The organism is Enterobacter cloacae complex sp. HYC033_NIDB, assembly GCF_056673335.1.
This window is the reverse complement of the sequence record NZ_CP115123.1, coordinates 2,471,886-2,697,613: the sequence shown is the minus strand read 5'-3', so window position 1 is coordinate 2,697,613 and position 225,728 is coordinate 2,471,886. Positions and strand designations below refer to the sequence as shown.

The 225,728-nt window shown below is 55.1% G+C and carries 227 protein-coding genes, 4 tRNA genes, 1 other RNA gene, 2 pseudogenes and 1 riboswitch (2 of these 235 cut by a window edge); of the genes and pseudogenes, 109 read left to right on the top strand and 125 right to left on the bottom strand.

Annotation, left to right across the window (positions count from 1 at the left end; genetic code table 11):
* The 9 genes from O1721_RS12905 to O1721_RS12865 all read left to right on the top strand — a co-directional run.
* Positions 1 to 348, top strand: partial view of a hypothetical protein gene (locus O1721_RS12905; protein WP_050594993.1) — the 3' portion only. It extends 72 nt beyond the left edge of the window; 348 of the gene's 420 nt are visible here — the last part of the coding sequence; its start codon lies beyond the left edge, outside the window; the stop codon is at positions 346 to 348.
* A complete protein-coding gene (locus tag O1721_RS12900) occupies positions 345 to 989 on the top strand; it encodes a hypothetical protein (RefSeq protein ID WP_050594992.1) in 645 nt (214 codons plus the stop codon). Before O1721_RS12905 ends, O1721_RS12900 begins: the two co-directional genes overlap by 4 nt.
* On the top strand, positions 986 to 1,189 hold the full coding sequence (locus O1721_RS12895; RefSeq protein WP_032668755.1) for a Lar family restriction alleviation protein: 204 nt from the start codon (positions 986 to 988) through the stop codon (positions 1,187 to 1,189). The genes O1721_RS12900 and O1721_RS12895 overlap by 4 nt, the downstream gene beginning before the upstream one ends.
* The gene (locus tag O1721_RS12890; protein ID WP_050594991.1) at positions 1,186 to 1,458 is read left to right on the top strand and encodes an ead/Ea22-like family protein; all 273 of its coding nucleotides are present in this window, start codon (positions 1,186 to 1,188) and stop codon (positions 1,456 to 1,458) included. Before O1721_RS12895 ends, O1721_RS12890 begins: the two co-directional genes overlap by 4 nt.
* Before the next feature lies 1 nt (position 1,459).
* Entirely contained in the window at positions 1,460 to 1,768 is a 309-nt protein-coding gene (locus O1721_RS12885) for a hypothetical protein (protein WP_032668754.1), read from the top strand.
* Entirely contained in the window at positions 1,765 to 2,031 is a 267-nt protein-coding gene (locus tag O1721_RS12880; RefSeq protein WP_032668753.1) for a hypothetical protein, read from the top strand. The genes O1721_RS12885 and O1721_RS12880 overlap by 4 nt, the downstream gene beginning before the upstream one ends.
* Positions 2,032 to 2,066: 35 nt before the next feature.
* A complete protein-coding gene (locus O1721_RS12875) occupies positions 2,067 to 2,330 on the top strand; it encodes an excisionase (protein WP_022650818.1) in 264 nt (87 codons plus the stop codon).
* Complete coding sequence (locus tag O1721_RS12870; RefSeq protein ID WP_032668752.1) at positions 2,305 to 3,447, top strand: phage integrase Arm DNA-binding domain-containing protein; 1,143 nt, start codon at positions 2,305 to 2,307, stop codon at positions 3,445 to 3,447. The genes O1721_RS12875 and O1721_RS12870 overlap by 26 nt, the downstream gene beginning before the upstream one ends.
* A gap of 219 nt (positions 3,448 to 3,666) precedes the next feature.
* Positions 3,667 to 4,167, top strand: a complete 501-nt coding sequence (locus O1721_RS12865) for a YbaK/prolyl-tRNA synthetase associated domain-containing protein (protein ID WP_015570783.1) — start codon at positions 3,667 to 3,669, stop codon at positions 4,165 to 4,167.
* 20 nt (positions 4,168 to 4,187) lie between these two features.
* Here the strand turns inward: O1721_RS12865 and yoaI are convergent, their stop codons facing one another.
* Positions 4,188 to 4,289, bottom strand: a complete 102-nt coding sequence (gene yoaI, locus O1721_RS12860) for a small membrane protein YoaI (protein WP_017384693.1) — start codon at positions 4,287 to 4,289, stop codon at positions 4,188 to 4,190.
* A 286-nt stretch (positions 4,290 to 4,575) separates the two neighbouring features.
* Between yoaI and O1721_RS12855 the strand changes: the two genes are divergently transcribed.
* The 3 genes from O1721_RS12855 to O1721_RS12845 all read left to right on the top strand — a co-directional run bounded on the left by O1721_RS12855 (position 4,576) and on the right by O1721_RS12845 (position 8,512).
* Positions 4,576 to 5,907, top strand: coding sequence for a glycoside-pentoside-hexuronide (GPH):cation symporter (locus O1721_RS12855; RefSeq protein ID WP_015570785.1), 1,332 nt, complete (start codon positions 4,576 to 4,578; stop codon positions 5,905 to 5,907).
* A gap of 15 nt (positions 5,908 to 5,922) precedes the next feature.
* A complete protein-coding gene (locus tag O1721_RS12850; protein WP_023296324.1) occupies positions 5,923 to 7,959 on the top strand; it encodes a glycoside hydrolase family 31 protein in 2,037 nt (678 codons plus the stop codon).
* A 106-nt stretch (positions 7,960 to 8,065) separates the two neighbouring features.
* Positions 8,066 to 8,512 carry a DUF441 domain-containing protein gene (locus tag O1721_RS12845; protein WP_003857881.1) on the top strand — a complete coding sequence of 149 codons (447 nt, stop codon included), beginning with the start codon at positions 8,066 to 8,068 and terminating at the stop codon, positions 8,510 to 8,512.
* Here O1721_RS12845 and O1721_RS12840 read toward each other — a convergent pair.
* Positions 8,496 to 9,287 (bottom strand): AraC family transcriptional regulator, encoded by a 792-nt coding sequence (locus tag O1721_RS12840; protein ID WP_017384695.1) that lies wholly within the window; start codon positions 9,285 to 9,287, stop codon positions 8,496 to 8,498. The genes O1721_RS12845 and O1721_RS12840 overlap by 17 nt on opposite strands.
* 99 nt (positions 9,288 to 9,386) lie before the next feature.
* On the opposite strand from O1721_RS12840, the gene O1721_RS12835 reads away from it, so the two are divergent.
* Positions 9,387 to 10,574, top strand: a complete 1,188-nt coding sequence (locus tag O1721_RS12835; RefSeq protein WP_017384696.1) for a CynX/NimT family MFS transporter — start codon at positions 9,387 to 9,389, stop codon at positions 10,572 to 10,574.
* A gap of 31 nt (positions 10,575 to 10,605) precedes the next feature.
* Here the strand turns inward: O1721_RS12835 and O1721_RS12830 are convergent, their stop codons facing one another.
* Positions 10,606 to 11,313: a CTP synthase C-terminal region-related (seleno)protein gene (locus O1721_RS12830; protein ID WP_032648030.1), complete on the bottom strand. Its 708-nt coding sequence runs from the start codon at positions 11,311 to 11,313 to the stop codon at positions 10,606 to 10,608.
* A gap of 151 nt (positions 11,314 to 11,464) precedes the next feature.
* Here O1721_RS12830 and O1721_RS12825 point away from each other — a divergent pair, with 151 nt between their 5' ends.
* A complete protein-coding gene (locus O1721_RS12825) occupies positions 11,465 to 11,809 on the top strand; it encodes a DUF488 domain-containing protein (protein ID WP_015570789.1) in 345 nt (114 codons plus the stop codon).
* Here O1721_RS12825 and O1721_RS12820 read toward each other — a convergent pair whose 3' ends face one another.
* Complete coding sequence (locus O1721_RS12820; RefSeq protein WP_015570790.1) at positions 11,810 to 12,115, bottom strand: hypothetical protein; 306 nt, start codon at positions 12,113 to 12,115, stop codon at positions 11,810 to 11,812.
* A gap of 80 nt (positions 12,116 to 12,195) precedes the next feature.
* A complete protein-coding gene (locus tag O1721_RS12815) occupies positions 12,196 to 12,450 on the bottom strand; it encodes a putative hemolysin (protein ID WP_015570791.1) in 255 nt (84 codons plus the stop codon).
* A gap of 311 nt (positions 12,451 to 12,761) precedes the next feature.
* Between O1721_RS12815 and O1721_RS12810 the strand changes: the two genes are divergently transcribed.
* Genes O1721_RS12810 through yoaJ form a run of 3 tightly spaced genes read left to right on the top strand, consistent with a single transcriptional unit; the run spans position 12,762 to position 14,009 of the window.
* On the top strand, positions 12,762 to 13,790 hold the full coding sequence (locus O1721_RS12810; RefSeq protein WP_032648028.1) for a sensor domain-containing diguanylate cyclase: 1,029 nt from the start codon (positions 12,762 to 12,764) through the stop codon (positions 13,788 to 13,790).
* Between the two features lie 45 nt (positions 13,791 to 13,835).
* Positions 13,836 to 13,934 carry a YoaK family small membrane protein gene (locus O1721_RS12805; RefSeq protein ID WP_015570793.1) on the top strand — a complete coding sequence of 33 codons (99 nt, stop codon included), beginning with the start codon at positions 13,836 to 13,838 and terminating at the stop codon, positions 13,932 to 13,934.
* Positions 13,935 to 14,009 (top strand): protein YoaJ, encoded by a 75-nt coding sequence (gene yoaJ, locus O1721_RS12800; protein ID WP_015570794.1) that lies wholly within the window; start codon positions 13,935 to 13,937, stop codon positions 14,007 to 14,009.
* Positions 14,010 to 14,062: 53 nt separating this feature from the next.
* On the opposite strand, the gene O1721_RS12795 is transcribed toward yoaJ, so the two are convergent.
* Positions 14,063 to 14,311 (bottom strand): GlsB/YeaQ/YmgE family stress response membrane protein, encoded by a 249-nt coding sequence (locus O1721_RS12795; protein WP_003857896.1) that lies wholly within the window; start codon positions 14,309 to 14,311, stop codon positions 14,063 to 14,065.
* A gap of 211 nt (positions 14,312 to 14,522) precedes the next feature.
* Complete coding sequence (locus O1721_RS12790; RefSeq protein ID WP_162183714.1) at positions 14,523 to 14,708, bottom strand: hypothetical protein; 186 nt, start codon at positions 14,706 to 14,708, stop codon at positions 14,523 to 14,525.
* On the opposite strand from O1721_RS12790, the gene yncL reads away from it, so the two are divergent.
* Together yncL and O1721_RS12780 are read left to right on the top strand one after the other, a co-directional pair.
* Positions 14,683 to 14,775, top strand: a complete 93-nt coding sequence (gene yncL, locus O1721_RS12785) for a stress response membrane protein YncL (RefSeq protein ID WP_071524166.1) — start codon at positions 14,683 to 14,685, stop codon at positions 14,773 to 14,775. The genes O1721_RS12790 and yncL overlap by 26 nt on opposite strands.
* Before the next feature lie 124 nt (positions 14,776 to 14,899).
* The gene (locus O1721_RS12780) at positions 14,900 to 16,399 is read left to right on the top strand and encodes an EAL domain-containing protein (protein ID WP_023296321.1); all 1,500 of its coding nucleotides are present in this window, start codon (positions 14,900 to 14,902) and stop codon (positions 16,397 to 16,399) included.
* Positions 16,400 to 16,403: 4 nt separating this feature from the next.
* Here the strand turns inward: O1721_RS12780 and O1721_RS12775 are convergent, their stop codons facing one another.
* Both O1721_RS12775 and icd read right to left on the bottom strand, forming a co-directional pair.
* Positions 16,404 to 16,649 carry a YmjA family protein gene (locus O1721_RS12775; protein WP_022650806.1) on the bottom strand — a complete coding sequence of 82 codons (246 nt, stop codon included), beginning with the start codon at positions 16,647 to 16,649 and terminating at the stop codon, positions 16,404 to 16,406.
* Positions 16,650 to 16,724: 75 nt separating this feature from the next.
* Positions 16,725 to 17,975, bottom strand: coding sequence for an NADP-dependent isocitrate dehydrogenase (icd, locus tag O1721_RS12770; RefSeq protein WP_003857898.1), 1,251 nt, complete (start codon positions 17,973 to 17,975; stop codon positions 16,725 to 16,727).
* A gap of 117 nt (positions 17,976 to 18,092) precedes the next feature.
* On the opposite strand from icd, the gene rluE reads away from it, so the two are divergent.
* Genes rluE through purB form a run of 5 tightly spaced genes read left to right on the top strand, consistent with a single transcriptional unit; the run spans position 18,093 to position 22,428 of the window.
* Positions 18,093 to 18,755 (top strand): 23S rRNA pseudouridine(2457) synthase RluE, encoded by a 663-nt coding sequence (gene rluE / locus O1721_RS12765; protein WP_032648025.1) that lies wholly within the window; start codon positions 18,093 to 18,095, stop codon positions 18,753 to 18,755.
* Complete coding sequence (locus O1721_RS12760; protein WP_032648023.1) at positions 18,755 to 19,228, top strand: NUDIX domain-containing protein; 474 nt, start codon at positions 18,755 to 18,757, stop codon at positions 19,226 to 19,228. Before rluE ends, O1721_RS12760 begins: the two co-directional genes overlap by 1 nt.
* Positions 19,229 to 19,268: 40 nt before the next feature.
* Positions 19,269 to 20,381 carry a tRNA 2-thiouridine(34) synthase MnmA gene (gene mnmA, locus O1721_RS12755; RefSeq protein WP_032103856.1) on the top strand — a complete coding sequence of 371 codons (1,113 nt, stop codon included), beginning with the start codon at positions 19,269 to 19,271 and terminating at the stop codon, positions 20,379 to 20,381.
* 27 nt (positions 20,382 to 20,408) lie between these two features.
* Positions 20,409 to 21,038, top strand: a complete 630-nt coding sequence (hflD, locus tag O1721_RS12750; protein WP_006809213.1) for a high frequency lysogenization protein HflD — start codon at positions 20,409 to 20,411, stop codon at positions 21,036 to 21,038.
* Between the two features lie 19 nt (positions 21,039 to 21,057).
* On the top strand, positions 21,058 to 22,428 hold the full coding sequence (purB, locus tag O1721_RS12745; protein ID WP_032648020.1) for an adenylosuccinate lyase: 1,371 nt from the start codon (positions 21,058 to 21,060) through the stop codon (positions 22,426 to 22,428).
* An 86-nt stretch (positions 22,429 to 22,514) separates the two neighbouring features.
* On the opposite strand, the gene O1721_RS12740 is transcribed toward purB, so the two are convergent.
* The gene (locus O1721_RS12740; RefSeq protein ID WP_168728655.1) at positions 22,515 to 22,907 is read right to left on the bottom strand and encodes a hypothetical protein; all 393 of its coding nucleotides are present in this window, start codon (positions 22,905 to 22,907) and stop codon (positions 22,515 to 22,517) included.
* A 476-nt stretch (positions 22,908 to 23,383) separates the two neighbouring features.
* Here O1721_RS12740 and phoP point away from each other — a divergent pair, with 476 nt between their 5' ends.
* The 3 genes from phoP (at position 23,384) to O1721_RS12725 (ending at position 26,732) form a co-directional block, all read left to right on the top strand.
* Positions 23,384 to 24,055 (top strand): two-component system response regulator PhoP, encoded by a 672-nt coding sequence (gene phoP / locus O1721_RS12735; protein WP_026094318.1) that lies wholly within the window; start codon positions 23,384 to 23,386, stop codon positions 24,053 to 24,055.
* Complete coding sequence (phoQ, locus tag O1721_RS12730; RefSeq protein ID WP_015570801.1) at positions 24,056 to 25,519, top strand: two-component system sensor histidine kinase PhoQ; 1,464 nt, start codon at positions 24,056 to 24,058, stop codon at positions 25,517 to 25,519.
* Between the two features lie 91 nt (positions 25,520 to 25,610).
* Complete coding sequence (locus tag O1721_RS12725; RefSeq protein ID WP_017384706.1) at positions 25,611 to 26,732, top strand: ribosomal protein uL16 3-hydroxylase; 1,122 nt, start codon at positions 25,611 to 25,613, stop codon at positions 26,730 to 26,732.
* A gap of 90 nt (positions 26,733 to 26,822) precedes the next feature.
* On the opposite strand, the gene pepT is transcribed toward O1721_RS12725, so the two are convergent.
* Positions 26,823 to 28,046, bottom strand: a complete 1,224-nt coding sequence (pepT, locus tag O1721_RS12720; protein ID WP_032648018.1) for a peptidase T — start codon at positions 28,044 to 28,046, stop codon at positions 26,823 to 26,825.
* 237 nt (positions 28,047 to 28,283) lie between these two features.
* Between pepT and potA the strand changes: the two genes are divergently transcribed.
* Genes potA through potD form a run of 4 tightly spaced genes read left to right on the top strand, consistent with a single transcriptional unit; the run spans position 28,284 to position 32,092 of the window.
* Positions 28,284 to 29,432 carry a spermidine/putrescine ABC transporter ATP-binding protein PotA gene (potA, locus tag O1721_RS12715; protein WP_162875189.1) on the top strand — a complete coding sequence of 383 codons (1,149 nt, stop codon included), beginning with the start codon at positions 28,284 to 28,286 and terminating at the stop codon, positions 29,430 to 29,432.
* Positions 29,416 to 30,273, top strand: a complete 858-nt coding sequence (gene potB / locus O1721_RS12710) for a spermidine/putrescine ABC transporter permease PotB (RefSeq protein ID WP_032648013.1) — start codon at positions 29,416 to 29,418, stop codon at positions 30,271 to 30,273. The genes potA and potB overlap by 17 nt, the downstream gene beginning before the upstream one ends.
* A complete protein-coding gene (gene potC / locus O1721_RS12705; protein WP_015570805.1) occupies positions 30,270 to 31,061 on the top strand; it encodes a spermidine/putrescine ABC transporter permease PotC in 792 nt (263 codons plus the stop codon). The genes potB and potC overlap by 4 nt, the downstream gene beginning before the upstream one ends.
* The gene (gene potD / locus O1721_RS12700; protein ID WP_015570806.1) at positions 31,058 to 32,092 is read left to right on the top strand and encodes a spermidine/putrescine ABC transporter substrate-binding protein PotD; all 1,035 of its coding nucleotides are present in this window, start codon (positions 31,058 to 31,060) and stop codon (positions 32,090 to 32,092) included. Before potC ends, potD begins: the two co-directional genes overlap by 4 nt.
* Positions 32,093 to 32,126: 34 nt before the next feature.
* Here potD and cobB read toward each other — a convergent pair whose 3' ends face one another.
* Genes cobB through lolC form a run of 5 tightly spaced genes read right to left on the bottom strand, consistent with a single transcriptional unit; the run spans position 32,127 to position 37,066 of the window.
* Entirely contained in the window at positions 32,127 to 32,948 is an 822-nt protein-coding gene (cobB, locus tag O1721_RS12695) for a Sir2 family NAD+-dependent deacetylase (RefSeq protein ID WP_006809226.1), read from the bottom strand.
* Positions 32,949 to 32,962: 14 nt separating this feature from the next.
* The gene (gene nagK / locus O1721_RS12690; protein WP_032648008.1) at positions 32,963 to 33,874 is read right to left on the bottom strand and encodes an N-acetylglucosamine kinase; all 912 of its coding nucleotides are present in this window, start codon (positions 33,872 to 33,874) and stop codon (positions 32,963 to 32,965) included.
* Between the two features lie 54 nt (positions 33,875 to 33,928).
* Entirely contained in the window at positions 33,929 to 35,173 is a 1,245-nt protein-coding gene (lolE, locus tag O1721_RS12685) for a lipoprotein-releasing ABC transporter permease subunit LolE (protein ID WP_017384711.1), read from the bottom strand.
* Entirely contained in the window at positions 35,173 to 35,874 is a 702-nt protein-coding gene (gene lolD, locus O1721_RS12680; protein WP_017693629.1) for a lipoprotein-releasing ABC transporter ATP-binding protein LolD, read from the bottom strand. The genes lolE and lolD overlap by 1 nt, the downstream gene beginning before the upstream one ends.
* A complete protein-coding gene (gene lolC / locus O1721_RS12675; RefSeq protein WP_017384712.1) occupies positions 35,867 to 37,066 on the bottom strand; it encodes a lipoprotein-releasing ABC transporter permease subunit LolC in 1,200 nt (399 codons plus the stop codon). The genes lolD and lolC overlap by 8 nt, the downstream gene beginning before the upstream one ends.
* A gap of 256 nt (positions 37,067 to 37,322) precedes the next feature.
* Between lolC and O1721_RS12670 the strand changes: the two genes are divergently transcribed.
* The 3 genes from O1721_RS12670 (at position 37,323) to ldtC (ending at position 43,521) form a co-directional block, all read left to right on the top strand.
* Complete coding sequence (locus O1721_RS12670) at positions 37,323 to 38,396, top strand: acyltransferase family protein (RefSeq protein WP_017693630.1); 1,074 nt, start codon at positions 37,323 to 37,325, stop codon at positions 38,394 to 38,396.
* A 567-nt stretch (positions 38,397 to 38,963) separates the two neighbouring features.
* Positions 38,964 to 42,410 (top strand): transcription-repair coupling factor, encoded by a 3,447-nt coding sequence (mfd, locus tag O1721_RS12665; RefSeq protein WP_032648005.1) that lies wholly within the window; start codon positions 38,964 to 38,966, stop codon positions 42,408 to 42,410.
* A gap of 145 nt (positions 42,411 to 42,555) precedes the next feature.
* Positions 42,556 to 43,521 (top strand): L,D-transpeptidase LdtC, encoded by a 966-nt coding sequence (gene ldtC, locus O1721_RS12660; protein ID WP_032648003.1) that lies wholly within the window; start codon positions 42,556 to 42,558, stop codon positions 43,519 to 43,521.
* A gap of 77 nt (positions 43,522 to 43,598) precedes the next feature.
* Here the strand turns inward: ldtC and bhsA are convergent, their stop codons facing one another.
* A complete protein-coding gene (bhsA, locus tag O1721_RS12655; RefSeq protein ID WP_006809234.1) occupies positions 43,599 to 43,856 on the bottom strand; it encodes a multiple stress resistance protein BhsA in 258 nt (85 codons plus the stop codon).
* A 245-nt stretch (positions 43,857 to 44,101) separates the two neighbouring features.
* On the opposite strand from bhsA, the gene O1721_RS12650 reads away from it, so the two are divergent.
* The gene (locus O1721_RS12650; RefSeq protein ID WP_015570813.1) at positions 44,102 to 44,737 is read left to right on the top strand and encodes a TetR/AcrR family transcriptional regulator; all 636 of its coding nucleotides are present in this window, start codon (positions 44,102 to 44,104) and stop codon (positions 44,735 to 44,737) included.
* Positions 44,738 to 44,796: 59 nt separating this feature from the next.
* Here the strand turns inward: O1721_RS12650 and O1721_RS12645 are convergent, their stop codons facing one another.
* From O1721_RS12645 to hinT, 8 genes are all read right to left on the bottom strand, one after another.
* On the bottom strand, positions 44,797 to 45,336 hold the full coding sequence (locus tag O1721_RS12645; protein ID WP_017384715.1) for a glycine zipper 2TM domain-containing protein: 540 nt from the start codon (positions 45,334 to 45,336) through the stop codon (positions 44,797 to 44,799).
* 193 nt (positions 45,337 to 45,529) lie between these two features.
* Positions 45,530 to 46,834: an NAD(P)/FAD-dependent oxidoreductase gene (locus O1721_RS12640; RefSeq protein WP_017693633.1), complete on the bottom strand. Its 1,305-nt coding sequence runs from the start codon at positions 46,832 to 46,834 to the stop codon at positions 45,530 to 45,532.
* 236 nt (positions 46,835 to 47,070) lie between these two features.
* Positions 47,071 to 47,613, bottom strand: a complete 543-nt coding sequence (ycfP, locus tag O1721_RS12635) for an alpha/beta hydrolase YcfP (RefSeq protein WP_006809239.1) — start codon at positions 47,611 to 47,613, stop codon at positions 47,071 to 47,073.
* 31 nt (positions 47,614 to 47,644) lie between these two features.
* Positions 47,645 to 48,670: a beta-N-acetylhexosaminidase gene (gene nagZ, locus O1721_RS12630; protein ID WP_003857934.1), complete on the bottom strand. Its 1,026-nt coding sequence runs from the start codon at positions 48,668 to 48,670 to the stop codon at positions 47,645 to 47,647.
* 11 nt (positions 48,671 to 48,681) lie between these two features.
* The gene (gene thiK, locus O1721_RS12625) at positions 48,682 to 49,506 is read right to left on the bottom strand and encodes a thiamine kinase (RefSeq protein WP_017384718.1); all 825 of its coding nucleotides are present in this window, start codon (positions 49,504 to 49,506) and stop codon (positions 48,682 to 48,684) included.
* Positions 49,487 to 50,131, bottom strand: coding sequence for a penicillin-binding protein activator LpoB (lpoB, locus tag O1721_RS12620; RefSeq protein ID WP_085939398.1), 645 nt, complete (start codon positions 50,129 to 50,131; stop codon positions 49,487 to 49,489). Before lpoB ends, thiK begins: the two co-directional genes overlap by 20 nt.
* Positions 50,132 to 50,144: 13 nt before the next feature.
* On the bottom strand, positions 50,145 to 50,519 hold the full coding sequence (locus tag O1721_RS12615) for a YcfL family putative periplasmic lipoprotein (RefSeq protein ID WP_003857939.1): 375 nt from the start codon (positions 50,517 to 50,519) through the stop codon (positions 50,145 to 50,147).
* A gap of 1 nt (position 50,520) precedes the next feature.
* Positions 50,521 to 50,880 (bottom strand): purine nucleoside phosphoramidase, encoded by a 360-nt coding sequence (hinT, locus tag O1721_RS12610; RefSeq protein ID WP_006809243.1) that lies wholly within the window; start codon positions 50,878 to 50,880, stop codon positions 50,521 to 50,523.
* A 353-nt stretch (positions 50,881 to 51,233) separates the two neighbouring features.
* Between hinT and fhuE the strand changes: the two genes are divergently transcribed.
* Positions 51,234 to 53,423 (top strand): ferric-rhodotorulic acid/ferric-coprogen receptor FhuE, encoded by a 2,190-nt coding sequence (fhuE, locus tag O1721_RS12605; RefSeq protein ID WP_017693635.1) that lies wholly within the window; start codon positions 51,234 to 51,236, stop codon positions 53,421 to 53,423.
* Between the two features lie 141 nt (positions 53,424 to 53,564).
* Here the strand turns inward: fhuE and ptsG are convergent, their stop codons facing one another.
* From ptsG to yceD, 14 genes are all read right to left on the bottom strand, one after another.
* A complete protein-coding gene (gene ptsG / locus O1721_RS12600; protein WP_006809245.1) occupies positions 53,565 to 54,998 on the bottom strand; it encodes a PTS glucose transporter subunit IIBC in 1,434 nt (477 codons plus the stop codon).
* Positions 54,999 to 55,295: 297 nt separating this feature from the next.
* Positions 55,296 to 56,090, bottom strand: a complete 795-nt coding sequence (locus O1721_RS12595; protein WP_032648000.1) for a metal-dependent hydrolase — start codon at positions 56,088 to 56,090, stop codon at positions 55,296 to 55,298.
* Positions 56,091 to 56,100: 10 nt separating this feature from the next.
* Positions 56,101 to 57,105: a DNA polymerase III subunit delta' gene (gene holB / locus O1721_RS12590; protein ID WP_032647998.1), complete on the bottom strand. Its 1,005-nt coding sequence runs from the start codon at positions 57,103 to 57,105 to the stop codon at positions 56,101 to 56,103.
* Positions 57,102 to 57,743, bottom strand: a complete 642-nt coding sequence (gene tmk / locus O1721_RS12585) for a dTMP kinase (protein ID WP_032647996.1) — start codon at positions 57,741 to 57,743, stop codon at positions 57,102 to 57,104. The genes holB and tmk overlap by 4 nt, the downstream gene beginning before the upstream one ends.
* On the bottom strand, positions 57,733 to 58,755 hold the full coding sequence (yceG, locus tag O1721_RS12580) for a cell division protein YceG (RefSeq protein WP_017384722.1): 1,023 nt from the start codon (positions 58,753 to 58,755) through the stop codon (positions 57,733 to 57,735). The genes tmk and yceG overlap by 11 nt, the downstream gene beginning before the upstream one ends.
* A gap of 2 nt (positions 58,756 to 58,757) precedes the next feature.
* Complete coding sequence (gene pabC, locus O1721_RS12575) at positions 58,758 to 59,567, bottom strand: aminodeoxychorismate lyase (RefSeq protein WP_032647994.1); 810 nt, start codon at positions 59,565 to 59,567, stop codon at positions 58,758 to 58,760.
* A 120-nt stretch (positions 59,568 to 59,687) separates the two neighbouring features.
* The gene (gene fabF, locus O1721_RS12570; protein WP_032104090.1) at positions 59,688 to 60,929 is read right to left on the bottom strand and encodes a beta-ketoacyl-ACP synthase II; all 1,242 of its coding nucleotides are present in this window, start codon (positions 60,927 to 60,929) and stop codon (positions 59,688 to 59,690) included.
* A gap of 91 nt (positions 60,930 to 61,020) precedes the next feature.
* A complete protein-coding gene (gene acpP / locus O1721_RS12565; protein WP_003857954.1) occupies positions 61,021 to 61,257 on the bottom strand; it encodes an acyl carrier protein in 237 nt (78 codons plus the stop codon).
* A 154-nt stretch (positions 61,258 to 61,411) separates the two neighbouring features.
* A complete protein-coding gene (gene fabG, locus O1721_RS12560; RefSeq protein WP_008500795.1) occupies positions 61,412 to 62,146 on the bottom strand; it encodes a 3-oxoacyl-ACP reductase FabG in 735 nt (244 codons plus the stop codon).
* A 12-nt stretch (positions 62,147 to 62,158) separates the two neighbouring features.
* On the bottom strand, positions 62,159 to 63,088 hold the full coding sequence (gene fabD, locus O1721_RS12555) for an ACP S-malonyltransferase (RefSeq protein ID WP_032647992.1): 930 nt from the start codon (positions 63,086 to 63,088) through the stop codon (positions 62,159 to 62,161).
* A gap of 15 nt (positions 63,089 to 63,103) precedes the next feature.
* The gene (locus O1721_RS12550; protein WP_032647990.1) at positions 63,104 to 64,057 is read right to left on the bottom strand and encodes a beta-ketoacyl-ACP synthase III; all 954 of its coding nucleotides are present in this window, start codon (positions 64,055 to 64,057) and stop codon (positions 63,104 to 63,106) included.
* Positions 64,058 to 64,063: 6 nt separating this feature from the next.
* Positions 64,064 to 65,098, bottom strand: a complete 1,035-nt coding sequence (plsX, locus tag O1721_RS12545; RefSeq protein ID WP_017693638.1) for a phosphate acyltransferase PlsX — start codon at positions 65,096 to 65,098, stop codon at positions 64,064 to 64,066.
* 81 nt (positions 65,099 to 65,179) lie between these two features.
* Positions 65,180 to 65,353 (bottom strand): 50S ribosomal protein L32, encoded by a 174-nt coding sequence (rpmF, locus tag O1721_RS12540; RefSeq protein WP_003857964.1) that lies wholly within the window; start codon positions 65,351 to 65,353, stop codon positions 65,180 to 65,182.
* A 16-nt stretch (positions 65,354 to 65,369) separates the two neighbouring features.
* Positions 65,370 to 65,891, bottom strand: coding sequence for a 23S rRNA accumulation protein YceD (yceD, locus tag O1721_RS12535; RefSeq protein ID WP_003857966.1), 522 nt, complete (start codon positions 65,889 to 65,891; stop codon positions 65,370 to 65,372).
* Positions 65,892 to 66,031: 140 nt separating this feature from the next.
* On the opposite strand from yceD, the gene O1721_RS12530 reads away from it, so the two are divergent.
* Complete coding sequence (locus O1721_RS12530) at positions 66,032 to 66,616, top strand: Maf family protein (RefSeq protein ID WP_017693639.1); 585 nt, start codon at positions 66,032 to 66,034, stop codon at positions 66,614 to 66,616.
* A gap of 95 nt (positions 66,617 to 66,711) precedes the next feature.
* Here the strand turns inward: O1721_RS12530 and rluC are convergent, their stop codons facing one another.
* Positions 66,712 to 67,659 carry a 23S rRNA pseudouridine(955/2504/2580) synthase RluC gene (rluC, locus tag O1721_RS12525; RefSeq protein ID WP_479953024.1) on the bottom strand — a complete coding sequence of 316 codons (948 nt, stop codon included), beginning with the start codon at positions 67,657 to 67,659 and terminating at the stop codon, positions 66,712 to 66,714.
* A 570-nt stretch (positions 67,660 to 68,229) separates the two neighbouring features.
* On the opposite strand from rluC, the gene rne reads away from it, so the two are divergent.
* Positions 68,230 to 71,346: a ribonuclease E gene (rne, locus tag O1721_RS12520; RefSeq protein ID WP_032647988.1), complete on the top strand. Its 3,117-nt coding sequence runs from the start codon at positions 68,230 to 68,232 to the stop codon at positions 71,344 to 71,346.
* A 40-nt stretch (positions 71,347 to 71,386) separates the two neighbouring features.
* Here the strand turns inward: rne and O1721_RS12515 are convergent, their stop codons facing one another.
* Positions 71,387 to 72,340: a LysR family transcriptional regulator gene (locus O1721_RS12515; protein ID WP_032650005.1), complete on the bottom strand. Its 954-nt coding sequence runs from the start codon at positions 72,338 to 72,340 to the stop codon at positions 71,387 to 71,389.
* A 94-nt stretch (positions 72,341 to 72,434) separates the two neighbouring features.
* On the opposite strand from O1721_RS12515, the gene O1721_RS12510 reads away from it, so the two are divergent.
* Positions 72,435 to 73,646, top strand: coding sequence for an MFS transporter (locus tag O1721_RS12510; protein ID WP_032647986.1), 1,212 nt, complete (start codon positions 72,435 to 72,437; stop codon positions 73,644 to 73,646).
* A gap of 75 nt (positions 73,647 to 73,721) precedes the next feature.
* On the opposite strand, the gene flgL is transcribed toward O1721_RS12510, so the two are convergent.
* The 11 genes from flgL to flgB all read right to left on the bottom strand — a co-directional run bounded on the left by flgL (position 73,722) and on the right by flgB (position 83,579).
* Positions 73,722 to 74,675 (bottom strand): flagellar hook-associated protein FlgL, encoded by a 954-nt coding sequence (gene flgL, locus O1721_RS12505; protein ID WP_032647984.1) that lies wholly within the window; start codon positions 74,673 to 74,675, stop codon positions 73,722 to 73,724.
* A gap of 16 nt (positions 74,676 to 74,691) precedes the next feature.
* Entirely contained in the window at positions 74,692 to 76,332 is a 1,641-nt protein-coding gene (gene flgK / locus O1721_RS12500) for a flagellar hook-associated protein FlgK (RefSeq protein ID WP_032647982.1), read from the bottom strand.
* 75 nt (positions 76,333 to 76,407) lie between these two features.
* Positions 76,408 to 77,361, bottom strand: coding sequence for a flagellar assembly peptidoglycan hydrolase FlgJ (gene flgJ / locus O1721_RS12495; protein ID WP_017384732.1), 954 nt, complete (start codon positions 77,359 to 77,361; stop codon positions 76,408 to 76,410).
* The gene (locus O1721_RS12490) at positions 77,362 to 78,459 is read right to left on the bottom strand and encodes a flagellar basal body P-ring protein FlgI (protein WP_017384733.1); all 1,098 of its coding nucleotides are present in this window, start codon (positions 78,457 to 78,459) and stop codon (positions 77,362 to 77,364) included. It lies immediately after the preceding gene.
* Between the two features lie 12 nt (positions 78,460 to 78,471).
* Complete coding sequence (gene flgH, locus O1721_RS12485) at positions 78,472 to 79,170, bottom strand: flagellar basal body L-ring protein FlgH (RefSeq protein ID WP_003857987.1); 699 nt, start codon at positions 79,168 to 79,170, stop codon at positions 78,472 to 78,474.
* A gap of 57 nt (positions 79,171 to 79,227) precedes the next feature.
* Positions 79,228 to 80,010 (bottom strand): flagellar basal-body rod protein FlgG, encoded by a 783-nt coding sequence (gene flgG, locus O1721_RS12480; protein WP_000625853.1) that lies wholly within the window; start codon positions 80,008 to 80,010, stop codon positions 79,228 to 79,230.
* Between the two features lie 11 nt (positions 80,011 to 80,021).
* Positions 80,022 to 80,777: a flagellar basal body rod protein FlgF gene (locus O1721_RS12475; RefSeq protein WP_003857990.1), complete on the bottom strand. Its 756-nt coding sequence runs from the start codon at positions 80,775 to 80,777 to the stop codon at positions 80,022 to 80,024.
* Between the two features lie 20 nt (positions 80,778 to 80,797).
* The gene (gene flgE / locus O1721_RS12470) at positions 80,798 to 82,006 is read right to left on the bottom strand and encodes a flagellar hook protein FlgE (RefSeq protein ID WP_015570832.1); all 1,209 of its coding nucleotides are present in this window, start codon (positions 82,004 to 82,006) and stop codon (positions 80,798 to 80,800) included.
* A gap of 26 nt (positions 82,007 to 82,032) precedes the next feature.
* Positions 82,033 to 82,743 (bottom strand): flagellar hook assembly protein FlgD, encoded by a 711-nt coding sequence (gene flgD, locus O1721_RS12465; protein ID WP_003857994.1) that lies wholly within the window; start codon positions 82,741 to 82,743, stop codon positions 82,033 to 82,035.
* 11 nt (positions 82,744 to 82,754) lie between these two features.
* On the bottom strand, positions 82,755 to 83,159 hold the full coding sequence (flgC, locus tag O1721_RS12460) for a flagellar basal body rod protein FlgC (protein ID WP_003857997.1): 405 nt from the start codon (positions 83,157 to 83,159) through the stop codon (positions 82,755 to 82,757).
* 3 nt (positions 83,160 to 83,162) lie between these two features.
* Entirely contained in the window at positions 83,163 to 83,579 is a 417-nt protein-coding gene (flgB, locus tag O1721_RS12455) for a flagellar basal body rod protein FlgB (protein ID WP_003857999.1), read from the bottom strand.
* A gap of 157 nt (positions 83,580 to 83,736) precedes the next feature.
* On the opposite strand from flgB, the gene flgA reads away from it, so the two are divergent.
* The 3 genes from flgA to flgN all read left to right on the top strand — a co-directional run bounded on the left by flgA (position 83,737) and on the right by flgN (position 85,213).
* Positions 83,737 to 84,396, top strand: a complete 660-nt coding sequence (gene flgA / locus O1721_RS12450) for a flagellar basal body P-ring formation chaperone FlgA (RefSeq protein ID WP_023296301.1) — start codon at positions 83,737 to 83,739, stop codon at positions 84,394 to 84,396.
* Between the two features lie 93 nt (positions 84,397 to 84,489).
* Positions 84,490 to 84,783, top strand: a complete 294-nt coding sequence (gene flgM, locus O1721_RS12445; RefSeq protein ID WP_003858002.1) for a flagellar biosynthesis anti-sigma factor FlgM — start codon at positions 84,490 to 84,492, stop codon at positions 84,781 to 84,783.
* Between the two features lie 4 nt (positions 84,784 to 84,787).
* Positions 84,788 to 85,213 carry a flagella biosynthesis chaperone FlgN gene (gene flgN / locus O1721_RS12440; RefSeq protein ID WP_003858003.1) on the top strand — a complete coding sequence of 142 codons (426 nt, stop codon included), beginning with the start codon at positions 84,788 to 84,790 and terminating at the stop codon, positions 85,211 to 85,213.
* Between the two features lie 59 nt (positions 85,214 to 85,272).
* Here the strand turns inward: flgN and murJ are convergent, their stop codons facing one another.
* The 4 genes from murJ to rimJ all read right to left on the bottom strand — a co-directional run bounded on the left by murJ (position 85,273) and on the right by rimJ (position 89,108).
* Entirely contained in the window at positions 85,273 to 86,808 is a 1,536-nt protein-coding gene (gene murJ / locus O1721_RS12435) for a murein biosynthesis integral membrane protein MurJ (protein ID WP_032647979.1), read from the bottom strand.
* Positions 86,809 to 86,937: 129 nt separating this feature from the next.
* Entirely contained in the window at positions 86,938 to 87,861 is a 924-nt protein-coding gene (locus O1721_RS12430) for a Gfo/Idh/MocA family protein (protein WP_032647977.1), read from the bottom strand.
* A 2-nt stretch (positions 87,862 to 87,863) separates the two neighbouring features.
* Positions 87,864 to 88,514 carry a YceH family protein gene (locus tag O1721_RS12425; protein ID WP_032647975.1) on the bottom strand — a complete coding sequence of 217 codons (651 nt, stop codon included), beginning with the start codon at positions 88,512 to 88,514 and terminating at the stop codon, positions 87,864 to 87,866.
* A 9-nt stretch (positions 88,515 to 88,523) separates the two neighbouring features.
* Positions 88,524 to 89,108 (bottom strand): ribosomal protein S5-alanine N-acetyltransferase, encoded by a 585-nt coding sequence (rimJ, locus tag O1721_RS12420; RefSeq protein WP_003858007.1) that lies wholly within the window; start codon positions 89,106 to 89,108, stop codon positions 88,524 to 88,526.
* A 236-nt stretch (positions 89,109 to 89,344) separates the two neighbouring features.
* Between rimJ and mdtH the strand changes: the two genes are divergently transcribed.
* The 9 genes from mdtH (at position 89,345) to O1721_RS12375 (ending at position 96,007) form a co-directional block, all read left to right on the top strand.
* Positions 89,345 to 90,553 carry a multidrug efflux MFS transporter MdtH gene (mdtH, locus tag O1721_RS12415; RefSeq protein ID WP_003858008.1) on the top strand — a complete coding sequence of 403 codons (1,209 nt, stop codon included), beginning with the start codon at positions 89,345 to 89,347 and terminating at the stop codon, positions 90,551 to 90,553.
* 98 nt (positions 90,554 to 90,651) lie between these two features.
* Positions 90,652 to 91,212 carry a lipoprotein gene (locus O1721_RS12410; RefSeq protein ID WP_023305855.1) on the top strand — a complete coding sequence of 187 codons (561 nt, stop codon included), beginning with the start codon at positions 90,652 to 90,654 and terminating at the stop codon, positions 91,210 to 91,212.
* A 128-nt stretch (positions 91,213 to 91,340) separates the two neighbouring features.
* A complete protein-coding gene (gene pyrC, locus O1721_RS12405) occupies positions 91,341 to 92,387 on the top strand; it encodes a dihydroorotase (RefSeq protein WP_017384740.1) in 1,047 nt (348 codons plus the stop codon).
* Between the two features lie 75 nt (positions 92,388 to 92,462).
* Positions 92,463 to 92,708, top strand: coding sequence for a DNA damage-inducible protein I (gene dinI / locus O1721_RS12400; RefSeq protein WP_003858011.1), 246 nt, complete (start codon positions 92,463 to 92,465; stop codon positions 92,706 to 92,708).
* A gap of 274 nt (positions 92,709 to 92,982) precedes the next feature.
* Positions 92,983 to 93,237 (top strand): biofilm formation regulator BssS, encoded by a 255-nt coding sequence (gene bssS, locus O1721_RS12395; protein WP_015570838.1) that lies wholly within the window; start codon positions 92,983 to 92,985, stop codon positions 93,235 to 93,237.
* Between the two features lie 114 nt (positions 93,238 to 93,351).
* Positions 93,352 to 94,470, top strand: coding sequence for an N-methyl-L-tryptophan oxidase (gene solA / locus O1721_RS12390; RefSeq protein WP_032647974.1), 1,119 nt, complete (start codon positions 93,352 to 93,354; stop codon positions 94,468 to 94,470).
* Between the two features lie 50 nt (positions 94,471 to 94,520).
* Complete coding sequence (locus O1721_RS12385; protein ID WP_032668750.1) at positions 94,521 to 94,634, top strand: YceO family protein; 114 nt, start codon at positions 94,521 to 94,523, stop codon at positions 94,632 to 94,634.
* A 226-nt stretch (positions 94,635 to 94,860) separates the two neighbouring features.
* Positions 94,861 to 95,427 (top strand): cytochrome b, encoded by a 567-nt coding sequence (locus O1721_RS12380; RefSeq protein WP_017384743.1) that lies wholly within the window; start codon positions 94,861 to 94,863, stop codon positions 95,425 to 95,427.
* Position 95,428: 1 nt separating this feature from the next.
* On the top strand, positions 95,429 to 96,007 hold the full coding sequence (locus tag O1721_RS12375; protein ID WP_022650779.1) for a YceI family protein: 579 nt from the start codon (positions 95,429 to 95,431) through the stop codon (positions 96,005 to 96,007).
* A gap of 38 nt (positions 96,008 to 96,045) precedes the next feature.
* Here the strand turns inward: O1721_RS12375 and trhO are convergent, their stop codons facing one another.
* Entirely contained in the window at positions 96,046 to 97,095 is a 1,050-nt protein-coding gene (gene trhO, locus O1721_RS12370) for an oxygen-dependent tRNA uridine(34) hydroxylase TrhO (protein WP_032647970.1), read from the bottom strand.
* Positions 97,096 to 97,313: 218 nt separating this feature from the next.
* Between trhO and O1721_RS12365 the strand changes: the two genes are divergently transcribed.
* The 3 genes from O1721_RS12365 to O1721_RS12355 all read left to right on the top strand — a co-directional run bounded on the left by O1721_RS12365 (position 97,314) and on the right by O1721_RS12355 (position 100,071).
* Positions 97,314 to 98,240, top strand: coding sequence for a Kdo(2)-lipid IV(A) acyltransferase (locus O1721_RS12365; RefSeq protein WP_032647968.1), 927 nt, complete (start codon positions 97,314 to 97,316; stop codon positions 98,238 to 98,240).
* 141 nt (positions 98,241 to 98,381) lie between these two features.
* A complete protein-coding gene (gene mdtG, locus O1721_RS12360) occupies positions 98,382 to 99,617 on the top strand; it encodes a multidrug efflux MFS transporter MdtG (RefSeq protein ID WP_017693650.1) in 1,236 nt (411 codons plus the stop codon).
* A gap of 79 nt (positions 99,618 to 99,696) precedes the next feature.
* Entirely contained in the window at positions 99,697 to 100,071 is a 375-nt protein-coding gene (locus tag O1721_RS12355) for a MysB family protein (protein WP_015570844.1), read from the top strand.
* A gap of 7 nt (positions 100,072 to 100,078) precedes the next feature.
* On the opposite strand, the gene O1721_RS12350 is transcribed toward O1721_RS12355, so the two are convergent.
* From O1721_RS12350 to mdoG, 3 genes are all read right to left on the bottom strand, one after another.
* Positions 100,079 to 100,306 carry a YceK/YidQ family lipoprotein gene (locus tag O1721_RS12350; protein ID WP_003858030.1) on the bottom strand — a complete coding sequence of 76 codons (228 nt, stop codon included), beginning with the start codon at positions 100,304 to 100,306 and terminating at the stop codon, positions 100,079 to 100,081.
* Positions 100,307 to 100,390: 84 nt separating this feature from the next.
* A complete protein-coding gene (mdoH, locus tag O1721_RS12345; protein ID WP_003858032.1) occupies positions 100,391 to 102,919 on the bottom strand; it encodes a glucans biosynthesis glucosyltransferase MdoH in 2,529 nt (842 codons plus the stop codon).
* Positions 102,912 to 104,465, bottom strand: a complete 1,554-nt coding sequence (gene mdoG / locus O1721_RS12340) for a glucans biosynthesis protein MdoG (RefSeq protein ID WP_015570847.1) — start codon at positions 104,463 to 104,465, stop codon at positions 102,912 to 102,914. The genes mdoH and mdoG overlap by 8 nt, the downstream gene beginning before the upstream one ends.
* Positions 104,466 to 104,720: 255 nt before the next feature.
* Here mdoG and mdoC point away from each other — a divergent pair, with 255 nt between their 5' ends.
* Positions 104,721 to 105,860, top strand: coding sequence for a glucans biosynthesis protein MdoC (gene mdoC / locus O1721_RS12335; RefSeq protein WP_032647966.1), 1,140 nt, complete (start codon positions 104,721 to 104,723; stop codon positions 105,858 to 105,860).
* A 41-nt stretch (positions 105,861 to 105,901) separates the two neighbouring features.
* Here mdoC and ymdB read toward each other — a convergent pair whose 3' ends face one another.
* From ymdB to csgB, 5 genes are all read right to left on the bottom strand, one after another.
* Entirely contained in the window at positions 105,902 to 106,438 is a 537-nt protein-coding gene (ymdB, locus tag O1721_RS12330) for an O-acetyl-ADP-ribose deacetylase (protein WP_015570849.1), read from the bottom strand.
* An 80-nt stretch (positions 106,439 to 106,518) separates the two neighbouring features.
* Positions 106,519 to 106,839: a type 1 fimbrial protein gene (locus O1721_RS12325; protein WP_017384751.1), complete on the bottom strand. Its 321-nt coding sequence runs from the start codon at positions 106,837 to 106,839 to the stop codon at positions 106,519 to 106,521.
* Between the two features lie 153 nt (positions 106,840 to 106,992).
* On the bottom strand, positions 106,993 to 107,325 hold the full coding sequence (gene csgC / locus O1721_RS12320) for a curli assembly chaperone CsgC (RefSeq protein WP_023296298.1): 333 nt from the start codon (positions 107,323 to 107,325) through the stop codon (positions 106,993 to 106,995).
* A 56-nt stretch (positions 107,326 to 107,381) separates the two neighbouring features.
* Entirely contained in the window at positions 107,382 to 107,837 is a 456-nt protein-coding gene (gene csgA / locus O1721_RS12315) for a curli major subunit CsgA (protein WP_003858043.1), read from the bottom strand.
* Positions 107,838 to 107,876: 39 nt separating this feature from the next.
* Positions 107,877 to 108,332: a curli minor subunit CsgB gene (csgB, locus tag O1721_RS12310; RefSeq protein ID WP_032647963.1), complete on the bottom strand. Its 456-nt coding sequence runs from the start codon at positions 108,330 to 108,332 to the stop codon at positions 107,877 to 107,879.
* Positions 108,333 to 109,075: 743 nt separating this feature from the next.
* Between csgB and csgD the strand changes: the two genes are divergently transcribed.
* From csgD to csgG, 4 genes are read left to right on the top strand one after another with little or no spacing between them, the layout of a single operon-like run.
* Positions 109,076 to 109,726, top strand: coding sequence for a biofilm master transcriptional regulator CsgD (csgD, locus tag O1721_RS12305; RefSeq protein WP_032647961.1), 651 nt, complete (start codon positions 109,076 to 109,078; stop codon positions 109,724 to 109,726).
* Positions 109,727 to 109,730: 4 nt separating this feature from the next.
* Positions 109,731 to 110,120 carry a curli production assembly/transport protein CsgE gene (gene csgE, locus O1721_RS12300; protein WP_003858052.1) on the top strand — a complete coding sequence of 130 codons (390 nt, stop codon included), beginning with the start codon at positions 109,731 to 109,733 and terminating at the stop codon, positions 110,118 to 110,120.
* 26 nt (positions 110,121 to 110,146) lie between these two features.
* Positions 110,147 to 110,563 (top strand): curli production assembly/transport protein CsgF, encoded by a 417-nt coding sequence (gene csgF, locus O1721_RS12295; RefSeq protein ID WP_003858054.1) that lies wholly within the window; start codon positions 110,147 to 110,149, stop codon positions 110,561 to 110,563.
* A 26-nt stretch (positions 110,564 to 110,589) separates the two neighbouring features.
* Positions 110,590 to 111,423 (top strand): curli production assembly/transport protein CsgG, encoded by an 834-nt coding sequence (gene csgG, locus O1721_RS12290; protein ID WP_003858055.1) that lies wholly within the window; start codon positions 110,590 to 110,592, stop codon positions 111,421 to 111,423.
* Between the two features lie 43 nt (positions 111,424 to 111,466).
* Here csgG and O1721_RS12285 read toward each other — a convergent pair whose 3' ends face one another.
* The 4 genes from O1721_RS12285 to ghrA form a co-directional block, all read right to left on the bottom strand.
* The gene (locus O1721_RS12285; RefSeq protein WP_072159654.1) at positions 111,467 to 111,949 is read right to left on the bottom strand and encodes a DUF1097 domain-containing protein; all 483 of its coding nucleotides are present in this window, start codon (positions 111,947 to 111,949) and stop codon (positions 111,467 to 111,469) included.
* Between the two features lie 96 nt (positions 111,950 to 112,045).
* Positions 112,046 to 112,600, bottom strand: a complete 555-nt coding sequence (locus O1721_RS12280) for a TorD/DmsD family molecular chaperone (RefSeq protein ID WP_003858059.1) — start codon at positions 112,598 to 112,600, stop codon at positions 112,046 to 112,048.
* Between the two features lie 19 nt (positions 112,601 to 112,619).
* Positions 112,620 to 113,357, bottom strand: coding sequence for a phosphatase (locus O1721_RS12275; RefSeq protein WP_032647957.1), 738 nt, complete (start codon positions 113,355 to 113,357; stop codon positions 112,620 to 112,622).
* Positions 113,358 to 113,441: 84 nt separating this feature from the next.
* Complete coding sequence (gene ghrA / locus O1721_RS12270) at positions 113,442 to 114,380, bottom strand: glyoxylate/hydroxypyruvate reductase GhrA (protein WP_017384758.1); 939 nt, start codon at positions 114,378 to 114,380, stop codon at positions 113,442 to 113,444.
* Positions 114,381 to 114,609: 229 nt separating this feature from the next.
* Between ghrA and O1721_RS12265 the strand changes: the two genes are divergently transcribed.
* Positions 114,610 to 114,697, top strand: a tRNA-Ser gene (locus O1721_RS12265).
* Positions 114,698 to 114,741: 44 nt separating this feature from the next.
* Positions 114,742 to 114,878, top strand: a non-coding RNA gene (locus O1721_RS12260) — RtT sRNA.
* Positions 114,879 to 114,998: 120 nt separating this feature from the next.
* Here O1721_RS12260 and O1721_RS12255 read toward each other — a convergent pair.
* Positions 114,999 to 115,904: a LysR family transcriptional regulator gene (locus O1721_RS12255; protein ID WP_032647954.1), complete on the bottom strand. Its 906-nt coding sequence runs from the start codon at positions 115,902 to 115,904 to the stop codon at positions 114,999 to 115,001.
* A 109-nt stretch (positions 115,905 to 116,013) separates the two neighbouring features.
* Here O1721_RS12255 and O1721_RS12250 point away from each other — a divergent pair, with 109 nt between their 5' ends.
* From O1721_RS12250 to O1721_RS12240, 3 genes are all read left to right on the top strand, one after another.
* Complete coding sequence (locus tag O1721_RS12250; RefSeq protein WP_015570855.1) at positions 116,014 to 116,874, top strand: pirin family protein; 861 nt, start codon at positions 116,014 to 116,016, stop codon at positions 116,872 to 116,874.
* A 19-nt stretch (positions 116,875 to 116,893) separates the two neighbouring features.
* A complete protein-coding gene (locus O1721_RS12245) occupies positions 116,894 to 117,571 on the top strand; it encodes an isochorismatase family protein (RefSeq protein WP_003858068.1) in 678 nt (225 codons plus the stop codon).
* A 137-nt stretch (positions 117,572 to 117,708) separates the two neighbouring features.
* Positions 117,709 to 117,796, top strand: a tRNA-Ser gene (locus tag O1721_RS12240).
* Positions 117,797 to 118,040: 244 nt separating this feature from the next.
* Here O1721_RS12240 and O1721_RS12235 read toward each other — a convergent pair.
* From O1721_RS12235 to efeU, 5 genes are all read right to left on the bottom strand, one after another.
* On the bottom strand, positions 118,041 to 119,546 hold the full coding sequence (locus tag O1721_RS12235) for an alanine/glycine:cation symporter family protein (RefSeq protein WP_032647950.1): 1,506 nt from the start codon (positions 119,544 to 119,546) through the stop codon (positions 118,041 to 118,043).
* Between the two features lie 418 nt (positions 119,547 to 119,964).
* Entirely contained in the window at positions 119,965 to 120,756 is a 792-nt protein-coding gene (gene phoH / locus O1721_RS12230) for a phosphate starvation-inducible protein PhoH (protein WP_017384762.1), read from the bottom strand.
* Between the two features lie 499 nt (positions 120,757 to 121,255).
* Positions 121,256 to 122,539, bottom strand: a complete 1,284-nt coding sequence (gene efeB / locus O1721_RS12225) for an iron uptake transporter deferrochelatase/peroxidase subunit (protein WP_023296295.1) — start codon at positions 122,537 to 122,539, stop codon at positions 121,256 to 121,258.
* A gap of 3 nt (positions 122,540 to 122,542) precedes the next feature.
* Positions 122,543 to 123,670 (bottom strand): iron uptake system protein EfeO, encoded by a 1,128-nt coding sequence (gene efeO / locus O1721_RS12220; protein WP_023303411.1) that lies wholly within the window; start codon positions 123,668 to 123,670, stop codon positions 122,543 to 122,545.
* A gap of 40 nt (positions 123,671 to 123,710) precedes the next feature.
* Complete coding sequence (gene efeU / locus O1721_RS12215) at positions 123,711 to 124,544, bottom strand: iron uptake transporter permease EfeU (protein ID WP_023296293.1); 834 nt, start codon at positions 124,542 to 124,544, stop codon at positions 123,711 to 123,713.
* Positions 124,545 to 124,795: 251 nt separating this feature from the next.
* Here efeU and O1721_RS12210 point away from each other — a divergent pair, with 251 nt between their 5' ends.
* Positions 124,796 to 125,980, top strand: a complete 1,185-nt coding sequence (locus tag O1721_RS12210) for a NupC/NupG family nucleoside CNT transporter (protein ID WP_015570861.1) — start codon at positions 124,796 to 124,798, stop codon at positions 125,978 to 125,980.
* A 72-nt stretch (positions 125,981 to 126,052) separates the two neighbouring features.
* Here the strand turns inward: O1721_RS12210 and O1721_RS12205 are convergent, their stop codons facing one another.
* The gene (locus O1721_RS12205; protein WP_017384767.1) at positions 126,053 to 126,472 is read right to left on the bottom strand and encodes a DUF3574 domain-containing protein; all 420 of its coding nucleotides are present in this window, start codon (positions 126,470 to 126,472) and stop codon (positions 126,053 to 126,055) included.
* A 72-nt stretch (positions 126,473 to 126,544) separates the two neighbouring features.
* Positions 126,545 to 128,053: a sodium/proline symporter PutP gene (gene putP, locus O1721_RS12200; protein WP_017384768.1), complete on the bottom strand. Its 1,509-nt coding sequence runs from the start codon at positions 128,051 to 128,053 to the stop codon at positions 126,545 to 126,547.
* A gap of 422 nt (positions 128,054 to 128,475) precedes the next feature.
* On the opposite strand from putP, the gene putA reads away from it, so the two are divergent.
* Together putA and O1721_RS12190 are read left to right on the top strand one after the other, a co-directional pair.
* Positions 128,476 to 132,438: a trifunctional transcriptional regulator/proline dehydrogenase/L-glutamate gamma-semialdehyde dehydrogenase gene (gene putA, locus O1721_RS12195; protein ID WP_032647945.1), complete on the top strand. Its 3,963-nt coding sequence runs from the start codon at positions 128,476 to 128,478 to the stop codon at positions 132,436 to 132,438.
* Between the two features lie 101 nt (positions 132,439 to 132,539).
* The gene (locus O1721_RS12190) at positions 132,540 to 132,935 is read left to right on the top strand and encodes a lysozyme inhibitor LprI family protein (RefSeq protein ID WP_479953881.1); all 396 of its coding nucleotides are present in this window, start codon (positions 132,540 to 132,542) and stop codon (positions 132,933 to 132,935) included.
* Here O1721_RS12190 and rutR read toward each other — a convergent pair.
* Complete coding sequence (rutR, locus tag O1721_RS12185; RefSeq protein ID WP_032647941.1) at positions 132,932 to 133,570, bottom strand: HTH-type transcriptional regulator RutR; 639 nt, start codon at positions 133,568 to 133,570, stop codon at positions 132,932 to 132,934. The two genes, O1721_RS12190 and rutR, sit on opposite strands and share 4 nt — an antisense overlap.
* A 245-nt stretch (positions 133,571 to 133,815) precedes the next feature.
* On the opposite strand from rutR, the gene rutA reads away from it, so the two are divergent.
* From rutA to rutG, 7 genes are read left to right on the top strand one after another with little or no spacing between them, the layout of a single operon-like run.
* Positions 133,816 to 134,907, top strand: a complete 1,092-nt coding sequence (gene rutA, locus O1721_RS12180; protein ID WP_032647939.1) for a pyrimidine utilization protein A — start codon at positions 133,816 to 133,818, stop codon at positions 134,905 to 134,907.
* Positions 134,907 to 135,596, top strand: coding sequence for a pyrimidine utilization protein B (gene rutB, locus O1721_RS12175; RefSeq protein WP_017384771.1), 690 nt, complete (start codon positions 134,907 to 134,909; stop codon positions 135,594 to 135,596). The genes rutA and rutB overlap by 1 nt, the downstream gene beginning before the upstream one ends.
* Positions 135,597 to 135,607: 11 nt before the next feature.
* Positions 135,608 to 135,994, top strand: a complete 387-nt coding sequence (gene rutC / locus O1721_RS12170; protein ID WP_015570870.1) for a pyrimidine utilization protein C — start codon at positions 135,608 to 135,610, stop codon at positions 135,992 to 135,994.
* Between the two features lie 7 nt (positions 135,995 to 136,001).
* Positions 136,002 to 136,802 (top strand): pyrimidine utilization protein D, encoded by an 801-nt coding sequence (rutD, locus tag O1721_RS12165; RefSeq protein ID WP_032647935.1) that lies wholly within the window; start codon positions 136,002 to 136,004, stop codon positions 136,800 to 136,802.
* A 9-nt stretch (positions 136,803 to 136,811) separates the two neighbouring features.
* Positions 136,812 to 137,402, top strand: a complete 591-nt coding sequence (locus O1721_RS12160) for a malonic semialdehyde reductase (protein ID WP_032647932.1) — start codon at positions 136,812 to 136,814, stop codon at positions 137,400 to 137,402.
* Positions 137,403 to 137,414: 12 nt separating this feature from the next.
* On the top strand, positions 137,415 to 137,906 hold the full coding sequence (rutF, locus tag O1721_RS12155) for an NADH-dependent FMN reductase RutF (RefSeq protein ID WP_032647931.1): 492 nt from the start codon (positions 137,415 to 137,417) through the stop codon (positions 137,904 to 137,906).
* 21 nt (positions 137,907 to 137,927) lie between these two features.
* Positions 137,928 to 139,250: a pyrimidine utilization transport protein G gene (gene rutG / locus O1721_RS12150; protein ID WP_032647928.1), complete on the top strand. Its 1,323-nt coding sequence runs from the start codon at positions 137,928 to 137,930 to the stop codon at positions 139,248 to 139,250.
* A gap of 58 nt (positions 139,251 to 139,308) precedes the next feature.
* Here the strand turns inward: rutG and O1721_RS12145 are convergent, their stop codons facing one another.
* The 4 genes from O1721_RS12145 to O1721_RS12130 all read right to left on the bottom strand — a co-directional run bounded on the left by O1721_RS12145 (position 139,309) and on the right by O1721_RS12130 (position 141,372).
* Entirely contained in the window at positions 139,309 to 139,830 is a 522-nt protein-coding gene (locus tag O1721_RS12145; protein WP_032647926.1) for a GNAT family N-acetyltransferase, read from the bottom strand.
* A 6-nt stretch (positions 139,831 to 139,836) separates the two neighbouring features.
* Positions 139,837 to 140,106: a type II toxin-antitoxin system TacA family antitoxin gene (locus O1721_RS12140; RefSeq protein ID WP_015570876.1), complete on the bottom strand. Its 270-nt coding sequence runs from the start codon at positions 140,104 to 140,106 to the stop codon at positions 139,837 to 139,839.
* Between the two features lie 73 nt (positions 140,107 to 140,179).
* Positions 140,180 to 141,085 carry a DMT family transporter gene (locus O1721_RS12135; protein WP_017693666.1) on the bottom strand — a complete coding sequence of 302 codons (906 nt, stop codon included), beginning with the start codon at positions 141,083 to 141,085 and terminating at the stop codon, positions 140,180 to 140,182.
* Between the two features lie 116 nt (positions 141,086 to 141,201).
* On the bottom strand, positions 141,202 to 141,372 hold the full coding sequence (locus O1721_RS12130; RefSeq protein WP_001273664.1) for a con-10 family general stress protein: 171 nt from the start codon (positions 141,370 to 141,372) through the stop codon (positions 141,202 to 141,204).
* Positions 141,373 to 141,763: 391 nt separating this feature from the next.
* Here O1721_RS12130 and wrbA point away from each other — a divergent pair, with 391 nt between their 5' ends.
* Both wrbA and O1721_RS12120 read left to right on the top strand, forming a co-directional pair.
* Positions 141,764 to 142,360 carry an NAD(P)H:quinone oxidoreductase gene (wrbA, locus tag O1721_RS12125; protein ID WP_006809323.1) on the top strand — a complete coding sequence of 199 codons (597 nt, stop codon included), beginning with the start codon at positions 141,764 to 141,766 and terminating at the stop codon, positions 142,358 to 142,360.
* Between the two features lie 18 nt (positions 142,361 to 142,378).
* A complete protein-coding gene (locus O1721_RS12120; RefSeq protein ID WP_006809324.1) occupies positions 142,379 to 142,606 on the top strand; it encodes a YccJ family protein in 228 nt (75 codons plus the stop codon).
* Positions 142,607 to 142,638: 32 nt separating this feature from the next.
* Here the strand turns inward: O1721_RS12120 and agp are convergent, their stop codons facing one another.
* Positions 142,639 to 143,880 (bottom strand): bifunctional glucose-1-phosphatase/inositol phosphatase, encoded by a 1,242-nt coding sequence (gene agp, locus O1721_RS12115; RefSeq protein WP_045324885.1) that lies wholly within the window; start codon positions 143,878 to 143,880, stop codon positions 142,639 to 142,641.
* Between the two features lie 152 nt (positions 143,881 to 144,032).
* Here agp and O1721_RS12110 point away from each other — a divergent pair.
* A pseudogene (locus O1721_RS12110) lies at positions 144,033 to 144,140 on the top strand (winged helix-turn-helix transcriptional regulator); the annotation flags it as partial.
* Positions 144,141 to 144,206: 66 nt separating this feature from the next.
* Here the strand turns inward: O1721_RS12110 and O1721_RS12105 are convergent.
* Positions 144,207 to 144,566 carry a winged helix-turn-helix transcriptional regulator gene (locus O1721_RS12105; protein ID WP_032647921.1) on the bottom strand — a complete coding sequence of 120 codons (360 nt, stop codon included), beginning with the start codon at positions 144,564 to 144,566 and terminating at the stop codon, positions 144,207 to 144,209.
* Positions 144,567 to 144,666: 100 nt separating this feature from the next.
* On the opposite strand from O1721_RS12105, the gene O1721_RS12100 reads away from it, so the two are divergent.
* Positions 144,667 to 145,416, top strand: a complete 750-nt coding sequence (locus O1721_RS12100) for an SDR family oxidoreductase (RefSeq protein WP_015570880.1) — start codon at positions 144,667 to 144,669, stop codon at positions 145,414 to 145,416.
* Position 145,417: 1 nt separating this feature from the next.
* Here O1721_RS12100 and O1721_RS12095 read toward each other — a convergent pair whose 3' ends face one another.
* Positions 145,418 to 145,921 carry a DedA family protein gene (locus O1721_RS12095; protein WP_015570881.1) on the bottom strand — a complete coding sequence of 168 codons (504 nt, stop codon included), beginning with the start codon at positions 145,919 to 145,921 and terminating at the stop codon, positions 145,418 to 145,420.
* 159 nt (positions 145,922 to 146,080) lie between these two features.
* Positions 146,081 to 146,250: riboswitch (M-box (ykoK) riboswitch) on the top strand.
* A gap of 60 nt (positions 146,251 to 146,310) precedes the next feature.
* Here O1721_RS12095 and O1721_RS12090 point away from each other — a divergent pair.
* Positions 146,311 to 147,312, top strand: coding sequence for a magnesium transporter (locus tag O1721_RS12090; RefSeq protein WP_015570882.1), 1,002 nt, complete (start codon positions 146,311 to 146,313; stop codon positions 147,310 to 147,312).
* 42 nt (positions 147,313 to 147,354) lie between these two features.
* On the opposite strand, the gene O1721_RS12085 is transcribed toward O1721_RS12090, so the two are convergent.
* A tRNA-Ser gene (locus O1721_RS12085) sits at positions 147,355 to 147,442 on the bottom strand.
* A gap of 254 nt (positions 147,443 to 147,696) precedes the next feature.
* Here O1721_RS12085 and O1721_RS12080 point away from each other — a divergent pair.
* Positions 147,697 to 148,215 carry a LuxR C-terminal-related transcriptional regulator gene (locus O1721_RS12080; RefSeq protein ID WP_003858117.1) on the top strand — a complete coding sequence of 173 codons (519 nt, stop codon included), beginning with the start codon at positions 147,697 to 147,699 and terminating at the stop codon, positions 148,213 to 148,215.
* Between the two features lie 40 nt (positions 148,216 to 148,255).
* Here O1721_RS12080 and O1721_RS12075 read toward each other — a convergent pair whose 3' ends face one another.
* Positions 148,256 to 149,869, bottom strand: a complete 1,614-nt coding sequence (locus O1721_RS12075) for a mechanosensitive ion channel family protein (protein WP_032647919.1) — start codon at positions 149,867 to 149,869, stop codon at positions 148,256 to 148,258.
* Positions 149,870 to 150,042: 173 nt separating this feature from the next.
* Here O1721_RS12075 and O1721_RS12070 point away from each other — a divergent pair, with 173 nt between their 5' ends.
* From O1721_RS12070 to O1721_RS12060, 3 genes are read left to right on the top strand one after another with little or no spacing between them, the layout of a single operon-like run.
* The gene (locus tag O1721_RS12070) at positions 150,043 to 151,050 is read left to right on the top strand and encodes an ABC transporter substrate-binding protein (RefSeq protein WP_032647917.1); all 1,008 of its coding nucleotides are present in this window, start codon (positions 150,043 to 150,045) and stop codon (positions 151,048 to 151,050) included.
* Positions 151,047 to 152,078, top strand: coding sequence for a FecCD family ABC transporter permease (locus tag O1721_RS12065; RefSeq protein ID WP_032647915.1), 1,032 nt, complete (start codon positions 151,047 to 151,049; stop codon positions 152,076 to 152,078). Before O1721_RS12070 ends, O1721_RS12065 begins: the two co-directional genes overlap by 4 nt.
* Entirely contained in the window at positions 152,075 to 152,836 is a 762-nt protein-coding gene (locus tag O1721_RS12060) for an ABC transporter ATP-binding protein (protein ID WP_015570887.1), read from the top strand. Before O1721_RS12065 ends, O1721_RS12060 begins: the two co-directional genes overlap by 4 nt.
* 60 nt (positions 152,837 to 152,896) lie before the next feature.
* Here O1721_RS12060 and O1721_RS12055 read toward each other — a convergent pair.
* Together O1721_RS12055 and O1721_RS12050 are read right to left on the bottom strand one after the other, a co-directional pair.
* Positions 152,897 to 152,984 (bottom strand) — tRNA-Ser (locus tag O1721_RS12055).
* 144 nt (positions 152,985 to 153,128) lie between these two features.
* On the bottom strand, positions 153,129 to 154,757 hold the full coding sequence (locus O1721_RS12050) for an ABC transporter substrate-binding protein (RefSeq protein WP_023296279.1): 1,629 nt from the start codon (positions 154,755 to 154,757) through the stop codon (positions 153,129 to 153,131).
* A 270-nt stretch (positions 154,758 to 155,027) separates the two neighbouring features.
* On the opposite strand from O1721_RS12050, the gene yccA reads away from it, so the two are divergent.
* A complete protein-coding gene (yccA, locus tag O1721_RS12045) occupies positions 155,028 to 155,687 on the top strand; it encodes an FtsH protease modulator YccA (RefSeq protein ID WP_003858127.1) in 660 nt (219 codons plus the stop codon).
* An 88-nt stretch (positions 155,688 to 155,775) separates the two neighbouring features.
* On the top strand, positions 155,776 to 156,105 hold the full coding sequence (tusE, locus tag O1721_RS12040; protein ID WP_032647913.1) for a sulfurtransferase TusE: 330 nt from the start codon (positions 155,776 to 155,778) through the stop codon (positions 156,103 to 156,105).
* Here tusE and yccX read toward each other — a convergent pair.
* Positions 156,102 to 156,383, bottom strand: a complete 282-nt coding sequence (gene yccX, locus O1721_RS12035) for an acylphosphatase (RefSeq protein WP_017693676.1) — start codon at positions 156,381 to 156,383, stop codon at positions 156,102 to 156,104. The two genes, tusE and yccX, sit on opposite strands and share 4 nt — an antisense overlap.
* Positions 156,384 to 156,476: 93 nt before the next feature.
* On the opposite strand from yccX, the gene rlmI reads away from it, so the two are divergent.
* Positions 156,477 to 157,667, top strand: coding sequence for a 23S rRNA (cytosine(1962)-C(5))-methyltransferase RlmI (rlmI, locus tag O1721_RS12030; RefSeq protein WP_015570890.1), 1,191 nt, complete (start codon positions 156,477 to 156,479; stop codon positions 157,665 to 157,667).
* Between the two features lie 60 nt (positions 157,668 to 157,727).
* Positions 157,728 to 158,045, top strand: a complete 318-nt coding sequence (gene hspQ / locus O1721_RS12025) for a heat shock protein HspQ (RefSeq protein ID WP_003858136.1) — start codon at positions 157,728 to 157,730, stop codon at positions 158,043 to 158,045.
* Positions 158,046 to 158,077: 32 nt separating this feature from the next.
* On the opposite strand, the gene O1721_RS12020 is transcribed toward hspQ, so the two are convergent.
* Positions 158,078 to 158,491 (bottom strand): CoA-binding protein, encoded by a 414-nt coding sequence (locus tag O1721_RS12020; RefSeq protein WP_006809337.1) that lies wholly within the window; start codon positions 158,489 to 158,491, stop codon positions 158,078 to 158,080.
* A gap of 171 nt (positions 158,492 to 158,662) precedes the next feature.
* Here O1721_RS12020 and csgI point away from each other — a divergent pair, with 171 nt between their 5' ends.
* Both csgI and mgsA read left to right on the top strand, forming a co-directional pair.
* Positions 158,663 to 159,325, top strand: a complete 663-nt coding sequence (gene csgI, locus O1721_RS12015; protein ID WP_023296276.1) for a curli synthesis inhibitor — start codon at positions 158,663 to 158,665, stop codon at positions 159,323 to 159,325.
* A gap of 80 nt (positions 159,326 to 159,405) precedes the next feature.
* Entirely contained in the window at positions 159,406 to 159,864 is a 459-nt protein-coding gene (gene mgsA / locus O1721_RS12010; RefSeq protein WP_003858146.1) for a methylglyoxal synthase, read from the top strand.
* Between the two features lie 53 nt (positions 159,865 to 159,917).
* Here mgsA and helD read toward each other — a convergent pair whose 3' ends face one another.
* Positions 159,918 to 161,972, bottom strand: a complete 2,055-nt coding sequence (helD, locus tag O1721_RS12005) for a DNA helicase IV (protein WP_023296275.1) — start codon at positions 161,970 to 161,972, stop codon at positions 159,918 to 159,920.
* 122 nt (positions 161,973 to 162,094) lie between these two features.
* Here helD and O1721_RS12000 point away from each other — a divergent pair, with 122 nt between their 5' ends.
* Together O1721_RS12000 and yccS are read left to right on the top strand one after the other, a co-directional pair.
* Positions 162,095 to 162,541 (top strand): YccF domain-containing protein, encoded by a 447-nt coding sequence (locus O1721_RS12000; RefSeq protein ID WP_003858149.1) that lies wholly within the window; start codon positions 162,095 to 162,097, stop codon positions 162,539 to 162,541.
* Between the two features lie 18 nt (positions 162,542 to 162,559).
* A complete protein-coding gene (gene yccS, locus O1721_RS11995) occupies positions 162,560 to 164,722 on the top strand; it encodes a YccS family putative transporter (protein ID WP_015570895.1) in 2,163 nt (720 codons plus the stop codon).
* Here yccS and O1721_RS11990 read toward each other — a convergent pair.
* Entirely contained in the window at positions 164,679 to 165,305 is a 627-nt protein-coding gene (locus O1721_RS11990) for a TfoX/Sxy family DNA transformation protein (RefSeq protein ID WP_017384804.1), read from the bottom strand. The two genes, yccS and O1721_RS11990, sit on opposite strands and share 44 nt — an antisense overlap.
* Positions 165,306 to 165,522: 217 nt before the next feature.
* Between O1721_RS11990 and sulA the strand changes: the two genes are divergently transcribed.
* Positions 165,523 to 166,032, top strand: a complete 510-nt coding sequence (gene sulA, locus O1721_RS11985; protein WP_032104231.1) for an SOS-induced cell division inhibitor SulA — start codon at positions 165,523 to 165,525, stop codon at positions 166,030 to 166,032.
* A gap of 356 nt (positions 166,033 to 166,388) precedes the next feature.
* A complete protein-coding gene (ompA, locus tag O1721_RS11980; protein WP_017694761.1) occupies positions 166,389 to 167,441 on the top strand; it encodes a porin OmpA in 1,053 nt (350 codons plus the stop codon).
* 65 nt (positions 167,442 to 167,506) lie between these two features.
* Here the strand turns inward: ompA and matP are convergent, their stop codons facing one another.
* The gene (matP, locus tag O1721_RS11975; protein WP_006809347.1) at positions 167,507 to 167,959 is read right to left on the bottom strand and encodes a macrodomain Ter protein MatP; all 453 of its coding nucleotides are present in this window, start codon (positions 167,957 to 167,959) and stop codon (positions 167,507 to 167,509) included.
* 186 nt (positions 167,960 to 168,145) lie between these two features.
* Between matP and O1721_RS11970 the strand changes: the two genes are divergently transcribed.
* Both O1721_RS11970 and fabA read left to right on the top strand, forming a co-directional pair.
* Positions 168,146 to 169,906: an AAA family ATPase gene (locus tag O1721_RS11970; protein ID WP_032647912.1), complete on the top strand. Its 1,761-nt coding sequence runs from the start codon at positions 168,146 to 168,148 to the stop codon at positions 169,904 to 169,906.
* 68 nt (positions 169,907 to 169,974) lie between these two features.
* Entirely contained in the window at positions 169,975 to 170,493 is a 519-nt protein-coding gene (gene fabA, locus O1721_RS11965; RefSeq protein WP_000227926.1) for a bifunctional 3-hydroxydecanoyl-ACP dehydratase/trans-2-decenoyl-ACP isomerase, read from the top strand.
* Positions 170,494 to 170,564: 71 nt separating this feature from the next.
* On the opposite strand, the gene rmf is transcribed toward fabA, so the two are convergent.
* The 6 genes from rmf to rlmKL all read right to left on the bottom strand — a co-directional run bounded on the left by rmf (position 170,565) and on the right by rlmKL (position 178,490).
* The gene (gene rmf, locus O1721_RS11960) at positions 170,565 to 170,732 is read right to left on the bottom strand and encodes a ribosome modulation factor (RefSeq protein ID WP_003858162.1); all 168 of its coding nucleotides are present in this window, start codon (positions 170,730 to 170,732) and stop codon (positions 170,565 to 170,567) included.
* Between the two features lie 254 nt (positions 170,733 to 170,986).
* Entirely contained in the window at positions 170,987 to 171,553 is a 567-nt protein-coding gene (gene pqiC / locus O1721_RS11955) for a membrane integrity-associated transporter subunit PqiC (RefSeq protein ID WP_023296271.1), read from the bottom strand.
* The gene (gene pqiB / locus O1721_RS11950; RefSeq protein WP_032647911.1) at positions 171,550 to 173,190 is read right to left on the bottom strand and encodes an intermembrane transport protein PqiB; all 1,641 of its coding nucleotides are present in this window, start codon (positions 173,188 to 173,190) and stop codon (positions 171,550 to 171,552) included. Before pqiB ends, pqiC begins: the two co-directional genes overlap by 4 nt.
* Positions 173,191 to 173,194: 4 nt before the next feature.
* Complete coding sequence (gene pqiA / locus O1721_RS11945) at positions 173,195 to 174,448, bottom strand: membrane integrity-associated transporter subunit PqiA (RefSeq protein ID WP_032647910.1); 1,254 nt, start codon at positions 174,446 to 174,448, stop codon at positions 173,195 to 173,197.
* Between the two features lie 13 nt (positions 174,449 to 174,461).
* Positions 174,462 to 176,369: an ABC transporter ATP-binding protein gene (locus O1721_RS11940; RefSeq protein ID WP_032647908.1), complete on the bottom strand. Its 1,908-nt coding sequence runs from the start codon at positions 176,367 to 176,369 to the stop codon at positions 174,462 to 174,464.
* A gap of 12 nt (positions 176,370 to 176,381) precedes the next feature.
* A complete protein-coding gene (rlmKL, locus tag O1721_RS11935; protein ID WP_032650003.1) occupies positions 176,382 to 178,490 on the bottom strand; it encodes a bifunctional 23S rRNA (guanine(2069)-N(7))-methyltransferase RlmK/23S rRNA (guanine(2445)-N(2))-methyltransferase RlmL in 2,109 nt (702 codons plus the stop codon).
* Positions 178,491 to 178,588: 98 nt separating this feature from the next.
* Between rlmKL and O1721_RS11930 the strand changes: the two genes are divergently transcribed.
* A complete protein-coding gene (locus O1721_RS11930) occupies positions 178,589 to 179,698 on the top strand; it encodes a YcbX family protein (protein WP_032668748.1) in 1,110 nt (369 codons plus the stop codon).
* On the opposite strand, the gene zapC is transcribed toward O1721_RS11930, so the two are convergent.
* Positions 179,695 to 180,237 (bottom strand): cell division protein ZapC, encoded by a 543-nt coding sequence (zapC, locus tag O1721_RS11925; RefSeq protein ID WP_015570906.1) that lies wholly within the window; start codon positions 180,235 to 180,237, stop codon positions 179,695 to 179,697. The genes O1721_RS11930 and zapC overlap by 4 nt on opposite strands.
* Positions 180,238 to 180,403: 166 nt before the next feature.
* The gene (pyrD, locus tag O1721_RS11920; RefSeq protein ID WP_015570907.1) at positions 180,404 to 181,414 is read right to left on the bottom strand and encodes a quinone-dependent dihydroorotate dehydrogenase; all 1,011 of its coding nucleotides are present in this window, start codon (positions 181,412 to 181,414) and stop codon (positions 180,404 to 180,406) included.
* A gap of 249 nt (positions 181,415 to 181,663) precedes the next feature.
* Between pyrD and ssuE the strand changes: the two genes are divergently transcribed.
* Genes ssuE through ssuB form a run of 5 tightly spaced genes read left to right on the top strand, consistent with a single transcriptional unit; the run spans position 181,664 to position 185,904 of the window.
* The gene (ssuE, locus tag O1721_RS11915) at positions 181,664 to 182,239 is read left to right on the top strand and encodes an NADPH-dependent FMN reductase (RefSeq protein WP_003858180.1); all 576 of its coding nucleotides are present in this window, start codon (positions 181,664 to 181,666) and stop codon (positions 182,237 to 182,239) included.
* Positions 182,232 to 183,194, top strand: coding sequence for a sulfonate ABC transporter substrate-binding protein (locus tag O1721_RS11910; protein ID WP_032647904.1), 963 nt, complete (start codon positions 182,232 to 182,234; stop codon positions 183,192 to 183,194). The genes ssuE and O1721_RS11910 overlap by 8 nt, the downstream gene beginning before the upstream one ends.
* A complete protein-coding gene (ssuD, locus tag O1721_RS11905) occupies positions 183,191 to 184,336 on the top strand; it encodes an FMNH2-dependent alkanesulfonate monooxygenase (protein ID WP_017384817.1) in 1,146 nt (381 codons plus the stop codon). The genes O1721_RS11910 and ssuD overlap by 4 nt, the downstream gene beginning before the upstream one ends.
* Positions 184,337 to 184,345: 9 nt before the next feature.
* Entirely contained in the window at positions 184,346 to 185,137 is a 792-nt protein-coding gene (ssuC, locus tag O1721_RS11900) for an aliphatic sulfonate ABC transporter permease SsuC (RefSeq protein ID WP_003858185.1), read from the top strand.
* Entirely contained in the window at positions 185,134 to 185,904 is a 771-nt protein-coding gene (ssuB, locus tag O1721_RS11895) for an aliphatic sulfonates ABC transporter ATP-binding protein (RefSeq protein WP_015570909.1), read from the top strand. Before ssuC ends, ssuB begins: the two co-directional genes overlap by 4 nt.
* 100 nt (positions 185,905 to 186,004) lie before the next feature.
* Here the strand turns inward: ssuB and pepN are convergent, their stop codons facing one another.
* Positions 186,005 to 188,617, bottom strand: a complete 2,613-nt coding sequence (gene pepN / locus O1721_RS11890) for an aminopeptidase N (RefSeq protein WP_032608964.1) — start codon at positions 188,615 to 188,617, stop codon at positions 186,005 to 186,007.
* 254 nt (positions 188,618 to 188,871) lie between these two features.
* On the opposite strand from pepN, the gene pncB reads away from it, so the two are divergent.
* Positions 188,872 to 190,074: a nicotinate phosphoribosyltransferase gene (gene pncB, locus O1721_RS11885; protein ID WP_015570954.1), complete on the top strand. Its 1,203-nt coding sequence runs from the start codon at positions 188,872 to 188,874 to the stop codon at positions 190,072 to 190,074.
* A 168-nt stretch (positions 190,075 to 190,242) separates the two neighbouring features.
* Positions 190,243 to 191,643 carry an asparagine--tRNA ligase gene (gene asnS / locus O1721_RS11880; protein ID WP_015570955.1) on the top strand — a complete coding sequence of 467 codons (1,401 nt, stop codon included), beginning with the start codon at positions 190,243 to 190,245 and terminating at the stop codon, positions 191,641 to 191,643.
* Positions 191,644 to 192,098: 455 nt separating this feature from the next.
* Here the strand turns inward: asnS and O1721_RS11875 are convergent, their stop codons facing one another.
* The gene (locus tag O1721_RS11875) at positions 192,099 to 192,326 is read right to left on the bottom strand and encodes a hypothetical protein (RefSeq protein WP_315941693.1); all 228 of its coding nucleotides are present in this window, start codon (positions 192,324 to 192,326) and stop codon (positions 192,099 to 192,101) included.
* The gene (locus O1721_RS11870) at positions 192,308 to 193,288 is read right to left on the bottom strand and encodes an IS5-like element ISKpn26 family transposase (RefSeq protein WP_016947617.1); all 981 of its coding nucleotides are present in this window, start codon (positions 193,286 to 193,288) and stop codon (positions 192,308 to 192,310) included. Before O1721_RS11870 ends, O1721_RS11875 begins: the two co-directional genes overlap by 19 nt.
* A 162-nt stretch (positions 193,289 to 193,450) precedes the next feature.
* On the opposite strand from O1721_RS11870, the gene ompF reads away from it, so the two are divergent.
* Together ompF and O1721_RS11860 are read left to right on the top strand one after the other, a co-directional pair.
* Entirely contained in the window at positions 193,451 to 194,509 is a 1,059-nt protein-coding gene (gene ompF / locus O1721_RS11865) for a porin OmpF (protein WP_017384819.1), read from the top strand.
* Positions 194,510 to 194,693: 184 nt separating this feature from the next.
* Positions 194,694 to 195,884 (top strand): amino acid aminotransferase, encoded by a 1,191-nt coding sequence (locus O1721_RS11860; protein WP_017384820.1) that lies wholly within the window; start codon positions 194,694 to 194,696, stop codon positions 195,882 to 195,884.
* 53 nt (positions 195,885 to 195,937) lie between these two features.
* On the opposite strand, the gene O1721_RS11855 is transcribed toward O1721_RS11860, so the two are convergent.
* From O1721_RS11855 to cmoM, 7 genes are all read right to left on the bottom strand, one after another.
* Positions 195,938 to 196,585, bottom strand: a complete 648-nt coding sequence (locus O1721_RS11855) for an MBL fold metallo-hydrolase (protein WP_032619969.1) — start codon at positions 196,583 to 196,585, stop codon at positions 195,938 to 195,940.
* 20 nt (positions 196,586 to 196,605) lie between these two features.
* Complete coding sequence (mepK, locus tag O1721_RS11850) at positions 196,606 to 197,157, bottom strand: peptidoglycan L,D-endopeptidase MepK (protein WP_003858202.1); 552 nt, start codon at positions 197,155 to 197,157, stop codon at positions 196,606 to 196,608.
* Between the two features lie 175 nt (positions 197,158 to 197,332).
* Positions 197,333 to 199,156, bottom strand: a complete 1,824-nt coding sequence (gene ldtD / locus O1721_RS11845) for a L,D-transpeptidase (protein WP_032647901.1) — start codon at positions 199,154 to 199,156, stop codon at positions 197,333 to 197,335.
* A 179-nt stretch (positions 199,157 to 199,335) separates the two neighbouring features.
* Positions 199,336 to 203,784: a chromosome partition protein MukB gene (gene mukB / locus O1721_RS11840; protein WP_032647899.1), complete on the bottom strand. Its 4,449-nt coding sequence runs from the start codon at positions 203,782 to 203,784 to the stop codon at positions 199,336 to 199,338.
* Complete coding sequence (gene mukE / locus O1721_RS11835) at positions 203,784 to 204,488, bottom strand: chromosome partition protein MukE (RefSeq protein WP_032647897.1); 705 nt, start codon at positions 204,486 to 204,488, stop codon at positions 203,784 to 203,786. The genes mukB and mukE overlap by 1 nt, the downstream gene beginning before the upstream one ends.
* On the bottom strand, positions 204,469 to 205,791 hold the full coding sequence (mukF, locus tag O1721_RS11830) for a chromosome partition protein MukF (protein WP_015570962.1): 1,323 nt from the start codon (positions 205,789 to 205,791) through the stop codon (positions 204,469 to 204,471). The genes mukE and mukF overlap by 20 nt, the downstream gene beginning before the upstream one ends.
* A gap of 3 nt (positions 205,792 to 205,794) precedes the next feature.
* Positions 205,795 to 206,574 (bottom strand): tRNA uridine 5-oxyacetic acid(34) methyltransferase CmoM, encoded by a 780-nt coding sequence (cmoM, locus tag O1721_RS11825; RefSeq protein WP_003858212.1) that lies wholly within the window; start codon positions 206,572 to 206,574, stop codon positions 205,795 to 205,797.
* 120 nt (positions 206,575 to 206,694) lie between these two features.
* Here cmoM and elyC point away from each other — a divergent pair, with 120 nt between their 5' ends.
* Complete coding sequence (gene elyC / locus O1721_RS11820) at positions 206,695 to 207,474, top strand: envelope biogenesis factor ElyC (RefSeq protein ID WP_032647895.1); 780 nt, start codon at positions 206,695 to 206,697, stop codon at positions 207,472 to 207,474.
* On the opposite strand, the gene O1721_RS11815 is transcribed toward elyC, so the two are convergent.
* The 13 genes and pseudogenes from O1721_RS11815 to O1721_RS11755 form a co-directional block, all read right to left on the bottom strand.
* Positions 207,451 to 208,344 carry a YcbJ family phosphotransferase gene (locus tag O1721_RS11815; RefSeq protein WP_003858216.1) on the bottom strand — a complete coding sequence of 298 codons (894 nt, stop codon included), beginning with the start codon at positions 208,342 to 208,344 and terminating at the stop codon, positions 207,451 to 207,453. The genes elyC and O1721_RS11815 overlap by 24 nt on opposite strands.
* Positions 208,345 to 208,486: 142 nt before the next feature.
* The gene (kdsB, locus tag O1721_RS11810; protein WP_015570964.1) at positions 208,487 to 209,233 is read right to left on the bottom strand and encodes a 3-deoxy-manno-octulosonate cytidylyltransferase; all 747 of its coding nucleotides are present in this window, start codon (positions 209,231 to 209,233) and stop codon (positions 208,487 to 208,489) included.
* Positions 209,230 to 209,412 (bottom strand): protein YcaR, encoded by a 183-nt coding sequence (ycaR, locus tag O1721_RS11805; RefSeq protein WP_003858220.1) that lies wholly within the window; start codon positions 209,410 to 209,412, stop codon positions 209,230 to 209,232. The genes kdsB and ycaR overlap by 4 nt, the downstream gene beginning before the upstream one ends.
* A gap of 45 nt (positions 209,413 to 209,457) precedes the next feature.
* On the bottom strand, positions 209,458 to 210,687 hold the full coding sequence (locus tag O1721_RS11800) for a winged helix-turn-helix domain-containing protein (RefSeq protein WP_032647894.1): 1,230 nt from the start codon (positions 210,685 to 210,687) through the stop codon (positions 209,458 to 209,460).
* 43 nt (positions 210,688 to 210,730) lie between these two features.
* Entirely contained in the window at positions 210,731 to 211,708 is a 978-nt protein-coding gene (gene lpxK / locus O1721_RS11795; RefSeq protein ID WP_032647893.1) for a tetraacyldisaccharide 4'-kinase, read from the bottom strand.
* A complete protein-coding gene (gene msbA / locus O1721_RS11790) occupies positions 211,705 to 213,453 on the bottom strand; it encodes a lipid A ABC transporter ATP-binding protein/permease MsbA (RefSeq protein ID WP_017693697.1) in 1,749 nt (582 codons plus the stop codon). The genes lpxK and msbA overlap by 4 nt, the downstream gene beginning before the upstream one ends.
* 36 nt (positions 213,454 to 213,489) lie before the next feature.
* Positions 213,490 to 215,754, bottom strand: coding sequence for a ComEC family protein (locus O1721_RS11785; RefSeq protein ID WP_032647892.1), 2,265 nt, complete (start codon positions 215,752 to 215,754; stop codon positions 213,490 to 213,492).
* Positions 215,755 to 215,966: 212 nt separating this feature from the next.
* Positions 215,967 to 216,254, bottom strand: a complete 288-nt coding sequence (ihfB, locus tag O1721_RS11780; protein ID WP_003858233.1) for an integration host factor subunit beta — start codon at positions 216,252 to 216,254, stop codon at positions 215,967 to 215,969.
* A gap of 170 nt (positions 216,255 to 216,424) precedes the next feature.
* Positions 216,425 to 218,098, bottom strand: a complete 1,674-nt coding sequence (rpsA, locus tag O1721_RS11775; RefSeq protein ID WP_003858235.1) for a 30S ribosomal protein S1 — start codon at positions 218,096 to 218,098, stop codon at positions 216,425 to 216,427.
* Between the two features lie 111 nt (positions 218,099 to 218,209).
* Entirely contained in the window at positions 218,210 to 218,893 is a 684-nt protein-coding gene (gene cmk, locus O1721_RS11770; RefSeq protein WP_015570968.1) for a (d)CMP kinase, read from the bottom strand.
* 185 nt (positions 218,894 to 219,078) lie between these two features.
* A complete protein-coding gene (gene aroA, locus O1721_RS11765) occupies positions 219,079 to 220,362 on the bottom strand; it encodes a 3-phosphoshikimate 1-carboxyvinyltransferase (RefSeq protein WP_032647891.1) in 1,284 nt (427 codons plus the stop codon).
* Between the two features lie 68 nt (positions 220,363 to 220,430).
* The gene (serC, locus tag O1721_RS11760) at positions 220,431 to 221,519 is read right to left on the bottom strand and encodes a 3-phosphoserine/phosphohydroxythreonine transaminase (RefSeq protein WP_017384829.1); all 1,089 of its coding nucleotides are present in this window, start codon (positions 221,517 to 221,519) and stop codon (positions 220,431 to 220,433) included.
* A 162-nt stretch (positions 221,520 to 221,681) separates the two neighbouring features.
* Positions 221,682 to 222,373: pseudogene (locus O1721_RS11755) on the bottom strand (DUF421 domain-containing protein).
* A gap of 127 nt (positions 222,374 to 222,500) precedes the next feature.
* Between O1721_RS11755 and ycaO the strand changes: the two are divergent.
* From ycaO to pflB, 3 genes are all read left to right on the top strand, one after another.
* Positions 222,501 to 224,261, top strand: a complete 1,761-nt coding sequence (gene ycaO, locus O1721_RS11750; protein WP_032650001.1) for a 30S ribosomal protein S12 methylthiotransferase accessory factor YcaO — start codon at positions 222,501 to 222,503, stop codon at positions 224,259 to 224,261.
* A 406-nt stretch (positions 224,262 to 224,667) separates the two neighbouring features.
* The gene (gene focA / locus O1721_RS11745) at positions 224,668 to 225,525 is read left to right on the top strand and encodes a formate transporter FocA (protein ID WP_017384832.1); all 858 of its coding nucleotides are present in this window, start codon (positions 224,668 to 224,670) and stop codon (positions 225,523 to 225,525) included.
* Positions 225,526 to 225,576: 51 nt separating this feature from the next.
* On the top strand, positions 225,577 to 225,728 hold the 5' end (the start) of the coding sequence (pflB, locus tag O1721_RS11740) for a formate C-acetyltransferase (protein ID WP_015570975.1). It continues 2,131 nt past the right edge of the window; the window shows 152 of its 2,283 coding nt (coding positions 1-152); it begins with the start codon at positions 225,577 to 225,579; the stop codon falls past the right edge of the window.

Below are 225,728 nucleotides of genomic sequence, written 5' to 3'. Positions count from 1 at the left end.
GACAGTGAAAAAGTGAGTGATCGACCTGCTGCTTTGTTCGCTTATGCAGTGCAGGTAGCTGTTCTGGAACTGCGTAAGGTTCGTAATGAAGCTGCGGCGCTGGCTGCGGAGAATGCGGGGATTAAAGCTGCGATTGACGCAACTATCAGATGGCAGCAATCAACCGATCCGGAGAATGTCGAAAGCGTTCGAATGCTGGTCGACGTTAAAACCCCAGCAACCGAAGTTATCCTGGCTGATGTAATGGCGCAGGGGGTGGAGATGTTCGCCAAAGAGATGCATGCAGATATCAGCGGTGATGATGCCCGCGAGTTCGCCGCCCAAATTCGCAAAGGAGCGCAGTCATGAGCAACCGTACAGACAAAAACGAAATCATCGTTTCACCAATCAATGACGATCGCCTGAAAACAGGCATGAACAGAACTCGTTCTGGTAGCACGCAGCTTTTTGGTGGCACTACCCACGAACCGGAAATCACGCTAACGCCCCCAGAAAAGCACCTTTACGCTCTGGAAGTGAGAGGCGTTTGGATGTGGGTTAATGGCTGCGGACACTGCAATCAGAACGGCGAAAAGATGTCGTATGTAGTTTGTGAAGAACACGACCGCTGCCAATGCTGCGGAGTTAACCGTAAAGACGCCATCACCATTCCACCCAGAAGTGAGCATGATATCGGTGGTGGTGTATGGGGTTCTCGTGATGCTAATGGTTTTTGGGGTTGGACATGCCATTTATGCCATGAAGCAGAAGAGGAAAAAATTCGCACTGAGGCTCTTGCGAGGGTTGAGAATAATTCGGATTACAACGAGTGGGATTACTTCAGCGAAGATGAGGCCAAATGCCCATGGTGCAATGCCAAAGTTGATACCGAGGAAAGTTATGACGCTGATGGCGACAAGCTAACCTGCGATGAATGCGGTCATTCCTTCACGCTTACCGCAGAACACACTGTAACGTGGACCACAAAACGTCAGGGAGATGCTCAATGAGCGGTCAAATTAAACCTTGCCCATTCTGCGGCAGCAAAGATGTAGAGGCATTCGCGCAGTACGAAGAGGATTGCCCTTACCAGTCGGCAATTGTTCGCTGCCATTCTTGCGACGCGCAGTCTGCTCAGATGGTTGGAGCGAACAAAATCAACATGGCGATTGCTGCATGGAATAAACGTGTAGGGGAGGCCGCCCAATGAGCAACATCGACAAACGCGCATTACGTAAAGCCGCCGAAAAACATGGAGATGACGACATTCTGGCGCTGCTGGATGAGCTGGAAGCCAAAGACAAGCGGGTTGCTGAGCTGGAGGCGCGGGAGGTGAAGTTGCCTAAGCCCATTAGTGTTTTACATCGTCGAGATTTCATGGATGCGCACCGGTCTATCTATGCATATCCAGAGGCGGAAGTTAATGCTGCTTTAGCCGATGCTGGCATCAACGTCGCCGCAGCCGCTAAAGGAGAGTGATATGGCTAACTTGCTCGACTTACTCGGCATAGATTCACGGCGCAGCTGCATGACACTTGTTGAGTACAAATATGACACTGACACGCGGGACAGGTTTTCAAAGTATCTCGTAAGGCACACATCCAGCGTTAGCAAAACAACCCTAGAGCAATACGTTACTATCGATCGCGATCGCTATGGTGCATTCAAACCCGTTGTCGCATTGGACGATTTCCCCAGCGGACTAAGCGACAGGGAATCAATGCTTAAACTGGCTGACTGGCTGCATCGCCTTGGCGTAGCGATTGAAGATGAATGGAGCAACCCATGACATTAACCAAAGAATGGCTCCTGAAGACCATCGCGGAGCTTGAAGAAGAGCGCGATGCAACTCCCGGCGCAGTAAACGAAGACGCGGCCATGGCGCTTGAGGCGATGAAGATTGCTCTGGCATCGCTACTTTATGGTAAAGCAGAACAAACAAACTACCGCGCTATCGTTGAGCGGATAGCTGAAATAATTCATGGCAAAGTTATGGATATCGATCTGCTTACGGTAACAGTTAAGAGCATGAAGGATAAATTGCAGAAATAAACACCGGGTGCAGCCGGTTAAGTGGAGAGAAACGCATGGGGCAGTTAGTAACACTTCATGAGTGGGCATCTGGTCCTAATGGATTCAAATATCCATTAAGCAACTCAGCATTAAACAAAATAGCAAAGACCAAGCAGACTTATCCGCCAGCCTTAAAGCAAGGTCGACGCTGGGTTATAGATGAAGATGCTCGTTTTGTTGGCATGGTTGGCAGTGTTGATATTTCTTCATCATTATCAGACAAGGCCCGCCAGTTAGTGGAGAAAGCAATAAATGGCAGCTCGCCCCAGAAAACATAATGTCAAAATACCCAACCTTTACTGTAAATTAGATAAGCGTACTTCAAAAATATATTGGCAATATCGCCACCCTGTAACAGGTTCATTTATTGGATTCGGAACAGATGATGAAGCGGCAAAAGCTGCTGCAATCGAGATGAACCGTATAACCGCAGAACAAGAAACTCAGCAATCATATGCCCTGATTGATATGGCAATGAAGAACTCAGGCAAAAAGGATCAAGGCATACGTGTTTCTGAGTGGATTAAAAAATACATAGAAATTCAGATGGATAGGCTGCGCGACGGGGAGATAAAAAAACCTACTGTAAAATCCAGACGATTATGTTCTCAGATCCTCGCAGACAGAGTTCCAAACCTTCGCCTGAAAGATGTAGATACAAGACTCATTGCAAAAATAATTGATGAGTATAAGGCAGAGGGAAAGCACAGAATGGGCCAACTGATAAGAAGCGTACTAAACGACGTGTTCAAAGAGGCCCAGCATGCTGGCGAGGTTGATCCTGGCTACAACCCAGCCTTGGCTGTAAAAAATCCCATTGCCAAAGTGAAACGAAGCAGACTTAGCATTGAACAATGGAAGTTGATTTTTGAAAGCGCAGGCTCTTTGCCGCCTTGCGCTCAAAATTCTATGCTTCTGGCTTTAGTAACAGGGCAAAGAATAGGTGACATAGTTGAAATGAAATTTAGTGACATTTGGGATAACCACCTTCATGTTACCCAAAATAAAACCGGAATGAAGTTAGCTATCCCCTTAAATTTAAGGTGCGATGCAATCGGATTGACTCTGGCTGATGTTATCCGTAAGTGTCGCGATAGAGTAGTGAGTCCTTATCTGATACATCACGTTAAGCATCACGCTTACGGTAAAGCAGGATCTCACGTTCCCGAAAAAACAATATCAAGATATTTCAAGGAGGCAAGAGATAAAGCAAATATTACCTGGCCAAAGGATTGCACTGCCCTCCCGCCGTTTCATGAACAGCGCTCGCTTTCATCAAGAACATACAAAGCTCAGGGTATAGATGTCAAAACTCTTTTAGGGCATAAAACCGAAGCAATGAGCGTAATGTATGGAGATGACCGTGGTCTAGAATGGAAAAAAGTTGTGATTTAGACAGGGGGTTTTGGAGAATTATTTTGGGGATGTTTTGGGGAGGGATTTTTATTAATTAGATTCAGTCACTTACATTTTAGCGAATTGCTCCAGAAACAGTCGTCCACCAGCAACGCATGACCCAACAGCCAGCGCACCCGCTGGCTGTTTTCTTTCAGCCCTCTCCGTCCCGTGCTAATGTAGCAAGCTACGTATTGGCAAATCACAGGTGAAATCGTTATGTCTGATGACGTGATCGGGACGACGACCCATCAGCGGCTAATCAGCTTATTAACCGAGCAGGAGGCGCGCTTTCGCGTGGTGGCGCATGAGGCCGTTGGGAAATGCGAAGCGGTCAGTGAAATTCGCGGGACCGATCTCCGGCAGGGTGCAAAAGCACTGGTCTGCAAGGTAAAAGGCAACGGTGTTAAGAAACATATTCTGGCAATCCTCGCCGCCGATCGGCAGGCCGATCTGAGCCTTCTGGCCAGTCATTTCGGTGGGCTAAAGGCCTCTCTCGCCAGTCCGGCTGAAGTGGATGCGCTTACCGGCTGCGTCTTCGGCGCCATTCCCCCCTTCAGCTTTCATCCGGATCTGACGCTGGTCGCCGATCCGCTGCTGTTTGAGCGCTTCGATGAGATCGCCTTTAACGCCGGCCTGCTGGAAAAGTCGGTGATTATGGACACCCAGGACTATCTGCGTATCGCCCGTCCTGAACTGGTGACGTTCCGTAAACAATAAATACTGCGGCTGGCTAACGGTCAGCCGTTTTCCAGCAGCAGCACGGAAGCAATCAAAATAATGGCGATAATAAAAAACGATGAGGAGATAATCAGCGTTTCGACAAACATAGGATCGTTCATGATGCCCTCTGCTTTGCCCATTTGCCTCTTTTTTACCCCCGCACAATGACAGTTAAATGACAATGACGCGTCCGTGAAATGACTATTTTTTCGCTGAAACGATTCGCTGTTACCTATCCTCCACCGTATAAAGTCACTGTTTAAATACTTTATTTGTTACCGGTATCACGAAAAGAAATTTACGTAACCCCGATGCCAGATCTCGCAATTGTTAACCTTTTCATCATGGTTAACCCTGTTTACGGAGCACCTCAAAAATAAACCTTACACTGGCAAGGTGAATACAATGACCGAAATAATTACCCGTAAAGAAAAGATCAGTTATGGGTTAGGCGATATGGCGAGCCATATTGGGCTGGATAACGTCATTATTTTTCTGACGTTTTACTATACGGACGTGGTGGGGCTACCTGCCGCATTCGTGGGCACCATGTTTCTTCTGGCGAGAACCGCCGATGCCATAATAGACCCGGCGATGGGCTATATCGCAGACAGGACGCGCACGCGCTGGGGCAAATTCCGCCCCTGGATGCTGTGGCTGGCGCTGCCCTTTGGCGCAAGTTGTCTGCTGACCTACGCCGTGCCGGCGTCGCTCGATCTGCACGGTAAAATGATTTTCGCCACCGTCAGCTATACCCTGATGATGCTGATGTACACCGCAATCAATATTCCCTATTGCTCCATGGGCGCGGTGATCACGCCCGACAACGATGCGCGAATTTCCCTCCAGTCCTATCGTTTTTTCCTGGCCACGCTGGGTGGCGCGCTGTCGACATTCTTTATGATGCCGCTCGCAGAGTTTTTAGGCGGCGATGATAAATTACTGGGCTACCGCTGGGCGATGGCCATTATGGCGACCATCGCGGTCATCATGTTCTGGATCTGCTTCGCCAATACGCGTGAACGTATTAAGGCTCCCGCTACCCACAATAATTATCTTGCGGAACTGCGGGATTTATTACGAAACGACCAATGGCGGGTTGTCGCCGTCCTGGTATTAACCAACATTGGTTTTGGCGTTATTCGCCTTGGCGCAATGATGTATTTCGTCACTTATTATCTCGGTAGCGCAAGCTATTTTATGTGGATGCTCGGGGCGCATATTCTCGGGAAAGCCGCAGGCAGTGCGCTGGCCAAACGTCTGACGCAGAACGTCAGCAAAGTGCAGATGTTTGGATACTGTTCCGTACTGGCGGGGGTACTCAGCATCGCCCTGTTCTTTGCGCCTAAGTCAGTGCTTATTCTGGTGCCCATGACGTTTATCGTCTCCACCCTTTACCAGGCCACCACCACGCTGATGTGGGTAATGATGGCGGACGTCGCCGATTACGGCGAATGGAAACAGGGGAAACGGATGGACGGCGTGATCTTCTCCACCTTCCTCGCCGTACTCAAGCTGGGAATGGCGATCAGCGGCGCGATTGTTGGCTGGACGCTGGGCTTAAGCGGCTATGTCGCCAACGCCCCGGAACAGACCACCACGGCCATGTACTGCATCATCGCCCTCTTCACCGTCGTGCCTGGCGTCTTGTCACTCTGCGCGTTTGCCACGCTGCGCTGGTACAAGCTCGACGACAGCACAATGCAATCCATCCATCTTGCCAAACACCCTGTTTAGAAGGACGCGTTTTCCATGAGTGAGCTGATCCAACATTCCAACAGTATCGAATGGCGTTTTGAACGCCAGACCCTGCGTATTGAACCGTGGGGTGAAAACAGCCTGCGCGTCAGGGCCACCTGCTCCCCGGCTTTTGATGACGCCTTACAGGCACTGTTGCCCGCCGCCCCTTGCCAGGCTGAGATTGTCGCCGAAGCGGAAAGCCTGACGCTGCGCAACGGCAATATTACCGCGACGCTGAATCTTAAAGGACAGCTGGCCTTCTACAATCAGCGCGGCGAACTGCTGCTGGAAGAGATGTGGCGCCAGCGTTCAACGGTGGGTATCGGTGCCAGCGAGAAGAGCCAGGATAAATATGTCAGCGCCCTGAAGCTGGATGGCCGCGAATTTAAGCCGCTAATGGGGGGGAAATATCAGCTCACCGTCCGGTTTGAATCGCGTCCGGATGAACGCATCTATGGCATGGGTCAGTATCAACAGCCGTGGCTGGATCTGAAAGGCTGTACGCTGGAACTGGCGCAGCGCAACTCCCAGGCCAGCGTGCCCTTTATGCAGTCCAGCCTTGGCTATGGCCTGCTGTGGAACAACCCGGCGATTGGTGAAGCCAGCTTTGCAAAAAATCAGACGGAATGGCGCGCCCGCGTCACAGGAGAAATGGACTACTGGATCACCGCCGCCGACACGGTGGCGGATATCACCCGCCAGTATGTGAAAGCCACCGGTACTCCGCCCTCCGCCCCGGCGTTTATCAGCGGGCTGTGGCAGTGCAAATTACGCTACCGCACCCAGCAGGAGGTGCTGGAGGTTGCGCGGGAGTATCGCCGCCGTAATCTGCCGCTGTCGGTGATGGTCATCGACTTTTTCCACTGGCCGAATCAGGGCACCTGGTGCTTCGACCCCGTAGACTGGCCCGATCCTGAAGGGATGGTCGACGAGCTGCGCGAAATGGGTATTGCGTTGATGGTGTCGGTGTGGCCAACGGTAGAGGCGCGCAGCCCTCTCTACCCGCTGATGAAAGCCAAAGGCTGGCTGGTCAGCAGTGAACGTGGCGTGCAGGTCAACCTCGATTTTATGGGCAATACCACCTTCTTTGATGCGACCCATCCTGAGGCGCGGAAATTCGTCTGGGGTACGGTGAAGAAAAATTACTACGACATGGGCATTAAGCTGTTCTGGCTGGACGAAGCCGAACCGGAATACCGCGCCTATGATTTTGACAACTATCGCTACCACGCCGGTCCGGTGCTGGAAGTGGGCAATCGCTACCCGCGTGACTTTGCGCAGGGCTTTTACGATGGGCTCCAGGCAAACGGCGAAACGGACATTGTTAACCTGGTACGCTGCGCCTGGGCAGGCAGCCAGCGCTTCGGCGTGCTGGCGTGGTCGGGTGATGTTCACTCCTCGTTCCATGCTTTTCGCAATCAACTCGCCGCGGGACTGAATATGGGGCTGGCGGGGATCCCATGGTGGACAACCGATATCGGTGGCTTCCAGGGAGGGAACGTTAACGACCCGGCGTTCCACGAATTGCTGATCCGTTGGTTCCAGTGGGCGGTGTTTACACCGGTTCTGCGCATGCACGGCTATCGCGAACCGCAGATCCAGCCCCCGGAGCGCTACCGTGACGGCATTCCTCAGTGTAACAGCGGTTCGCCTAATGAGCTGTGGAGTTACGGAGAAGAGAATTACGCCATCATGCAGCACTGGCTTACCGTGCGCGAAACCCTGCGCCCGTATATTGACGCGTTGTACCAGCAGGCTCATCTGCACGGAGACCCGCTCATGCGTCCGCTGTTCTGGCACTATCCGCAGGATAAGCAGAGCTGGGCGTGTGAAGATCAGTATCTGTTTGGCGAAGATCTTCTGGTGGCGCCGGTTATGCAGGCCGGTCAGCGTGAGCGCAATGTCTGGCTGCCGACGGGCAATAGCTGGGTCGCTCTCAACGGTGAGCGCTACGCCGGTGGGGAGCATATCCGGGTGCCTGCGGCGCTGGAAACCATCCCGGTGTTTATCCGCGAAGGAAGTCCACTTATCCAGCAGCTGGTGGACTGACGTCAGGCAAGTGCCCAAAAATAGACAATTTTTTCAGTAAAGCCTGCCTGCCGTCGCGTTTGCGCGTAAAGTAAGCAGGCTTACTATTTTTGGCAAGGATCCCGTCATGTTCGACCCTACTCTGCTCATACTTCTGGCCCTGGCTGCTCTGGGTTTTGTCAGCCACAACACCACCGTCGCGATTTCCATTCTGGTCCTGATCATCGTTCGCGTCACACCATTGAATACCTTCTTCCCGTGGATAGAAAAACAGGGGCTTACCATCGGGATCATTATTTTGACCATCGGCGTGATGGCCCCGATTGCCAGCGGAACGCTACCGGCCTCAACGCTGCTGCACTCCTTTGTAAACTGGAAATCGCTGGTGGCGATTGCGGTGGGCGTTTTTGTCTCATGGCTTGGCGGGCGCGGCGTGACGCTGATGAGCAGCCAGCCTTCACTGGTGGCCGGGCTGCTGGTGGGCACCGTGTTAGGCGTGGCGCTGTTTCGTGGCGTGCCGGTTGGCCCGCTGATTGCTGCCGGACTGGTTTCGCTGTTTATCGGGAAGTCGTAGTCAGGCTGGCGATATAGCGAGCGGGCGTCTGTCCCAGTCCTTTCTTAAACATGGTGATGAAGGCGGTGGTGGAGTCATACCCCAGCGCCTGCGCCGCCTGCTGAACCGACTTTCCGCCGATCAAAAACTGCAATGCGACAATCAGCTGGAGCTGGTGCCGCCAGCGGCGAAAGCTCAAGCCAGTCTCTTTCACCACCAGCCGCGCCAGATTGCGTTCGCTCATGGCAAAGTGGCTGGCCCACTGCGCCAGCGTCTGCCAGGCGGCAGGTTCGTTTGCCATGGTCTCACTCATCAGGCGAATTTTTGGATGCGGAGATACCGGCAGCTGTAGATGCTCCTGCGGTTGCAGGGGCAGTTCATCAAACAGGACGTCAACCAGCCTTCCGGTAGCGGGAAGAGGCAGTTCCTCCCGTGACCTGTCCGCAAGCGCCAGCACCAGCTCCCGAACCAGGGGCGATATTTTCAGCGTACAGGTACGCGTCGGCAATTCGAGCGCACCGGGTTCAATAAACAGCAGACAGAGCTGCGCGCCGGGCGTCGCCTTGTTGCTGTGCGGCGTTTGTCCCGGGATCCACACCGCATACTGGGGCGGCACCATCAGCATCGCGTTCTCCACTTCACAGGTGATCGCTCCCCCCAGCGCCATAATCAGCTGCCCTTTGCGGTGCTGATGCAGCGGAATATATTGTTCCTGTGCCACCACGCGGATGCGAAAGGCCACCGCCGCGTCGTGCTGGCTATCGGGATCGTAGCCATCGAGCCCCAGTCCGTACATAAAGTTGTCCGATATTAGCGATAAACTGTCATTTTAGCCTGATTTCAACCACGACTTAAATCGGTATGGTATGCGCTCGCCTGAACGTAAGAGACAATAATGACTACTGCTATTCAACCTTCCGGGAAACAGGGTGCGCTGCTGATTGCAGGCATCCTGATGATTGCCACGACGCTGCGCGTCACCTTTACCGGTGTCGCCCCCCTGCTCGATACCATCCGACAGGACTATGGTTTAAGCACGGCGCAAACCGGCCTGCTCACGACGCTGCCTCTGCTGGCCTTCGCCTTTATCTCTCCCCTTGCCGCAGGCGTCGCCCGGCGCCTGGGCATGGAGCGCAGCCTTTTTATCGCTCTGCTGCTGATTTGCATCGGGATTGGCGTACGTTCGCTGCCGTCGGCCTCGCTGCTGTTTATCGGTACGGCGATCGTGGGCTGTGGGATTGCGCTGGGCAATGTCCTGTTACCTGGCTTAATCAAACGTGATTTTCCGGGCCAGGTCGCAAAACTGACGGGGGCTTATTCGCTGACGATGGGAGCCGCTGCTGCCGCAGGGTCGGCGCTGATCGTCCCGCTGTCGCTGGGGAGTGGTGGCTGGCACGGGGCGCTGTTGATGCTGATGTTCTTCCCGCTGGTGGCGCTACTGCTGTGGTTACCGCAATGGCGCCAGAAGCCGGCCGCCACCCTGACCGGAGCGGGCGCGTTGCACAATCGGGCTATCTGGCGCTCGGCGCTCGCCTGGCAGGTGACGCTTTTTCTGGGCATTAACTCGCTGATTTACTACGTCATTATCGGCTGGTTACCCGCGATTTTGCTTAGCCATGGCTACAGCGAAACGCAGGCTGGCTCCATGCACGGGCTTCTCCAGCTGGCAACCGCGGTTCCCGGTCTCGCCATTCCGCTGATCCTGCACCGTCTTAACGATCAGCGTGGCATTGCCGGGCTAGTCGCCCTGATGTGCGCCGTCAGCGCGGCCGGGTTCTGGTTCGCGCCGGGGCTGGCCGTCGTCTGGACGCTGGTGTTTGGCTTTGGATCCGGCGCCACCATGATCCTCGGCCTGACGTTTATCGGGCTGCGCGCCAGCTCGGCCCATCAGGCCGCGGCGCTCTCCGGCATGGCACAGTCGATTGGCTATCTTCTGGCGGCCTGTGGCCCACCGCTGATGGGGAAAATTCATGATACCGCCGGAGACTGGCGCATTCCGCTGCTCGCCTGCGCGCTGGCCGCAGTGGTGATGGCGTTATGCGGTATGCTTGCCGGGCGTGACCGGGAGATCACACCCCGCTGACATTCAAGGCAGACCCGGAGGTCTGCTTTTTTTATCCCTGCGCCGCCCGCAGCATGGCCTGTACCAGCACGACCGGGCGCCCTTGCAGCGCGGCCCGCTCATGCTGGAACAGCGTGAGGACAAAGAAAGGATGGGTTACCAGCTCTGCCGCGCGGATCTCGCCCTGCTCGTCCCAGCCCGTTACGCGCATGTCGCCCCGCTCAAGCTGGTCGGCAAACTCAGGTGAGACGCCGTAATTGCAGTGATACCCCTCCTGAATTTCCGGCTTGCCATACGCTTTAGCAATCAGCGTGTTATTCCGCAGCTCGATCGCGTCGGTTTTTTCCACCAGCGAGCAGGTCAGCGGCGCAATTACCATCCTTCCCTCGGTGTCGGTTTCGGCATGGCCTGCATCGTGCCAGCCCAGTACATTACGCGCATACTCAATCAGCGCATGCTGGAACCCGCCGCAGGTGCCGAGAAAGGGGATGCTGTTCTCACGCGCGTAACGGGCCGCAATAAACGCCGCCTCGGTGTTTTTATACGGGCTTGCCGGTACCAGCCAGATGGCATCGTACCCGACCAGGTCTTCGGGGCTGGTCAGCTCAGGCGTGGCGAGCCAGTCATAATCAGCGGTGAGATCCAGAACCGCAGCGGCGTCGTCAATCGCCAGCGGGATCGCCTGGTGCGCAATAACATCGGGATTGTAATCACCAACCAGCGCAATGCGCAGCGTCGTTTTAACCGGGGAGAGTTCCATCAGAGATTCCTTATGCCGGAGGATTTTCAGATAACATAAGGAACCTCAGACTACCGATCTTTTGCAATTATCACAATACCTTAAATTGGGAGGATAAAAGCCGGGTGCTATAGTGTTGTTGCAGAACGTCGTAAGGAAATGAGGAGGACCCATGATTCAATGTAAACGCGTGTATGAGCAGGCGACCTCAAAAGACGGTTACCGGATCCTGGTCGACAGACTCTGGCCGCGAGGGATAAAAAAGACCGACCTCGCCTGTGATGAGTGGTGTAAAGCGCTAACGCCGTCCAGCGAACTGCGAAAAGCTTTTCACAGTGAAACGATAGATTTCACCGCGTTCAGTGAAGCCTATCGTAAAGAGCTGGCGCAGCATCCGGATGAAGGCAAACGCCTGGCGGCTCTCGCCAAACAGCAGACCGTGACGCTACTCTATGGGGCGAAAAATACGGAGCAGAATCACGCGCAGGTACTGGCGGACTGGCTGCGTAAACTGTGATTAACCGATCGCCAGCTCATCCACGTTGTGTGGCATCTCGTCGGGAGTAAGCGGCATCAGATGTTCCGGGCGAACAAACGCAAAACCGTGCTGATTATCAAAGGCGTAAACATCACCGGTGACCAGCCACAGCGCACGCGCTGACGTGGCGGGTAATTGCGTCATGACGCCGTTAACCGGGTTCACAAAACGCTGGCCCGGCTGACAGAGGCCAAACAGCTCCACGGATTTACCGATATTTCGACGGCCTGCCGCCGTACGCGCACCCACGATCATCGCCATGCTGCCCGGTTTTAACTGAAACATACTTCTTCTCGCATACGTACTGCCAGAAACTGGCTAAGAATAATCCTAAAGAGAAGTGTATCGCAGTTTTATTGCCGTTGTCATCTGGTCGGTTGCGGGTGATCGCGGCGGTAAAGATCCCATTCATCGATCACTTCCCCGCCGGGCAGTTTGCACTCGGTACGTACGCCCTGCGGGCTTTGAACAGGGATTTGCTCTCCCCCTTTCTCCAGACAGTACACTGACGCCGGGTTTGCCATACCAATAGCGTGCGGCGGTTGAGGCGCATCAGGAGGGGTTGTCTTTGTTGAGCAGGCGGCCAGCGGTAAAACCAGCGCCAGGAGAAGATATTTCATTATCATGATCCTTCAGGGTGTAAAAACGTCAGAGTAACGGGTCATCGCCGTTTTCTCCATGATTTCTCCATTAAACCTGCACGATTCCCCCTTATAGTGATGCCTGTTCTCACACTGACCAGAGAACATCATTCCGTAATCAAGATGTTTTGCCCCGATCTCAACATCGGGGCTTTTTTTAGTCTTCCCCTCATCTGCCTTCAGAAGAATCTATAAAATCAATCCTGTTCATGTTTTACTATGGCTGGAGTCTATATTTTCAGCACAACATGCAGATACAGAGGTCTTCTGCATGGGAGTCATCCTGCCTCATGTCAGATATCATTCTTGCCCGTGTTTCAGAAACCCTCTCCACTGATCAATCTCTCGACAGTCTGGTGCGTCAGCTACTGGAAATGCTGGAAATTGTGACGGATATGGAATCAACCTACCTGACGAAAGTCGATATCAATGCGCGTTTGCAGCACATTTTATATGCCCGTAACAGCAAGCAAATGCAGATCCCTGAAGGGTTCAGCGTGCCCTGGGACGAAACGCTGTGTAAGCGCGCCATCGACAGCGACACGTTGTTCAGTAACGAGGTGCCCGACCGCTGGCCGGAGTGTGAAGCGGCCAAAGCACTGGGCATTACAACCTATATGAGCGTGCCGGTTCACCTGGCTGACGGTTCTCTGTATGGCACGCTTTGCGCGGCCAGCACCGCACAGAAACAGTTCAGCGAGCGTGGCGAGCAGGTGATCAGGCTCTTTGCCGGGTTAATTGGTCAGTACATTCAGAAAGAGTCGCTTGTGCTTCAGCTTCGCGAAGCAAATGCGGCGCTCATTGCCCACTCTTACACCGACCCCCTCACCGGCCTGCCGAATCGTCGCGCCATTTTTGAAAACCTTACCACCCTGTTCTCACTGGCGCGCCATCTTAACCGCAACGTCATGATGGCCTTTATTGACCTCGATGATTTCAAGCGAATCAATGACCAGTACGGGCATGAGGCGGGCGATCGCTTCCTTGTACAGGTCGGCAAGCGGCTGACTCACGAGCAAACGCAGGATGAGATTATTGGCCGGCTCGGCGGCGATGAATTTCTGGTTGCCAGCCTGAGTCACAGCGATGATGGCGACGCCAGTACAGAGGTCAACGCAATCAAAACCCGCCTCAATGGTCTTATTGCGGGCGAATACGGGTTGGGCAATGCCACTATTCTTTATCCCGGCGCAAGCCTTGGCGTCGTTATTGTTGATCCTCACAGCACGGATGAAGATAGCGCCCTGCGCACCGCAGACCTCGCGATGTATCAGGATAAAAAAGGAAAAAGCAAAACAGGCTTTGTCGCGTTAGATTAAAACCGTACACTCTACGGCCTTATACAAACTCAAACAGGTGATGGCATGAGAATAGGGATCCTCTTTCCGGTGGTTATTTTTATCACGGCGGTGGTGTTTTTAGGCTGGTTTTTCCTTGGTGGTTACGCCGCGCCGGGGGCTTAAATGAGAAAAACGACCATCATCATGCTGATTGTCGCCATCGTGGCCGTCGCCGGTACGCAGTTGGGCTGGTGGTAACGCCCAAAGTAAAAAGGCCGCCGTCAGGCAGCCTTTTTTAACTCAGGTCAGATTTAGCTTTTGATTTTTCTGTAGATAAACAGAACAACCAGGGCGCCAATCACCGCGACGACAAAGCTGCCGAAGTTGAAGCCATCAACTCTGCCAAAGCCGAACAGGGTACTGATCCAGCCACCGACGACTGCACCCACAATCCCCAGAATGATCGTGACGATGAAACCGCCGCCATCTTTGCCCGGCATAATCCACTTCGCCAGGATCCCCGCAATCAGCCCAAAGATAATCCAGGATAAAATTCCCATAGCTTTCCTCTCTGTATGGTTTTTGTCATTAAATCAACGACACAGAAAAGGATAGCACAGGATCTGAGAAAGGAAATTTGTGATAAGAATCACACGGTTCGTTTGATTAAAATATGAGCAGTAAAAAATTGCCGTTCCACACTCATCGTGGGGTTGCATCTTTTACTGAGAAAGATTATCTTTCTCATTACTGAATAGTTGAGCAAATCACTCAGGTATTCAGTACGACATTGCTCACATTGCTTCCAGTATTTCTTGCCCACTCTTGAGTGGGCTTTTTTTTGCCCGCCCCCACCAAAATCTGGCGTTTTTTCTGTGGAGGTGAAACGCTATTCTCTGTGGCTTCTGAATAACCAAAAAGCGTTGATAACATGAACGTATCGAGCAAGTTTGTCATCTGCCTTAATCTTGTTTCTGCCAGTACGTTACTGCTACTGCTCTCAACACGGTTTGAATGGTTCTGAGATGAAAGGAGCCTGGCATGGTGGCTTTCCTTTCGATTCCGTGCAGCCTCAACTCTCATACTTGTAGCTTTTATGACCTGTGTTAAGATCCCTGCACCTCAGGACGTGGTGGGACAACAGGAAAATGAAGAAGGCCATTGCCGTTGCTATCATCTCAACCTTTATGGTCGTCCTGTCGCTGTATGCGGTTAACGCCATTATCGCTGAGCAGCAAAAGAACCGGCAGAGGGAGATCTCCCACACGCTCTTAAGCTATTCTGAAGAGTTAACGCAAAATATCGCCAGTACGCTTAAAAATACCTCCGCGCAGGGATGCGATAGCGCCAGTCTGAACGTCTACCGAAAATTAAAGATGCGAAGTCTCTATTTCGCCGATGTGGGGTTTATTGAAAAGGGGAAAATCACCTGCACCGCGTTTTGGGGCAAGCTGGCAAATCCCATCGCCCTTCCCTCTGAGCTGCACAATACCCAGAACGGATTCAGCCTGGCGCAGTTTTCGCAGAAAGATTTCTTTGTCGGCAATGCGACAATCTATAACCACCTTATTATCTTCACCTCCCGTTCAGCCTACGATAAATTTGCCCCCGTTACCGCCAACTATTCGCTTCGTTCTTCCACTAAAGATTTCGGCCGCACCTTTTTCACCGTTACGCCGCCATCAGAAAACTTCAGCCGCTTACAGTCTCTGTTATTTACGCTGGCTGTGACAGAGTGCAGTACACGCTGGGATTTGTGCGTTACCGTCACACACCATGATGCCGGACTGGCTTCGCTCTCCCACGTAGTGATGGTGCTTCTGTGCTTGTTTTTATACTTTATCTGGGTATCCCTGACGCTGTTTTCTCTTCGACTTTATGAAGACCGACGTTCTCTGGAACGAACGCTGGTCAAAGCGGTAAAAGCGAATACCATCAGCGTTCATTTTCAGCCTGTTATTCGGGTTGCTGATAAGAAAATCGTCGGGGTTGAAGTGTTATCAAGATGGCAGGATAACAATCACAAAGAGGTTTCTCCTGAGCTGTTTATCCCGTTAATTAAAAAAATTGGCCTGTATAACGTTTATTATCAGAACATGATAAAGAAATCCCTGGCGGAAATTGCCGCGCTGGCCGCTGAACATCAGTTAATGATTTCACTGAACGTTGGCCGGACGGAAATTGAAGACGGCAAATTCCTGGCGGTATTACGTCATGAATGCTCAGAGAACGCGATTCCCTTATCGTTAATCAAAGTTGAGTTATCCGAAAATGGCGTTTCCACCGCGGCCATCCTTGAAGAGTTTTGTGAGGAGCTTAAATCGGCAGGCGTCAAAATTTCAATAGACGATTTTGGTGTGCAAAACTCTAATCTGGCCAGGCTATCAAATCTCAAATATGACGAAATCAAGGTGGATAAGTCGTTAGTGGACGGCATCAGCGAGCACTATAAACAGGATATCCTGGTGATCTTCAGCGACGCGCTCGCTAAACTGCACAAAACCCTGGTTTTTGAAGGGGTTGAAAGCGAAACGCAATATCAGTTCATCGCGCAGAGATACCCCGATGCCCTCGTACAAGGCTGGTACTTTTCAAAGTCGCTAACCCGGCACGACCTCGCCAGGCTGCTGGCAGACTCAGCGCGATGACGCGTTATTCATTGCCCCACTGATTCAGGAAGTTTGCAATATCGTCAATGCGCGCTTCGTCTATCTCGGCCTGGACAGCCATCTCCCGCTGCGCCTCTTCACTGATTTCCTCATTGTTGTATAAGCGAGTGAGCAGCAGCTGGAAATAGTGTGCCAGCGGCGTACGCTCTGCCTCTTCTACCGGTTTCGCCGTTTCAGTCGCATACTCGTCGACGATGTCATAATACTTGAGCGGGATATCATGGGTCATAGCGTTGTTTCCGTCTTGTGTGCATAAAAAACGGGAACCCTCAGGCTCCCGTTGTCATTTAACCCAGCGAGTGGATTACATGTTCGCGATAATCGCGTCGCCAAACTCTGAGCATTTCAGCAGTTTAGCGCCTTCCATCAGACGTTCAAAGTCATAGGTGACGGTTTTCGCGTTAATCGCGCCTTCCATACCCTTAACGATCAGGTCTGCGGCTTCGAACCATTCCATATGACGCAGCATCATCTCTGCGGACAGAATGATAGAGCCTGGGTTGACTTTGTCCTGGCCTGCGTATTTAGGTGCAGTACCGTGAGTTGCTTCGAACAGGGCGCACTCGTCACCGATGTTCGCGCCCGGGGCGATACCGATACCACCCACTTGCGCGGCCAGCGCATCGGAGATGTAGTCACCATTCAGGTTCATACAGGCGATCACGTCATACTCAGCAGGTCGCAGCAGGATCTGTTGCAGGAACGCATCGGCAATCACATCTTTAATGATGATCTCTTTACCGGTGTTCGGGTTCTTAATTTTCTGCCATGGGCCGCCGTCGATCAGTTCACCGCCGAACTCTTCGGTCGCCAGCTGGTAGCCCCAGTCTTTGAACGCGCCTTCGGTGAACTTCATGATGTTGCCTTTGTGAACCAGGGTCACAGAGTCACGATCGTTGGTGATAGCGTATTCGATGGCGGCACGCACCAGACGCTTGGTCCCTTCTTCGGAGCATGGCTTGATGCCGATGCCGCAATGCTCAGGGAAGCGAATTTTCTTCACACCCATCTCTTCGCGCAGGAATTTAATCACTTTTTCTGCATCAGCAGAGTCCGCTTTCCATTCGATACCGGCGTAGATGTCTTCTGAGTTTTCACGGAAGATAACCATGTCGGTCAGTTCCGGGTGCTTAACCGGGCTTGGGGTGCCCTGGTAGTAACGCACCGGACGCAGACACACATACAGATCCAGTTCCTGACGCAGCGCCACGTTCAGGGAGCGAATGCCGCCGCCAACTGGCGTGGTCAGAGGGCCTTTGATAGCAACGCGATAGTCGCGGATCAGGTCCAGCGTTTCGGCTGGCAGCCAGACGTCCTGGCCATAAACTTGAGTCGATTTTTCACCGGTGTAAATTTCCATCCAGGAAATTTTACGCTCGCCTTTGTAGGCTTTCTCAACAGCGGCATCAACCACTTTCAGCATTGCCGGGGTAACGTCTACGCCGATACCGTCGCCTTCAATGAACGGGATAATCGGGTTGTGAGGAACGTTAATCTTGCCGTTTTGCAGGGTGATCTTTTTACCTTCCGCCGGAACAACTACTTTGCTTTCCATTAACCTCTCCTTCGAGCGCTTCTGGTTGTTACTGATCTTATGTTAATAAATTGTAATGAGCCTTCCGATAGTACCTGATTGTCCGACGCCATGAAAGGTCTTCGTTATTAGGCTATAATGCGGCAATTGATAACGCCTGAAAATACCATGAAGAAAACTTCTTTTAGAAAACACCGGGTTGAGCGATTCAGCTCACGACAAGCCACCAGAAGAACGCCAGAACCCCAGCCAACGCGGGTCATACTGTTCAATAAACCCTACGATGTATTGCCGCAGTTTACCGACGAGGCCGGGCGCAGCACGCTGAAGGATTTTATCCCTGTACAGGGAGTCTACGCGGCCGGGCGTCTGGATCGTGACAGCGAAGGGTTGCTGGTGCTCACCAATGACGGCGTGCTCCAGGCCAGGCTCACTCAGCCGGGCAAGCGTACCGGGAAAATTTACTTTGTGCAGGTTGAAGGCGAGCCGGACGACGCGTCGCTGGCAAAACTGCGTAACGGCGTAACGCTGAACGACGGTCCCACCCTGCCGGCTGGTATTGAGCGCGTGAATGAACCCGAGTGGTTGTGGCCGCGCAACCCGCCGATTCGTGAGCGGAAATCCATTCCCACCAGCTGGCTTAAAATAACCCTTTATGAAGGCCGCAACCGACAGGTCAGGCGCATGACTGCGCATGTGGGCTTCCCTACCCTGCGACTCATTCGCTATGCCATGGGCAGCTACACGCTGGACTCGCTGGCAAACGGGGAATGGCGGGATGTTACCCTTAAGGAGAACTGATGTTTAAACCTCATGTTACGGTCGCCTGCGTGGTCCATGCGCAGGGGAAATTCCTGGTGGTGGAAGAGACCATCAACGGCAAAGCGCTGTGGAACCAGCCTGCCGGGCATCTTGAAGCCAATGAAACCTTACGCCAGGCGGCAGCCCGTGAGCTGTGGGAGGAGACGGGTATCCGCGCCGAACCGCAGCATTTTATCCGTATGCATCAGTGGCTAGCGCCTGACCAGACGCCTTTCCTGCGCTTCTTATTCGCCGTTGAACTTAACGAAACGTGCGCCACTGAACCGCACGACGACGATATCGATCGGTGCCTGTGGGTGACTGCCGAGGAGATCCTGAACGCGCCAAACCTGCGTTCGCCGCTGGTGGCGGAAAGCATCCGCTGCTGGCAGTCTGCGGCGCGCCTGCCGCTGGATATCATTGCAGAGTTTAACTGGCCGTTTACAGAGGGTGTCAATGGTGGGGGGGCGTGATAGAATACGCCGCCTTGAAGTTCAATGTCGTGAGTATTCCATGTCAGATAACAGCCAGAAAAAAGTAATCGTCGGCATGTCCGGCGGTGTCGATTCCTCCGTTTCCGCCTACCTGTTGCAGCAACAGGGCTATAAGGTGGAGGGCCTGTTCATGAAGAACTGGGAGGAAGACGATGGCGAGGAATACTGCACTGCCGCTGCGGATCTCGCCGATGCGCAGGCCGTGTGCGATAAGCTCGGCATCGAACTGCACACCGTTAACTTTGCCGCAGAATACTGGGACAACGTTTTTGAACTCTTCCTCGAAGAGTACAAAGCGGGCCGCACGCCAAACCCGGATATCCTGTGCAACAAAGAGATCAAATTCAAAGCCTTCCTGGAATTCGCCGCGGAAGACCTGGGCGCAGACTACATTGCGACCGGCCACTACGTGCGTCGCGCGGATGTGAATGGCAAAAGCCAGCTGCTGCGCGGCCTGGACGGCAACAAAGATCAGAGCTACTTCCTCTATACGCTAAGCCACGAACAGATTGCCCAAAGTCTGTTCCCGGTTGGCGAGCTGGAAAAGCCGGAAGTGCGTAAGATTGCTGAAGATCTGGATCTGATCACCGCGAAGAAAAAAGACTCCACCGGTATCTGTTTTATCGGCGAGCGTAAATTCCGCGAGTTCCTGGGGCGCTACCTGCCTGCACAGCCGGGCAAAATCGTCACCGTTGACGGTGATGAGATTGGTCAGCACCAGGGGCTGATGTACCACACTCTCGGCCAGCGTAAAGGTCTGGGAATCGGCGGCACCAAAGAGGGCAGCGAAGATCCGTGGTACGTGGTCGACAAAGACGTCGAAAACAATATTCTGGTTGTGGCTCAGGGTCACGACCACCCGCGCCTGATGTCCGTTGGACTGATCGCGCAACAGCTGCACTGGGTCGATCGCGAGCCGCTGAAAGGCACGCTACGCTGCACAGTGAAAACGCGCTACCGCCAGACGGACATCCCTTGCACCGTAACCGCACTGGATGACGATCGCATTGACGTGCGTTTCGACGAGCCGGTTTCCGCCGTTACCCCTGGCCAGTCTGCTGTTTTCTACAGCGGCGAAATTTGCCTCGGCGGTGGGATCATTGAACAGCGCCTGCCGCTGCCTGCTGTTTAAACCGTTTGCACACATAAAGGAGACCGTGTGGCGAAGAACTATTACGACATCACCCTGGCGCTGGCGGGAATTTGCCAGTCAGCCCGTCTGGTGCAACAGCTGGCGCATCAGGGTCATTGCGACGCTGATGCCCTGCACGTTTCACTCAACAGCGTTATCGATCTTAACCCAGGCTCCACGCTGGGCGTCTTTGGCGGCAGTGAAACCAATCTTCGTCTCGGTCTTGAAACTCTGCTCGGCGTGCTCAACGCCAGCAACCGTCAGGGGTTGAACGCGGAACTGACCCGCTACACCTTAAGCCTGATGGTGCTGGAACGTAAGCTTAATGCGGCAAAAGGCGCAATGAATACCCTGGGCGACCGCATCGCCGGGCTACAGCGCCAGCTCGACCACTTTGACCTCCAGTCTGAGACCCTGCTCAGCGCGATGGCCGGTATCTACGTTGACGTGATTAGCCCGCTCGGCCCGCGTATTCAGGTCACCGGTTCGCCTGCCGTATTGCAAAGCCCACAGGTACAGGCGAAGGTACGCGCTTCGCTGCTGGCAGGCATCCGTGCCGCCGTGCTGTGGCAACAGGTCGGCGGTGGCCGCCTACAGTTAATGTTTTCTCGTCATCGCCTGACGACTCAGGCAAAACAAATTCTTGCTCATTGTTAACCTCCCGGAGTTGCGAATTATGGAATTATCCTCACTGACCGCCGTATCCCCTGTCGATGGACGCTACGGCGATAAAGTCAGCGCGCTGCGCGGGATCTTCAGCGAATATGGCCTGCTGAAGTTCCGTGTTCAGGTTGAAGTACGCTGGCTGCAAAAGCTGGCCGCCCAGACAGCAATCAAGGAAGTTCCTGCTTTTGACGCAAAGGCAAACGATTACCTTGATAAAATCGTTGCTGAGTTCAGCGAAGAAGATACCGCGCGCATTAAAACCATCGAACGCACCACCAACCACGACGTGAAAGCGGTTGAATACTTCCTGAAAGAGAAAGTGGCAAGCGTCCCTGCCCTGCACGCGGTATCTGAATTTATTCACTTCGCCTGTACGTCTGAAGATATTAACAACCTGTCTCACGCACTGATGCTCTCTACCGCGCGGAAAGAGGTAGTACTCCCTTACTGGCGTAAAATCATTGATGCGGTGAAAGCGCTGTCCGTGGAATACCGCGACATTCCGCTGCTGTCCCGTACTCACGGCCAGCCAGCAACCCCATCCACCATGGGTAAAGAGATGGCGAACGTGGCGTACCGCATGGAACGCCAGTATCGTCAGCTGGAGAAGGTTGAGATCCTCGGCAAAATCAACGGCGCGGTGGGTAACTACAACGCCCACATCGCCGCGTACCCGGAAGTGGACTGGCACCAGTTCAGCGAAGAGTTTGTGACCTCTCTGGGGATCCAGTGGAACCCGTACACCACCCAAATTGAGCCGCACGACTACATCGCCGAGCTGTTTGACTGCATTGCGCGCTTCAACACCATCCTGATCGACTTCGATCGTGATGTATGGGGTTACATCGCCCTGAACCACTTCAAGCAGAAGACCATCGCCGGGGAAATCGGTTCGTCCACCATGCCGCACAAAGTGAACCCAATCGACTTCGAAAACTCCGAAGGTAACCTGGGTCTGGCGAATGCCGTGTTGCAGCATATGGCGAGCAAGCTGCCGGTATCTCGCTGGCAGCGTGATCTGACTGACTCCACGGTGCTGCGTAACCTGGGCGTAGGTATTGGCTACGCGCTGATCGCCTACCAGTCCACCCTGAAAGGTGTGAGCAAACTGGAAGTTAACCGCGACCGTCTGCTGGACGAGCTGGATCACAACTGGGAAGTGCTGGCGGAGCCGATTCAGACCGTGATGCGTCGTTACGGCATCGAAAAACCGTACGAGAAACTCAAAGAGCTGACCCGCGGTAAACGCGTTGATGCTGAAGGTATGAAACAGTTTATCGACGGTCTGGCGCTGCCAGAAGAAGAAAAAGCGCGCCTGAAAGAGATGACCCCGGCAAACTATATTGGCCGTGCCATCGCTATGGTTGACGAGCTGAAGTAATCGCCCTTCCCCCTTTCCACCTGGAAAGGGGGCTGCTTTACATCATCGAGCCGACATTTCACGTCACATTATCTGTTTTGCCGGGATTAGAGCCTGCCGTCAGGCTGAATGTTATTTTTTGCCGTGGAATAACTTTCCGGAATATACCGTTTTAAGCCGAACGGGCACAGTTTGAACTGGCACGGGGTTTCAGCCGTGCACGGGCGATCCATCTCCTGTCGGTTGCCTGGACACGCGTTTTTCTGTTTGAACCCCATCCAGCCTATTGATGTAAAGGGCATTGCCTGCGCTATCCATACTCTACGCCGCCGATCGTTAATCAGGATCCCCTGGTTTGAAGTGGTGATGATTTCACCTGTACGAACGTAATAATCTCCCTTTAACCACAGGATATAATTCAGGCCATACTGTGTTTCAACTTTGCAAAAGATGGTTCCGCTTTCCGGGCTCGCAATAGTCTCAACAACCTTCCATTCCATAAAGTCCTCTTTACTCGCTATATTGCTGTTTTGTTGTGTAAAAATGCTGCTTTTCTGGCACATCTTATGCAAATCTAATTTCGCACCATAAAATAAGCGTAGACAAAGCCAGGCATAGTGAGAACATCCTTACAAAAAAAAGGGCAATATTTACAAAACTGGCGTGCTCGTGCTGTCCAAAAAGCGACTCGCCTTCAACAGTTCATAAACGGATGGCTGTTTTATCGGGATTGCGAAAGCTTGCGAAAACAAGTCAGTTTATATTACCCGCGCCTGCTGGGGGCGCATGAGGCTTACGTGAGTTGGGTGGGTGATATGAACCAGGCTCAGATCAACATACTTAATAATCAGGTGCCTGGCGTAATGCCTCCCTGTGTTCGGGAGCATGAAAAAAATCATTTAATTTCATTGCGCTGGTGTCAACCTGAATAATCAGCGTTAAACTATTCATACCATTTATAAAGGGAGAAGTGATGATGCGCGTACTGGTTGTTGAGGATAACGCATTGCTACGTCATCACCTGAAAGTTCAACTTCAGGAGATGGGTCATCAGGTGGATGATGCTGAAGACGCAAAAGAGGCCGATTATTATCTCAATGAACACCTGCCGGACATCGCCATTGTCGATTTAGGGCTGCCGGATGAAGACGGATTGTCCCTTATCCGCCGCTGGCGTAGCCATGACGTTTCCCTGCCGGTGCTGGTGCTGACTGCCCGCGAAGGCTGGCAGGACAAGGTTGAAGTCCTGAGCGCTGGCGCGGATGACTACGTGACCAAACCCTTCCATATTGAAGAAGTCGCTGCGCGTATGCAGGCGCTGCTGCGCCGCAACAGCGGGCTGGCGTCACAGGTTATCTCTCTGCCGCCGTTCCAGGTGGATCTCTCCCGCCGTGAATTTTCTATTAATGATGAAGTGATCAAGCTGACCGCATTCGAATATACCATCATGGAAACGCTGATCCGTAACAACGGTAAAGTGGTGAGCAAAGATTCCCTGATGCTTCAGCTCTATCCGGATGCCGAACTGCGCGAAAGCCACACCATTGACGTGCTGATGGGCCGCCTGCGTAAAAAAATTCAGGCGCAGTACCCGCATGACGTGATCACCACCGTGCGTGGTCAGGGCTACCTGTTCGAATTACGCTAAATGAAAGGGATTTTGCGTCACATTTTACCCCTTTCGCTGCGGGTTCGCTTTTTGCTGGCGACCGCCGCCGTCGTGCTGGTGCTGTCGCTCTCTTACGGGATGGTGGCGCTGGTCGGGTATAGCGTGAGCTTCGATAAAACCACCTTCCGCCTGCTTCGCGGCGAAAGTAACCTGTTTTATACCCTGGCGAAGTGGGAGAACAACCGAATCACCGTCGAGATGCCGGAAAACCTGAATCAGCAGAGCCCGACGCTGGCGCTGATCTACGATGAAAAAGGGAAATTGCTGTGGGCCCAGCGCGATGTCCCGTGGCTGAAAAAGCGCATCCGTCCGGAATGGCTGAAAACCAACGGTTTTCATGAAATAGAAGCCGATCTCAACTCCACCAGCAGCCTGCTGCGTGACGATCGCGCCTTACAGATCAAGCTTAATGAGATCCGTGCCGAAGATGACGACACGGAGATGACCCACTCTGTGGCCATCAACCTTTACCCCGCCACCCTGAACATGCCGCAGTTAACCATTGTGGTGATCGATACCATACCGGTTGAGCTGAAACGCTCGTATATGGTCTGGAACTGGTTTGTGTATGTTCTGGCTGCCAACCTGCTGCTGGTGATCCCTCTCCTGTGGGTTGCTGCGTGGTGGAGCCTCCGCCCGATTGAATCCCTTGCCAAAGAGGTGCGCGAGCTGGAGGAACATCACCGCGAGAAGCTAAACCCGGAGACCACGCGTGAGCTGACCAGCCTGGTGCGCAACCTCAACCGCCTGCTGAAAAGCGAACGTGAACGCTACGACAAGTATCGCACGACGCTCACCGACCTTACGCACAGCCTGAAAACCCCGCTGGCCGTGATGCAGAGTACCCTGCGTTCCATGCGCAGTTCGAAAATGAGCGTGGATGACGCCGAGCCGGTGATGCTGGAACAAATCAGCCGTATTTCACAGCAGATCGGCTATTACCTGCACCGCGCGAGCATGCGTTCCGGAAGCGCCCTGTTGAGCCGTGAACTGCACCCGGTAGCCCCGCTGCTGGATAACCTCACCTCTGCGCTGAACAAGGTGTACCAGCGTAAAGGGGTCAACATCAGTCTGGATATCTCACCGGAAATTAGCTTTGTCGGTGAGAAAAATGACTTTATGGAAGTGATGGGAAACCTGCTCGATAACGCCTGCAAATATTGTCTGGAGTTTGTCGAGGTGTCCGCGCGGGTAACGGATAACGAACTGCATATTATCGTTGAGGATGATGGTCCTGGCATTCCCCGTAATAAACGCGAAGTGGTGTTCGATCGCGGCCAGCGCGCCGATACGCTGCGGCCAGGCCAGGGCGTCGGATTATCCGTCGCCAGGGAAATCGTCGATCAGTACGAGGGCAAGATTGAAACCGGTGAAAGTTTGCTGGGCGGTGCCCGTATGGAAGTCATTTTTGGCCGCCAGCATCCCGTATCGAACGATAGTTGACCCGAAATGTGAAAAATACGCGGATCTCGCAGTCAGGGGGCGGTGCTTCCGTTATAATCCGTCTCAGTAAGAGCCTGCGGAATACAAAAATATGGATTATCAATTAACGCTTAACTGGCCCGAATTTATTGAACGTTACTGGCAAAAACGCCCGGTCGTTCTTAAACGCGGGATCAGCAATTTTATCGACCCTATTTCTCCTGACGAACTCGCTGGTCTGGCGATGGAAAACGAGGTAGACAGCCGTCTGGTGAGCCACCAGGACGGGAAATGGCAGGTCAGCCACGGTCCCTTTGAAAGCTACGATCACCTGGGCGAAAACAACTGGTCTTTACTGGTGCAGGCGGTCAACAACTGGCACGAACCCACCGCAGCCTTAATGCGTCCCTTCCGCGCCCTGCCAGACTGGCGAATGGACGATCTGATGATCTCCTTCTCCGTTCCCGGTGGCGGCGTGGGTCCGCATCTGGATCAGTACGACGTGTTTATCATTCAGGGTACCGGTCGCCGTCGCTGGCGCGTGGGCGAAAAAGTGCCAATGAAGCAGCACTGCCCGCACCCGGATCTGCTTCAGGTTGATCCGTTTGAAGGGATCATTGATGAAGAGCTGGAACCAGGTGACATTCTTTATATCCCACCGGGCTTCCCGCATGAAGGTTATTCCCTGGAGAACTCGCTGAACTATTCGGTTGGTTTCCGCGCGCCAAGCGGGCGCGAGATGATCAGCGGATTTGCTGACTATGTTTTACAGCGCGAGCTGGGCAGCTACCGTTACAGCGATCCGGACGTTCCGGCGCGTGAACACCCGGCGGATATTCTGCCAGAGGAGCTGGATAAGCTGCGCGGGATGATGCTGGATCTGATCAACGAACCGGAGCACTTCAGACAGTGGTTTGGCGAGTTTATCAGCCAGTCGCGTCACGAACTGGACGTCGCACCGCCAGAGCCGCCGTATCAGGCAGATGAAATTTATGATGCGCTCCAGCAGGGCGATAAGCTGGTTCGTCTGGGCGGATTACGCGTACTGCGCATTGGCGAAGAGGTATTCGTCAACGGCGAGCGCCTGGACTCTCCGCACCGCCCGGCGCTGGAAGCGATTGCCAGCCATATGGTGCTGACTGCGGATACCTTTGGCGACGCACTGGACGATCCCTCCTTCCTCGCCATGCTGGCCGCGCTGGTGAACAGCGGGTACTGGTTTTTTGAGGACTGAGCCGCTTTAATGCCCGGTGACGCTGCGCTTACCGGGCCTACGATCGAAATGTAGGCCGGGTAAGGCGTAGCCGCCACCCGGCATAAAACATTACCGCTTCGCGGTTAACTCCGCTATCCGCACGATCACCTGCACCGCTTTCTCCATCCCTTCCAGCGTCACGAACTCATGCTTGCCGTGGTAGTTATATCCACCGGTAAACAGGTTCGGGCACGGCAGGCCCATAAACGACAGCTGTGAACCATCGGTACCGCCACGGATCGGTTTCATCACCGGCTCGATGTCACAATCGCGCATCGCCTGCTGGGCGATATCAAGAATATGCGGATGCTCCATCACCTTATCGCGCATATTGTAATAGCTGTCTTCGATGATGAGTTCAATATAGCAATCCGGATGTAGCCCCTTGCCGACCTTTTTCGCGATCTCCATCATCTTACGTTTGCGTGCTTCAAAGGCTTTGCGGTCGAAATCGCGGACAATATAGTGCATCTGCGCGCTGTCCACGGTCCCCTTGATGCTGGTCAGATGATAAAAACCCTCATACCCTTCCGTCATCTCCGGGCTCTCTTCGGCGGGCACTTCCGCATGAATACGCGCAGCCAGCGACAGCGCATTCACCATCACCCCTTTCGCAGACCCCGGGTGCACGTTATTCCCAACGATTTTGATCGTCACCGATGCCGCGTTAAAGTTTTCATACTCAAGTTCACCTACGCCGCCACCGTCGACGGTGTAGGCCCACTGCGCGTTAAACGCCTCAACGTCAAAGTGTTTTGCGCCTTTTCCAACCTCTTCATCCGGCGTGAAGGCCACGCGGATATCGCCATGTAGGATATTTTTGCCCTTCAGCACCGCCAGCGCCGTCATGATCTCGGCGATGCCCGCTTTGTCATCGGCCCCCAGCAAGGTTTTGCCGTCAGTGGTGATTAACGTCTGCCCCAGCAGCTGATGCAGTACCGGGAACATCACCGGCGACAGCACTTCGTCGCCAATGCCCAGCGCAATATCACCGCCGCGGTAGTTTTCAACAATCTGCGGGTTTACGTGTTTACCGCTAAAATCAGGTGAGGTATCGACATGAGAAATAAAGCCAATTGCCGGGATATCGCCGTCAATATTCGCCGGCAGCGTTCCCATCACGGTCCCTTTTTCGCTGAGCGTGACATCAACCAGCCCCATGGCCTCCAGCTGCTCTTTCAGCAGATTTAGCAGCTTCCACTGGCCTTCGGTGCTTGGCACCTGTCGGACCCCCGGCTTAGATTGGGTATCCAGCGAAACGTAATGTAAGAAACGCTCAAGTAGTTTATCCATGCAGTCACCCTCACTTTTTGTGACAACATTATCATTAAGCAGCAAAACGCAAATATTGCGTCAGGTCACTTTTATCCCGCAAACGAGAACTTTTTACGTTTATATCGTTGTGCGTTAATAAATGTAGCTTATGAATAAGTGAGAAGGATTGGCGATTCAATGGGTTTGCCGTAGAATGTCCGCCCTCATTACGAGTCACCAAGGTGGTTACACACAAACCCCGCTTCAGTCTGCTGCCTGAGGCGTCTATATGGGACAGCGCGAAAATTGAATACACAACCCCGTTCCCTTTCACCGCTGGTGCAACTGGAACGAATTCGTAAAAGTTTCGATGGCAAAGATGTCATTTCCGACCTTAATCTGACCATCAATGACGGTGAGTTTCTCACGCTGCTCGGTCCCTCCGGCTGCGGCAAAACCACCGTCCTGCGCCTTATCGCCGGGCTGGAAAGCGTCGATAACGGCCATATCCATCTTGAGAACCAGGACATAACCCAGGTTCCAGCCGAAGATCGCCACGTCAATACCGTCTTTCAGAGCTATGCCCTGTTCCCGCACATGACCGTGTTTGAGAACGTGGCGTTTGGCCTGCGGATGCAAAAAACACCGGCCAGCGAGATCCCGCCTCGGGTTACCGAAGCCCTGCGCATGGTACAGCTGGAGGCGTTCGCCCAGCGCAAGCCGCATCAACTTTCCGGTGGTCAGCAGCAGCGTGTGGCCATTGCCCGCGCCGTGGTCAACAAACCTCGCCTGCTCCTGCTGGATGAATCCCTCTCCGCGCTGGACTACAAGCTGCGCAAGCAGATGCAGAACGAGCTGAAAGCGCTTCAGCGTAAGCTCGGCATCACGTTCGTGTTTGTCACGCACGATCAGGAAGAAGCCCTGACCATGTCAGACCGTATCGTGGTGATGCGCGACGGCAAGATTGAGCAGGATGGCACCCCGCGTGAAATTTACGAAGAGCCGAAAAACCTGTTCGTCGCCAGCTTTATAGGCGAAATCAATATTTTCAACGCCACGGTGATTGAGCGTCTGGACGAGCAGCGCGTTCGCGCGAACGTGGAAGGCCGCGAATGCAATATTACCGTCAACTTTACCGTCGAGAAGGGTCAAAAGCTCAACGTCCTGCTGCGTCCGGAAGATCTCCGCGTTGATGAGATCCACGACACGGCTGACGTCGAAGGTCTGATCGGTTACGTTCGCGAACGCAACTACAAGGGAATGACCCTCGAATCCGTTGTGGAACTGGAAAACGGTAAAATGGTGATGGTCAGCGAGTTCTTTAACGAGGACGATCCGGACTTCGACCACTCGCTGGATCAGAAAATGGTCATCAACTGGGTAGAAAGCTGGGAGGTTGTACTGGCTGATGAAGAACACAAGTAAGTTCCAGAATGTGGTGATTGCCACGATCGTCGGTTGGCTTGTGTTGTTTGTCTTTCTTCCCAACCTGATGATCATTGTGACCAGCTTCCTGACCCGCGACGACACAAACTTCGTGGCGATGGTCTTTACGCTGGACAACTACGCACGCCTGCTCGATCCGCTCTATTTTGACGTGCTGCTGCACTCGCTCAATATGGCGCTGATTGCTACCCTCGCCTGTCTGGTGCTGGGGTATCCATTCGCCTGGTTCCTGGCCCGCCTGCCGCAAAAAGTACGGCCGCTGCTGCTGTTTTTAATGATTGTACCCTTCTGGACCAACTCGTTAATCCGCATCTACGGGCTGAAAATCTTCCTCAGCACCAAAGGTTATCTGAACGAGTTTCTGCTGTGGCTGGGGGTGATCGAGACGCCGATCCGCATCATGTTCACCCCGGGCGCGGTAATTGTCGGCCTGGTCTATATCCTGCTGCCGTTTATGGTGATGCCGCTCTACTCCAGCATTGAAAAGCTCGATAAACCGCTGCTGGAAGCGGCGAAAGACCTGGGCGCCAGTAAGTTACAAACCTTTGTCCGCATCATTATTCCGCTGACCATGCCGGGTATTATCGCCGGCTGTCTGCTGGTCATGCTGCCTGCGATGGGCCTGTTCTACGTATCGGACCTGATGGGCGGGGCGAAAAACCTGCTGATCGGTAACGTGATTAAGAGTCAGTTCCTGAATATCCGCGACTGGCCGTTCGGCTCGGCCACCAGCATAACGCTGACGGTGGTGATGGGACTGATGCTGCTGGTTTACTGGCGTGCATCACGCCTGCTGAATAAGAAGGTGGAGCTGGAATGATCGGTCGACTGCTTCGCGGCGGTTTTATGACCGCCATTTATGCGTATCTCTATATTCCGATAATCATTTTGATCGTGAACTCCTTTAACAGCTCACGCTTCGGGATCAACTGGCAAGGGTTTACCACCAAATGGTATGGCCTGCTGATGAACAATGACAGCCTGCTACAGGCCGCTCAGCACTCGCTGACGATGGCGGTATTTTCTGCCACCTTCGCGACGCTGATTGGCTCACTGACCGCCGTGGCGCTGTACCGCTACCGTTTTCGCGGTAAGCCGTTCGTCAGTGGCATGCTGTTTGTGGTGATGATGTCCCCGGATATCGTGATGGCCATTTCACTGCTGGTGCTGTTTATGCTGCTGGGCGTCCAGCTCGGTTTCTGGTCGCTGCTGTTCTCGCATATCACCTTCTGTCTGCCGTTTGTGGTGGTAACCGTCTACGCGCGTCTGAAAGGGTTCGACGTACGCATGCTGGAAGCGGCGAAAGATCTGGGTGCGAGCGAGATGACCATTCTGCGCAAAATCATTCTGCCGCTGGCGATGCCCGCCGTGGCAGCAGGATGGCTGCTCAGTTTTACCCTGTCGATGGACGACGTGGTCGTGTCCTCCTTCGTCACCGGGCCGAGCTATGAAATTCTGCCGTTGAAGATCTACTCAATGGTTAAAGTCGGTGTTTCACCCGAAGTGAACGCGCTGGCGACTATTCTGTTGGTGTTATCGCTGGTTCTGGTAATTGCCAGCCAGGTTATTGCTCGTGATAAAACAAAATCTCAGGGGACACAGAAATGAAAAAAATGCTTGCCGCTGCGGCACTGGTGCTCGGAATGGGCGCCGCGCATGCTGATGACAGCAAAACGCTCTATTTCTACAACTGGACCGAGTATGTGCCGCCGGGCCTGCTGGAGCAGTTCACCAAAGAGACGGGCATCAAGGTGATCTATTCGACCTACGAGTCGAATGAAACCATGTACGCCAAGCTCAAAACCTATAAAGATGGCGCGTATGACCTGGTGGTGCCGTCGACCTATTTCGTCGACAAGATGCGCAAAGAAGGCATGATCCAGAAGATCGACAAAACGAAGCTAACCAATTTTTCAAACCTCGATCCTGAGATGCTAAACAAGCCGTTCGACCCGAACAACGACTACTCCATTCCGTACATCTGGGGCGCGACGGCAATTGGCGTCAACAGCGATGCCATTGATCCAAAAACGGTTTCATCCTGGGCTGACCTGTGGAAGCCGGAATACAAAAGCAGCCTGCTGTTAACCGACGATGCGCGCGAAGTGTTCCAGGTTGCGCTGCGTAAACTCGGCTATTCCGGTAACACCACCGATCCGAAAGAGATCGAAGCGGCGTATAACGAACTGAAAAAGCTGATGCCAAACGTGGCGGCGTTCAACTCGGATAACCCGGCTAACCCGTATATGGAAGGTGAAGTGAATCTGGGTATGGTCTGGAACGGCTCTGCGTTTGTGGCGCGTCAGGCCGGGACGCCGCTGGAGGTGGTCTGGCCGAAGGAGGGCGGCATCTTCTGGATGGACAGCCTCGCGATCCCGGCGAATGCGAAAAACGTCGAGGGCGCCCTGAAGCTGATCAATTTCCTGCTGCGCCCGGATGTGGCAAAAGAGGTGGCGGAAACCATCGGCTACCCGACGCCAAACCTGGCCGCGCGGAAGCTGTTAAGCCCTGAAGTGGCAAATGATAAATCGCTTTATCCGGACGCTGAAACCATCAGCAAAGGGGAATGGCAGAACGACGTCGGTGACGCGAGCCGCCTGTATGAAGAGTATTATCAGAAGCTAAAAGCAGGCCGTTAATGCACAACGGGCGACGCAATGTCGCCCGTTACTCTTACAGCCCCTTCAGGAGTTTATCCACAAAGGCTGGCACCACCTCGCTCGCCAGACCGTAATGTTTCTCTTCAAACTCGCTCCCGACCTGGCTTGGCTCCAGATTAAGCTCCACCGTATGGGCACCTTGCAGTCGCGCTTCGTGAACAAATCCTGCCGCCGGATAGACATGTCCCGAAGTGCCAATGGCGATAAAGACGTCCGCCATAGCCAGGGCGCTGTAGATCTCATCCATTCCCAGCGGCATTTCGCCAAACCAGACCACATGCGGACGCAGACGCGAAGGGAACTGACAGCAGTGGCAGCGGTCTTCATCCAGCACGTCCTCTTTCCAGTCCAGCACCTGACCACTCCATGCGCACCGCACCTTGAGCAGTTCGCCGTGCATGTGAATGATGTTGTGGTTTCCGGCCCTTTCGTGAAGATTGTCGATGTTCTGCGTGACCAGCAGAAAACGATCCCCCAGCGCTTCCTCCAGCTTTGCCAGCGCCAGGTGCGCCGCATTCGGCGCAATCTCCGGCTGCTGAAGCTGGCGACGGCGGGCGTTGTAGAACGCCTGTACCAGCGCCGGGTCGCGGGCGAAACCTTCCGGCGTCGCCACATCTTCAACTCGGTGTTCTTCCCACAGTCCGTCCGCCGCGCGGAAGGTCTGAATACCGGATTCGGCGGAGATCCCCGCCCCGGTCAACACCACCACTCTGGGTTTATCCATCGCTTCTGGCATCATCCTGTCTCTGAAAAAGATCCGCTGACGCAGGCGTTCACGTAAGCGGCGTTTATTTTTGCGAAAACGGCTGAGTCGACCCTGGCGACGCGACAGCATAATAACCTCGTAAACTAATCGGTGAGATGAAGGAATGCGGCTCCGCGCATGCCTCCTGCGTCCCCGTGTCGCGCGCGTTCAATGCGCGGCACGCGGGCGACCGGCAATAAATGTCGGGGCAGACGCCCGGACAACTGTTCCGTAATCGCAGTGAAATTTGACAGCCCTCCCCCGATCACCAGCAGATCCGGGTCGACGATGGTCAGGATATTCCCCAGGCACACGGCCAGCAGGTCGAGATAGCGTTCAACGTGCTCTCGCGCCTGCGCATCCCCTTGTTCCCACAGGGTAATGATTTGGGGGGCGTCATGTTTCTGATGATAGAAGTGTTCATAAAGCCATGCAAACCCACGGCCTGAAAGGTAACTCTCAATACAGCCGTGCTGACCACAACCGCAGCGGATCAACGGGAAATCACGTCCGACAACATCCAGCGCATCCACCGGCAGACGGATATGACCAAATTCGCCGGTAATGTAGCTGCGCCCGGTAATGGGCTTACCGTTAATGACTATCCCGCCCCCCACACCGGTTCCGAGAATCAAACCCATCACCAGCGGATAGCGACGAAACTCGTCGTCCCAGGCCTCTGAGAGAGCAAAACAGTTGGCATCGTTGTCTAAGCGCACGTCGCGCTCAAGGAGAGCAGAGAGATCGGCACGCAGCGGTTTGCCGCTGGCGGCAGGAACGTTGGCGGCATACAGCGTGCCATCGTCGGTTTCGGGCATACCCGGAATACCAATGCCGACGCTGCCTATGACGCCAAAGCGTTCATCCGCTTGCGCCACCAGCGCGGCAATGGCGGTTAAAAATTCATCGTAGCTTTCGCGCGGCGTGGGTACGCGGGTTTCCCATTGTAGCTTAAGGTGTTTATCGAACACGCCGAGCGCAATCTTGGTGCCGCCAATATCAAATCCGTAATACATGATGCATTCCTCTGTTTGATTCAGCGGCCAAAAGACCGCTAAACCATGACGAAATTACTGGCCACTTAATACCCTCGCCGGATCAATTCGGCTTGCGCGACGCGCCGGATACCAGCTTGCCAGCAGACTCAGTAAAAGTGCTGTAACCAGCACATAAATAACGTCCAGCCAGTGCAGTTCAGACGGCAGGAAGTCAATAAAATAGATATCGCCTGACAGGAACTGATGGCCAATAAGCGCTTCAATTCCGTTGATAATCGGCGTCAGCTGAAGGGAAACCACCACGCCGATCGCCACGCCGCAGAGGCTGCCAAACAGCCCCGCCAGCAAACCGTACCAGACGAAGATGGCGCGAATAAGACCGTCTTTCGCCCCTAAGGTACGCAGCACGGCGATGTCGCCGCTCTTATCCTTAACGGCCATGACCAGCGTCGAGACGATATTAAAACACGCCACCCCGATCACCAGCACCATCGCCAGATACATAATCGCGCGGATCATCTGGATATCACGGTACATATACCCGTAAGTGCCGATCCAGCTTTTGATGTAGACATAGTTATTGGTCACGCTGCCAGCGTCACGCACCAGTTTATTGGCGTTGAAGACGTCGTTAACCTTAATGGCAATGCCCGTCACGCTGTCGCTCATATCCAGATACTGGCGCGCATCTTCCAGCGGCACCATCGCGAAGCTGTGGTCGAGCTGGCCGCTCAGCTGCAAAATACCGGTGACGTGCAGACGTACGCGCTTAGGCTGCTGCAATTTGTGATCAGCGCTGGCGTTCGGGATCATGATCGAGACCCAGTCGCCCTGCTTCACCTTCAGCGCATCGGCAACGCCTTTGCCCATGATGATCTGCTGCTCGCCAGCCTTAAAGTTTGCCCATGCGCCATTTTGCACATAGCGCGGCAGCGCGCTCAGACGCTCTTCCTGACGAGGATTTACCCCTTTCACCTGAATGGCGCGCAGGTTTACCCCGCTCTCTACCAGCCCGGTAAAGTTGATGTAAGGTGCAGCCGCCGCAATGCCGGGCACCTTTTCCACTTTGTTAAGGGCATCACGCCAGCTGGACCACGGCTGGTTAACCGGCTCGATTTCACCGTGGGGGACAACGGCCAGAATGCGGTTATTCAGTTCACGCTCAAAGCCGTTCATGGCGCTTAAGCCCACGATCAACACCGCCACGCCCAGGGCGATACCGATGGTGGAGATCACGGAGATAAGGGATACCATCCCGCTCCGGCGACGACCGCGGCTAAAGCGTAACCCGATGAGTAACGATAACGGTGAAGCCATTACTCCGCTCCCATCAGCGTCAGTTCAGCATTCAGACGACCGTCGCGCATTTCCAGCTGACGCCCCATCCGCTTAGCCAGTTGTAAATCGTGGGTGACCACCAGAAACGCGGTTCCCTGCGCGGCGTTCAGTTCGCCGAGAAGCTGGAAAATGCTGTCTGCGTTACGCGCATCGAGGTTACCTGTCGGTTCATCCGCCAGCACCAGGCGCGGGTTGTTGACCAGCGCACGGGCGATGGCCACACGCTGACGCTCGCCGCCGGAAAGCTCAGACGGACGGTGATTCCCGCGATGATCCAGCCCTACCGCTTTTAGCATGTCGCTGGCGCGGGCATTAATTTCCGCGGGTTTCTTTTTACCAATCAGCAGCGGCATTGCGACGTTTTCCAGCGCCGTAAAGTCCGGCAGCAGATGGTGGAACTGATAGATAAAGCCCAGCTCGCGGTTACGCAGCTCGGCTTTCGCCGTAGACGACATTTTACTCAGCGGCTGCCCGGAGAAGATCACATCGCCTTCGGTTGGCGTGTCCAGCCCGCCAAGCAGGTGCAGCAACGTACTTTTACCGGAGCCAGAGCTACCGACAATCGCCATCATCTCGCCTTCGCCCACGCTAAAACTCACATTGTGCAACACGTCGGTCTGCACAGTGCCTTCCTGATAGCGTTTGGACAGGTTGTCGCACTGCAACAGGATCTTATTCATAACGTAAAGCCTCAGCGGGTTGAGTGGCGGCAGCCCGCCAGGAAGGATAAAGCGTAGAAAGCAGCGCAATGGCCATCGCGGCCAGCGCAATACCGACCACCTGGAGCGGCTCGATTGCCACCGGCAGCGCCGCGCCATCAAGCAGCGCGCCGATAATCGGCATGAGATTGTTGAGCTGGCTGGCGAGCAGCGCCCCCAGCGCCGCGCCGAGCAGCGCGCCGATGATGCCAGCGCTGGCGCCCTGGACCATAAATACCGCCATGATCTGGCGCGGAGTCAGCCCCTGAGTTTGCAGAATGGCGACTTCGCCTTGCTTCTCCATCACCATCAGCCCGAGCGAGGTGATGATATTAAACGCGGCAACGGCCACGATCAGGCTCAGCAGCAGCCCCATCATGTTTTTCTCCATGCGCACGGCCTGGAACAGTTCGCCCTTCCGGTCGCGCCAGTCCTGCCATTTCGTCCCTTCCGGTAGCGTCTGCTGGCTAAGGGTATCCACCTTCAGCGGCGCATCAAGCCACAGACGCCAGCCGGTGATATTTCCCGCCGGGTAGCGCATCAGACGCGAGGCGTCCTGAATGTTAACCAGCATCTGGTAACCATCAACTTCGCTGTTCGCCGCAAACGTGCCAATCACGTTGAACAGGCGCTGGCTTGGCAGACGCCCCATCGGCGTAAACTGACTGGCTGACGGCACCATCACACGCAGCTGATCGCCACGGTTGACCCCGAGCTGCCCGGCAAGCTGCTCGCCGAGGATGACGTTGTATTTACCCGCTTCCAGGTCGGTTTGTTTCACATTGACCAGGAACGGCGTCAGCGGATCTTTTTGCGCCGGATCGATACCCAGCATCACCCCGACCGCCACGCTACGGGCGCTTTGCAGCACCACATCGCCCGTCGTGAGCGGCGCAACGCGCGTGACACCCTGTAACTTCACCGCGCTTTCCGGCAGCTGTTGCGGATTAACGGAACCCTGAGTGGAAGAGAGAACGGCCTGCGGCATCAGCCCCAGGATATTGTTTTGCAGCTCGCGCTCGAAGCCGTTCATGACGGAAAGCACCGTCACCAGTGCCATCACGCCAAGCGTAATGCCAATAGTCGAAAGCCAGGAGACAAAGCGACCGAAGCGGTCCGCGGCGCGCCCACGCATGTAACGTAAGCCTATAAAAAGTGCGACAGGTTGATACATGAAATCCGTCTGTTTGCTGATAGCAGACCCACGAGTATATAAGCGAATCCGCTAAGCGTAAATGACTGAAACCGTAAGATTCGGTAATCATTTTTCCGAAAAATTCAGATAAATCATCATGCTACTGACTGAACTTCCGCCAGACAGCCTCCACCTTTTCCGAAAATCGTCCTGATACAGACTGTTACCCGTTACATCAGGGTTTCATTTTACAACAATCGTCCTTTCGTTTATGGCAACAAGGTCGTCACGCACAATGAAACAAAAAGCATTATGGATTAACCAGATAAAAGGTCTGTGCATCTGCCTGGTGGTGATTTACCACTCGGTGATCACCTTTTATCCTCACCTGGACGGGCTACAGCATCCGTTATCGGGCCTGCTCGCCAAATGCTGGGTCTACTTTAATCTTTACCTTGCCCCGTTCCGTATGCCGGTGTTTTTCTTTATCTCCGGCTATTTGATCCGTCGATATATTGACGAGGTGAACTGGCGCACCAGTCTCGACAAGCGGATCTGGAGCATTGTCTGGGTTTTGGCCCTGTGGGGCGTCCTGCAATGGCAGGCGCTGACTCATCTGAATGCCTGGCTCGCCCCCGAGCGAGAGCTGGCGACAGCATCCAATGCGGCCTACGCCGATTCCGTTTCAGGGTTTGTACGGGGAATGCTCACGGCCAGCACCAGCCTATGGTATTTGTACGCCTTAGTGGTCTACTTTACGCTCTGTAAGCTGCTGAGCCGCTGGAAACTGCCGATGCTGGGGCTTCTGGCGCTGGCAAGCATCGCCATCAACTTCCTGCCGTTACCGTGGTGGGGAATGAACAGCGTGGTGCGCAACATGGTCTACTACAGCCTCGGCGCATGGTATGGCGCGCAGTTGATGGCGTGGATGAAAGGGATGAATTTGCGCCGCAGCTGGCTGATCCTCATCGCCTCTGGTGCGGTGTCGGTGGTGCTGTGGTTCGCTAATGTCCCTCTGCCGCTCTCTCTGCTGTCAATCGTGGTTATCATGAAGCTCTTTTACAGCTTCGAGCAGCGTTATGCCGTTCATCCCAATAATCTGCTGAACGTCATCGGTTCAAACACCATCGCGATTTATACCACCCACCGCATTTTAATTGAGGCGTTTAGCCTGCTCATGATCCGCGAAATGAATGCGGCGTACTGGCCGATCTGGGCGGAGTTAACGCTGATTCTGGTCTATCCGTTTATCAGCCTGCTCGTCTGCACGCTGGTTGGGCTGGGGGCACGTAAGCTCTCGACCGCCCTCTTTGGCGATCTTTTCTTCTCCCCTCCCGCGCGGCTTTCGCCCGTGCCCACGACCCGCTAACTAACCCTGTCCCATACGGGCTACAAAATAAGGCCTGCACAGACGGCTCTCTCTCCCTATGGGAGAGGGCTGGGGTGAGGGTGAACATACAGCTGTGGTGCTCGTTCCGTTCACCTTATATTCCTTGCTATTCTATAACCGCACGAGCGGTGAACGTGCCAGGGTGGCTCAGTCGCCACCACCCTGGCAACCCGGGCTCCCGGCGGTAAATCGTCGCTTCGCGATACCCTCGGCTTATTCCTTCCGGCTATCGGGTCGGGCATGAGCCTGCATCCATGCAGGCCACGCCCTCTCGGCGCATCCCTGCGCCTCGCCCCGGCCTTCAGGAAACGCCTCAGCGATTTACAGCCGGACCAGGGCATCGCTGAAAGCCCTCAGTTAGTCTGAAGACAACGTTATTGCTTCTGCTTTCAAATTACTGAGGAACCCTCTACCCATCCGGGGGCACTTTCCCTCTTGTGCGGTTACGATTTGCTTATGTAAAACGATCGAGGATAATAAAGACATTGCGTATCAGTGATATGCCCCAATACTGTTGGTATATCCCCAAGAGACTCTGACATAGCCATGCCTGAACACTATCGTTACTCCTTGCCTGTCAAAGCGGGCGACCAGCGCCAGCTGGGCGAACTCACGGGCGCGGCCTGCGCCACCCTGGTGGCGGAAATTGCTGAGCGGCATCCAGGGCCGGTGGTGCTGGTTGCCCCGGACATGCAAAACGCCCTGCGCCTGCACGATGAAATTCGTCAGTTCACCGACAGTCTGGTATTCAGCCTGGCCGACTGGGAAACGCTTCCCTACGACAGTTTTTCTCCGCACCAGGAGATCATCTCTTCGCGCCTGTCGACGCTGTATCAGCTTCCCACCATGCAGCGCGGCGTGCTGATTGTGCCGGTGAATACCCTGATGCAGCGCGTCTGTCCGCACAGCTATTTGCACGGCCATGCGCTGGTGATGAAAAAAGGCCAGCGCCTGTCGCGCGATGCCCTGCGCGTGCAGCTGGACGGAGCCGGCTATCGACATGTCGACCAGGTGATGGAGCACGGCGAATACGCGACGCGCGGTGCGCTGCTGGATCTCTATCCGATGGGCAGCGATCGGCCATATCGTCTGGATTTCTTTGATGATGAGATCGACAGCCTGCGCGTGTTCGACGCTGACACCCAGCGCACGCTGGAGGAAGTGGACTCCATTAACCTACTGCCCGCCCATGAGTTCCCGACGGATAAAACCGCCATCGAGTTGTTCCGCAGCCAGTGGCGCGACAGGTTCGACGTGAAGCGCGATGCCGAACATATCTACCAGCAAGTCAGCAAGGGCACCCTTCCGGCCGGGATCGAGTACTGGCAGCCCCTGTTCTTTAACGAACCGCTGCCGGCGCTGTTCAGCTACTTCCCGGCGAATACGCTGATTGTTAACACCGGGGATATCGACGCCAGTGCCAGCCGCTTTGAAAGCGAAACGCGCGCCCGCTTTGAAAACCGGGGCGTTGACCCGATGCGTCCGCTGCTGCCGCCGGAAATGCTGTGGCTACGTACCGACGAGCTCAACGCCGAGCTGAAACGCTGGCCGCGCATGCAGCTCAAAACCGACGCGCTTGCCGAGAAGGCGGCGAACACCAATCTCGCGTTCCGGACGCTGCCTGACCTGGCCGTTCAGGCGCAGCAGAAATCCCCCCTTGATAATCTGCGTAAGTTTCTTGAGTCCTTCACCGGGCCGGTGGTCTTCTCCGTTGAAAGTGAGGGTCGCCGTGAAGCGCTGGGCGAACTGCTGGGACGGATCAAAGTTGCGCCGAAGCGCATTCTTCGCCTGAGCGAAGCGACCGGAAATGGCCGTTACCTGATGATCGGCGCCGCCGAGCACGGATTCATTGATACGCTCAATAACCTGGCGTTGATTTGTGAAAGCGACCTGCTGGGCGAGCGCGTCGCGCGCCGTCGTCAGGACAGCCGTCGCACCATCAACCCGGACACCCTGATCCGTAACCTGGCCGAACTGCACCCCGGTCAGCCGATCGTTCACCTTGAACACGGGGTGGGTCGCTATCAGGGGATGACCACCCTCGAAGCAGGCGGCATCAAAGGTGAATACCTGATGCTGACCTACGCCAACGACGCCAAACTGTACGTGCCGGTGTCGTCCCTGCACCTGATCAGTCGCTACGCCGGGGGCGCGGAAGACAACGCGCCGCTGCATAAGCTGGGCGGCGATGCCTGGGCGCGCGCGCGCCAGAAGGCGGCGGAAAAAGTACGCGACGTGGCCGCCGAGCTGCTGGATATTTACGCCCAGCGTGCGGCCAAAGAGGGCTATGCGTTTAAGCATGATAAAGAGCAGTATCAGCTGTTCTGCGACAGCTTCCCGTTTGAAACTACGCCGGATCAGGCCCAGGCCATTAACGCCGTGCTGAGCGACATGTGCCAGCCGCTGGCCATGGACCGCTTGGTCTGCGGTGACGTGGGCTTCGGCAAAACCGAAGTGGCGATGCGTGCCGCCTTACTGGCGGTGGAAAACAACAAGCAGGTGGCGGTGCTGGTGCCGACTACCCTCCTCGCCCAGCAGCACTTCGACAACTTCCGCGACCGCTTCGCCAACTGGCCGGTGCGCATTGAGATGCTGTCGCGTTTTCGCAGCGCCAAAGAGCAGACGCAAATCCTGGAACAGGCAAGCGAAGGCAAAATTGATATTCTGATCGGCACTCACAAGCTGCTGCAAAGCGACGTGAAGTGGAAAGATCTGGGGCTGCTGATCGTGGATGAAGAGCACCGCTTCGGGGTGCGCCATAAAGAGCGCATCAAAGCGATGCGCGCCGACGTCGACATTCTGACCCTGACCGCAACGCCGATCCCGCGCACCCTGAACATGGCGATGAGCGGCATGCGCGATCTGTCGATTATCGCCACCCCACCGGCGCGCCGTCTGGCGGTGAAAACCTTTGTTCGCGAGTACGACAATCTGGTGGTGCGCGAGGCGATCCTGCGCGAAGTGCTGCGCGGCGGCCAGGTGTATTACCTGTATAACGACGTTGAAAATATTCAGAAAGCCGCCGACAGGCTGGCAGAGCTGGTACCGGAAGCGCGCATCGCCATTGGTCACGGCCAGATGCGCGAGCGCGAGCTGGAGCGGGTGATGAACGATTTCCACCACCAGCGTTTCAACGTGCTGGTGTGTACCACCATCATTGAGACCGGGATCGACATTCCAACGGCGAACACCATCATCATCGAACGTGCGGATCACTTCGGCCTGGCCCAGCTGCACCAGCTGCGCGGGCGCGTCGGGCGCTCGCACCATCAGGCCTACGCCTGGCTGCTGACGCCGCATCCGAAGGCGATGACCACCGACGCGCAAAAGCGTCTGGAAGCTATCGCCTCACTGGAAGATCTGGGTGCTGGCTTTGCGCTGGCGACCCACGACCTGGAGATCCGCGGCGCCGGTGAGCTGCTGGGTGAAGACCAGAGCGGCTCCATGGAAACCATCGGTTTCTCGCTGTATATGGAGCTGCTGGAAAATGCCGTCGACGCGCTTAAAGCCGGACGTGAACCGTCTCTGGAAGATCTCACCAGCCAGCAGACCGAAGTGGAACTGCGCATGCCTTCTCTGCTGCCGGATGATTTTATTCCTGACGTGAATACCCGTCTGTCGTTCTACAAACGCATTGCCAGCGCGAAAAGCGAAGGCGAGCTGGAAGAGATCAAAGTCGAACTGATTGACCGTTTTGGGATATTGCCCGATGCGGCGCGCAACCTGCTGGATATTGCCCGCCTGCGTCAGCAGGCGCAGAAGCTGGGCATTCGCAAGCTTGAAGGCAATGAGAAAGGCGGCGTCATTGAGTTTGCCGAGAAGAACCACGTCGATCCGATGTGGCTGATTGGCCTCCTGCAAAAACAGCCGCAGCATTTCCGTCTTGATGGCCCGACGCGTCTGAAATTTACTCAGGATCTGACGGAACGTAAAACCCGCATGGACTGGGTGCGTAACTTTATGCGTCAGCTGGAAGAGAACGCCATCGCATAACGGTATCCCCCGCCAGCGCCCGGCTGGCGGGGGGACAATTTACAAACTCTTTGCACTTCGCCCGAACTTCCCGACTATACATTCGCCATAATTATCATTAACGCCTTATAAAACAATAACCTTATCATTTGTATGGATTATGATAATGATGATTTCTTCGCGTTTTACCCGCTGGTTAACTCTGTTTGCGCTGGCCGCGACGGTTGCCGTCGCGCTCCCTGCTCGCGCAAATACCTGGCCTCTTCCGCCTGCCGGCAGCAACGTCGTAGGTGAAAACCGCTTTCACGTGGTTGAAAACGATGGCGGTTCGCTGGAAGCGATTGCCAAAAAATATAACGTCGGGTTCCTGGCGCTGTTGCAGGCCAACCCGGGCGTAGATCCATACGTGCCCCGGGCAGGCAGCGTACTGACGATTCCGCTGCAAACCATCCTGCCGGACGCGCCGCGTCAGGGCATTGTGATTAATCTCGCCGAGCTGCGTCTGTATTACTACCCGCCGGGCAAGAACGAAGTGACCGTCTACCCTATCGGTATTGGTCAGTTGGGGGGCGATACGCTCACGCCTACCATGGTCACCACCGTCTCTGATAAGCGCGCTAATCCAACCTGGACCCCGACGGCAAACATTCGCGCCCGTTATAAAGCTCAAGGTATCGACCTGCCTGCCGTGGTGCCTGCTGGCCCGGATAATCCGATGGGGCACCATGCGATTCGCCTGGCGGCATACGGTGGGGTTTATCTTCTGCACGGAACGAATGCGGATTTCGGGATCGGGATGCGCGTCAGCTCCGGCTGCATTCGCCTGCGCGATGACGATATCAAAACGCTCTACCGCGTGATCGCCCCTGGCACGAAAGTGAATATCATTAATACACCGATTAAAGTGTCTGAAGAGCCGGGTGGCGTCCGTCTGGTTGAGATCCACCAGCCGCTATCGAAAAAAATCAATGACGATCCGCAGACGCTGCCAATTAATCTGAATGCCTCGATGGTGAGTTTTAAAACGAATGCCAATACCGATGGCGCGGTGATGGAGCGGGCGATGGAAGCGCGCTCGGGGATGCCAACCGATGTCACGCGGCATCATGAGGTTGCCCAGCAATCAATGTAAAGCAGTAATAACGACAAACGCCCTGCATGAGCAGGGCGTTTTTTATTGCAGTGGCATAACGGAGGGTTGCGTTACGCTTATTTGTAGATAACTGCGGTACCGTGCAGGGTGTTAGGACCGGTCACAGAGGTGATGCGGAATGATTTCGCACCCATTTCGTCAGCTTTTTGTGCCAGCTGATCTTCCAGAGAGCCCAGGTTAGTCCCGGCAGTGGCAGAGATGGTACCGACTTTCTGCTGGTCTGCTGGCGTGGATTGCACTTCAACAGCAGCGAAGCTTGCGAAAGAGAGTGAGCTCAGAACGGCGGCAGCGATGAGGGTTTTAACGTTTTTCATGATTTTATACCTTTAGGCAGATGATGTAGTGGTCGTTAGTTATTTAGTTAACGATCGATAGGTAAATGATAGATGTGATCCAGGTCACACGTCAACTCATTTTTATAATGGTCGTTAAATTAATTTCATTTGCCTTATATTTCATAAAGATAAAATTAAATTATTTTTCAGAAATCACCGCTGGTCGTTGCAGACGTTTATTTTTATAATGACTATTCAACAAAACAACAGAGGACCAACGGCACATGACAACCGATGTCACGCGTTGCGCGAAGAAAAGCCGTGGCCGACCAAAAGTGTTCGACAGGGATGCGGCGCTCGATAAGGCCATGACGCTCTTCTGGCAGCATGGGTATGAAGCCACGTCGCTTTCCGATCTCGTGGAAGCAACGGGCGCGAAAGCCCCTACCCTGTACGCAGAGTTCACCAACAAAGAAGGCTTATTCCGGGCCGTTCTGGACAGATACATCGCGCGCTTCGCGGCAAAACATGAAGCCCAGCTGTTCTGCGAAGAAAAAACGGTTGAGCAGGCATTGCAGGATTATTTCACGGCAATCGCGACCTGCTATACCAGCAAGGACACGCCTGCGGGCTGTTTTATGATCAACACCTCCGCGACCCTCGCGGCATCGTCTAAAGAGATTGCCAACACGGTCAAATCGCGACATGCGATGCAGGAGGAGACGCTCAGCACGTTTCTGGCTCAGCGTCAGCAGCGCGGCGAAATACCGGCGCATTGCCGTCCGCAGGAGCTTTCCCAGTATCTGAGCTGTATTTTACAGGGGATGTCCATCAGCGCCCGTGAAGGCGCGACGCTGGAAAAATTGCAGGGGATTACGCAAACAACGCTGCGCCTGTGGCCTGAACTTCTTAAACTCTGACGCAAAAAAAAGCTCCTCAGCCTGAGCGCATGAGGAGCTAAGTTCAGAGAACATCTTTTTTACACTTTGTTATTCAGTATCAGCTGACCGTTGCTGTCGAGAGGGATCTGCGTGCCAGGATCTTTATCCATGCGGATTTTGCCCTGCTGATCGCCAATTTTGTAGGTTACGTCGTAGCCCAACATTTTTTCAGACTTGTCATACACGGTTTTACAGCGCTGCTGCGTTGTGGTGTAGGTATCATTTTCCTGCATCGCGCCCTGTACCTGGTTACCGGCATAACCGCCACCCAGCGCACCAACCACCGTCGCGACATCCTTACCACGGCCGCCACCAAACTGATGACCAATCACCCCACCAGCAACCGCGCCCAGCACGGAGCCAGCGATACGGTTTTCATCCTGAACCGGACGACGGTGGGTGACAGAAACATTACGGCACTCCTGACGAGGCGTCTTGACCGTCTCTTTGATCGGTGTAGCGGAAACCACCTGCGCATACTGCGGGCCACGATCAAGTACGTTCAGACTGGCAACGGCAGCCACACCTAACGCAGCTGCGACGCCAATCCCTATACCCGCCAACATTGATTTATTCACGGGACTTCCTCCTTTGTTGCAATTGGTAGCAATTTTGCAGCGCAATAAACGCTTCGCCAATAAGATAAAGGATCAAAATCAGGGCTGTTGACCGGGACAACGTGGGTTTAAGAGAACTCTTAAGCGTCAGGAGGGAAATGCACAGCATGATGTGCTAAGAATTCCCTCCGGAGGGCCCGGAGGGAGAGAGAAATTAGTGCAGCTTCAGGCGTGGACGGATCACGCGGTTGATGCGGCCAACCAGCATCATCAGGCCGGTTTTGAAGTAGCCGTGCAGCGCAATCTGGTGCATACGGTACAGAGAAATGTACACGAAGCGGGCGATGCGCCCTTCCACCATCATGGAGCCGCGCATCAGGTTACCCATCAGGCTGCCCACGGTGGAGAAGTTTGAGAGCGACACCAGAGAGCCGTGGTCTTTGTAGACATAGGCTTTCATCGGTTTGCCTTTCATCTGCGCCAGGATGTTATGCAGCACGAGGCTTGCCATCTGGTGCGCGGCCTGAGCGCGAGGCGGTACAAATCCGCCTTCCGGACGTGCGCAGGAGGCACAGTCGCCAATGGCGAAGATGTCCGGATCGCGCGTGGTTTGCAGCGTCGGCTCTGTCACCAGCTGGTTAATGCGGTTCGTCTCCAGCCCACCGATATCTTTCATGAAATCAGGCGCTTTGATCCCCGCAGCCCAAACCATCAGGTCGGCCTGGATATATTCGCCGTCTTTGGTATGCAGGCCGCCCTCATCCGCGCTGGTCACCATGGTCTGGGTCAGCACGCGCACGCCCAGTTTGGTCAGCTCGTTGTGCGCCGCGCCGGAAATACGCGGCGGCAGCGCAGGCAGAATACGTTCACCTGCTTCCACCAGCGTCACATTCAGCGCTTCGTTAGTCAGCCCTTTGTAGCCGTAGCTGTGCAGCTGTTTGACCGCATTGTGCAACTCCGCCGATAATTCAACGCCCGTTGCGCCGCCGCCCACGATAGCAATGTTGACCTTGCCGTTAGCACCCATGTTGTTGGTGTACTTCAGGAACAGGTTAAGCATCTCCTGATGGAAACGACGCGCCTGATGCGGGTTATCCAGGAAGATGCAGTGCTCTTTTACGCCTGGGGTGTTGAAATCATTGGAGGTACTGCCCAGGGCCATCACCAGCGTGTCATAGGCCAGCTTGCGCTCAGGAACCAGCAACTCGCCTTTATCATCACGCAGCTCAGCCAGCGTGATGGTTTTGTTTTCACGATTGATATCCACCACCGAACCCAGCTGGAACTGGAAGTGGTGGTTACGCGCATGCGCCAGATAGCTCAGCGCATCCACGCCCTCATCCAGCGACCCGGTCGCCACTTCGTGCAGTAACGGCTTCCACAGATGACTGTGGTTACGATCCACCAGCGTGATTTTGGCTTTCTTACCGCGACCCAGCTTCTTACCCAGCTGTGTCGCGAGCTCCAGTCCGCCAGCACCACCGCCGACAATCACTATCTTTTTCAATGGCGTAGTCAACGTGACCCCCTCAAATTATTAACCAATTGTTAATTAAAAGTTATATAAATAACCCTTAATTAACAACAGGTTACTGCACTGAAACCATTCAGATTCATTGAGAATAGCACGTCAGGCGCATTGGTCATACCAAAATTGATATGTATCAAGTTTTGATGGTTTAAAAGTAGACAACTCTGACAAAAAAGAGGCCCGGTACGCTTTCACGTACCGGGCCTTTATCAGGTTCAGGGAGATCAGCCCAGCGTTTTAAAGGCTTTAATACGCTGCAAGTGCGGGGAAATGTTTTTGAACTTGTGGGTCTGCTCTTCGTCCCAGACAATTTCGTAGTAATGGTGCAGAAGCTCGGCGGCGCGGGAGCTGTTCAGCGCTTCATCGTTGCGGGAGAGGATCACCAGACACCGATCGCGGTTCTTTTCACGGAAATTGCTCACGCATTTAGTTGCGATGTCGGCGTACTCCTCCGGGCGATCGATTTTGCCTTCCATGTTTTCGTTCGGAAAGAGGTTAGGATTAAAAATGACCTGACGGATATCGCACAAAAAACCGATGCGCTCTGCCCAGTATCCTCCTAACCCCACGCCGCAGATCAGCGGGCGATCGTCGATATTGAGCTGCAACATTTTATCCACTTCTTTAAGCAGATGCTGCATGTCATGCTTCGGATGACGTGTGCTGTAACTGATCAGCCGGACATCCGGATCGATAAACTGCAATTGCAGCACTTTCTCATGATTACCAGGACTGTTTGAGTCAAAACCGTGTAAATAAATGATCATCGTCTCACCACGCTACGCCTTCCGGGATGAATTAAAGGGCTGCTTTATGTGCCTGCCAGCGCTCGTTCAGGGCTTCAAGCCGGGCGTTTACCGTTTTCCAGCGCGCCGAGTCCATCAGCTCCTGACGACTAAATGAACCTTTATGATACAATTGTGTAACACGTTCAGCATTGATCGGCGACAGGTTATCCAGCACGCTCACCGCCCCTTTACGATTATTGCAGACGAGGATCATATCGCAACCCGCATCCAGCGAAGCCTGCCCACGTTCGGCATAGCTTCCCATGATCGCCGCCCCTTCCATGGATAAATCGTCAGAGAAAATTACGCCATTGAAGCCTAATTCCTGACGCAGCACGGTTTTCAGCCAGTGCGGAGAGCCGCTGGCCGGACGCGGATCGACCTCACTGTAGATGACGTGCGCAGGCATGATGGCATCCAGCTTGTTATCAGCGATCAGCGAGCGGAAAACCGACATGTCTTTAGCGCGAATGTCTGCTTCCGGGCGCGGATCGCGCGGGGTTTCTTTATGGGAATCCGCCGTCACCGCCCCGTGGCCCGGGAAATGTTTGCCGGTGGTTTTCATGCCCGCAGCATGCATACCGTCAATAAAGCGCGTCGCCATTGCCAGCGCAATACGCGGATCGTCATGATACGAACGCTCACCAATTGCCGCGCTAATGTGTCCTACGTCCAGCACCGGGGCGAAGCTGATGTCGATATCCATGGCGATCATCTCGCTGGCCATCAGCCAGCCGGCGTCCTGCGCCAGTTGACCGCCCTCTTCGATCCCCAGCAGCGCAGCAAAAGATTGCGCGGCGGGTAAACGGGTAAACCCTTCGCGGAAACGCTGCACACGCCCACCTTCCTGGTCTACGGCCACCACCAGGTGATTGCGCGACGCCGCACGGATCTGGCGAACCAGCTCACGCAACTGCTCCGGATCATGATAATTGCGGGTGAAAAGAATCAGCCCCCCTACCAGCGGATGCGCCAGAATTTCGCGCTCTTCCGCATCCAGCTCAAACCCTTCGACATCCAACATTACTGGACCCACACCTACCTCTCTTATCCTTTCGTTTGTAACTGACGCCAGGCATCATTTGCCAGCGCAATAAATTGTTTGTCATCTGTCTGCTGAAGGCGCATTTCAAACCATCCCGCCATCAGCATCAACACCCACGGACGCCAGCGCGCGACCTGCCGCGCAAGGGTGAGCGCATTGATGTTGGCGTTTCGGGCATAGGCGGTTATCAGCTGCTCGCGCGACGCCTCATCAGGCATCCAGACCGCAGCGAGTTCGAGCGCCACGTCACCGTCTCCGGCATATTCCCAGTCGATAAGTTTCTCGCCTGCCGTGGTATGAACGATATTACCCGCGTGGACATCCATATGCAGCGGCGCCAGACGTAACGCCTGCGGCTCTCCCGCTCTGCGTAGCCGCTTAAGCTGCGCCAGCCAGTAGGGCGTGCGTCGTCCAGGCGCAGCCTGCTGCCAGTAGTGATCCAGCAAAGGAAGTAACGTTACCCGCCAGCCCAGACGCGGCTGGCGATGCAGATGATACAGCATGGCTGCAAGCGCAGGCGTATCGGGAAGCTCGCTTTTGATCTCACCCGCAATAAACGCCACCGCCATCCAGTCTCTGATAAAGAGATGAGGTTGTGGCGCAAGGTCGGCGGGCAGGCGCTTCAGGGCGCGGAACTGGCGACGAAAATGGGAGGCAGGCGCGGCGGCATCGTGATGCTGACGTAAAACCAGCCGATGGTCGCCACGCTCAATAATGCAACTCGCGCCGCCAAGCCCGGCGGGGGCTTGCGGCGCGATAACACGGTACTGAGGGAAATAACGCGTCAGGACGTCATGACGCGTGCGCTTATTGTTGCGTAACGGCACCTTTACCTGACCAGATAATTTCGCCGGTCTGAACCAGCATTAACTGCATCTGCAACGACGGCGTGTTCACGTTGCCTGTCGCGTTAGAATAAAGGACATACTGCGCGCCAACGTTGCGGGCAATACCCATCGCTTTACTGCGCGAACCCAGGCTGTCCTGAGGCGACAGACCAAGCTGCTGCTTGGCGACCGCGAGCTGCTGAGCTGAGACCAGCGTAAATTTACCGTTGTTTGCCAGCGCGTTGCGCAGGGTTTCCGTCGCTTCTCCCGCATTCAGGGAACCGTTTGTACGGTTGTTCACGCTGTCCACCAGCAGCACGCTACCGGGCGTAACGCCCTGTGCCTGCAACATTTTGCCCACCATCGGCTGCATTGCGCCGTTCCAGTCATAGTGGCGTACTCGCGGCGCAGGCTGTGCGGTGTCGTCCGGATGTTCGATCGGGCCAGGCTGCGCCGGAATGGTCGGTACAGACGGCACGGTTGGAACAGGCTGCGCTGGCGTTGTTGGCTGTTCCGTTCCCGGCTTCGCCTGATCTACCGGTGCTGGTTCTTCCGTTCGCGTCACACAACCCGCCAGAAAGAGTGCAAAAGCACTCAGGAGCGCATAACGGCTCATTGTTTTAATCAAGGTTCACTCCTTACAAATAAAGATAAAGTCTCACCTTATGTGCACCCAGATAGCTGGCGCTGCCGTAGAGCGTGACTGACGATCTTGCCGGGATAGTCACGCTGCGCGGCGCCTCAAGCGGGTGCATCTCAAGACCTCTCACGTCATACCAGTAGAAGCGATAATGCACCGTCACTGGCTCTTGCCTTTCGTTATAGAGCGTAGAGGAGGCTGAAGACTGGATTTCGCTTATGGTCAGCGAAGGTTTCTCCGCCGTGATGCCCGCAGCAAGCACTGAGGACTCCATCACCAGCGTCTGTTCTTCACTGACCGGGATGGCGGGACGCGCGCTGCACCCAACCATTACCAGCGTCACGATCAGCGCTGCAATACGCCCAGTTAACATATTAAAGACCTTTATGTGCCAGCATCGGTCCCAGTGGACGTCCACCCAGCAGATGCATATGAATATGATAGACTTCCTGGCCGCCATGGCGATTACAGTTCATGATCAGACGGTATCCGTCTTCAGCAATCCCTTCCTGCTCTGCGATTTTCGCGGCCACCGTAAGCATACGGCCCAGCGCCACTTCATGCTCGGTTTTAACGTCATTGACGGTCGGGATCAGAATATTGGGAATAATAAGGATGTGCGTCGGCGCCTGGGGAGAAATGTCGCGGAAAGCCGTGACCAGTTCATCCTGATAGACAATATCCGACGGAATTTCTCGGCGGATAATTTTACTGAAAATCGTTTCTTCAGCCATGACCTTTTCCTTTTAAGTTTAATCTGGCGTCGTGCGTCCGTTGTTAACACACATTGTCTGATTTACTGCGTGACACAAGACAAGAGTATGAGCGAGTTTCTCCTGTCCTTTCAACCTTCTCCCGTGATTTCTTTCCTGATTGTCCGCCATCTGGCTGAAGAGGCATCGCTTTAGGACATTTCTTTTCTGAAACCTTATTTCAGTTCATCCCGAAACATCTGTTTACAGCGTTAATCACAATGCGTATATTTCGCATTTGCATTTTCATGCGCATTTTTAACATAGAAAACGACGTCAGCCCGTGCTAGCGGGACTGTCGCGAATTACCTTCACCATTCACTAAGGGTTTGATGATGTCTTTCATTAATCACACCAGGGATGGGCAACATCAGCCTGCCGCAACACCTTCGTTGCTGGCCGCCTGCATTGCTATGGCATTGACGCCAACCGCCGCTTTCGCTGCTTCAACCACCGAAGATACCGTCGTCGTAGACGGGGGTTTTGACAACACACAGGATCTTTCTGCCAGCCAGGATCAGGATTACAGCGTAAAAACCACCACCACCGGCACCAAACTGTTGCTGGTTCCCCGCGACATCCCACAGTCCGTCAGCGTTATCAGCCAGCAACGTATGGCTGACCAGAATCTGCAATCCATCGGACAGGTGCTGACGAATACCACGGGCATTACGGCCCAGGTGCAGGACAGCGACCGTACCGTGTTTTACTCACGCGGCTTTTTCGTCAGCAACTACGCCTATGACGACCTGCCAACCTCCATCAGTGAAGTGTGGAACTTTGGTGATACCGCCGCGGATACCGCGATTTATGACCGCATCGAAGTGGTTCGCGGCGCCACCGGCCTGATGTCCGGCACGGGCAACCCGGCGGCGTACGTTAATATGGTGCGTAAGCACGCGGACAGCCCGGAATTTAAAGGTAACGTCTCCGCCAGTTACGGCAGCTGGGACAAGCAGCGCTACGTGCTGGATCTCCAGGCGCCGCTGGTAGAGTCAGGTAAGGTACGGGGCCGTCTGATTACGGGTTATCAGGACAACGACAGCTTCGTGGATAACTACCACTACCGGAAGAAATTCCTCTACGGCGTGATGGACGCGGATGTCACCGACAGCACCACCCTCTCGGTAGGGTATGAGTATCAGGAAAGCCATACCGCCGACCCGACCTGGGGCGGGCTGCCGACCTGGTACAGCGACGGAAGTAAGACCCACTACAATCGTAGCCAGACCGTCGCACCTGACTGGGCTTATTCAGATAAAGACAGCACCCGCATCTTCGCTAACCTGACTCAGCGTTTCGATAATGGCTGGGAAGCGCACATCAACGGTATGCACGCTGAAACCAACTTCGACTCCAAACTGATGTATATGTCCGGCTATCCGGATAAAGAGACCGGTGCGGGCCTGGTAGGTTACGGCGGCTGGAACCGTGGGGAACGTAAACAGGATGCGGTTGACGCCTTCCTGCGCGGCGGCTTCGATCTCTTTGGCCGTCAGCACGAAATGATGTTCGGCGGCAGCTTCAGCCGTCAGCGTAACCATTACGACAACTCCATGCCGGATGCGGTATACGGCATGGTTGATGTCGGCAACTTTAAGAACTGGAACGGGAACATCGCCGATCCGCAGTGGACGCCGTGGAAACTCTACAGCAAGGATGATATTCGCCAGTCTTCAGCCTATTCGTCGGCTCGTTTCTCGCTGGCCGATCCGCTACACCTGATCCTGGGCGCGCGCTACACCCAATACAATATTCGTTATAACCCGGCAGGATCGCCGAATACCCGTCTGGAAAGCACCAAAGATGATGTCACGCCGTACGCCGGCCTGGTGTATGACATCAATGAGGACTGGTCGACCTACGTCAGCTATACCTCTATCTTCCAGCCGCAGGATAAGCGCGATGCCAGCGGACGTTATCTTGACCCTACCACGGGTAAAAGCTACGAAGCCGGGGTGAAGGCGGACTGGTTTAATACCCGCCTCACCACCTCGCTGGCGATTTTCCGCATTGAGCAGGATAACGTCGCCAGCAACACCTATACCTACATGCCGAGCGGTGAGTCGATCTATGAATCGCTGGACGGGGTGGTCAGCAAAGGGGTCGAGTTCGAGCTCAACGGTGCCCTGACCGATAACTGGCAGCTGACCTTCGGCGCGACGCGTTACATCGCAGAAGATAAGAATGGCAACGCCGTCAGCTCCGATCAGCCGCGCACAACCATGAAGCTCTTCACCCGCTATCAGTTGCCAATGCTGCCGGAACTGACCGTGGGCGGTGGCGTAAACTGGCAGAACAAAGTGTGGACGGACGTGGAAGGCGGCCCGGCAGGACGTTCCCGCGCGGAGCAAGGCAGCTATGGGCTGGTGAACCTGTTCAGCCGTTATCAGGTCACCAAAGATTTTGCGGTGCAGGCTAACGTCAACAACCTGTTCGACAAAGAGTATTACGATTACGTCGGCTCTTATGTAGTGTATGGCGCGCCGCTGAACGTCTCGGTGAGCGCGAGCTACGATTTCTGAGTGACAGAAGCCCGGTGGCGCTGCGCTTACCGGCCCTACCCATCACGTAGGCCGGGTAAGACGCAGCCGCCACCCGGCACCACAAACCGCAGTAATAAAAAAGGCAGCCATTCGGCTGCCTTAGTCTCCCCAGGTCACAGCTTAGTTGTTGCGGATGTACTCATCCATTTCGGTTTTCAGGTTATCGGATTTCGTACCGAAGATTGCCTGAACACCAGAACCTGCAACAACGACGCCCGCTGCGCCCAGTTTTTTCAGACCCGGCTGGTCTACTTTCGCAACGTCGGCAACGCTCACACGCAGACGAGTGATACACGCGTCCAGGTTAGTGATGTTCTCTTTACCACCGAAGGCAGCTACCAGAGCAGGCGCCATTTCGCTGGTCACACCGGCTTTGCTGTCTTCCGTAGCATCTTCACGACCCGGCGTTTTCAGGTCCAGTGCTTTGATCAGCACGCGGAAGACGGTGTAGTACACCACTGCGTAGCCCGCACCCACAATTGGGAACAGCCACAGCTTGCTGCTGTTACCGGACAGAACGATGAAGTCGATCAGACCGTGAGAGAAGGACGTACCGTCACGCATACCCAGCAGGATACAGATTGGGAATGCCAGACCTGCCAGTACCGCGTGGATGATGTACAGGATCGGCGCAACGAACATGAAGGAGAACTCGATCGGCTCGGTGATACCGGTCAGGAACGAGGTCAGCGCTGCGGAGATCATGATACCGCCCACTTTTGCACGGTTCTCTGGTTTAGCAGAGTGCCAGATCGCAATTGCGGCGGCCGGCAGACCGTACATTTTGAACAGGAAGCCACCAGACAGTTTACCTGCCGTTGGGTCACCCGCCATGTAGCGTGGGATGTCGCCGTGGAACACCTGGCCTGCTGCGTTGGTGTATTCACCAATCTGCATCTGGAATGGAACGTTCCAGATGTGGTGCAGACCAAATGGTACCAGGCAGCGCTCAATGAAGCCGTAGATACCGAACGCCACAACCGGGTTCTGGTAAGCTGCCCACTGAGAGAAGGTCTGGATTGCCGTACCGATTGGTGGCCAGATGAAAGACAGAACCACACCGGTGAAAATCGCGGCCAGACCAGAAATGATCGGCACAAAACGTTTACCCGCGAAGAAGCCCAGATACTCAGGCAGCTTGATGCGATAAAAGCGGTTAAACATGTACGCTGCAATCGCACCGGAGATAATACCACCGAGAACACCGGTGTCCGCCAGGTGCTTAGCGGCAATCTCTTCAGCAGGTAAGTGCAGTACCAGTGGCGCAACCACAGCCATGGTTTTCACCATGATGCCGTAAGCAACAACTGACGCCAGCGCGGATACACCGTCGTTATTGGTGAAGCCCAGAGCAACACCGATAGCGAAGATCAGCGGCATGTTAGCAAAAACAGAACCGCCTGCTTCGGCCATCACGTGGGAAACTACGGCTGGCAGCCAGCTGAAGTTTGCAGAACCGACACCCAGCAGGATACCTGCGATAGGCAGTACGGATACTGGCAGCATCAGCGATTTACCGACCTTTTGCAGGTTAGCAAATGCATTCTTAAACATAATTGAGAGTGCTCCTGAGTATTTGTGCTTTTTTTACGTTTTCACGCATTGGCCCGGGGGGAGTACCGCGCCGTGGACAGGACATCTAAGCGCCCTTTATTTATTACACAGAGTAAAATAATTCCCTCTGAGTTTGTTTGACGGCTATCACGTTTCAGTTCAAGACGGCCAAAAAACTTGCAGATATTTACATAAAGCATGTCTGGATGTGTCTAAAAACGCCATCACCGCCCCAAATGAGGCGGTGAACTTTACTCGTTTTACTTATTAATTACGAGCCTAAAAATAACAGGCGTATCAGACAGATTGCAGGTGGGCGGGGTCGATATGGAACAGACTAGCGAAGTTTTCCGTTGTCACGCGAGCCAGCTCTTCAATACTGACACCTTTCAGAACGGCCATATACTCAGCGACATCCCGGGTCATCGCTGGCTGATTTTCTTTGCCGCGATGAGGCACCGGTGCCAGGTACGGGGAATCGGTTTCCACCAGAATACGATCCAGCGGAACATATCGCGCCGCATCACGCAGTTGCTCAGCATTCCGGAACGTTACAATCCCCGAGAACGAGATATAAAAGCCTAAATCAAGCAGCTTACCCGCCGTTTCTCTGTCTTCAGTGAAACAGTGTAGTACGCCACCGCAATCCGTCACCTTTTCTTCCCGCAGGATCGCCAGCGTGTCGGCGCGCGCATCGCGGGTATGAACGATAACAGGCTTATTCAGTTCACGGCCAATACGGATGTGGTTGCGGAAGGATTCCTGCTGGCGAGGTTTCGTTTCCGGGGTGTAGAAATAGTCGAGACCGGTCTCGCCCATCGCCACTACGCCCTCTTCTGCGGCAAGACGGCGTAAATCCTCAATATTGTACGCTTCATCCTGATTCAGCGGATGCACGCCGCAGGAGAAGACGACATTATCGCGCTCGCCTACCAGTTCACGCATGGCGCGGTAACCCGGCAACGTGGTCGCCACGGCCAGGCAAAATTTCACATCGCGCGCGGCGGCTTTCGCCAGCACGTCGTCCACATTTTTATGCAGGGACTGATAATCCAGGCCATCGAGATGGCAGTGTGAGTCGACTAAAAACATAATGTCTCTCTCAGAGGTGGGAAACCGGCGGTATGACGCCTGGTTGCAGGTAGTGTTCGATACGCAGTAACTGGTCGGTCAGTAAAAGCTCGCGATTGAGACCGGTTACCGTCAAAAGTTGTTCACGACTCTGGCAGATATCATGAAGGATAGCGTGCAGCGACTGCCCTGACAGGCGATTCGCCAGCGTGGTGACCAGCGCCCACACGTCAGGGTTAGTCAGAAGCGTCGCCCCCTGCTGGATTTTGAGCGCATCCAGCAGCAGCGCGGCCAGCCAGTGCAGCCGTTCCGGTGCCTGATCGCTGTTCAGCGCTGGCAGCACGCTCAGCCAGTCATGGCTGTCGAGGGCTGATTCAACCGCACGACATAGCGTTTCACGCTGGGACCACACTTCCGGCTGCAATAAGGCCAGCGCAGCCGCAGGCGCACCGCTGCACAGGCGCAACGCCGAGCGCGCCGCATCTTGTGACACCGTCACTTCTCGCTCAAGCCAGGCGAGCGCCCAGAATTCCTGAGGGACAGCGAGGTGGTGAAGACGGCAGCGACTGCGCAGCGTCGCCAGCAAGCGTTCCGGCTCGCGGCAGGAGAGGAAAAACCAGGTATTCTCTGGCGGCTCTTCCAGGGTTTTTAACAGGGCGTTGGCTGCGGCTTCCGTGAGCAGCGCGGCGTCTTTCAGCCACACCACTTTCGCCCCCCCCAGACGCGCATATTCGTACAGTTTCTCACTGACCTCACGCACCGCGTCGATACCGAGCGTATTTTTGCCCTTCTCGGGTTCGAGGGTGTAATAGTCAGGATGCGTGCCCGCCTGCATAAGCTGGCAACCCCGGCATTTACCGCAGCTTTTATGTCCTTCCGGCTGTTGGCACATCAGAAAGCGGGTGATGGCGTAAATCAACGCATCATCACCCATTCCCGGCAGCGCCTGGATCAGTAACGCATGATGCCCCCGACCAACCTGATAGCTGCCGATCAGCTGTTCAAAGTGCGGGCGCAACCATGGATACCATTTCATGCCTGCTGCTCCTGTAGCCACTGCGTAACGGTCTGCTGAATATCACGCGTAACGTCTTCAAGGGATTGCGTCGCATCGATGGTACGAATGGTCATGTCCTGCCCGGCCAGTTCCAGATAACGCGCACGGGTGCGGTTAAAGAAATCAAAAGACTCCTGTTCAATGCGGTCCAGTTCGCCGCGGGCACGGGCGCGCTTCAGGCCCACCTCAGGGGTCACGTCCAGATACAGCGTCAGGTCAGGACGGAAATCGCCCAGAACCGCGTCGCGAAGCGTAGCCAGCATGGTCTGGTCGATACCCCGGCCACCGCCCTGATACGCCTGGGTTGAGAGATCGTGGCGATCGCCAATCACCCATTTCCCTTCTGCCAGAGCGGGTTTGATCACCGTCTCCACCAGCTGAACGCGCGCCGCATAGAACATCAGCACTTCCGCTTTGTCGGTAATAATTTCATCACCAACGGATTTGATATCCAGTACCAGGCTGCGCAGTTTTTCCGCCAGCTGCGTACCGCCCGGCTCGCGGGTGAAGACCATGTCGGCGACGCCAAGCGACGTAAGCGTATCCACCACCACGTTACGGGCGGTGGTTTTGCCCGCCCCTTCGAGTCCCTCAATGACAATGTATTTACTGCGCATTTTTTTCCTTAAGTGCCTTCAGATAGTCCTGAACGGAGCGATTGTGGCTGGCCAGGTTGGTATTAAACGTATGCCCCCCTTTTCCGTCAGCCACAAAATAGAGATACGGCGTTTTGGCCGGGTGCGCGGCGGCCTTCAACGATGCTTCACTCGGCGTCGCGATCGGTCCAGGCGGCAGGCCGCTAATCACGTAGGTATTATACGCCGTTGGCGTCTCCAGATCTTTTCTGGAAATCCTGCCGTTGTAGTTTTCGCCCATGCCGTAGATAACGGTAGGATCGGTTTGCAAACGCATGCCGATGCGCAGACGGTTAATAAACACCGAGGCAACCTGGTCACGTTCGGCAGCAACGGCCGTCTCTTTCTCGATGATCGAGGCCATCGTCATGAACTGGTTTTGATCTTTATAAGGCAGGCCCTCTGCTCGCCCTTTCCAGGCAGCGTCTACCGCCGCGACCATTTTGTTGTGCGCGCGCTTCAGAATGGCCACATCCGTCGTGCCTGCCGTATACATCCACGTATCGGGCCAGAACCAGCCTTCCACCCACTCGGGATGTTCGAATTTTAAGGCGTCTGCCACGGTCTGGTAGCGGTCATCTTTCAGCGTATGCTTAATGTATGGCGCGTCCCGCAGCTGCCTGAGGTAATCGCTCAGACGCATACCTTCCACAAAACGCAGCGGGAACTGGGCTTCTTTACCACTCTCCAGCAGTTGCAGCATCTCGCGCACGGTCATGCCAGGGGTAAAGCGATAGGTGCCGGCCTTGAAATGGGACAGGTCCGGTTCAATACGCAGCAGCCACTGGAATACGCGTGGGCGATTGATAATTTTGTCGTCATACAGCTGCTGACCAAGCGCCTGCCGCCCGGTCCCCGCTTTCAGGGTAAAAATCGTCTCGTCTTTTATCAGAATCTGACTCTCCGCCAGCTGACGGACTTTCCACACTCCCGCTCCGCCAGCGATACCGAACGCAACGATAAGAAGGAGGACAAAGCGTAACATTTTCTTCATGACTACCTGGTTTGCTCACATAACGGGGCCAGAAACTGGAACAGCTCGCGGGATGACCAGCATTTGCGGCCATAAGCGCGAACGGGGACAACGGGCATCAGCGCATTGCAGATTACGACTTCATCGGCGGACAGCAGCGCCTCTTCCTTAGCGTTGACTTCGACAACGCGAAAGCCTGCGCGTGCCAGCTGGTGCAGACAAAACTGCCGCATAATGCCGTTGACGCCGGCCTGCTCCAGCGAAGGCGTGAACACGTCACTGCCCTTCCGCCAGAGTAAATTAGCCGCACAGCATTCCGTAATGTACCCTTCGCTGTCAAGAACCAGCGCCTCCCCGGCCTCCGTCTGCTCAAGATGAGTACGAATAAGCACCTGTTCAAGGCGGTTGAGATGTTTTATACCCGCGAGCATCGGGTTTCGCCCCAGACGTACCGGACTTAACGCCAGGGCTACGCCCTCTTCACGCCAGTGCGCATAATGGGAAGGATAATCTGAAACGGAAAGGATCCGCGTAGGATGCAGACAGGCAGATCCGCTATAACCCCGGCCACCGCTCCCGCGGCTGATAATGACTTTCAGGACGCCGCTTGCCTTATCTGCCGCCAGCCGACGCATTTCACTTTCAAGAATGTCCCACTGCGAGAAGGGGATCAGTAGTGCTTCGCAGGCTTTTTGTAAACGAAGGATATGGGCCCCGAGCAGACACACGCCACCGTTGAGAATACGCGCAGTCGTGAAACAGCCATCGCCAAACTGGGTCGCCCTGTCGCTTGCCGGCAGCGTGTCTTGCTCAAGGCCATTAATTAAAAACATGGTGGCTCCTTATGCGTGGAGGCTCAGTCTGGCAGGATGTGAGCAGCCGGACAAGGGGATTTCACCTAATAAAAAAGGCCCGGCAAGCGGACCTTTTTTATCGTCAGCGACTAACCAGACTCAGACCTTTTTGAAGATCAGAGAACCGTTAGTCCCACCGAAGCCGAAGGAGTTACACAGGGTATACTCCATACCGCTAACCTGGCGTGCTTCGTGAGGAACGAAGTCCAGATCGCAACCTTCATCCGGATTATCCAGGTTGATGGTTGGCGGTACCGCCTGATCGCGCAGCGCGAGAATAGAGTAGATTGACTCTACTGCTCCCGCAGCACCCAGCAGGTGACCGGTCATGGATTTCGTGGAGCTTACCATTACGCGGCCGGCAGATTCGCCGAAGATAGACTTAACAGCCTGCGCTTCTGCTTTATCGCCCGCAGGGGTAGACGTCCCATGGGCGTTAACGTAGCCAATCTGTGCCGGCGTAATGCCCGCATCGCGGATGGCGTTTTCCATCGCCAGCGCAGCGCCTGCGCCGTTCTCTGGAGGAGACGTCATGTGATAAGCATCGCTGCTCATGCCAAAGCCAACAACTTCAGCATAAATTTTCGCGCCACGTTTTTTCGCGTGTTCGTACTCTTCCAGTACGATCATACCTGCACCGTCACCCAGCACGAAACCATCACGGTCTTTATCCCACGGACGGCTCGCCGCCTGCGGATTATCGTTTCGGGTAGAGAGCGCACGCGCTGCACCGAAGCCACCGACGCCCAGCGGGGTACTGGCTTTTTCAGCGCCGCCCGCAACCATAGCATCTGCATCGCCGTACGCAATGATACGCGCGGCCTGGCCGATGTTATGCACGCCAGACGTACAGGCTGTCGCGATTGAGATGCTTGGGCCACGCAGGCCGAACATAATGGTCAGGTGACCTGCCACCATGTTGACAATCGTAGACGGAACGAAGAACGGGCTGATTTTACGCGGGCCGCCATTCATCAGAGATGTATGGTTTTCTTCGATCAGACCCAGACCGCCAATCCCGGAGCCGATAGCGGCGCCGATACGGGTCGCGTTCTCTTCCGTAATCTCAAGGCCAGAATCCTGCATGGCCTGAACGCCAGCGACAATTCCATATTGAATGAAGGCATCCATCTTGCGCTGTTCTTTGCGCGAGATGATCTCTTCACAGTTAAAATCCTTTACTAAGCCAGCAAATTTCGTTGCATAGGCGCTAGTATCGAAATGGTCGATTAGGCTGATGCCGCTCTGACCGGCAAGGAGAGCTTTCCAGGTGGACTCTACGGTATTGCCGACAGGAGACAACATGCCAAGTCCGGTCACAACTACACGACGCTTAGACACGCTTGTCCTCCAGGGAGGGATAAAAAAAGAGATTCGTGGGACAACAAAAGATAAAACTCAGGCGGTCGAATGACCGCCTGGAGATGTTCACTTACGCCTGGTGACCGTTGATGTAATCAATGGCAGCCTGAACGGTGGTGATTTTCTCAGCTTCTTCGTCCGGAATCTCAGTATCAAACTCTTCTTCCAGAGCCATTACCAGCTCAACGGTGTCAAGAGAATCTGCGCCCAGGTCTTCAACAAAGGAAGCGGAGTTCACAACTTCTTCCTGCTTAACGCCCAGCTGTTCGCCGATAATTTTCTTAACGCGTTCTTCGATAGTGCTCATACTCTTAAATTTCCTATCAAAACTCGCTTTCGCGATGGTTTTCGTAGTGTATAAAATGTTGAAAAATTTGCAACTAAATCCCGGCAGGTCTTACCACGATTTTACGTTATTTTGAGGCCATTTGCCCAAATAACGCAAATATTTTCGATCGTGATTAAACCATGTACATCCCGCCGTTGACGTGGAGGGTTTCACCAGTGATGTAACCCGCTTCGTCAGAGGCTAAAAATGCAACCGCGCTGGCGATTTCTTTAGGGTCGCCAAGACGACCCGCCGGAACTGCCGCCAGCGTACCCGCACGCTGCTCATCAGTCAGCGCACGCGTCATGTCCGTTTCAATAAAGCCCGGAGCAACAACGTTTACAGTAATACCGCGGGACGCGACTTCACGTGCCAGCGACTTACTGAAGCCAATCAGACCTGCTTTCGCCGCAGCGTAGTTAGCCTGACCAGCATTTCCCATGGTACCAACCACAGAACCAACAGTGATAATACGACCATGACGCTTTTTCATCATAGCGCGCATTACCGCTTTTGACAGACGGAATACAGATGACAGGTTGGTTTCGATAATATCGTTCCACTCGTCATCTTTCATTCGCATCAGCAGGTTGTCGCGCGTGATCCCGGCATTATTGACCAGAATATCGACTTCGCCAAACTCTGCGCGAATATTTTCCAGAACAGATTCGATAGATGCAGGTTCGGTCACATTGAGTACCAGACCTTTACCGTTCGCCCCCAGATACTCGCTGATGGCCTGAGCGCCATTCTCGCTGGTTGCTGTACCAATCACTTTCGCGCCGCGCGCAACCAGTGTTTCAGCAATTGCACGCCCGATACCGCGGCTTGCGCCGGTAACCAGTGCGATTTTTCCTTCAAAACTCATGGCATTCCTCTTTTATTGCGCGAGTGCCGCTGACAGTGCTTCCGGCTCGTTAATGGCCGAGGCAGTCAGGGTATCAACAATACGTTTTGTCAGGCCGGTGAGGACTTTACCTGGACCGACTTCATACAGATGCTCAACGCCCTGTGACGCCATAAACTCAACGGTTTTGGTCCACTGTACCGGGCTGTAAAGCTGGCGAACCAGCGCGTTACGGATTGCCTCCGGCGCGGTTTCGCATTTCACATCGACGTTGTTAACAACGGAAATCGTCGGTGCGTTAAACGTAATTTTTTCCAGCTCAACCGCCAGTTTGTCGGCGGCTGGCTTCATCAGGGCGCAGTGTGACGGAACGCTGACCGGCAGTGGCAGCGCACGTTTCGCGCCAGCAGCTTTACAGGCAGCACCAGCACGTTCAACCGCTTCTTTATGACCGGCGATAACGACCTGGCCCGGCGAGTTAAAGTTTACCGGTGAAACCACCTGACCTTCAGCAGATTCTTCACACGCTTTTGCAATCGAAGCATCATCCAGACCGATGATAGCAGACATGCCACCCGTGCCTTCCGGCACCGCTTCCTGCATGAATTTACCGCGCAGTTCTACCAGACGTACCGCGTCAGCAAAGGCGATCACACCCGCACACACCAGTGCAGAGTATTCACCGAGGCTGTGGCCCGCGAGCAGTGCAGGCGCTTTGCCGCCCTGCTGCTGCCATACACGCCACAGCGCAACGGACGCGGTCAGCAGTGCTGGCTGAGTCTGCCAGGTTTTGTTCAGTTCTTCGGCTGGACCCTGCTGAGTCAACGCCCACAGATCATAACCCAGTGCATCAGAAGCTTCACGGAAAGTCTCTTCAATTACCGGATAGTGTGCTGCCATTTCAGACAACATCCCAACGGTTTGAGAGCCCTGCCCCGGGAACACAAAAGCAAATTGCGTCATTTTTTAATCCTTATCCTAGAAACGAACCAGCGCGGAACCCCAGGTGAACCCGCCACCGAAGGCTTCAAGCAAGACCAACTGGCCCCGTTTGATTCGTCCATCGCGTACCGCTTCATCAAATGCGCACGGTACCGACGCCGCAGAGGTGTTGCCATGGCGATCAAGGGTCACCACAACATTATCCATCGACATGCCCAGCTTTTTCGCGGTTGCGCTGATAATACGCAGGTTCGCCTGATGCGGCACCAGCCAGTCAAGCGCAGAGCGTTCAAGGTTGTTCGCTTCCAGCGTTTCATCAACAATGTGTGCAAGCTCAGTCACCGCCACCTTGAACACCTCATTACCTGCCATTGTCAGGTGAATGGAGCTTTCCGGATTAACGCGATCGGCGTTTGGCAAGGTCAACAGCTCGCCGTAGCTACCGTCGGCATGCAGATGCGTGGAGATGATGCCCGGCTCTTCGGACTGCCCGAGCAGCACCGCACCCGCACCATCACCAAAAATAATGATCGTCCCGCGATCGGTTGGATCACAGGTACGCGCCAGCACGTCAGCGCCGATCACCAGCGCATACTTCACGGCGCCAGATTTAACATACTGATCGGCAACGCTCAGCGCGTAGGTGAAACCTGCGCACGCGGCAGCAACGTCAAATGCCGGGCAGCCTTTAATGCCGAGCATGTTCTGCACCTGGCACGCTGCGCTTGGGAAGGCATGCGTGGCAGACGTGGTGGCGACCACGATCAAGCCAATCTGTTCTTTATCGATGCCAGCCATTTCGATAGCACGCTGTGCGGCTTCGTAACCCATGGTGGACACGGTTTCGTCTGGCGCGGCGATACGACGTTCACGGATACCTGTGCGCGTGACAATCCACTCGTCAGACGTATCTACCATTTTTTCAAGATCGGCGTTGGTACGCACTTGTGTTGGCAGGTAGCTGCCGGTACCTAAAATCTTCGTATACATGTACGCTCAGTCACTTTTAGCTAATACAGATCCCAGGCGAGCGGCAATCCTCTGAGGGACTTGTCGCTGCACCGCCTGCACTGCCTGTTCAATCGCGACGGTAAATGCTCGCTGATTGGCGGCGCCATGACTCTTAATCACGATGCCGCGCAATCCTAACAGACAGGCGCCATTATACTGGTCGGGGTTGAGGTGACTGAATCGCCGCGTCAGGCTTTTTTGTAACCAACGCTTTAATAAAATCAGCCACCAGGACCTTTTTTTACCTTCTCCCTGCGATTTCAGCAGAGAAAGGAACATTCGTACGACCCCTTCCATGGTCTTCAACGTCACGTTTCCGGTGAAGCCATCACACACTAATACATCCGTTTTGCCCGTCAGCAACTCATTGGCTTCGAGATAACCAATATAGTTGATGGAGGGGACCTGTTTGAGTATTTCCGCAGCGTCGCGGATACTGTCCAGGCCTTTAGTCTCTTCTTCACCAATATTCAGTAAAGCAACGCGGGGATTGTTAATCCCGACCACGTCTTCTGCCAGCACCGACCCCATAACGGCAAACTGAGCCAGCATTGTACTATCACAATCCACGTTAGCGCCCAGATCCAGCACCACCGTTTTGCCCTTCTGCTGATGCGGTAATACCGTCACCAACGCCGGACGCTCAATGCCCTCAATCGGCTTGAGCAATAATTTCGACAGCCCCATCAGCGCGCCAGTATTTCCCGCGCTGACGCAAGCCTGCGCTCGCCCTTCTTTCACCAGCTCCAGCGCCATTCGCATAGAGCTGCCACGACTATTACGAATAGCCTGCGATGGCCGGGCATCACTGGCAATAACTGACTGCGCAGGAATAATCTGCAGACGCGAACGTTGTTCAAAGTCAGCTTTTGCAAGTAATGGCGTGATTGTGTCGGGATTACCGACTAAAAGAAGTGTGAGTTGCGAATTAGAATTCAGTGCCTGCAATGCTGCAGGCACTGTCACGGTAGGGCCAAAATCTCCCCCCATGACATCTAACGCCAGGGTTAGACGTGTCAAGGTATCGTCGCAGCCTGGTTCGGTAAACTCCCCGTTTGCACGGGGAAGTTCCTCACTAAGCCTAATCACGCTGACGCGTGATTACTTAGTGATAACCTTGCGGCCGCGGTAGAAACCGTCAGCGGTGATGTGGTGACGCAGGTGTTTCTCACCAGAAGTCTTGTCTACAGACAGGCTGGTAACTGCGGTCAGCGCGTCATGGGAACGACGCATGCCACGTTTGGAACGGGTTGGTTTATTCTGTTGTACGGCCATGGACCTTACTCCTCAATTACTTACGCTTTAAGCTGGCTAATACGGCAAATGGGTTTGGTTTTTGCGCTTCATCAGGCAGTTCCCCAAAGACCATGTCCGCCTCGGACACTTCACAGTGTTCAGAATCATGCACCGGAACGACTGGCAGGGAGAGGATGACTTCATCTTCAACCAGCGCCAGAAGATCGATTTCACCGAATTCGTTAACCTCAATCGGCTCATACGCTTCCGGGAGTGCTTCAGCCTGTTCGTCAGAACGAACCGGACTAAAACAATACGTTGTGTGAACATGCTGTACAAACGGTTTCCCGCAACGCTGACATTCGAGCGTTACCGTCACCTTTGCATCACCGGTTAACACGGCGAGACGCTGGTTGTCGATAGCGAACGACATGGAGCATTCTACATCACTGTCCACACTGACTACAGATTCGGCAATACGCTCAGCCTGATCGGAAGAATAGATTCCTTCGTAATCGAGGCGTTTTTGAGCCGTACGAACCGGATCAAGAGTCAGGGGTAATTTTACCTTTTGCATAGGGCGCGCATATTAACTTTGTAACGTCATAGAGTCAAAGAAAAAGGCAACCAGAGCTGCCTTTTGCCAATTATTCGCACACATTGCGGCCTGTAGTTTAAAATGGCTGGCATCGATACGCTATATCTGGTGATAAAAATATGCCAAATCTCGTCCTTGCTTCCACTTCACCTTATCGCCGAATGCTGCTGGAAAAGCTCGGGATCCCGTTTGAATGCGCTGCGCCGGAGGTGGATGAAACGCCACAGCCGGGCGAGTCACCGCGTCATCTGGTGACCCGTCTCGCGAAAGAGAAAGCACAGTCGCTGGCCGTACGTTACCCCGCACATCTGATTATAGGCTCCGATCAGGTTTGTGTGCTGGACGGCGAAATCACCGGCAAACCGCATACGGAAGAAAACGCCTGCCAGCAGCTGTTGCGTGCGCGAGGCGGTATCGTGACCTTTTATACCGGCCTGGCGCTTTATAATTCGGCTTCCGGTCATCTGCAAACCGAGTGCGAGCCGTTTGATGTGCACTTCCGTCATCTTAGCGAGCAGGAGATTATGGATTATGTGCGTCGGGAACGTCCGCTAAACTGTGCAGGGAGCTTTAAAAGTGAAGGACTAGGGATTGCGTTGTTCGACAAGCTCGATGGCCGCGATCCCAACACGCTGGTGGGGTTGCCGCTGATTGCGCTGTGCCAGATGTTGAGGCGAGAAGAGTGTAATCCGCTGACGATGTGATCCCTGCGGCCTGATGCCCTCACCCCGGCCCTCTCCCACAGGGAGAGGGGGCAAACATAAAAAACGGCAATATACATTGCCGTTTTACATTTACCTTAGCCGCGCAGAACTTTGAGACAGCGTTTGAGCTGCTCATCCAGCGGCGCTTCAATACGGATAACTTCGCCGGTATTAGGATGGGTAAATTTCAGCGCTGCCGCGTGCAGGAACAGACGCGACAGCCCTGTTCCCGCCAGCTGCTTATCAAATTCGCGATCGCCATAGCGGTCATCAAACGCAATCGGATGGCCCGCAAACTGGGTATGGACGCGAATCTGGTGGGTACGCCCCGTCACCGGACTACAGCGCACCAGCGTGGCGAATTCGTAGCGCTCTTCAACTTTAAAGCGCGTCTCAGACGGTTTCCCTTCCTGATTAACACGAACAATGCGCTCGCCGCTTTGCAGAATATTTTTCAGCAGCGGCGCCTGCACCACTTTCACGTGGGACTGCCACTGGCCGCGCACCAGCGCCAGGTAATCTTTCTGCATCCCTTTTTCGCGCAGCTGTTCATGCAGTGAACGCAGCGCAGAACGTTTTTTCGCCACCAGCAACACGCCAGAGGTATCGCGGTCAAGACGGTGAACCAGTTCGAGGAAACGCGCTTCCGGGCGCAGCGCGCGTAACCCTTCAATCACGCCGAAGCTCAGACCGCTCCCCCCGTGTACCGCCGTTCCGGACGGTTTATTCAGCACCAGAATGTGGTCGTCCTCATAAAGGATAACGTCGCTCAGGGCCGCGACTTTTTGCAGCTTCGGAGAAACGACCTCTTCTTCACGCTCTGCAACACATACCGGTGGAATCCGGACTTCATCGCCCGCCTCGAGCTTATACTCTGGCTTCACGCGTTTTTTGTTCACCCGCACCTCGCCCTTACGCAAGATGCGATAAATCATACTTTTTGGCACGCCCTTCAACTGGGTGCGCAAAAAATTATCGATACGTTGCCCCGCCTCGTCGTCGGCGATGGCAACCATTTTTACGGCTGGAGTCTCTGTTTTCATGGTTGGCGATTCTAAATAGCGTCAGACATTAGCGCCACTCATTTTTCTATGCTTATATTTACTTTTATCCGGACCACTCCCCTTTCGCGCAATCGATTTGGTGGTTATTAAACCAATCACCCCGTTGAAGTGAAGAAACTGTGAGTAACCGGGTGATAATTGGTAAAAGTCATCTTGCTATAACCCGGCGAGCAGTGGAATAATGAATCCGTTTTCCGCGTTAAATCCGGGTTTTGTAAGGATGTCGACGGAATGACCAATTTTGTCTGACCGATCATCCACGCAGCAATGGCGTAAGACGTATTGATCTTTCAGGCAGTTAGCGGGCTGCGGGTTGCAGTACTTCCCGGTATAAGGATTGTTCTCTGGAGAGTTTTCCCAGGCAATTCCCCTGATAATTGCGCTGTGTTTCCGTATGAAACACAGGCAACCGACACTCTGCGCCTCTTAAGCGAGCGACAACCGTGAGGTTGGCGACGTGAATAGACACGAGGCCATCGGTTCATACCCCGGAAAGCGTCACCTTGCCCGCAGCTTTGTCGTCAATGTAAGAATAACGAGTAAGTTACGATGAAAAGAATGTTAATCAACGCAACTCAGCAAGAAGAGTTGCGTGTCGCCCTTGTGGATGGGCAGCGCCTGTACGATCTGGATATCGAAAGTCCTGGACACGAACAGAAAAAAGCGAACATTTACAAAGGCAAAATCACCCGCATTGAACCAAGCCTTGAAGCTGCATTTGTCGATTACGGTGCTGAGCGTCACGGTTTCCTTCCTCTCAAAGAAATCGCCCGCGAATATTTTCCTGCAAACTACAACTCCCATGGCCGTCCGAACATTAAAGATGTTCTGCGTGAAGGTCAGGAAGTTATCGTCCAGATCGATAAAGAAGAGCGTGGCAACAAAGGTGCCGCACTGACCACCTTTATCAGCCTGGCAGGAAGCTATCTGGTATTGATGCCAAACAACCCGCGTGCGGGTGGCATCTCTCGCCGTATCGAAGGCGATGACCGTACCGAGCTGAAAGAAGCGCTGGCAAGTCTCGAGCTGCCAGACGGCATGGGCCTTATCGTGCGCACCGCAGGCGTCGGCAAATCTGCCGAAGCGTTGCAGTGGGACCTGAGCTTCCGTCTGAAGCACTGGGAAGCCATCAAGAAAGCGGCTGAGAGCCGTCCTGCTCCGTTCCTGATCCACCAGGAAAGCAACGTTATTGTGCGTGCCTTCCGTGATTATCTACGTCAGGACATCGGTGAAATTCTGATTGATAACCCGAAAGTGCTTGAGCTGGCTCGCCAGCACATCGCCGCGCTGGGTCGCCCGGATTTCACCAGCAAAATTAAACTGTACACCGGTGAAATCCCGCTGTTCAGCCATTATCAGATTGAATCCCAGATCGAGTCTGCCTTCCAGCGTGAAGTGCGTCTGCCGTCAGGCGGTTCTATCGTAATTGATACCACCGAAGCGCTGACCGCTATCGACATCAACTCCGCGCGTGCAACCCGTGGCGGCGACATCGAAGAGACCGCCTTCAACACCAACCTTGAAGCCGCTGATGAAATCGCCCGCCAGCTCCGCCTGCGCGACCTGGGTGGTCTGATTGTTATCGACTTCATCGACATGACCCCGGTTCGCCACCAGCGTGCGGTTGAAAACCGTCTGCGTGAAGCGGTGCGCCAGGATCGCGCACGTATCCAGATTAGCCATATCTCGCGCTTCGGCCTGCTGGAAATGTCCCGTCAGCGTCTGAGCCCGTCACTCGGCGAGTCCAGCCATCACGTCTGCCCGCGCTGTTCCGGTACGGGTACCGTGCGTGACAATGAATCGCTCTCCCTCTCTATTCTGCGTCTGATTGAAGAAGAAGCGCTGAAAGAGAACACCAAAGAGGTTCACGCCATCGTTCCGGTGCCGATTGCCTCCTACCTGCTGAACGAAAAACGTGCAGCGGTAAGCGCAATTGAAGCGCGTCAGGGCGGTGTTCGCTGCATCATCGTGCCAAACGACGAGATGCAAACCCCGCACTATCACGTGCTGCGCGTGCGTAAAGGCGAAGAGACAAGCACCCTCAGCTACCTGCTACCGAAGCTGCATGAAGAAGAAATGGCACTGCCATCGGATGAAGAGCCTGCCGAGCGTAAACTGCCTGAGCAGCCTGCATTAGCAACCTTCATCATGCCGGAAGCCCCGCCGGAAGCGACGCTGGAAAAACCAGCGGCAAAACCTGCCGTGCAAAAGGCGGCCCCTGCCGCGCCAAAAGCGCAGCCTGAGCAGCCGGGTCTCCTGAGCCGCATCTTCGGCGCGTTGAAAAAAATGTTTGCTGGCGAAGAAGTTCAGCCTGAGCAGCCGAAAGAAGCGCCAAAAGAAGCGAAACCAGAGCGTCAGCAGGACCGTCGTAAGCGTCAGAACAATCGTCGCGATCGTAATGACCGCAACGACCGTAGCGATCGTAACGAGCGCCGTGATAATCGTTCCGAGAACAACGAAGGTCGTGAACAACGCGAGGACAACCGTCGCAACCGTCGCGAGAAGCAACAGCAGAACGTTGAAGATCGTGAGATTCGCCAGCAGGCGGGCGATGAGTCCGAGAAGAGCAAACAGCGTGACGAGCAGCAACCTCGCCGCGAGCGTAACCGTCGTCGTAACGACGAGAAACGCCAGGCCCAGCAGGAAGTCAAAAACCTGAACCGCGAAGCGCCTGTTGAACAGCAGGACACGGAGCAGGAAGAGCGTACTCAGGTTATGCCGCGTCGTAAGCAGCGTCAGCTGACCCAGAAAGTACGTGTGGGTGCTGTTCAGACGGAAGAAAACGACGTTATCGCGGTTGAAGCAGCAGAAAGCACAACGGGTACCCAGGTTGCAAAAGTTGACCTGCCAGCCGTCGTGGAAAATCAGGTTGAGCAGGACGAAAGCAGCGAAAACCGTGACAACGCAGGTATGCCGCGTCGCTCCCGTCGTTCTCCGCGTCATCTGCGCGTGAGCGGTCAGCGTCGTCGTCGTTACCGTGACGAGCGTTACCCGACTCAGTCACCAATGCCGCTGACCGTGGCGTGCGCGTCACCTGAGATGGCATCCGGTAAAGTCTGGATCCGTTATCCGGTTGCTCGCCCGGAGCAGGCTGTTGAAGAACAGGCTGTGACCGAAGAGGTGATTGCACCGGTAGCAGCGGTGGAAGACGTCGTGACTGAAGCGGCAACCGTGGTTGAACCGCAAGTTGTTGACACGGTGGCACCGCAGGCTGTGGAAGTGGAAACGACCCATCCTGAAGTGATTGCTGCGCCGGTTGATGCCGCCCCGCAGATCATTGCCGAAGAAGATACCGTGGTGGCTGAAGAAGTCGCGGAGGAAGCTGAACCAGTCTCCGCAGCAGAAGAGCCCGCAGACGTTGCCGTCGAAACGGTGACGGAAGAGGTTGTTCAGGACGTCGAGATTCAGGTTGAGCCTGTTGTCGAAGAGGTCAATGAGGCTGAAGTGAAATCCGAGCCGGTTGAGGTCGTTGCCGCTCCAGCGCCTGCTCACGTTGCTACCGCGCCGATGACTCGCGCCCCGGCACCTGAGTATGTACCTGAAGCGCCACGCCATAGCGACTGGGTTCGTCCGGCATTCAACTTCGAAGGCAAAGGTGCTGCCGGTGGTCACAGTGCAACGCACATGGCTACTGCGCCAGCGACCCGTCCTCAGCCTGTTGAATAACGCACGCTAAGACTGAAAGCCGACCTTCGGGTCGGCTTTTTTATGGCTGTTGCAGGGGCTTTCTCATCCCGGTGACCTCCGGCATTATCTGCCGCATCAGCTCCAGAAAACGCCGCAAGCGCGCCGGATAATAACGAGACCAGGGGTAAACCAGATGTACCGGTAACGCTGCCGGCAGCCACTCTGGCAGTAGATGCACCAGTCTTCCTTCCTGAATATCATCCTGTACCGTCCAGCTGGATACCACCGCCACGCCAAGCCCGGTGAGTGCCGTATTGCGCGCCACATACAGGCTGTCTGTACTCAGGCGTGGCGTAATGGTAACCCGCGCCGGGGCGGATGATGCATCGTGGAAAAGCTCCACATGGCGTTGATAAAAAGAGCTGATGGCGATCCAGGGAAGCTGCTGCAAATCTTCCGGCGTTTTAACCGCGGGATAACGGGCCAGTAATTCCGGTGAAGCCACCACCGAGCGCGGCACTTCAGCCAGCAGCACGGACACGGTTGCCGGATCGACTTCCACACCCACCCGAATAGCACAGTCAAGGTTGTCGCCGAGGAAATCAACCGAGCGATCGTTGAGCATCCACTCAACAGAAAGCTGGGGATAGCGCTGTAAAAATTCGGTTAACGGTTTCAGAAGCTGATCCTGGCCAAACGCGTGCGGGGCGCGCACCCTCAGCACCCCAACCGGTTCATCTTCCGTCTGCCCTACCTCGTCTTCCAGCGCCAGCCAGCTGTCAATCACCCGTCGGGCATGCTGATAGCAGCGTTCGCCGTCATCGGTCAGCCGGGTCGTATGGGTTGTGCGCAGCATCAGGCGTACTCCCAGCATGGTCTCAAGCGACTGCAACCGTCGGCTCACCGTGGCCTGGGTTGTTGCCAGCTGACGTGCCGCCGCAGAAAGAGACCCCGCCTCCACAATGCGAACAAACGTTCGCATCAGTTCTACCCGATCTATACGCTCAGACCTTTTCATACCATTTTTACCCATACGCCACACGTATAAGCGTTTTACCACCGCGCCCGCTACCGTCGCAAGGCGTACTGATAAAAAATAGCCGCACACGACGAATGAGGAACATCTTATGAACACAACCACCACCCGGGCCGTAAGCCGCTGGGTAATCTTAATGCTGGCGCTCGGTGCGGGCTTTAGCGTGGCATCCATCTATTATGCCCAGCCTCTTCTGCCGCTGATGGGCTCAGACCTGCATCTGAGCATCGAAGGCATGGGCATGGTCCCGACGCTCACCCAGGCGGGTTATGCCCTGGGCATCCTGTTTCTGCTCCCGCTCGGCGATCGTCATGACCGCAGAACGCTGATCCTGATAAAAAGTGCGGCCCTGGCGCTGTTCCTGCTGGGTTGTAGCCTGACCGGACAACTGCACTCCCTGCTGCTCACCAGCCTGCTGATTGGCATGGCCGCCACCATGGCGCAGGATATTGTCCCGGCCGCAGCGATCCTCGCGCCGGAAGGCAAACAGGGAAAAACGGTCGGCACGGTGATGACCGGCCTGCTGCTGGGGATTTTGCTCTCCAGAACCGTGAGCGGCGTGGTGGGTGAGGCCTTTGGCTGGCGGGTGATGTATCAGCTGGCTGCTGCAAGCATTGCCTTTGTCGGCGCGGTGATGTGGGCCGTACTCCCACGTTTTGCTATTCACTCCACGCTGAGCTATCCCGCGCTGATGCGTTCCATGGAGCACCTGTGGCGTCGTTACCCGGCACTGCGTCGCGCGGCGCTGGCTCAGGGTTTTCTGTCGATTGCCTTTAGCGCATTCTGGTCAACGCTGGCGGTCATGCTGCTGGAACGGTATCACCTTGGCAGCGCCGTAGCGGGTGGATTTGGTATTGCCGGAGCCGCTGGCGCGCTGGCCGCACCGCTGGCGGGTGGTCTTGCCGATAAGCTGGGCGCAGGTAAAGTGACCCAGCTGGGTGCCGCGCTGGTGACCCTCTCGTTTGCCCTGATGTTCATGATGCCGGCACTGGGTGTACACGGTCAGTTGATCCTGATTGCCCTCTCCGCGGTCGGTTTCGATCTCGGCTTGCAGTCCAGCCTCGTGGCCCACCAGAACCTGGTCTACAGCCTTGAGCCGCAGGCCCGCGGACGCCTGAACGCCCTGCTGTTTACCGTCATTTTCATCGGAATGGCGCTGGGCTCGGCATTAGGCAGCAATATCTATACGCTGGCAGGCTGGTCTGGCGTGGTGGCTCTGGCAACCCTGTGTGGTGCCATTGCGCTGGCTATCAGAGTGATTGAAAGCGCCCGGGTGCTGTCCGCACAGGCAGAACGTGTGTAAAAAAAATGCCCAACCCGGACGGGTTGGGCAGTCAAAACATGCCCAGTTTCAAGACATGTCAAACAGGTCAGAGTCTTATTTGTTCATCTGGAACAAAGACATACCCTGCATATCGCTAAAGGCTTTATACGAGGCCTGCAACGCCGCCTGCTGCATGGTGTAGGACGAAATCACCGAGTTCCAGTCCACGTCAACCAGGTTACTCATCTGCTGCGTCTGACCCAGCGCGCGGTCTTCACCCAGAGCGTCCAGCTTGCCCAGCTCATCCAGCTTGATGCCGAGGTCGGCGCGCACGGTCAGCACGTTGTTGAGGGAGTTGCTCAGGCCACGGTTGGCTTTATCAATAGCCGCCGTAAACGCCTCGGCTTTCGTTTCGTCCTCCCCAATCGGCGTATTCAACGCTTCAATTGCGGAGTCGAGGATCTTGAACAAATTCGTTTCCGGCGCACTACCATCTGGCTCTGGCTTGGCATTGCTGGTGAAGCTATCGAAAACTTCAGTGCCCGTATGGCTAATTTGCATCGTGCGCGCGGAGTCAACCTGCTGGCTGATTGGCGTTCCGCCGCCCTTATAATCACCCGTCGCCTGGTCGAAAGCCGCCGCTTCGGTCTTGTAACCGGAAAAAATATAGCGACCGTTACCGTCCGTGCTGTTAGCCAGGTTCATGAGCTGATCGCGAATACCTTGCAGGTTCGTGGCCAGCGAAGCGCGGTCATCGTCACTTAACGTACCGTTGCCCGCATTGACAATCTTTTCCTGAGCAGCCTGGATGGTGGTTGTCACTTGCGATAACACGTTCTCTTCCAGCGAGACTTTCGTCGTAGCGAAGGAGCGTGCCAGCGCATACTGGCTGTTTTGCGTTTGAGCCTGAGAGAGCACAACGGCCTGCGAGGCGGCAATCGGATCGTCAGACGGACGGTTGATACGCTTCCCCGTAGACATCTGCTCGCCGTAGCTGAGCCAGAGACTTTGGGAGTTCGTCACGCCGCGCATGCTTTGCTCATACATCATTTGAGTACTAATACGCATTTTTTATGCCTCAGCCTTAGCGGATATTGATCAATGCATCAAACAGCGTGCTCGCCGTTTGCAGCACCTGCGCATTCGCCAGATAGTACTGCTGATAGCGTTGCAGGTTGCCATACTCTTCATCCAGGTTAACCCCGGAGATTGACTGCTGTTGTTTGGTCAGCTGCGTCACCACGTTAACTTTGGTTTCGCTGCTGGTTTTCAGCGACGCCGTGGTGCTGCCCACCGTACTGACCAGCGCGGCATAAGCATCGTTAAAGGTTTTGTTCCCTCCCACCAATTTGGCGCTCTGTAAATCCAGCAGCTTCTGGCCATTGGTATTGTCGCTTTCACCGCTTCCTTTCGCGGAGGCCATCGCCAGTTTGGATTCGTCGCTGATCGCTACGTCCATATTCACAATGACGTCATTCACCGGTTTGACGATGAAACTGTCTTTATTATCGGCTGAGCCGCTAATCTTAACGTTGAGACCATCAAACGACAGATTACCGCTGGCGTCAGGCTTGGCCGTGAAGCTGGTATTGTCCGACAGACGCGTGATTGTCCAGTCAGTACCGTTGTACTCAACTTTATAGTTTGTCGCCTGGACCTTTGTACTGTCCGTCATCGTGGCCGTAACGGACGCGCTTCCGGTGTTTTTACCGTTACTCAGCACTGCCGGCGAGCCAAAATCAAACAGCTTGCCGCCTGCATCCCCGTTGGCATCAAAGCCAGCCTGGTGCTGGGTATTCATGGCATCCGCAAACGCCAGCGCCATCTGGTTAAGGGTGTTTCGCGCCTGATCCAGATCCTGAGAACGGAACGTTAACAGCCCACCAAGCGACCCCGTGGTGATCTGTTTTTCTGAGATCTCCACGTTGCCCGCTGCGGTATCCACATACGCAATTGTTGTACGCGCTGGGTCCGCACTGGATTTCACCGCCGCCAGCTGGCTGGCGTTGCTGCCCTGTACCAGGGTGTAACCGTTGGCGATAGAGATGTTGTAGGTGCCGCTGTCCTGTACGGTGACGTCCACACCGACAATCTTGTTCAGTTCACTCACCAGCTGATCGCGCTGATCGAGCAGTTCATTCGGGGATGCGCCCGCACCGACGCCAGTCAGCCGGGAGATCTGATCGTTAAGATTGGCAATCTGTTTCGCGTAGTTATTGATCTGATCGACGCTGGTAGAAATCGCCGTATTGACCTGCGCATCCTGATCGCGGAGATATTGATCGTTGGTTTTAAACTGGTTTACCAGACCATCCGCCTTCCCGAGTACCGTCTGGCGAGCAGCCGGATCTTCTGCGTTACTCACCAGCGTTTGCAGGCTTTTAAAGAAATCCTGGAGGTTGGCAGAAAGCGAGTTCGTGGTATCAGAAAGCACGTCGTCAATTTTTGACATCTGCTGGTAGCGCGTGGTCAGCCCACTGCTCTGGTTCTGCGCCGCGCGCAGCTGGTTGGTGATAAACGCATCATATTCACGCTGAACACCGGAGACATAGACCCCGTTACCCACCCAGCCACCGCCGGTCAGGGTGCTGTTTGATGCCCCCAGAATGGTGGTCTGGCGGGTATAACCTGCCACGTTGTAGCTTGAAATATTATTACTGACGGTATTGAGTGCCGTCTGCGCAGCACTGAGGCCACTCATGGCGCTGTTAATCAAACTGGACATGGGGGTTCCTTTTATACGTTCAGACACGAGTCCTGATGAAGGTTATCGGCAACCTCCACCGGGACTTGAGAACTTTCAGAACAGATTTTCGAGATCTGTGCTATACGCTTTGCTGACCTTCTCAGACATGGATTTCAGCTGCTGGATCATGCTGGTCAGCTTGCGCGCATAGTTTGGATCGGTCGCGTAGCCAGCATTCTGCAATGCCTGAGCGCCCTGCTCTGGCGTGGCGGCCTGGGTCACGGCGGTGTAGCGCGGATTCCGGCTCAGCAGCCCGACATAATCCGACAACGCTTCCAGATACGAGCTGTAGACGCGGAATTTGGCTTTCACCTTCACTGCCGCACCGTTCTCATATTCGGTGGTGGTGATCTCGGTGGTCGGCCCTTTCCAGCTGGAGGTGGCCTTCACGCCAAAGATGTTGAAGCTCGGCTCACCGTTCTCCCTGCGGATCTGACGTTGCCCCCAGCCCGACTCCAGCGCCGCCTGCGCCAGAATCAGATGGTGCGGCACGCCGCTCTCTTCACTGGCAAGACGCGCCGGCAGGGAGAGCTGGGCCAGGAAGTCTTTGCTGTCGCCGGAGAGCGGCTCGTCACGCGTTTCTGCCGGTTTCGGCATCGCCTTACGCACCATCTGCGTCAGCGCCTGATTTTGATAACTGGTCACCTTTTCGAGATCAAACTTCAGCGGCACCTGCGGCGGGGCCTCTTCAGGCGGGAGCCCCTGAGCGGCTGCGGTCTGCTTCACGATCATGTCCGCCAGGCCGAGCCCCTTTCCGGCGGTCATTTGCTGGGCAATCTGCTGATCGTACATGCTGGTGTAAAGCCGCGTGGAATCACTGCTGAACATGCCATCTTTCGGCAGGGTTTCACGCATGCTTTTCAACATCATCTGTACGAACATGCCTTCCACCTGACGGGCAACCGGGCGGATATTCGCCGCCGGATCCTTGCCCGCTTTGGTTTTCAGCTCGTTGAGCGACTGGGCATCCCAGGCGGCACTGGTCAACAGTTTGCTATCGGTCAGCATTTAGATGATTTCCAGTCTGGCGCGCAGGCAGCCTGCACTTTGCATGGATTGCAGAATGGACATCAGATCCATTGGCGTTGCACCCAGCGCATTCAGAGCACGCACCACGCTGTTCAGGTTGGCGCTGGAGCGCACGCTCTGCAACGAACCGCCGCTCTGTCGTAAATCAATCTGCGTTTGCGGGGTCACTACCGTCTGACCGCCACCAAACGGGGTATCCGGCTGGCTGACGTTGGCCGAGCGGTTAACCGTGACGGAGAGATTGCCCTGCGCCACGGCGCAGCTGTCCAGCGTCACTTCGCGGTTCATCACCACCGAGCCGGTACGGGAGTTGATAATGACTTTCGCATCCTGCACCGGCACGTTCACTTCCATATTCTGGATATCGGCCAGCAACCGCACCTGGTTGCTGCTGCCGGTTGACGTGCGGATCTGCACGGTACGGGCATCCAGCGCGGTGGCGCTGCCGTAGCCCCGGCTGCGGTTGATGGTGTCAGCGATCTGCTGCGCCATCGTAAAGTCTTCGTTATTCAGTTGCAGGTTAATGGTGTTGCCGGTGCCGAACTGGGTCGGCAGCTCACGTTCGATGATCGCGCCGTTGGTAATACGTCCCCCGTTCAGCTGGTTCACCTGCACGCTGCTGCCGCCCGCCGACGCGCCTGCTCCGCCAACCAGAATGTTGCCCTGCGCCAGAGCATACACCTGGCTGTCGACGCCTTTCAGCGGCGTCATCAGCAACGTACCGCCGCGCAGGCTTTTGGCGTTACCCATCGACGAGACAACCACGTCGATGGTCTGCCCCTGACGCGCAAAGGCCGGATAAGACGCGGTCACCATCACGGCCGCCACGTTTTTCAGCTGCATGTTGGTCCCGGCCGGTACGGTAATACCGAGCTGCGAGAGCATATTGTTCAGGCTCTGGGTGGTGAACGGCGTCTGGGTCGTCTGGTCACCCGTCCCATCCAGCCCCACCACCAGGCCGTAGCCAATCAGCGAGTTTTCGCGCACGCCCTGCACGCTGGTGAGATCGCGTATGCGATCGGCCTGCGCAACGGTAGCGACCAGCGACAGCGCCACGGCGAAGAGAAATTTATACATAGGTCACCTCGCTTACATCGGCGATAAGTTAAGGAAGAAGCGTTGCAGCCAGCCCATATTTTGCGCTTCGTTAATGTAGCCGTTGCCGACGTACTCAATGCGCGCATCCGCCACCTGGGTGGACGGTACGGTGTTGGTGCCGCTGATAGTGCGAGGGTTAACCACACCGGAGAAGCGAATGAATTCCGTACCCTGGTTAATGGCGATCTGTTTTTCGCCCACCACGTGCAGGTTGCCGTTCACCAGAACCTGGTCAACCGTAACCGTCAGCGTTCCGCTGAAGGTGTTGCTGGCGTTCGCACCACCTTTACCGTTAAAGGTGTTGCCGCCGGAGGCTTCCACATCCGCACGGGCGTTGCCGAACAGCCCTTGCAGATAGCGCGGCACGGTGTCGAAGCCAAAATTGGTTTTGCCGTCGCGGCTGGCGTTCGCGGACGAGCTCTTACTCGCACTGACGTTTTCCTGCAACACAATGGTCAGCGTATCGCCAACGTTACGCGGACGACGGTCTTCAAACAGCGGCTGATAACCGTAGTTAATCGGCTGCGCGGTCTGGAAAATAGAGCCGTTCACCACCGGCGCGGGGCCGGGAACGGGTTGGGCGGTAGTCGCACCCTGTACCAATGGTTTAGACGGGATCCAGGCACACCCGCTGAGGGTAACGGCCAGAACAGTCAGGATCGGATAACGAAACGCCGCGTTTTTTTGCATTGCCTTCATCTTCGAAAACAGGGAGCCGGTGCGACGTTTACCGCACCGGGCTACACCTTAGAGTTGCGTCAGTTTTTGCAGCATCTGGTCGGTCGTCGACACTGCTTTACTGTTAATTTCATAGGCGCGCTGGACCTGGATCATATTCACCAGCTCTTCCGCCACGTTAACGTTCGAGGTTTCCACATACCCCTGATACAGCAGCCCCGCCCCGTTCAGGCCCGGGGTACTTTCATTTGGCGTGCCGGAAGACTGCGTTTCGGTGTAGAGGTTCTCGCCGATGCTTTCCAGTCCGGTATCGTTCATGAAGGTGGTCAGGTTGAGCTGTCCAACCTGGACCGGCGCGGCCTGACCCTGCTGAGTGACGCTGACGATGCCGTCACGACCAATGGTGATACTCAGCGCGTTCGCCGGGATGGTGATCGCAGGCTGAACCTGGAAACCGCCCGCCGTCACCAGCTGGCCGTTCTGATCCACCTGGAACGAACCATCGCGGGTATAGGCGGAGGTCCCGTCAGGCAGCTGCACCTGGAAGAAACCCTGACCTTTAATGGCAACGTCTTTACTGTTGTTGGTCTGGGACAGGTTGCCCTGGCTGTGCAGACGCTCGGTGGCGACCGGGCGCACGCCGGTACCAATTTGCAGACCGGACGGCAGCGTGGTTTGCTCAGAAGACTGCGCCCCTGGCTGACGAATCGTTTGATAAAGCAAATCTTCGAAAACCGCACGCTGGCGCTTGAAACCATTGGTGCTGACGTTTGCCAGGTTGTTGGCAATCACATCCATATTGGTTTGCTGTGCGTCCAGACCGGTTTTCGCGATCCATAAAGAACTGATCATAGGGAGTCCTGTTAACTCATAGCCAGAAGTTGGTTAGCCTTGCCTGCGTTTTCATCGACGCTGCTGATGATTTTCATCTGCATTTCGAAGCGGCGGGCGCTGGCGATCATGTCGGTCATGGCTTCCACCGGTTTGACGTTACTGCCTTCCAGCACGCCGGACATCACGCGGATGGTCGGGTCGGCCTGTAACGTGGCGCCACGCGTGGCCTGCGCCGCCTGGGTCAGACGGAACATCCCGTCATCGCCACGCTGCACTTCGTTGCCTTCGGCTTTCACCAGCTTCAGACGACCGACAGGCGCAACGGTGTTCGCCGGGTCACCCGGGTTTAACGCCGAGATCGTCCCGTCTGCCGCAATGGTCAGCTCTGACCCTTCCGGCACCGTCAACGGACCGGCTTCGCCCATCACCGGATGCCCCTGAATCGTCAGCTGCCCGGTGGCGCTCACCTGGATATTACCGTTGCGGGTATACCCTTCCCCGCCGTCAGCCGTTTGCACCGCCAGCCAGCCGTCCTGCTGAAGGGCAACGTCCAGCGGACGCGCGGTGTAATCCATCTGACCTGGCGTCATGTCGGCGCCCGGCGTGGAGGCGGTGACCAGCGTACGCGTGGGCAATGACAGCCCTTCTACCGGCACCGCACGCAGCGCGTTGAGCTGCGCACGAAAACCTGGCGTGGAAGCGTTCGCAAGGTTGCTGGCGGTAACAGCCTGCTGATTGAGCGTCTGGCTTGCTGCGCCCATCGCTGTATATATTGCGTGATCCATTGCGCTTTCCCGTCAGCTGCTTAACGCAGGTTAACCAGCGTGTTGAGGATCTGATCCTGGGTTTTGATGGTCTGCGCGTTGGACTGGTAGTTACGTTGCGCGACGATCATGTTCACCAGCTCTTTACTCAGATCGACGTTGGAGGCTTCCAGCGCACCGTTAGTCAGCGTGCCGAAGTTACCGGAACCCGCGGTTCCCAGCAGGGCAACCCCGGAAGACTGCGTGGCAGACCAGACGTTATCCCCTTCGGATTTCAGGCCTTCGTTGTTGGCGAAGTTTGCCAGCACGATCTGGCCCAGCACCTGGGTCTGTTCGTTCGAATAGTTACCGACAACGGTACCGTCATCGTTGATCTGGTAGCTCACCAGATCGCCCGGCTTATAGCCGTTCTGGCTCGTCGCCACGATGTTGTTCGCACCGGTGTTTTGCTGCATGGAGTTGGCGAAACTCATGTCAAACGTGGCTGGCGTCGCGCCCGGAACGGTGCCCGTTGTGATCTTGATATCATCGCCACCCGTCAGCACACCACTCTCGTTAAAGGTCAGCGTGGTTGCCAGTTTCGCTGCATCTCCCGCTACGCTGCCGTCCTGCGAATACACCTTCCAGGAGTTAGCTGGCGTCTCGTTTTTGACATAAAACAGGTTCATGTTGTGCGCATTACCCTGGCTGTCAAACACCGTCACGGTGCCTTTCTTGTTGTAAGAGTCAGGGTTGGACGGATCGAAGGCGACGGTTGGCGCGGTATCGGTGGAGTTCAGGTTGATCTGCTGAGAGGCAGTGGTGGTGGACTTCGCCGCCATCAGCGTCGTTGGGATGGAGATCGCCTGCGGATTCGCACCGGTTTGCACCGTAGGCGGCGTGCCGGCAACCGGATAACCGGTTAACTGAAGCCCCTGCATGTTCACCAGGTTACGGTTTTCATCCAGCTTGAACTGGCCGTTGCGGCTGTAGAACACGGAACCGTTGGCATCCACCATACGGAAGAAACCGTTCTGGCTGATGGCGACGTCCAGACCGCGACCGGTGTTGGTGGTCGTCCCGTCGGTGAAGTCCTGGGTGATACCCGCAACCTTCACGCCCAGGCCCACTTTAGAGCCTGCAAACATATCTGCAAAAGACGCAGAACCGGATTTAAAACCATAGGTCGCGGAGTTGGCGATGTTGTTGCCAATGACGTCCAGGTTGGTGGCCGCAGCATTCAGGCCGCTGACCGCTTGAGAAAAGGCCATGACTTACTCCTGATAAGTATGAAGGCTTAGATAATCTGCCGAACTTCGTCGAGTGTGGTGGTACCGGAGGTACCCAAATCCAGTTTGTTGCCATCGCTACCTTTGATGACGCCCTGAACCAGGGCAAACTGTAGCGGCTGAGCCACCAGCTGAGTGGTGCCGTTGCTGGCGCTAATCGCAACCTGATACGAGCCGTTAGGCGCTTTAGTGCCGTCGGTCAGGCTGCCATCCCAGGTAAAGGTATGAACGCCCGCTTTAAGCTCGCCAATCTCAATCGTGCGCACCACGTTGCCGCTGGCGTCTTTGATTGTGGCGGTGACTTTGTCGGCCGGCTGCTGCAACTCAACGCCAAACGGCGTCGTGGTGGTGGTGGACGTGCCATCGGTAGTGCTGGTGCCCGCCAGAATCGTGGTCCCCGGGATCATCACCCCGTGACCGATCAGGTTGGCGGCCTGCAAGGACTGGCTGTTATCGATTTGACCGGAGACCGAGCCGAGCGTGGTGTTCAGTTTCTCAATGCCGCTGACGGTACTGATCTGCGCAAGCTGCGTGGTCAGTTCGTTGTTCTGCATCGGATTGGTCGGGTCCTGATTTTTCAGCTGCGCCACCAGCAGGGTCAGAAAGCTGCTCTGTAAATCGGAGGCATTGCTCCCGGTGAGAGAGCTGGAACCGGTCGCACTGCTGGTGCTGTTGACGCCGGTATTTGTCGGGTCATTCACGTTTACGGCGATGGACATGCGTGTCTCCTTTACTGGCCGAGAGTGAGTGTTTTGAGCATCATGCTCTTCACGGTATTAAGCACTTCGACATTTGCCTGGTAACTGCGCGACGCGGACATGGAGTTCACCATCTCCCCGACCACATCCACGTTCGGCATTTTCACGTAGCCGCTGGCATCCGCGAGCGGGTTGCCTGGCTCGTAAACCAGCTTGTCGGGCGCCTGGCTCTCAACCACGTCCGCCACTTTTACGCCGCCCGTTGCCGCACCCGGTGCAGCATCAACCTGGAAGACAACCTGTTTAGCGCGATACGGTTGCCCGTCAGGGCCGGTCACGCTGTCGGCGTTGGCCAGGTTACTGGCGGCCACGTTCAGTCGTTTGGACTGCGCCGTTAATGCCGAACCGGCGATATCAAAAATATTCAGCAAGGCCATTTACTAATTGCCCCCCTGTAGGACGGTCATCATGCCTTTAATTTGCCCGCCGAGTAGCGTCAGACCTGTCTGGTATTGCAGGCTGTTATCGGCAAACTGTGTGCGCTCCCGGTCCATGTCGACGGTATTGCCATCAAGTGAGGGCTGATCGGGAATACGGTAAAGCAGGTCGGTCGTTGGCGCGGTCATCGCCTGAGCGGGAATATGACGTGAGGATGTCAGGGCCAGTGAGACACCCGTTCCTTCGGCACGTCCACGCTCCATCACTTTTTTGAGTTCACTGGAAAAATCAATATCGCGCGCCTGATACCCGGGGGTATCCGCGTTGGCGATATTGGCGGCTAAAATCTCCTGCCGCTGGGCGCGTAAATTGAGCGCTTCCTGCTGAAAACGTAACGCGGCGTCGAGTTTATCGAGCATGTCTCCTCCGCTGATGAGAAAATTTCAGTTCACAGCTTAAATCTCACCCCGTCTCCCCTATCGACGGAATAAGCGCAAAATGCGTCGCTATTTGTTGCGTTGATGGAAAACCACTGCGGGTAGAATTTGCTAAATTCTGGACATGGTGGAACGTGCGATGCGGACTTTTAAACGTGGCCTGGCGGCGACCCTACTGCTTTTAAGCCCTCTGGTGCAGGCTGAGGGGTTAGAGGACCAGCTCAATGCATTCTTTGCGCAGAAGCTGGCCGGTTTCAGCGATGACGTACGCGTGACCGTGCGCACCCCGCCTAACCTTTATCCTTCCTGCGAAGCCCCGTCATTTAGCGTGACCGGCAGCACCCGCTTATGGGGCAACGTGAACGTGCTGGCGCGTTGCGCCAATGAAAAACGCTACTTACAGGTTGCGGTTCAGGCGACGGGCAATTATGTTGTCGCCGCCGTTCCCATTCCCCGGGGCAGCCTGCTGCAACCTGACAGCGTAACGCTGAAGCGAGGCCGTCTGGATCAGCTTCCACCGCGGACGATGCTGGATATCAACCAGGCTCAGGAGGCGGTCAGCCTGCGCGATGTCGCTCCTGGACAGGCGATACAGCTATCCATGCTGCGCCAGGCGTGGCGGGTGAAAGCGGGACAACAGGTGATGGTGGTCGCCAATGGCGAAGGCTTTAGTATCAACAGTGAAGGAAAAGCGCTGAATAATGCCGCAGTGGCGCAAAATGCCCGGGTCAGAATGTCCTCAGGCCAGGTGGTCAGCGGCACGGTCGGTCCTGATGGGAATATTCTGATTAACCTGTAATCTTTTTAAAGATTTCGCGGCGACTGCCGATAAATATTCAACAAATGATGATGTCAGGCGCAAACGCCGCGAACCCTCGATGAGGACAACACTATGAGCATTGATCGTACATCAGCCCTGAAGCCGGTTAGCACTGTACAACCTCGCGAAACGAATGAGGCTGCCCCGCAAAAAACGCGTCTGGAAAAAACGTCGACGGCTAACAGCACCAGCGTCACGCTGAGCGATGCGCAGTCGAAGCTGATGCAGCCAGGCAGCAGCGATATCAATATGGAACGTGTTGAAGCGCTGAAAACGGCTATCCGTAACGGCGAACTGAAAATGGATACCAGCAAAATCGCTGATGCGCTGATTCAGGACGCACAGAGTTTCCTCCAGAGTAACTAACCGTATGAGTCGACTGTCAGAAATACTGGATCAGATGACGGTGGTCCTGAACGACCTGAAAACGGTGATGGATGCAGAACAGCACCACCTCTCTTCTGGTCAAATCAACGGCAGCGCGTTGCAACGCATAACTGAAGATAAAAGCTCGCTGCTGGCGACCCTGGATTATCTGGAAAAACAGCGACGCGCTGAGCAAGACGCGAAACGCAGCGCCAATGATGAGATCAACGAACGCTGGCAGACCATTACAGAAAAAACCCAGCATCTTCGCGATCTCAACCAGCATAACGGCTGGCTGCTGGAAGGACAGATTATCCGTAATCAGCAGGCGCTTGAAGTGTTAAAGCCCTATAAAGAGCCGGGGCTGTACGGTGCGGATGGTCAGACGGCCACGGCACGTATCACGGGTGGGAAAAAGATTTCGATTTGACGCAGTAGCGGCACGTCATGAAGCGGGGAGCACCTTCCGGTGAACTCCCCTTTTGGCGTTTATACCGTGCGGCGGGTGAACTCTTTCACTTTGAAGCCAAGCACCGCCAGCGTGGCAAAGTACGCCACCACACCGACCACCACCACGGCCATCAGACGCATCAGGCGGTAAGGCATGGTGCCCTGCGCCCACTCAGGCATGACATACAACATGCCAACCAGCGCGGCCGCCATCACCGCTACCGCAATCGCCAGACGCAGCAGGAAGCTTGCCCAGCCCGGCTGCGGTGTGAAGATATCCTGCTTGCGCAGCTGCCAGTACAGCAGCCCGGCGTTCAGACAGGCCGCCAGACCAATCGACAATGACAGCCCCGCGTGTTTCAGCGGTCCAATAAACGCCAGGTTCATCAGCTGCGTCATGATCAGCGTCACAATGGCAATCTTAACCGGCGTTTTGATGTCCTGACGTGAATAGAAACCGGGCGCAAGCACCTTCACGACAATCAGCCCCATCAGCCCCACCGAGTAGGCTACGAGCGCACGCTGGGTCATGGCGGCATCAAAGGCGGTGAACTTTCCATACTGGAACAATGAAACCGTCAGCGGTTTTGCCAGGATCCCCAGCGCCACCGCGCTTGGCAGCGCCAGCAGAAAACAGAGACGCAGGCCCCAGTCCATCAGGCGGCAGTATTCATCGTGGTTGCCGCTGGCGAAACTTTTCGACAGCGAAGGCAGCAGAATAGTCCCCAGCGCCACGCCCAGCACCCCGGATGGAAACTCCATCAGACGATCGGCGTAGTACATCCAGGACACCGAGCCCGACACCAGGAAAGAGGCGAAGATGGTATTGATGATCAGCGAGATCTGGCTAACGGACACGCCGAGTATCGCCGGTCCCATCTGTTTGATAACGCGCATTGCGCCCGCATCTTTGAAATTAATGCGCGGCAGAACCAGCATGCCGATTTTTTTCAGGTGCGGAAGCTGGTAAGCAAGCTGTAACACGCCGCCGACGGTCACGGCCCAAGCCAGCGCCAGCACCGGTGGGTTAAAATGCGGCGCGGCGAACAGCGCAAAGCCAATCATGCTGACGTTGAGGAACGTGGGGGCAAAGGCCGGAACGGAGAAGCGGTTCCAGGTATTCAGGATGGCACCCACCAGCGACGCCAGCGAAATCAGCAGAATATAGGGGAAGGTTATACGCAGCAGTTGGGTGGTCAGGGTAAATTTATCCGCTGTGTCAGCAAAACCCGGCGCCGTCACCATGATCACCCAGGGCGCTGCCAGCATCCCCAGGACGGTCACGATCGCCAGCGCCAGCGTCAGTAATCCGGAAACGTAGGCCACAAAGACGCGAGTGGCATCTTCGCCCTGTTTGCTTTTATATTCTGCGAGGATCGGAACAAATGCCTGTGAAAAGGCCCCTTCGGCAAAAATACGGCGCAGCAGGTTTGGCAGCTTAAAGGCGACGAAAAAGGCGTCAGTCGCCATCCCGGCGCCAAAAACCCTTGCCACAATGGCATCGCGCGCAAAGCCAAGCACGCGGGAAAACATGGTCATCGAGCTGACGGCCGCCAGCGATTTTAATAAGTTCATTAACGTGAAGTTCCACAACCCTACGGATTTCCAGGACGGGCAAGCGTTAGCGCCACCCGGCAAAGCCAACAAGCGGCGCTTAGTCTAACCGGATTTCAACGAATTACTATCGGCAGATGTTACAACGCGTTATTCCGACATGGCTTCGCGCCAGAGTCGTTCCACAATGCGCTGCGCCAGAATAGCCTGCTCCCCGGACGTTTCAGGAACCGTCTGATTCTGCACACAGGTGATGAAGTGACGCGCGCAGCCCACAAAGCCACGCTGCTCCAGGGTGCTTTGCCAGCCGGGAACCGGTAACGCGACCACGCCATTGCCCTTCTCTTCCCGCCACTCTCGCATATCGGTGACGTCATACAGCGCGCCATCCGTAACGGCCTGCACGGACTCGCGCTGGCTGCCCGCCCGACGATGCATGCAGGTCGTCATCTGCAAATGCTCAACGGCAAAATGATGTTCGGCGTAAACCATCTCACCCTGCTCGTTGGTCAGCAGCGTGCCGCTTTGCAGCTGGGCTTTTCCGTTACTCAGCCACAGGGCCGTATCCACGACGTGGAGATAATCATCCAGCAGCGTGAAGCGCAGATCGTTCGGCCCCACGCTGTCGGTACGGTGCTTATCCATACGCAGAGAGGCGAACGAGCCGGACTGCGCTTTAAGCTGCTGATAGAGCGGTGCAAAACGGCGGTTGAAGCCGACCATCAGCGTCAGCTTTTTACGCGCGGCCAGCTCAATCAGTCGTTCAGCATCCTGTACATTTTCCGCCAGGGGTTTATCCACGCAGACGTGAACGCCTGCGTTCAGCAACTCGCTCACCACCTGGTAGTGCGTCGCGGTTGAGGTATGCACAAATACCGCATCACATTCACGGGCTAAATCCTGTAGCGAACCGGCATAAGGGATGCGCCAGGTTTTGCAGATGCGCTCTGCTTTCTCGCGGGTGGGCGACCACGCCCCTTGCAGCGTCCAGTCGGACGCTGCGCCTAAAACGGGCAGCCAGGCTTTTTGCGCGATCCCTCCCAACCCCACAACACCAATGCGTAATGTTGTCACGATTAATCTCCCAGATGTGCGAGTAACGCATCCAGACGCTGCTTCAGCCCGGCAACCTCGTCTTCCAGGGCTGCCACGCGCGCGGTCAGGCTGTCGTTTGATGCTGGCGTGTCGGATTCTACGGCCAGCGCAGAGGGCTCAACGTCGCCGCTAAACAGGTGCATGTAGCGGCTTTCACGCTTGCCCGGCTCGCGGGGCAGACGCACCACGTAAGGACCGTCCTCGCGTGAGGCCAGCCCCTCCAGCGTCTGTTCAACGTCCTGCATATCCTGAAACTCATGCATGCGGGAGGCGCGTGTGCGCAGTTCACCCGGCGTCTGCGCCCCGCGCAGCAGCAGCGTGGTGATCACTGCCACTTCTGCGGCGCTGAGTTTTAAATCGCCAAATTCGGAATTACAAAAGCGCTGTTCATATTTAGTGACGCGATTACCGAAGCCGCTGACGGTGCGCAGGTAGTGGCGCTTCACCAGCTCGTCAAGGGTATCCTGCACCTCGTGCTCGCCAAGGTTCATCACCGGCTCACGGTTCGTCTTCTGGTTGCAGGCCATCGTGACGGAATTCACGGACAGAGGATACTGTTCCGGCGTGGTGACCTGCTTTTCCAGAAGGCAGCCGACCACGCGCGCTTCGGCGCCATTTAACTGATATTTCATTTTTTCTCCTTAACGACCCGCGGTCCACTCCTGGGTGGTGAGCGCGGTGAGCACATGGTCCCGCCACTCGCCGTCAATCAGCAGATAATCTTTGGCATAGCCCTCTTTCTCAAACCCCAGGCGGGCCAGCAGATCGCCGCTGCGCTTATTGTGCGGCATGTAGTTGGCCATAATGCGATGGATATGTTGCGTGCGCTGCATGTAGCGAATCGCCGCCGTCAGCGCCTCAAACATGAGCCCCTGCCCCTGCCATTTCTGACCGATGGAATACCCGAGGTAACAGGCGTGAAACGACCCGCGTACCACGTTTGAAAAATTGGCAATGCCAACGATCTCTTTCTCTTCCGGATCGAGAAGCGCGAAATAAAACGCACTTCCCTGTTTATGAAATTCCGCAATCATACTGAGGCGCGCCTGCCAGCCAGAGGGGTAGCAGTGGCTCTCGTCCCGAACGGGTTCCCAGGGTTTTAAAAACTGGCGATTCTCGGCGTAATAATCCGCCAGACGCCAGGCATCACGCTCATGCACCAGACGAACGACCAGCCTGTCCGTCGTCAGACGCACTTTTGGCACATTACTGCGATAGCCAAACATCGTTACCACTCCTTCCCGTCGCTTCTGCTCTGCCTGTTAGCTTTACTATACCTGCGCCTGTGCCTTCTGTGAAAACAGTGACATACCATTTTGATCGCTTTTCACATTTTTCGATGAGAACTCTCTATCAAAGCACCTTTTTGATAAAAAAATATTGTCGCCAGCGGGTATGGGAAAAAGCCCGGCGACACCGCAGAATGTTAGCGTGCTCACCTTTTATTTTCCCTGGAGGGAAAATGTCCCGCGTATCACAGGCCAGGAGCCTGGGTAAATATTTCCTGCTCGTCGATAACATGCTGGTCGTGCTCGGCTTTTTTGTCGTTTTTCCGCTTATATCGATTCGTTTTGTCGATCAAATGGGCTGGGCGGCATTGATGGTCGGGATCGCGCTGGGTCTACGCCAGTTTGTACAACAGGGTCTGGGCGTGTTTGGCGGCGCAATAGCCGACCGCTTCGGCGCGAAACCGATGATCGTCACCGGCATGCTGTTACGTGCGGCGGGATTCGCCACCATGGCAATCGCTCATGAACCCTGGCTGCTGTGGTTCTCCTGTTTCCTTTCCGGGATTGGCGGCACCCTTTTCGACCCACCGCGTACCGCGCTGGTGGTTAAGCTTATCCGTCCGCAACACCGGGGGCGCTTCTTTTCGATTTTGATGATGCAGGACAGCGCTGGCGCGGTGGTGGGCGCCCTGCTGGGAAGCTGGCTGCTGCAATACGATTTCCGCCTGGTCTGCGCCACCGGCGCGGTGTTGTTTATTCTCTGCGCGCTGTTTAACGGTCTGTTTCTGCCCGCGTGGAAGCTGTCAACGGTGAAAGCACCTGTGCGGGAAGGGCTTGACCGCGTGCTGAGCGATAAACGCTTCGTCACCTATGTGTTAACCCTGACCGGCTACTACATGCTCGCCGTGCAGGTCATGCTGATGCTGCCCATTATGGTTAACGATATTGCCGGCACGCCGGCGGCAGTGAAATGGATGTATGCCATTGAGGCCTGCCTCTCACTGACGCTGCTTTATCCGATTGCCCGCTGGAGCGAGCGCCGTTTCCGGCTTGAGCACCGTCTGATGGCCGGGCTGTTGCTGATGACGCTGAGCATGATGCCCATCGGCCTGGTGAGTTCGCTTCAGCAGCTGTTTATGCTGATCTGCACCTTCTATATTGGCTCAATCATTGCCGAGCCAGCCCGTGAAACGCTAAGTGCGTCACTTGCCGACGCCCGCGCCCGGGGCAGCTACATGGGCTTCAGCCGTCTCGGACTGGCGCTTGGCGGCGCACTGGGTTACACCGGTGGCGGCTGGCTGTTTGATGCCGGAAAAGCGCTCCATCAGCCGGAGCTGCCGTGGGTCATGCTCGGCATGGTCGGCTTTATGACGCTGATTGCCCTCTGGTGGCAGTTCAGTGATAAACGCAGCACCCGCGGGATGCTGGAGCCTGGCGCCTGACCCCTTTCACTATCAGTTTTTTCTGCTGGTTTCTGTTGGATCACCCTGACATACTGGCGTATCAGGACAGATGCGCCGATTTTATGTTGAGGAACGCCATGAAAAAGATCGTTATTGCCGCTGCGTTAATTGTCAGTGGTCTGCTGGTGGGATGTAACCAGCTTACGCAGTACACCGTCAGTGAGCAGGAAATTAATCAGGCGCTGGAAAAACATAATAACTTTTCAAAAGATATCGGCGTGCCCGGCCTTGCGGATGCGCATATCGTCCTGACGAATCTCGCCAGCCAGATTGGGCGCGAGGAGCCTAACAAAGTCACCCTTTCCGGCGATGCCAGCCTCGATATGACCTCGCTCTTCGGCAATCAGAAAGCGGATATCAAGCTGAAGCTCAAGGCACTGCCGGTCTTTAATAAAGAGAAAGGGGCCATTTTCCTGCAAGAGATGGAAATCGTCGATGCAGTTGTGACGCCGGATAAAATGAAACCGGTGCTGCAAACGCTGATGCCGTATCTCAACCAGTCGTTGCAGAACTACTTTAACCAACAGCCTGCCTATGTTCTGAGCGAAGACAAGAGCAAAGGCGAATCCCTGGCGAAAAAATATGCTAAAGGGATAGAGGTGAAGCCGGGTGAAATCATCATTCCTTTCACCGACTAAACACTCCGGGCGCTCAGGCGCCCGTTTTTTTTAACGGAATAGTGTGCAAACGAAAACGTTTCCGCTTATGATTTGTGTCCGGCAAAAACAGCCCTCTTATGACTGATCTCTTTCAAGCCGGAGCTTCCATGACTGTACAATCCCAGGTTCTCAAAATCCGCCGCCCAGACGACTGGCATATCCATCTTCGTGATGGCGACATGCTGAAAACCGTCGTGCCGTATACCAGCGAAATTTATGGCCGTGCGATTGTTATGCCTAACCTGGTTCCGCCAGTCACTACCGTCGAGGCCGCGATTGCCTATCGCCAGCGTATCCTTGACGCCGTTCCGGCCGGACACGATTTTACCCCATTGATGACCTGCTACCTGACGGACTCGCTGGATCCGAATGAAGTTGAGCGCGGGTTTAACGAAGGTGTATTCACCGCCGCGAAGCTCTACCCGGCGAATGCCACCACCAACTCCAGCCATGGGGTGACCAGCATTGACGCCATCATGCCCGTTCTGGAGCGTATGCAAAAACTGGGCATGCCGCTGCTGGTGCACGGGGAAGTGACCCACGCTGACATTGATATTTTCGATCGCGAAGCACGTTTTATCGAAACGGTCATGGAGCCGCTGCGCCAGCGTCTTCCGGGGCTGAAAGTGGTGTTTGAACACATTACGACTAAAGATGCCGCAGAGTATGTCCGGGATGGAAACGAGCTGATTGCCGCCACCATCACCCCGCAGCACCTGATGTTTAACCGTAACCACATGCTGGTGGGCGGCGTTCGTCCACATCTGTATTGTCTGCCGATCCTCAAGCGCAACATCCACCAGCAGGCGCTACGTGAGCTGGTCGCCAGCGGCTTTCCACGCGCGTTCCTCGGCACGGATTCCGCCCCACATGCCCGTCACCGTAAAGAGGCGAGCTGCGGCTGTGCAGGCTGTTTTAACGCCCCGACCGCCCTGGCAAGTTACGCAACCGTGTTTGAAGAGATGAATGCGTTAGACCATTTCGAAGCCTTCTGCTCCCTTAACGGCCCGCGCTTCTACGGTCTGCCGGTCAATGACACGTTCATTGAGCTTGAGCGCAAAGAAAGCCAGGTTGAAGCGTCGATTGCGCTCACCGACGATACGCTGATCCCCTTCCTGGCCGGTGAAACCGTAAACTGGACGGTAAAACGCTAAAAAAATCGCGCCCCCTGTTGTCAAAGCGATAATATGACTGTATAAATAAACAGTATATTACACAGGGGGGCATTTATGCGTATCGAAGTCACCATAGCCAAATCCACCGTCCTGCCTGCTGGCGCACTCGACGCTCTGGCGGGTGAACTATCCCGACGTATTAACAGCACTTTTCCAGAAAACGATGGCGCCGTAACGGTACGTTATGCGACAGCAAACCATCTTTCCGTCATCGGCGGCGCGAAAGAAGACAAAGAACGCATCAGCGAAATTTTGCAGGAAACATGGGAAAGCGCCGACGATTGGTTCATCACTGATTAAAATTTGCTCCCTCATTGTGTTTTTTTGCCGGGTCGCCCCGGCTTTTTTTCGTTTCGTCTCCCGAAAGTTCAAAATATTTCAGCATCTTCTTAGAAAATCGTGAACAAGATGGCGTTTTATTGTTCGAACAATCCTAAAAAGCAGAAAAATGTGTTGCTACCCGTTTATTTTTTCCTTCTGAACCCTTATTAATTGATATACTGAAATTGCTTTCAGAAAAACATGCATTGAACCTCAAAGTCGTTGTCTTCTAACACGCATTAAGGGGGTTATAATGGAAAAGAATAGTGAAGTCATCCAGACCCATCCGCTTGTTGGCTGGGATATCAGCACCGTAGACAGCTACGATGCGCTGATGCTGCGTTTGCACTACCAGACCCCAAATCAGCAAAACCGTGACGAAGCGGAAGTTGGACAGACGCTGTGGCTTACAACAGACGTCGCCCGTCAGTTTATCTCTATTTTAGAAGCAGGCATCGCAAAAATAGAATCTGGCGACTATCAGGAAAATGAGTATAAACGGCATTGACCTTATGCCCCTTTTCACTCAACAGGCACCCTCGCGGTGCCTTATTTATTTCGTTCTTGTATAAGCCCACATAGTTAATTACTCTGCTAACAAAGCGTTAGTAAAGAGAAGCCTATGAAATACGATTTAATCATTATCGGAAGCGGCTCCGTAGGATCTGCCGCCGGTTATTACGCCACGCAGGCGGGTCTGAATGTGCTGATGATTGACGCCCATCTTCCTCCCCACTCTGAAGGAAGCCATCACGGCGATACCCGTCTGATCCGTCACGCTTACGGCGAAGGTGAACGCTATGTACCGCTGGTGCTTCGGGCTCAGACGCTGTGGGATGAGCTGGCCGCACTCACCGAAGAACGCATTTTTGAGCGCACCGGGGTCATTAACCTGGGACCAGCCAACTCCACGTTTCTGGCGACCGTCGAGGAGAGCGCGAAAGCCTACCGCCTGGACGTCGAGCGTCTGGATGCGAACGGCATCATGGCGCGCTGGCCGGAAATTTCTGTCCCTGACGACTACATTGGGTTGTTTGAAGCCAACTCTGGCGTACTGCACAGCGAAACGGCCATTAAGACCTGGATTGATCTCGCCGCCAAAGCGGGCTGCGCGCAGTTGTTTAACTGTCCGGTCACGGGCATCACCCACCATGCAGAGGGTTCAACCGTCACCACGTCTGAAGGTGAATATACCGCCACGCGTCTGCTGGTGAGTGCGGGAACGTGGGTGACGAAACTGCTGCCGGACCTGCCCATCCAGCCGGTGCGAAAAGTCTTCTCCTGGTTCCAGTCTGACGGGCGGTACAGCAGTCAGAACAAATTCCCGGCGTTTACAGGCGAGTTACCCAATGGCGACCAGTTCTACGGTTTTCCCTCGGAAAAAGACGCGCTCAAGATTGGCAAACATAACGGCGGGCAGGTAATTTCCTCTGCGGAAGAACGCAAGCCGTACGGCGCTTATCCGCAGGATGGTTCCGAAGCCTTCATGTTCCTGCGTAATATCCTGCCGGGCGTAGGCGGGTTGCTTTACGGCGCAGCGTGCACCTACGACAACACCCCGGATGAAGATTTTATCATCGACACCCTGCCGGGACACGACAACACCCTGCTCATAACCGGGCTCAGCGGTCACGGGTTTAAATTTGCCTCGGTGTTAGGTGAAATCGCCGCCCAGTTTGCTCAGGGGATCGCGCCTTCGTTTGATCTCAAGCCCTTCGCGCTCTCGCGCTTTGACCGATAATACCTCTACAGGCTCCGAATAACCGGGGCCTGTTTAGCGAGAGGGGCATGATGCGCAGACTGGTAAATTACCTTATCAATAACATCCGCGAGCATTTCATGCTCTACATTGCTCTTTGGTCGCTGCTGGCGATCATTGACGTTATCTATATTGTATTCTTCTGAAAGTTCTTGCTGACGTTTATTGACACTCCTTTAAACTTATTTAACTTATATTTTTTAAAAAACGTCACCTCAAATTTATTGAACGAAGCGATTGAAATACATTGAGGAAACATATTCAAATTCGCTGAAATAAATTAAATAAAATACATTATTCATTTTTTTCAGTTGCATTATTTATTTAATCCGTCCATTTTTATTGCTCAGTCATTTGAGAACGGAAATTCATATGCAATGGCGTAACTCCTCCCGTCGCTACGGAATAATATCCATGTGTTTACACTGGCTATTTGCACTTGCCGTTTATGCCATGTTTGGTCTCGGCCTGTGGATGGTGACATTAAGCTATTATGACGGTTGGTATCATCAGGCCCCCGAATTGCACAAAAGCATTGGGGTTCTGCTGATGATGGGTCTGGTTTTTCGCGTGATCTGGCGACATATCTCTCCGCCCCCTCCAGCGCCCAAAAGCCATGGCCGACTTACCCGCATAAGCGCTGTTGGCGCGCATATCGCACTCTATGCCCTGCTTTTCGCCATTCTGATCAGCGGCTATCTCATTTCCACCGCAGACGGTAAACCGATCAGCGTGTTTGGGCTTTTTGACGTCCCAGCCACGCTGGCTGACGCCGGTTCACAGGCTGACACCGCAGGTGTGGTTCATCTGTGGCTGGCATGGAGCGTAGTAATCCTTTCTGTCCTGCATGGCCTTGCGGCCCTGAAACACCACTTTATTGATAAAGACGATACGCTGAAGCGCATGCTTGGCCGTTCGTCAGTTGACTCTGGAGCATAAAATGAAAAAACGCCTGTTGGGTATCGCATTAGGTTCGCTGCTATTTACCACCGGTTCGGCCCTGGCCGCCGACTATAAAATTGATAAAGAGGGCCAGCATGCCTTCGTCAATTTCCGTATTCAGCATCTGGGTTACAGCTGGTTATATGGCACGTTCAATGATTTCGATGGCACATTTACCTTCGACGAGAAAAACCCTGCTGCCGATAAAGTGAACGTCACCATTAATACCAACAGCGTCGACACTAATCACGCCGAGCGTGATAAACATCTGCGCAGCGCTGAATTCCTGAACGTGGGCAAATTCCCGCAAGCTACTTTCGCGTCGACAGAGGTGAAGAAAGACGGTGATAAACTCGCTATTACCGGTAATCTGACGCTGAACGGCGTAACAAAACCGGTCACACTGGATGCGAAATTAATTGGACAGGGCGACGATCCATGGGGCGGAAAACGTGCTGGCTTTGAAGCCGCAGGCAAAATTCATCTGAAAGATTTTAATATCACCACGGATTTAGGCCCGGCATCGCAGGATGTAGAGCTGATTATTTCGGTGGAAGGCGTTCAGCAGAAGTCATAAAACAGGCCCGGCAGGCTTGCGAGCCGCCGGGCATTGTTTTACTCCGGGTCCGGAATACCCAGTTTGGTATTCAGTCGGCCCCGGGATTTATTAAAGATCTTATTCCCGTTCTCGCGTCCGGCACGGCGACGACGTTGCTCTTCTTCAGGCAACATACTCTCTTCACTGCACAGCTCGCTACAGCAGCCGTTAAACTTCTCGGCACATGCAGGGCACTGAATAAACAGCAGATGACACCCGTCGTTTTTGCAGTTGGTATGCGTATCGCACGGCGTACCGCACTGGTGGCAGTGCGCGATCACATCCTCTGAAATTCGCTCGCCCATACGCTCATCAAACACAAAGTTTTTACCGATAAAACGCACCGGTAAACCCTGCTCACGGGCGCGGCGGGCATATTCAATGATCCCACCCTCAATGTGCCAGACTTTATTAAATCCGTTGTGCTTCATCCAGGCGCTGGCTTTTTCACAGCGGATTCCCCCGGTGCAGTACATTACGATCTTTTTGTCTTTATGCTCCTGCATCATCTCAACCGCTTTTGGCAGTTGCTCGCGGAAGGTGTCGGCAGGAATTTCCATCGCATTCTCGAAGTGCCCCACTTCATATTCGTAGTGGTTACGCATATCGATGAAAACCGCATCCGGATCGTCGAGCATCGCGTTCACTTCAGCGGCCTTGAGGTACTCCCCCACATTAGCGGCATTGAAGCTCGGATCGTCAATGCCATCCGCCACAATACGCTCGCGCACCTTCATGCGCAGCACCCAGAATGATTTACCGTCATCATCCAGCGCAATGTTCAGGCGTAAGCCGTTAAGCGCCGGATCAAACCCGTAAAGGAGGTCGCGGAAGGCGCTAACCTTGCTTTCCGGCACGCTGATCTGCGCGTTAATCCCCTCACGCGCCAGATAGACGCGACCAAACACGTTCAGGGCGGTGAAAGCCTGGTAAAGTGCATCGCGGGTCGCCTGGGGATCGTTGATGGTGAAATACTTATAGAAAGAGATCGTTGTGCGCGGTTCGGTTTCGGCCAACATACGCGCTTTCAACATCTCATTCGAAACGCGGTTGTGTAACACTGGCATGGTGTACAAGTCCTGCAATCGTTGAGAAATAAAAATCGGTCGGCATGATATAGCAAACAAAGACAATTTACATCCACACAATTTACGCTACATTTCAGTCAACCTGATTAATCAGACTTAACATTTGCATATTCTTTCATGTTTCGATGACAGACATTTTGGCTATGCCTTAAAAAATGAGACAATAGCCTTTCAGGACGTTAGAACACAGGACAGACATGACCCAGTTACCGAAATTTACTGCCGCGCTTTTGCATCCCCGCTATTGGTTAACATGGTCAGGCATTGGCTTGTTGTGGCTAATTGTACAGCTGCCTTATCCCGTCATTTTCCGCATGGGTAAAGGACTGGGCCGCATTGCTCAGCAGTTTATGAAGCGTCGCGCCAGGATCGCGTATCGTAACCTTGAGCTTTGTTTTCCTCAGATGAGTGAATCTGAGCGCCACGACATGGTGGTTAAAAACTTCGAATCTGTCGGCATGGGGCTGATGGAGACCGGTATGGCCTGGTTCTGGTCGGATAAACGTATGGCGCGCTGGACGGAAGTGGCCGGGACCGGCATGGAGCCGGTGCATACTCTTCAGGCCAACCAGACTGGCGTCCTGCTGATTGGCGTTCATTTCCTGACGCTCGAAATTGGCGCGCGCATGTTCGGCATGCAGGCGCCGGGTATAGGCGTTTATCGTCCTAACGATAATCCGGTGATCGATTTGATCCAGACCAACGGACGCATGCGCTCCAATAAAAGCATGATCGATCGCAAAGACCTGAAAGGGATGATCCGCGCCCTGAAAGCAGGTGAAGTGGTCTGGTATGCCCCGGATCATGACTATGGCCCGCAATCCAGCGTGTTTGTCCCGTTCTTTGCGGTGGAAGATGCAGCGACGACCACCGGGACCTGGATGCTGGCGCGGATGTCCAAAGCGGCTATCGTGCCGTTTGTGCCGCGCCGTAAACCAGACGGTTCAGGCTATCAGCTCATCATGCTGGAGCCGGAACTCGCGCCACCGCTGATTGATGCAGAAACCACCGCCCGCTGGATGAACGGCGTTGTCGAGAAATGCATTATGCTCGCGCCGGAGCAGTACATGTGGCTGCATCGCCGCTTTAAAACCCGGCCTCAGGGCGTCCCTTCCCGGTATTAACCTGCGTGCGGCCTTCCGGGCCGCATGTTGTTTTAGCTTTAAAAGCTCCCCGTCATTGCGGCAATCATACCCCGGGCGCATAATTAGCAGGCTTATTACCTCACTGTTCACGGTGCCCTGCACCTCATTATGCGGATAGTTATGTCCCCCACAGATGCTCCCATAAACTGGAAACGTAACCTGACGGTTGCGTGGCTGGGTTGTTTTCTTACTGGCGCCGCCTTTAGCCTGGTGATGCCCTTCCTGCCCCTCTACGTTGAACAGCTCGGCGTCACCGGACATAGCGCCCTGAATATGTGGTCCGGCCTGGTGTTCAGCATTACGTTCCTGTTCTCCGCCATTGCGTCGCCTTTCTGGGGTGGGCTGGCGGATCGCAAAGGCCGCAAAATTATGCTGCTGCGCTCCGCGCTCGGCATGGCGATCATTATGCTGCTGATGGGGGTGGCGCAGAATGTCTGGCAGTTCCTGATACTACGCGCGCTTCTGGGCCTGCTCGGGGGATTTATCCCTAACGCCAACGCCCTGATCGCCACCCAAATCCCGCGCCAGAAAAGCGGCTGGGCGTTGGGCACGCTATCCACTGGCGGCGTAAGCGGCGCACTGCTGGGCCCACTGGCGGGCGGGCTGCTGGCCGACCACTACGGACTGCGGCCGGTATTCTTCATTACCGCCAGCGTGCTGTTCCTCTGCTTCCTGGTGACGCTTATCTGTATCCGCGAGAATTTCACGCCCGTGGCCAAAAAAGAGATGCTGCACGCCCGGGATGTGCTGGCCTCGCTGAAAAACCCAAAGCTGGTGCTGAGCCTGTTTGTAACCACCATGATTATCCAGGTGGCCACCGGTTCAATCGCGCCTATACTGACGCTCTACGTACGCGACCTGGCGGGAAACGTCAGCAATATCGCCTTTATCAGCGGCTTAATCGCCTCTGTTCCCGGCGTGGCGGCGCTACTGAGCGCGCCGAGGCTCGGCAAGCTGGGAGACCGTATCGGCCCGGAAAAGATCCTGATCTGCGCCCTGATCGTCTCCGTCCTGCTGCTGATCCCCATGGCGTTGGTGCAGTCTCCGTGGCAGCTCGGCGTCCTGCGCTTCCTGCTGGGGGCTGCGGATGGTGCGCTACTCCCGGCTGTACAGACGCTGCTGGTCTATAACTCCACCAACCAGATAGCCGGTCGTATTTTCAGCTATAACCAGTCGTTTCGCGATCTGGGTAACGTCACCGGACCGCTGGTCGGCGCGGGAATTTCGGCCAGCTTCGGTTTCCGGGCAGTCTTTATCGTGACGGCAGGCGTCGTGCTGTTCAACGCCGTTTATTCGTGGCTCAGCTTATCCCGGGCGCTTCGCCCGGCGCGAATAAGACCACATCGTGACGGCTAATTTTCGCATTCATACTTGCAAAATCACATAATCAGCTATTCTTTCCCTGAATACCTTCACGAAAAACAGGGAGACACCAATGACCATGTACGCCACGCTGGAAGAAGCAATTGATGCCGCTCGCGAAGAGTTCCTCGCCGATAATCCCGGCGTTGAGGAAGAAGATGCTGACGTGCAACAACTCAATATCCAAAAATACGTCCTACAGGACGGCGATATTATGTGGCAGGCCGAATTCTTTGCTGATGAAGGTGAAGATGGTGAATGTCTGCCGATACTGAGTGGTGAAGGTGCGCAGGCGGTATTCGACGGCGACTATGACGAAATTGAGTTACGTCAGGAGTGGCTGGAAGAAAATACGCTGCACGAATGGGACGAAGGTGAGTTTCAGCTCGAACCGCCGCTGGATACCGAAGAGGGTCAGGCCGCAGCGGACGAATGGGACGAGCGATAAGTCACCGCTACTCGTAGGGGCCGTGGCTGGCATCGATGGGCAGCAGTAGCGTGTCGAAAATCAGCGAAAACGGCAGATCGAGCACGGTGAGATAGCGCCATGCGGAATCACGGACATCCCACTGTACGCCGGGGTAGTACTGATTCCCGTGGCCCTGCCCGGGGATGGTGCGGCTGATAATGCTGCCGCAGCCGCTGAGCAGGCATGCCATCATGACGACAATGATTACTTTCATTTCTGACCTCTAAAAAAATACCGGCGATTAAGCCGGTATTTTATTTGGCGGGTGGCGCTTCGCTTACCCGCCCTACTTAACAACTTACTTCGCCTTCAGGGCCAGCGGATTGAGCTTCACGTCCTTGTAGTAGTTCACCCACGAAGAGTATCTCTCCGGAGAGGACCACACGCGGTAGTGAAGCCGTGCCATCGTCACCGGATCGCTCAACAACACCAGACGACGGTCGCGGTTAAGCTTTTCTGGCGTCTCGTTCAGCGCCTGCTCAACGTGGCGATCGCGGGCGATCTCCAGCACCTGGCTGGCGCGGTGACGCGCCGTCGCCATCGCGGTTGCCAGCGCGTTGAATGACGGGTTAAACACGGCATGCATAAAGCCATCATCCAGCGTGCGTTTGCGGTTCTGCTCCAGATAGGTATCGGTATCCACCAGCACCTGCGGCGGAGAATACTCTTCCGGGATCAGGAACAGCTTCCAGCGTTTGGTACGCAGGCCCACCGTGGAACGGCTGGAGATCACCGATACAAACGGCGACAGGATCAGCGAGAACACAATCGGCGCAAGCCAGAACAGGAAACGCAGATCCAGCCAGGCCATACCAACGGCCCACACCAGGCCCAGCAGCAGCTGAGAGCCGTGGCGCATAAAGGCTTCACTCCACGGCGTAGAGTCATCGTCACGCTGCGGTGAATTCCACACCACTTCCCATCCCAGGAACGCGCTCACCACAAACACCGTATGGAACAGCATACGCACCGGCGCCAGCAGGACCGAGAACAGCACTTCCAGCAGCAGTGAAAGGGTCACGCGGCAGAAACCACCGTACTCCTTCGAACCTTTGCACCAGATCAGAATGATACTGAGCAGCTTAGGCAGGAACAGCAGCACCATGGTCGACGCGAACAGCGCGATCGCCAGCTCCGGACGCCACTGCGGCCACACCGGGAACAGCTGGCGCGGTTGCAGGAAGTACTGCGGCTCCGTCAGGGCATGCACAACCTGCAACGCGGTTGAGAGCGCCAGGAACATAAACCACAGCGGCGCAGACAGATAGGACATAACGCCCGTCAGGAACACCGCACGGTGAACAGGGTGCATCCCTTTCACCAGGAACAGGCGGAAGTTCATCAGGTTACCGTGACACCAGCGGCGGTCGCGTTTGAGCTCATCCAGCAGGTTCGGCGGCAGCTCTTCATACGAGCCAGGCAGATCGTAGGCAATCCAGACTCCCCACCCTGCACGACGCATCAGCGCGGCTTCCACAAAGTCATGCGACAGAATGGACCCGGCAAACGACCCTTCACCCGGCAGCGGCGCCAGGGCGCAGTGCTCGATGAATGGCTTCACGCGGATAATGGCGTTGTGGCCCCAGTAGTGGGATTCACCCAACTGCCAGAAGTGCAGACCGGCAGTAAACAGCGGCCCGTAGACGCGGGTCGCAAACTGCTGGCAGCGCGCATACAGCGTGTCCATACCGGACGCTTTTGGCGAGGACTGAATAATTCCCGCGTTCGGGTTGGCTTCCATCAGACGGACCAGCCCGCTCAGGCAGTCGCCGCTCATCACGGAGTCTGCATCCAGTACCACCATGTAGCTGTACTGGTTACCCCAGCGACGACAGAAGTCATCGATGTTTCCGCTCTTACGCTTAACACGACGACGACGACGACGGTAGAAGATCTGCCCTTCGCCCTGCACCTCGGCAATCAGTTCCATCCAGGCTTTTTGCTCCGCCACGCAGATATCCGGATTGTAGCTGTCGCTCAGGATATAGACGTCGAAATGCGCCGCGTTACCGGTCGCCTTCACGGACTCCCAGGTAGCACGCAGCCCGGCGAATACGCGGTCAACGTCTTCGTTACAGATAGGCATGATCAGCGCGGTACGATGCTCAGGATTGAGGGGCTCATCCCCGACCGTCGACGCGGAAATGCTGTATTTGTCACGCCCCATCAGCAGTTGCAGGAAGCCCATCAGCGCCGTCCAGAACCCGGCGGAGACCCAACAGAACAGCACCGCGAACAGCAGAAGAATGCCGCTCTGTAAAATATACGGCAGCAGCTGCATGAAGGAGACCCAGATATCCTGGCCAATCATGTCAGCAGGGTTAATCAACGCCCAGCCCTGGTACGGCAGAATGGTTTTCATGTACCAGGTGGCGACAACCGTCTGCGCCAGCGTCAGCAGCAGCAGAATGTAACGACGAATCGTTCCCACGGTACGCCATTTCTGCTCGGATGCCTGCTGTTCTTTGGTCAGACGTGACAGATAGCGCGGCGTCACGTCACGCCCACGCAGGCGATCCCAGAAGCGGCCCACCGGGTTGGTGCGCCACGGATCGGGGAACATGGAGGAACGCGTGGCCTTCGGCATCGCCTGTAGCTGGTCACGCCCTTCGTCATCCTTGATTAGCTGCCCTTCTGCCAGCGAGTCCGGCCATGCCTGCTCCAGACGTGCCTTCACTGACCCCAGCGGCGTATCATCATCACGGGAAAAGTGACGATGTTCACCATCCAGCGCGGTGTGAACCGCGCGGATGTCGCTCGCAGGGAGTGCCGCTTTTTCAATGTCCGTCAGCGGCATGGCATCAATATATTCAGATGTATTATTCATTGGCAGGTAGCTGATAGCTCCAGGTTTCACTCAGCGGCTTATCGTTACTGACCAGCGCGGCGCGCATTTCAGTGGTCTGTTTCGGATCTTTCACCTTCACGCGCAGGGTCAAACGCCACCCTTTGGTGACCGGGTTGTAACGCACGGCGTTCTCAACGATTTCACCGTTATCGCCAATGCTGGCCTGTGCCGTCACGGCAGTATCCGGGGCCAGTTTTTTCATATCCTGCCCGGTGAAGTCCACGATAAATGCCAGCGTGCCATCCGGCTGACGAATCAGGTTTGACTGCTTCACGTCACCCGTCGAACGACGCGTCTGCATCACATACGCGTTATCCGGCGCATGCAGCTTGTCTTCGTCACGGCTGAAGGTGATCGCATACTTGAAGTTCATCTCTTTACCGGCTTCCGGCAGCTGATCCGGTGTCCAGTACGCCACAATGTTATCGTTGGTTTCATCGTTAGTTGGAATTTCAACCAGCTCAACCTTGCCTTTACCCCAGTCGCCTTTGGGCGTAACCCAGGCGCTTGGACGGAGATCGTAGCGGTCATCCAGATCTTCAAAGCGGGAGAACTGACGGCCACGTTGCAGCAGACCAAAGCCCTGCGGGTTTTCCATCGCAAAGCTGCTGACGGCGAGGTGTTTCGGGTTGTTCAGCGGACGCCAGATCCACTCGCCGTTACCCGCATGAATGGAGAGGCCATTGGAATCATGCAGTTCAGGACGGAAATTGGTCGCCGGAGAGGGCTGGTTCGGCCCGAACAGGAACATGCTGGTCAGCGGCGCGACGCCCAGTTTGCCCACTTTATCGCGCAGGTAAACTTTAGACTGTACGTCAACCACCGTGTCACGCCCTGGCATGATCACGAAGCGATAAGCGCCTGTCGCACGAGGGGAGTCCAGCAGCGCATAAATTGTCAGACGTTTGTCGGTTGGTTTTGGACGTTCGATCCAGAACTCGCGAAAACGTGGAAATTCTTCACCTGATGGCAGCGCGGTATCAATTGCCAGACCGCGCGCAGAAAGCCCGTACACCTGCCCCGCGCCAATCACGCGGAAGTAGCTGGCGCCAAGCATGCTGACGATTTCGTCGTTTTTATCTTTGCTGTTAATCGGATAAAGCACCTTGAAGCCTGCGAAGCCGAGGTCTTTTACCGTGTCTTTATCGTGTTGCACATCGCCAAAATTGAAATAATCCGGGCTGTACTTGATTTTGCGTACCGCGGTCGCCGTCACTTCGTTGATGGCAACCGGCGTGTCGAAGTACATACCCTGGTGGTAAAATTCAAGCTTGAACGGGGTTTTAATATTGTTCCAGTACGCTTTATCGTGATTGAACTGGATCTGCTGATAGTCCGCGTATTTCATGTCGCGGAAAACGGAGGGCAGGTTACTTTTTGGCGCTTCGTAGCTCTTGCCCGCCATCGATTTAGCCTGTTTTGCGACATCATCGATGTTAAAGGCCAGTGCAGATGAGGTATACAGTGACAACAGCACTGCTACACCCAACCAACGCATTTTCATCATTTGTGGTTTATGTTTCATAATAAGTAAGCACTTCCCCCTTTGTGTGCTTATATCGATCCGATCCATTTTAATGGAAACTCAGGCAATCCGACAACATTATCACTGCTTTGTTCAGCTCGCTGGCTCATGGATTAAGCAAATGAAAGAACCCGCTTTTCACTTTGCGTGCTTATCCTGGAGACAGGGTGTCGGTCTTGGTGTAGGGTTGGCTCCGAATGTAACCATTATGAGCCTTAGGGATAAGGCGAAAAGTCTGAGAATGCGCAAAGTTATATGAGCACAACCCCTGTACAACGTGAATATTTCCTCGACTCGATCCGCGCATGGCTCATGCTATTGGGGATCCCTTTTCATATTTCACTGATCTATTCCAGCCACACCTGGCACGTGAACAGCCAGATTCCCTCCTGGTGGCTGACGCTGTTTAATGATTTTATCCATGCCTTCCGCATGCAGGTGTTTTTTGTCATTTCCGGTTATTTCTCTTACATGCTCTTCTTGCGCTATCCCCTCAAACGATGGTGGAAAGTGCGCGTGGAGCGCGTGGGCATACCGATGTTGACGGCCATTCCGCTGCTGACGCTGCCGCAGTTCATCATGTTGCAGCATATTAAAGGCAAGGCGGAAAACTGGCCGAATCTCTCCTTCTATGAGAAATACAATACCCTGGTCTGGGAGCTGATTTCCCACCTCTGGTTCCTGCTGGTACTGGTGGTGCTAACCACGGTGAGTTTGTTGATCTTCAGCCAGCTGCGCCAGCGCGCGAGCACCGCATCCTCGACCTTCTTCGCCAACATCACCCTGGGCAAGCTGTCTCTGCTGTTTCTTGCGCTGGGGATCGCGTATGCCGCCGTCAGGCGTACCCTGCTCATTGTCTACCCTCCCATTCTGAGCGATGGGCTGTTTAATTTCGTGGTGATGCAGACCCTGTTCTACATTCCCTTCTTCCTGATTGGGGCGCTGGCATTTATTCATCCCCGGCTTAAAGCGCTGTTTACCACCCCCTCCCCCTGGTGTGCGGTGGGTGCTGCGCTGGCCTTTGCCGCCTATCTTCTCAATCAGCGCTATGGCAGCGGGGACGCGTGGATGTATGAGACAGAGAGCGTGATAACGATGCTGATGGGCCTGTGGATGGTTAACGTAGTGTTCGCCCTTGGCCATCGTCTGCTGAATTTTAAATCCAGCCGCGTTACCTATTTCGTTAATGCTTCGCTGTTTATCTACCTGGTTCACCATCCGCTGACGCTGTTTTTCGGGGCGTACATTACGCCGCATATCGCCTCGAATGCGCTGGGCTTCTTCACCGGCCTGGTCTTTGTGGTTGGCATTGCCATCGTGTTGTATGAAATCCATCTGCGGATCCCGCTTTTGCGTTTCCTGTTCTCAGGCAAACCTCAGGTTAAAGCGGGATAACAAAACGGCGCCTCCAGGGCGCCGTTTTTGCACTTCAGACATCAAAATGCCTGGCTGCGCGCGGTCAAAATCCGCTGATACAGGTCGGCGGTGTGCTCATCGAAACAGACAAAAATGACTTTTTCCGGCATGGGTTTGAGGGAAAGGTAGTGATAAACGGTATTCACGGCGATTGTAGCTGCCGCTTCCTTTGGATAACCGTATACCCCGGTGCTAATGGCGGGGAACGCCATGGTCTTGTACCCGTTATCCGCCGCAAGCCGCAGGCAGTTCCGATACGCCTGCTCCAGAATCTCAGCCTCATGGCGGTCGCCACCGTGCCAGACGGGTCCAACGGTATGGATCACCGCTTTGGCCGGGAGATCGCCTGCAAGCGTAATAACAGCATGCCCCGGCGGGCACTCTCCCTGCTGCTGACGCACGGTTTTGCATGCTTCAAGGAGTTGAGGGCCTGCGGCCCGGTGAATGGCACCGTCCACCCCGCCCCCCCCCATCAGGGAGGAATTGGCTGCGTTGACGATCACGTCAACGTGTACCGTCGTGATATCGCCATGAATAACGTCGATTTGCGGTCTCATAAACACCCTCTGCAACCCGCCTTTTTCATCAGTGTATCGCAGAGGGAGAAGGAGAAAAACTGCCGTGAAAAAAACGTCGGTTAGCGGTAATCCACCTGAACGACCGCAAGCGTTTTCTGTTCATTCAGGTATTTCATGCTGACAGCGGCCAGAGCTGAATGAGGATGATGGCCCCGGAGCGCCTCGTCATAACTGATGGTATGCGTTTTCATACGGTTATTTTCCGGACAGGAGATCGCAAACTGCTGATGCCGGGGCGTGACTTCGCACGGGTCAGCGACCACCGCGCCACGAAAATGAATCACCCCACCATTTTCTATAGTTGCTGAATAAGCCGGAGATAAAAAAGAGGACAGGATCAGTCCCAGACCAGAAATAATACACGCTGCGGATTTGAACATTATTTGTACTCCTCAATGAAATTCGTCCTTGAGGGGTAAAAACGCTCCGTTATGACGTATCAATTTAAGCAACCCGATGACTGGGTTCTTGATATCAGCATAGCTTACCTGTGCAGCGCCGCCACTTTATTAAATCATTGATTTCATGAATTATTAAAGCGTACTTGCCGGTGCGTTCCACTGCTGTGATAAATGAAGCGATTTTCCATCAGAAACGGTGACGATTATTTTTACCGCATCCCCTGAACGAATATTTAAACTGATTCGCGTTAAATCAATCGGCTGATTAGCGGGTATAAAAAGAGTATTTTTCTGCCGCGATGTACTTTGTCCCGCTTGCCCCTGTCGGACAGATAACACCTCAACCTGACATTCGCAGGCGTCTGCCAGCGTGACCTGAGGAATAATGGTTGTCATATTTGCCTGCTGTGAGGTGCTGAACGTTATCTGGCTGGCAAGCGCAGCAAGGAGAATGAAGGTGCTCATGAGATCCTCCCGAAAAAAAACAGGGCACATGCCCTGTTTTTTGGTACAGAATTGAATCAGTACTGATGTGCGGTCGCGTTGTTGCCAAAGCCAACCTGGTGCACAGTCACCGTTGAGCCGGACGCTGTCTGGTCTACCGCCGCGCCGTTGCCGCCGCCGAACTGTTTCACGTTAATAACAGAGTCTTTGCTATTCCACTGGTCGATGGTGGCGCTGTTACCAAAGCCTTTTTGCAGCAGATCGATAGAACTGTCATCAGAGCCCTGACCAACATCTGCGCCGTTACCGCCACCGTGCTGGGTAATGGTCAATTCAGAATCTCGGGCGTCCGTCTGCAAAGCAAGCGCGGAGTTACCGCCGCCGTACTGGTAAATGCTCAGGGTTGAGTCAGGGCCGTTATTGCCGCCACCCCAGCCACCACCGTGGCCGCCGCCAAATTGTGGTACCGCACCTGCGAAAGCACTGCCAGAAACTACGATTGCTGCAATAACTGCCACTTTGAAAAGTTTCATGGTAAACCCCCATCGGATTGATTAAGGCGTCACACATCGCTAGCGTTGAATAACGCGAATAGCCATTTGCGACTGTCTCTGTACTACAACTGCTGTTTTCTGCGTACCATACTGCGTTATATTCGCCCTGTTACCCGAGCCTTTCTGGATAATCATGGCGGTGTTGCCAAAAGCGCCCTGCTTAATACTCGCATCGTTGCCGTTACCGGTCTGATCGATATAAGCAAGGTTATACGTCCCTGACTGATCAACATGCGCGCGGTTATTCCCGCCCTCCTGGGAAATAATGGACAGCAATTTAGAACCGCCCTGGCGTACATCAGCATTATTACCTGAACCCTGTTGACCAATAATGGCTGCCTGATTGTATGAAGCTTTACTTAATTCATTTATCGCAAAATTATATTCAGAACTGGCTAAATCTGAATCACCTGCGATTACAAACCCAGGCGCACCCAGTAATGTAAACATCATAAACAACGTTTTGTTTTTCATGCTGTCACCCTGGACCTGGCTATAAAATAGGTATGTCTTTACCCGTTAACGCGATTCGTTTTGTTAACGCCGCGTTACGGAAAAGAGTATGTCTGCCGAAACATATTTAATATCTCACCCGTGTGCCTTATTTTTATATGCTCATTCACCTCAAAGTCGTAAATCTCGCCTGAAACGACGCGACACACCACTAATGCAGAAATAAATTCTTGTCTGAGCGTCTGGACAACAGCGAGACAGGCTGTCCAACCTGTACCGGCTTCTACAGACAAACACGGCAATGTCTTTTGCCAGGGGCGTGACACGAAGCAAGTTTTCTTAAGAAAAATTTCCAGCTTAGAGAAGTCTTAACTTTTTAGCTGAGTTCATACTTTTTACCGGCTGGCTTACAATAATTAAAAGCTCAATAATTCAATTCGTTATAATATATTGTATGACTTTCAAAATCTGTGCACGTTTATACACCTGTACAACTTTCCCCTTATCTTAAAATCTATTCACCCTTAAAAATACACAACTTAATATCGAATTTTACATTCTGTTACATGATTAACACTTGCTTTAAAGTTTGCAATAGCTAGATTGAAAACAGCAGTACGTTATTTGTTTTTAATTTTACCGCCTCCTTTGGAGGAAGGTTTTTTAACTACACACAGCAGTGCCACACCTGTCAGTACTTCTGGTGCCCTTTTCAATAATACGAGGGCAGCTGCCGGGTGTCATAAATAACGTGGGGTTTCATCATGTTTAATGAAGTCCATAGCTTACCCGGTCATACATTATTGTTGATCACAAAACCTTCCTTACAAGCGACAGCGTTATTGCAGCATTTAAAACAATGCCTCTCGCTTAACGGGAAACTGCATAATATTCAACGTTCTTTTGATGATATCGCTCCCGGCAGCATCATTCTTCTCGATATGATGGAAGCGGATAAAAAACTGGTCCATTACTGGCAGGATAATTTAAGCAGGAAAAACAATGATATCCGCGTATTGTTATTAAATACGCCTGATGAGTATCCTTTCCGCGATATTGAGAGCTGGCCGCATATTAACGGCGTGTTTTACGTCACTGAAGAAGAAAACCGTGTCGTGGAGGGTTTGCAGGGCATATTGCGGGGGGAGTGTTATTTCTCGCAAAAACTGGCCAGCTACCTCATTACCCACTCCGGAAATTATCGCTATAACAGTTCAGAATCTGCACTTCTGACGCACCGTGAGAAAGAGATCCTGAACAAACTGCGTATTGGTGCTTCAAATATTGAAATCGCCCGTTCGTTATTTATCAGCGAAAATACGGTTAAGACGCATCTTTATAATCTTTTCAAAAAGATAGCTGTTAAAAATCGCACGCAGGCGGTGTCGTGGGCAAACGATAACCTCAGGCGTTAATAGCATGAAACGCACCCTAAGTTGGATTGCCGCCGCAGGCATTATGCTTGCTGCCGGAAACCTTCAGGCTGTTGAGGTGGAAGTTCCCGGACTGTTGACCGACCACACCGTCACCTCTGTCGGACACGATTTTTATCGTGCCTTCAGCGATAAGTGGGAAAGCGATTATCCGGGTAACTTAACCATCAACGAACGGCCCAGTGCGCGGTGGGGAAGCTGGATCACAATAACCGCTAATCAGGACGTTATTTACCAGACTTTTTTATTCCCAACGAAAAGAGACTTCGATCAGAACGTCGCTTTCGCGCTGGCACAAACAGAAGAAGCTATTAACCGCCTACAGTTAGACAAAGCCCTTTTGAGCACAGGCGATTTAGCAAAAGATGAGTTCTAGCAACGACACCTATTTCGGAGGCTGTAATGCGTCTCGCACACACAGTGATTTCGTTAATGCTCATTGCGCCGTTGAGCTGGGCCGGAAATATGACATTCCAGTTCCGCAACCCTAATTTTGGCGGCAACCCGAATAACGGAGCCTTTATGCTTAACCAGGCTCAGGCTCAAAACTCTTATAAAGACCCCAGCTATGACGATGATTTCGGTATCGAGACTCCGTCGGCCCTGGATAATTTCACTCAGGCCATCCAGTCGCAAATATTAGGTGGCTTATTAACTAACATTAATACCGGAAAACCCGGCCGGATGGTCACTAACGACTTTATCGTCGATATTGCCAATAAAGACGGGCAGCTTCAGTTAAATGTGACAGACCGAAAAACCGGTAAAACGTCGACAATCCAGGTTTCCGGTTTGCAGACCAGTTCAACTGATTTCTAAACAACCCCAAAATAAGGACAATTATTATGCAGCGCTTTTTTATTTTAGTTGCAGTGTGCTTATTAAGCGGTTGTTTAACTGCCCCGCCAAAAGAAGCCGCTAAACCCACCCTAATGCCTCGTGCCCAGAGCTACCGGGATCTGACACATCTGCCGGTCCCTACCGGGAAGATATTCGTCTCGGTCTATAACATTCAGGATGAGACGGGCCAGTTCAAACCGTATCCGGCCAGTAACTTCTCGACGGCCGTACCGCAGAGCGCCACCGCGATGCTGGTCACCGCCCTGAAAGATTCTCGCTGGTTTATCCCGCTGGAACGTCAGGGGCTGCAAAACCTGCTTAACGAACGAAAAATCATTCGTGCCGCGCAGGAGAATGGTACCGTTGGCGTCAATAACCGCATGCCGCTACAGTCTCTCACCGCAGCCAATATCATGGTGGAAGGCTCGATTATCGGCTACGAAAGTAACGTGAAATCGGGCGGCGCGGGTGCGCGTTACTTTGGCATCGGGGCCGACACGCAGTATCAGCTGGATCAGATTGCCGTCAACCTGCGCGTGGTTAACGTGAGCACGGGTGAGATATTATCCTCCGTGACCACCAGCAAAACGATTCTCTCTTATGAAGTGCAGGCCGGGGTGTTCCGCTTTATCGATTACCAGCGTCTGCTGGAGGGTGAAATTGGCTATACCTCTAACGAGCCGGTCATGCTGTGTCTGATGTCGGCCATCGAAACCGGCGTGATTTTCCTGATTAATGACGGTATCGATCGCGGCTTGTGGGATCTTCAGAATAAAAGTGACGTGAGTAATGCGGTGCTGGTGAAATACCGTGAGATGTCGGTGCCGCCGGAGTCATAATCGGCGGCGCATAAAAAAGGCGAGATTTCCGTCTCGCCTTTTTTTATTTACTTACCGCAGGAACGCTCTGGCTCTTCTCGCGTCGGGCCGCAAGCCAGAGGCCGCTGTTCTTCATGGCGTAGCCAAACAGTAACCCCAGCATGAGCGAAGGGACCACCAGCTTCCAGTCCCCCTGCCCCGCAAAGGTCGCGCAGGCACCCATGAACGTGCCGGGCACAAAGGACAACAGCAGATGTTTTGCCTGAACGCACATCAGGAAGGCCACAATGCCGGTGATGGCGTACCCCAGGATTTCCACATGCGGCGCCAGCGCGCTGCCTTTCATAATGACCAGCGCCCAAATCACACCGCTCATCAGAGTACAGCCGGAGATGAAGAGCCCTTTGAGACCACCCTGCGGGCAGGCGAAATAGGCCGTGCAGCCAAGAAAACCAGCCCAGCTCAACAAGCCGAGAGAGACAGCCACCCAACCCCAGAGGCCGGAGAGGATGCCAGTCGTGATTGCAATACAAAGTAGTATGTTCATGGTGCGCATCTTAGCAGATGCGCACCTTAGAAATGAGATCAGAAGCACATTACGTGCAAGTTGAAATGTATCGTTGCAGGATTTTTGTGATTCAAATCACTCTTCGTTCTCTTCTTCCAGCTCGTCCCACATGGCAGCGATGGCGTCACGCGTCAGCGGAGCCAGCGTTCTCCAGAACGGCGAGGTGGCATGGGCTTCAACTTTACCCAGGAAGGTGCCAACCCACGGAAGCAAATACGTTTCGAACAGGGTTTCAATCGCCTCGTTCTCATCATCACCTGCATTATCTTCAATCCAGGAGGCCGCCAGCAGCAGGGTACCGATATGATCGGCAGGCATATCCGTCAGCGGCATGCCGCGTTCTGAAAGAAACGCCCGAACCTCCGCTTCGGTCGCACCTTCCTGCCAGGCAGAACGATACGGCGACACGCGACACTCTTCTCCCACAAACAGCGCGTTGTAATCCGTTGAAATCTGCTGCATATCGCAGCTTTTTTGCAAGCGTTCCAGCAACTCATCCTGTTCCAGCGGCCAGCTCTGCGCCAGTTTACCTTCACGAATCAGGGTAAACAGCGGAACCAGCAGCGGATCCTGCGGCTGGCGGTAATATAAGGTGCCCAGCACGCGGCAAAGGATGGAAAACTCATTCATGTTTTTATTCCGTTATTAATTAAAGATCGGCAAATTCATCAATCGGCGCCATGCCGCGCGACTCAAGGAAGTCGAGCATACGACGCGGCGTGACGTTCAGGATCTGTTCTTCCGGGAAATTCACGTCCCGCAATATTTTCAGGCACTCGCTGAAATCACCCAGCGTGAAGGCCGTGTGTGAATCAGAGCCCAGCGCCACCACGCCGCCCGCGTCGCGCACGGCCGCCGCCACTTCGCGGCAGTTGGCTTCACTGCCCTTACGCGAGTGAACAAAGGAGGAGTTGTTAATCTCCAGAGCCACGCGGTGCTTCGCTGCCGCCTGCGCCACGGCCTGAATATCAATCGGGTATTTCGGATTTCCCGGGTGGCTAATAATGTGCACGTTGCCGCTGGCAATAGTGGCAATCATCGCTGCGGTGTTGGTCTCTTTATCCTGGGGCGCAAAGACCGGCTCGTGGAAGCCGGCGAGGATCAGATCTAACGAGGTCAGCATCGGGCCGGTGCAGTCAATCTCACCGTCAGTATTTTTGATGTTCGCTTCGATGCCGCGCAGTATCCCGATACCGTCCACCAGGCGTGGCCAGATACGCATATTCACAAAATGCCAGTAGTGCGGCGCATCCGCCATATCCGGACCGTGATCGGTTATCGCAAACAGTTTAATGCCTTTCAGCTTCGCCTGAGCGATATAATCATGGAGGTTACTGTAAGCGTGGGTACTGGCGACGGTGTGCATATGCAGGTCAACGGGATACATCTTTCTCTCCTCTGCGGTTTTTCCAAAGGATAGCAGTTATCAGCGGCGAATATTAGCAAAAACCCGGCGAACGCCGGGTTTCTCTCAGTAGCCTCGCTGTCTGTCGACCTGTCCGGTCACCGCGTTGCCCTTCTCTATTTCGCTGATGGTATGCGAGATGTACGCCACGGCCTCCGCCGGTCGCGTCACGGCCGCAATATGAGGCGTCATCGCCACGCGCGGATGTGCCCAGAGCGGGCTGTCTGTCGGCAGCGGTTCGCGGCTATAGACATCCAGCATTGCGCCTTTCAGTTTACCGCTATCCAGCGCTTTCAGCAGATCGTCTTCCACAACGTGTACCCCGCGCGCCAGGTTCATTAAGTAGCTGTCTTCTGCCAACTGGTTGAGGAGCGTGCCATTGATAATGCCGACCGTTTCCGCCGTATTCGGCAGCAGGTTAATGAGGACGCGAGTCCCTTTCAGGAACGCCGGGAGTTCGTCCGTTCCGGCAAAGCTCTCGACGCCTGGATAATCCTTACGGCTCCGGCTCCAGCAGCGCAGTGGGAAGCCCCACGGCGCGAGCGCTTCGGCGACTTTCGAACCCAGTACACCCGCGCCGAGGATGCCGATGGTGAAATCTTCATGCTGATAATCCGGAAGCGGTTCCCAGTGGGATTGCTGTTTAAACGCCTGATAATCGTCGAAACGTCGGAACCAGTGCAGCACCTGGCTCACGGCATATTCCTGCATCTGCTGCCCCATACCGGTATCTTCCAGACGAAACAGGGGAATATCCTCCGGCAGCATTTCAGGGTGTGCCTTCAGCTTACTGAGAATGGAATCCACACCCGCACCAAGAGCAAACACCGCCTTCAAACGGCGTCCCTGAAGCATTTCGACCGGGGGATGCCAGACCAGCGCGTAGTCGGCATGTTCATTATCGCCCTGTTTCCATTCGCGAACGCGTGCGCCAGGCAGTGCCGCCGTGAGCGCGTTAATCCAGTAAGCCGTATCAAAAGTGGGGTGATAGAAGATAATATCCATAGTCATTGCCTTTTATTGCGCTGTTTTATTTTCATTTTCAACTGGCTTGCCAGCATAACAAATTTATCGCTAAACCGCGTTGCTGATAAAAGAGGCGCATTTCGCACATTTCGGAATCAGGTTGCCTGAAGTTTGTCTAAATACGCTAAATTACTGAAAAAGTGGGTTGACGGCAGTACGGCTTTTCCTTACATTAGCGCCCGTCCCGACAACAACGGGATGACAATATGGTGAGGTGTCCGAGTGGCTGAAGGAGCACGCCTGGAAAGTGTGTATACGGCAACGTATCGGGGGTTCGAATCCCCCCCTCACCGCCATATTTGAAGAAGAGCTCGCATGAAAATGCGGGCTTTTTTTTCGCATGTTGCACGCCTTTGGGGGGATGAGAACCCCCGACCGGGGTTCGACAACTGGCGCAGCCAGTTGGACAGACTGAGAGCGTAGCGAACAGGCTGCCCGAAGGGCGAGCGAAGCGAGTCAATCCCCCCCTCACCGCCATATTCAAGACAAGAGCTCGTACGAAAGTACGGGCTTTTTTCTTTTATATTCTCCGCAAGGAGATTCGCTCCCTGCGTTCTTTATGTCGGGTGGCGCTACGCTTACCCGACCTACAAAAAGCTAGTCTTCAACCATCTTTGCATACTCTTCGGTGAGAAAATCCACCAGCGTCCTGACCGATGGCAGCAGGCCGCGCCGGGATGGATACACCGCGTGGATCACTTCCCGTCTGGGTTCCCAGGCATTCAGCACCCGAACAAGTTCACCTGAAGCCAGCTGATCCTTCACCATCAAAATGGGCAGCTGTACCACGCCCACGCCCGCCATCGCCGCCTCCCGCAGCGCCAGCATGTCGGTAGTCACCAGGCGCGGCGTGAAGTGAATTTCTGCCTTTGCGCCCTCCGGCCCGCTCAATTCCCACTTATGCAGGTGCTTGCCCGCCCCCATACTTAACCCCGGCCACTCGCTGAGTTCAGAGGGCATCGCCGGGTTGCCCATCCGTTCAATCAGTGCCGGCCCGGCAACCAGACAATGCCCCCTGTCCGCCAGCACCCTTAATACCAGATCGCTGTCATCAAACGGGCGCGGACGAACGCGGATCGCCACATCCACCCCCTCCGCCACCAGATCGACCCGGCGGTTGGTGGCTTCGAGCTGGAGGTTGATCCCTGGATAGCGCGCCATAAACCGCGCCAGCATGGGCCCCACGTGAACGTGCAGCAATGTGACAGGACAGGTGATCCGGACCATACCGCGCGGCTCAGCCTGTAAAGCAGCCACCGCCTCCTCCGCAGCTTCAGCTTCCACCAGCATGGCTTTACAGTGCTGATAGAATGTCTGCCCCACCTCCGTCACCGCAAACTGCCGCGTGGTACGTTGTATCAACCGAACGCCCAGGCGTTCTTCCAGCTGCGCAATCCGACGGCTCAGTTTCGACTTAGGCTGATCGAGCGCCCGACCCGCCGCCGCAAAGCCACTATGCTCCACCACCTTCACAAACCATACGAAATCATTGAGATCCTGCATACGCCTCCATTGTTCCATTTAAGGAACAGTGAATGTCATTTTTGCTATCTACCGGGATATTAACCCTGAATATAAGCTAATTCCATCAACAGGACATCAGGAGTTAATCATGAAAAACGTAACAGGCGTGTATACCGCACCTCGGCCGCACTGGGTCGGTGACGGTTTTCCGGTTCGTTCGATGTTTTCTTACCAGACGCACGGCGAGCCCCTGAGCCCGTTCCTGCTGCTGGACTACGCCGGACCGCATACCTTCCCGGCGGACGGCGCGAAACGCGGCGTGGGCGAGCATCCTCATCGCGGTTTTGAAACGGTGACCATCGTCTACTCAGGCGAAGTGGAGCACCGTGATTCCACCGGCAGAGGCGGCGTTATTGGCCCAGGCGATGTGCAGTGGATGACGGCAGGCGCAGGCATTTTGCACGAGGAGTTCCACTCCAGCGCGTTTTCGCAGAAAGGCGGTGAACTGAAAATGATGCAGCTGTGGGTCAACCTGCCCGCCAAAGACAAAATGGCGACGCCTGGCTACCAGAGCATCACTCAGTCGGATATCCCGGTGGTCACCCTGCCGGATAACAGCGGAACATTGCGCGTGATTGCTGGCCGTTTTGGAGAGGTAACCGGCCCGGCGCATACCTTCTCACCGCTGAACGTGTGGGATCTCGCGCTGCGCCAGGGTAGCCATCTGACGCTCAATCAGCCCGAAGGCTGGAGCACGGCGCTGGTTGTCGTTGAAGGCAGCGTGACGGTGAACGGCACCACGCCTGCCGGTGAGGCGCAACTGGTCGTGCTGAGTCAGAGCGGTGACAAACTGCATCTCGAAGCCAGCAGCGATGCCAAAGTGCTGCTGATGGCCGGGGAGCCGCTGAATGAACCCATCGTGGGCTATGGCCCGTTTGTGATGAACAGTAAAACCGAAATTGCCGAGGCTATTCGCGATTTCAACTCCGGCCGCTTTGGCCAAATCTAAACGTAATAAGGAGCGCATTATGTCTACCCCTGCAAACTTCAACGGTGCACGTCCCGTTATTGACGTAAACGATGCCGTTATGCTGCTTATCGATCACCAGAGCGGGCTGTTCCAGACCGTAGGAGACATGCCAATGCCTGAGCTGCGCGCCCGTGCAGCAGCGCTGGCAAAAATCGCCTCGCTGGCGAAGATCCCGGTGATCACCACGGCGTCGGTTCCACAGGGACCGAACGGCCCGCTTATCCCGGAGATCCACGCCAACGCGCCGCACGCACAGTATGTGGCACGCAAGGGTGAGATCAACGCCTGGGATAACCCGGAGTTCGTGGCGGCGGTGAAAGCCACCGGGCGCAAAACGCTGATTATCGCGGGGACGATCACCAGCGTCTGCATGGCCTTCCCGTCCATCAGCGCGGTGGCGGACGGATATAAAGTGTTTGCGGTGATTGATGCCTCCGGCACCTACAGCAAAATGGCGCAGGAGATCACCCTGGCGCGCGTAGTGCAGGCAGGCGTGGTGCCGATGGACACGGCTGCTGTTGCTTCCGAAATTCAGCGCACGTGGAACCGTGAAGATGCGGGTGAATGGGCTGAGGTGTACACACACATCTTCCCGGCCTACCAGCTGCTGATCGAAAGCTACAGCAAAGCGCAGGACGTGGTGAAAAATAGCGAAGTGCTCGATTCGCAGCGTTAATCCTGCGCGCTGCGACATAAGCTGATTAAGGCTTAACCGAACAAGCACGAATGCTGAAAATCTGCTTGACCGTTTTAGCGCAACTCCCTATAGTAGCGCCCCGTTGCCCCCCAAGCGGTCAGGCAGCAAAACAATATGGTGAGGTGTCCGAGTGGCTGAAGGAGCACGCCTGGAAAGTGTGTATACGGCAACGTATCGGGGGTTCGAATCCCCCCCTCACCGCCATATTTAAGATGAGAGCTCGTACGAAAGTACGGGCTTTTTTCTTTTATATTCTCCGAAAAGGGGGGGATGAGAACCCCCGACTGGGGTTCGACAACTGGCGGCAGCCAGTTGGACAGACTGAGAGCATAGCGAACAGGCTGCCCGCAGGGCGAGCGAAGCGAGTCAATCCCCCCCGGTGCGACACGAGCTGCCTCACCTACAAAAAAAAGCCCGTACAAAAGCACGGGCCTGTCTCAACCATTCCTCAGCTATTCAGCTTTCCAGCCGGTTGCTTTCCCTCGGGAGCAAGTCTCTGGCCAATATTCAAACCCGCTTCATCCTTACGCTCCTCCAGCCAGTAATCCGCATTTTTAATCCCCAGCCGAACCGGGTCAAAGTGTGGATCCAACCCCTGTGCATTCTGGATTTCATAATCCTTCAGGCTGGCAAACGCTTTTTTATGCAACAGAACGATGGCAATAATGTTGAGCCATGCCATCAGCCCTACGCCGATATCCCCTAATCCCCAGGCCAGATCCGCGGTGCGTACCGTGCCATATACCGTCGAAGCCATCAGACACAGCTTGAGCAGGAACGTCAGCCACGGGCGATGAATCTTACGGTTGATGTAGGCGATATTCGTTTCAGCGATGTAGTAGTAAGCAATGATCGTGGTGAAGGCAAAGAAGAACAGCGCGATGGCAACAAAGTAATTACCGAAGCCCGGCATCATACTTTCCATTGCCGTCTGGACATATCCCGGTCCTGCGGCCACGCCCGCTATTCCGGTATAGAGCGCTGCGCCGTCGACGCCCTGCACGTTATACAGCCCGGTGATCAACAGCATAAACCCGGTCGCGGAGCAGACAAACAGCGTGTCGATGTACACGGAGAACGCCTGAACCAGCCCCTGTTTCACCGGATGGCTTACGGCCGCCGCCGAGGAGGCATGTGGCCCGGTACCCTGCGCCGCCTCGTTGGAATAGACGCCACGCTTCACGCCCCACATGATGGCCTGGCCCAGAATAGCGCCAAACCCAGCTTCAAGGCCAAAAGCACTTTTCCAGATCAGCAATATAACTGAAGGAAGCTGATCAATATTGATAGCGATAATCACGCACGCCACAATAATATAGCCGAGCGCCATAAACGGAACCACCATGCTGCTAAAGCTGGCAATCCTTTTTACGCCACCAAAAATAATAAAACTCAACAGCACAGCAAGTAACGCCGCCGTGACATTTGGGTTCAGACCAAAGGCAATATCCAGGCTCGCACCAATAGAGTTTGCCTGCACACCTGGCAGTAATAATCCGCAGGAGAAAATCGTTACGATGGCAAATAACCATGCGTACCACTTCACGCCTAACCCTTTCTCAATATAAAAGGCAGGACCACCACGATATTCGCCGTTAATTTTCTCTTTATAAACCTGACCTAACGTGGATTCGACAAAAGCAGAGCTTGCCCCCAAAAATGCCACGATCCACATCCAGAAAAGCGCACCGGGTCCACCAAAGGTAATGGCGGTCGCTACACCGGCAATATTCCCTGTCCCCACGCGGCCCGCCAGCGTCATCGTCAGCGCCTGAAACGACGACACGCCTGCCTCGGTAGGACGCCCCTGAAACATCAGTGTAATCATAAGTTTTATATGCCGTAATTGCAGAAAACGACTACGCAGCGAGAAATAGAGGCCGACACCCAGACATAAAAATATTAACGCCGGGCTCCAGATAACACCATTAATTGCACTAACCAGTTCGTTCATGTATGACCCTTAGCGTGATGTTCCAGAGGAAACGATCCCCTGGCGAGTTTCTTTTTAGAATTTTGTCTGAACAAGTACGAAACATAGATAATTACCCAAAAGACACCAACTTAATTTTTACTGCTTAGTCATGTTCTGTGACAACATTCACGTTTAATTTTAAACCAATAATTAGCATGATCATTATATTCATAGATATTTTGTGGGTATTATAAATACATATCACATTTCCATGACCTGTATAAAAAGCGCTCGCAGCAAATTAACAGTAATATTATTATTACCGCAAAACGGGGCGTAAATCCCGTTGAATACTATAGGAAATAAATATGATTTAAAAAAGCCACGCGTGCAGAGGGAATAAAGGAAGCTTCCCGGCATAACGCCGGGAAGAAATGACTTAAAATGTGAAATGATCTTAGTCGGAGTACACTTCCAGCGTTCGTTGGCACAGCGCTGAGCGGACGCAGTCCTCTTTTGTGAAGCGGACCACCCCTATCATCTCATCTTCCTCAAAACGTGACATGGCATCGCTCAGGCCGGACTTCACGCCCGACGGCAGGTCACACTGGGTAATATCGCCGTTGACGATAACCGTCACGTTCTCCCCGAGGCGCGTTAAAAACATCTTCATTTGCGCAGCGGTCACGTTCTGAGCCTCGTCAAGAATAACGACCGCATTTTCAAATGTACGTCCGCGCATATAGGCGAACGGCGCGATTTCCACCTTGCCAATCTCTGGTCGCAGGCAGTACTGCATAAAGGAAGCGCCCAACCGCTTCACCAGCACGTCATAGACGGGCCTGAAGTACGGGGCAAACTTCTCGGAAATATCGCCGGGCAGGAAGCCCAGATCTTCATCCGCTTGCAGTACCGGACGGGTAACGATGATCCTTTCCACGTCCTTATGAATCAGCGCCTCCGCCGCTTTGGCGGCGCTGATCCAGGTTTTCCCGCATCCGGCTTCCCCGGTTGCAAAGATGAGCTGTTTACTCTCGATAGCATTCAGGTAGTGCGCCTGAGCTTCATTCCGCGCCACAATTGGCGATGCATCGCGGCTGTCCCGCGCCATGCCAATGGATTCTACGCCGCTCATCTGCACAAGCGAGGTGACCGATTCTTCTTCACGCTGCTTATGGCTACGTGAATCCCGTCTCAGCACACGTTTTGCTTCACGACGAGCTTTGATCACTGCTTTCTGTCTTCCCATGGATAGCACCTTGAGTTGTTGGTATTCATCACACGCGCCAGCATCGGCACGATTATGCGCACGAACATCAGAGGGTTGGCTTCCTTGTAAGCCATTGCTTGCATTACCGGATGACGATATACAACGGCTACGCGCACCGTTATGCACGTCGGTAGAAAAAGGTTCTTGAGGTGAAGGAGAGAATTTGGTGGTGAAGAAATCGCTGCCGGAGTCTGAGCCTCCGCGCCGGGTACTGCGGTTGATGTGTTTACCTTGTCCAGTACAGGACGCAACCATTCGCGATCTCCATAGTGAGTTAGCATCACTGCCGGGAACTACCGCTGTCTTCTCTTAAGTACATCAGGAATTATCATAAATGCAACATTTATTTTACCTGAATGCAACTTTAGGACTGCCCCTACATGGAAAATCAGTCTTATATAGAAATATTACAGAAATATAACAATAAGATAGTCCTTCGAAAAAATAATGTCCCCGCGAACTGTCGCAGGGACGATTATCAGGCTTCTATCAGACCCTGAGCGAGCCAGGCGTTCGCGTCACGCGCGCCGGGCAGGGCAAAGAAATAGCCGCCGCCGATGGGCTTAATATATTCCTCCAGCGCTTCGCCGTTGAGCCGCTTCTGCACGGTGAGGAATCCCTTCTCCAGATCGTGCTGATAGCAGACAAACAGCAGTCCCATATCAAGCTGACCGGAGTTGGTCACCCCCAGCGAGTAGCTGTAGCCCCTGCGCATCATCAGGCTGGATTGCGTCTCTTTGGTGCGAGGATTGGCGAGGCGAATATGGCTGTCCAGCGCGATGACATCCCCGTTCGGATCGCGGGCGTAGTCGGGTTCATCGTGCTCGTGCTTCATGCCGAGCGGTGCGCCGGTTTGCTTATCGCGACCGAAGATAGTTTGCTGCTCTTTCAGCGGCGTGCGGTCCCAGAACTCCACGTGGAACTGAATGATACGCACCGCCTGATAGGTGCCTCCGACCGCCCAGGCCGGTTCGCCCTGATCCGCCGTCACCCATACCACGTTCTTCATCAACGCGGTATTGCTGCTGTCCGGGTTGGCGGTGCCGTCTTTGAAGCCCAGCAGGTTGACCGGCGTCTCTTTCCCTTTACTGCGCGCGGCGTGGTCAGAGATAAAACCTTCCCGCTTCCAGCGCACGCTCAGCAGATCCGGGGTGTGCTTGATAATATCGCGCAGGGCATGGATCACCGTATCCTGGGTATTAGCGCAGATCTGCAACAGCAGATCGCCGTGGCACAGCGCCGCGTCGAGAGAATCATTCGGGAATCGCGTCATTTTTTGCAGCGCTTTCGGCTTCTGCTTCGCCAGTCCGTAGCGATCATCAAACAGCGATTCCCCCACCGACACGGTAATGGTCAGATTATCGGGAGCGATAAACGCGCCGAGGATGCCGGAATCCATCGGCGGCAGGCGCGGATTCGGTGTTTCCGGTGCGGGACCGCCGGCGGTGAGGAAGGCAATACGCGTGGTCAACAGCCTGAACAGACGCTCAAGGTCGGCTTTATCACTCGCCAGCGAATCGAAAGCCACCAGCATCATCGAGGCCTGCTGCGGCGTCAGGATCCCCGCCTGGTGCTCACCATAAAACGGCTGCGTTTCCATACGCGCATCCGGGGAGAGCGTGCCAGGGGCGCTTTGCGGTTTTGCCGCATGCGCCACCGGACAGCCTCCCGCCAGGGCAAACGCGCCGCCCAGCGCCCCTACCCCTTTTAACAACCGACGTCGGGAAGGTTCCGCCACGTCGTATTCGTCATGCTTGTTCATCGCTTAATCCAGACCCAGTACGCCACGCAGCAGGGAGAGATCTTCCGCCAGGGTGGTTATCGGGCCTTTCAGCGCGTTACGGTCAGCATCGGTCAGCTTGTCGTAGGTTTCGAACCCGTCTTTGGTGCGGTATTTCGCCAGGATAGCGTCAACTTTCTTAAAGTTGGCATCCACTTTCGCCAGCAGCTCGCCGTTCTCTTTTTGCAGCTGAGGCCTCAGCAGATCGACAATTTTCTGTGCGCCGTCGACGTTCGCCTGGAAGTCCCACAGGTCGGTGTGGCTGTAACGATCTTCTTCACCGCTGATTTTGCTGGCGGCCACTTCTTCAATCAGGCCCGCTGCGCCACCCACCACTTTCGACGGTGGGAATGCCAGCTCGCTGATGCGTTTTTGCAGCTCCAGCACGTCGCTGTTGAGCTGCTCGGCGTATTTCTCCATCCCACTGGTGGAGTTATCGCCAAACAGGGCTTTTTCCAGACGGTGGAAGCCGGTGAATTTCGGATCGGCGGCCTTCTGCTCGTAGTCGTCTTCACGGGCGTCAATGCTGCCATCGAGGTCAGAGAACAGTTCGGCAATCGGCTCAATGCGCTCGTAGTGCTGACGGGTAGGCGCATACAGGGATTTCGCTTTTTCGATGTCGCCCGCTTTCACCGCGTCGGTAAAGGCTTTGGTGCCTGCCACCAGGTCCGCTGTCTCTTTGGTGACGTAGGCTTTATAGGCGGTAATGGCGTCGCCGAGGCTCAGCAGCGCCGTGCCTTTGGCCGCGTCCGCCGTCGCTGCGCCTTTGACGATCAGCTTACCTTTCGGGTTAGTCAGCAGGCCGCAGGTCATGTCATATTCCCCGGGCTGAAGATTTGCGGTCATCTTCTGGCTGAAGCCCGGCGCGATATTCTCGCGCTCTTCCACCACCATCACGCCTTTCAGGATTTCCCACTCCAGCGCCTTCTGGCTGTGGTTCTGAATAATAAACTGCGTTTTACCGCTGTTAACCGTGATGGTCATCGGCTCGCACTGTTTATCGTTGACGGTGACTTTTACCTGCGGAATATCTGCCGCCTGAGCGGTGAAGGCAGACACGAACAGCGCGGCAATGCCTGCGCATAACGCACTACGACGGAACTGAATGGCCATGACTCTTCCCTTTAAAAGTATGTTGTAACTAAAACAGCACTTACGGCGCTACGCGCGACGCCTGCGAGCCGGTACGCGGCGGCATAGCGAACAGGATCAGCGCCGGAACCAGATAGATAAAGTACATCGCCACTTCGCTGACGCTCGGCGTTTCCTGGTAGCCGAAGATCCCTTCGAGCAGGGTACCGGTCAGTGAATGGGTCGACAGGACGTTGCTGAGATCGAACGCCACGTCCTGGAAGTGGTTCCACAGACCCGCTTCGTGGAAGGCGCGGATCGCCCCTGCCGCCAGCCCTGCGGCCACCAGCAGAATAAACAGGCTGGTCCACTTGAAGAACGCGCCCAGGTTAAGACGAATGCCGCCCCAGTAGAGCAGGAAGCCAAGCACAACCGCCGTGGCCAGCCCGAGCACCGCGCCCAGCGGCGGCCAGATGCCCACGTCCTGCTGAAAAGCCGCGAGCAGGAAGAACACAGACTCCAGGCCTTCACGCGCCACGGCGAAAAAGACCATCATGATCAGCGCCCAGCCGTGGTGGTTGCCTTTTTGCAGGGCGTTATCCACCGCCTGTTCAAGCTGTACCTTCACGTTACGGGAGACCTTGCGCATCCAGAACACCATCCAGGTGAGGATCACCACCGCAATCACGGCGACGATCCCTTCAAACAGCTCCTGCTCTTTCTGCGGGAACTCCCCGGTGGTTTCGTTGATGAGGATACCGAGGCCCAGGCAGAGCGCCGCAGCAAGGAAAACCCCAACCCACATGACGCCAATCCAGCGTCCGCGCTGGGTACGCTTCAGATAACTGGCGATAAGGCTAACAATCAGGGCCGCTTCAAGGCCTTCACGTAACATAATGAGAAAAGGAACAAACATGCCGACACCTTAAATGTTTATCGCGGTCAACTGATGCAAAGAAAAGTAAATTCTTGTGATAGTGATTATCATTACGGCAACAAGAAAAACAAGCGAAATGTGTTGAGTTTTGATGACCAGATGTAAACGCATTGCGGAGTAATAATTGCCTGAGTAACCGTTACGTTTATAAGGTATAACGAAAATGCCCATTTACGGTTAACCGGGGCTGTGGCTAAATGTCCGCCTCGAAAACCAACTGAAAATAAGCCATGTTTAAAATTGTCCATTTCCTGCTGGCGCTGGTGATTATTCTTGCGCTCGCCTGGCTGGTGAGTTTCGACCGCCGAAAAATTCGTATTCGTTTCGTTTTACAGCTGATCGTGATCGAAATCGCGCTGGCGTTCTTTTTCCTCCACGCAGAAAGCGGCCTGTTTATTATTAAATACGTTTCCGGTTTCTTTGAGTCGCTGCTTAAATTCGCTGCCGAAGGGACGAATTTTGTCTTTGGCGGGATGGGTGAAAAAGGGCTGGCGTTCATTTTCCTTGGCGTGCTCTGCCCCATTATTTTTATCTCGGCGCTGATTGGTATTCTTCAGCACTGGCGTATTCTGCCGATCTTTATTCGGGTGATCGGGACGCTGCTGTCAAAACTGAACGGCATGGGCAAGCTGGAATCCTTTAACGCGGTGAGTTCGCTGATCCTCGGTCAGTCGGAAAACTTCATTGCCTACAAAGGCGTGCTGGGCGATCTCTCCTCGCGTCGTCTGTTTACGATGGCTGCCACGGCCATGTCGACGGTTTCGCTGTCGATTGTCGGGGCCTATATGACTATGCTCGACGCCAGGTTTGTCGTCGCGGCGCTGATCCTGAACATGTTCAGCACCTTTATTATTCTTTCGGTCATTAACCCGGTCCGCCCGGAAGCGGAGCCGGATATCAGGCTGGAAAAACTGCACGAATCCCAGAGCTTCTTTGAAATGCTGGGCGAGTATATTCTGGCCGGTTTTAAGGTGGCGATGATTATTCTGGCGATGCTGATTGGCTTTATCGCCCTTATTAGCGCCATTAACGCCCTCTTCTCCGGCATATTTGGCATGAGCTTCCAGCAGATTCTGGGTTATGTGTTTTATCCGCTGGCGTGGCTTATTGGTATTCCGCTGAGCGATGCCTTAAGCGCGGGGAGCATTATGGCAACTAAACTGGTGGCGAATGAATTTGTGGCGATGATCGAGCTGCAAAAAATAGCCCATCAAATGTCACCGCGCGGGCTGGGGATTTTATCCGTGTTCCTGGTATCGTTCGCTAACTTCGCTTCCATTGGCATTGTGGCGGGGGCAATAAAAGGTCTGAATGAGCAACAGGGTAACGTGGTGTCGCGGTTTGGTTTACGCCTTGTATACGGGGCAACGCTGGTAAGCCTGCTGTCGGCGAGCTTTGCGGGGTTGGTGCTGTAAGTTTTGTGCCCGGCGGCGCTTCGCTTGCACGGGCCTACGATACAACAACGGCGGGTTTCCCGCCGTTTTTCATTAAAACTGCACGCACACCGGCTGGTCCACCCGCATCACCGACTCCTGCGCGAAGCGTGACTTATAGATCCCGCGCAACGCTTCGATATTCTTCTCACTCTGCGCGTCTTTAGCGTGGATCAGCATCAATGCCTTGCTCGGCTCGCGCGCCACTTTTCCATCATTCCCCAGCCACTGACCGCGCGCATCAAATACCGTTAAACCATCGCGAAAGCGTGGCGTCACGTCCTGGTCGACAAACTGCTGCCATTCGTTGCCTGTGATTTGCGCCCCGGCAGGACGGTTTAAGCCGAAATAAAGCGTGGTCTGCTGCATCTGATTTTCTGCTTTGCAGGTTTCCACCGCCGCGTGCTGTGCGGGTGCGCTACAGCCCGACAGCATCACGAATGCTGCCACCATTAACCCTGTTTTAATTCTCATTGATGAAGACTCACATAGGTGAAAGGACTATCCCCTCTCCCCACCGGGGAGAGGGTTAGGGTGAGGGGAAAATTACTCAGCCTGGAGCTTAGACGGCGGCGCTGAGTGATAGTGCGCGTCCGCCTCCGCAAAGCGTTTCTGCATAGACGCAGACGGCGCTTTGCCCAGCAGGCTAAACACCACGATACCGAGGCTGCCGAAGATGAAGCCCGGAATGATTTCGTACAGGCCCAGCCACGCGAACTGTTTCCAGACGATAACGGTTACCGCACCGATAATCATCCCCGCCAGCGCGCCGTTGCGGGTCATGCGTGACCACAGTACAGAGAACAGCACCACCGGACCAAATGCCGCACCGAAGCCCGCCCAGGCGTAGCTCACCAGCCCCAGGACGCGGTTTTCCGGGTTTGCCGCCAGCGCAATCGCCACCAGCGCAACCACCAGCACCATAAAGCGCCCTACCCACACCAGCTCTTTCTGGCTCGCGCCCTTACGCAGGAACGCTTTGTAGAGGTCTTCGGTGATGGCGCTGGAGCACACCAGCAGCTGACAGCTCAGGGTGGACATCACCGCCGCGAGGATCGCGGAGAGCAGAATACCGGCAATCCACGGGTTGAACAGGATCTGCGCCAGCTCGATGAACACGCGCTCGGCGTTCTGGTTCACCGCGCCCGCCTGCGCCGGGTTGTTGTTGAAGTACGCGATACCGAAGAAGCCGACCGCACACGCCCCCGCCAGACACAGGATCATCCACGTCATGCTGATGCGACGCGCGTGAACGATGGTGTGGTGGGAATCCGCCGCCATGAAGCGCGCCAGAATGTGCGGCTGGCCGAAGTAGCCCAGGCCCCAGCCCATCAGAGAGACGATGGCGACGAAGTTCAGCCCTTTCAGCATATCGACGTTTTCGATGCTCTTCTGCTTGATCACTTCCAGCGATTCGCCAAAGCCGCCGACGGTGAAAATGACAATCACCGGAGTCAGGATCAGGGCGAAGATCATCAGGCTCGCCTGCACGGTATCGGTCCAGCTTACCGCCAGGAATCCGCCCACGAAGGTATAGAGGATGGTTGCTGCGGCGCCGGCCCACAGGGCGGTTTCATAGCTCATGCCGAAGGTGCTTTCGAACAGGCGCGCGCCCGCCACGATGCCGGAGGCACAGTAGATGGTGAAGAACAGCAGGATCACCACCGCGGAGATAATGCGCAGGATACGGCTGTTATCTTCAAAGCGTCCGGTGAAGTAGTCCGGCAGCGTCAGGGCGTTGTTGTTGGCTTCGGTGTGCACGCGCAGACGGCCTGCCACCAGCTTCCAGTTAATCCACGCGCCAACGGTCAGGCCGATGGCGATCCAGCTTTCGGAGATACCGGAGATGAAAATCGCGCCCGGCAGCCCCATCAGCAGCCAGCCGCTCATGTCGGAAGCGCCCGCAGAGAGTGCGGTGACCATCGGGCCTAAGCTGCGCCCGCCGAGGATGTAGTCGTCAAAGTTTTTAGTGGAACGCCATGCCAAAAACCCTATCAGGATCATGCCAAAAATATAAACGAGAAATGTCACCAGCATCGGTGTGCTAATAGCCATTCAAATTCTCCAAAATGTCGAGCGACAACCGTCCGGGTTGCCTTGTTATGTCATCACCGGAACGTAGTGATGTGTGTATGTGTTTCCGTTGGGCGCGCTATCCTGCCGTATACGCATCCCACTGACAAACGATTTAACACTGCATTTACATGAATTTCATCCCTGGTTTTATACGTCTTTCCTATAGGTTGCACTCGCTCACGCTTTTACGGGTTGCACCTTTAAAAAGTGTTAAGCACCGCATAAAAACTGGGCTCAGAAACCGCCGCACGTTCTTTTTCACAGCTAACCAATCGTTAACAATCCATTCATTTTCCAGCTTGCAGACCAGGTCACATTTAACACGGTTGCACAAAGTTGCAACATGGTGGATATTTCACGCTATCAACAGAACGCTATTACAGAACAACAGGAGTTTTGGCATGGGGATGACCACCATGGGGGTTAAGCTGGATGACGCTACCCGCGAACGGATTAAAACCGCTGCGACCCGCATCGACCGCACACCGCACTGGTTAATCAAGCAGGCGATTTTTAACTATCTGGAAAGACTGGAGAGTGAAGAAGGTCTGCCGGAGCTGCCTGCCCTGCTGGCGGGTGCAGCGAACGAAAGCGAAGAGGCCGCGACGGCCGTTGAAGAGAACCACCAGCCGTTCCTGGAATTTGCCGAGCAGATCCTGCCGCAGTCCGTCAGCCGCGCCGCCATTACCGGCGCCTACCGCCGTGCCGAAACCGACGCCGTGCCGATGCTCCTGGAGCAGGCGCGCCTGCCGGAAGCCGTTGCCGCTCAGGCGCACAGCCTCGCGTATCAGCTCGCCGACAAGCTGCGTAACCAGAAAACCGCCAGCGGACGCGCCGGTATGGTGCAGGGTCTGTTGCAGGAGTTCTCCCTCTCCTCGCAGGAAGGCGTGGCGCTGATGTGTCTGGCGGAAGCGCTGCTGCGTATTCCGGATAAAGCCACCCGCGATGCCCTGATCCGCGACAAAATCAGTAACGGCAACTGGCACTCCCACATTGGCCGCAGTCCGTCCCTGTTCGTTAACGCCGCCACCTGGGGCCTGCTGTTTACCGGCAAGCTGGTCTCCACCCATAACGAAGCCAACCTGTCGCGCTCTCTGAACCGCATCATCGGCAAGAGCGGCGAGCCGCTGATCCGCAAGGGCGTGGACATGGCGATGCGCCTGATGGGCGAGCAGTTCGTCACCGGGGAAACCATTGCCGAAGCGCTGGCGAACGCCCGCAAGCTGGAAGACAAAGGCTTCCGCTACTCCTACGACATGCTGGGTGAAGCGGCGCTGACCGCCGCCGACGCGCAGGCCTACATGGTCTCTTACCAGCAGGCGATCCACGCCATCGGTAAAGCGTCCAACGGTCGCGGTATTTATGAAGGTCCGGGCATCTCTATCAAGCTTTCCGCCCTGCACCCGCGCTACAGCCGTGCGCAGTACGACCGGGTGATGGAAGAACTCTACCCGCGCCTGAAGTCCCTGACCCTGCTGGCGCGCCAGTATGACATCGGCATCAACATCGACGCCGAAGAGGCGGACCGTCTGGAGATCTCCCTCGACCTGCTGGAAAAACTGTGCTTCGAGCCGGAGCTGGCGGGCTGGAACGGGATTGGTTTCGTTATCCAGGCCTACCAGAAACGCTGCCCGTTCGTCATTGACTACCTGATTGACCTGGCCAGCCGCAGCCGTCGCCGCCTGATGATCCGTCTGGTGAAGGGCGCCTACTGGGACAGCGAAATCAAACGCGCCCAGATGGAAGGTCTGGAAGGTTATCCGGTCTATACCCGCAAGGTCTATACCGACGTCTCTTACCTCGCCTGCGCGAAAAAACTGCTCGGCGTGCCGAACCTGATTTATCCGCAGTTCGCCACCCACAACGCCCACACCCTGGCGGCGATCTACAGCCTGGCCGGGCAAAACTACTATCCGGGCCAGTACGAGTTCCAGTGCCTGCACGGCATGGGTGAACCGCTGTACGAGCAGGTGACCGGTAAAGTGGCCGACGGCAAGCTGAACCGTCCGTGCCGAATCTATGCCCCGGTAGGTACCCACGAAACCCTGCTGGCCTACCTGGTGCGTCGTCTGCTGGAGAACGGGGCGAACACCTCCTTCGTTAACCGCATCGCCGATACCACCCTGCCGCTGGACGAACTGGTGGCCGATCCGGTACAGGCCGTTGAGAAGATGGCGGCGCAGGAAGGCCAGATTGGTCTGCCGCATCCGAAGATTGCCCTGCCGCGCGAGCTGTATGGTGCAGGTCGCGTCAACTCGGCGGGTCTGGATCTCGCCAACGAACACCGTCTGGCGTCGCTCTCTTCTGCCCTGCTAAACAGCGCATTGCAGAAGTGGCAGGCCAGGCCGATCCTTGAGCAGTCCGTTGAGGACGGTGAAATGCAGCCGGTGATCAACCCGGCAGAGCCGAAGGATATCGTCGGCTACGTGCGCGAAGCCACGGAAGCGGAAGTGGAGCAGGCCCTGGAGAGCGCGGTGAACAACGCGCCAATCTGGTTTGCCACCCCGCCGCAGGAGCGTGCCGCCATTCTGGAACGCGCGGCGGTGCTGATGGAAGATCAGATGCAGCAGCTTATCGGCATTCTGGTGCGTGAAGCGGGTAAAACCTTCAGCAACGCCATCGCCGAAGTGCGCGAGGCGGTCGACTTCCTGCACTACTACGCCGGTCAGGTGCGCGATGATTTCGACAACGAAACCCACCGTCCGCTCGGCCCGGTGGTGTGTATCAGCCCGTGGAACTTCCCGCTGGCGATCTTCACCGGCCAGATTGCCGCGGCGCTGGCCGCAGGCAACAGCGTGCTGGCGAAACCGGCAGAGCAGACCCCGCTGATTGCCGCCCAGGGCATTAGCATTCTGCTGGAAGCGGGCGTACCGGCGGGCGTGGTGCAGCTGCTGCCAGGGCGCGGTGAAACGGTCGGGGCCAAACTGACCTCCGATAACCGAGTACGCGGCGTGATGTTTACCGGTTCTACCGAAGTGGCCTCCCTGCTGCAACGCAACATCGCCACCCGTCTGGATGCGCAGGGCCGTCCTACCCCGCTGATCGCTGAAACCGGCGGCATGAACGCCATGATCGTGGACTCCTCCGCGCTCACCGAGCAGGTCGTCGTTGACGTGCTGGCCTCTGCTTTCGACAGCGCGGGCCAACGCTGTTCCGCCCTGCGCGTACTGTGCTTACAGGATGACGTGGCTGACCACACGCTGAAGATGCTGCGCGGTGCGATGGCGGAATGCCGCATGGGCAACCCGGGCCGTCTCACCACCGACATCGGGCCGGTGATCGACGCGGAAGCCAAAGCCAACATTGAAAATCACATTCAGACCATGCGTGCCAAAGGCCGTCCGGTGTTCCAGGCGGTGCGCGAGAACAGCGAAGATGCCCGCGAGTGGCAGACCGGCACCTTCGTGCCGCCAACGCTGATTGAGCTGGCAAGCTTCGACGAGCTGAAAAAAGAGGTCTTCGGTCCGGTACTGCACGTGGTGCGCTACAACCGTAACAACCTCAACGAGCTGATCGATCAGATCAACGCTTCGGGTTACGGCCTGACGCTTGGCGTGCATACCCGTATCGACGAAACCATTGCCCAGGTGACCGGCAATGCTAAAGTCGGCAACCTGTACGTCAACCGCAACATGGTTGGCGCGGTCGTGGGCGTGCAGCCGTTCGGCGGTGAAGGTCTCTCCGGCACCGGCCCGAAAGCGGGCGGTCCGCTCTATCTGTACCGCCTGCTGGCAAACCGTCCGGAAAATGCGCTGGGCGTGACGCTGGCGCGTCAGGACGCGGAATATCCGGTGGATGCGCAGGTGAAAGCCGTGCTGACCCAGCCGCTGGACGCGCTGATTAAGTGGGCTGAAAATCGTCCCGAGCTGCATGCGATTGCACAGCAGTACGGCGAGCTGGCGCAGGCGGGAACACAGCGTCTGCTGCCGGGTCCAACCGGTGAGCGCAACACCTGGACGCTGATGCCGCGCGAGCGTGTGCTGTGCGTGGCGGATAACGAGGAGGATGCGCTGGTGCAGCTGGCAGCCGCAACGGCAACGGGCTGTGAGGTGCTGTGGCCGGAAGATGCCCTGCATCGCGACCTCGCCAAACAGTTGCCAAAAGCGGTCTCGGCCCGCATTCGCTTTGCGAAGGCCGATGCCCTGCTGACCCAGCCGTTTGACGCGGTGATCTACCACGGTGATTCCGACCAGCTGCGCGAACTGTGCGAGCAGGTGGCGGCCCGCAGCGGCGCGATTGTCTCGGTGCAGGGCTTCGCCCGCGGGGAGACCAACCTGCTGCTGGAGCGTCTGTACGTTGAGCGCTCGCTCAGCGTCAACACCGCGGCGGCGGGAGGTAACGCCAGCCTGATGACAATCGGTTAATCGTGTAAACTCTCTCCGGTGACGCTACGCTTACCGGGGCTACAAAATCACCGTAGGCCGGATAAGCGCAGCGCATCCGGCTTTTTTACACGGAGGGAATGATGAAAAGAATATTTCTCGCAGGCGCAGCACTGCTGCTCAGCGCCAGCGCGCTGGCCGACGAGTGCGACAAAGCGACCACCCAGACAGAACTCAGTGCCTGTGCGGCAGAGCAGTACCAGGCTGCGGATAAAAAGCTCAACCAGACGTACCAGGCCGCCATCAAACGCGCGGCAGCTCCTCAGCGCGACCTGCTGAAAAAGGCGCAGCAGGCGTGGATCGCCCTGCGTGACGGAGACTGTAAATTGATGGGTTCAGGAACCGAAGGTGGCACTATTCAGCCGATGATTATCAACCAGTGCCTGACGGAGAAAACAGCGGAGCGCGAAGCCTTTCTGGCCTCGTTGATGCAGTGTGAAGAGGGCAATTTAAGCTGCCCTTTCCAACCGGCTGATTAGCGCACACGGATCCCTTCGATAATCATCCGCTGCACGTTATCCAGCGTACTCTGGAAAAACGCCTCGTCCTGGAGCGTTTTACCGGTCACCGCCTCGACCTGGGCCGCGAAGTCAGCGTAGTGCTGGGTTGAGGCCCAAATCATGAAGATCAGATGATGCGGATCGACGGGCGCCAGTTTTCCGCTGGCGACCCATCCGGCAATAATGGCCGATTTATCGTCCACCAGCTGCTTTAAATCGCCGGTCAGCTCCGCCTGCAACAGCGGCGCGCCCTGCAACATCTCCAGGCAGAACAGCCTTGATGCCTGCGGGTAATCACGCGATACCTCCAGCTTCAGGCGTATGTACTCCTCTATCGCCACCAGCGGGGCCAGCTCTTCGCGAAACGCCTTGAGAGGTGCCAGCCAGATATCGAGGATCTGCTGCATCACCGCGATATAGAGCGCCTCTTTTGACGGGTAGTAGTAGAGCAGATTGGTTTTGGACACCCCGGCCTGCTCCGCCACCTGCTCAAGGCGCGTACCGTGAATACCAAACTGCGAAAATGTCTCCAGCGCAGCGCTGAGGATCGCCTGTTTCTTGGCGCTCACCGCCTGCGAACGTTTACCGGGTGTTTTCACTGCGCCTTGTGTCATTTTCGCTCTCCATTTTCTGTCCTGCGCTCAGCATAGCAAAACCCCCGTCTCGCCACGACCTTCTGCACCCTCAGCGCGCATGAGTGCCTGTTTTCTGTGCAATGATTTTGACCATCCAGTCCACATTTTCGCTGTTAATTTTAACAACCATCATTTAACACATTAATAACAAAGTGATTTTCAAAACTGGCACTGCCTTTGCAAAAACATCGTGACACCTGCGACGTAATGAAGAGAGGTTCGTGATGAAAATTGGCGTATTTGTACCGATCGGCAACAACGGCTGGCTTATCTCGACCACTGCCCCGCAATACATGCCGACCTTTGAGCTGAATAAAGCCATCGTGCAGAAAGCGGAGCACTACCACTTCGACTTTGCGCTCTCGATGATCAAGCTGCGCGGTTTCGGCGGTAAGACCGAATTCTGGGACCACAACCTGGAGTCTTTCACCCTGATGGCGGGCCTGGCGGCGGTAACCTCGCGCATCCAGATTTACGCCACCGCCGCCACCCTTACCCTTCCCCCGGCAATCGTGGCGCGGATGGCCTCCACCATCGACTCCATCTCCGGCGGGCGCTTTGGCGTTAACCTGGTCACCGGCTGGCAAAAGCCGGAGTACGAGCAGATGGGGATCTGGCCGGGGGACGATTACTTCTCCCGTCGCTACGACTACCTGACTGAATATGTGCAGGTGCTGCGCGATCTATGGGGCACCGGCAAAAGCGATTTCAAAGGCGACTTCTTTACCATGAACGACTGCCGCGTCAGCCCGCAGCCGTCGGTGCCGATGAAGGTGATATGCGCCGGACAGAGCGACGCGGGAATGGAATTCTCGGCGAAATACGCCGACTTCAACTTCTGCTTCGGCAAAGGCGTTAACACCCCGGCCGCCTTCGCGCCCACCGCGGCACGCATGAAAGCGGCCGCCGACAAAACCGGGCGCGACGTGGGTTCCTATGTGCTGTTTATGGTGATTGCCGACGAAACCGACGACGCCGCGCGCGCCAAATGGGAACGATACAAGGACGGCGCAGATGACGACGCGCTGAGCTGGCTTACCGAGCAGAGCCAGAAGGATACCCGCTCCGGCGCGGACACCAACGTTCGCCAGATGGCCGACCCAACGTCTGCCGTCAATATCAACATGGGCACCCTGGTTGGCTCGTATGCCAGCGTCGCCAGAATGCTCGACGAAGTGGCTGCCGTGCCCGGCGCCGAAGGCGTGCTGCTGACCTTCGATGATTTTCTCACCGGCGTGGAAACCTTCGGCGAGCGCATTCAGCCGCTGATGCAGTGCCGCGCCCACATCCCTGCCGTGACGAAGGAGGTGGCGTAATGACGACCCTCAACGCTCGCCCGGAAGCCATTACCTTTGACGCGCAGCGCAGCGCGCTGATCGTGGTGGATATGCAAAACGCCTATGCCAGTAAAGGCGGGTATCTGGATCTGGCCGGGTTTGACGTCTCCACCACGCAGCCGGTGATTGAGAACATCAAAACCGCCGTGAGCGCCGCGCGTGCTGCGGGCATGCTGATCGTCTGGTTCCAGAACGGCTGGGACGAGCAGTACGTCGAGGCTGGCGGTCCCGGCTCACCCAACTTTCACAAATCCAACGCCCTGAAAACCATGCGTCAACGGCCCGAACTCCAGGGCACGCTGCTGGCGAAAGGCGGCTGGGATTATCAGCTGGTGGATGAGCTGGTACCGGAGGCCGGCGATATCGTGCTGCCGAAACCGCGCTACAGCGGCTTTTTCAATACCCCGCTTGACAGCCTACTGCGCAGCCGGGGCATTCGTCATCTGGTCTTTACGGGCATAGCCACCAACGTGTGCGTGGAGTCGACCCTGCGCGACGGCTTTTTCCTCGAGTATTTTGGGGTGGTGCTGGAGGATGCCACCCATCAGGCCGGGCCGGATTTTGCCCAGAAAGCCGCCCTGTTCAATATCGAAACCTTTTTTGGCTGGGTCAGTAACGTCAATGATTTCTGCGACGCGCTGGATCCCCCGCTCGCCCGCATCGCCTGAGGAGAACCGCTATGCCGAAATCCGTGATTATTCCGCCGGGCACCAGCACCCCGATTGCCCCGTTTGTCCCCGGCACCCTCGCCGACGGCGTGGTGTATGTCTCGGGCACGCTGCCGTTTGATAAAGACAACAACGTGGTGTTTATCGATGACCCAAAGGCGCAAACCCGCCACGTGCTGGAGACGATCAAAACCGTGATCGAAACGGCGGGTGGCACTATGGAGGACGTGACCTTCAACAGCATCTTTATCACCGACTGGAAAAACTACGCCGCGATTAACGAGATTTACGCGGAGTTTTTCCCCGGCGATAAACCGGCGCGGTTTTGCATCCAGTGCGGGCTGGTAAAGCCCGAAGCGCTGGTTGAAATTGCCACCGTTGCGCACATCGCGAAGTGAGGCGGCCATGAAACTGTCCATTTCACCGCCCCCCTTTGCGGGCGCGCCCGTGGTGGTACTGATTGCCGGGCTCGGCGGCAGCGGCAGCTACTGGCTGCCCCAGCTCGCCGTGCTGGGGCAGGAGTATCAGGTGGTGTGCTACGACCAGCGGGGCACGGGGAATAACCCGGATACCCTGCCGGAAGACTACACCCTCGCACACATGGCCGACGAGCTTGCGCTGGCGTTAGCCGAGGCCGGGATCGCCCGTTACTGCGTGGTCGGCCACGCGTTGGGGGCGCTGGTCGGCCTGCGGCTGGCCATCGATAAGCCCGACGCCCTCACCGCGCTGGTCTGCGTCAACGGCTGGCTGACCCTCAATGCCCATACCCGCCGCTGTTTTGACGTTCGCGAACGTCTGCTGCATGCGGGCGGCGCGCAGGCGTGGGTAGAGGCACAGCCGTTGTTCCTCTACCCGGCAGACTGGATGGCCGCCCGCGCCCCGCGGCTGGAGGCCGAGCACGCGCTGGCGCTGGCCCATTTTCAGGGCAAAGCCAATCTGCTGCGCAGGCTGCATGCCCTGAAACAGGCCGATTTCAGCCGCCACGCTGCACGCGTTCGCTGCCCCGTACAGATTATCTGCTCCACCGACGATCTGCTGGTGCCGTCCGTCTGCTCCGCTGAACTGCACGCCGCCCTCCCGCACGCCCGCAAAACGGTCATGCGCCAGGGCGGGCATGCCTGCAATGTGACCGCGCCGGACATCTTTAACACTCTGCTGCTGAACGGGCTTGCCAGCCTGCTGCACCGCCCAGAACCCGCTTTGTAAGGAGCTTGAATGAGCGAAGCCATCACGCCCGCCGCGCTGGAAACGCTGTTTACCGGCGCACGTACCCATAACGGCTGGCTGGATATACCGGTCAGTGACGAGACGCTGCGCGAGATTTATGACCTGATGAAATGGGGGCCGACGTCCGCCAACTGCTCCCCGGCGCGCATTGTGTTTGTGCGAAGCCCGGAAGGAAAAGAGAAGCTGCGCCCGGCGCTCTCCAGCGGCAACCTTGAGAAAACGCTCACTGCCCCGGTCACGGCGATTGTCGCCTGGGACAGCGAGTTTTATGAGCGCCTGCCTGAACTGTTCCCGCACGGCGATGCCAGAAACTGGTTTACCGCAAGCCCCGCGCTGGCGGAAGAGACCGCCTTTCGCAACAGCTCAATGCAGGCCGCGTACCTGATTTTCGCCTGCCGCGCGCTCGGGCTGGACACCGGGCCGATGTCGGGTTTTGACCGGGAAAAAGTGGACGCGGCCTTTTTCACGGGCACGCTGCTCAAAAGCAACCTGCTGATCAATATCGGCTACGGCGATGCGACCAAACTGTACGGACGCCTGCCGCGTCTGACCTTTGACGATGCCTGCGGGCTGGCGTAAGGAGCGAACGTGATGACACCGGATAAACAAACCTTTCGCGACGCCATGGCCTGCGTCGGCGCAGCGGTCAATATCATCACCACCGACGGCCCCGCGGGAATGGCGGGCTTCACCGCCAGCGCGGTATGCAGCGTCACGGATTCCCCGCCTACCCTGCTGGTGTGCCTGAACCGCGGCGCGTCGGTCTGGCCGATTTTCAGCGAGAACCGCACCCTGTGCGTTAACACGCTGAGTGCCGGACAGGAGCCTTTATCCAACCTGTTTGGCGGGAAAACGCCGATGGCGGACCGCTTTGCCGCTGCCCGCTGGCAGACAGGCGACACGGGCTGCCCGCGTCTGGAAAATGCGCTGGCCTCGTTCGACTGCCGTATCAGCCAGGTGGTGAGCGTTGGCACTCACGACATTCTGTTTTGCGACATTGTATCCATCGTACGCCACCCGGCGCCGCAAGGGCTGGTGTGGTTCGACCGCGGCTATCACGTGCTTATGCGACCCGCCTGTTAATCCGCATTCAGGAGACAGATCATGTTCGGACTTCCCCACTGGCAGTTGAAATCGACCTCCACAGAAGAAGGCGTGGTCGCGCCGGATGAAAGGCTCCCGCTCGGGCAGACCATGGTGATGGGCGTGCAGCATGCGGTCGCGATGTTTGGTGCGACGGTGCTGATGCCCATGCTGATGGGGCTGGATCCTAACCTCGCCATTTTGATGTCGGGTATGGGTACCCTGCTGTTCTTTTTTGTCACCGGCGGGCGTGTGCCCAGCTATCTGGGCTCCAGCGCCGCCTTCGTGGGGGTGGTCATTGCAGCGACCGGGTTTAACGGTCAGGGTATTAACCCCAACCTGAGCGTGGCCCTCGGCGGCATTATCGCCTGTGGGCTGGTCTACACCCTGACCGGTCTGGTGGTGATGAAAGTCGGCACGCGCTGGATCGAGCGGATGATGCCCCCCGTCGTCACCGGGGCGGTGGTGATGGCGATAGGCCTGAACCTCGCGCCGATTGCGGTGAAGAGCGTTTCCGGCTCACCATTTGAAAGCTGGATGGCGGTGATAACGGTGCTGTGCATCGGCGTGGTGGCGGTCTTTACGCGCGGCATGATCCAACGGCTGCTGATCCTGGTCGGGCTGATTGCGGCCTGTCTGGTCTACGCGCTGCTGGCGAACGTGTTCGGTCTCGGCAAACCGGTTGATTTCACACTGATTCACCAGGCCGCCTGGTTCGGCCTGCCGCAGATGACCTCACCCACCTTTAACGCTCAGGCGATGATGCTCATCGCGCCTGTCGCGGTGATTCTGGTGGCTGAAAACCTGGGCCACCTGAAAGCCGTAGCGGGAATGACCGGGCGCAATATGGATCCGTATATAGGGCGGGCGTTTGTGGGAGACGGTCTGGCGACCATGCTCTCCGGCTCGGTCGGCGGCAGCGGCGTGACGACCTACGCGGAAAACATCGGCGTGATGGCAGTGACCAAAGTCTATTCGACGCTGGTCTTCGTGGCGGCGGCGGTGATGGCGATGCTGCTCGGCTTTTCCCCGAAATTCGGCGCATTGATCCACACCATCCCGGCCCCCGTGATTGGCGGCGCCTCGATTGTGGTATTTGGTCTGATTGCCGTGGCAGGGGCACGCATCTGGGTGCAGAACCATGTTGATCTGAGCCAGAACGGTAACCTGATCATGGTGGCGGTAACGCTGGTGCTGGGGGCGGGTGATTTCGCCCTGACGCTGGGCGGGTTTACGGTGGGCGGGATTGGCACGGCGACCTTCGGCGCGATCCTGCTCAACGCCCTGCTGAGCCGCCGGATGGCTGCCGCGCCGCAGGGCGCCGTGGTGACTCAGGATCCGTGAAATCAACACGTCGGGTAACGGCGACGCCTTACCCGACCTGCATGTTCCTTAAGAGCGATCACGCCTGCTCAAACAGTCGTTCTATAGATTGCGTGGGGAAGAACAGCGAACTGCTGTTTTCACCTGCCAGCGGGATAAACCCCAGCTTCAGATAAAATCGTTTGGCCCGTTCGTTAAGCGCATCCACAAAAATTCCGTGGACGCCAACAGCCTGCGAGGCCAGATAAACAACGCGCATAGCGTGTGTGACAAGCGTTGTTCCCCACTCGTTTCCCTGGAGTTCTTTATGGACAGCCAGACGCCCCAGCGTCACGCTGGGGACGTTGCTGTATGGGATGCGGCGCTGCTGAGTCTTTGAAGGAAGCATCGCTTTTTCAAAGCAACTTCCCGAGAGTGTGTAATAGCCCAGGACACGCGGATGGTCGCGTTCTTTAAGCAGGTAGCCGCGTAAAATACGCCCGCCGTGCTGACGTATCAGGTGCTCGGTAAGGAAGGCATTTAGCGAGGGTTCACCACAATCGAAATCGCCGAAATCGTAATCGGTTCCCTCTGATAACATTTCGATCGTGAGATTTGCCACGACGCTTCACTCCATGTTTCGAAGACGTTTCGCCGCTCGCTTCAGGCGTTCATTTGGCTCTGGCGGATTGTCGATGGCATCCATAACGGCAATCCATGAGGCTTCGTTTAATACGAGACGCCGATGCTGTTCGATGACTTCGGCAGCACGCTCTGACGCACTGTTCACCATAAACTGGGTGATCGTTTGGTTGGTCATCGCTGCCGCTTCTTCAATCATTGTTTTGTCTTCGTCCGACAGGCGAAGATCGATACGCTGTTTTTTGAGTGCTGGCATGGTTTCATTTATCGTGTACGGTTTTCATCCGTACACATCGTAGTTAAACCTGCCCTTTATTTCAATCAAAAGCTTATTCGGCCGTTAAATCGTTCACCGCATTCCGACGCTTTCTGAGCTTTAACTCACTCACCAGCACGCCGAGAACAATAAACGCCGCGCCCACCAGCGCCAGCAGGGGCAGACGCTCCCCGGCGAGTCGCCCGAAAATACCCGCCCATACCGGTTCACCGGTATAAATGACCGTCGCCCGAGTTGGGGATACGCTGCGCTGCGCCCAGTTCATGGTGACCTGGATAATGGCGCTGAAAATGCCCAGCCCCAGCGCCACGACGATAAGCCCGGTAGACATCGGCGGGACGGACTCCCCTGCCGGCACCATCGTCGCGAACGCCACCAGCGACGCGGTGGTAAGCTGCACCACCGTCACCCGCTTGACGTCCACTTTTCCTGCCCAGGCGCTAATCAGGATAATTTCTGCCGCAATGGCGACGGCCCCCACCAGAGTGATGATCTCCCCCGGCCCCAGCGCCAGCAGATTATTTTCCGGCCCGGCTAATAAAATAAGGCCGATGAACGCCAGCACGATGCCAATGCACGACATCAGGCCCGGCATTCTGCCGAGGCACAGCCACTGCAACAGCGGCACCAGCGGTACGTACATGGCGGTGATGAAGGCGGATTTACTGCTGGAGATAGACTGGAGCCCCCACGTTTGCAGGCTGTAGCCCATGGCAATCGCCACACCAATGGCGACACCCGCCTTAAGCTCTCTCAGGGTCAACCCGCGCAGGGTTTTCAGCGAAATAAGCGCCACGGCAATCGCCGCGGTTGCAAAGCGCAGCCCTACAAAGAAAAACGGATCGCTCATCGTGACCGCGTACTGAACGGCAAGAAAGGTTCCGCCCCAGAACATGGTGATCAAAATCAGGATCGCTTCCTGAGGCTTAATGGAGAAGGTAAAACGGGAAACGGACATGGGACACCAGCACGAAGAATCAATCCTGTAGTGTGCGATGCCTTTGATGACAGTTCAATGCAGCAGACATAAAAAAACCGCCGGGAAACCCGGCGGCAGGGAGTTAACCCGGCGTACTACTTGTTGCTGCCGTGGCTATTTTTACCCCCTTTTTTACCAGCCTCTGATGCGCGCTGAGGGTCGTTTTTGAAGTTGCCCCCGCTAGACTGGCCACCTTTACGACCTGCTTCTGATGCTCTTTCACGGTCTTCAGCGAAATTACCTGAACCACCACGATGGTTTGCCATCTCTAACCTCCAGAGTGTGAAACATTAGACATCATATTGCATTCAGTAAAAGAGGATTCTTTCACCTCGCGGCTCAAGGACAGTGCCTTTATCTGTGCCGCGTGAAACTAAGCTTAGTGTAATGCGGCTATCCGGCAAGCGAGAGGTAATATTCTGCAACATGATCTCAGCCTTTCGTATGAAATATCGGGGAAGTCATTCATAAGCCGTTCTTATATTTTGAAAAATCCGCGCCGCGAAAGTTGTTTCATTTTGCTACAAGGCGCGTATCCAAAAGATATTGTTATATATCAAAGAAATGCCGTTCATTTTTGCAGTCTGGCTGTGATGTCATATCTTTAAAGGAACGCAGCGATCCGCTGTAAGAAAAACCAACGAGGAGTGATGCAAAATGGCAAAAGTTCTGGTGCTCTATTATTCCATGTATGGACACATTGAAACCATGGCTCACGCAGTAGCAGAAGGCGCAAACAGAGTAGACGGCGTTGAGGTCGTGGTTAAACGCGTACCGGAAACCATGCAGGCGGAAGCCTTCGCCAAAGCCGGGGGGAAAACACAAAACGCCCCGGTCGCCACCCCGCAGGAGCTCGCGGACTATGATGCCATTATCTTCGGCACCCCGACCCGCTTCGGCAATATGTCCGGCCAGATGCGCACCTTCCTCGACCAGACGGGCGGGCTCTGGGCCTCCGGCGCGTTATACGGCAAGCTGGCCAGCGTGTTCAGCTCTACCGGCACGGGCGGCGGCCAGGAGCAGACGATCACCTCCACCTGGACTACTCTTGCCCATCATGGGATGGTGATTGTGCCGATTGGCTACGGCGCACAGGAACTGTTCGATGTTTCGCAGGTTCGTGGCGGGACACCGTATGGTGCGACCACCATTGCCGGTGGCGATGGTTCACGTCAGCCAAGCAATGAAGAACTTTCAATCGCCCGCTATCAGGGTGAATACGTCGCGGGTCTTGCCAAAAAACTGAACGGCTAACCCAACAGGAGGACAAGTATGCCAACTCAAGAATCCAAAGCTCACCACGTGGGCGAATGGGCAAGTTTACGCAATACCTCTCCGGAGATTGCCGAAGCCATCTTTGAAGTCGCCAATTATGACGAAAAGCTGGCTGAGCAGATTTGGGAAGAAGGCAACGATGAAGTGCTGGTTCGCGCCTTCGAAAAAACCGACAAAGACTCGCTGTTCTGGGGCGAGCAAACCATCGAACGTAAAAACGTCTGAACGTTCCCCCCGCCCACGCGGGGGGTTATCTTCTATTTCGCCGCGTTGTTCATCACCGCATTGAATTTATCGACAGGACAGAAGCCGTTGCCATCCACCGGACAGCCCTTCAGCTCCAGCGTCACGCGCTGCGCAGGGGATTGCAGCGACAGTACGCTGGCGTTACGCAGTTGATCTGAACTCTGGTAGACATACTCAATTTTCATCAGCTCCTGATTAGTGTTTTTGTCATGCCAGCGCTGGAAGACAATTTTACCGCCAATCGGGGTTCGTTCCTGCTGGTCGTGCAGCTGATAAGGCCTGAAGTCCAGCGCGGTCAGCAGCGAGGCGATGTTAGAGTCGTGCCCCACCAACAGGGTGATTTTTGGCGCTTTTGCCTGTTCGGTCACCAGCGCTTTATCAATGTACTTCACCAGCGGTTTAGCCACGTTCTGCGCCACCTCCGTCGACGTAAACAGCGAGTCCTGATAGCCGTTTTTCAGCTTCGACAGCACGCGCCACTGCTGATCGGTTTTGATTTCCCCCCAGGCCACCTGGTCTGTCGGGAAGCCTTCGTAATACTGTAGCGTGAACGCATCCACCAGCGAGTTACCCACCTTCAGCGGCCCGGAGACGCCCGGTTCTTTTTCATAATCGGCGCTGAACGTATCTTTCGCCTCCGTCAGGGAGCAGACTTTTTTCTCCTTGCAGGACGGCGAGTCGCTGTAGTTTGTCAGCTGTTCCAGCAGTTTGTAGCTTTCATCCAGCTGCATTTTCTGCCGTTCCGTCTCCATCGCTTTCAGCGCTTTCTCGCGAAACTCAGGGGAGTTATCGGTAATGACCGGATTGAAGGTGGGGTCCATGGTGCCCATTTTTTCCTGGTGATGCACAGGAACATCGCACCCGGGGAACGCGCCGGTGATAAAGAACTGCGCGGTCGCCACGGTGCGCTGGAGGCTGTTGGCGTAGGCATAGACGGCATCCGCTGGCGGGCATTCACCCGTCTTCACCATCCCCTGCTCTGCCAACCACTCGCGCATATAGTGACCCATATACACTTCCAGTACGCCGCCTTTGGTGGTGAGCTGTCCACCCGGGACGTCCCACTCCGGCCACTGCTTCGGCGTGGACTGCTCCAGCACGCTGCCGTTATTGGCAAGCGGCGCGCGCAGGTTGTGGCGGCTCATGATGAGCACCTGTTCCAGCTGATAGCCGTCCGGCGTGTCCTGCGCCTGTGCGCCAAAGGTCACGGAAAGGGTACCTGCCACGGCAACTGCGAGTAGTGCTTTTCTCATCCCTAATTCCTCACACGTTTTTAATGTCGCCCTGAGTGTGACAGATCCGTGACAGGTTTTTCGGGAAGCATTTCTCAAACTGATGATTAACGTGCTTACGGCGTGTGCCGATGAGTTTTATAAAAAAACCATACCCCACCGGAGAATTCGCTGTGAAACGTACCCGCCTTGAAGAGAGCACCTGCCCCGTCGCCCGTTCGCTGGATATTATCGGCGACTGGTGGTCGCTGCTGATTGTTCGCGACGCGCGCTACGGGGTCGCAGTCGATATTCTGGTGGCCTATCTCACCGATGAAGCGGGGATCCGCGCTACGTAAAACAGTAGCCTAACGCTGAAGCTGGTCGCCGTATTCGCTCATCCAGGCGGCCAGCGGCGAGAGTGCGTCCTGAAGGGTTAGCCCCAGCTCGGTGATCTGATACTCCACGCGCGGCGGGATCTCCGGGTAGACCGTTCGCGTCACCAGACCGCGCTGCTCAAACAGGCGCAGCTGCTTCGTCAGCTCTTTCTGGGTGATGGGGGCAGCGGCACGCAGCAGATCGCCAAAGCGAACGGGCGTATTGAACACAATCAGGCGATAGAGAATGGGGATCGCCCACTTACCGGAAATCAGGTTCACAAACTGCGTCATCGGGCAGGTATACGCCTCAGATTTTTTTTCGCAGCACGCTTCCAGTATCTCTGCCATTTCACACCTCTTGCCTCGTTAGTATCCATTTGGTACCTGGTTTCCTTTCGATACTAACGTTTCTATAGTGCTTTCTCCAGAGACATTTCAGGAGAAGAACATGGGTCGTTTAACCGATAAGTATACGTTGATTACCGGCGGCACCAGCGGTATCGGTCTCGCCACCGCGCAGGCGTTTATCGCCGAAGGGGCGCGCGTCGCCGTGACCGGACGCAACCCGGATACCCTCGCCGAAGCAGAGCGCATTCTGGGCGATAAGGCCTGGGTGATCCCAACCGACGCAGGCGATATTTCGTCGCAAAAAGCGCTGGCAGAGACCCTCACCGCCCGCTGGCCACGCCTGGATGCGGTCTTTCTCAACGCCGGTGACGTAACGCACGCGCCGCTGGAAGTCTGGCAGGAAGAGGCCTGGGACCGTCTGATGAACATCAACCTGAAGGGACCGTTCTTTTTAATTCAGGCGCTGCTGCCGCTGCTGAATAACCCATCCTCGGTGATCCTCTGCGGCTCCGTGAGCGCGCGCATCGGCCTGCCCACCAGCAGCGCGTATGCCGCGAGCAAGGCCGCCCTGCTGTCGCTGGCGCGTACACTGTCGGCGGAGCTGCTGCCGCGCGGGATCCGCGTCAACGGTCTGAGTCCCGGTCCGGTGGAAACCCCGGCGTTTACGAAAACGGGCTTAAGCGACGAGGCGCTTAACGCGATGATGGCAGAGGTCATTAAGCTGGTGCCGCTCGGCAGAATGGGCTCGACGACCGAACTGGCAAAAGCCGCACTCTATCTGGCCTCCGACGAGTCGAGCTACACGGTGGGAACGGAACTGCTGGTGGACGGCGGAATGGGGAGCCTGTAATTCAAAAGGCGCTGATGCCGGTGACCGCGCCGACATACAGCGCCGCCCACGCACAGGCGGAAAGCAGGCTGACGGCGTAGACCTTGACGGCGTTCAGCCTGAGCATCCCGGCCGCCAGCGGGACGATGTAACGCAACACCGCCAGGAAGCGCGACGTAAAAAGCACGATGACCCCGTTCTTTTGCAGCTGATGCTGGACCCGCAGGAACTTATTGGCATGCTTTGAGGTGAAGCGCGTGACCATCCGGGTATGCCCCATCAGTTGGCCGATATGGTAATTCAGCACCGAACCCGCCGTTGCCCCCATCACCACGGCGAGCCACGTCAGCGCAGGATGCATGCTCCCCTGGCTGACGGTAATGCCCGCCAGCAGCATCACCGACGCAGGCGGCAGCACGGAGGAGATCAGCACCGTCGATTTGCTCAGCGCCATCACGAATAACAGCACAAACAGATGTGCCGGATACAGCGCAAAATGATTCAGCAGGTTATCAAACCATGTCATTTTCCCCTCCCCCGTTAATAATTTAATTGTCCATTTAAAATGAATAACCTTAAATAAACCCTCAACATTTTATTAATAAGATTTACCTAAACCGTTCTTAAACATTATTTAATTTTCTGAGCACTAAATTTAAACAGGCGTATTATCCCTCTCGTTTTACAACGATCTCGTTATGGCGAGGCTCCTGTACAAATACACGTTATCGCTCTGGTGGGTTCGAGAGAACCGGCACAGGGTAAAACAGGCACTGTCGAATCAAGGCTTTGTCAGTATAACTTCCCTTGTGGGATACGGTGTACAGTGCTGAACCCAGGACGTGGGGATCTCCTTTCCGACATGCCCTGTCTTGCTCGCCCCTGAGAGATTTTATTATTCAAAGGGAATTTACTATGTCTTACGCTATTCACAACCAAAACCTGGCTTTTAATGACAGCGCCATCGCGCAATATATGAATACCGATTTTATCGTTATCGATATTTCATTATGCGTAGCTCTGGCACGCGAGCAGTTCTTTGAAAAATTAAAAGATGATGATATTCCGTCGCATATTTTTATCGAAGATAACGGTCGCCTCGCGGGTTTAATCGCCGTACGCAAATTATTGCAGGCCACGGACACCGTGCAGCCTGTTAAGGGGTTGATGATATCGGATTTTATTCAGCTCAAACCGGAAGATGAGCGGGCGGATGTCGCCGGGCTGCTGGCGCACGCGGGTGCGGATGTAGTGCCGGTGGTGACCCACGGCAAGCTGGTGGGCTGCCTTACCGAGCGTGAAATCGCCCATCTGCTGGAAGATGACGTTACTGAAGATGCCCAGCTTCAGGGGGCGACGCTGCCGCTGGAGAAGCCCTATCTGGAAACCAGCGCCTTCAGCCTGTGGAAGAAACGCTCCGTCTGGCTGCTGCTGCTGTTTGTTGCGGAAGCGTATACCAGTTCGGTGATCCAGCATTTTGAAGAGGCGCTGGAATCTGCCATCGCGCTGGCGTTCTTTATTCCGCTGCTAATTGGCACCGGCGGAAACAGCGGGACGCAGATCACCTCGACGCTGGTGCGCGCCATGGCGCTGGGTGAAGTCCACCTTCGCGATGTGGGTCGCGTGCTGCGCAAAGAGATCAGCACCTCGTTAATGATTGCCGCCACGCTGGGTCTGGCGGGCTGCGTTCGCGCCTGGATGATGGGCATTGGGATGGAAATCACGCTCATCGTCAGCCTGACGCTGGTCTGCATTACGCTGTGGAGCGCCATCGTCTCGTCGGTGATCCCGATGGTACTGAAACGCTGCAAAATCGATCCGGCGGTGGTCTCCGCACCGTTTATCGCCACGCTAATCGACGGGACCGGGCTGATTATCTACTTCAAAATCGCGCAGTATACGCTGGGGCTGGAATAACGAAAAAACCCTGCGATATTGCTATCGCAGGGTTTTCGAATTTGGCGGAAGCGTAGAGATTCGAACTCTAGAACCCTTTCGGGTCGCCGGTTTTCAAGACCGGTGCCTTCAACCGCTCGGCCACGCTTCCAAAGTGAGGCGCACTATAAACATCTCTGAGCATGATGTAAAGCACGAAATTGCATAACATTACACGTCTTTCGTCCTCCCCTTCCGTCCCGCTGATTTCTTCGCCATCGACTGGCTAAAATGTAAACATTTATTTTTACATTCATAACGTTTATTAGATTCGCGGGTGGTCATTTAGACTCTTTTTCGCACAACACCTATTAACCGTGGATTACTGCGATAAGAGATTACCTATGACTTTATTTAACGACGATTATGAATTTTTTATTTATCAGTGATAACTACTACCTTTGCCATGGTGTATCAAGCTCCCTGACATCAACCCATTTGATTCGCGATGACGCGGATATTCACGATCTTGATGGGGTCGATCAGGCGATGGATTTTATCATTGCGATTGAACAGGATAAGTTACGCAATAAAACCATTCGGCAGGTCAAAAAAGTTAAGCGTGATTACATTGTCCTGATGCATGAGATAGAAGCCAACCGCGCGGTGAGAATCGATAATATTATCTATTCGTCGATGCATTTTACTGCTCACCCTTTTCAGCAGCTGATGCGCTTTTACCGGGCGCTCAGAACACACTCCTTTACGCGACGCGAATATGACGTGCTGAAGCTGTTTCATTTGGAAAACCATGAGATCGCGAAAAAGCTGCAACTGTCACAAAAAACGACCAGCACCTACCGCGTGAGGATCCTCGAGAAATTAAATATGCGCTCAAAAAACATTCTGGCGATGACCCGTGTAAAATCGGCGATCGTCGATTAAAAGCTGTAACATTTTGCCTTGCCACGGAAAAACCGGGCCGTCACGTTTCGCCCTGAGGGGGTTTGGCTGGCGCGGTATACCAGTTCTCTTTGGCAACCATTACGCTGCCCTCTGGCTGCATAACAAAATTCGGGGACATGATCTGCACGTTAAATTCGTTAAACACATCCTGTATCTGGCTATGCAGTTCATTGCGGGCAACCGCGAGGGACTGTTCGGGCAGCAGACGGACCTGCAATTCGTAAGCGATATACCAGTCCATTAACCCTAACTGGCGTACCAGCGGCGGCTCGGAAAGGTCAATCCCTTTTGCCCGTTTCGCGGCCAGCTCCAGCATGGCATGCACCTGACGCCATGGGGTGTCATAACCGATCGTGACGCTGACCGTCAGATTGAGGCTGCCATCGGGCTGTAGCGCGCTCAGGTTGGTGATCTTACCGCTCACCACCACCGCGTTGGGCACGGTAACGACATAATTTTCCCGGGTAATAATTTTGGTCACCAGCATGCCAATTTCACTGACCTTGCCTTCGTTATCCGCTACCCGAATGACATCGCCTTTGCGCAGCGCGCGGGAGTAAATCAGGACCAGACCGCTCATGGCATGGTTCATCACCCCTGCCGAGCCCAGCGTTAACATCAGGCCGAAGAAGACGCTAATACCTTTAAACGCCAGCGAGTTAGCACCGGGAAGAAACGGCCAGGCGGCGGAGAGAGCAAATAGCCAGACGGCAACGGAAATGAGCTTACGGGTCGCCCCTACGGTTTCCGGATGTACGCCGGGAAGTTGCAGACGACCAGCCTCCACCTGATTGAGCACCATCTTAAGAAGCTTCAGAATAAAAGCGGTAATGAGGAAAATGATCAGCACAATCGTCAGCCCCGGCAAGGCCGAGACAATCGCCAGGGCGATTTGCTGCACCACGCGAAGCGTCCAGTCTCCCAGCGACGTGCCCCACACCCGCGTCCACGGAAACAGACTGAACGCCCAGCTCAGCCAGACGTAAAAGCCGATCAGCCCCAGCAGGAACATCAGCAAGGCGTAAAGCCGAATCTCAATGGCGCCAATGTATCGCCGCCAGCTTTGCGGCACCCGGCTGCGATTCTCCACAATACGCCGACGGTAGACGCGCCGGAACCAGCGCCAGGAACGCCACGCGCCATAGCAGAGCAGCAACAGCCCCAGCAGGCCAGCGGCAGTTTTTACCGTAGACAGCGCCAGCCAGCCGGTATCGTATTGATCGCGCAGCGCCATTCTCTGCGCTTCCATGCGCGCCAGCACGCGCTGTGCGGCCTGATCGAGGGTAAGGTCGTCCCCTTCGTCCAAATCCCCTTCGGTCAGCAGCATCACAGGTTTACCGTTCATCACTATCAGCCGTCCCTGCTGGTTATAGCGGGTCACGGGGACGATGCTGAGCGGCTCACGCACATCCGCCTCGGTAAAATTGCGCAGGGTGTTGCGGATGCGTAAAACGCGCTCTTCCGGCGTGGTCAGGCCAAATTTCGCCTGTAGCATGACGATGGGCTGATGAAAGATATAGACCGTTCGGGCGCGCTCCTGCTCCGTAGGCGCCTGGCGGGGCTCTGCGGCATACGATGAGAAGCCGCTCAGGGCGGCAAAACAGAACGCAAACGCGAGCAGGATCTTTTTCATCCTTACTACCCCAGGTCAGAAATCTTGTTATTTTTCAGGCAACCCGCGAATGCCAGGTGGGTATGTTGAGAATAGTCCAGCCTTTCGTTTCTGCAACAAGCGACGGTGAGCGTGTTGCTCTCAATCACAATATATGTATTATGTTATAACATAACAATTTTGGATTGCGTTTTATGTTACTCAAAAAAGGGTTATTTCTGGCTTCACTGCTCACCATAGCGCCTGCCGCTTTCGCCGCTACCACCTGGCCACTCACGATTGAAAATTGCGGCGTAAAGCAGACCTTTACGCAGGCTCCTCAGCGCGTCGTGACCGTGGGTCAGCATGAAACAGAATTACTGCTCGCACTGGGGCTGGAGAAAACGATCGCCGCGACGTCAGTCTGGTTCGGCAAGCTCCCGGCCCCGCTGGAGGATGCCGGAAAAAACCTCCCCCGGCTTGCAGATAATTCCCCCTCCTTTGAAGCCGTGGCAGGGCAGAAACCTGAACTCGTTCTCGCACAGTATCACTGGCACATTGGTCCGCAGGGACAAGTGGGAACCCGTGAGCAGTTTGCGTCGCTGGGGATTAAGACGTGGATCTCCCCTGCCGACTGCACGGATAAAACGGTAACGGAAACCTCAAACGCAGACGGAGCACGTAGCGCGCCGTTTTCACTGGCGGAAATTACACGGGAAGTGACAGATCTGGCGAGGATTTTTGATGTTTCCGCGCGAGGTGAGCAGCTCAATCGTGCGCTGGCGGAGCGTATTAAAAAGGCCCAGGCGCGCGCCTCCGCGAAACCGCTTAGCGTTGTATTCTGGTTCTCCAGCAGCCGTCTGAATGGCGATCCCTGGGTGGCCGGGAATTACGGCGCGCCTGGCTGGATCAGCCGCACGCTGGGGTTGAAGAACATTATTGACTCTCACGACGAATGGCCCGCTGTAACGTGGGAACATATAGCCCGATCGCAGCCGGACGTGATTGTTATCGCCGGGATGTCCCGCAGGCTCTACCCTGCCGATGACGTTGAGGTAAAAAAAGCGTTCTTGCGCAGTGACCCGGTGACAAAGAACATGCCTGCGGTCAGGAACAACCACATCATCGTGGTGCCAGCGATGTCGTTAAACCCTTCATTGCGTAACGTCGATGCGGTTGAGCTTATCAGCGATCGGCTGGCTTCTTTCCAGGATGAACAATGAGTCATTTCGCTTTTGACCGCCGCCAGCAGGGTTTACTGGCAGCAGGTGCCATGGCGCTGCCGCTGATGCTGGTCTTTGCCGCCAGTATCGGTGATATGCCGGTGTCGTATGCCAGTACCGGGAAAGCGATCCTCAACGGACTGGGTTTGACCTCTTATGCGTTGCCGCAAACGGAGGAAGGTATCGTCTGGCAATATCGCATGAGCCGGGCAGTAATGGCCGCGTGCAACGGCGGCGGCCTGGCGTTGTGCGGGCTGGTGTTACAGTCGATCCTGCGTAACCCTCTGGCTGAGCCTTATCTGCTGGGGATTTCCGCGGGCGCATCGCTGGGGGCCGTCTGCGTGATGCTTCTCGGCATCGGGGGGAGCGTGATTGGCGTAAGCAGCGGTGCGTTTGTCGGCTCGTGCGCCGCCTTTGCGCTCATCATGGTGATTACGAACGGGATGAGTGAAAGCCCGTCGCGCATTTTGCTGGCTGGCATTGCGGGCACCCAGCTCTTCAACGCCTTGACCGCGTACGTCGTCAGTACGTCCGCCAATGCCGAGCAGTCCCGTAGCGTCATGTTCTGGCTGCTGGGAAGTCTGAGCGGCGTGCGCTGGCCTGACGCGCTGCTGGCGCTGGCCGTTACGCTTGCGGGTTTACTGGTGGTATTGCTCTTTTCACGGGCGCTGGACACCTTTACCTTCGGGGATGAGGTCTCCACCACGCTGGGGATCCCGGTTACCGCCGTGCGTATTGTCTTATTGCTGACCTGTGCCATTGTTACCGCAACGCTGGTGAGCGCCACGGGCGCAGTGGGGTTTGTCGGGCTGGTCATTCCCCATGTAACGCGCATGCTATGTGGGCCGGGCCATCGTCTATCTATCCCGCTGACGTTTCTTATCGGCGCCCACTTTATGATCCTCGCCGATATCGTCTCACGCACGCTGATTGTGCACCAGGTTCTGCCCATCGGGGTGGTGACTGCGCTGGTGGGCGCCCCCGTCTTTGTGGCGTTGCTTTATCAAAACCGAAAGGAGCATCCATGAATATTACTGTGGCCGGGTTAACCGTAACCCGACAAGCGCAGACGGTGCTTAAGGATATCGATCTCGACCTGCCATCCGGGCAGATTATCGGCCTGTTAGGGCCAAACGGCTCGGGCAAGTCGACGCTGCTGCGCTGTCTCGCCGGGCTGTTTCCACGACTCAGTGAACGCGTGGCGCTTAATGGCACAACGCTAGGCATGATGCCGCTGAAAAAACGCGCGCAGCACATGGCGTTTGTCCCGCAACATGCTGAGGTCGACGGAGAACTGACCGTTGAGGACATTGTCAGACTGGGGCGTACGCCCTACCGGAAAACATTCCAGAAAACCTCGCGCGACGATGAGGCTGCGGTTGAGCAGGCGATTGGCCTGATGCAGTTATGCCGCTTACGCCAGCGGCGATGGCACTCTTTGTCTGGCGGAGAGCGCCAGCGAAGCCAGATAGCCCGCGCGCTGGCCCAGCAGCCGCAGGTGCTGTTGCTCGATGAACCGACAAACCACCTGGACATTCAGCACCAGCTGGAGCTGATGCGGCTCGTTTCACAGCTGCCTCTTACGGTGGTGGTTGCACTGCACGATCTCAATCTTGCGGCCAATTATTGCCAGCGTCTGATCCTCCTGAAGGCCGGGCAGATCGCCGCCACGGGCGCGCCCGAAGCGGTTCTGACGCCGGCAAACATCGAGGACACCTGGTGCGTAAAAGCTCAGGTCTGCAAGGCCGACGCCGGGATCACGATAAGCTACAACATGGTGGCATGACGGAAGACTGGCGCAAAAACAAAAACCCCTGCGATATTGCTATCGCAGGGGTTTCGAATTTGGCGGAAGCGTAGAGATTCGAACTCTAGAACCCTTTCGGGTCGCCGGTTTTCAAGACCGGTGCCTTCAACCGCTCGGCCACGCTTCCTAAGTGAGGCGAACTATAAACACCTCACCGCGCGCTGTAAAGAGTGCGCGCATTCGTTCGCTTTAAAAATAGCCAAAATGCGTTTAATCGGTTGAATAGACGACAGATTGGCCGTTTTGGCAGCATAATATCCACCGCGGATCGTTAGTGCTTTTTGATGTACATATCTTTGGTGTAGTAGTACCCGAGCTTGTCTGGCGTGAACCCCCCTACCCACGGTTTCACCAGGTGCGTGCGCACGTAATGATAGACCGGGATCGCCGGTACATCCCGTCCCAGCAGATCTTCTGCCTGCTGGTAGAATTTACCGCGCTCCTCCGCCGTTTTCGATTTCGCCGCGTTCACCAGTGCCCGATCGTAGTCCGGATTGCTGTACTGAGTGGTGTTTTGGCTGTCCCCGGTACGGAAGTTGTTCAGGAAGGTTGCCGCATCGTCGTAATCGGCAATCCAGGCGTAGCGTACCGCGTCAAAGTTATGGGTGTGCATGGTATCAAGCATGGTTTTCCACTCCTGATTTTGCAGCTTCGCCTCCACGCCGAGGTTCTTCTTCCACATTGAGCTGGCGGCAATGGCAATACGCTGGTGCGATTCCGAGGTGTTATAGAGGAGATTAAAGCTGAGCGGATGGCTGTCGTTAAATCCGGCTTCGGCCAGCAGCTTTTTCGCCTCGGCAATGCGTTTATCCATCGGCCAGCTGGCGTAATCCGGGTTCTGGAGCTTGACGCCGCCAATATCCGGCTGGCTGATCAGCCATGCCGGGCGCTGGCCCTGCCCTAATACTTTCCCGGCGATGATGTCTTTATCCAGCGCCAGGTTCAGCGCCTTGCGCACGCGGGCGTCGTTGAACGGCGGCCGGGTGGTGTTGAACTGATAATAATAGGTGGCAAGCTGCGGTGAAACGTCCAGCTCGCTCCCCAGCGTTTTCTTCAGCTGAGCAAACTGGTTGATCGGCACCGTGTAAACAATGTCGATTTCGCCCGCTTTGTAGCGGTTGACGTCAGCAGCTTCAGAGGAAATGGGCAGATAGGTCACCTTGTTGATGACGGTATGTTCGTTATCCCAGTATTTCGGGTTACGCACCGCCACAATGCGTTCGTTCACCACCCACTGTGACAGTTTATAAGCCCCGCTGCTGACGAAGTGCTCCGGTTTGGTCCACTTATCACCGAAACGGCCTACCAGGACTTTATCAATTGGCACCAGAGACGGGTGAGCCAGCATCGCCAGGAAAGCGGCGTTAGGTTGCGTGAGCGTAACTTCCAGCGTGGTGTCATTGATGGCTTTCACCCCCAGCGACTCGGGCGCTTTTTTGCCTTCTGCGATATCAGTGCCGTTGACGATACGCATACTACCGGGATAGCTGGCATACGGAGAGGCGGTTTTCGGGTCGACCAGCCGCTGCCAGCTCCAGACAATATCTTCCGCGGTGATGGGGGTTCCGTCGCTCCAGGTAATGCCCGGACGCAGATGGAACGTCCAGACGGTGTTGTCTTTATTTTCCCATTTCTCCGCCAGGCGCGGCTGGATTTCACCTGCCGGAGAGACGCTGACCAGCCCGTCGAATAAATCGCTGATAATATTGAATTCGACATCGCTTTCGACTTTATGCGGGTCGAGCGAGGCGGGTTCACTGCCGTTGTTCCTGACCAGTTCCTGCTTATCTGCCAGCTGGGTTCCTGCCGGCACGTTAGCCGCCCAGGTTGCCGTGCTGGCGCACAGGATCCCTGCGGTTAACAAAGAGAGTGTAAAGTGCGTGCGTGTTTGTGGTTTCATTTCCTTCGCCTTATTGTCTGTTTTTATGACGATCCGGAAATAACTCTTAGCGGCCTTAGGGAAATAACGCAATATTTTTCAGTGACCTATAAGAGGTTGATCTGAATACGCCCTACAAACCGCACTTCATTCTGAGTACAAAGGCTTTGCCAGAATAAAAAACCAGCATAATCCCTAAGGGGCTGAGTAAAGATGGGTAAAACCACTTTGCGTCTGCCGCGCCGTTTCCTATTCTTTGCGCTAATTACATCTGTCATAAGAGAGTGACTCATGGATCGTATAATTACTTCTTCACGCGACCGCACATCGCTACTCAGCACCCATAAGGTGCTGCGCAATACCTATTTCATGCTCAGCCTGACGCTGGCGTTTTCGGCGATCACCGCGACGGCCAGCACCGTACTGATGCTGCCTTCTCCGGGCCTGATCCTTACGCTGGTAGGTATGTACGGTCTGATGTTCCTGACCTACAAAACCGCGGATAAACCGGTGGGTATTCTCTCCGCGTTCGCCTTTACCGGCTTCCTGGGCTACATTCTGGGGCCAATCCTGAATGCCTATCTGTCTGCCGGAATGGGCGACGTAATTGGTATGGCGCTGGGCGGTACCGCGCTGGTGTTCTTCTGCTGCTCGGCCTACGTGCTGACCACCCGTAAGGACATGTCCTTCCTTGGCGGTATGCTGATGGCAGGTATCGTGATTGTGCTGGTCGGTATGCTGGCGAACATCTTCCTACAATTGCCTGCGCTGCATCTGGCAATCAGCGCGGTGTTTATCCTGATTTCATCCGGCGCAATCCTGTATGAAACCAGCAACATCATTCACGGCGGTGAGACGAACTATATCCGCGCCACCGTGAGCCTGTATGTGTCGCTGTACAACATTTTTGTCAGCCTGCTGAGCATCCTGGGCTTCGCCAGCCGCGATTAACTCACCGTGCTGTGAACAGGGCCCCGCTTATGCGGGGCTTTGTTTTTTTGGTAGACTTAGGCGGTTTTTGACTAACGCGTGAATGAATATGTTGAGTTTTGAAGGCAAAGAGATCGAAACCGATAAAGACGGTTATCTGAAAGAGAGCAGCCAGTGGAGCGAAGCGCTGGCGGAGAAAATTGCGGAAAACGAAGGAATTACCCTCTCCCCGGAACACTGGGAAGTGGTGCGCTTCGTGCGAGAATTTTACCTTGAATTCAACACCTCGCCGGCTATCCGCATGCTGGTCAAAGCCATGGCGAATAAATTTGGCGAAGAGAAAGGCAACAGCCGTTATCTGTATCGCCTGTTTCCGAAAGGCCCGGCTAAACAGGCGACAAAAATCGCCGGCCTGCCAAAGCCGGTAAAATGCATTTAATAGCGAATACTGAAGTCAGCGTATTCCCGGTCGGGTTGATGCGGTTCCGTTAGCACCTTATCAACCCGCGCGCTGCGCGGTCCGCCCGCTTTCAGCCACGCCACCAGCTTCTCTACCCGATCCGCCTCACCGCAGGCCACAACCTCCACGCTGCCATCATCCATGTTACGCGCATACCCTGTCAGCCCGAGCTGAAGGGCTTCGCGCTGGGTGCTGTAGCGGAATCCGACGCCCTGTACAAGGCCATGGACCCAGGCAATGGTGCAAACATTTGACATCATCCTTCTCCTTATCCGACTGGCGCGTTGCATTTCCTCACTGAAGTCGGGAAAATGGCGGCCATTTCATTGGAATCGACAGAATAGCAAATTATGAGTGTACGTTTAGTGTTAGCCAAAGGGCGCGAGAAGTCATTACTGCGCCGTCATCCCTGGGTCTTTTCCGGCGCGGTTGCCCGCATGGAAGGTAAAGCCAGCCTCGGTGAAACCATCGATATTGTTGACCATCAGGGGAAATGGTTAGCACGCGGCGCATACTCGCCAGCATCTCAGATCCGTGCGCGCGTCTGGACGTTCGATAAAGAAGAAACCATCGATATCGACTTCTTTGTCCGTCGTTTGCAACAGGCGCAGCAGTGGCGCGAGTGGCTGGCAAAGCGTGACGGGCTGGACAGCTATCGTCTGATTGCCGGAGAGTCCGACGGGCTGCCGGGCGTGACCATTGACCGCTTCGGCAATTTCCTGGTGTTGCAGCTGCTGAGCGCCGGGGCGGAATACCAGCGTGCCGCGCTGATTAGCGCCCTGCAAACCCTGTTCCCGGAATGTGCCATTTACGACCGCAGCGACGTGGCGGTACGTAAAAAAGAGGGCATGGAGCTGACGCAAGGCCCGGTCACCGGCGAACTGCCGCCTGCCCTGCTGCCTATCGAAGAGCATGGCATGAAGCTGCTGGTGGATATCCAGGGCGGCCATAAGACCGGTTATTACCTCGACCAGCGAGACAGCCGTCTGGCAACGCGCCAGTACGTTGCCGATAAGCGCGTGCTGAACTGCTTCTCTTATACTGGCGGCTTTGCGGTCTCTGCCCTGATGGGCGGCTGTGCTCAGGTGGTGAGCGTCGACACCTCACAGGAAGCGCTGGATGTGGCGAAGCAGAACGTTGAGCTGAACAAACTGGATCTGAGCAAAGCGGAGTTTGTGCGCGACGATGTGTTCAAACTGCTGCGTAAATACCGCGACCAGGGCGAGAAATTTGACGTCATCGTGATGGACCCGCCGAAATTTGTTGAAAACAAAAGCCAGCTGATGGGCGCCTGCCGTGGCTACAAAGACATTAATATGCTGGCGATCCAGCTGCTGAACCCGGGCGGCGTACTGCTGACGTTCTCCTGCTCTGGCCTGATGACGACAGATTTATTCCAAAAAATCATCGCCGATGCCGCAATAGATGCGGGTCGTGATGTACAATTTATAGAGCAGTTCCGTCAGGCCGCCGATCACCCGGTGATCGCTACCTACCCGGAAGGGCTGTATCTGAAAGGGTTTGCCTGTCGCGTCATGTAACTTGAAAAGAGAAATATTGCCCGCACATAGTGTGTATGTAATGTTTCCCGGGAGGTGACTATGATTGCCAGCAAATTCGGTATCGGCCAGCAGGTCCGCCACACCTTGCTTGGATATTTGGGTGTGGTCGTGGATATCGACCCGGAGTATTCCCTTGATGAACCGTCAGCGGACGATCTGGCCGTTGACGCAGAGCTTCGCGCCGCGCCCTGGTATCATGTGGTTATGGAGGGCGACGATGGTCAGCCTGTCCATACCTATCTTGCCGAAGCGCAGCTGAGTGGTGAACTACAGGATGAGCATCCGGAACAACCCACTATGGACGAGCTTGCTCAGACCATCCGCAAACAGTTACAGGCACCAAGACTGCGCAACTAAAGGTGTAAAAAAGCCCGTCAAACGGGCTTTTTTTATTTTGCCAGCCCCAGACGGGGAATATCGATTGCCGGACAGCGATCCATCACCACCTTCAGCCCGGCATCGCGCGCCAGCACGGCCGCCTGCTCATTAATCACGCCCAGCTGCATCCACAGCGTTTTCGCGCCAATGGCAATTGCTTCCTGCGCCACGCCCCAGGCCGCCTCTGAATTACGAAAAACGTCCACCATATCTACCTTTTCCGGCACGTCCGCGAGCGTCGCATAGCCCTGCTGGCCCAGCAGCGTTTTCCCTGCCACCTTCGGCGAGACCGGGATCACGTGATAACCCTGATCCAGAAGGTATTTCATGACCCGATAGCTTGGGCGATCCGGTTTATCGCTCGCGCCGACCAGCGCAATAGTGCGCGTGGACGTCAGAATCTCGACAATGTCGTTCTCTTTCATGCTCTTCCTCCTGGCTTTTTTCAAAGTGTACGTCAAAGCGGACATCTCAACCACGCATCCCATACAGAAGTATGAGGGCAAAACGGCAGAATATGTCTATATGTTAGTAAACGTGTTTGTCGAAAACTTTTGATACATTCTTACCGGGTAGTTTGTCTACAGGAGTCTGCTATGAAAACCGGCATTGCCTGGGCTGTGGTTGCGTTAATCATGCCGGTTTGTGTTTTCGCAACCACCCTCAGACTCTCAACCGACATTGACCTGCTGGTGCTGGACGGGAAAAAAGTCTCCAGCTCCCTGCTGCGGGGTGCAGACAGTATCGAGCTGGATAACGGCCCTCATCAGGTGGTTTTTCGGGTGGAAAAAACCATTCGCCTCGCCGACAACGAACAGCAGGTGTACATTTCGCCTCCGCTGGTGGTCAGCTTTAATACCCAGCGTATCAGCCAGGTCAATTTTCGTCTCCCGCGCCTTGAGACAGAAAAGGAGTCACTGGCATTTGATGCCTCGCCGCGCATTGAACTGGTGGACGGGGACTCCATGCCCATCCCGGTAAAACTGGATATTCTGGCGCTGACAAAAAGGCCAAAGGGAACAGACTATGAAGCGGACACCGAGACCTACAACAGGGCCAGCAGGCGCGCCTCGCTGCCCCAGTTCGCCACCATGATGGCGGATGACAGTACCCTGCTTTCGGGCGTATCGGAGCTGGATGTACTCCCCCCTCAGTCGCAGACCCTTACTGAGCAACGCCTCAAGTTCTGGTTCCAGAATGCCGATCCGGACACGCGCGCCCGTTTTCTGCAATGGGCGAAGCAACAACCTTCGTCGTAAGCCACATTTTTTCGTCCTTTCTCTTGCAGCATCAGCCAGTTCCCGTCATCGTGTAGCGAGGTAACCTCACGGATAAGATTATGGAACTGACAACACGCACACTTCCGGCGCGCAAGCACATTGCTCTGGTTGCGCACGATCACTGTAAACAAATGCTGCTTAACTGGGTTCGTCGCCATCAGCCTCTTTTACAGCATCATGCCCTTTCTGCCACGGGAACAACCGGCAACCTGATCCACCGCGAAACCGGTCTGGAAGTGAATGCCATGCTGAGCGGCCCGATGGGGGGTGACCAGCAGGTAGGTGCTCAGATTTCAGAAGGTAAAATTGACGTTCTGATTTTCTTCTGGGATCCGCTGAACGCGGTTCCGCATGATCCGGACGTTAAAGCGCTGCTGCGTCTGGCGACGGTGTGGAACATTCCGGTAGCCACCAATCTTTCAACGGCAGATTTCATCATTGAATCGCCGCAGTTTAACGATCCGGTGGAGATTTTGATCCCGGATTATCAGCGTTATCTTGCGGAGAGACTGAAGTAGTTTTTTGCCCGGTGGCGCTGCGCTTACCGGGCCTACAGAATTTGCCCGGCGCGTTACGGCTTTCTCGCCACCGGCACGTCAATACTTTTCAAAATATCGACAAACACCGACGGCTCCTCTTTGTTGAACAAGAGCCACACGCGATGGCGCGCGCGGGTTATCGCCACGTACAGTAAACGCCGCTCCTCTGCATCCGGGAAATCTTCCGGAACAGGTAATAACGCCTCTTCCATCACGGATTCCCGCGCCGGTGCAGGGAAACCGTCGCTCCCCTCTTTTAGCCCCACCACAATCACGTAGTCGGCCTGCTGCCCTTTACTGGCGTGAATGGTCATAAAATCGAGCTGAAGTTTTGGCCAGCGCGTCGCCGCTTTTTCCAGCGCCGTCGGCTTGAGGTGGTGATAACGCGCCAGCACCAGAATCCGTTCATCCGGTTTCGCATAGCCACTCAGTTTATCCAGCAGCGGTTCCAGCTGATCGTCCGCCAGCAGCGTGACGGCCTTTTTATCCCCCGACGTCAGGCTGTTAAGCGGTTTCGACAGCTGATGCGGGTTCTGCTGAATAAAACGGTTGGCTATTTCGCCAATCCGCGCGTTGAAGCGGTAGGTGGTGTCCAGATCGCTGCGATCGCCTTCCCCAAAATAGTGGTGGAAGGCCGTCGTGAGGGATAGTTGCGCCCCGCTGAAACGGTAGATAGCCTGCCAGTCATCGCCCACGGCAAACAGCGACGTGTGTTTATTCTGCGCCCGCAGCGCCGAAAGCAGCGCAGCGCGCTGCGGCGAGATATCCTGAAACTCATCCACCAGAATGTGTTTCCACGGGCTGACGAAGCGCCCTTTCTCCAGAATGATGATGGCCTGATGGATCAGCCCCGAAAAATCGACCGCGTTTTCGTCTTTCAGCGCGGTTTTCCACGCTTTCAGCATCGGCGCCATCAGCTTAACCCGTTTAGAAAACACAGCGCGGATCGACTCCGGTGCGCTTTCTATCATCTCCGCCTGAGAGCCGCCGTGCATGCGCATCAGGCTTACCCACCGGTCGAGACGAGAGCCCAGCCGGCGCGCCAGCTTTTCATCCTGCCAGAAGCTGCCCTCCGGCACCTCCCAGCTGAGTTCCTCTTCAAGCCACTGACGCCAGCCTTTCGCCTGCGCCTTTTTTTCACTGCACTGCTGACGCCATGCCTTGATAAACAGCGCCTGGCGAGCCTGAGCGTCGTTCTCCAGCTTGCTGACAACAGGAACTTTTTTGCTGCCCTGTTGAATGATGTGTAAAGCGAGGGAGTGGAACGTGCGCGCCGAGATATCCTGGGTATGCAAACGCGCCTGAATGCGCTCATCCATCTCCTGCGCAGCCTTGCGACCAAAGGCCAGCAGCAAAATCTGGTCTGCAACCGCCTCGCCCGTTGTCAGAAGCCAACCCGCGCGCGCCACCAGCACCGACGTTTTGCCGCTCCCGGCACCTGCCAGCACCAATAAAGACTGTTCGCCATTCACCACGGCGCGCGCCTGGGCAGGATTGAGGGGCGATGACTCCACTGTACTGAAGAAGTCGGCATATTGCGTAAGCATCGCCTCAGTCCAGGCCTGGTTATGCGCCAGACGGCTTTTCTCGATATCGCTCAGCCAGGCCTGGCACTTCCGCCACGCGTCGCGGCAGTTCTCAAATTCCTCAAGCCGCGCCACCGGTAAAGGCAATGCCGTCAGCGCCTGGGCGATTTTTTGCTGAAGCCCGGCGGTTTGCTGGCGCGTCAGCCACTTCTGCTGCGTATTGCTTAGCGCGATATCGTCCAGCACCTGTTGCAGAACCTGTGCGGCAATCACGCTCATCTCCTGGCTCCACTGCTGCCAGCGCGTGTTCAGATGATGGTGGAAGCGTTGGGTTTCCGCCCACTCGGTCCCGTGGAGTCGCACCACTTTGTCTGCCGGCAGGACGAACTCCAGCTCCCCCCATACCAGCCCTCGTTTACAATGAATGGCCAGTAGCTGATTAAACGGAATAAGGTATTCGTGGCGTTCACCGGAGACTTTCACTCCTGCATTGAGCAGGACAATCTTGTCGTAAGGGTGCTGCGCCAGGCGTTTGCCCATTGAAGTTGCTTTCAGTTCCATATCCTGCCGGATCCACGAGGTCATAATTTGTCAGACAGTTTAACTGCCAGTTTTAAGGTGCTCCAGCCCAAAAAAACGTTACAATCACCGGGCGTTAATCATATCGAAGGAAATGAGGGTTTATGCGTACCGTTCTGAATGTGTTGAATTTTGTCCTTGGCGGTTTTGCCACCACCCTTTCCTGGCTTTTTGCCACCCTGGTGAGCATCGTGCTCATCTTCACCCTTCCGCTGACGCGCTCCTGCTGGGAAATCACCAAACTGTCCCTCGTTCCTTATGGAAATGAAGCCGTACACGTGGATGAGCTGGAGCCGGAAAGAAAAAATGCCCTGATGAATACCGGCGGCACGCTGCTGAATATTTTATGGCTGATCTTCTTTGGCTGGTGGTTGTGTCTGATGCATATCTTCGCCGGTATCGCCCAGTGCATCACGATTATAGGCATTCCGGTTGGCATCGCTAATTTCAAAATTGCTACCATCGCCCTGTGGCCGGTAGGACGCCGTGTTGTCCCGGTCGAAGTCGCGCAAGCCGCGCGTGAAGCCAACGCCCGTCGCCGTTTTCAGTAATAAGGACTGGCCGCACTCATGCTAAGCCCCCTGCTTCGTCGCTATACGTGGAACAGTAACTGGCTGTATAACGTCAGGATCTTTATCGCCCTCTGCGGCACCGTCGCTCTGCCGTGGTGGCTAAATGACGTGAAGCTCACCATCCCCCTCACGCTTGGGGTGGTGGCCGGTGCGCTGGCGGATCTCGACGACCGCCTGGCCGGTCGTTTGCGTAATCTGGTCATCACGCTGGTCTGCTTCTTTATTGCTTCCGCCTCCGTTGAGCTGCTTTTCCCCTGGCCCTGGCTGTTTGCCTTAGGGCTGACGGTGTCTACCAGCGGCTTCATTTTGCTCGGCGGCCTCGGGCAACGCTACGCCACTATCGCGTTTGGCGCCCTGCTGATTGCCATTTACACCATGCTGGGCGTCTCTCTTTACGATCAGTGGTATCAGCAGCCGGTCCTGCTGCTGTTGGGCGCTATCTGGTATAACCTGCTGACCTTAACCGGACATCTTATTTTTCCGGTTCGTGCCTTACAGGACAACATTGCCCGCAGTTACGAACAGCTGGCCCACTATCTGGAGCTGAAATCCCGGCTGTTTGATCCGGATATTGAAGAGGACAGCCAGGCGCCCCTGTACGATCTGGCGCTGGCAAATGGCCAGCTGGTCGCCACGCTAAATCAGACCAAAGCGTCTCTGCTCACCCGTCTGCGCGGCGATCGCGGTCAGCGCGGTACCCGGCGCACACTGCACTACTACTTTGTCGCCCAGGATATTCACGAGCGCGCCAGCTCCTCGCATGTGCAGTACGCTGACCTGCGCGAGAAATTCCGCTACAGCGACGTGATGTTCCGTTTCCAGCGCCTGCTGTCAATGCAGTCTCAGGCCTGCCAGCAACTTGCGCGCTCAATACTGCTGCGCACGCCCTATCAGCACGATCCTCGCTTTGAACGCGCATTCAGTCATCTGGATGCGGCCCTCGATCGCGTTCAGGCCAGTGGGACATCGCCGGAACAGTTCAAAGCCCTGGGATTCTTGCTCAACAACCTGAGAGCCATCGATGCTCAGCTCGCCACCATTGAGTCTGAACAGGCGATGGCAATGCCGGGCAATGACGCCGACAACCAGCTTGCCGACGACAGTCTCAACGGTTTCAGCGATATGTGGCTGCGCCTGAGCCGTCATTTTACGCCGGAATCCGCCCTCTTTCGCCATGCGGTAAGGATGTCGCTGGTTCTGTGCGTCGGCTATGCATTTATCCAGATAACAGGGTTGCACCACGGTTACTGGATCCTGCTGACCAGCCTGTTTGTCTGCCAGCCGAACTATAACGCTACCCGCCATCGGCTCGCGCTGCGTATTGTCGGGACATTAGTCGGGGTCGCCATCGGGCTGCCGGTGCTCTACTTTGTGCCATCCGTAGAAGGGCAACTGATCCTGATCGTGATTACCGGTGTACTGTTTTTCGCCTTCCGCAATGTGCAGTACGCCCACGCCACGATGTTCATCACGCTGCTGGTGCTGCTCTGCTTCAATCTGCTGGGTGAAGGCTTTGAAGTGGCCCTCCCCCGCGTGATCGACACGCTAATCGGCTGCGCCATTGCCTGGGCGGCGGTGAGCTTTATCTGGCCGGACTGGCGTTTTCGTAACTTACCGCGCGTGTCCGACAGAGCAATGAACGCCAACTGCCGCTATCTGGATGCTATTCTTGAGCAATACCATCAGGGTCGCGATAACCGTCTGGCCTATCGGATTGCCCGTCGCGATGCGCATAACACGGACGCAGAGCTGGCTTCCGTTGTCTCGAATATGTCAACTGAGCCGCGCGCCACGGCAGAAATCCGGGAGACAGCCTTCCGCCTGCTGTGTCTGAACCACACGTTCACCAGCTATATCTCTACCCTTGGCGCCCACCGTGAGAAACTGACAAATCCGGGCATCCTGGCGCTGCTGGACGACGCCGTTTGCTACGTTGATGATGCGCTTCATCATCAACCTGCGGATGAGCCACGGGTTCACCAGGCACTGGATGAACTGGTGCAACGTATCGCACACCTTGATCCTGGCACCGACAACAAAGCTCCGCTGGTCCTACAGCAAATTGGCCTGCTTATCGCTTTGCTGCCGGAAATTTGTCGGCTGCGACAGAAGATCGCTACCTGGCGGAATGATGGCCCTGCGACTCAGGCAGCGCATTAAACCACTCCATAAGCTCCCGGCGAATATCCGCCGGGAGTGCCGCTTCATGTAACCCTTCGATGGCGCCTTCAAGCGCGAACAATACCCGGATACTCAGCGCTTTATTCTTAGAGCGCATTTTCAGCCAGCTCGTCTTCGCCCCCAACTGTCGTAGCGTCTCTTCATTGGTAATGCCCGCCTCCATAAGCAGGACCTCAATCTGAAAGGTCAGGTTCGGCAGATCCTTAAGCCGATTACGCTGATGGCGCTGGTAGCGCTCTTTCCTGGCGGCATCGAGCGCAAACGAGGAGAGCTGAAGCAGCTTTTCCCTGTTTTGCCACAGACCTTCATCCACACGGTAGTAATTAAGCAGCACTGGCCGTCCTCGTTTCATCAGTGTCAGAAAAGAGGAGGCGTTTTTTACACAGTATTTTGCACTTTGCTCACAGGCGCGAAGGTACAGCTCGCCGTCAGACACCATCGCGAACACCGCTTCATCCACGGCCAGGGTATAACCGCCAAACAGGGCGCGATGATGAATTTCGCCCAGCGGAGAGAGGTATTCTTGAGATTGATAAATCCGATCATAAGATATCTTTTTCATGACAATTCCATTAAAAATCATACAGTAAACACGATATTTCTTACTAACGGATCCGTTAGCAGGAAAATAGGCAACTTATTGCCGTTGGGCAAGATGATTTTTTCAGGTTCACCAGGAATGGATGAAATTTGCGAGTCGCTTTCCGAAAATGAGGTTGATCTTTATGCACACAGGGGTTACTGTATATCCATACAGTAACTACAGGGCTGGAATGAATATGTACACTTCAGGCTATGCAAATCACTTAACACCTTCCACTTCTGCCGCAGGCAATGCTGCGCAGAATTCTATCGGGCGTGTATCGACAGGGCTTATCAGTGAAGTGGTTTACCGTGAAGACCAGCCGCTGTTAACACAACTCTTACTCCTGCCGCTTTTGCAGCAGCTCGGGCAACAGTCTCGCTGGCAGCTCTGGCTGACGCCACAGCAAAAATTAAGTCGTGAATGGGTTCAGTCGGCTGGCCTGCCGTTAGCGAAGGTGATGCAGATTAATCAACTCTCCCCTTGCGATACGGTCGAGTCGATGGTCCGGGCATTACGTACCGGGAACTATAGCGTCGTGATTGGGTGGTTGCCTGAGGATCTGTCGCAAGAGGAACATTTGCGTCTGTCTGAAGCGGCTGAAGAAGGTAATGCGATGGGTTTCATCATGCGGCCGGTTCGTGGAGATTCCTATCGCAGAGGACAACATCCCGGGCTAAAAATTCACTCAAATGTGTACCATTGAGTCATTTTAAGAGTTTTCCTGGAATTTTTTTCGACCACGGTATGCAAAAAAAGTTCAACGCGTCAAAACTGCGGCAAGGCTTGTCTGACGCGGTTCTCGTTAATTTTACTGCACAAAATTCGTTCAAAAATTGTTAAATATTAGGTATACGGAACTTTTTTTTTCATATGCCTGACGGACTTCACACTTGTAAGTTTTCAGCTACGTTGTAGACTTTACATCGCCAGGGGTGCTCGGCCTAAGCCGAAGATATCGGTAGGTTTATATTTGACCACGCCCCCCGGTGAAGGATTTAACCGTGATTCCTCCGATGGAGATATTCATGGCAAATTTTGGATGATAACGAGGCGCAAAAAATGAAAAAGACAGCTATCGCGATTGCAGTGGCACTGGCTGGCTTCGCTACCGTAGCGCAGGCCGCTCCGAAAGATAATACCTGGTATGCAGGTGGTAAACTGGGCTGGTCTCAGTTCCATGACACCGGTTGGTACAACAGCAGCCTGAACAACGATGGCCCTACTCACGAGAGCCAGCTGGGTGCAGGTGCGTTCGGTGGCTATCAGGTTAACCCGTATGTTGGCTTTGAAATGGGCTACGACTGGTTAGGTCGTATGCCTTACAAAGGCGACAACGTAAATGGCGCTTTCAAAGCTCAAGGCGTACAGCTGACCGCTAAACTGGGTTACCCAGTGACTGACGATCTGGACGTGTACACCCGTCTGGGCGGCATGGTATGGCGTGCAGACTCCAGCAACAGCATCGCTGGTGACGACCACGACACTGGTGTTTCCCCAGTATTCGCTGGTGGCGTTGAGTGGGCAATGACCCGTGACATCGCTACCCGTCTGGAATACCAGTGGGTTAACAACATCGGTGACGGTGCTACCGTTGGCGTTCGTCCAGACAACGGCATGCTGAGCGTTGGTGTTTCTTACCGTTTCGGTCAGCAGGAAGATGCGCCAGTCGTAGCTCCAGCTCCGGCTCCAGCTCCAGAAGTACAGACCAAGCACTTCACTCTGAAGTCTGACGTTCTGTTCAACTTCAACAAAGCTACCCTGAAACCAGAAGGTCAGCAGGCACTGGATCAGCTGTACACCCAGCTGAGCAACCTGGATCCTAAAGACGGTTCTGTAGTGGTTCTGGGCTTCACCGACCGTATCGGTTCTGACGCTTACAACCAGGGTCTGTCTGAGAAACGTGCTCAGTCTGTAGTTGATTACCTGGTATCTAAAGGTATCCCAGCTAACAAGATCTCCCCACGTGGTATGGGCGAATCTAACCCAGTTACCGGTTCTACCTGTGACAACGTGAAACCACGCGCTGCACTGATCGACTGCCTGGCACCAGATCGTCGCGTAGAGATCGAAGTTAAAGGTATCAAAGACGTTGTAACTCAGCCTGCGGCATAAGTTATCGTCTTATAAAAAAACCCCGCGATGCGGGGTTTTTTATTATCTGAAGAAAAGTAAAAAGCTTATTTTTTACCTAACAGTGCCTGTAGATCGTTCTTCAGCGTCGACATCTGGCTGGCATACTTCTCTTTGTGCTCGGCATCTTCAATCAGCTGCACCACCGTTTCCGACAGGGTTTTTCCGCGCCGCTGCGCAAGCCCGGCCAGACGCTGCCAGACCATGAACTCCAGGTCGATCGATTTCTTACGGGTGTGCTGATGCTCGGCATTGAAATGCCGTTTACGACGAGCACGGATAGTTTGCTTCATCCGGTTTAACAAGGCCGGATTAATGTGTTTCTCAATCCAGCCGTTGACCTGTACCGGTTCGTTTTCGAGGGTCAGCAACATATCCACAGCTTCTTGTGCCGCGCTGGCTTCGATGTAGCAGGTGATCAGCTCCCCTTCACGGTGCTTTTTGACCAGGTACTTCCATTTCCAGCCGCTTTCGAGGTTTTCCAGTTGTTGATATTTCATTGCGATCTCAGTGTTACCGTGTAACTCTGTTCAGAATATCAGTTTTTTGGCAATCTGCTGAAAAGAAATCATATCCTGTGAAACGCCGCAGGCGATCCGCATGACGAAAACCCGAATCCTGATTGGGCAGAGTGCGCCGCTTACGGTATACTCCACGGTTTTACTTCAGACTAAAAAACATCAACTTTGACCATTACGAAACTTGCATGGCGTGACCTGGTTCCGGATACCGAGAGCTATCAGGAGCTGTTTGCACAGCCAGACCTCACAAAAGAACACGAATTCATACTTAGCGATACACAACCGCGTTTGCATTACGCGCTGGAGCAGATGTCATCCCCATGGGCTACATCTCCTTTCATGCTGCTCAAAGCCCCGGAAGAAGCCGAGTATCTGACGCTTCTCGGTGATGCCATGCGCCAGTTGCAGCCAAAAACGAATGCCGTTTTTGGTGGTCAGTATCATATTGCCGGACGTGACGTGACGTACGAACCTGCCACTGAGGCAGACGGACAGTTCGCTGCAAAAGGCGAGGTGATTACCGCCAACTGGGTGGAAGCAGAACAGCTGTTCGGCTGCCTTCGTCAGTTCAACGGCGATGTGTCACTGCAACCCGGTCTGGTACACCGCGCGAACGGCGGCGTGTTGCTCATCTCCCTTCGCACCCTGCTTGCACAGCCTCTGCTGTGGATGCGCCTGAAAACAGTGGTGACGCAGCAACGTTTTGACTGGGTAGGCTACGACGATTCACGTCCGCTGCCTGTTTCCATTCCGTCTATGCCGCTGTCGCTGACCGTCGTGCTGACGGGTGACCGTGAATCTCTGGCTGATTTCCAGGAAATGGAGCCAGAACTCGCGGAGCAGGCGGTTTACAGCGAATTTGAAGACAATATTCAGATCGCCGATGCCGATGACATGGCGCAGTGGTGTCAGTGGGTTATGGCCGTGGCGGAACGTTTCGCGCTGCCCTCGCCTGCCGAGGATGCGTGGCCGGGCTTAATCCGCGAGGCCGTACGCTACACCGGCGATCAGGAAACCCTGCCGCTCTGCCCGCTCTGGATCGGTAAACAGCTGCGTGAAGTGGGCGTTATCAGCGGCAACGGTCCGTTTACCGGCGAGCAGCTTAGTCAGATGCTGGCCCAGCGTGAATGGCGTGAAGGTTATCTTGCTGACCGTATGCAGGATGAAATTCTGCTGGAACAGATTCTGGTGGAGACCGAAGGCGAACGTATCGGGCAAATCAACGCCTTGTCCGTCATCGAGTTCCCCGGACACCCGCGCGCCTTTGGCGAGCCTTCCCGCATCAGCTGTGTCGTGCACATTGGTGACGGCGAATTTACCGATATCGAACGCAAGGCCGAACTGGGCGGAAACATTCATGCCAAAGGCATGATGATCATGCAGGCATTCCTGATGTCTGAACTTCAGCTGGAGCAGCAGATCCCCTTCTCTGCCTCGTTGACCTTTGAGCAGTCCTACAGTGAAGTCGACGGCGATAGCGCCTCGATGGCGGAACTGTGCGCCGTGATCAGCGCGCTTGCAGACGTACCGATTAATCAGAATATTGCGATTACCGGTTCCGTGGATCAGTTTGGTCGTGCCCAGCCGGTGGGTGGACTGAATGAGAAAATCGAAGGCTTCTTCGCTATCTGCCAGCAGCGCGGTTTAAACGGCAAACAGGGCGTGATTATTCCGGCGCCTAACGCTCGCCATTTGAGCCTGAGCCAGGCGATTCTGGATGCGGTCGAGCAGGAACAATTCTCCGTCTGGGCCATCGAAGGGGTTGAGGATGCACTACCCTTACTGACAAACCTGGTCTGGGACGGCGAAGGCCAGACAACCCTGATGCAGACCATTCAGGAACGTATAGCTCAGGCGACACAGCAGGATGCTCGTCATCGTTATCCGTGGCCGTTACGCTGGTTAAGTTGGTTTAGTGCAAACTGATCGGACTTGTTCAGCGTACACGTGTTAGCTATCCTGCGTCCTTCACTAAAATAAGGCTTACTGAGAACATGGTAGATAAACGCGAATCCTATACTAAAGAAGACCTTCTTGCCTCTGGTCGCGGTGAACTGTTTGGCGCGAAAGGCCCGCAGTTACCGGCCCCAAATATGCTGATGATGGACCGTGTCGTGAAAATGACCGAAACCGGCGGCAACTTTGATAAGGGTTACGTAGAAGCAGAACTCGATATCAACCCGGACCTGTGGTTCTTCGGTTGCCACTTTATTGGCGATCCGGTAATGCCTGGCTGCCTGGGCCTCGATGCCATGTGGCAGCTGGTTGGCTTCTATCTGGGCTGGCTTGGCGGTGAAGGCAAAGGCCGTGCGCTGGGCGTAGGCGAAGTGAAATTCACCGGTCAGGTTCTGCCTACCGCGAAGAAAGTCACCTACCGTATCCATTTCAAACGCATCGTTAACCGCCGCCTGATTATGGGCCTGGCGGACGGTGAAGTACTGGTAGATGGTCGTCTTATTTATACCGCGAACGACCTGAAAGTGGGTCTGTTCCAGGATACCTCCGCTTTCTGATAACGGCTTTTAGCCCCATCCAGAAAGGCGAAACCTCCGCATTGCGGAGGTTTCTTTTTAAAGAGACGGTATCAAGCAAGTACTGCCCTGTCTCCGATGGCTTCTCGCCAGCCCCCTAGCCATTGGGACCTTTGATTCAGGGCCTGATAGGGACACATTTCTTTTGAACGTCCGGCGATGCCAGCCTGATAACCACGTTGATGAGCCCTTTCCAGGCGATCTCGTTTCTGTCTCTTCATGCCTCGTTTCCCTCATTCTTTTGTCTGGTGGAAAGAAAACAGTGGTTGCAATATGTGCAAGCACAGTTAACGAATACCCCGAATCGGCGTCAGCGTCAACGTTCAAAATTCATACGGGTGTCATATTTGTGAGCTACATGGAAGATCGTTTGTACAAAAAATGTGACGCGGGACAAGTAACAACCTGAACGCAAAACGAAAAAAAAGCCGCAATCAGCAGGAAGCTGAGTGCGGCTTTCGTCGATGAATTTTACTTATGGCAGCCGGGAAATCTCTCTTGCGATAGCAGCCGACTCCTGTGCCCACCCCTGCGCGAGCACTTTCACCATTTCGTCATAGCCATCTTTCTGCTGCTTCAGTTCCAGATGGAAAGGACGCTTAATCAGCTGGCCCTGATGATTCAGCAGCCACTCCCCGCTGATAACAACGGCACCATCATAGCGGCCATGGAAACCCGTCACGTTAACATTCAGGGTGTCCTGGTCGCTTCCCAGAGGCTGCGAGGCGACGACCCAACCAGGGAGCTGGCTGCTCAGATTCGCCACCAGCGTATTGCGAAGCTGCTGATCCAGCGGGCTGGCCCACAGGTTATTATTGGCGATAACGTACTGCACATCGCTGGTCTGGTAGACCACCCCGTTGCCCGCCAGATAATCTGGCACGGCAACCTGTTCAACCCACAGCAGACGGCTGCCCTGCGAGGCGCTGCTCTGCGCACCGGACTGGGCGCTTAACGGCAGCTGGTAGTAGCTTTTGTTATCGCTTCCAGAGCTACAGGCCGTTAATACCAGTGCGCCTGCGATGATTAGCCATTTTTTCATTGTTTCGCCCTCTTAGGCTCAGGATCCTTTTTGTCTTTCGCTTCAAACACCAGCGCGTTGCTCTTTTCATTGAGCGTTTTCAGAACGGGCTGTAGCTCGCGTAAAACCTGATCAAGACGTTGCATATCCGCCACCATCTTGTTGTAGGCCGCTGAGCCCGGCTGGAAGCCCTGCATACTGCGATTCAGTTCGCGCAACGTTTTCTGCATATCCTGCGGCAGCTGCTGCATGGACTGGTTAGCGGTGATCTTGTTGATATTATCCAGCGTGGTTTGCAGACGTTGCATCGTCGCCTGGCTCTGATGCAGTGATCCCGTCGCAGCCTCAAGCATTGGATTCAGCGGCAGATTGTTGATCTTATCCAGCGTTTCCATCAGGCGCTGTTGGATCTGCGCCAGGCCACTGCTGACCGTAGGAATGATTTTGTAGCCGCCAAATTCACGGATACCCGTCATTGGTGGTGCTTTTGGATAGAAGTCCATATCGACATACAACGCCCCTGTGACCAGGTTGCCGGTTTTCAGCGAGCCACGCAGCCCGCGATTCAGAAGGTCGCTGATATGCTCCCCAATATCCTGGTCCTCGCCTATCTGGTTAATCAAACGCTCAGGCTCAATGCGGATCAGCACCGGAATACGATAATCATCATCAAGCATCTGCTTCAGTCCCGGAACAAAGTAAGGCACTTGTCCCACTGTCCCCAGACGGATACCGCGGAACTCAACTGGCGCCCCTGGCTGCAAGCCGCGTACAGAGTCCTTAAAGAACATCAGGTAGTCGATGTGATCGGTATAGAGCGCATCCTGAATGCTTTTTTGATCGTCAAACAGCCTGAAGGCGGTTTTCTCCGCCACCGGTTGCCCGAGCTCCATGCCTTCCGGCACGTCAAAACTGACGCCCCCACCAAACAGCGTGGTGAGTGAACCCATCTCAACGCGCATCCCCGCAGAGGTGAGATCCACCGCGATCCCGCTGTCTTTCCAGAAACGAACGTTGCTGGTCACCAGGCGGTCATTAGGCGCATTGATAAATAGCTGATAGCTGATGGTCCGTTTTTGCGGATCGAAGGTGCTGGTTTCAACCGAACCGACGCGATACCCACGGAACAGCACCGGATCGCCCGGCGAGAGCTGGCCCGCTTTTTTGCTGTCCAGAATAACGCGGATCCCTTTTGCATCCGGTGGCGCAAGCGGCGGTGAATCCAGCAGCTGATAGTTTGCTGGCTGGGCGCCTTTGTTGCCGGGCTGGAGTTCAATATAAGCCCCGGACAATAGCGTCCCTAAGCCGCTGATCCCTTCTCTCCCGACCTGCGGTTTCACTACCCAAAAAACAGAATCTTCATGGAGCAGTTTTTCCATGCCGGCATTCAGGCGGGCCTTGATTTCAACATGGGTTAAATCATCCGTCAGGGTCGCGCTTTCCACGACACCCACATCCACGCTGCGGCTCTTGATGGTGGTTTTTCCGCCCTCAATCCCCTCTGCATTGGTGGTAATTAGCGTGACTTCCGGTCCCTGATGGCTGTAATGATAAAACAGGATCCATGCACCGATCAGCGCGGTCACGATGGGGAAAATCCACACCGGCGACCAGTTTCTGACCTTCTGCACTTTAGCCTCTCCACTCTTATTTTCCATGCTCTTACTCTTCCTCATGGCTTGAATCGGGCTCACGATCCCACGATAAACGAGGGTCGAAGGTCATGGCCGCAAACATGGTCATAATGACGACCAACGCAAACATCAGCGCTCCCATAGCGGGATAAATACTCATCAGCCCCCCCATACGCACCAGCGCTGAGAGAACCGCAATCACGAACACGTCAATCATCGACCAGCGGCCAACAAATTCCACGACCTCATAAATCAGATGCATACGCTCGCTGTCTCGCTTACCGTGCCCTTTTGCATCCCAGCAAAGCCAGGCAATGGCAATCATCTTTAAGGTCGGAACCATAATACTGGCGAGGAATATGACGCCTGCCACAGGGTATGACCCCTCGCTCCACAGCAAAATCACCCCGGCCAGTATGGTCGAGGGCATTCTGTCGCCGAGCAGATCGGTGATCATGATCGGCAAGATATTGGCGGGCAGATAGAGCATGACAGAGGTCACTAGCAGCGCCATGGTCCATTGCAGGCTATTTTTACGCCGGACGTGACCTTTTGTTTCACAGCGCGGACACACCTCAACATCCGCAGGCAGCACGGCGGTGCAGCACGAGCAGGAGCGAAGACCCTGACGGATACCCGGTACGCCTGCCTTTACCGTCTGCGAGAACGTCGGCGCCGGGGCAATATCGTCCCAGGCCCAGCGTCGGTCCACACACTGGAATGCGCGCAGTTGCAGCACGCAGTACAGACACCACGGAATAAAGCTGCTGCCAATCCCCACATCACCGTAGGCCATCAGCTTCACGAAGCTGACCAGGATACCCGCGAGAAAAATTTCCGCCATCCCCCAGCTTTTCAGCTGGAACAGGATCCGCGCGAGTTTGATTTTAAGGACAGTGGGCATACTGACGCGGTTGACCAGCAGCAGAATAACGACCAGGCAAAAAGCCGGGACGATCTGCACGAAAAGAAGAAAGAAGGTGCCAAGGCTGGCGTAATCTTCCGAGAACATCACGCCTGGAATTTCCAGTAAATCCACCTGGCTGGTCATCCCGCCCACTTTCATATAGATGAAAGGGAAGAGATTGGAGAGCAGTAACATGAATAAGGCTGCCAGCGCATACGCCGTAGGTCGCTGCCTTGGCGCGTCCCACTCGGTCGTCAGCGTAGCGCCGCAGCGCGGGCAGGCAGCCTTATGTCCGTGACCAAGCTCTGGCAACGCCACGAGCATATCGCATTGCGAGCATAATATATGCCGATCGGCATGGTGCTGGTCACACATAGATTATCCCTGTTTATGCGCCGTTTTTCAGAGACTCAAGGTACTCCCAGCGCTCAAATGCCTCTTCCAGCGCCTGTTCAGCCTGGGAGAGTTCAGCCAATACTTTCTGAGTATAGTCGTGAGGCTGCGTAAAGAATGACGCATCAGCGACCTGAATTTGCAGTGCTTCCAGTGCAGCTTCCAGCTCTTCCAGACGCTGCGGCAGCCCCTCCAGCTCGCGCTGCAAGTTATAACTCATTTTAGCAGGAGACTTTTTGACAGTTTCTGCCTTTGCAACAACAGGTTCAGCGACATTTTTGGTCTTCGCCTGTTTTTGCGCCAGCGACTGCGATTGCTGTCCACGCGCGTCATGATAGCCGCCCACATATTGCCCGATGCGTCCTTCGCCTTCGAAGATCCAGCACTCGGTCACGGTGTTATCGACAAACTGACGATCGTGGCTAACCAGCATCACAGTGCCCTGATAACCATCAATCAACTCTTCCAGCAGTTCCAGCGTTTCGACATCCAGATCGTTAGTCGGTTCATCGAGAATCAATAAGTTACTGGGTTTCAGGAACAGACGCGCCAGCAAAAGACGGTTACGTTCTCCGCCGGACAGCGCGCGCACCGGCGTCATGGCGCGTTTCGGGTGGAACAGGAAGTCCTGAAGGTAGCCCAGCACGTGACGCGGCTTGCCGTTAACCATGACCTCCTGTTTGCCCTCAGCGAGGTTATCCATCACCGTACGGTCTGGATCCAGCTCGGCGCGGTGCTGGTCAAAGTACGCCACTTCCAGTTTGGTCCCGCAGTGGATACGACCGCTGTCGGCCTGGAGCTGGCCGAGCATCAGTTTCAGCAGCGTGGTTTTACCGCACCCGTTCGGGCCGATCAGCGCAATTTTGTCGCCGCGCTGAACCTGAGCGGAGAAATCGTTCACCAGCACTTTGCCGTCAACCGAATAATTCACGTTCTCCATTTCGAAGACAATCTTGCCCGAGCGGGACGCCTCTTCCACCTGCATTTTCGCGCTACCCATGACTTCACGGCGTTCGCTACGTTCGCGGCGCATCGCCTTCAGGGCGCGAACGCGGCCTTCGTTACGGGTACGACGCGCTTTAATGCCCTGACGGATCCAGACCTCTTCCTGCGCCAGCTTGCGGTCGAACTCGGCGTTTTGCAGCTCTTCCACGCGCAGGTTTTCTTCTTTCTCCAGCAGATAGGTATCGTAATCGCCCGGATAGGTCACCAGCTTGCCGCGATCGAGATCGACAATGCGCGTGGCCATGTTGCGGATGAACGAACGGTCGTGGGAGATGAAGATAATGGTGCCGTTAAAGGTTTTCAGGAACCCTTCCAGCCAGTCAATCGCTTCGATATCCAGGTGGTTCGTCGGTTCGTCCAGCAGCAGCACCTTAGGCCCGCTCACCAGGGCACGGCCCAGCGCCGCTTTACGCAGCCAGCCGCCGGAGAGCGCCGACAGCTCCATATCCGCTTCCAGGTCAAGCTGGGCCAGCACTTCGTTAATGCGGTTTTCCAGCTGCCACAGACCGTGGTGATCGAGCATCTCCTGCACTTTTGCCAGCTCGTTGAGATTCTTGTCGCTCGGGTCCGTCATCACCAGATGCGAAATCTCGTGGTAACGCTTGAGGTATTCCGCCTGCTCTGAAATCCCTTCGGCCACAAAATCGTACACGCTGCCGGTGACGTTACGCGGCGGATCCTGTTGCAGACGAGAGACGATCAGATCCTGCTCGTAAACAATACGGCCGTCGTCCAGCCCCTGCTCACGGTTGAGGATCTTCATCAGCGTCGATTTACCTGCGCCGTTACGGCCGACCAGACAGACGCGCTCGTTATCTTCGATATGCAGCTCAGCATTATCGAGAAGCGGTGAGTCGCTAAAAGAGAGCCACGCGCCGTGCATACTAATTAAAGACATTTATTTTTCCTTTCAGACCGCGGAGATCAGCCAGCAGTTGTGGATTTGACGGTTACGGGCAAAGTCCTGGGACAGCGTTTTTTGGCTGATTTCTTGTGCTTTCAGTCCCAGTTCGGCCAGGCCGTCGTGATCCATGCGGAATCCGCGCTTGTTATTCGAGAACATAATGGTGCCGCCTTTACGCAGCAGGCGCTTCAGATCGGTCATCAGACGCAGGTGATCGCGTTGAACGTCAAAGCTATCCTCCATACGCTTGGAGTTAGAGAAGGTCGGCGGATCGATAAAGATCAGGTCAAACTGCTCGTCGGTATCGCGCAGCCAGCCCAGCACGTCGGCCTGTAACAGGCGATGCTGACGACCGGTTAAGCCGTTAAGACGCAGGTTGCGCTCAGCCCACTCCAGATAAGTCCGGGACATATCTACCGTGGTGGTGCTACGCGCGCCGCCAAGTCCCGCATGAACGCTGGCGCTGCCGGTATAGGAGAACAGGTTCAGGAAGTCTTTGCCCTTGCTCATCTGGCCCAACATGCGGCGGGCGATACGGTGATCGAGGAACAGGCCGGTATCAAGGTAGTCGGTCAGGTTAACCCACAGGCGCGCGTTATATTCGCCCACTTCGAGGAAGTCGCCCTTCTCGCCCATCTTCTGATACTGATTTTTGCCTTTCTGACGCTCACGGGTTTTCAGCACCAGCTTGTTAGGCGAAATGCCGAGTACGGCGATGGTGGCCGCGATGACATCCAGCATACGCTGACGCGCTTTTTGCGCATCGATGGTTTTCGGCGGGGCGTATTCCTGAACCACCACCCAGTCCGCATAGCGGTCAACCGCCACGTTGTACTCGGGCAGGTCAGCGTCGTACAGGCGATAACATTCGATGCCTTCCTGCTTTGCCCACTTCTCGAATTTCTTCAGGTTTTTGCGCAGGCGGTTGGCGTAATCTTCCGCCACGCCTGACGGTTTGCTGTCCGCCGCTACCTCTGCCAGATGGTAGTTCTTCTGCACGCAGTCCAGCGGGCCGTTTTTCGCTTTGAACTGGCGATCGGCACGCAATTGAAGGCAGCTCAGCAGCTCCGGCGAGGCGCTAAAGAGAGAGAGGTTCCAGCCGCCGAAATGCGCTTTCATGTTACGCCCCAGCAGGCTGTGCAGCGCAATCAGCGCTGGCTCGCTGTCCAGACGTTCGCCGTACGGCGGGTTGCTGATCACCGTACCGTACGGGCCTTTTGGCAGCGGGTTGGTCAGGTTGGCCACGTCTTTCACCTCGAAGGTGACCAGCTCGCCGATACCGGCGCGACGGGCGTTGCTGCGCGCGCGTTCAATCACACGTGCGTCGCTGTCTGAACCGTAAAAGTGAGAGGTGTATTCCGCCAGCCCCTTACGCGCGCGGGTCTGCGCGTCGTCTTTGACCTCTTTCCAGATAGCTTCATCGTGCTGTGCCCAGCCTTTGAAGCCCCACTGTCCACGATGCAGTCCTGGCGCACGGTCGGTGGCCAGCATCGCGGCTTCAATCAGCAGCGTACCGGAACCACACATCGGATCGAGCAGCGGCGTACCTGGCTGCCATCCGGAGCGCATCACGATAGCGGCAGCCAGCGTTTCTTTGATCGGCGCCATCCCGGTGCGATCGCGATAGCCGCGCAGATGCAGGCCTGCGCCGCTCAAATCCAGGGAAATACTGGCCGTATCGCCGTTCAGCCAGACGTTGATACGCAGATCCGGGTTTTCACGGTCAACGTTCGGACGTTCTTTATTACGACGCGTGAAGCAGTCCACAATGGCATCCTTAACGCGCAGGGCACCGTACTGGCTGTTGCGGATTTCATCGTTGACGCCGTTGAAATGCACCGCAAAGGTGGCGTCCGGGGTGAAGATCTCTGTCCAGTCGATCATCTGTACGCCGGTGTAGAGATCAAGATCGCTGTAGACCTTGCACTCTTTCATCGGCAGCATGATGCGCGACGCCAGACGGCTCCACATCAGGCTCTGGTAAATAAGCCGCGTGTCGCCCTCAAAATGGACACCACCCTGAACCACCCGGCACTCTTTCGCGCCCAGGGCTTCCAGTTCAGTTTTTAACAGCTCTTCCAGCCCACGGGCCGTACTGGCAAACAGAGAATTCATATCGTCACTTTTACTCATAGAAAATTGTCGCGCATTATAGCTAATATGGCGTGTATGTCATAAAGTTGAAGGCTTATTTTCTTTAGCGGGAGTGTGCAGTGGCGACGTTATCCAGGCTTTTTATTCATCCGGTGAAATCCATGCGCGGCATCGGCGTCTCTCACGCGCTGGCCGATATGAGCGGATTCGCCTTCGATCGTATTTTTATGGTCACCGAGCCTGACGGTACGTTTATCACCGCACGTCAGTTCCCGCAGATGGTTCGCTTTACCCCTTCCCCGCTTCATGACGGGCTGCATTTGACCGCGCCAGACGGTTCAAGCGTCGTGATCCGCTTTGCTGATTTTGCGCCGGTTGATGCGCCAACGGAAGTGTGGGGCAACCATTTTACCGCGCGTATCGCGCCGGACAATATTAACCAGTGGCTGAGCGGCTTTTTCTCCCGTGACGTTCAGCTGCGCTGGGTCGGGCCTGCGCTGACCCGTCGCGTGAAGCGCCACGATGCGGTTCCCCTCTCCTTCGCCGATGGTTTTCCCTTCCTGCTGACCAGCGAGGCCTCGCTGCGTGATTTACAAAATCGTTGCAAAGCCAGCGTGCAGATGGAGCAGTTTCGCCCGAATCTGGTGGTGACCGGAGCGGATGCCTGGGATGAAGATACCTGGAAAGTGATCCGCATCGGCAGCGTTATTTTTGATGTCGTGAAGCCGTGCAGCCGCTGTATTTTTACCACCGTCAGCCCGGAGAAAGGCCAGAAACACCCTTCCGGCGAACCGCTGAAAACCTTGCAGTCATTTCGTACCGCGCAGGATAACGGCGATGTCGACTTCGGCCAGAACCTGATCCCCCGCTCCAGCGGCGTGATCCGCGTGGGCGACGAGGTCGAAATTCTCACCCGCGGGCCTGCCAGGGTGTACGGCGCAGGTCAGGAAGAAGAGATGGTTGACGTTGTCACCAACCTCGCTTCCGCTGTGGATATTCACTGGGAAGGCAAAGTTATCCGTGGTAACAATCAGCAGGTGCTACTGGAACAGCTGGAGCAGGCGGGTATCCGCGTACCGTATTCCTGTCGCGCGGGGATTTGCGGATGCTGTCGCATTAAACTGGTCGATGGTGAAGTGAGTGCCCTGAAGAAATCTGCGATTGGCAGTGACGGCACGATCCTGTGCTGTAGCTGTGTACCGAAAACATCCGTGCAGCTGGAAGCTTAAACCGCCTGTTCGAGGCTGAAGGAATCGACGCGCAGCTGTGGCTTCAGCCTGTCATTCATCACTTTGATGGCATCACCTAACTGCATAACTCGCCCGGCAATGGTCACGCCGGGTTGGGCCAGCAAACAGAGCGCAGCGTTTTCACCGGGTTCAACCACCAGCAAATTCACCTCTTCTTCGGTATCGCTCAGATTGACGCTCGCCGCATCGCCGATAGCCGGGGTCCAGCACATGCCGTGGGCGAGAAAATGCCAGCTTTTCGGCATTTGCGGTTTCAGGAAACGGATCGCCACCAGCGCATTTAGTACCAGTTCAGCGCGCTGTTCTTTGGAGAGATCGAACTCGCGGCATTTTTCTTCAAAAGAGAAATAGAGTGCAGCGTCGTCAACGCAAAAGCCTGAGGGAGCAAACGCGTCTGGCGTTAACATTCGGCGCGCAAAACGAGAGCGAAACAACATGCCATTGGCTAAGTCGAGCATCATACGGTCATGCTCGTCACAAAAATACCAGCGCCAGTTATCGTCAGGTTTAATTCGCATGTTTCTCTCCCGTCCCCTAAACGTCCTGTACTAAAAATGTCCTGTTTGCCGCTTCGCTTATAACACTAGTAATAAAAGACTATAATGTTTAAATAAGCAACAATGACGGAATATAAAACAACCAGGGCTGGAAATAAAGCCCTGGTTGTCTGATTAAGAGAAAAGATTAGATATGCGTGACGATTTCTTTAATCAGCGGCGGCCCTTTAAAAATAAAGCCGGAATAAATTTGCACCAGCGATGCACCTGCCGCCATCTTCTCACGTGCAGCGATGACAGAGTCAATGCCACCCACGCCAATAATCGGCAGCTGACCTTTTAATTCTGCGGAGAGTGCGCGAATAATTTCGGTGCTTTTTAATTGTACCGGACGGCCACTTAATCCACCCGCTTCGTCACAGTTTTTCATTCCCTGAACGAGAGAGCGATCGAGTGTTGTATTGGTTGCAATCACACCATCAATATTATGGCGAACTAAACTGTCGGCAACCTGGATCAATTCTTCTGCCGAAAGATCCGGGGCGATCTTAACCGCGACCGGAACATATTTATGGTGGATCGCCTGTAGCGCCGTTTGTTTATTTTTAATGGCGCTAAGAAGATCGTCGAGCGCTTCGCCATATTGTAATGAACGCAGCCCTGGGGTGTTAGGCGAAGATATATTCACCGCAATATAACCGGCATAGGCATAGACTTTTTCCATACAAATCAGATAGTCATCTTTACCCTGCTCGACCGGCGTGTCTTTATTTTTGCCAATATTAATACCCAGCACGCCATCAAAATGGGCTTTCTTAACGTTCTCAACCAGATGATCGACGCCAAGGTTATTAAAGCCCATGCGGTTGATCAGCCCCTCGGCTTCAACCAGGCGAAACAGACGTGGCTTGTCATTTCCCGGCTGCGGACGCGGCGTCACCGTCCCGATTTCGATCGAGCCAAAGCCCATCGCACCGAGTGCATCAATGCATTCGCCATTTTTGTCCAGACCGGCCGCCAGGCCCAGTGGATTTTTGAAAGTCAGGCCCATGCACTGAACTGGTTTTTCCGGCACGTTTTGACGCACCAGCGCGGCCAGAGGCGTTCCTGTAATACGGCGTAACTGCTGAAATGTAAATTCATGAGCGCGCTCAGGATCGAGCTGGAAAAGGGCTTTACGAACGAAGGGGTAGTACATGAACTCTCCTGGATTCCCGGTGTGCAAACCGGGAGGGGATTATGTGCGATCCCGCCCGGAAAGGGAATTGACCTGTGGCAAAAAAAACCACGTAAAACGCAATCGTTTACTTATTGGTTCGCTTCTTATGCATTTTTCTGCATTCATCCTGAGGATAAATCATTTAGTGGAATAACCACGCAATGTCACACTCCTGAAAATTGTTATGAATGTTAGATAAAAGCAAACAATTAGTTATAAGGAGCAACCATGCGCGTCATTACCCTGGCCGGAAGCCCCCGCTTCCCCTCTCGCTCCAGCGCACTGCTGGAATACGCTCGCGAAAAGCTTAATGCTCTGGATGTCGAAGTGTGTCACTGGAATTTGCACAATTTCGCGCCTGAAGATCTGCTCTACGCCCGTTTCGACAGCCCGGCGCTGAAAACCCTGATCGAACAACTTAAGAGTGCTGACGGGCTGGTCGTCGCGACACCGATTTATAAAGCCTCTTTTTCCGGCGCACTGAAAACGCTGCTCGATCTGCTGCCCGAACGCGCGCTGGACGGTAAGGTCGTCCTGCCGCTGGCCACAGGCGGTACGGTAGCTCATTTACTGGCGGTGGATTATGCCCTCAAGCCGGTTCTGAACGCGCTGAAAGCGCAGGAGATCCTGCATGGCGTCTTCGCTGACGACTCACAGGTAATCGACTACCAGCATAAACCCCATTTCACGCCGAATCTGCAAACCCGCCTCGACAGTGCGCTCGAAACCTTCTGGCACGCCCTGAACCGTCGGGATCGCCACGCGGCAGCATTTCATCAATCACAAGGAGTGGCGCATGTTTAAAACAGTTACCCGTATCGGGCTGGCAGGTCTGCTGGCAGTGGCGTCGCTGGCTCAGGCGGCGGAGAAAGCGCCGGAGAGCCTGCGTATCGGTTATCAGAAAGGCAGCGTCAGCATGGTGTTGGCGAAAAGCCATGCGTTGCTTGAGAAGCGTTTCCCGGAGACCAAATTCTCATGGGTCGAGTTCCCTGCCGGACCACAGATGCTGGAGGCGCTGAACGTCGGGAGTATTGATTTAGGCAGCACCGGCGATATCCCGCCGATCTTTGCGCAGGCTGCCGGGGCGGATCTGGTTTACGTTGGCGTTGAGCCCGCCAAGCCGAAGGCAGAGGTTATTTTGGTGCCGGAAAACAGCGAGATCAAAAGCGTCGCCGACCTCAAAGGCCATAAGGTTGCTTTCCAGAAAGGTTCAAGCTCGCACAACCTGCTGCTGCGCGCGTTGCAGGAGGCCGGCCTTAAATTCACCGATATCCAGCCCGTTTACCTGACGCCTGCCGATGCGCGCGCGGCGTTTCAGCAAAAAAATGTTGATGCCTGGGCTATCTGGGATCCGTACTACTCCGCCGCACTGTTGCAGGGCGGTGTGCGGGTGCTGAAAGACGGCACCACCCTGAAGCAGACCGGTTCGTTCTACCTGGCGGCACGTCCTTACGCTGAGAAAAATGGCGCATTTATTCAGCAGGTGCTGGATACCTTCTCTCAGGCCGATGCGCTGACCCAAAGCCAGCGTCAGCAGAGCATCACGCTGCTGGCAAAAACCATGGGCCTGCCTGAACCGGTGATCGCCACTTATCTTGACCACCGTCCTCCCACCACCATAGCACCGGTTGACGCCCACATTGCCGCTCTCCAGCAGCAAACGGCAGACCTCTTTTATCAAAACCGCCTGGTTCCAAAGCAGGTGAATATTCGCGAACGCATCTGGCAACCCGCTGGCATTGAAGGAAAAAAATCATGAGTCTGAATCTTTTCTGGTTTTTACCCACCCACGGTGATGGACACTATCTTGGCACAGAAGAAGGTGCACGCCCGGTCGATCACGGCTATCTACAGCAGATCGCCCAGGCGGCAGACCGCATCGGTTTTACCGGGGTACTGATCCCGACGGGCCGCTCGTGTGAGGATGCGTGGCTGGTTGCCGCGTCAATGATCCCCGTCACCCAGCGCCTGAAATTCCTGGTAGCCTTGCGCCCGAGCGTGGTGTCGCCAACCGTCGCGGCGCGTCAGGCGGCAACGCTGGACAGGCTTTCCAACGGCCGTGCGCTGTTCAACCTGGTGACGGGCAGCGATCCGCAGGAGCTGGCGGGCGATGGCGTCTTCCTCGATCATACCGAGCGCTATGAAGCCTCCGCAGAGTTCACCCGCGTCTGGCGACGTCTGCTGGAAGGGGAAACCGTCACCTTCGAAGGGAAACATATCCACGTTCGCGATGCGCAGCTCTACTTCCCGCCGGTACAGCAGCCGCGCCCTCCCCTCTATTTCGGCGGATCGTCGGACGTGGCGCAGGAGCTGGCGGCTGAGCAGGTCGATCTCTATCTGACCTGGGGCGAGCCACCGGAGCTGGTGAAAGAGAAAATTGCTCAGGTACGCGCTAAAGCCGCAGAACATGGCCGTACGGTACGCTTTGGTATTCGCCTGCACGTGATCGTACGTGAAACCAACGACGAGGCCTGGCAAGCCGCCGACCGTCTGATCGCTCATCTGGACGACGACACTATCGCTAAAGCACAGGCGGCGTTTGCCAAAACCGACTCCGTGGGCCAGCATCGGATGGCTTCCCTGCACAACGGCAAGCGTGAAAATCTTGAGATCAGCCCGAACCTGTGGGCCGGGGTAGGTCTGGTGCGCGGCGGCGCCGGCACGGCACTGGTCGGCGACGGTCCAACCGTAGCGGCACGCATTAATGAATACGCGGCGCTGGGGATCGACAGCTTTATCCTGTCTGGCTACCCACATCTGGAGGAGGCGTACAAGGTGGGTGAACTGCTGTTCCCGCATCTGGATGTCGCTATCCCGGAAATTCCGCAGCCACGTCAGCTTCAGTTGCAGGGCGAAGCCGTGGCGAACGCGTTTATCCCGAGAAAAGTCGCGCAAAGCTAAGGAGCCACCATGTCTGCAACCGCACAAAAATGGCTGCTGCGCGCCGCGCCGTGGTTTCTGCCCGTCGGCATTGTCCTCGTCTGGCAACTGGCGTCTTCAACTGGCTGGCTGTCGAGCCGCATTTTGCCCTCTCCGGAGGGCGTTGTGGAAGCGTTCTGGTCGCTAAGCGCCAGCGGTGAGCTGTGGCAACATCTTGCCATCAGCTCCTGGCGCGCGGTAATTGGCTTTTCGATTGGCGGAAGCATCGGCCTGACGCTGGGGCTGATCAGCGGCCTGTCACGCTGGGGTGAGCGGCTGCTGGATACCTCCGTTCAGATGCTGCGCAACGTGCCGCATCTGGCGCTTATTCCGCTGGTTATCCTGTGGTTTGGCATTGATGAGAGCGCCAAAATTTTCCTCGTGGCGCTGGGAACGTTATTCCCGATTTATATCAATACCTGGCATGGGATCCGTAATATCGATCGCGGTCTGGTGGAGATGGCCCGCAGCTATGGCCTGTCAGGTTTTGCCCTGTTTACCCATGTGATCCTGCCGGGCGCCCTGCCCTCCATTATGGTTGGGGTGCGTTTTGCGCTCGGCCTGATGTGGCTAACCCTGATCGTGGCGGAAACCATTTCGGCTAACTCCGGCATTGGTTATCTGGCGATGAACGCCCGCGAGTTCCTGCAAACGGACGTGGTGGTGGTTGCCATTATCCTTTATGCCCTGCTCGGCAAACTTGCGGACGTCAGCGCCCAGTGGCTGGAACGTAGCTGGCTGCGCTGGAACCCGGCCTACACCGCTCAGGAGGCGAAAGCATGAATACTGCACGACTGAACCAGGGAACACCGTTACTGCTGAACGGCGTGACCAAACGCTACGGCGACAACACCATTCTGAATGCACTGGATCTGCATATTCCTGCCGGACAGTTTGTGGCCGTTGTCGGCCGCAGCGGTGGCGGCAAGAGTACCCTGCTGCGTCTTTTAGCCGGGCTGGAAGCGCCAAACAGCGGTGACATTCTGGCAGGCACTACGCCGCTGGCCACGATTCAGGATGATACGCGCATGATGTTTCAGGACGCGCGTCTGCTGCCGTGGAAAACGGTGATGGATAACGTCGGGCTGGGTCTGAAGGGCAGCTGGCGGGAGGACGCCCGGCAGGCACTCGCTGCGGTAGGGCTGGAGAATCGCGCGGGAGAGTGGCCTGCGGCCCTGTCGGGTGGACAAAAGCAGCGCGTAGCGCTGGCTCGCGCGCTGATTCACCGTCCCGGCCTGTTGCTGCTTGATGAACCGCTCGGCGCGCTTGATGCCCTGACGCGGATCGAGATGCAGGATCTGATTGAAACCCTCTGGCAGACGCACGGCTTTACGGTACTGCTGGTGACGCATGATGTCAGTGAAGCCGTGGCAATGGCAGACAGGGTGCTGTTAATAGAAGAAGGTAAAATTGGTCTGGATCTGACGGTAGATATTCCACGTCCTCGCCGCGTGGGATCAGCCCGACTGGCGGAGCTGGAAGCCGAAGTGCTGGATCGGGTGATGAAACGTGGGGAAGCGGAGATTCAGCGGATAAAGGCTAATGCCTGATGCCCTCACCCCGGCCCTCTCCCACTGGGAGAGGGAGAAAACCGATGCCCCGCGACCCCACGTAGGCCCGGTAAGCGTAGCGCCACCGGGCTTTTTTACATCAGGCCAGCGCCTTAGCAATCTTCTCGTACAGATCGCCAGACAGATTTTCCAGCCCTTTCAGCTGCTCAAGCGCGGCGCGCATTTTCGCCTGACGCTGCGCATCGTAACGTTTCAGGCGGATCAGCGGCTCAATCAGACGAGACGCCACCTGCGGGTTACGGCTGTTCAGCTCGGTCAGCATTTCAACCATGAACTGATAACCGCTGCCGTCTTCGGCATGGAACGCGGCCGGGTTGCTGCTGGCGAAGGCACCAATCAGAGAGCGGACGCGGTTCGGGTTGCTCATGGTGAACGAACGGTGCTTCAGCAGGCTGCGTACTTTGCTGAGTACATCGGCTGCCGGGCTGGTGGCCTGAAGGATGAACCACTTGTCCATCACCAGACCATCCTGATACCACTTGTCGTCGTACTCCTGCATCAGCGCATCGCGGCACGGCAGCTCGGCGGCAACGCTTGCGGCCAGCGCGGCCAGGGCATCCGTCATGTTATCGGCTTCGTGGTACTGCTTGCTGACCAGCGTGTTCGCCAGCTCTGCCTCACCAAACGCCAGATAGCGCAGGCAGGTATTGCGCAGGGAACGTTTACCGATATCCGCATGTTCCACCCGATACGCGTCCAGCTTGTTGGCGTTGTAAATGGCGAGGAACTCATCTGCCAGTTCGGTCGCCAGCGTGCGGGTCAGCGCTTCACGCACGGCGACGATGGCAATCGGGTCGATGATGTCAAACAGCTCGGCGATTTCAGTCGCAGAAGGCAGCGTCAAAATTTCAGCCGCCAGCGCCGGGTCAATGTTCTCATCCAGCAGGATGGCACGGAACGCGTCTGCCACATGAACCGGCAACGTCAGCGGCTGGCCCTGCTGGTAACGGTTGACGTTCAGCTTGATGTAGGTCGCCAGCAGGCTTTGTGCCGCATCCCAGCGCGAGAAATCGTTGCGCGCGTGACGCATCAGGAACGTCAGCTGCTGATCGCTCCACTTATATTCGAGTTTCACCGGCGCGGAGAATTCGCACAGCAGGGCAGGAACGGGCTGGAAATAGACGTTATCGAAGATAAAGGTCTGCTCTGCCTGGGTCACGTTCAGCACGTTATGCACCGGGTGGCCGCCCTTCTGTAACGGGATCACGTTGCCTTCGTTGTCGTACAGCTCAACGCTGAATGGAATGTGCAGCGGATGTTTCTCTTCCTGCTCGGCCGTTGGCGGCGTGCGCTGGCTGATGGTCAGCGTGTACTGCTCGGTTTCCGGGTTGTAGTCGTCTTTGACCGTCACAATCGGCGTACCGGCCTGGCTGTACCAGCGGCGGAAATGAGACAGATCGACGTTAGAGGCGTCTTCCATCGCCTGAACAAAATCGTCGCAGGTGGCCGCACTGCCGTCGTGGCGTTCGAAGTAAAGCTGCATCCCTTTCTGGAAATTCTCTTCACCCAGCAGGGTGTGGATCATACGGATAATTTCAGCGCCTTTTTCATACACCGTCAGGGTGTAGAAGTTATTCATCTCAATGACTTTATCCGGGCGGATCGGGTGCGCCATTGGGCTAGCATCTTCTGCAAATTGCAGACCACGCATGGTGCGCACGTTGTTGATGCGGTTTACCGCCCGCGATCCCAGATCGGAGCTGAACTCCTGATCGCGGAAGACGGTTAAGCCCTCTTTCAGGCTCAGCTGGAACCAGTCGCGGCAGGTGACGCGGTTCCCGGTCCAGTTATGGAAATATTCGTGGCCGATAACGCGTTCGATATCGAGGTAATCTTTATCCGTGGCGGTATCGGTACGCGCCAGCACGTATTTAGAGTTAAAGATGTTAAGACCTTTATTCTCCATCGCGCCCATGTTGAAGAAATCGACCGCAACGATCATATAGATGTCGAGGTCATATTCGAGGCCAAAGCGCGTTTCATCCCACTTCATGGAGTTGATGAGGGAAGTCATTGCCCACGGTGCGCGGTCAAGGTTGCCACGGTCCACGAACAGCTCCAGCGCGACTTCACGGCCAGAGCGCGTTTTAAAGGTGTCGCGCAGGACATCGAAATCTCCCGCCACCAGCGCAAACAGATAGCAGGGTTTCGGGAACGGATCCTGCCACTGTACCCAGTGACGGCCATTCTCCAGTTCCCCTTCACCAATCCGGTTGCCGTTGGAAAGCAGGTACGGGTACAGCGTTTTGTCGGCAATAATTTTGGTGGTAAAGCGCGCCAGGACGTCCGGGCGATCCAGATACCAGGTAATGTGGCGGAAACCTTCGGCTTCACACTGGGTACACAGGGCTACGCCTGACTGGTAAAGTCCTTCCAGCGCGGTATTGGCGGCAGGGCTAATTTCATTCACGATGCGCAGGGTAAAGCGTTCCGGCAGGTTGTCGATGACCAGCTGGTTGCCTTCTTCTTTATAGTCTGACCAGGCTTCATCGTTAATATGCAGGGAAACCAGCGTCAGGTCTTCACCATCCAGACGCAGCGGCACGGCAGTCGCGCTCTGGCGCGTCACCTGGCTTACCGCAGTCACCACGGTTTTTGTGGCATCCAGGTCGAAAGTCAGATCGATATCGCTTATCAGGTATTCCGGCGCACGATAGTCGTGGCGGTATTTAGCTTGTGGCTGTTGTGTCATAGAAAACCTTATGCATCGTTTGTCGAGTAACGATTCAATATATTCCTGTTGTGTAAAACGCGCTATGCAGAATGTTCATCTTTTCAGGCACAACGCCCTTTTTAGCTACATTTTTATAACACGGGGCACGAAATGCTCTCGACCATAAAGTGTGCTTATGTTGTGATCGGGGTTCAATAAATCACTAAACAGGGTATACTCCGGAGTTGTTTATTGTACTAAACGCTCCCGTGAGAGGATGCTACAGCGCACCTATGACTCAATTCGCTTCTCCGGTTCTGCATACGTTGCTGGATACCGACGCGTACAAGCTGCATATGCAGCAAGCCGTGTTTCACCACTATCATGATGTCCATGTTGCGGCGGAATTTCGCTGCCGGGGTGACGACTTGCTGGGTATCTACGCAGATTCCATTCGTGAACAGGTCGAGGCCATGCAGCATCTGGCGCTCACCGATGACGAATATCAGTGGCTTTCAGGCCTGCCTTTCTTTAAAGCGGATTATCTGAACTGGCTGCGTGAGTTCCGCTATAACCCGGAACAGGTCACCGTCACCAATGATAACGGCAAGCTGGACATTCGTCTGACCGGCCCGTGGCGCGAGGTGATCATGTGGGAAGTGCCGCTTCTGGCCGTGATCAGCGAGCTGGCCCACCGCTATCGCTCCCCTGAAACCGGTGTGACGCAGGCGGTTGCCGCTCTGGAGAATAAACTCGTTGAGTTTTCCAGACTGACCGAAGGGCTGGATATGTCCCGATTCCGTCTGATGGACTTTGGCACGCGCCGCCGCTTCTCTCGCGAGGTTCAGGAAGCCATTGTCAGACGTCTGCAACAGGAGCCGTGGTTCGTTGGCACCAGTAACTACGATCTGGCACGTCGCCTTGATTTAACGCCTATGGGCACCCAGGCGCACGAATGGTTCCAGGCGCACCAGCAGATCAGCCCTGACCTTGCCAACAGCCAGCGCGCCGCCCTCGCCGCGTGGCTAGAGGAATACCCGGATCGGCTGGGTATTGCCCTTACCGACTGCATTACCATGGACGCGTTCCTGCGCGACTTTGGCCCTGAGTTTGCCGAACGCTACCAGGGTTTGCGCCATGATTCCGGGGACCCGGTTGAATGGGGTGAGAAAGCCATCGCCCATTACGAAAAACTGGGCATCGACCCCATGAGTAAGGTGCTGGTCTTCTCCGATAACCTTGACCTGGCGAAAGCCGTCGACCTTTATCGCCATTTCTCATCGCGGGTGAACCTGAGTTTCGGGATTGGTACGCGGTTAACCTGTGATATTCCTCAGGTGAAACCGCTGAACATCGTCATAAAACTGGTGGAATGTAACGGTAAGCCGGTCGCGAAGCTCTCCGACAGTCCGGGCAAAACCATCTGCCATGACAAAGCGTTTGTCCGCGCATTACGTAAAGCCTTCGATCTGCCTCAGGTTAAAAAAGCCAGCTAACGGCTTCGGGGGAGCCTTCATGGCTCCCCTTCTCTTATTAATTTCTTATTTCTTCTCTTAAGACGGTGAAATTTACTTGTCTGATAGCGGATGGCAGGTAACATAGATATCCCCCCTATAAGGGCGGACAAGTGTTTATTTTTTCCGACTATTAACAGAGAGAATATTATGAGCGTTGTGCCTGTAGCCGACGTACTCCAGGGCCGTGTCGCCGTTGACCAGGAGGTCACCGTGCGCGGATGGGTGCGTACTCGCCGAGATTCTAAAGCTGGCATCTCCTTCCTCGCCGTCTATGACGGTTCCTGCTTTGATCCTGTACAGGCCGTCATTAATAATTCTCTGCCCAATTACAATGATGACGTTCTGCACCTGACAACCGGCTGTTCCGTGATCGTCACCGGTGTTGTGGTGGCCTCTCCGGGCCAGGGTCAGAGCTACGAAATTCAGGCGACCTCGGTGGAAGTGACCGGCTGGGTTGAAGATCCTGACACCTACCCGATGGCTGCAAAGCGTCACAGCATCGAATATCTGCGTGAAGTCGCGCACCTGCGTCCGCGCACCAACCTGATTGGTGCGGTTGCCCGCGTGCGTCATACGCTGGCGCAGGCGCTGCATCGTTTCTTTGACGAGCAGGGTTACTTCTGGGTTTCTACTCCGCTGATCACGGCTTCCGATACCGAAGGCGCAGGTGAAATGTTCCGCGTTTCAACGCTGGATATGGAAAATCTGCCGCGTACGCCGGAAGGTAAAGTCGATTACGACAAAGACTTCTTTGGTAAAGAAGCCTTCCTGACGGTTTCCGGCCAGCTCAACGGTGAAACCTACGCCTGTGCGCTGTCTAAGATCTATACCTTCGGCCCAACCTTCCGTGCGGAAAACTCCAACACCAGCCGTCACCTGGCGGAATTCTGGATGCTGGAGCCGGAAGTGGCCTTTGCCGATCTGAATGACGCGGCAGCCCTGGCAGAAGCGATGCTGAAATACGTGTTTAAAGCCGTTCTCGAGGAGCGCGCAGACGACATGAAATTCTTCGCTGAGCGTGTCGATAACGACGCCATCGCCCGTCTTGAGCGCTTCGTCTCCGCAGACTTCGCGCAGGTGGATTACACCGACGCGGTCGCAATCCTGGAAAAATGCGGTGAGAAATTCGAAAACCCGGTTTACTGGGGCGTGGATCTCTCCTCCGAGCACGAACGTTATCTGGCAGAGAAGCACTTTAAAGCACCGGTTGTGGTGAAAAACTATCCGAAAGACATTAAGGCGTTCTATATGCGCCTTAACGAAGACGGTAAAACCGTTGCCGCGATGGATGTCCTCGCGCCGGGCATCGGTGAGATCATCGGTGGCTCCCAGCGTGAAGAGCGCCTGGATGTGCTGGACGCGCGTATGCAGGAGATGGGCCTGAACCCGGCGGACTACAGCTGGTATCGCGATCTCCGTCGCTACGGCACCGTTCCACACTCCGGCTTTGGCCTGGGCTTCGAACGTCTGATTGCTTACGTAACAGGTGTTCAGAACGTACGTGATGTGATTCCGTTCCCACGCACACCGCGTAACGCAAGTTTCTAACCGACCAAATCATTAATGGCCAGCAAATGCTGGCCATTATTTTATCCTGCAATGTCAGTTTTCGTCAGTCAGAAGTAAGCGTCTTTAAACCACAACCCCGCTATTACCTCTACCTGTTACGTTTTGTTTCCACGAAATATCCTGAGACAAAAAAAATAACCCCATTCTTATTGCGCTTAAAACAATTCTTACGCATTAGCATAAAAAACAACCAATTTCACAGCCGTCTGGATGGCTTTTGTCGATCATAAGAAAAAATGAGCCGTTTAACTTCTGTTTATACGAAAGGCCTTTAGCTAAATTAAACATAAGGAAATCATATATATAAGAATAAAGCGGATGTTTAATTCGCCAGGTGGCACTGAAATTTGAGGTGCTTCACAAAGTTCCCAAAAATACATATTTAGTTACATATATTTTCTTTTGGTAACTGAATCTTGAAGATTGTAGCACTTTCAGTGTAGCGAAACGGTTCTATGAATGGAAAGATGCCTGTCAGACACATAAAGACACCTAAGGAAGGTGCGAATAAGCAGGTCATTTCTTCCCAAGCTGACTCGCTGATTAAAATTTCGCGGATCTGGGCCGATTTTTTTCCCGCAAACACATCGAATCAGCCTATTTAGGCTATTTTTTCCACCATTTCTGGCGTTATTTCCGGTTTTTACTGAGATCTCTCCCACTGACGTATCATTTGGTCCACCCGAAACAGGTTGGCCAGGGTGAATAACATCGCCAGTTGGTTATCGTTTTTCAGCAGCCCCTTGTATCTGGCTTTCACGAAGCCGAACTGCCGCTTGATGATGCGAAACGGGTGCTCCACCCTGGCACGGATGCTGGCTTTCATGTATTCGATGTTGATGGCCGTTTTGTTCTTGCGCGGATGCTGCTTCAAGGTTTTTACCCTGCCGGGACGCTCGGCGATCAGCCAGTCCACATCCACCTCGGCCAGCTCCTCGCGCTGTGGCGCTCCTTGGTAGCCGGCATCGGCTGAGACAAATTGCTCCTCTCCATGAAGCAGATTACCCAGCTGATTGAGGTCATGCTCGTTGGCCGCGGTGGTGACCAGGCTGTGGGTCAGGCCACTCTTGGCATCGACACCAATGTGGGCCTTCATGCCAAAGTGCCACTGATTGCCTTTCTTGGTCTGATGCATCTCCGGATCGCGTTGCTGCTCATTGTTCTTGGTCGAGCTGGGTGCCTCAATGATGGTGGCATCCACCAAAGTGCCTTGGGTCATCATGACGCCTGCTTCGGCCAGCCAGCGATTGATGGTCTTGAACAATTGACGGGCCAGTTGATGCTGCTCGAGCAGGTGGCGGAAATTCATGATGGTGGTGCGATCCGGCAGGGCGCTATCCAGGGATAATCGGGCAAACAGGCGCATGGAGGCGATTTCGTACAGGGCATCTTCCATGGCACCGTCGCTCAGGTTGTACCAATGCTGCATGCAGTGAATACGCAGCATGGTCTCCAGCGGATAGGGCCGTCGGCCATTGCCCGCCTTGGGATAAAACGGCTCGATGACAGCGGTCATATTCTGCCATGGCAGAATCTGCTCCATGCGGGAGAGGAAAATCTCTTTTCGGGTCTGACGGCGCTTAGTGCTGAATTCACTATCGGCGAAGGTGAGTTGATGGCTCATGATGTCCCTCTGGGATGCGCTCCGGATGAATATGATGATCTCATATCAGGAACTTGTTCGCACCTTCCCTAACTCTCATCAATAGTTCCGGAAATATTTATTGACAGAATTTATTGGCGGCAGTGGCGAGTGTCATAAAAAAACCAATGAGGGTAATAAATAATGATGAAGCGCAATATCCTGGCAGTGGTAGTCCCTGCCCTGCTGGTAGCCGGTGCAGCAAACGCTGCTGAAATCTATAACAAAGACGGCAACAAATTAGATCTTTACGGGAAAGCAGTTGGCCTGCATTACTTCTCTGATTACGCGGGCAACGATGGCGACAACACTTACGCGCGTCTGGGCTTCAAAGGTGAAACTCAGATCAACGATCAGCTGACTGGCTACGGTCAGTGGGAATACAACTTCCAGGGTAACAACTCTGAAGGTGGCGATGCACAGAACGGCAACAAAACCCGTCTGGCATTCGCAGGTCTGAAATTTGGTGACGCAGGCTCCTTCGACTACGGTCGTAACTACGGTCTGGTCTATGACGCAATCGGCATCACCGATATGCTGCCTGAGTTCGGCGGCGACACCGGCGCAAGCGATAACTTCTTCGCAGGCCGTACGGGTGGTCTGGCGACTTACCGTAACAGCAACTTCTTCGGCCTGGTTGACGGTCTGAACTTTGGTGTTCAGTACCTGGGCAAAAATGAACGTGATGACGCAGTACGTTCCAACGGTGACGGCTGGGCAACCTCTCTGAGCTATGATTTCGACGGTTTCGGCATTGTGGGTGCTTATGGTGCAGCTGACCGTACCAACAACCAGCAGACGCTGGAATGGGGTAAAGGTGACAAAGCTGAACAGTGGGCAACCGGCCTGAAATATGACGCGAACAACATCTACCTGGCAGCTATTTATGGCGAAATGCGTAACGCAGCGCGTCTGGGCAGCCGTGGTTTCGCTAACAAGTCTCAGGACTTCTCTGTCGTCGCTCAGTACCAGTTCGACTTCGGTCTGCGTCCATCCATCGCTTACTACAAATCTAAAGCGAAAGACGTAGAAGGTATCGGTGACGAAGACTACATCAACTACATCGACGTTGGTGCGACATACTACTTCAACAAAAACATGTCTACCTATGTTGACTATCAGATCAACCAGCTGAAAGACGACAACAAGCTGGGCATCAACAACGACGATATCGTGGCTCTGGGTCTGGTTTACCAGTTCTAATCAGCACACCTCGTTGTTATATGCTTAATGAACAGGGCTTCGGCCCTGTTTTTTTATTCCTGAGAGAAAATAATAGCGACTTTTGAAAAGCCGCACGCTTTTCGTCGCAAACGGTTGGCATTTTGTAAATCTACCGTTAACCTGATAGCGGATTTCACTTCTGTAATCACAATGGAACTTCGTCATGTTTGAGAACATTACTGCCGCTCCTGCCGACCCAATTCTGGGCCTGGCCGATCTGTTTCGTGCCGACGACCGCCCTGGCAAAATCAACCTGGGTATTGGTGTATATAAAGATGAAACCGGCAAAACTCCGGTACTGACCAGCGTCAAAAAAGCTGAGCAGTATCTGCTGGAAAACGAAACCACCAAAAACTACCTCGGTATTGATGGTATCCCTGAATTTGGTCGCTGCACCCAGGAGCTGCTGTTCGGCAAAGGCAGCACCATTGTGAGCGAAAAACGCGCCCGCACGGCGCAGACCCCAGGCGGTACCGGCGCACTGCGCGTGGCGGCAGATTTCCTGGCGAAAAACACCTCTGTGAAGCGTGTGTGGGTAAGCAATCCAAGCTGGCCGAACCACAAGAGCGTTTTTAATTCTGCGGGTCTGGAAGTGCGTGAATACGCCTACTACGACGCGGCAAACCACGCGCTGGATTTCGACGGTCTGCTGGCCAGCCTGAGCGAAGCCCAGGCGGGCGATGTGGTGCTGTTCCACGGCTGCTGCCATAACCCAACCGGTATCGATCCTACGCTTGAGCAGTGGGAACAGCTGGCTAAGCTGTCCGTTGAAAAAGGCTGGCTGCCGCTGTTCGACTTCGCTTACCAGGGCTTTGCCCGTGGTCTGGAAGAAGATGCAGAAGGTCTGCGCGCATTCGCCGCCGTCCATCAGGAGCTGATTGTCGCAAGCTCCTATTCCAAGAACTTTGGTCTGTATAACGAGCGTGTCGGCGCCTGTACGCTGGTGGCTGCTGACGAAGCAACCGTCGATCGCGCATTCAGCCAGATGAAGTCCGTGATCCGCGCTAACTACTCTAACCCACCGGCACACGGTGCGTCTGTGGTCGCGACGATCCTGAGCAACGATGCGCTGCGCGCAATCTGGGAGCAAGAGCTGAACGATATGCGTCAGCGCATTCAGCGCATGCGTCTGCTGTTTGTGAACACGCTGGCTGAGAAAGGCGCTGACCGTGACTTCAGCTTCATCATCAAGCAGAACGGCATGTTCTCCTTCAGCGGCCTGACCAAAGAGCAGGTGCTGCGCCTGCGTGAAGAGTTTGGCGTGTATGCCGTTGCCTCTGGCCGCGTGAACGTTGCAGGTATGACGCCTGACAACATGGCGCCGCTGTGCGAAGCCATTGTCGCGGTGCTGTAACCTGCACCCATAAAAAAAGCCTGCATCGCGCAGGCTTTTTTATTTTACCGGGTTTACCAGACAGGCATTTCATCCTGAAGGAACGGGTTATGCAACCGCTCATCGCCCAGCGTCGACATCGGTCCGTGTCCAGGGATAAACGTCACATCATCACCTAACGGCAATAACTTCTGCTTAATCGACTGAATCAGCTGACCGTGATCGCCGCGTGGGAAATCACTGCGTCCTACGCCCCCTTTGAAAATCACGTCACCGGAAATCAGCAGGCGCGACACGTCATCAAAGAAGACAATATGGCCGGGCGTATGCCCGGGGCAATGCAACACCTGTAAAGTTACATTCCCTACGTTAACGCGATCGCCTTCGTTCAGCCAGCGGTCCGGTGTCAGTGGCTGACACTCATCCAGACCAAACATACGGCTTTGGGCAGGTAGCCCCTGAAGCCAGAACTCATCTTCTTTTTCCGGGCCGATAATCGGCACACCGTAGTGTTCAGCCAGTTCTGCCGCTGCACCCACATGGTCGAGATGGCCATGGGTGAGTAAAATCTGCATCAGCGTTACACCGCTGGCAGCGACTTCCTGCTTGATTGTCCCGGCGTCTCCACCGGGATCGACAAGCGCGGCCAGTTTAGTTTGTTCACACCAGATCAATGAACAGTTCTGTGAGAACGCGGTAACCGGAATAATACGATAGTTCATACTGCTCCTGTGTTTCGTTATTACCAGTGCCGAACCGGCCCGGTATCAATATGCACAAAGTTGCTACGTGGGTAGTATCCTACACCACCTGCGCGCATAGATAACGCCGCTTTGCGAATATTGGCTAACGAAACGCCTTCAATATGGAAATCCATCGCCTGCCCTTTAGTGTGATAGCTTTTTTTCGCTACCCCACGGCTGTGGGCGCGCAGTTCATTGTTGGTATCCAGAGAGCGATAGCCAGAAATGAGTTGCACCGGCCTTTTGGTCCCCAGCAGTCCCTGCAAGCGGTAAAGCTGATCGAATAATCCAGGGTCGATGGCTTTGATTTTATTCGCGCGGAAATCACGGAAAAAATGGTTGAGTCTTGCTAATTCATCCTGAATATAGCCTCTGCCATCGAAAAATTCCGCTTTAAGCGTCTCACCAGTATGCAGATTGTTGAGCGTTAAAATACGCGGACGAGGTGTCGAGAGGGTGGCAAATGCTGGCGTCGGAAGGATGGCTGCTGCGCCCAGCGCAACGCCACCTAACGCCAGCAATTTGCGGCGATTAGCGTCAAATTTGTCCATGATAATCAGGTCTACAGGTAAAAGAAATTGTCAATATGCTTAGCGCACGAAGGGCACCATAACTGGCAAAGCTTGCTACGTCAAGGCGCCCAACCCCAGTGAATACGCGGCTTGCAGACAGATCGCCTCATATTCACCATAACTTACGACAATCATTTTTACCGAACTACTTCATTTACCTGATTAATTGTTCCGCTTTTGGCAAAATTTGTGCGCCGGATCGCGCTGTCAGATCATAATTGTAAATATCTGTACGATACTGGGTGCGTCCGTCCGCGCCTACAAACGCCGTCAGATAGTAAAGATTGACCGGAATATTGTGGCGAATATTGACGTAACGCGTATCCCCCTGCTTCAGGGCATCTGATATCCGCGTATCGTTCCAGCCTGCATCCTGCAACAGCATATTCGCCAGCTCGGAGGCCTTATTCACGCGGACACAGCCCGAGCTGAGCGCGCGTGCATCTTTCTGAAACAGATTATGGTTCGGGGTATCATGCAGGTAGATAGCGTCCGAACTTGGCATATTGAATTTGTAACGTCCCAGCGAGTTATGTGCGCCCGGTGCCTGCTGGAAACGGAACGGCAGGTTCGAAGGCGTAATCGTTGACCAGTCGACCATCCAGGGGTCAATCGCTTCTTTGCTGTTCCAGCCCCGCATCACCGTATAGTTGTGTCGCTCCAGATAACCCGGGTCATTCCAGACCTTAGGCAGGATATCTTTGCGCGCCAGCGTCGGCGGCACGTTCCACGGCGGGTTAACCACCACGTTATTCAGCGCGCTGCTCATCATTGGCGTTTTACGGTCAGGTCGGCCGACAATCACGCGGGACGCCAGCACTTCGCTACCGTCCTGATAGTAGACCAGGGAGTACGCCGGAATGTTGACCATAATGCCGGTGGATAACGTGCCCGGCAGCAAGCGCAAGCGCTGGATATTCAACGCCAGCACCCCTGCCCGCTGGGCCGGAGAGACGTTCAGCCAGTCGCGAGTAGATGGACCAATCACGCCGTCAGCGCCAAGCCCCTGCGCGGCCTGGAACTGCTTCACTGCGGCGACCAGCTCGCGATCGTAAGCGGCGGGCTTATTGCTCAACGCAACGGCCGTTTTCTCTTTTACCGGCGCCGACGGGCTGACGACCGCATTTTGCGTCTCGTCACCGGGCAGAGCAATTTTAGGGCCGCTGTCAAGAATGCCGGAGCGTTTCATAATTTCGCGGATCGCAGGCACATCGCTGCTCCACTGCCCCGGACGCAGCGTTGTGGTGCCACGCAGCTGAGGCCACGGGCGGGAATCCGCAACCAGCTCAAGAAGCGACTGATGCATCGTGGCATATTGCGGATGGGCAGGCGCAAGGCTTGCGATAAAGCGCGGCAGTTCGCCGTTATCCAGCGACAGCTGCCACTGATTAATGACGGACAGCGCAGGCGTCGCCAGCTTGTACGGTTTACTGCTGTATAACCAGCGGTTGCCGTTCACCGAAATCCCCGCCACAAACTGTAAGTAGCCCATCATGGCATCAGACAGCACCACGTCACGCGCCTGTCCGGTAACGGCAGGGTCGGTCAGGAGCTCAACCCAGGTCGTGAACTGCGGCTGAAAGCCTGCAATCGCCACTTCAGCCAGCTGCTGCTGGAAGGCTCGTACCGCCTCGCGATTTTCCCACATCGGTTTCATATCGCGCGCAGCGTAAAGCAGCGTGAGCTGGTTAATATAAGCGGGAGTATAGCCCGAGGGCAGGCCGGTCATAAGCTGCTGGCGTAATGATTCAGTATCGATGCCTTCCGGCAGCGGTTTAATGCCGGCCATGATGGCCGTCGCCGGAGACTGATCCAGCGGTTGTGACAGCGACGTCGGCTGCGCGCCCATCGTCGCGGAGCTGTCAGTCGGTACAATTTCAGGCTCATCGGCCTGAGCGGTAAACAGTGGAGCAAACATCACTGTCAGGCACAAACTCAGCGCAGACAGCTGACGACCACGATTTTTCTTAAGCAACATCCCTTGCCCCCTGTTTTTCACGACATGCCCATTATTCTGGAGCTTTCCTTCAGTATAGAAAGGCATACTCGCTGCTGCCTTACCTTATGTAAAGAAGTTTAAAGATAACGCAGCCCTGAACACAAGTTAAGTGAATAAAAAAAGCGGCGCATGAGCGCCGCTATTTGTCGCACCCCGGGTTAAGAGGCGTCAGCCGTGCCCGGTAATGACTCCGGTGGCTGCGGGGCGAAACCACGCAGGCCCACGACGTGTACGTGTTCACTGTTCTGAAACACCTTACGCACCAGCTTATAGGTTGTCCCTTTTTCCGGACTGATGTTTTCCGGCGCCGCGATGATGAGCTGCATATCGAGTCGCTCGCAAAGCTCAAACAGCGTGGCGATGGAGCGGGCGTCGAGACGCGCGGCTTCATCGAGGAACAGCAGACGGCATGGCGAGATGTCTTTGCCGCGCAGACGACGCGCTTCATCTTCCCAGCTCTGCACCACCATCACCAGAATCGACATACCGGTACCGATAGCTTCACCGGTAGAGAGCGCACCGGATTCCGCGCGCAGCCAGCCGTCTGAGCCACGGTTAACCTCAACTTCCATTTCCAGATAGTTGCGGTAGTCCAGCAGCTCCTCGCCGATGGTTTGCGGCGTACGCTGGCCCATGTCAATCTGCGGATTCAGACGCTGATATAGCTTCGCCAGCGCTTCGGAGAAGGTCAGGCGGTTACTGTTGAACAGATCCTGATGCTGTTCGTGCTGTTCAGACAACACGTCCAGCAGCGTGGAGTGCGCCTCACGCACGTTCACGTTCAGCCGCACGCTGTTGACCTGGCCAAACGACACGCTTTGCAGGCCCTGGTTCAGCTGACGGATGCGGTTCTGCTCGCGCTGAATGGTTTTACGAATAATATTCGCCACGCTGCGGGAGCTGATTGCCAGCTTCTGCTCGCGGGAGGTCAGCTCCTCCGTCAAACGGCCCAGCTCGATCTCCATCTGTTCGATCGCTTCCACCGGATCGTCGGTACGGATGATGTCCTGACGAATACGCTCGCGTAAGTGCTGATAAACCGCCACGAAGAACTGAATTTTGCGCTCAGGACGCTTCGGATCTTCGGACATACGCAGCACGTCACGCAGGTGTTCATTGTCCGCCACCGCCAGACGCAGCGCGCCCAGCGCCTTATCCGACATAGAGCGCAGTTCATCGGCTGACAGGTACGCCAGCTCGCGACGATGCAGACGACGCTCCACGTTGTTATCTTTCACCATGCGCATCACCGCGCACCACCCCGCCTTCGCGGTCACAACCTGTTCACGCATCTCATGATAGTCACGCTCCAGCTTGCGCAGGCGTCGCGTCAGGTTGTCCATCTCCGCTTCACAGAAGGTCAGCGCTTTTTCCAGCTGATTACGACGCGCGCGGTTGTTACTGAGCTGAGCATGCAGCTCATCGCGGCGAATACGCGCCCGCTCTTCTGCACCGCTGTCGGCGCGCACGCCGATGTCCTGCAACTCTTTATGCAGATCGTTTAACAGCTCTTTCTTGGTGTCGAAGGAGCTTTTCAGCGAGGCCATGACCTGGCTGTACTGGCTCAGCTGTGCGGCGTGAGTACGCATCGCTTCACGGGCGCGCGTACGCTCTGCTTCGGCCTGCTCAAGACGCTCGCGCAGCTTTTCATTAAGATCACTGTTCCCGCTCAGCATTTCTGCTGAATCGGAGTAGCCGAAGTGTGCGCGACGTTGCACCACTTCCGTCAGGGCAAACGCCTGCTGACGCGCTTCGCGCTGCACCTGCTGTGACCAGGCGTAATCTTCTTTTAACTGCTCAAACTGTTCCGGGTCGCTCTGGAGAACGGAAACCATCGGCTCCAGTTTTGCCAGCTGATTGCCGTGCTGCTGCACAAAGCGCGCCGCTTCCTGCGCTTCGTCCAGACGTTCCTGAATTTCGTCCACGCGGTCGGCGAGCGTATCGTCCGCCAGCAGGTTCAGGCGCGGCAGGATGCGGTTAAGGGCCGCAACGCCCTCTTTCGCCTGCTCGAACTGCACGCGGCTTTGCTGGTTGTCATTTTCATGGCTGGCAAGCGCACGCTCCAGCTCACCACGGCGGGTGTTGAGCTTGCGGATTTCAGCTTCCGGATCGGGCTCAAAGGCAACGCCCAGGTGGCTGCCGATAAAGCGGCTGAACGCCTGATGCAGACGCTGCGTTTTTTGAACATCAAACGACAGGGTTGCAAAACGTTCAGAAAGCGTTTCGCGCTCAGCGTGCAGGCTTTCAATACGGTTTTCACGCGCGGCGCGGCCAAACAGCGGCAGTTCCGGGAAGCGCGAATAGCGCCACTGGCGATCGGCGATTTTCACCACCACCGCTTTTTCCAGCTCGTCGACGCTGAATACGCTGTCATCAAACGACTGCGGATCCCCTTCGATGAGGTAGAGATCTTCCGGGCAGTCTTCCAGCCCTGCAAGCTGGTCCGAAATCAGCGACAGATCCGGCACCACAATCGCGTTACGGGATGGACCGTACAGCGCGGAGAAGTACGGCGCATCGTCCAGGCCGACATCGTCGTAAATTTCAGACAGCAGCACGCCGCCGAAACGCTCGGCTAAGGCATTCAGGCGCGGATCTTCTGAGCCGCCAGGCTGGCTTAAACGCTCGATCTCTTCATCGACGTCACGCTTGCGCGCACCCACTTCGTCACGCTCAACAATCGCTTCACGCTCGCGCTCCAGCAGCTGTTGCATGTACTCGGTGACGTCCTGGCTGGAGGCAAACTCCTGGCCACACTGTTCGCTGAGCTGGTTCAGGCTGCTTTGTGCAGCCAGCCAGATCGGCGCACGCTGTAAGAGCGTCTTCGAACGCGACTGAAGCTGTTCCAGCTCCTGACGCAGCGTCATGCGCTGTTCGCTGGCGTTCGATACGGTATCCGACAGGGCCGCAATACGCGCTTCCAGCTCCTGGTGCAGGGCCTCAAGCTCGTCGAAATCGTAATTTTTACCCTGACGCTTGCAGAATTCCGCCAGCAGACGCTCGGCTTCCTGCTGTTCACGCAGACGCTGTTCCAGCTCGTTCAGGCGCATGCGCAGCGACTGCACCTGTTCGGCCAGATGGCGTTGATTGACGCCGTCGCGCAGCAGCTCACGGGCAACGTCCCACGCTTCGTTACGCGCCAGCGGACCGTTAATCGCCACCACCAGCTGGTACGCCTGCTCAAACTGGCTATGCGCCGTTTGCGCCACGCTCATTTTCTGATCGAGAGAAAGCAGTTTCTCAGTGGCTTCCTGCTCTTTGGCCTGGAAGGTATCCAGCCATTCGTCAGCGCTTTCCGGGGTCAGGTCCGGCAGATGGCACAGCTCTTTGGCACGCTGCAACGCCTGCAATGCCTGGTTGTACTGAATCGCACGCGTCTGCTGCACGTCCAGCGCCTGCTGGTAATCAGCAAGCTGGCTTTTCAGCTCATCCACTTCCAGCTCGGCGGCTTCCGCGCGGGCTTCGTTCTCTTCCTGCAAATCGGCGGCTTCGGCCACCACTTCATTTTGCTCTTCAAGACGAATTTGCAGCTCATCCAGATCGGCTTCATAGCGCTCGATTTTTTCCTGCTGACGCAGCGCGGTCTGCACCAGGTTCAGGTGATCGCTGGCCGCCTGGTAATCGGCTTCCAGATCCCCTTCCGCACCGTTGTGCTCGCCCAGTTCGCGCGCCATTTCGACATGCTTATACTGCTCAGCCACCAGCTGTTTGCGGGAGGTAAACAGCTCGCGGCGGTATTCCAGCGCCTGATCGAGATGAATACGGCGCTCGTTGGCGTGGCGCATATAGTCCGCCGCCACGTAGTTGGTGGCTTCGCTGATCAGGTGCTTAAACAGGTCGCGGTCAGACTGTGTGACGCGAATCGCTTCCAGCGTCATGCGGTTTTCACGCAGCGCGGCTTCCATATCCTGGAAAGCCTTACGCACGCCGCTGTTTTCCGGCAGCAGGTAGTCGCGCAGTGAGCGCGTAATGGCGCTGGAGATACCGCCGTACAGGGAGGCTTCAATCAGACGGTAGTATTTACTACGATCTGACGCGCTGCGCAGACGACGGGCTACCACACCGAGATCGAACATCAGAGAGTGATAGTCGGTAATGGAGTTAAACTGCTTAAACTGCACGCCTTCGATAGCTTCCAGCTTGTCTTTCAGCTCCTGGAGCGTGAGGACGCGCGCCTGACGTTCATTTAGGGTTTCCGTCAGCAGCGCGGTCGGCTGTACGGAGGTTGGTAGTCCCTGGATCGCAAACGGTTTGATATCTACTTTACGGTCGCGGCCAGCAACCTGTTGCAGACGCACGCCTACAACCACGCGCTGATGGCGGGAGTTGATGACGTCCAGCACTGAATAACAGACGCCCGCTTTCAGCTTACCGTGCAGACCTTTATCACGAGAGCCGCTCGTGGCGCCCGCTTCAGTGGTGTTACGGAAGTGCAGCAGGGTCAGGTCAGGGATCAGCGCCGTCACGAAGGCCGCCATGGTGGTGGATTTACCCGCCCCGTTACCGCCGGAGAGCGTTGTCACCAGCTCATCCAGATCGAATGTTCGGGCAAAGAAGCCGTTCCAGTTGATCAGCGTTAGTGAGCGAAATTTACCGCGTTCAATCATTACTCTTCCTCCCCGCTATCCGGCTGATTCTCTTCAGGCTCGTCATTGAGCTGCAAATGGTTTTCCACCGGCATCGCTTCACCGTCACGGATCATGCGCAGCTGCGCTTCACGCGCATCGTCACCCGCACGCACATCGGCGCCAAAACGGAAGACCGATTCGGTAATACGGAACTTGCTGCTGTCGTGACCCATGAACCAGACCATTCCCAGACGGCGCAGACGGTTCAGGGAAGAGCGAACTTTTTCCTGTAATTTCTGACGGTCCAGATCGGACCCCGTTGAGCGGTTATTGACCAGCTTGAGCAGCTTGCTTTCATCCGCCAGCGACAGCAGCTCATCGTAAAGCTCCTGCTGGGTGAAGATCCCTTCATTCGCCAGACGTTCCGGGCTGAGATAGAGGTAGCAGAGAATTTTGCCGACCATCATATCCAGTTCGGAAAGCACCGAGCGCGGAATAAGCGTGGTAGAGCGCGGACGCAGGTAGAAAAACCCTTCCGGCGCGCGGATCAGCTCAACGTTATAGCGAGCGTAAAACTCTTCCAGGTACTCCTGAAAGTCCATCAAAAAGGCGTGATTATCCAGCTCGTCAAGGCCAATGTGACGACCGGCACGCAGCTGGCTATCCAGCGCCGGAAACAACGGATTCGCCAGCGCCTGTGCCAGCTTAACTGGCATCACGTGTTCAATATTTGTCAATGACATGCGCCTGTACCTTGGCTCCGTAATCGTTAATCGGCTGCCACTTCGGCGGCAGTCCGGTGAAATCGGCTTGTGCGATGCCCAGGCGCACCGCCTGGTCTACAACAATGCGGGCAACATCGAAGTGGCGCGCGCGCGGATACTGCGCCAGATAGTCGCGTACCACGAGGCCAAGATCCAGCGGTGCTTGTCTGGTTTTGTAGACAGCGAGCTGTTCTTCGATCATCGCCGCAAGCTGCTCGCGAATTTCGTTAAATTCTTCGTATTCCAGATCCGGCGGCAGTTCACCGGTGACCTCTTCATCACGCAGCGCCATCTCTTCGTCGCGCATATCCAGCAGACGATCGGCGTTGGCGTAGGTCAGCGCCCACGGCGCATCGAAGTAGGTCTGTACCGACTGGCGCAGACGTTGAGCAAAGACGCGATTCTTATCCATATCGATGGCGGTACGGATAAATTTATGCACGTGGCGGTCGTAACCGATCCACAGGTCGATCGACTGCTGGCCCCAGCTGATAATGCGGTCAAGCTTGCTCTGCAAATCAAACACCAGACGGTCGATAAAATGCAGATCGTCGTGCGCCATCGTCGCGTCCTGAATGCGTAGCAGATTGGCCTGTAGCTTATCTCCCGCCGCCTCCAGCGTATCCTGCAACTCACGCAGCGTACCCGACGTTTCTGACAGCAAGAGTTCACAGCTGGAGATGGCCGCACGCCAGTCTTTATTAAGCAGTTGAGCGATATCGTCTTTCACCTGCTGCTGCTGTTCGTCCATCAGACGTTGAGTCAGATCGATACTGTCGAAAATCTCGGCAACCGAATATTTCAGCGGCGCGTAAACGTTGCGATGCCAGTGGAATTCATCACCGTTTTCATCAGCCGCGTCGGCGGCACGCTTCAGCTCGCCTGCAACAATAGAGAGCTGCATGGAGAGACGTAGCGTGGAAAATTCGCGCTGGCGGATGTAATAGTCGGTAATGCCAATGCCCAGTGGCGTAAGACGATAGATGGCGTTTCCTTCCGCCTGCTCGCTGGTAAAGCGGTTCAGCAGACGTTGACGCACCATATCATTGATTGCGTTGTTGGCACGCACGCTAATGGTTTCGCTGGTTTGCTCAAACGCATCACTGACGTGGCGGAACGCATCCACCAGTTCGCCTTCACTCATTTCGCCATCCAGGCGTTCGCCGTTTAGCGTCGCAACCGCCAGCAGGAATGAGAGTCTGTCTACCGGCAGCGAGATGGAGAAATCGTTTTTCCTGGCCCAGGCAACCAGTTCGGGGACTGTCTGGGAAAATTCACTCATAGATTATCCTTGCATCTGCGGCTTGCGCGCGGTGACGTGTATATAGCGGCCAAGGCTCAGATAAGGCTCCTGACGGCAGTACCGCGTCTCTATTTCTGTTAAGGCGTCTAAACAGTCATCCTGTTTTTGTTTATCACGCAGATAATCATGAAACACCCTCACGCCGGTTTTGCCGGTAATTTCCCAACCGATCTCCTCCAGCCAGCCATAGACCTGCTGCGGTTCACGGGGGAAATCCGGTGAAAGCGTGCGTCGTTTCTTTTTATACATGCCCTGCTGTACATAGCCAAAATTGCCGACCAGCACGTTTCGCATTAGCAGGCCGTTGGCATTGTAAAACATCAGCGATAACGCACCGCCCGGGCGCAACATCGACCACAGCGTTTTTAACATCGCTTGTGGTTCGGCGATCCATTCGAGCACAGCATGAAACAATATCAGATCAACCTGCGTTTCCAAATGCTGCGGAATGTCCTGAGCGGCGCAATGTATAAAATGCATGTTGTCGCTCACACCTTTCTCTTCTGCCGCTCGCCCTGCGCGCGCAACCATCTCGGCAGAAAGATCGCAAAGCGTGACGTGATGTCCCCGCTGCGCCATCAGAATTGCAGTCTGACCTTCCCCACCGCCGGCATCCAGCACGCGCAACGGTCGGTCACCGAATTCAGCCAGCAGCTTGTCCAGATCCTGCCAGAGGATCGTCTGACGAAGCTGACCTTTGGTGGTGCCATAAATGTTGCGCGAAAACTTTTCCGCGATGTCATCAAAATTGCGATCCCGCATTGGGAGGGTTCCACTCACTGCAAAACCGCTATTTTGTCACACCCGCGCGGAGAATGAACCACTCTGGTGTAATATCACCGACAATCGCCTGCTGTATGGTTAAAAAAGGAACCAAAAAGGATGCTTTTTACCCTAAAAAAATATATCGGAGGCATGATGCTTCCCCTTCCCCTGCTGTTGCTTTTCATCGCGCTGGGGCTGGCATTAATATGGTTTAGCCGCTTTCAGAAAAGCGGTAAATCCCTCGTTACCGTGGGCTGGCTGGCGCTGCTGTTACTCAGCCTGCAACCGGTCGCTGACGGTTTATTACGTCCGATTGAAAACACCTACCCGACATGGCAGGGAAATCAGAAGGTGGGCTATATCGTGGTGCTGGGCGGCGGATATACCTGGGATCCGAACTGGGCGCCCAGCTCGAACCTGATCAACAACAGCCTGCCGCGCCTGAACGAGGGGATCCGCCTGTGGCTGGCCAATCCGGGATCGAAGATGATCTTCACGGGCGCTGCGGCAAAAACCAACCCGGTCAGTACCGCTGAAGCAGGAGCAAGAGTGGCTGAATCGCTTGGCGTACCACGTTCCGCCATCATCACGCTGGATAGCCCAAAAGATACCGAAGAAGAGGCGGCGGCGGTGAAACAGGCCATCGGTGATGTACCGTTCCTGCTGGTGACCTCTGCTTCACACCTGCCGCGCGCAATGATTTTCTTTGAGAAGCAGGGCCTGCATCCGCTTCCTGCTCCGGCAAACCAGATGGCTATTGACGCCCCGCTCAATCCGTGGGAACGGATAATCCCGTCCCCGGTATGGCTGATGCACAGCGATCGCGTCGGCTACGAGACGCTTGGCCGCCTCTGTCAGTGGCTCAAAGGTTCGTCAGGCAAGCCAGGGCAGGAGTGATTTTGCGGCCAGATCGAAACTGGCGCGATTAAAGCGCCCGGTGTTGACCAGCTGCGCCACCTCATCCCAGAGAAGATAGAGCCAGCGTCGCCAGAGAAAGGCCTCCGCAACGGGGGCGCGCTGAAGATAGTGCCAGAGCAAATCTTCCGCCGCCCCGCCCTCGCTCAGCCTGAACAGTTCGTACTCGCGCGGCGCCCAGAGCATGATCCCCGGCCCGACCATCGCCAGCAGCTGGTCGCTGCGCGAGTCTTTAAGCATACTGCGCAGCGTGAAATTGCCGTGAACCAGCACGCAGTTGTCGTTAAAGCCCTCAAACAGCGTCGGCAGACACTCCCGGGTGCGGAATAAAATACGTTTGTCCTGCATCGTTAAACCGGTGTTGTTGAACTGGTTCAGCGTGCCCCACAGCACTTCAACACGCTGGCGATACCACAGCGGCCACAGGTTTTCCTGCGTGCTGTCCACCGCGCCAACAAGACCCCGGCTGTCCTGCCGATGCCAGGCAAGCAGAGCCTCGACAATCTGATCTTTCAGCTGTTCCCAGCGCTCCGGTGTACGCGTCGGGGCTTCAACAGAAACCCCGCGTAAACGCTCGATAAGCAGAACATCCGGGCCGGGATGCTCCTCATGGGTCATCACGCCGTAGACCGTCGGCATGCGGACAGTCCCTTCCCGCGCCAGCATCGACATTTTCCAGGCCAGCTGTCTGGCGACGCCAGGCGAGGTAAAACTTCTGGCCATCAGCGGCATGGGGTTTCCCTGACTGTCGTACAACGACCAGAGTGCGGTATCGGCCTTTTCATTCACGCATTCCACCCGGCTTAGCTTTTCACCAAGGAGATGGCTGAGTTCAGCACGCAGCTGTTCCATATGAGATTACCCCCATTAAGACTACTGCTTTTATAATGAGCGCGCGAAACCCGGATGTCACCCGGTAGAGATCAATAATGAAAAAGAAAAGGAAAATAGCCAGGCGGGAGAACATCCCCCCAGACGAGGGGATGCCAGCGAATTAACGCATTTCGACGCGTACGCGCTCGAGATCTTCAGGGGTATCCACGCCGGTGCCTGGGATTTCCTGGGCAACCGCAACGTGAATTTTCTCGCCGTACCACAGCACGCGAAGCTGTTCGAGCATTTCAATATGCTCCAGCGGGCTTGGTGCCCAGGCGACGTAGCGACGAATAAAGCCGGCGCGGTAGCCGTAAATACCGATGTGGCGCAGGAAGGTTTCGCCGATTGTCTCTTTCGATTGCGCAAAACGATCGCGATCCCACGGAATGGTGGCGCGGGAGAAATAGAGCGCGTAGCCCTCTGCGTCCATGACCACTTTCACCGCATTCGGATTGAACGCCTCTTCAGCGTGGTGAATCGGCACCGCGAGGGTCGCCATCCCGACCTGACGCTGTGCCAGGTTGTCGGCCACCTGACGGATAATCGCCGCCGGGATCATCGGCTCATCGCCCTGCACGTTCACAATCACCGTCTCGTCGCTGAAACCGCATTTTTCGACGACTTCCGCCAGGCGCTCGGTGCCTGACTGATGATCGGCACGGGTCATGCACACTTCCCCACCCGCGGCCTCAACCGCGCGCGCAACATCCGGGTGATCGGTGGCGACGATGACGCGTCCGGCGCCCGATTCGCGTGCCCGTTCAAGGACATGCACAATCATCGGTTTGCCATTGATATCCACCAGCGGTTTACCTGGCAGGCGCGTGGAAGCATAACGCGCAGGGATAATGACAACAAAACTCATGGTTTGATCTCTTCTGCCACCAGGGAACGGGCTTCATTTTCCAGCAGGACCGGAATACCGTCACGCAGCGGGAACGCCAGGCTGTCCAGTTTGCAAATCAGCTCTTGTTTATCCTGGCTGTAATACAGTTTGCCGTTGCACACCGGGCAGGCAATAATTTCAAGTAAACGGTGATCCATAGTTCCTCCGTATGGGTAATCGCTAAAGCTTATCACATTCCCTTTTCAGGGAGTGCCTGTTTCCCAGCCACCTCGACAGGTCGTAAACAGCCCCGCAGGCACGCGACCGAGTACAATCTCATGCGCCCCCTGCCAGCGCGCAAATTCACTGAGCGCAGTCGTTAACCCTTTTTCCAGGCCAGCCGTGACCTTTATGCCCTCTTCCAGCCAGAGCGCGATAATTTCAAGCATGCCGGTTTTACGGTGCATTTTAGCGTCCATGCGCCCGACTAGCTGGCCTTTGTGCAGCAGCGGCAAAACAAAATAACCATACTGCCGTCTGGGCGCCGGAGTGTAGCATTCCAGACGGTAGCTGAAATTAAACAACTGCCCGGCCCGCTTTCTGTCCCAGACAACGGGGTCGAACGGCGACAGCACGGCACTGTGGGTCGCCTGGAGTTTGCCCTCCTGCGCCTGCGCCAGCAGAGGGAACAAATCCGCATGCAACCACATTTCACCTAACGACTCTACCGAGACCGGCATGACGCGCTGTTCGCGCTGCCACGATTCCAGCAGTGGTTTTAGCTGCGGCTGACGCAGACGATAATAATCCGCCAGCCACTGTGGGCGGAAGATGCCAAGGCTGCGGGCGCTGTTCCCGAGCATGATGGCTTCGGCTGCGTCCTGAGACAGCAGGTCACGCGTATCGTCCCAGTGAGGCATAACGCGGTGTGTGAGGTCATAGACGCGCTGAAAGTTGCGACGCTCGACCACCATCACTTTGCCCGACGTAAACAGCCCTTCAAGATGGCGTTTGTGCGGTTTCCACTCCCACCATCCGCTTGCGCCTTTTCGCGGGTGTTCAAAATCCGCGGAGCGTACCGGCCCGTTTTCCTGAATATGGGCAATCAGTTGCTCTATTTCATCTGCGTGTTCCATCATCCACTCCTGACGGTATTTCCAGCCCATTTTGTCCGGGGCGAGCATGCGGTGACGCACCAGAGCAAAATCGCTTCGTGGGAGAAAACAGGCTTCATGCGCCCAGTATTCCATCAGTTCGCCCTGACTTAGCGCATTATCCAGCCACTGCGGAGGATAGTTTCCCAGGCGGCTAAACAGGACCAGATACGGGCTACGCGCCACGATGTTAATGGTGTCGATTTGCAGCAACGACATGCGTTGCACGGTAGAGAGGATATCAGCTGGCTGCGCGCGGCGGCGGGGCTTTTTCAGAAGCCCCTGGGCGGCAAGATGCAAGTTTCGTGCGGCTGCAAGTGAGAGTTGCGATAGAGACATGCGTTTTCCTGTCAGTCAAAGCGCCACCGGAACCGCGTAGAAGTTACTGCACTAACGCGAGCAGTTCCTTGAGCAAATGTTCCGGCTGTTCGCCGCTGAGTTCAGCGTCAACCGGCAGATACCACCAGTTTTCTTTCGCAAAGGCCCGGCATTTTACCGCGTCTTTTTCCGTCATGATCAGCGTCTGTCCCGGCGCTGCCAGCCTTTCAACCTCTTCGGCAACTAACGCCTGGTGATCGGCGAGCGGCACCCGTTTATCAAGCTTTGCGCCGCACTGCTCCAGCGTTGCGAAGAAACGCGGCGGATGACCTATACCGGCCATCGCAACCAGATGTTCCAGTTGCGCGACGTCTTTACGCACGCCGGTCAACATATTCACGGCCTGTCCGGGACGAAGATGCATCGGGATTTCGCCCGCTCTGGCTTCACCACCGTTTACAATCACAGCATCGACGCTCTTCAGGCGCGACGCACGCTCACGCATTGGACCGGCTGGCAGCCACCAGCCGTTGCCAAAACGCCGCACGCCGTCAATAACCACGATCTCTTTGTCACGCGCCAGCGCGTAATGCTGCAAACCATCATCGGTAATAATGATTTGTACGTCATGCTCCGCAAGCAGTGCCTTCACGGCATCACTGCGCACCGGCGATACCGCAACCGGCGCGCCGGTACGCTGGTAAATCAGTACCGGCTCATCACCGGCTTCAGCGGTTGTCGTAGCTGGGCTCAGCACCAGTGGATACTGCGCCGCTTTACCACCGTAACCGCGTGAGACAACTCCCGGGCGGATACCGCGTTTATGGAGCTGTTCTACCAGCCAGATCACCACCGGGGTTTTGCCGTTTCCACCCGCCGTCAGGTTGCCGACCACCACCACCGGTACCGGTGCGCGCCAGGCGCGCTTGATCCCGAGGCGGTAAAGCAGACGAATAGCACCGCTCACCAGGCCATACAGCCAGGAGAGCGGGAGAAGCAGCACCCACAGAGGGGATTCACCCGACCAGATGCGTGCAATCATTGACCGAACTGCATTTTATGAAGCTGCGCGTAAACACCACGCTGTTCCAGCAGGTCCGCATGGCTGCCGCGTTCAACGATCACGCCATCTTCCACCACCACGATTTCGTCAGCCTGTTCGATGGTCGACAGACGGTGCGCGATAACCAGCGAGGTACGGTTTTTCTGTAATTCATCCAGAGCAGACTGGATAGCGCGTTCAGATTCCGTATCCAGTGCGGACGTTGCTTCATCGAGGATCAGAATCGGGCTGTTGCGCAGCAGCGCACGGGCAATCGCGATACGCTGACGCTGACCACCGGAGAGCAGCACCCCGTTTTCGCCAATGATCGTATCCAGACCGTTATCCATTTTGTTAATGAAGTCCATCGCATAGGCCATACGCGCCGCATTCTCAATCTCTTCACGGCTGTACTCTTCGGTACGGGCATACGCAATGTTGTTCGCCACCGTATCGTTGAACAGATGCACGTTCTGCGAGACCAGCGCGACCTGGTTACGCAGCGACTGGAGGGTATATTCCCGCAGGTCGTGACCATCAAGCAGGATCTCGCCCTGGTCGATATCGTAGAAACGGGTAATCAGGCTGGCAATGGTCGACTTGCCCGAACCGGAACGACCGACCAGCGCAACGGTTTTACCCGCCGGGATGGACAGGCTGATATCACGCAGCGCCGGCACTTCGCGGCCTGGATAGGTAAAGGTGACGTTACGGAATTCCAGGTCGCCTTTAGCGCGCTCGATCACGCGTGTACCTTCATCTTTTTCCTGTTCGGAATCGAGGATGCTGAACAGCGTCTGACAGGCTGCCATCCCGCGCTGGAACTGGGCGTTGACGTTAGTCAGCGATTTCAGCGGACGCATCAGCGCAATCATGGATGAGAACACCACCGTAATGGTACCCGCAGTCAGGGTTTCCATGACGCTCGGGAAACTGGCGGCATACAGGACGAAGGCCAGGGCCAGAGAGGCAATCAGCTGAATGATCGGATCGGAAATCGACGAGGCCGATACCATTTTCATTCCTTGCAGGCGCATTCTGTTGCTGACCTTGTCAAAGCGTTTGGTTTCGACTTCCTGACCGCCGAAAATCAACACTTCCTTATGGCCTTTCAGCATCTGCTCGGCGCTGGTAGTCACCTGCCCCATCGTATTCTGCATATTTTTACTGATGTTGCGAAAACGCTTTGATACCACGCGGATCGCGATGGAGACAATCGGCGCCAGCACAATAAGGATCAGCGACAGTTGCCAGCTGTAATAGAACATCATCGCGAACAGGCCGATGATGGATGCGCCTTCACGCACAACGGTAATCAGTGCGCTGGAAGAGGACGACGCCACCTGCTCTGAATCGTAGGTAATACGCGACAGCAGGGTGCCGGTTGACTGTTTGTCAAAGAATGAGACCGGCATCCCCATCATATGACTGAATAATCGACGGCGCATGGTCATCACCACTTTACCGGATACCCAGGAGATGCAGTAGCTGGATACATAGCTGGAGATTCCGCGTAAGATCATCAGCCCAATAACCACCAGCGGCATCCATAGCAGCACTGAACGATCCGTTTTACCGAAACCGTCATCCAGTAACGGTTTGAGAAGCGATAACATAAACGTATCGCTGGCTGCGTTGAGGATTAACGCTACGCCCGCCACGATCAAGCCTGTTTTGAAAGGAGCAATCATCGGCCAGAGCCGGCGGAACGTTTGCCACGTGGAGAGATCTTTGTCGTTATGCATTCAAAAAACCAGCATTTGTTGAAATAGCCGCATATTCTACCCGTTATCTACGGGCGCGCCAAACCACTGATGATACCAACGCGGTAAATAGTGTTCGCGTAAGCGACGAATTTGCCGACTATGGTGCGAAAAGGTCACAGATATCTGCCCGGAATGCGGGGTATCAAGCCAGAGATATCCCTCCGTTCGATAGCGCCGGACCACTTTAATAGAAGGGAAACGCCACGCGTTATAGCGAGCCATCGAGGCCAACGAAACCTGCCCCTCTACGCGCTGTAGCAACGGTGTTGAAGATGACGTGTTACTTCCATGATGCGGCACCTGGATCAGTGTAGACGCAAGCTGACGCCAGCGATGGCTTAGCATTGCCAGTTCTGCCTGCGCTTCAATGTCTCCGGTCAGTAACACGCTCTGTTCGCCGTCATCGATTTTTACCACACAGGAGCGGTTGTTACCTTTCTCCGAGGTGTTTTCGGGTGGCCAGTGCACGGAGAACGTTAAACCCTGCCACTGCCATCGCTGTCCTCGAAAGCACGGAAGATGTCCGGACCAGGATAAGGGGCTCCTGATCCACATTGCGGGCCAGGCAGCTTTTAGCGATGCCAGTCCCCCCGCGTGGTCGAGATGTTCATGGCTCAGGATCACCCCTTCCGGTTTCAGATGATGCCAGCGTAGCCAGGGGATAATCAGCTGCTGCGCACTGTCCCCACCGGGCCATGCCAGCCCGGTGTCATACAGAATGGCCTTCCCGTGACGCTCAATGACCATCGCCAGCCCCTGCCCTACATCCAGCATATGCAGGGACCAGCTGTCTGTTTTAACCCTGTGCCAGAGGGGAAAGGCCAGCACCACGCTGCCTGCCAGACAGACTGCGGGGGCTGCGCTGAAGGCCCTGAATCGCCAGCCAATGACCAGCAGCCACGGCAGTAACGTCAGGTATTGCCAGCGTTCATCAACGTCCTGCCAGCCATTCGGTAAACGCATCAATAGCCAGAAAAGCCCCGCCAGAGATTTATCAGCAGCCAGCCAGACGATACTTTCCAGCGCAGCGGCCGGAAACAGATGCAGAAACATGCCGAGCAGGATCAGCGGAACTGAGATAAACGTGACCAGAGGAACGGCAAACAGATTCGCCACCAGCGAGGAGAGACTGAAACCATGGAAAATCAGCACCTGAAGCGGCAACAGAAGCAGCAGCATACCGACCTGCAAATACAACAGCGTAACCAGCGGCCGCAGGCACCGGCCACGTTGCCAGTGCGGGAGAGGTAACCACTGATACCAAAAAATAAGCGCGGCGACCGCAAACGCTGACAACGCCAGGCTTTGTGACAGTACCGCCAGTGGATCGAAAACCAGGATCGCCGCCACGCAGGTAAGCCATACCTGCCAGGGCGACCACTGGCGACCACTCATTTTTAATGCAGCCAGTACCACAAGCGCGATAACCGTGCGCAGCGCGGGCGGCTGCAAGCCCGTTAGCCATGCGTAAAACGCGGCAAAAATCAGCCCTGCCAGCAAGGGGATTTGCCAGATAATCCAGCGGCCCGGCAGGAAGAACTGAATGCCCCGCGCCAGAAACCAGATGACAGAAGCGGCCAGCGCAATATGTAATCCCGAGATTGCCATCAGATGCATCGTTCCGGTCTCACGCATCAGGTTTTTTATCTCCCGCGAGACCGACAGCCGCTCCCCCATTCCCAGCCCCAGGATCACAGGTCCCCACTGATATGCGGAAAGCGTATTCTGTAGTGATGTCAGGTAGTGCGCACGCAGACTACAGCCTTCATCAACGAGCGCCGCATGGGTAAACCGTCCACTCAGCGTCTGGTGTCGGGCAAAGGCATTTTTCTGTGAATCATAGCCGCCATCGTTGAGTTCTCCGTGTACCGCCCTGAGCCGCAGGGTCATTGCCCAGCGTTGACCCACGCAGACGTTTTGCGGCAGATAGTTGCCATACAGCGCCACGCCCATGGCAGCCCACACGCGTTTTCCATTGAGGCTGACAATCCTTCCCTGATGCATCGTTGCGCCGTCCGTTGCGGTAATGACCACCTCGGCCTGCTGCGGTGCTTGCGTTAAATGGTTCATCGGCCATACGCTTTCCTGAGCGGTCAGGATCCCCCAGCACATAAAAAGCAATGCGAGACCTGAAAACCTGAGCCATTTTCTCTGCTGTACGGATAACGCAACTCCTGCGGCAATCAGCAACCAGACAAGATGTAAATCTGGCAAATCGGGTAACCAATAGAGTGGGATTATGGCCAGAATGGCGCACATACTGATAACGTGGATCCCCATCTTCACCTCCATGTTTCAGGTGATTATGCGGCGGGACTGATGTGTCGTCAGACAGAAAAGGCGTGTTTTACAGTGGGCGCTGCAACGCTTTTAAGCGTTTACAGCAAAGAGAAAATGAATATGCGGCACGTATTCAGAAATGCAGGGGCGGGATACAAAAAAAGCACCCTAAGGTGCTTTCTTTAAACTCAGTTTAACCCTGATGATTAAACTCAGTTACCGTAAATATTGGCGCGATCGCGCAGTTCTTTACCCGGCTTAAAGTGCGGAACATACTTTCCTTCCAGCTCCACTTTATCGCCAGTCTTCGGGTTACGCCCGGTACGTGGTGCACGATAGTGCAGGGAAAAACTACCGAAACCGCGGATTTCAATGCGCTCGCCCTGGGCAAGAGTGGTAGCCATATGCTCCAGCATCTCTTTAACGGCATCTTCCACAGCCTTAGCAGGGATATGCGGTTGCTGACTGGCAAGTCTTTCAATCAATTCTGACTTGGTCATGATTCCTCCGGTTCCTTTCAAACCCATTAGCTGAACAGCTTATTAAACAAGGGCGGCCGTAGCCGCCCTTTGTTATTGATTACAGGACGAATCCTGCAATCTGTCAAGTCTGCTCTCCATCCTTCGCGCTGTAAATGCGTTACAGCTCAAATGATGGTGCGAACCTGAACTTACTCGCCTTTAGCTGCTTTGAAAGCTTCAGCCATTGCGTTGTTAGAGAAGTTTGCATCTTCCTGTTTGTTCACAGTTGCGATTGCATCTTTCTCATCAGCTTCGTCTTTAGCACGAACAGACAGGCTGATTGCACGGTTCTTACGGTCAACACCGGTGAACTTAGCTTCAACGTCGTCACCAACGCTCAGAACCAGAGTTGCATCTTCAACGCGGTCACGTGAAGCTTCGGAAGCGCGCAGGTAACCTTCAACGCCGTCAGCCAGTTCTACGGTTGCGCCTTTAGCGTCAACAGCAGTCACTTTACCGTTTACGATTGCGCCTTTCTTGTTCAGTGCAACCCAGTTGTTGAACGGATCTTCTGCGAGCTGTTTAACGCCCAGGGAGATACGCTCACGCTCTGCGTCAACTTGCAGAACAACTGCTGCGATTTCGTCGCCTTTTTTGTATTCACGAACTGCTTCTTCGCCTGCAACGTTCCAGGAGATGTCAGACAGGTGAACCAGGCCATCGATGCCGCCGTCCAGGCCGATGAAGATACCGAAGTCAGTGATAGACTTGATTTTACCTTCAACACGGTCGCCCTTGTTGTGGGTTTCCGCGAACTGCTGCCATGGGTTGTTTTTGCACTGCTTCAGGCCCAGGGAGATACGACGACGTTCTTCGTCGATATCCAGAACCATCACTTCCACTACATCACCAACGTTAACAACTTTGGATGGGTGGATGTTTTTGTTGGTCCAGTCCATTTCGGAAACGTGCACCAGACCTTCAACGCCTTCTTCGATTTCAACGAAGCAGCCGTAGTCAGTCAGGTTGGTAACGCGACCAGTCAGTTTAGTACCTTCTGGGTAACGCTTAGCGATAGCTACCCATGGATCTTCGCCCAGCTGTTTCAGGCCGAGGGATACACGAGTACGCTCGCGGTCGAACTTCAGCACTTTAACAGTGATTTCGTCGCCCACGTTCACGATTTCGCTTGGGTGCTTAACGCGTTTCCACGCCATGTCGGTGATGTGCAGCAGGCCATCAACGCCGCCCAGGTCAACGAATGCGCCGTAGTCAGTGAGGTTCTTAACGATACCTTTGACTTCCATGCCTTCCTGCAGGTTTTCCAGAAGCTGATCGCGTTCTGCGCTGTTTTCGGATTCGATAACGGCACGACGGGAAACAACAACGTTGTTACGCTTCTGGTCCAGCTTGATTACTTTGAACTCAAGCTCTTTGCCTTCGAGGTGCAGGGTGTCACGGACTGGACGAACGTCTACCAGAGAACCTGGCAGGAACGCACGAATACCATTCAGCTCAACAGTGAAGCCACCTTTAACTTTGCCGTTGATAACACCGACCACAGTTTCAGCTTCTTCGTAAGCTTTTTCCAGCGTGATCCATGCTTCGTGACGTTTAGCTTTCTCACGAGACAGCAGGGTTTCGCCGAAGCCGTCTTCTACTGCGTCCAGAGCAACGTCAACTTCGTCACCAACCTGGATTTCCAGCTCGCCCTGGGCGTTTTTGAACTGCTCAGCCGGGATGGCAGACTCAGATTTCAGACCGGCGTCAACCAGTACAACGTCTTTGTCGATAGCAACAACAACGCCACGAACGATGGAACCCGGACGGGTTTCGATTTCTTTTAAGGATTCTTCAAACAGTTGAGCAAAAGATTCAGTCATGTTTAATCTTCAGGTTAATATTAACGTCCACCTGGCTCCGTGCCGGATGGGGTTGTTTCACATACCCGCCGTCAATCCATTGCAGCGGGGGTACTGCTAAATCGGTCGCGATTACGCGAGTGCCAGTTTTTGGCGCGCATATTGTAGCGCTTTTTCAATCACTTGCTCAATAGTTAAACTGGTTGAATCCAGCACTAATGCGTCTTGCGCGGGAACAAGTGGTGCGACGGCGCGGTTACGATCGCGGTCATCGCGCTCTTTTATCTCGGATAAAAGGCGATCAAAGTTAACACTAAACCCCTTTTCCTGCAACTGAAGCATGCGGCGTTGAGCACGTTCTTCTGAAGAGGCGTCAAGGAAAATTTTCACTGGCGCATCGGGGAATACCACGGTTCCCATGTCGCGGCCGTCGGCGATCAGCCCCGGCGCTTCACGGAAACCGCGCTGGCGACGTAACAGCGCTTCACGAACGCGTGGGAAAGCCGCCACCTGAGAGGCCGCATTGGCCACTTCTTGCGTACGGATTTCACCGCTGACATCTTCCCCTTCCAGGATCACTTCAAGGTTGCCATCGGTCGAGACAAAGCGCACATCCAGATGCGCAGCCAACGGTACCAGCGCTTCTTCAGACGCAACATCCACATGATGATGCAGCGCAGCCAGCGCCAGCACGCGATAGATTGCTCCCGAATCTAAAAGATGCCATTGCAATGCTTCCGCCATCGCTTTGCACAGAGTACCTTTCCCTGCGCCACTTGGCCCATCAATGGTGATTACCGGGGCAATTGCCGTCATCTTTTTCTCCTTAATTAAGGCATACCGTTTACATGAACGCCGCGCATTATACGCGCCAACGTGCGCAACTGTTACCTTTGCGTGCAAATTACGGAATGATTGAAGCAGAGTGTAGAAGAAATGAAAGAGGATGAGTGTCAGAAAGCGTAAGGAAATGCCGCATCAGGTGATGCGGCATACGATCATCAGGCCAGGGTGCTAATGCGCGCCAGCTGTTCGAAGTAGTCCGGGAACGTTTTTGCCGTACACTTCGGATCAAGGATAGTGACTGGCGTATCTGACAACGCCACCAGCGAGAAACACATCGCCATGCGGTGATCGTTGTAGGTGCCAATTTCTGCAAATTGCAGTTTTGCCGGCGGCGTGACGCGAATGTAGTCTTCGCCCTCTTCTACCTCGGCCCCCACTTTACGCAGCTCGGTTGCCATCGCGAACAGGCGGTCCGTCTCTTTCACACGCCAGTTGTAAATGTTTCGCAGCGTGGTGGTGCCTTTCGCAAACAGCGCAGCGGTGGCAATGGTCATCGCCGCATCCGGAATATGGTTCATATCCATATCGATGGCGTTCAGCTCACCGTGGGTGCAGGAGATGAAGTCATCGCCCCAGGTCACCACCGCGCCCATTTTTTCCAGCACGTCAGCAAAACGGATATCGCCCTGCACGCTGTTGCGGCCAATGCCCGTCACTTTAACCGTACCGCCTTTAATCGCGCCTGCGGCAAGGAAATAGGAGGCGGATGAAGCATCGCCTTCAACCAGGTAGTGGCCCGGGGAGTGATACTGCTGCGCTCCGCGCACCACGAAACGCTGATAAGACTGGTTTTCCACCTCAACACCAAAGGTGTTCATCAGGTGCAGGGTGATATCAATGTACGGCTTAGAAACCAGGTCGCCTTTAATGTTGATGACGGTGTCCTGTGGTGCCAGCGGTGCGGTCATCAGCAGCGCGGTCAGGAACTGGCTGGAAACGCTACCGTCAACCTCAACATTGCCGCCAGTGAATCCCCCGCGCAGACGCAGGGGCGGGTAATTTTCCTGCTCAAGATAATCAATCTGCGCGCCGCCCTGACGCAGGGCATCCACCAGATGGCCGATCGGACGCTCTTTCATTCGCGGCTCACCGGTCAGCACAATATCGTTACTCCCCAGACACAGCGCTGCGGCCAGAGGACGCATCGCGGTACCGGCGTTACCCAGGAAAAGCTCCAGCGCTTCAGCAGAATGTAACGCGCCGCCGTTACCGGTGACTTCACAACGGGTACGATCGTCAGACAGCGCGTACTGAACGCCCAACGCTTTCAGTGCATTGAGCATATGGCGCACGTCATCGCTGTCCAGCAGATTAGTGAGGACGGTGGTGCCGTTTGCCAGAGCTGCCAGCAGCAGAGCGCGGTTCGAGACACTTTTTGAACCAGGCAGATTAATGGTGCCATCTACCCGCGCGATAGGTTGTAACGTCAGGGATTCCATGAAACTCAACTCTCAACTCAACATAATAAAAACCCCGCAGGAACGCTGCGGGGGTGAAAAACAGCCAATTAACCGTGACGACGTTCGAAGTCGATCATGAAATCAGTCAGGGCTTTAACGCCCTCCAGCGGCATGGCGTTATAGATAGAGGCGCGCATTCCGCCTACCACACGGTGGCCTTTCAGCGCATGCAGACCCGCCGCGAAGGACTCTTCCAGGAACACGTTATCCAGGTTGCTGTCCGCCAGCTGGAACGGCACGTTCATGCGCGAACGGTTAGTTTTGGCGACATCGTTACGGTAGAAATCGCTCTTGTCGATCACGCCGTACAGCAGTTCAGCCTTTTGCTGATTGATCTTATCCATCTGCGCCACACCGCCTTTTTGCTTCAGCCATTTGAAGACCAGGCCGGAGAGATACCAGGCAAACGTTGGTGGGGTGTTGAACATGGAATCGTTGTCGTTCAGGACGGTGTAATCCAGAATTGACGGGCAAGACTTATGGGCTTTCCCCAGCAGGTCTTCACGCACAATAACGATAGTCAGACCCGCAGGACCGATGTTTTTCTGGGCACCCGCGTAGATGACGCCGTAGCGGCTGACATCCAGCGGGGTGGACAGAATGGTTGAAGAGAGATCCGCCGTCACAATGACATTTTCGCCAAAGTCTGGCTCTTCGTGAATGGCAATACCGTCGATGGTTTCGTTCGGGCAGTAGTGAAGATACGCGGCGTTGTCAGAAAGCTGCCACTCACTCATCGGCTTCACGGCGCGCAGACCGTCAACGGTCACTTTGGCATCGATGACATTCGGCGTGCAATATTTGTGCGCTTCTTTTACCGCACTGGCCGCCCAGTAGCCGGCATCAACGTAATCAGCGGTGGTTTTGTCGCCCAGTAGATTGAGCGGGATACCCGCAAACTGGCCGCGTCCACCGCCGTGACAGAACAATACTTTGTAGTTCGAGGGAATGTTCAGCAGATCGCGAAAATCCTTTTCTGCTTCTTCCGCCACCTGAATAAACGCTTTACCCCGGTGGCTGACTTCCATCACCGACGTACCCAGACCGTTCCAGTCACACAGCTCCTGTTGAGCTTGTTTGAGCACGTCTGCCGGTAACATTGCCGGACCTGAACTGAAATTAAAGACTTGAGCCATTTCCCCTCACCACGCTAAAAGCCATAAGTTATAACTGTGGATATCGGTTTTATCATTCAGTGACACGCGCCGCAATGTCTAAAACTGATGGCCGAAGAAATGTGCCCCTCGTCACACAATACAATCTGCCGTACCGTTGTCACAAAACCGACAAAATCGCTGTCAGGTGTTACGTTTAGCCCGGCTAACCTTCGTCCATTCTGGATTCGTACAGCGGGGGCATAATTGATGTTCGCCCGCCTGCATAACCACGACATGACTACATTTTATGCAGGCGTACTCGCCCGCTTCAGGTACAGTTTGTATCGCTCGATGAGCATATCCGGCAGGATGCACAGGCCGGGCTTCACCTCATCGTCGGAATAGTAATAGACGCTGATTTGACCATTCGTTTCCATAATCGCCAGACGCACCTGCCCCAGTTGCTCAACGCTGCTCAAACGGAGTTCCATAAAGAACTCAAACTCCGTCATATTGGCGCTTTGCACATTCTCCCAGGCCAGTTGACCATCTTCGACAATCACCACCGGCTTCCCTTCGAGCAGATCTTCCAGTTTCTCACTTTTCGACATCAGCCACATGACCAGCCGGTACAGCAGTGCAAGCGTCACGAAGACGATAAAGACCGGCACCATCGGCACATCGTCATAAAAGGCAACGTCCCCTGCCGCCGACCCCAGCGTCAGGATGATCAGCACTTCAAACAGCGACATCTGCCGCACGCCGCGACGTCCGGTGATTTTCAGAAACAGGAAAACGAGTACAAAGGTGTACAGGCTGCGCAGCGCTACTTCGCCTAAAAACTCAGGAGGGACTTTATCAAACGCCATCCGCTGGAGATCGAAAGCTTTCATTTTTTTATGCCTTAACAGTAGGTTACTGCTTATAAGCATAGTCCAGCCATTTATTTTCGCCGGAGATAGCACCCGTCACGCAAAACCCGTATCATTGCGCGCTTTACGTACGATAAAAGTGAACGCCATGACTCAAACGTTTATCCCCGGCAAAGACGCCGCTCTGGAAGATTCCATCGCTCGCTTCCAGCAGAAACTGACCGACCTGGGCTTTAATATCGAAGAAGCCTCCTGGCTGAATCCGGTGCCTCACGTCTGGTCCGTGCATATTCGCGACAAAGACTGTGCGCTGTGCTTTACCAACGGTAAAGGCGCGACCAAAAAAGCGGCGCTGGCCTCTGCGCTGGGTGAGTATTTTGAGCGTCTGTCCACCAACTACTTCTTCGCCGACTTCTGGCTGGGCGAAACTATTGCCAACGGTCCGTTCGTTCACTATCCGAACGAAAAATGGTTCCCGCTGACCGAAAACGATGAACTGCCGGAAGGCATTCTCGATGCCCGCCTGCGCGCGTTCTACGATCCGGAAAACGAACTGACCGGCAGCATGTTGATCGACCTGCAATCCGGCAATGAGGATCGTGGGATCTGCGCCCTGCCGTTCACCCGTCAGTCTGACGAGCAGACCGTTTATATCCCGATGAACATCGTCGGCAACCTGTATGTGTCTAACGGCATGTCTGCCGGTAATACCCGCAACGAAGCGCGCGTGCAGGGATTGTCTGAAGTTTTCGAGCGTCATATCAAAAACCGCATTATTGCTGAATCCATCAGCCTGCCGGAGATCCCGGATGACGTGCTGGCGCGCTACCCGGGCGTGGTGGAATCCATCGCCAAACTGGAAGCAGAAGGTTTCCCAATCTTTGCTTATGACGGCTCTCTGGGCGGCAAATATCCGGTTATCTGCGTGGTACTGTTCAACCCGGCAAATGGCACCTGTTTCGCCTCCTTCGGCGCGCACCCGGACTTCGGCGTGGCGTTGGAGCGTACCGTAACCGAACTGCTGCAAGGTCGTAGCCTGAAAGATCTCGATGTCTTTACTCCGCCAACCTTTGATGACGAAGAAGTCGCCGAGCACACCAACCTCGAAACACACTTCATCGACTCCAGCGGTTTGATCTCCTGGGATATGTTCAAACAGGACGCGGACTATCCGTTCGTGGACTGGAGCTTTGCCGGTACGACGGAAGAAGAGTTCGCCACCCTGATGGCGATCTTCAACGCGGAAGATCAGGAAGTTTACATTGCCGACTATGAACACCTCGGTGTTTACGCGTGCCGTATTATTGTGCCAGGTATGTCGGACATTTATCCGGCAGAAGATCTGTGGCTGGCGAACAACAGCATGGGCGCGCATCTGCGTGAAACCCTGCTGGCCCTGCCAGGCAGCGAGTGGGATAAAGAAGATTATCTGAACCTGATCGCCCAGCTGGATGAAGAAGGACACGATGATTTCACCCGCGTGCGCGAACTGCTGGGTCTGGCGACCGGAAAAGATAACGGCTGGTATACCCTGCGCATCGGCGAGCTGAAAGCGATGCTGGCGCTGGCGGGCGGCGATCTGGATCAGGCTTTGGCCTGGACCGAGTGGACGATGGAGTTTAACCAGTCCGTCTTCTCCGCCGAGCGCACTAACTATTACCGTTGCCTGCAAACGCTGCTCCTGCTTTCTCAGGAAGACGACCGCGAGCCATTGCAGTATCTGAATGCCTTTGTGCGTATGTACGGTGCGGATGCCGTTGAAGCTGCCAGCGCGGCGCTGAGCGGTGAAGAGCCGTTCTACGGCCTGCAAGCGGTTGACAGCGATCTGAAAGCCTTCCCGGCGCATCAGACGCTGCTGAATGCGTATGAAAAATTGCAGAAGGCAAAAGCCGCTTACTGGTCAAAATAAGCGCATATAACATTAATGGCTGTAGGCGTATTCAATCGCCTGAGCTATATTACGGGGCAATTTCATTGCCCCTTTTTTTTTATTTTTCCGCAATGACGTTTAATTGTAATAATTAAGTTAACCACGGGTAAATATAAAAACGCTTACCTGAGCTTTACTGTTACTAATTATAATAAATACTCCATTTTAATTAACTGTTCCACGGGAGGCTGAAGGAAAAAATTCAACTCTTTTCATAACTTTTAAAATTTATTTTTATACGGATAATCAAATACTTACTCCGCTTTTGCTGTAAAACCATACACACTGCGGGCCTATAAGCCAGGCGAGATATGATCTATATCAATTTCTCTTCTATAATGCTTTGTTAGTATCTCGTCGCCGACTTAATAAAGAGAGAGTTAGTGTGAAAGCTGACAACCCTTTTGATCTATTACTCCCCGCTGCGATGGCGAAAGTTGCCGAAGAAGCGGGTGTCTACAAAGCCACGAAACATCCGATGACGACGTTCTTTCTGGCCATTACGGCTGGGGTGTTCATCTCCATCGCTTTCGTCTTCTATATCACAGCCACCACCGGCACTGCCGGGATGCCTTTCGGCATAGCGAAACTGATTGGTGGTATTTGCTTCTCACTGGGCCTGATTCTCTGCGTCATCTGCGGCGCCGACCTCTTCACCTCAACGGTGCTGATTGTGGTGGCAAAAGCCAGCGGAAGAATTACCTGGGGTCAACTGGGGCGCAACTGGCTCAACGTTTACGTTGGCAACCTGATTGGCTGTCTGCTCTTTGTTCTGTTGATGTGGCTCTCTGGCGAGTATATGACCGCCAACGGCGGCTGGGGGCTTAACGTCCTGCAAACCGCCGACCACAAAATGCACCATACATTTATCGAAGCTGTTGCTCTCGGCATCCTCGCAAACCTGATGGTCTGCCTGGCGGTCTGGATGAGCTACTCTGGTCGTAGCCTGATGGATAAAGCCATGATTATGGTTCTGCCGGTTGCGATGTTTGTTGCCAGCGGCTTTGAGCACAGTATTGCGAATATGTTCATGATCCCGATGGGGATTGTTATCCGCAACTTTGCAAGCCCGGAGTTCTGGACTGCTGTAGGTTCAACCCCGGAAAGTTTTTCACACCTGACTATTATGAACTTCATTACTGATAACCTGATCCCCGTCACTATCGGGAACATTATCGGTGGGGGTCTGTTAGTTGGGTTGACATACTGGGTCATTTACCTGCGTGGCGGCGATCATCATTAATGGTTGTCTCAGGCAGTAAATAAAAAATCCACTTAAGAAGGTAGGTGTTACATGTCCGAGCTTAATGAAAAGTTAGCCACAGCCTGGGAAGGTTTTACGAAAGGTGACTGGCAGAATGAAGTCAACGTCCGTGACTTCATTCAGAAAAACTATACCCCGTATGAAGGTGACGAATCCTTCCTGGCTGGTGCAACTGACGCAAC

Excerpts from the sequence above, each read along its gene's own strand:
- lolE (WP_017384711.1), bottom strand. The coding sequence starts at position 35,173 with ATGGCTTCACCGTTATCGTTACTCATCGGGTTACGCTTTAGCCGCGGT.
- flgG (WP_000625853.1), bottom strand. The coding sequence starts at position 80,010 with ATGATCAGTTCTTTATGGATCGCGAAAACCGGTCTGGACGCACAGCAA.
- O1721_RS12515 (WP_032650005.1), bottom strand. The coding sequence starts at position 72,340 with ATGGGTAAAAATGGTATGAAAAGGTCTGAGCGTATAGATCGGGTAGAA.
- mgsA (WP_003858146.1), top strand. The coding sequence starts at position 159,406 with ATGGAACTGACAACACGCACACTTCCGGCGCGCAAGCACATTGCTCTG.
- rpsA (WP_003858235.1), bottom strand. The coding sequence starts at position 218,098 with ATGACTGAATCTTTTGCTCAACTGTTTGAAGAATCCTTAAAAGAAATC.
- putA (WP_032647945.1), top strand. The coding sequence starts at position 128,476 with ATGGGGATGACCACCATGGGGGTTAAGCTGGATGACGCTACCCGCGAA.
- csgD (WP_032647961.1), top strand. The coding sequence starts at position 109,076 with ATGTTTAATGAAGTCCATAGCTTACCCGGTCATACATTATTGTTGATC.
- ycaO (WP_032650001.1), top strand. The coding sequence starts at position 222,501 with ATGACTCAAACGTTTATCCCCGGCAAAGACGCCGCTCTGGAAGATTCC.
- pqiC (WP_023296271.1), bottom strand. The coding sequence starts at position 171,553 with ATGAAAAAATGGCTAATCATCGCAGGCGCACTGGTATTAACGGCCTGT.
- O1721_RS11815 (WP_003858216.1), bottom strand. The coding sequence starts at position 208,344 with ATGGAACAGCTGCGTGCTGAACTCAGCCATCTCCTTGGTGAAAAGCTA.
- rlmKL (WP_032650003.1), bottom strand. The coding sequence starts at position 178,490 with ATGAATTCTCTGTTTGCCAGTACGGCCCGTGGGCTGGAAGAGCTGTTA.
- O1721_RS12135 (WP_017693666.1), bottom strand. The coding sequence starts at position 141,085 with ATGTCCGTTTCCCGTTTTACCTTCTCCATTAAGCCTCAGGAAGCGATC.
- tusE (WP_032647913.1), top strand. The coding sequence starts at position 155,776 with ATGTTGAGTTTTGAAGGCAAAGAGATCGAAACCGATAAAGACGGTTAT.
- elyC (WP_032647895.1), top strand. The coding sequence starts at position 206,695 with ATGCTTTTTACCCTAAAAAAATATATCGGAGGCATGATGCTTCCCCTT.
- ycfP (WP_006809239.1), bottom strand. The coding sequence starts at position 47,613 with ATGATCATTTATTTACACGGTTTTGACTCAAACAGTCCTGGTAATCAT.
- O1721_RS12550 (WP_032647990.1), bottom strand. The coding sequence starts at position 64,057 with ATGTATACGAAGATTTTAGGTACCGGCAGCTACCTGCCAACACAAGTG.
- rutF (WP_032647931.1), top strand. The coding sequence starts at position 137,415 with ATGACACCGGATAAACAAACCTTTCGCGACGCCATGGCCTGCGTCGGC.
- O1721_RS12855 (WP_015570785.1), top strand. The coding sequence starts at position 4,576 with ATGACCGAAATAATTACCCGTAAAGAAAAGATCAGTTATGGGTTAGGC.
- ompF (WP_017384819.1), top strand. The coding sequence starts at position 193,451 with ATGATGAAGCGCAATATCCTGGCAGTGGTAGTCCCTGCCCTGCTGGTA.
- O1721_RS12285 (WP_072159654.1), bottom strand. The coding sequence starts at position 111,949 with ATGAACATACTACTTTGTATTGCAATCACGACTGGCATCCTCTCCGGC.
- csgC (WP_023296298.1), bottom strand. The coding sequence starts at position 107,325 with ATGAGCACCTTCATTCTCCTTGCTGCGCTTGCCAGCCAGATAACGTTC.
- O1721_RS12740 (WP_168728655.1), bottom strand. The coding sequence starts at position 22,907 with ATGGAATGGAAGGTTGTTGAGACTATTGCGAGCCCGGAAAGCGGAACC.
- efeU (WP_023296293.1), bottom strand. The coding sequence starts at position 124,544 with ATGTTTGTTCCTTTTCTCATTATGTTACGTGAAGGCCTTGAAGCGGCC.
- O1721_RS12280 (WP_003858059.1), bottom strand. The coding sequence starts at position 112,600 with ATGAATGAGTTTTCCATCCTTTGCCGCGTGCTGGGCACCTTATATTAC.
- O1721_RS12000 (WP_003858149.1), top strand. The coding sequence starts at position 162,095 with ATGCGTACCGTTCTGAATGTGTTGAATTTTGTCCTTGGCGGTTTTGCC.
- mukF (WP_015570962.1), bottom strand. The coding sequence starts at position 205,791 with ATGAGTGAATTTTCCCAGACAGTCCCCGAACTGGTTGCCTGGGCCAGG.
- O1721_RS12805 (WP_015570793.1), top strand. The coding sequence starts at position 13,836 with ATGAGAATAGGGATCCTCTTTCCGGTGGTTATTTTTATCACGGCGGTG.
- O1721_RS12160 (WP_032647932.1), top strand. The coding sequence starts at position 136,812 with ATGAGCGAAGCCATCACGCCCGCCGCGCTGGAAACGCTGTTTACCGGC.
- O1721_RS12650 (WP_015570813.1), top strand. The coding sequence starts at position 44,102 with ATGACAACCGATGTCACGCGTTGCGCGAAGAAAAGCCGTGGCCGACCA.
- rutC (WP_015570870.1), top strand. The coding sequence starts at position 135,608 with ATGCCGAAATCCGTGATTATTCCGCCGGGCACCAGCACCCCGATTGCC.
- flgA (WP_023296301.1), top strand. The coding sequence starts at position 83,737 with ATGCGGACTTTTAAACGTGGCCTGGCGGCGACCCTACTGCTTTTAAGC.
- O1721_RS12845 (WP_003857881.1), top strand. The coding sequence starts at position 8,066 with ATGTTCGACCCTACTCTGCTCATACTTCTGGCCCTGGCTGCTCTGGGT.
- bssS (WP_015570838.1), top strand. The coding sequence starts at position 92,983 with ATGGAAAAGAATAGTGAAGTCATCCAGACCCATCCGCTTGTTGGCTGG.
- yceG (WP_017384722.1), bottom strand. The coding sequence starts at position 58,755 with ATGAAGAAAATGTTACGCTTTGTCCTCCTTCTTATCGTTGCGTTCGGT.
- O1721_RS12120 (WP_006809324.1), top strand. The coding sequence starts at position 142,379 with ATGCCAACTCAAGAATCCAAAGCTCACCACGTGGGCGAATGGGCAAGT.
- csgF (WP_003858054.1), top strand. The coding sequence starts at position 110,147 with ATGCGTCTCGCACACACAGTGATTTCGTTAATGCTCATTGCGCCGTTG.
- rmf (WP_003858162.1), bottom strand. The coding sequence starts at position 170,732 with ATGAAGAGACAGAAACGAGATCGCCTGGAAAGGGCTCATCAACGTGGT.
- O1721_RS12095 (WP_015570881.1), bottom strand. The coding sequence starts at position 145,921 with ATGACATGGTTTGATAACCTGCTGAATCATTTTGCGCTGTATCCGGCA.
- O1721_RS11800 (WP_032647894.1), bottom strand. The coding sequence starts at position 210,687 with ATGTCTCTATCGCAACTCTCACTTGCAGCCGCACGAAACTTGCATCTT.
- O1721_RS12130 (WP_001273664.1), bottom strand. The coding sequence starts at position 141,372 with ATGGCAAACCATCGTGGTGGTTCAGGTAATTTCGCTGAAGACCGTGAA.
- O1721_RS12670 (WP_017693630.1), top strand. The coding sequence starts at position 37,323 with ATGAAACAAAAAGCATTATGGATTAACCAGATAAAAGGTCTGTGCATC.
- mdoC (WP_032647966.1), top strand. The coding sequence starts at position 104,721 with ATGAGCACAACCCCTGTACAACGTGAATATTTCCTCGACTCGATCCGC.
- pabC (WP_032647994.1), bottom strand. The coding sequence starts at position 59,567 with ATGTTTTTAATTAATGGCCTTGAGCAAGACACGCTGCCGGCAAGCGAC.
- ldtC (WP_032648003.1), top strand. The coding sequence starts at position 42,556 with ATGATGATTTCTTCGCGTTTTACCCGCTGGTTAACTCTGTTTGCGCTG.
- murJ (WP_032647979.1), bottom strand. The coding sequence starts at position 86,808 with ATGAACTTATTAAAATCGCTGGCGGCCGTCAGCTCGATGACCATGTTT.
- O1721_RS12325 (WP_017384751.1), bottom strand. The coding sequence starts at position 106,839 with ATGTTCAAATCCGCAGCGTGTATTATTTCTGGTCTGGGACTGATCCTG.
- flgH (WP_003857987.1), bottom strand. The coding sequence starts at position 79,170 with ATGCAAAAAAACGCGGCGTTTCGTTATCCGATCCTGACTGTTCTGGCC.
- mdoH (WP_003858032.1), bottom strand. The coding sequence starts at position 102,919 with ATGAATAATACATCTGAATATATTGATGCCATGCCGCTGACGGACATT.
- O1721_RS12530 (WP_017693639.1), top strand. The coding sequence starts at position 66,032 with ATGCCAAATCTCGTCCTTGCTTCCACTTCACCTTATCGCCGAATGCTG.
- flgK (WP_032647982.1), bottom strand. The coding sequence starts at position 76,332 with ATGTCCAGTTTGATTAACAGCGCCATGAGTGGCCTCAGTGCTGCGCAG.
- O1721_RS11855 (WP_032619969.1), bottom strand. The coding sequence starts at position 196,585 with ATGAACTATCGTATTATTCCGGTTACCGCGTTCTCACAGAACTGTTCA.
- O1721_RS12475 (WP_003857990.1), bottom strand. The coding sequence starts at position 80,777 with ATGGATCACGCAATATATACAGCGATGGGCGCAGCAAGCCAGACGCTC.
- rutA (WP_032647939.1), top strand. The coding sequence starts at position 133,816 with ATGAAAATTGGCGTATTTGTACCGATCGGCAACAACGGCTGGCTTATC.
- O1721_RS12895 (WP_032668755.1), top strand. The coding sequence starts at position 986 with ATGAGCGGTCAAATTAAACCTTGCCCATTCTGCGGCAGCAAAGATGTA.
- O1721_RS12865 (WP_015570783.1), top strand. The coding sequence starts at position 3,667 with ATGTCTGATGACGTGATCGGGACGACGACCCATCAGCGGCTAATCAGC.
- mepK (WP_003858202.1), bottom strand. The coding sequence starts at position 197,157 with ATGGACAAATTTGACGCTAATCGCCGCAAATTGCTGGCGTTAGGTGGC.
- O1721_RS12760 (WP_032648023.1), top strand. The coding sequence starts at position 18,755 with ATGTTTAAACCTCATGTTACGGTCGCCTGCGTGGTCCATGCGCAGGGG.
- tmk (WP_032647996.1), bottom strand. The coding sequence starts at position 57,743 with ATGCGCAGTAAATACATTGTCATTGAGGGACTCGAAGGGGCGGGCAAA.
- yccX (WP_017693676.1), bottom strand. The coding sequence starts at position 156,383 with ATGTCAAATGTTTGCACCATTGCCTGGGTCCATGGCCTTGTACAGGGC.
- potD (WP_015570806.1), top strand. The coding sequence starts at position 31,058 with ATGAAAAAAATGCTTGCCGCTGCGGCACTGGTGCTCGGAATGGGCGCC.
- yncL (WP_071524166.1), top strand. The coding sequence starts at position 14,683 with ATGAACGTATCGAGCAAGTTTGTCATCTGCCTTAATCTTGTTTCTGCC.
- O1721_RS12275 (WP_032647957.1), bottom strand. The coding sequence starts at position 113,357 with ATGTATCCCGTTGACCTGCATATGCACACCGTCGCCAGTACCCACGCT.
- O1721_RS11910 (WP_032647904.1), top strand. The coding sequence starts at position 182,232 with ATGTTTAAAACAGTTACCCGTATCGGGCTGGCAGGTCTGCTGGCAGTG.
- ompA (WP_017694761.1), top strand. The coding sequence starts at position 166,389 with ATGAAAAAGACAGCTATCGCGATTGCAGTGGCACTGGCTGGCTTCGCT.
- O1721_RS12815 (WP_015570791.1), bottom strand. The coding sequence starts at position 12,450 with ATGAAATATCTTCTCCTGGCGCTGGTTTTACCGCTGGCCGCCTGCTCA.
- matP (WP_006809347.1), bottom strand. The coding sequence starts at position 167,959 with ATGAAATATCAACAACTGGAAAACCTCGAAAGCGGCTGGAAATGGAAG.
- O1721_RS12885 (WP_032668754.1), top strand. The coding sequence starts at position 1,460 with ATGGCTAACTTGCTCGACTTACTCGGCATAGATTCACGGCGCAGCTGC.
- O1721_RS12355 (WP_015570844.1), top strand. The coding sequence starts at position 99,697 with ATGACCATGTACGCCACGCTGGAAGAAGCAATTGATGCCGCTCGCGAA.
- csgB (WP_032647963.1), bottom strand. The coding sequence starts at position 108,332 with ATGAAAAACAAAACGTTGTTTATGATGTTTACATTACTGGGTGCGCCT.
- ssuB (WP_015570909.1), top strand. The coding sequence starts at position 185,134 with ATGAATACTGCACGACTGAACCAGGGAACACCGTTACTGCTGAACGGC.
- O1721_RS11940 (WP_032647908.1), bottom strand. The coding sequence starts at position 176,369 with ATGTCTTTAATTAGTATGCACGGCGCGTGGCTCTCTTTTAGCGACTCA.
- O1721_RS12070 (WP_032647917.1), top strand. The coding sequence starts at position 150,043 with ATGTTACTCAAAAAAGGGTTATTTCTGGCTTCACTGCTCACCATAGCG.
- yoaI (WP_017384693.1), bottom strand. The coding sequence starts at position 4,289 with ATGAACGATCCTATGTTTGTCGAAACGCTGATTATCTCCTCATCGTTT.
- solA (WP_032647974.1), top strand. The coding sequence starts at position 93,352 with ATGAAATACGATTTAATCATTATCGGAAGCGGCTCCGTAGGATCTGCC.
- rluC (WP_479953024.1), bottom strand. The coding sequence starts at position 67,659 with ATGAAAACAGAGACTCCAGCCGTAAAAATGGTTGCCATCGCCGACGAC.
- kdsB (WP_015570964.1), bottom strand. The coding sequence starts at position 209,233 with ATGAGTTTTGTTGTCATTATCCCTGCGCGTTATGCTTCCACGCGCCTG.
- potB (WP_032648013.1), top strand. The coding sequence starts at position 29,416 with ATGAAGAACACAAGTAAGTTCCAGAATGTGGTGATTGCCACGATCGTC.
- csgE (WP_003858052.1), top strand. The coding sequence starts at position 109,731 with ATGAAACGCACCCTAAGTTGGATTGCCGCCGCAGGCATTATGCTTGCT.
- cobB (WP_006809226.1), bottom strand. The coding sequence starts at position 32,948 with ATGCTGTCGCGTCGCCAGGGTCGACTCAGCCGTTTTCGCAAAAATAAA.
- ssuD (WP_017384817.1), top strand. The coding sequence starts at position 183,191 with ATGAGTCTGAATCTTTTCTGGTTTTTACCCACCCACGGTGATGGACAC.
- rutG (WP_032647928.1), top strand. The coding sequence starts at position 137,928 with ATGTTCGGACTTCCCCACTGGCAGTTGAAATCGACCTCCACAGAAGAA.
- mdoG (WP_015570847.1), bottom strand. The coding sequence starts at position 104,465 with ATGAAACATAAACCACAAATGATGAAAATGCGTTGGTTGGGTGTAGCA.
- agp (WP_045324885.1), bottom strand. The coding sequence starts at position 143,880 with ATGAGAAAAGCACTACTCGCAGTTGCCGTGGCAGGTACCCTTTCCGTG.
- O1721_RS12245 (WP_003858068.1), top strand. The coding sequence starts at position 116,894 with ATGTCTACCCCTGCAAACTTCAACGGTGCACGTCCCGTTATTGACGTA.
- aroA (WP_032647891.1), bottom strand. The coding sequence starts at position 220,362 with ATGGAATCCCTGACGTTACAACCTATCGCGCGGGTAGATGGCACCATT.
- flgE (WP_015570832.1), bottom strand. The coding sequence starts at position 82,006 with ATGGCCTTTTCTCAAGCGGTCAGCGGCCTGAATGCTGCGGCCACCAAC.
- O1721_RS12080 (WP_003858117.1), top strand. The coding sequence starts at position 147,697 with ATGAATTTTTTATTTATCAGTGATAACTACTACCTTTGCCATGGTGTA.
- cmoM (WP_003858212.1), bottom strand. The coding sequence starts at position 206,574 with ATGCGGGATCGCAATTTTGATGACATCGCGGAAAAGTTTTCGCGCAAC.
- helD (WP_023296275.1), bottom strand. The coding sequence starts at position 161,972 with ATGGAACTGAAAGCAACTTCAATGGGCAAACGCCTGGCGCAGCACCCT.
- O1721_RS12870 (WP_032668752.1), top strand. The coding sequence starts at position 2,305 with ATGGCAGCTCGCCCCAGAAAACATAATGTCAAAATACCCAACCTTTAC.
- ihfB (WP_003858233.1), bottom strand. The coding sequence starts at position 216,254 with ATGACCAAGTCAGAATTGATTGAAAGACTTGCCAGTCAGCAACCGCAT.
- O1721_RS12840 (WP_017384695.1), bottom strand. The coding sequence starts at position 9,287 with ATGTACGGACTGGGGCTCGATGGCTACGATCCCGATAGCCAGCACGAC.
- O1721_RS11870 (WP_016947617.1), bottom strand. The coding sequence starts at position 193,288 with ATGAGCCATCAACTCACCTTCGCCGATAGTGAATTCAGCACTAAGCGC.
- mnmA (WP_032103856.1), top strand. The coding sequence starts at position 19,269 with ATGTCAGATAACAGCCAGAAAAAAGTAATCGTCGGCATGTCCGGCGGT.
- mfd (WP_032648005.1), top strand. The coding sequence starts at position 38,964 with ATGCCTGAACACTATCGTTACTCCTTGCCTGTCAAAGCGGGCGACCAG.
- ssuE (WP_003858180.1), top strand. The coding sequence starts at position 181,664 with ATGCGCGTCATTACCCTGGCCGGAAGCCCCCGCTTCCCCTCTCGCTCC.
- fabG (WP_008500795.1), bottom strand. The coding sequence starts at position 62,146 with ATGAGTTTTGAAGGAAAAATCGCACTGGTTACCGGCGCAAGCCGCGGT.
- yccA (WP_003858127.1), top strand. The coding sequence starts at position 155,028 with ATGGATCGTATAATTACTTCTTCACGCGACCGCACATCGCTACTCAGC.
- flgJ (WP_017384732.1), bottom strand. The coding sequence starts at position 77,361 with ATGCTGACCGATAGCAAACTGTTGACCAGTGCCGCCTGGGATGCCCAG.
- phoH (WP_017384762.1), bottom strand. The coding sequence starts at position 120,756 with ATGGGAAGACAGAAAGCAGTGATCAAAGCTCGTCGTGAAGCAAAACGT.
- lolC (WP_017384712.1), bottom strand. The coding sequence starts at position 37,066 with ATGTATCAACCTGTCGCACTTTTTATAGGCTTACGTTACATGCGTGGG.
- pqiA (WP_032647910.1), bottom strand. The coding sequence starts at position 174,448 with ATGTGTGACCAGCACCATGCCGATCGGCATATATTATGCTCGCAATGC.
- O1721_RS12140 (WP_015570876.1), bottom strand. The coding sequence starts at position 140,106 with ATGCCAGCACTCAAAAAACAGCGTATCGATCTTCGCCTGTCGGACGAA.
- wrbA (WP_006809323.1), top strand. The coding sequence starts at position 141,764 with ATGGCAAAAGTTCTGGTGCTCTATTATTCCATGTATGGACACATTGAA.
- rluE (WP_032648025.1), top strand. The coding sequence starts at position 18,093 with ATGCGGCAATTGATAACGCCTGAAAATACCATGAAGAAAACTTCTTTT.
- csgG (WP_003858055.1), top strand. The coding sequence starts at position 110,590 with ATGCAGCGCTTTTTTATTTTAGTTGCAGTGTGCTTATTAAGCGGTTGT.
- O1721_RS11785 (WP_032647892.1), bottom strand. The coding sequence starts at position 215,754 with ATGGGGATCCACGTTATCAGTATGTGCGCCATTCTGGCCATAATCCCA.
- purB (WP_032648020.1), top strand. The coding sequence starts at position 21,058 with ATGGAATTATCCTCACTGACCGCCGTATCCCCTGTCGATGGACGCTAC.
- efeO (WP_023303411.1), bottom strand. The coding sequence starts at position 123,670 with ATGGCCATTCAGTTCCGTCGTAGTGCGTTATGCGCAGGCATTGCCGCG.
- O1721_RS12235 (WP_032647950.1), bottom strand. The coding sequence starts at position 119,546 with ATGAACGAACTGGTTAGTGCAATTAATGGTGTTATCTGGAGCCCGGCG.
- lolD (WP_017693629.1), bottom strand. The coding sequence starts at position 35,874 with ATGAATAAGATCCTGTTGCAGTGCGACAACCTGTCCAAACGCTATCAG.
- zapC (WP_015570906.1), bottom strand. The coding sequence starts at position 180,237 with ATGCGAATTAAACCTGACGATAACTGGCGCTGGTATTTTTGTGACGAG.
- holB (WP_032647998.1), bottom strand. The coding sequence starts at position 57,105 with ATGAAATGGTATCCATGGTTGCGCCCGCACTTTGAACAGCTGATCGGC.
- flgC (WP_003857997.1), bottom strand. The coding sequence starts at position 83,159 with ATGGCCTTGCTGAATATTTTTGATATCGCCGGTTCGGCATTAACGGCG.
- O1721_RS12100 (WP_015570880.1), top strand. The coding sequence starts at position 144,667 with ATGGGTCGTTTAACCGATAAGTATACGTTGATTACCGGCGGCACCAGC.
- O1721_RS12350 (WP_003858030.1), bottom strand. The coding sequence starts at position 100,306 with ATGAAAGTAATCATTGTCGTCATGATGGCATGCCTGCTCAGCGGCTGC.
- O1721_RS12830 (WP_032648030.1), bottom strand. The coding sequence starts at position 11,313 with ATGGAACTCTCCCCGGTTAAAACGACGCTGCGCATTGCGCTGGTTGGT.
- O1721_RS12850 (WP_023296324.1), top strand. The coding sequence starts at position 5,923 with ATGAGTGAGCTGATCCAACATTCCAACAGTATCGAATGGCGTTTTGAA.
- O1721_RS12105 (WP_032647921.1), bottom strand. The coding sequence starts at position 144,566 with ATGGCAGAGATACTGGAAGCGTGCTGCGAAAAAAAATCTGAGGCGTAT.
- putP (WP_017384768.1), bottom strand. The coding sequence starts at position 128,053 with ATGGCTATTAGCACACCGATGCTGGTGACATTTCTCGTTTATATTTTT.
- potC (WP_015570805.1), top strand. The coding sequence starts at position 30,270 with ATGATCGGTCGACTGCTTCGCGGCGGTTTTATGACCGCCATTTATGCG.
- pncB (WP_015570954.1), top strand. The coding sequence starts at position 188,872 with ATGACTCAATTCGCTTCTCCGGTTCTGCATACGTTGCTGGATACCGAC.
- O1721_RS12835 (WP_017384696.1), top strand. The coding sequence starts at position 9,387 with ATGACTACTGCTATTCAACCTTCCGGGAAACAGGGTGCGCTGCTGATT.
- rpmF (WP_003857964.1), bottom strand. The coding sequence starts at position 65,353 with ATGGCCGTACAACAGAATAAACCAACCCGTTCCAAACGTGGCATGCGT.
- rne (WP_032647988.1), top strand. The coding sequence starts at position 68,230 with ATGAAAAGAATGTTAATCAACGCAACTCAGCAAGAAGAGTTGCGTGTC.
- rutR (WP_032647941.1), bottom strand. The coding sequence starts at position 133,570 with ATGACACAAGGCGCAGTGAAAACACCCGGTAAACGTTCGCAGGCGGTG.
- O1721_RS12490 (WP_017384733.1), bottom strand. The coding sequence starts at position 78,459 with ATGTATAAATTTCTCTTCGCCGTGGCGCTGTCGCTGGTCGCTACCGTT.
- rimJ (WP_003858007.1), bottom strand. The coding sequence starts at position 89,108 with ATGTTTGGCTATCGCAGTAATGTGCCAAAAGTGCGTCTGACGACGGAC.
- O1721_RS12365 (WP_032647968.1), top strand. The coding sequence starts at position 97,314 with ATGACCCAGTTACCGAAATTTACTGCCGCGCTTTTGCATCCCCGCTAT.
- csgA (WP_003858043.1), bottom strand. The coding sequence starts at position 107,837 with ATGAAACTTTTCAAAGTGGCAGTTATTGCAGCAATCGTAGTTTCTGGC.
- O1721_RS11990 (WP_017384804.1), bottom strand. The coding sequence starts at position 165,305 with ATGAAAAAGATATCTTATGATCGGATTTATCAATCTCAAGAATACCTC.
- O1721_RS12875 (WP_022650818.1), top strand. The coding sequence starts at position 2,067 with ATGGGGCAGTTAGTAACACTTCATGAGTGGGCATCTGGTCCTAATGGA.
- icd (WP_003857898.1), bottom strand. The coding sequence starts at position 17,975 with ATGGAAAGCAAAGTAGTTGTTCCGGCGGAAGGTAAAAAGATCACCCTG.
- O1721_RS12725 (WP_017384706.1), top strand. The coding sequence starts at position 25,611 with ATGGATTATCAATTAACGCTTAACTGGCCCGAATTTATTGAACGTTAC.
- O1721_RS12890 (WP_050594991.1), top strand. The coding sequence starts at position 1,186 with ATGAGCAACATCGACAAACGCGCATTACGTAAAGCCGCCGAAAAACAT.
- mdtG (WP_017693650.1), top strand. The coding sequence starts at position 98,382 with ATGTCCCCCACAGATGCTCCCATAAACTGGAAACGTAACCTGACGGTT.
- lpxK (WP_032647893.1), bottom strand. The coding sequence starts at position 211,708 with ATGATTGCACGCATCTGGTCGGGTGAATCCCCTCTGTGGGTGCTGCTT.
- O1721_RS12595 (WP_032648000.1), bottom strand. The coding sequence starts at position 56,090 with ATGTTTTTAGTCGACTCACACTGCCATCTCGATGGCCTGGATTATCAG.
- O1721_RS11860 (WP_017384820.1), top strand. The coding sequence starts at position 194,694 with ATGTTTGAGAACATTACTGCCGCTCCTGCCGACCCAATTCTGGGCCTG.
- O1721_RS12050 (WP_023296279.1), bottom strand. The coding sequence starts at position 154,757 with ATGAAACCACAAACACGCACGCACTTTACACTCTCTTTGTTAACCGCA.
- nagK (WP_032648008.1), bottom strand. The coding sequence starts at position 33,874 with ATGTATTACGGATTTGATATTGGCGGCACCAAGATTGCGCTCGGCGTG.
- dinI (WP_003858011.1), top strand. The coding sequence starts at position 92,463 with ATGCGTATCGAAGTCACCATAGCCAAATCCACCGTCCTGCCTGCTGGC.
- flgD (WP_003857994.1), bottom strand. The coding sequence starts at position 82,743 with ATGTCCATCGCCGTAAACGTGAATGACCCGACAAATACCGGCGTCAAC.
- cmk (WP_015570968.1), bottom strand. The coding sequence starts at position 218,893 with ATGACGGCAATTGCCCCGGTAATCACCATTGATGGGCCAAGTGGCGCA.
- rutD (WP_032647935.1), top strand. The coding sequence starts at position 136,002 with ATGAAACTGTCCATTTCACCGCCCCCCTTTGCGGGCGCGCCCGTGGTG.
- pyrC (WP_017384740.1), top strand. The coding sequence starts at position 91,341 with ATGACTGTACAATCCCAGGTTCTCAAAATCCGCCGCCCAGACGACTGG.
- O1721_RS12510 (WP_032647986.1), top strand. The coding sequence starts at position 72,435 with ATGAACACAACCACCACCCGGGCCGTAAGCCGCTGGGTAATCTTAATG.
- O1721_RS12065 (WP_032647915.1), top strand. The coding sequence starts at position 151,047 with ATGAGTCATTTCGCTTTTGACCGCCGCCAGCAGGGTTTACTGGCAGCA.
- fhuE (WP_017693635.1), top strand. The coding sequence starts at position 51,234 with ATGTCTTTCATTAATCACACCAGGGATGGGCAACATCAGCCTGCCGCA.
- O1721_RS12615 (WP_003857939.1), bottom strand. The coding sequence starts at position 50,519 with ATGTTAACTGGGCGTATTGCAGCGCTGATCGTGACGCTGGTAATGGTT.
- mukB (WP_032647899.1), bottom strand. The coding sequence starts at position 203,784 with ATGATTGAACGCGGTAAATTTCGCTCACTAACGCTGATCAACTGGAAC.
- O1721_RS12810 (WP_032648028.1), top strand. The coding sequence starts at position 12,762 with ATGTCAGATATCATTCTTGCCCGTGTTTCAGAAACCCTCTCCACTGAT.
- fabD (WP_032647992.1), bottom strand. The coding sequence starts at position 63,088 with ATGACGCAATTTGCTTTTGTGTTCCCGGGGCAGGGCTCTCAAACCGTT.
- O1721_RS12210 (WP_015570861.1), top strand. The coding sequence starts at position 124,796 with ATGTTTAAAATTGTCCATTTCCTGCTGGCGCTGGTGATTATTCTTGCG.
- bhsA (WP_006809234.1), bottom strand. The coding sequence starts at position 43,856 with ATGAAAAACGTTAAAACCCTCATCGCTGCCGCCGTTCTGAGCTCACTC.
- serC (WP_017384829.1), bottom strand. The coding sequence starts at position 221,519 with ATGGCTCAAGTCTTTAATTTCAGTTCAGGTCCGGCAATGTTACCGGCA.
- O1721_RS12780 (WP_023296321.1), top strand. The coding sequence starts at position 14,900 with ATGAAGAAGGCCATTGCCGTTGCTATCATCTCAACCTTTATGGTCGTC.
- asnS (WP_015570955.1), top strand. The coding sequence starts at position 190,243 with ATGAGCGTTGTGCCTGTAGCCGACGTACTCCAGGGCCGTGTCGCCGTT.
- rutB (WP_017384771.1), top strand. The coding sequence starts at position 134,907 with ATGACGACCCTCAACGCTCGCCCGGAAGCCATTACCTTTGACGCGCAG.
- hspQ (WP_003858136.1), top strand. The coding sequence starts at position 157,728 with ATGATTGCCAGCAAATTCGGTATCGGCCAGCAGGTCCGCCACACCTTG.
- ssuC (WP_003858185.1), top strand. The coding sequence starts at position 184,346 with ATGTCTGCAACCGCACAAAAATGGCTGCTGCGCGCCGCGCCGTGGTTT.
- fabA (WP_000227926.1), top strand. The coding sequence starts at position 169,975 with ATGGTAGATAAACGCGAATCCTATACTAAAGAAGACCTTCTTGCCTCT.
- rlmI (WP_015570890.1), top strand. The coding sequence starts at position 156,477 with ATGAGTGTACGTTTAGTGTTAGCCAAAGGGCGCGAGAAGTCATTACTG.
- hinT (WP_006809243.1), bottom strand. The coding sequence starts at position 50,880 with ATGGCTGAAGAAACGATTTTCAGTAAAATTATCCGCCGAGAAATTCCG.
- yceD (WP_003857966.1), bottom strand. The coding sequence starts at position 65,891 with ATGCAAAAGGTAAAATTACCCCTGACTCTTGATCCGGTTCGTACGGCT.
- flgM (WP_003858002.1), top strand. The coding sequence starts at position 84,490 with ATGAGCATTGATCGTACATCAGCCCTGAAGCCGGTTAGCACTGTACAA.
- O1721_RS12205 (WP_017384767.1), bottom strand. The coding sequence starts at position 126,472 with ATGAGAATTAAAACAGGGTTAATGGTGGCAGCATTCGTGATGCTGTCG.
- phoQ (WP_015570801.1), top strand. The coding sequence starts at position 24,056 with ATGAAAGGGATTTTGCGTCACATTTTACCCCTTTCGCTGCGGGTTCGC.
- csgI (WP_023296276.1), top strand. The coding sequence starts at position 158,663 with ATGAAAACCGGCATTGCCTGGGCTGTGGTTGCGTTAATCATGCCGGTT.
- O1721_RS12425 (WP_032647975.1), bottom strand. The coding sequence starts at position 88,514 with ATGAAATATCAGTTAAATGGCGCCGAAGCGCGCGTGGTCGGCTGCCTT.
- O1721_RS12880 (WP_032668753.1), top strand. The coding sequence starts at position 1,765 with ATGACATTAACCAAAGAATGGCTCCTGAAGACCATCGCGGAGCTTGAA.
- O1721_RS12375 (WP_022650779.1), top strand. The coding sequence starts at position 95,429 with ATGAAAAAACGCCTGTTGGGTATCGCATTAGGTTCGCTGCTATTTACC.
- acpP (WP_003857954.1), bottom strand. The coding sequence starts at position 61,257 with ATGAGCACTATCGAAGAACGCGTTAAGAAAATTATCGGCGAACAGCTG.
- O1721_RS12385 (WP_032668750.1), top strand. The coding sequence starts at position 94,521 with ATGCGCAGACTGGTAAATTACCTTATCAATAACATCCGCGAGCATTTC.
- msbA (WP_017693697.1), bottom strand. The coding sequence starts at position 213,453 with ATGCATAACGACAAAGATCTCTCCACGTGGCAAACGTTCCGCCGGCTC.
- sulA (WP_032104231.1), top strand. The coding sequence starts at position 165,523 with ATGTACACTTCAGGCTATGCAAATCACTTAACACCTTCCACTTCTGCC.
- pepN (WP_032608964.1), bottom strand. The coding sequence starts at position 188,617 with ATGACACAACAGCCACAAGCTAAATACCGCCACGACTATCGTGCGCCG.
- O1721_RS12255 (WP_032647954.1), bottom strand. The coding sequence starts at position 115,904 with ATGCAGGATCTCAATGATTTCGTATGGTTTGTGAAGGTGGTGGAGCAT.
- O1721_RS12820 (WP_015570790.1), bottom strand. The coding sequence starts at position 12,115 with ATGTTTCAGTTAAAACCGGGCAGCATGGCGATGATCGTGGGTGCGCGT.
- O1721_RS12790 (WP_162183714.1), bottom strand. The coding sequence starts at position 14,708 with ATGACAAACTTGCTCGATACGTTCATGTTATCAACGCTTTTTGGTTAT.
- phoP (WP_026094318.1), top strand. The coding sequence starts at position 23,384 with ATGCGCGTACTGGTTGTTGAGGATAACGCATTGCTACGTCATCACCTG.
- mdtH (WP_003858008.1), top strand. The coding sequence starts at position 89,345 with ATGTCCCGCGTATCACAGGCCAGGAGCCTGGGTAAATATTTCCTGCTC.
- O1721_RS12075 (WP_032647919.1), bottom strand. The coding sequence starts at position 149,869 with ATGAAAAAGATCCTGCTCGCGTTTGCGTTCTGTTTTGCCGCCCTGAGC.
- ldtD (WP_032647901.1), bottom strand. The coding sequence starts at position 199,156 with ATGTTGCTTAAGAAAAATCGTGGTCGTCAGCTGTCTGCGCTGAGTTTG.
- ycaR (WP_003858220.1), bottom strand. The coding sequence starts at position 209,412 with ATGGATCACCGTTTACTTGAAATTATTGCCTGCCCGGTGTGCAACGGC.
- flgB (WP_003857999.1), bottom strand. The coding sequence starts at position 83,579 with ATGCTCGATAAACTCGACGCCGCGTTACGTTTTCAGCAGGAAGCGCTC.
- flgL (WP_032647984.1), bottom strand. The coding sequence starts at position 74,675 with ATGCGTATTAGTACTCAAATGATGTATGAGCAAAGCATGCGCGGCGTG.
- ymdB (WP_015570849.1), bottom strand. The coding sequence starts at position 106,438 with ATGAGACCGCAAATCGACGTTATTCATGGCGATATCACGACGGTACAC.
- mukE (WP_032647897.1), bottom strand. The coding sequence starts at position 204,488 with ATGTCATTGACAAATATTGAACACGTGATGCCAGTTAAGCTGGCACAG.
- O1721_RS12020 (WP_006809337.1), bottom strand. The coding sequence starts at position 158,491 with ATGAAAGAGAACGACATTGTCGAGATTCTGACGTCCACGCGCACTATT.
- O1721_RS12190 (WP_479953881.1), top strand. The coding sequence starts at position 132,540 with ATGAAAAGAATATTTCTCGCAGGCGCAGCACTGCTGCTCAGCGCCAGC.
- O1721_RS12380 (WP_017384743.1), top strand. The coding sequence starts at position 94,861 with ATGCAATGGCGTAACTCCTCCCGTCGCTACGGAATAATATCCATGTGT.
- O1721_RS12090 (WP_015570882.1), top strand. The coding sequence starts at position 146,311 with ATGTCTTACGCTATTCACAACCAAAACCTGGCTTTTAATGACAGCGCC.
- trhO (WP_032647970.1), bottom strand. The coding sequence starts at position 97,095 with ATGCCAGTGTTACACAACCGCGTTTCGAATGAGATGTTGAAAGCGCGT.
- ghrA (WP_017384758.1), bottom strand. The coding sequence starts at position 114,380 with ATGGATATTATCTTCTATCACCCCACTTTTGATACGGCTTACTGGATT.
- efeB (WP_023296295.1), bottom strand. The coding sequence starts at position 122,539 with ATGAACAAGCATGACGAATACGACGTGGCGGAACCTTCCCGACGTCGG.
- O1721_RS12410 (WP_023305855.1), top strand. The coding sequence starts at position 90,652 with ATGAAAAAGATCGTTATTGCCGCTGCGTTAATTGTCAGTGGTCTGCTG.
- flgN (WP_003858003.1), top strand. The coding sequence starts at position 84,788 with ATGAGTCGACTGTCAGAAATACTGGATCAGATGACGGTGGTCCTGAAC.
- pepT (WP_032648018.1), bottom strand. The coding sequence starts at position 28,046 with ATGGATAAACTACTTGAGCGTTTCTTACATTACGTTTCGCTGGATACC.
- ptsG (WP_006809245.1), bottom strand. The coding sequence starts at position 54,998 with ATGTTTAAGAATGCATTTGCTAACCTGCAAAAGGTCGGTAAATCGCTG.
- O1721_RS12060 (WP_015570887.1), top strand. The coding sequence starts at position 152,075 with ATGAATATTACTGTGGCCGGGTTAACCGTAACCCGACAAGCGCAGACG.
- O1721_RS12250 (WP_015570855.1), top strand. The coding sequence starts at position 116,014 with ATGAAAAACGTAACAGGCGTGTATACCGCACCTCGGCCGCACTGGGTC.
- pyrD (WP_015570907.1), bottom strand. The coding sequence starts at position 181,414 with ATGTACTACCCCTTCGTTCGTAAAGCCCTTTTCCAGCTCGATCCTGAG.
- pqiB (WP_032647911.1), bottom strand. The coding sequence starts at position 173,190 with ATGGAAAATAAGAGTGGAGAGGCTAAAGTGCAGAAGGTCAGAAACTGG.
- yccS (WP_015570895.1), top strand. The coding sequence starts at position 162,560 with ATGCTAAGCCCCCTGCTTCGTCGCTATACGTGGAACAGTAACTGGCTG.
- O1721_RS12775 (WP_022650806.1), bottom strand. The coding sequence starts at position 16,649 with ATGACCCATGATATCCCGCTCAAGTATTATGACATCGTCGACGAGTAT.
- O1721_RS12825 (WP_015570789.1), top strand. The coding sequence starts at position 11,465 with ATGATTCAATGTAAACGCGTGTATGAGCAGGCGACCTCAAAAGACGGT.
- O1721_RS12795 (WP_003857896.1), bottom strand. The coding sequence starts at position 14,311 with ATGGGAATTTTATCCTGGATTATCTTTGGGCTGATTGCGGGGATCCTG.
- O1721_RS12900 (WP_050594992.1), top strand. The coding sequence starts at position 345 with ATGAGCAACCGTACAGACAAAAACGAAATCATCGTTTCACCAATCAAT.